The 230,686-nt window shown below is 62.4% G+C and carries 202 protein-coding genes, 1 tRNA gene and 1 pseudogene (1 of these 204 cut by a window edge); 130 read left to right on the top strand and 74 right to left on the bottom strand.

Going from position 1 to position 230,686, the window contains the following annotated elements; genetic code table 11:
• Window positions 1-845, top strand: partial view of a glycoside hydrolase family 26 protein gene (locus QRN42_RS06585; RefSeq protein WP_284978458.1) — the 3' portion only. The gene continues 418 nt to the left of window position 1, outside the view; only the last 845 of its 1,263 coding nucleotides appear in the window; the start codon falls outside the window, past its left edge; its stop codon occupies window positions 843-845.
• Window positions 846-896: 51 nt separating this feature from the next.
• Here the strand turns inward: QRN42_RS06585 and QRN42_RS06580 are convergent, their stop codons facing one another.
• Window positions 897-1,898, bottom strand: a complete 1,002-nt coding sequence (locus QRN42_RS06580) for a LacI family DNA-binding transcriptional regulator (protein ID WP_284978457.1) — start codon at window positions 1,896-1,898, stop codon at window positions 897-899.
• A gap of 110 nt (window positions 1,899-2,008) precedes the next feature.
• Between QRN42_RS06580 and QRN42_RS06575 the strand changes: the two genes are divergently transcribed.
• The 17 genes from QRN42_RS06575 to QRN42_RS06495 all read left to right on the top strand — a co-directional run bounded on the left by QRN42_RS06575 (window position 2,009) and on the right by QRN42_RS06495 (window position 20,909).
• A complete protein-coding gene (locus QRN42_RS06575; RefSeq protein WP_284978456.1) occupies window positions 2,009-3,130 on the top strand; it encodes a Gfo/Idh/MocA family oxidoreductase in 1,122 nt (373 codons plus the stop codon).
• Window positions 3,127-3,918, top strand: a complete 792-nt coding sequence (locus QRN42_RS06570; RefSeq protein ID WP_284978455.1) for a TIM barrel protein — start codon at window positions 3,127-3,129, stop codon at window positions 3,916-3,918. Before QRN42_RS06575 ends, QRN42_RS06570 begins: the two co-directional genes overlap by 4 nt.
• 153 nt (window positions 3,919-4,071) lie before the next feature.
• Entirely contained in the window at window positions 4,072-4,476 is a 405-nt protein-coding gene (locus QRN42_RS06565) for a tautomerase family protein (protein ID WP_284978454.1), read from the top strand.
• A 196-nt stretch (window positions 4,477-4,672) separates the two neighbouring features.
• Complete coding sequence (iolC, locus tag QRN42_RS06560; RefSeq protein WP_284978453.1) at window positions 4,673-5,677, top strand: 5-dehydro-2-deoxygluconokinase; 1,005 nt, start codon at window positions 4,673-4,675, stop codon at window positions 5,675-5,677.
• Complete coding sequence (locus QRN42_RS06555) at window positions 5,674-6,636, top strand: Cgl0159 family (beta/alpha)8-fold protein (protein WP_284978452.1); 963 nt, start codon at window positions 5,674-5,676, stop codon at window positions 6,634-6,636. The genes iolC and QRN42_RS06555 overlap by 4 nt, the downstream gene beginning before the upstream one ends.
• A 21-nt stretch (window positions 6,637-6,657) precedes the next feature.
• Window positions 6,658-8,583, top strand: coding sequence for a 3D-(3,5/4)-trihydroxycyclohexane-1,2-dione acylhydrolase (decyclizing) (iolD, locus tag QRN42_RS06550; protein ID WP_284978526.1), 1,926 nt, complete (start codon window positions 6,658-6,660; stop codon window positions 8,581-8,583).
• 35 nt (window positions 8,584-8,618) lie between these two features.
• Window positions 8,619-10,130, top strand: a complete 1,512-nt coding sequence (locus QRN42_RS06545) for a CoA-acylating methylmalonate-semialdehyde dehydrogenase (protein WP_284978451.1) — start codon at window positions 8,619-8,621, stop codon at window positions 10,128-10,130.
• Between the two features lie 40 nt (window positions 10,131-10,170).
• Window positions 10,171-11,088, top strand: a complete 918-nt coding sequence (locus QRN42_RS06540) for a sugar phosphate isomerase/epimerase family protein (RefSeq protein WP_284978450.1) — start codon at window positions 10,171-10,173, stop codon at window positions 11,086-11,088.
• A 48-nt stretch (window positions 11,089-11,136) separates the two neighbouring features.
• Window positions 11,137-12,150: a Gfo/Idh/MocA family protein gene (locus QRN42_RS06535; RefSeq protein ID WP_284978449.1), complete on the top strand. Its 1,014-nt coding sequence runs from the start codon at window positions 11,137-11,139 to the stop codon at window positions 12,148-12,150.
• A gap of 10 nt (window positions 12,151-12,160) precedes the next feature.
• Window positions 12,161-13,036, top strand: coding sequence for a sugar phosphate isomerase/epimerase family protein (locus QRN42_RS06530; protein WP_284978448.1), 876 nt, complete (start codon window positions 12,161-12,163; stop codon window positions 13,034-13,036).
• Window positions 13,033-14,451, top strand: coding sequence for a sugar porter family MFS transporter (locus tag QRN42_RS06525; RefSeq protein ID WP_284978447.1), 1,419 nt, complete (start codon window positions 13,033-13,035; stop codon window positions 14,449-14,451). The genes QRN42_RS06530 and QRN42_RS06525 overlap by 4 nt, the downstream gene beginning before the upstream one ends.
• Window positions 14,452-14,679: 228 nt before the next feature.
• Window positions 14,680-15,681 (top strand): substrate-binding domain-containing protein, encoded by a 1,002-nt coding sequence (locus tag QRN42_RS06520; protein WP_284974878.1) that lies wholly within the window; start codon window positions 14,680-14,682, stop codon window positions 15,679-15,681.
• A gap of 62 nt (window positions 15,682-15,743) precedes the next feature.
• Window positions 15,744-16,793: an ABC transporter permease gene (locus QRN42_RS06515; RefSeq protein WP_284974815.1), complete on the top strand. Its 1,050-nt coding sequence runs from the start codon at window positions 15,744-15,746 to the stop codon at window positions 16,791-16,793.
• Window positions 16,794-16,806: 13 nt separating this feature from the next.
• Window positions 16,807-17,721, top strand: a complete 915-nt coding sequence (locus QRN42_RS06510) for an ATP-binding cassette domain-containing protein (protein WP_284978446.1) — start codon at window positions 16,807-16,809, stop codon at window positions 17,719-17,721.
• A gap of 115 nt (window positions 17,722-17,836) precedes the next feature.
• Window positions 17,837-18,835, top strand: coding sequence for a Gfo/Idh/MocA family oxidoreductase (locus tag QRN42_RS06505; RefSeq protein WP_284978445.1), 999 nt, complete (start codon window positions 17,837-17,839; stop codon window positions 18,833-18,835).
• The gene (locus QRN42_RS06500; RefSeq protein WP_284978444.1) at window positions 18,832-19,869 is read left to right on the top strand and encodes a Gfo/Idh/MocA family protein; all 1,038 of its coding nucleotides are present in this window, start codon (window positions 18,832-18,834) and stop codon (window positions 19,867-19,869) included. The genes QRN42_RS06505 and QRN42_RS06500 overlap by 4 nt, the downstream gene beginning before the upstream one ends.
• Before the next feature lie 5 nt (window positions 19,870-19,874).
• Window positions 19,875-20,909, top strand: a complete 1,035-nt coding sequence (locus tag QRN42_RS06495) for a Gfo/Idh/MocA family oxidoreductase (RefSeq protein WP_284978443.1) — start codon at window positions 19,875-19,877, stop codon at window positions 20,907-20,909.
• Between the two features lie 123 nt (window positions 20,910-21,032).
• On the opposite strand, the gene iolB is transcribed toward QRN42_RS06495, so the two are convergent.
• Both iolB and QRN42_RS06485 read right to left on the bottom strand, forming a co-directional pair.
• On the bottom strand, window positions 21,033-21,926 hold the full coding sequence (gene iolB, locus QRN42_RS06490) for a 5-deoxy-glucuronate isomerase (protein ID WP_284978442.1): 894 nt from the start codon (window positions 21,924-21,926) through the stop codon (window positions 21,033-21,035).
• A 16-nt stretch (window positions 21,927-21,942) separates the two neighbouring features.
• Entirely contained in the window at window positions 21,943-22,683 is a 741-nt protein-coding gene (locus QRN42_RS06485; RefSeq protein WP_284978441.1) for a GntR family transcriptional regulator, read from the bottom strand.
• Between the two features lie 244 nt (window positions 22,684-22,927).
• On the opposite strand from QRN42_RS06485, the gene QRN42_RS06480 reads away from it, so the two are divergent.
• From QRN42_RS06480 to QRN42_RS06455, 6 genes are all read left to right on the top strand, one after another.
• Window positions 22,928-23,263 carry a DUF3311 domain-containing protein gene (locus QRN42_RS06480; protein WP_284978440.1) on the top strand — a complete coding sequence of 112 codons (336 nt, stop codon included), beginning with the start codon at window positions 22,928-22,930 and terminating at the stop codon, window positions 23,261-23,263.
• Window positions 23,264-23,268: 5 nt separating this feature from the next.
• Complete coding sequence (mctP, locus tag QRN42_RS06475) at window positions 23,269-24,954, top strand: monocarboxylate uptake permease MctP (RefSeq protein WP_284978525.1); 1,686 nt, start codon at window positions 23,269-23,271, stop codon at window positions 24,952-24,954.
• 171 nt (window positions 24,955-25,125) lie between these two features.
• Window positions 25,126-25,863, top strand: coding sequence for a GAF and ANTAR domain-containing protein (locus QRN42_RS06470; RefSeq protein ID WP_284978439.1), 738 nt, complete (start codon window positions 25,126-25,128; stop codon window positions 25,861-25,863).
• Window positions 25,864-26,060: 197 nt separating this feature from the next.
• Window positions 26,061-26,555 carry a hypothetical protein gene (locus QRN42_RS06465; RefSeq protein ID WP_284978438.1) on the top strand — a complete coding sequence of 165 codons (495 nt, stop codon included), beginning with the start codon at window positions 26,061-26,063 and terminating at the stop codon, window positions 26,553-26,555.
• Between the two features lie 126 nt (window positions 26,556-26,681).
• Window positions 26,682-27,431, top strand: coding sequence for an ABC transporter permease (locus tag QRN42_RS06460; RefSeq protein ID WP_284978437.1), 750 nt, complete (start codon window positions 26,682-26,684; stop codon window positions 27,429-27,431).
• A gap of 64 nt (window positions 27,432-27,495) precedes the next feature.
• Window positions 27,496-28,866: a sensor histidine kinase gene (locus QRN42_RS06455; RefSeq protein ID WP_284978436.1), complete on the top strand. Its 1,371-nt coding sequence runs from the start codon at window positions 27,496-27,498 to the stop codon at window positions 28,864-28,866.
• On the opposite strand, the gene QRN42_RS06450 is transcribed toward QRN42_RS06455, so the two are convergent.
• Window positions 28,863-29,534, bottom strand: coding sequence for a response regulator transcription factor (locus tag QRN42_RS06450; protein WP_284978435.1), 672 nt, complete (start codon window positions 29,532-29,534; stop codon window positions 28,863-28,865). The two genes, QRN42_RS06455 and QRN42_RS06450, sit on opposite strands and share 4 nt — an antisense overlap.
• Before the next feature lie 172 nt (window positions 29,535-29,706).
• Between QRN42_RS06450 and QRN42_RS06445 the strand changes: the two genes are divergently transcribed.
• Both QRN42_RS06445 and QRN42_RS06440 read left to right on the top strand, forming a co-directional pair.
• Window positions 29,707-30,357: a phosphatase PAP2 family protein gene (locus QRN42_RS06445; RefSeq protein ID WP_284978434.1), complete on the top strand. Its 651-nt coding sequence runs from the start codon at window positions 29,707-29,709 to the stop codon at window positions 30,355-30,357.
• Window positions 30,358-30,407: 50 nt separating this feature from the next.
• Complete coding sequence (locus QRN42_RS06440) at window positions 30,408-31,115, top strand: VTT domain-containing protein (RefSeq protein WP_284978433.1); 708 nt, start codon at window positions 30,408-30,410, stop codon at window positions 31,113-31,115.
• Between the two features lie 18 nt (window positions 31,116-31,133).
• On the opposite strand, the gene ligD (QRN42_RS06435) is transcribed toward QRN42_RS06440, so the two are convergent.
• A complete protein-coding gene (gene ligD / locus QRN42_RS06435) occupies window positions 31,134-32,387 on the bottom strand; it encodes a non-homologous end-joining DNA ligase (RefSeq protein WP_284978432.1) in 1,254 nt (417 codons plus the stop codon).
• Between the two features lie 102 nt (window positions 32,388-32,489).
• Between ligD (QRN42_RS06435) and QRN42_RS06430 the strand changes: the two genes are divergently transcribed.
• Complete coding sequence (locus QRN42_RS06430; protein WP_284978524.1) at window positions 32,490-34,238, top strand: pyruvate dehydrogenase; 1,749 nt, start codon at window positions 32,490-32,492, stop codon at window positions 34,236-34,238.
• Here the strand turns inward: QRN42_RS06430 and uvrA (QRN42_RS06425) are convergent.
• Complete coding sequence (gene uvrA, locus QRN42_RS06425) at window positions 34,235-36,811, bottom strand: excinuclease ABC subunit UvrA (RefSeq protein ID WP_502869479.1); 2,577 nt, start codon at window positions 36,809-36,811, stop codon at window positions 34,235-34,237. The two genes, QRN42_RS06430 and uvrA (QRN42_RS06425), sit on opposite strands and share 4 nt — an antisense overlap.
• 218 nt (window positions 36,812-37,029) lie before the next feature.
• On the opposite strand from uvrA (QRN42_RS06425), the gene QRN42_RS06420 reads away from it, so the two are divergent.
• From QRN42_RS06420 to QRN42_RS06410, 3 genes are all read left to right on the top strand, one after another.
• Entirely contained in the window at window positions 37,030-38,076 is a 1,047-nt protein-coding gene (locus QRN42_RS06420) for an iron ABC transporter substrate-binding protein (protein ID WP_284978430.1), read from the top strand.
• A 100-nt stretch (window positions 38,077-38,176) separates the two neighbouring features.
• A complete protein-coding gene (locus tag QRN42_RS06415) occupies window positions 38,177-39,676 on the top strand; it encodes an ABC transporter permease (RefSeq protein ID WP_284978523.1) in 1,500 nt (499 codons plus the stop codon).
• Window positions 39,673-40,836 carry an ABC transporter ATP-binding protein gene (locus tag QRN42_RS06410; protein ID WP_284978429.1) on the top strand — a complete coding sequence of 388 codons (1,164 nt, stop codon included), beginning with the start codon at window positions 39,673-39,675 and terminating at the stop codon, window positions 40,834-40,836. Before QRN42_RS06415 ends, QRN42_RS06410 begins: the two co-directional genes overlap by 4 nt.
• A 54-nt stretch (window positions 40,837-40,890) precedes the next feature.
• Here QRN42_RS06410 and arfB read toward each other — a convergent pair whose 3' ends face one another.
• Entirely contained in the window at window positions 40,891-41,310 is a 420-nt protein-coding gene (gene arfB, locus QRN42_RS06405; protein WP_284978428.1) for an alternative ribosome rescue aminoacyl-tRNA hydrolase ArfB, read from the bottom strand.
• Window positions 41,311-41,467: 157 nt separating this feature from the next.
• Between arfB and QRN42_RS06400 the strand changes: the two genes are divergently transcribed.
• The 6 genes and pseudogenes from QRN42_RS06400 (at window position 41,468) to QRN42_RS17995 (ending at window position 48,669) form a co-directional block, all read left to right on the top strand.
• Entirely contained in the window at window positions 41,468-42,946 is a 1,479-nt protein-coding gene (locus tag QRN42_RS06400; protein ID WP_284978427.1) for an aminotransferase class I/II-fold pyridoxal phosphate-dependent enzyme, read from the top strand.
• Window positions 42,947-42,964: 18 nt separating this feature from the next.
• Window positions 42,965-44,761, top strand: coding sequence for an N-acetylglutaminylglutamine amidotransferase (locus QRN42_RS06395; protein ID WP_284978426.1), 1,797 nt, complete (start codon window positions 42,965-42,967; stop codon window positions 44,759-44,761).
• 6 nt (window positions 44,762-44,767) lie between these two features.
• Window positions 44,768-46,168 carry a M20/M25/M40 family metallo-hydrolase gene (locus QRN42_RS06390; protein ID WP_284978425.1) on the top strand — a complete coding sequence of 467 codons (1,401 nt, stop codon included), beginning with the start codon at window positions 44,768-44,770 and terminating at the stop codon, window positions 46,166-46,168.
• 128 nt (window positions 46,169-46,296) lie between these two features.
• Window positions 46,297-47,526 (top strand): glutamate--cysteine ligase, encoded by a 1,230-nt coding sequence (locus tag QRN42_RS06385; protein ID WP_284978424.1) that lies wholly within the window; start codon window positions 46,297-46,299, stop codon window positions 47,524-47,526.
• A gap of 9 nt (window positions 47,527-47,535) precedes the next feature.
• A pseudogene (locus tag QRN42_RS06380) lies at window positions 47,536-48,354 on the top strand (M20/M25/M40 family metallo-hydrolase); the annotation flags it as partial.
• The gene (locus tag QRN42_RS17995; RefSeq protein ID WP_350224865.1) at window positions 48,343-48,669 is read left to right on the top strand and encodes a TraR/DksA family transcriptional regulator; all 327 of its coding nucleotides are present in this window, start codon (window positions 48,343-48,345) and stop codon (window positions 48,667-48,669) included. The pseudogene QRN42_RS06380 and the gene QRN42_RS17995, both read left to right, overlap by 12 nt.
• A gap of 10 nt (window positions 48,670-48,679) precedes the next feature.
• Here QRN42_RS17995 and QRN42_RS06375 read toward each other — a convergent pair whose 3' ends face one another.
• Window positions 48,680-50,590 (bottom strand): FAD-binding monooxygenase, encoded by a 1,911-nt coding sequence (locus QRN42_RS06375; RefSeq protein ID WP_284978422.1) that lies wholly within the window; start codon window positions 50,588-50,590, stop codon window positions 48,680-48,682.
• Window positions 50,591-50,754: 164 nt separating this feature from the next.
• On the opposite strand from QRN42_RS06375, the gene QRN42_RS06370 reads away from it, so the two are divergent.
• The 3 genes from QRN42_RS06370 (at window position 50,755) to hrpB (ending at window position 55,554) form a co-directional block, all read left to right on the top strand.
• Window positions 50,755-51,702, top strand: coding sequence for a 5'-3' exonuclease (locus QRN42_RS06370; protein WP_284978421.1), 948 nt, complete (start codon window positions 50,755-50,757; stop codon window positions 51,700-51,702).
• A 144-nt stretch (window positions 51,703-51,846) separates the two neighbouring features.
• Complete coding sequence (locus QRN42_RS06365; RefSeq protein ID WP_284978420.1) at window positions 51,847-52,890, top strand: NAD(P)-dependent alcohol dehydrogenase; 1,044 nt, start codon at window positions 51,847-51,849, stop codon at window positions 52,888-52,890.
• Window positions 52,891-52,992: 102 nt separating this feature from the next.
• Window positions 52,993-55,554 carry an ATP-dependent helicase HrpB gene (hrpB, locus tag QRN42_RS06360; RefSeq protein ID WP_284978522.1) on the top strand — a complete coding sequence of 854 codons (2,562 nt, stop codon included), beginning with the start codon at window positions 52,993-52,995 and terminating at the stop codon, window positions 55,552-55,554.
• Between the two features lie 18 nt (window positions 55,555-55,572).
• On the opposite strand, the gene QRN42_RS06355 is transcribed toward hrpB, so the two are convergent.
• Together QRN42_RS06355 and QRN42_RS06350 are read right to left on the bottom strand one after the other, a co-directional pair.
• The gene (locus QRN42_RS06355; RefSeq protein WP_284978419.1) at window positions 55,573-57,216 is read right to left on the bottom strand and encodes an amidohydrolase; all 1,644 of its coding nucleotides are present in this window, start codon (window positions 57,214-57,216) and stop codon (window positions 55,573-55,575) included.
• Window positions 57,206-58,663, bottom strand: coding sequence for an APC family permease (locus QRN42_RS06350; protein WP_284978418.1), 1,458 nt, complete (start codon window positions 58,661-58,663; stop codon window positions 57,206-57,208). Before QRN42_RS06350 ends, QRN42_RS06355 begins: the two co-directional genes overlap by 11 nt.
• A gap of 147 nt (window positions 58,664-58,810) precedes the next feature.
• Here QRN42_RS06350 and QRN42_RS06345 point away from each other — a divergent pair, with 147 nt between their 5' ends.
• Both QRN42_RS06345 and QRN42_RS06340 read left to right on the top strand, forming a co-directional pair.
• Complete coding sequence (locus QRN42_RS06345; RefSeq protein ID WP_284978417.1) at window positions 58,811-59,428, top strand: TetR/AcrR family transcriptional regulator C-terminal domain-containing protein; 618 nt, start codon at window positions 58,811-58,813, stop codon at window positions 59,426-59,428.
• Complete coding sequence (locus QRN42_RS06340; RefSeq protein WP_284978416.1) at window positions 59,425-60,165, top strand: M50 family metallopeptidase; 741 nt, start codon at window positions 59,425-59,427, stop codon at window positions 60,163-60,165. Before QRN42_RS06345 ends, QRN42_RS06340 begins: the two co-directional genes overlap by 4 nt.
• A 32-nt stretch (window positions 60,166-60,197) precedes the next feature.
• On the opposite strand, the gene QRN42_RS06335 is transcribed toward QRN42_RS06340, so the two are convergent.
• Entirely contained in the window at window positions 60,198-60,854 is a 657-nt protein-coding gene (locus tag QRN42_RS06335; protein ID WP_284978415.1) for an alpha/beta hydrolase family protein, read from the bottom strand.
• Window positions 60,855-60,986: 132 nt separating this feature from the next.
• Here QRN42_RS06335 and ligD (QRN42_RS06330) point away from each other — a divergent pair, with 132 nt between their 5' ends.
• A complete protein-coding gene (gene ligD / locus QRN42_RS06330) occupies window positions 60,987-62,009 on the top strand; it encodes a non-homologous end-joining DNA ligase (RefSeq protein WP_284978414.1) in 1,023 nt (340 codons plus the stop codon).
• Window positions 62,010-62,012: 3 nt separating this feature from the next.
• Here the strand turns inward: ligD (QRN42_RS06330) and QRN42_RS06325 are convergent, their stop codons facing one another.
• The 8 genes from QRN42_RS06325 to kynA form a co-directional block, all read right to left on the bottom strand.
• Window positions 62,013-62,633 carry an L-threonylcarbamoyladenylate synthase gene (locus QRN42_RS06325; protein ID WP_284974780.1) on the bottom strand — a complete coding sequence of 207 codons (621 nt, stop codon included), beginning with the start codon at window positions 62,631-62,633 and terminating at the stop codon, window positions 62,013-62,015.
• 20 nt (window positions 62,634-62,653) lie between these two features.
• Window positions 62,654-63,556 (bottom strand): ABC transporter permease, encoded by a 903-nt coding sequence (locus QRN42_RS06320; RefSeq protein WP_284978413.1) that lies wholly within the window; start codon window positions 63,554-63,556, stop codon window positions 62,654-62,656.
• Window positions 63,543-64,496, bottom strand: coding sequence for an ABC transporter ATP-binding protein (locus QRN42_RS06315; protein WP_284978521.1), 954 nt, complete (start codon window positions 64,494-64,496; stop codon window positions 63,543-63,545). Before QRN42_RS06315 ends, QRN42_RS06320 begins: the two co-directional genes overlap by 14 nt.
• 62 nt (window positions 64,497-64,558) lie before the next feature.
• Entirely contained in the window at window positions 64,559-65,578 is a 1,020-nt protein-coding gene (locus QRN42_RS06310; protein WP_284978412.1) for a LolA family protein, read from the bottom strand.
• A gap of 152 nt (window positions 65,579-65,730) precedes the next feature.
• On the bottom strand, window positions 65,731-66,675 hold the full coding sequence (locus QRN42_RS06305) for an N-acetylglucosamine kinase (protein WP_284978411.1): 945 nt from the start codon (window positions 66,673-66,675) through the stop codon (window positions 65,731-65,733).
• Between the two features lie 226 nt (window positions 66,676-66,901).
• Complete coding sequence (locus tag QRN42_RS06300) at window positions 66,902-67,750, bottom strand: PaaX family transcriptional regulator (RefSeq protein ID WP_284978410.1); 849 nt, start codon at window positions 67,748-67,750, stop codon at window positions 66,902-66,904.
• 7 nt (window positions 67,751-67,757) lie between these two features.
• The gene (gene kynU, locus QRN42_RS06295) at window positions 67,758-68,996 is read right to left on the bottom strand and encodes a kynureninase (protein WP_284978409.1); all 1,239 of its coding nucleotides are present in this window, start codon (window positions 68,994-68,996) and stop codon (window positions 67,758-67,760) included.
• A gap of 51 nt (window positions 68,997-69,047) precedes the next feature.
• A complete protein-coding gene (gene kynA, locus QRN42_RS06290) occupies window positions 69,048-69,917 on the bottom strand; it encodes a tryptophan 2,3-dioxygenase (RefSeq protein ID WP_284978408.1) in 870 nt (289 codons plus the stop codon).
• Window positions 69,918-70,052: 135 nt separating this feature from the next.
• Here kynA and QRN42_RS06285 point away from each other — a divergent pair, with 135 nt between their 5' ends.
• From QRN42_RS06285 to QRN42_RS06270, 4 genes are all read left to right on the top strand, one after another.
• A complete protein-coding gene (locus tag QRN42_RS06285; protein WP_284978407.1) occupies window positions 70,053-70,598 on the top strand; it encodes an HAD domain-containing protein in 546 nt (181 codons plus the stop codon).
• 209 nt (window positions 70,599-70,807) lie between these two features.
• Window positions 70,808-72,013, top strand: a complete 1,206-nt coding sequence (locus QRN42_RS06280; RefSeq protein ID WP_284978406.1) for an inorganic phosphate transporter — start codon at window positions 70,808-70,810, stop codon at window positions 72,011-72,013.
• Complete coding sequence (locus QRN42_RS06275) at window positions 72,010-72,231, top strand: hypothetical protein (protein WP_284978405.1); 222 nt, start codon at window positions 72,010-72,012, stop codon at window positions 72,229-72,231. Before QRN42_RS06280 ends, QRN42_RS06275 begins: the two co-directional genes overlap by 4 nt.
• A gap of 13 nt (window positions 72,232-72,244) precedes the next feature.
• The gene (locus QRN42_RS06270; RefSeq protein ID WP_284978404.1) at window positions 72,245-72,784 is read left to right on the top strand and encodes a dihydrofolate reductase family protein; all 540 of its coding nucleotides are present in this window, start codon (window positions 72,245-72,247) and stop codon (window positions 72,782-72,784) included.
• Window positions 72,785-72,844: 60 nt separating this feature from the next.
• On the opposite strand, the gene QRN42_RS06265 is transcribed toward QRN42_RS06270, so the two are convergent.
• Window positions 72,845-73,309: a hotdog fold thioesterase gene (locus QRN42_RS06265; RefSeq protein WP_284978403.1), complete on the bottom strand. Its 465-nt coding sequence runs from the start codon at window positions 73,307-73,309 to the stop codon at window positions 72,845-72,847.
• Between the two features lie 157 nt (window positions 73,310-73,466).
• Between QRN42_RS06265 and polA the strand changes: the two genes are divergently transcribed.
• The 3 genes from polA (at window position 73,467) to rpsA (ending at window position 79,262) form a co-directional block, all read left to right on the top strand.
• Complete coding sequence (polA, locus tag QRN42_RS06260) at window positions 73,467-76,109, top strand: DNA polymerase I (protein ID WP_284978520.1); 2,643 nt, start codon at window positions 73,467-73,469, stop codon at window positions 76,107-76,109.
• A 165-nt stretch (window positions 76,110-76,274) separates the two neighbouring features.
• Window positions 76,275-77,579, top strand: a complete 1,305-nt coding sequence (locus tag QRN42_RS06255; RefSeq protein WP_284978519.1) for a GNAT family N-acetyltransferase — start codon at window positions 76,275-76,277, stop codon at window positions 77,577-77,579.
• 201 nt (window positions 77,580-77,780) lie between these two features.
• Window positions 77,781-79,262 carry a 30S ribosomal protein S1 gene (gene rpsA, locus QRN42_RS06250; protein WP_167266766.1) on the top strand — a complete coding sequence of 494 codons (1,482 nt, stop codon included), beginning with the start codon at window positions 77,781-77,783 and terminating at the stop codon, window positions 79,260-79,262.
• Window positions 79,263-79,400: 138 nt separating this feature from the next.
• Here rpsA and QRN42_RS06245 read toward each other — a convergent pair whose 3' ends face one another.
• Window positions 79,401-80,114 carry an IMPACT family protein gene (locus QRN42_RS06245; RefSeq protein WP_284978402.1) on the bottom strand — a complete coding sequence of 238 codons (714 nt, stop codon included), beginning with the start codon at window positions 80,112-80,114 and terminating at the stop codon, window positions 79,401-79,403.
• Between the two features lie 22 nt (window positions 80,115-80,136).
• Between QRN42_RS06245 and coaE the strand changes: the two genes are divergently transcribed.
• The 3 genes from coaE to QRN42_RS06230 all read left to right on the top strand — a co-directional run bounded on the left by coaE (window position 80,137) and on the right by QRN42_RS06230 (window position 84,698).
• Window positions 80,137-81,339, top strand: coding sequence for a dephospho-CoA kinase (gene coaE / locus QRN42_RS06240; RefSeq protein WP_284978401.1), 1,203 nt, complete (start codon window positions 80,137-80,139; stop codon window positions 81,337-81,339).
• 65 nt (window positions 81,340-81,404) lie between these two features.
• Window positions 81,405-83,504: an excinuclease ABC subunit UvrB gene (uvrB, locus tag QRN42_RS06235; protein WP_284978400.1), complete on the top strand. Its 2,100-nt coding sequence runs from the start codon at window positions 81,405-81,407 to the stop codon at window positions 83,502-83,504.
• 165 nt (window positions 83,505-83,669) lie between these two features.
• Entirely contained in the window at window positions 83,670-84,698 is a 1,029-nt protein-coding gene (locus QRN42_RS06230) for a TerC family protein (protein ID WP_284978399.1), read from the top strand.
• 70 nt (window positions 84,699-84,768) lie between these two features.
• Here the strand turns inward: QRN42_RS06230 and QRN42_RS06225 are convergent, their stop codons facing one another.
• Genes QRN42_RS06225 through QRN42_RS06210 form a run of 4 tightly spaced genes read right to left on the bottom strand, consistent with a single transcriptional unit; the run spans window position 84,769 to window position 90,592 of the window.
• Complete coding sequence (locus tag QRN42_RS06225) at window positions 84,769-86,127, bottom strand: alpha/beta fold hydrolase (RefSeq protein ID WP_284978398.1); 1,359 nt, start codon at window positions 86,125-86,127, stop codon at window positions 84,769-84,771.
• Window positions 86,120-86,632, bottom strand: a complete 513-nt coding sequence (locus QRN42_RS06220) for a GNAT family N-acetyltransferase (RefSeq protein WP_284978397.1) — start codon at window positions 86,630-86,632, stop codon at window positions 86,120-86,122. Before QRN42_RS06220 ends, QRN42_RS06225 begins: the two co-directional genes overlap by 8 nt.
• 44 nt (window positions 86,633-86,676) lie before the next feature.
• Window positions 86,677-88,047 carry a CoA transferase gene (locus QRN42_RS06215; protein ID WP_284978396.1) on the bottom strand — a complete coding sequence of 457 codons (1,371 nt, stop codon included), beginning with the start codon at window positions 88,045-88,047 and terminating at the stop codon, window positions 86,677-86,679.
• 10 nt (window positions 88,048-88,057) lie between these two features.
• Window positions 88,058-90,592, bottom strand: a complete 2,535-nt coding sequence (locus QRN42_RS06210; RefSeq protein WP_284978395.1) for a DEAD/DEAH box helicase — start codon at window positions 90,590-90,592, stop codon at window positions 88,058-88,060.
• Window positions 90,593-90,662: 70 nt separating this feature from the next.
• Between QRN42_RS06210 and QRN42_RS06205 the strand changes: the two genes are divergently transcribed.
• The 14 genes from QRN42_RS06205 (at window position 90,663) to secG (ending at window position 106,062) form a co-directional block, all read left to right on the top strand.
• On the top strand, window positions 90,663-91,442 hold the full coding sequence (locus QRN42_RS06205) for a trans-aconitate 2-methyltransferase (protein WP_284978394.1): 780 nt from the start codon (window positions 90,663-90,665) through the stop codon (window positions 91,440-91,442).
• 139 nt (window positions 91,443-91,581) lie between these two features.
• The gene (locus QRN42_RS06200) at window positions 91,582-91,962 is read left to right on the top strand and encodes a GntR family transcriptional regulator (RefSeq protein WP_284974753.1); all 381 of its coding nucleotides are present in this window, start codon (window positions 91,582-91,584) and stop codon (window positions 91,960-91,962) included.
• Window positions 91,963-92,047: 85 nt separating this feature from the next.
• Window positions 92,048-94,975: an excinuclease ABC subunit UvrA gene (gene uvrA, locus QRN42_RS06195; protein ID WP_284978393.1), complete on the top strand. Its 2,928-nt coding sequence runs from the start codon at window positions 92,048-92,050 to the stop codon at window positions 94,973-94,975.
• A 111-nt stretch (window positions 94,976-95,086) separates the two neighbouring features.
• On the top strand, window positions 95,087-95,803 hold the full coding sequence (locus QRN42_RS06190; RefSeq protein WP_284978392.1) for an HAD hydrolase-like protein: 717 nt from the start codon (window positions 95,087-95,089) through the stop codon (window positions 95,801-95,803).
• Window positions 95,790-96,458: a lysophospholipid acyltransferase family protein gene (locus QRN42_RS06185; protein WP_284974750.1), complete on the top strand. Its 669-nt coding sequence runs from the start codon at window positions 95,790-95,792 to the stop codon at window positions 96,456-96,458. Before QRN42_RS06190 ends, QRN42_RS06185 begins: the two co-directional genes overlap by 14 nt.
• 32 nt (window positions 96,459-96,490) lie before the next feature.
• Complete coding sequence (gene uvrC / locus QRN42_RS06180; protein WP_284978391.1) at window positions 96,491-98,506, top strand: excinuclease ABC subunit UvrC; 2,016 nt, start codon at window positions 96,491-96,493, stop codon at window positions 98,504-98,506.
• Window positions 98,507-98,631: 125 nt separating this feature from the next.
• Window positions 98,632-99,555 carry an RNase adapter RapZ gene (gene rapZ, locus QRN42_RS06175; RefSeq protein ID WP_284974748.1) on the top strand — a complete coding sequence of 308 codons (924 nt, stop codon included), beginning with the start codon at window positions 98,632-98,634 and terminating at the stop codon, window positions 99,553-99,555.
• The gene (locus tag QRN42_RS06170; protein ID WP_284974747.1) at window positions 99,555-100,571 is read left to right on the top strand and encodes a gluconeogenesis factor YvcK family protein; all 1,017 of its coding nucleotides are present in this window, start codon (window positions 99,555-99,557) and stop codon (window positions 100,569-100,571) included. The genes rapZ and QRN42_RS06170 overlap by 1 nt, the downstream gene beginning before the upstream one ends.
• A 9-nt stretch (window positions 100,572-100,580) precedes the next feature.
• Window positions 100,581-101,561 carry a DNA-binding protein WhiA gene (whiA, locus tag QRN42_RS06165; RefSeq protein WP_284978390.1) on the top strand — a complete coding sequence of 327 codons (981 nt, stop codon included), beginning with the start codon at window positions 100,581-100,583 and terminating at the stop codon, window positions 101,559-101,561.
• Between the two features lie 173 nt (window positions 101,562-101,734).
• Entirely contained in the window at window positions 101,735-102,358 is a 624-nt protein-coding gene (locus QRN42_RS06160) for a superoxide dismutase (protein ID WP_284974745.1), read from the top strand.
• A 270-nt stretch (window positions 102,359-102,628) separates the two neighbouring features.
• Complete coding sequence (gene gap, locus QRN42_RS06155) at window positions 102,629-103,639, top strand: type I glyceraldehyde-3-phosphate dehydrogenase (RefSeq protein ID WP_284974744.1); 1,011 nt, start codon at window positions 102,629-102,631, stop codon at window positions 103,637-103,639.
• Between the two features lie 9 nt (window positions 103,640-103,648).
• Entirely contained in the window at window positions 103,649-104,875 is a 1,227-nt protein-coding gene (locus tag QRN42_RS06150; protein ID WP_284978389.1) for a phosphoglycerate kinase, read from the top strand.
• Between the two features lie 77 nt (window positions 104,876-104,952).
• Window positions 104,953-105,768 carry a triose-phosphate isomerase gene (gene tpiA, locus QRN42_RS06145; RefSeq protein ID WP_284978388.1) on the top strand — a complete coding sequence of 272 codons (816 nt, stop codon included), beginning with the start codon at window positions 104,953-104,955 and terminating at the stop codon, window positions 105,766-105,768.
• A 36-nt stretch (window positions 105,769-105,804) separates the two neighbouring features.
• A complete protein-coding gene (gene secG / locus QRN42_RS06140; RefSeq protein WP_284974741.1) occupies window positions 105,805-106,062 on the top strand; it encodes a preprotein translocase subunit SecG in 258 nt (85 codons plus the stop codon).
• A gap of 117 nt (window positions 106,063-106,179) precedes the next feature.
• Here the strand turns inward: secG and pgl are convergent, their stop codons facing one another.
• Genes pgl through tkt form a run of 6 tightly spaced genes read right to left on the bottom strand, consistent with a single transcriptional unit; the run spans window position 106,180 to window position 114,394 of the window.
• The gene (gene pgl / locus QRN42_RS06135; RefSeq protein WP_284978387.1) at window positions 106,180-106,998 is read right to left on the bottom strand and encodes a 6-phosphogluconolactonase; all 819 of its coding nucleotides are present in this window, start codon (window positions 106,996-106,998) and stop codon (window positions 106,180-106,182) included.
• A complete protein-coding gene (locus QRN42_RS06130) occupies window positions 106,988-107,929 on the bottom strand; it encodes a glucose-6-phosphate dehydrogenase assembly protein OpcA (protein ID WP_284978386.1) in 942 nt (313 codons plus the stop codon). Before QRN42_RS06130 ends, pgl begins: the two co-directional genes overlap by 11 nt.
• Window positions 107,926-109,482, bottom strand: coding sequence for a glucose-6-phosphate dehydrogenase (gene zwf, locus QRN42_RS06125; protein ID WP_284978385.1), 1,557 nt, complete (start codon window positions 109,480-109,482; stop codon window positions 107,926-107,928). The genes QRN42_RS06130 and zwf overlap by 4 nt, the downstream gene beginning before the upstream one ends.
• A gap of 15 nt (window positions 109,483-109,497) precedes the next feature.
• A complete protein-coding gene (locus tag QRN42_RS06120; protein WP_284978384.1) occupies window positions 109,498-111,129 on the bottom strand; it encodes a glucose-6-phosphate isomerase in 1,632 nt (543 codons plus the stop codon).
• Window positions 111,130-111,135: 6 nt separating this feature from the next.
• A complete protein-coding gene (gene tal, locus QRN42_RS06115; RefSeq protein ID WP_284978383.1) occupies window positions 111,136-112,254 on the bottom strand; it encodes a transaldolase in 1,119 nt (372 codons plus the stop codon).
• 22 nt (window positions 112,255-112,276) lie between these two features.
• Window positions 112,277-114,394 carry a transketolase gene (tkt, locus tag QRN42_RS06110; RefSeq protein WP_284978518.1) on the bottom strand — a complete coding sequence of 706 codons (2,118 nt, stop codon included), beginning with the start codon at window positions 114,392-114,394 and terminating at the stop codon, window positions 112,277-112,279.
• 425 nt (window positions 114,395-114,819) lie between these two features.
• Between tkt and QRN42_RS06105 the strand changes: the two genes are divergently transcribed.
• Together QRN42_RS06105 and QRN42_RS06100 are read left to right on the top strand one after the other, a co-directional pair.
• A complete protein-coding gene (locus QRN42_RS06105; RefSeq protein WP_284978382.1) occupies window positions 114,820-115,782 on the top strand; it encodes a heme o synthase in 963 nt (320 codons plus the stop codon).
• A gap of 220 nt (window positions 115,783-116,002) precedes the next feature.
• Window positions 116,003-116,125 (top strand): hypothetical protein, encoded by a 123-nt coding sequence (locus QRN42_RS06100; RefSeq protein WP_284978381.1) that lies wholly within the window; start codon window positions 116,003-116,005, stop codon window positions 116,123-116,125.
• Here QRN42_RS06100 and QRN42_RS06095 read toward each other — a convergent pair.
• The 3 genes from QRN42_RS06095 to QRN42_RS06085 are packed head-to-tail and all read right to left on the bottom strand — an operon-like array spanning window position 116,122 to window position 118,815.
• On the bottom strand, window positions 116,122-117,066 hold the full coding sequence (locus QRN42_RS06095) for a COX15/CtaA family protein (RefSeq protein ID WP_284978380.1): 945 nt from the start codon (window positions 117,064-117,066) through the stop codon (window positions 116,122-116,124). The two genes, QRN42_RS06100 and QRN42_RS06095, sit on opposite strands and share 4 nt — an antisense overlap.
• A 22-nt stretch (window positions 117,067-117,088) precedes the next feature.
• The gene (locus QRN42_RS06090) at window positions 117,089-117,853 is read right to left on the bottom strand and encodes an ABC transporter permease (RefSeq protein ID WP_284978379.1); all 765 of its coding nucleotides are present in this window, start codon (window positions 117,851-117,853) and stop codon (window positions 117,089-117,091) included.
• Entirely contained in the window at window positions 117,850-118,815 is a 966-nt protein-coding gene (locus QRN42_RS06085; RefSeq protein ID WP_284978378.1) for an ABC transporter ATP-binding protein, read from the bottom strand. Before QRN42_RS06085 ends, QRN42_RS06090 begins: the two co-directional genes overlap by 4 nt.
• A gap of 121 nt (window positions 118,816-118,936) precedes the next feature.
• Here QRN42_RS06085 and QRN42_RS06080 point away from each other — a divergent pair, with 121 nt between their 5' ends.
• Genes QRN42_RS06080 through QRN42_RS06055 form a run of 6 tightly spaced genes read left to right on the top strand, consistent with a single transcriptional unit; the run spans window position 118,937 to window position 124,100 of the window.
• Window positions 118,937-119,758: a helix-turn-helix transcriptional regulator gene (locus tag QRN42_RS06080; protein ID WP_410549797.1), complete on the top strand. Its 822-nt coding sequence runs from the start codon at window positions 118,937-118,939 to the stop codon at window positions 119,756-119,758.
• Window positions 119,758-121,233, top strand: coding sequence for a Fe-S cluster assembly protein SufB (sufB, locus tag QRN42_RS06075; RefSeq protein WP_284974730.1), 1,476 nt, complete (start codon window positions 119,758-119,760; stop codon window positions 121,231-121,233). Before QRN42_RS06080 ends, sufB begins: the two co-directional genes overlap by 1 nt.
• A 2-nt stretch (window positions 121,234-121,235) precedes the next feature.
• On the top strand, window positions 121,236-122,549 hold the full coding sequence (gene sufD, locus QRN42_RS06070; RefSeq protein ID WP_284978377.1) for a Fe-S cluster assembly protein SufD: 1,314 nt from the start codon (window positions 121,236-121,238) through the stop codon (window positions 122,547-122,549).
• Window positions 122,550-122,569: 20 nt separating this feature from the next.
• Complete coding sequence (locus tag QRN42_RS06065; RefSeq protein ID WP_284978376.1) at window positions 122,570-122,926, top strand: non-heme iron oxygenase ferredoxin subunit; 357 nt, start codon at window positions 122,570-122,572, stop codon at window positions 122,924-122,926.
• A gap of 42 nt (window positions 122,927-122,968) precedes the next feature.
• Window positions 122,969-123,754 (top strand): Fe-S cluster assembly ATPase SufC, encoded by a 786-nt coding sequence (sufC, locus tag QRN42_RS06060; RefSeq protein ID WP_284974727.1) that lies wholly within the window; start codon window positions 122,969-122,971, stop codon window positions 123,752-123,754.
• 13 nt (window positions 123,755-123,767) lie between these two features.
• On the top strand, window positions 123,768-124,100 hold the full coding sequence (locus QRN42_RS06055) for a metal-sulfur cluster assembly factor (protein WP_284978375.1): 333 nt from the start codon (window positions 123,768-123,770) through the stop codon (window positions 124,098-124,100).
• 62 nt (window positions 124,101-124,162) lie between these two features.
• On the opposite strand, the gene ypfJ is transcribed toward QRN42_RS06055, so the two are convergent.
• Window positions 124,163-125,068, bottom strand: a complete 906-nt coding sequence (gene ypfJ, locus QRN42_RS06050) for a KPN_02809 family neutral zinc metallopeptidase (protein WP_284978374.1) — start codon at window positions 125,066-125,068, stop codon at window positions 124,163-124,165.
• 61 nt (window positions 125,069-125,129) lie between these two features.
• Between ypfJ and QRN42_RS06045 the strand changes: the two genes are divergently transcribed.
• Window positions 125,130-126,560 (top strand): class I adenylate-forming enzyme family protein, encoded by a 1,431-nt coding sequence (locus QRN42_RS06045; RefSeq protein ID WP_284978373.1) that lies wholly within the window; start codon window positions 125,130-125,132, stop codon window positions 126,558-126,560.
• A 1-nt stretch (window position 126,561) separates the two neighbouring features.
• Entirely contained in the window at window positions 126,562-127,761 is a 1,200-nt protein-coding gene (locus tag QRN42_RS06040) for a thiolase family protein (RefSeq protein WP_284978372.1), read from the top strand.
• A gap of 10 nt (window positions 127,762-127,771) precedes the next feature.
• Here the strand turns inward: QRN42_RS06040 and QRN42_RS06035 are convergent, their stop codons facing one another.
• Genes QRN42_RS06035 through QRN42_RS06025 form a run of 3 tightly spaced genes read right to left on the bottom strand, consistent with a single transcriptional unit; the run spans window position 127,772 to window position 129,795 of the window.
• Window positions 127,772-128,410 (bottom strand): energy-coupling factor transporter transmembrane component T family protein, encoded by a 639-nt coding sequence (locus QRN42_RS06035; RefSeq protein WP_284978371.1) that lies wholly within the window; start codon window positions 128,408-128,410, stop codon window positions 127,772-127,774.
• The gene (locus QRN42_RS06030; RefSeq protein WP_284978370.1) at window positions 128,407-129,144 is read right to left on the bottom strand and encodes an energy-coupling factor ABC transporter ATP-binding protein; all 738 of its coding nucleotides are present in this window, start codon (window positions 129,142-129,144) and stop codon (window positions 128,407-128,409) included. Before QRN42_RS06030 ends, QRN42_RS06035 begins: the two co-directional genes overlap by 4 nt.
• A gap of 18 nt (window positions 129,145-129,162) precedes the next feature.
• Window positions 129,163-129,795: a biotin transporter BioY gene (locus QRN42_RS06025; RefSeq protein ID WP_284978369.1), complete on the bottom strand. Its 633-nt coding sequence runs from the start codon at window positions 129,793-129,795 to the stop codon at window positions 129,163-129,165.
• 303 nt (window positions 129,796-130,098) lie between these two features.
• Here QRN42_RS06025 and QRN42_RS06020 point away from each other — a divergent pair, with 303 nt between their 5' ends.
• A complete protein-coding gene (locus tag QRN42_RS06020) occupies window positions 130,099-131,697 on the top strand; it encodes an ABC-F family ATP-binding cassette domain-containing protein (protein WP_284974719.1) in 1,599 nt (532 codons plus the stop codon).
• A gap of 39 nt (window positions 131,698-131,736) precedes the next feature.
• Here QRN42_RS06020 and QRN42_RS06015 read toward each other — a convergent pair whose 3' ends face one another.
• From QRN42_RS06015 to QRN42_RS06000, 4 genes are read right to left on the bottom strand one after another with little or no spacing between them, the layout of a single operon-like run.
• Complete coding sequence (locus QRN42_RS06015) at window positions 131,737-132,210, bottom strand: YbaK/EbsC family protein (protein WP_284978368.1); 474 nt, start codon at window positions 132,208-132,210, stop codon at window positions 131,737-131,739.
• Window positions 132,194-133,060, bottom strand: coding sequence for an SURF1 family cytochrome oxidase biogenesis protein (locus QRN42_RS06010; RefSeq protein ID WP_284978367.1), 867 nt, complete (start codon window positions 133,058-133,060; stop codon window positions 132,194-132,196). Before QRN42_RS06010 ends, QRN42_RS06015 begins: the two co-directional genes overlap by 17 nt.
• Complete coding sequence (locus QRN42_RS06005) at window positions 133,061-133,336, bottom strand: hypothetical protein (protein ID WP_284978366.1); 276 nt, start codon at window positions 133,334-133,336, stop codon at window positions 133,061-133,063.
• A complete protein-coding gene (locus tag QRN42_RS06000; RefSeq protein ID WP_410549807.1) occupies window positions 133,333-133,809 on the bottom strand; it encodes a DUF3099 domain-containing protein in 477 nt (158 codons plus the stop codon). The genes QRN42_RS06005 and QRN42_RS06000 overlap by 4 nt, the downstream gene beginning before the upstream one ends.
• A 166-nt stretch (window positions 133,810-133,975) precedes the next feature.
• Between QRN42_RS06000 and QRN42_RS05995 the strand changes: the two genes are divergently transcribed.
• From QRN42_RS05995 to QRN42_RS05985, 3 genes are all read left to right on the top strand, one after another.
• Entirely contained in the window at window positions 133,976-134,701 is a 726-nt protein-coding gene (locus tag QRN42_RS05995; protein ID WP_284974714.1) for a beta-ketoacyl-ACP reductase, read from the top strand.
• A 107-nt stretch (window positions 134,702-134,808) separates the two neighbouring features.
• A complete protein-coding gene (locus tag QRN42_RS05990; RefSeq protein WP_284978364.1) occupies window positions 134,809-135,561 on the top strand; it encodes an SDR family oxidoreductase in 753 nt (250 codons plus the stop codon).
• Between the two features lie 284 nt (window positions 135,562-135,845).
• Window positions 135,846-137,348, top strand: a complete 1,503-nt coding sequence (locus QRN42_RS05985; RefSeq protein WP_284978363.1) for a sugar ABC transporter ATP-binding protein — start codon at window positions 135,846-135,848, stop codon at window positions 137,346-137,348.
• A 128-nt stretch (window positions 137,349-137,476) separates the two neighbouring features.
• Here the strand turns inward: QRN42_RS05985 and QRN42_RS05980 are convergent, their stop codons facing one another.
• Both QRN42_RS05980 and serB read right to left on the bottom strand, forming a co-directional pair.
• Window positions 137,477-138,082: a hypothetical protein gene (locus tag QRN42_RS05980; protein WP_284978362.1), complete on the bottom strand. Its 606-nt coding sequence runs from the start codon at window positions 138,080-138,082 to the stop codon at window positions 137,477-137,479.
• 197 nt (window positions 138,083-138,279) lie between these two features.
• Entirely contained in the window at window positions 138,280-139,173 is an 894-nt protein-coding gene (gene serB, locus QRN42_RS05975; RefSeq protein WP_284978361.1) for a phosphoserine phosphatase SerB, read from the bottom strand.
• A 110-nt stretch (window positions 139,174-139,283) separates the two neighbouring features.
• Between serB and QRN42_RS05970 the strand changes: the two genes are divergently transcribed.
• The 5 genes from QRN42_RS05970 (at window position 139,284) to lplAB (ending at window position 143,277) form a co-directional block, all read left to right on the top strand.
• Window positions 139,284-140,069: an ABC transporter ATP-binding protein gene (locus QRN42_RS05970; RefSeq protein ID WP_284978360.1), complete on the top strand. Its 786-nt coding sequence runs from the start codon at window positions 139,284-139,286 to the stop codon at window positions 140,067-140,069.
• An 18-nt stretch (window positions 140,070-140,087) separates the two neighbouring features.
• A complete protein-coding gene (locus tag QRN42_RS05965; RefSeq protein ID WP_284978359.1) occupies window positions 140,088-140,873 on the top strand; it encodes a sulfite exporter TauE/SafE family protein in 786 nt (261 codons plus the stop codon).
• Window positions 140,874-140,880: 7 nt separating this feature from the next.
• Window positions 140,881-141,690, top strand: coding sequence for a TrmH family RNA methyltransferase (locus QRN42_RS05960; RefSeq protein WP_284978358.1), 810 nt, complete (start codon window positions 140,881-140,883; stop codon window positions 141,688-141,690).
• 139 nt (window positions 141,691-141,829) lie between these two features.
• Window positions 141,830-142,087, top strand: coding sequence for a type B 50S ribosomal protein L31 (locus QRN42_RS05955; RefSeq protein ID WP_066275740.1), 258 nt, complete (start codon window positions 141,830-141,832; stop codon window positions 142,085-142,087).
• An 89-nt stretch (window positions 142,088-142,176) separates the two neighbouring features.
• Complete coding sequence (gene lplAB / locus QRN42_RS05950) at window positions 142,177-143,277, top strand: lipoate-protein ligase LplAB (RefSeq protein ID WP_284978357.1); 1,101 nt, start codon at window positions 142,177-142,179, stop codon at window positions 143,275-143,277.
• Window positions 143,278-143,291: 14 nt separating this feature from the next.
• Here lplAB and pepN read toward each other — a convergent pair whose 3' ends face one another.
• Entirely contained in the window at window positions 143,292-145,895 is a 2,604-nt protein-coding gene (pepN, locus tag QRN42_RS05945; RefSeq protein WP_284978356.1) for an aminopeptidase N, read from the bottom strand.
• Window positions 145,896-145,899: 4 nt separating this feature from the next.
• Window positions 145,900-146,949 carry a YeiH family protein gene (locus QRN42_RS05940; RefSeq protein WP_284978355.1) on the bottom strand — a complete coding sequence of 350 codons (1,050 nt, stop codon included), beginning with the start codon at window positions 146,947-146,949 and terminating at the stop codon, window positions 145,900-145,902.
• 112 nt (window positions 146,950-147,061) lie between these two features.
• Between QRN42_RS05940 and QRN42_RS05935 the strand changes: the two genes are divergently transcribed.
• Genes QRN42_RS05935 through QRN42_RS05925 form a run of 3 tightly spaced genes read left to right on the top strand, consistent with a single transcriptional unit; the run spans window position 147,062 to window position 150,450 of the window.
• Window positions 147,062-148,618, top strand: coding sequence for a circularly permuted type 2 ATP-grasp protein (locus QRN42_RS05935; protein ID WP_284978354.1), 1,557 nt, complete (start codon window positions 147,062-147,064; stop codon window positions 148,616-148,618).
• Between the two features lie 57 nt (window positions 148,619-148,675).
• Complete coding sequence (locus QRN42_RS05930) at window positions 148,676-149,602, top strand: alpha-E domain-containing protein (protein WP_284978353.1); 927 nt, start codon at window positions 148,676-148,678, stop codon at window positions 149,600-149,602.
• Window positions 149,599-150,450: a transglutaminase family protein gene (locus QRN42_RS05925; RefSeq protein WP_284978352.1), complete on the top strand. Its 852-nt coding sequence runs from the start codon at window positions 149,599-149,601 to the stop codon at window positions 150,448-150,450. Before QRN42_RS05930 ends, QRN42_RS05925 begins: the two co-directional genes overlap by 4 nt.
• Window positions 150,451-150,454: 4 nt before the next feature.
• On the opposite strand, the gene QRN42_RS05920 is transcribed toward QRN42_RS05925, so the two are convergent.
• Together QRN42_RS05920 and glgC are read right to left on the bottom strand one after the other, a co-directional pair.
• Window positions 150,455-151,906 carry an SDR family NAD(P)-dependent oxidoreductase gene (locus tag QRN42_RS05920; protein WP_284978351.1) on the bottom strand — a complete coding sequence of 484 codons (1,452 nt, stop codon included), beginning with the start codon at window positions 151,904-151,906 and terminating at the stop codon, window positions 150,455-150,457.
• 70 nt (window positions 151,907-151,976) lie between these two features.
• Window positions 151,977-153,389, bottom strand: coding sequence for a glucose-1-phosphate adenylyltransferase (gene glgC, locus QRN42_RS05915; protein WP_284974870.1), 1,413 nt, complete (start codon window positions 153,387-153,389; stop codon window positions 151,977-151,979).
• Between the two features lie 94 nt (window positions 153,390-153,483).
• Here glgC and glgA point away from each other — a divergent pair, with 94 nt between their 5' ends.
• On the top strand, window positions 153,484-154,680 hold the full coding sequence (gene glgA / locus QRN42_RS05910) for a glycogen synthase (RefSeq protein ID WP_284978350.1): 1,197 nt from the start codon (window positions 153,484-153,486) through the stop codon (window positions 154,678-154,680).
• 88 nt (window positions 154,681-154,768) lie between these two features.
• Here glgA and QRN42_RS05905 read toward each other — a convergent pair whose 3' ends face one another.
• Together QRN42_RS05905 and QRN42_RS05900 are read right to left on the bottom strand one after the other, a co-directional pair.
• Window positions 154,769-156,868 carry an acyl-CoA dehydrogenase family protein gene (locus QRN42_RS05905; RefSeq protein ID WP_284978349.1) on the bottom strand — a complete coding sequence of 700 codons (2,100 nt, stop codon included), beginning with the start codon at window positions 156,866-156,868 and terminating at the stop codon, window positions 154,769-154,771.
• Window positions 156,869-156,913: 45 nt separating this feature from the next.
• Window positions 156,914-157,549 carry a TetR/AcrR family transcriptional regulator gene (locus QRN42_RS05900; RefSeq protein ID WP_284978516.1) on the bottom strand — a complete coding sequence of 212 codons (636 nt, stop codon included), beginning with the start codon at window positions 157,547-157,549 and terminating at the stop codon, window positions 156,914-156,916.
• Window positions 157,550-157,680: 131 nt separating this feature from the next.
• On the opposite strand from QRN42_RS05900, the gene QRN42_RS05895 reads away from it, so the two are divergent.
• The 4 genes from QRN42_RS05895 to QRN42_RS05880 all read left to right on the top strand — a co-directional run bounded on the left by QRN42_RS05895 (window position 157,681) and on the right by QRN42_RS05880 (window position 162,965).
• Window positions 157,681-159,033 (top strand): acetyl-CoA C-acetyltransferase, encoded by a 1,353-nt coding sequence (locus QRN42_RS05895; protein ID WP_284978348.1) that lies wholly within the window; start codon window positions 157,681-157,683, stop codon window positions 159,031-159,033.
• 8 nt (window positions 159,034-159,041) lie between these two features.
• Window positions 159,042-160,382: a 3-oxoacyl-ACP reductase gene (locus QRN42_RS05890; protein WP_284978347.1), complete on the top strand. Its 1,341-nt coding sequence runs from the start codon at window positions 159,042-159,044 to the stop codon at window positions 160,380-160,382.
• Complete coding sequence (locus QRN42_RS05885) at window positions 160,379-161,302, top strand: MaoC family dehydratase (protein WP_284978346.1); 924 nt, start codon at window positions 160,379-160,381, stop codon at window positions 161,300-161,302. The genes QRN42_RS05890 and QRN42_RS05885 overlap by 4 nt, the downstream gene beginning before the upstream one ends.
• 100 nt (window positions 161,303-161,402) lie before the next feature.
• Window positions 161,403-162,965 carry a CehA/McbA family metallohydrolase gene (locus QRN42_RS05880; protein WP_284978345.1) on the top strand — a complete coding sequence of 521 codons (1,563 nt, stop codon included), beginning with the start codon at window positions 161,403-161,405 and terminating at the stop codon, window positions 162,963-162,965.
• Window positions 162,966-163,011: 46 nt separating this feature from the next.
• Here the strand turns inward: QRN42_RS05880 and QRN42_RS05875 are convergent, their stop codons facing one another.
• The 5 genes from QRN42_RS05875 to QRN42_RS05855 all read right to left on the bottom strand — a co-directional run bounded on the left by QRN42_RS05875 (window position 163,012) and on the right by QRN42_RS05855 (window position 167,910).
• A complete protein-coding gene (locus QRN42_RS05875) occupies window positions 163,012-163,779 on the bottom strand; it encodes a glucosamine-6-phosphate deaminase (protein ID WP_284978344.1) in 768 nt (255 codons plus the stop codon).
• Between the two features lie 6 nt (window positions 163,780-163,785).
• Window positions 163,786-164,820 (bottom strand): ROK family protein, encoded by a 1,035-nt coding sequence (locus tag QRN42_RS05870; RefSeq protein WP_284978343.1) that lies wholly within the window; start codon window positions 164,818-164,820, stop codon window positions 163,786-163,788.
• Entirely contained in the window at window positions 164,817-166,262 is a 1,446-nt protein-coding gene (locus QRN42_RS05865; RefSeq protein ID WP_284978342.1) for an APC family permease, read from the bottom strand. Before QRN42_RS05865 ends, QRN42_RS05870 begins: the two co-directional genes overlap by 4 nt.
• A gap of 152 nt (window positions 166,263-166,414) precedes the next feature.
• Window positions 166,415-167,590, bottom strand: coding sequence for an ROK family transcriptional regulator (locus QRN42_RS05860; RefSeq protein WP_284978341.1), 1,176 nt, complete (start codon window positions 167,588-167,590; stop codon window positions 166,415-166,417).
• Window positions 167,591-167,827: 237 nt separating this feature from the next.
• A tRNA-Leu gene (locus QRN42_RS05855) sits at window positions 167,828-167,910 on the bottom strand.
• A 256-nt stretch (window positions 167,911-168,166) separates the two neighbouring features.
• On the opposite strand from QRN42_RS05855, the gene QRN42_RS05850 reads away from it, so the two are divergent.
• Together QRN42_RS05850 and QRN42_RS05845 are read left to right on the top strand one after the other, a co-directional pair.
• Window positions 168,167-169,471 carry a M20/M25/M40 family metallo-hydrolase gene (locus QRN42_RS05850; protein ID WP_284978340.1) on the top strand — a complete coding sequence of 435 codons (1,305 nt, stop codon included), beginning with the start codon at window positions 168,167-168,169 and terminating at the stop codon, window positions 169,469-169,471.
• Between the two features lie 60 nt (window positions 169,472-169,531).
• Window positions 169,532-170,692: an acyl-CoA dehydrogenase family protein gene (locus tag QRN42_RS05845; RefSeq protein ID WP_284978339.1), complete on the top strand. Its 1,161-nt coding sequence runs from the start codon at window positions 169,532-169,534 to the stop codon at window positions 170,690-170,692.
• Window positions 170,693-170,712: 20 nt separating this feature from the next.
• Here QRN42_RS05845 and QRN42_RS05840 read toward each other — a convergent pair whose 3' ends face one another.
• Entirely contained in the window at window positions 170,713-170,946 is a 234-nt protein-coding gene (locus QRN42_RS05840) for a DUF5703 family protein (protein WP_284974678.1), read from the bottom strand.
• A gap of 39 nt (window positions 170,947-170,985) precedes the next feature.
• Between QRN42_RS05840 and QRN42_RS05835 the strand changes: the two genes are divergently transcribed.
• The 13 genes from QRN42_RS05835 to QRN42_RS05775 all read left to right on the top strand — a co-directional run bounded on the left by QRN42_RS05835 (window position 170,986) and on the right by QRN42_RS05775 (window position 185,679).
• The gene (locus QRN42_RS05835) at window positions 170,986-171,240 is read left to right on the top strand and encodes a hypothetical protein (RefSeq protein ID WP_284978338.1); all 255 of its coding nucleotides are present in this window, start codon (window positions 170,986-170,988) and stop codon (window positions 171,238-171,240) included.
• A gap of 213 nt (window positions 171,241-171,453) precedes the next feature.
• Window positions 171,454-173,136, top strand: a complete 1,683-nt coding sequence (locus QRN42_RS05830) for a sugar transferase (protein ID WP_284978337.1) — start codon at window positions 171,454-171,456, stop codon at window positions 173,134-173,136.
• A gap of 97 nt (window positions 173,137-173,233) precedes the next feature.
• Window positions 173,234-174,343, top strand: a complete 1,110-nt coding sequence (locus QRN42_RS05825; protein ID WP_284978336.1) for a Gfo/Idh/MocA family protein — start codon at window positions 173,234-173,236, stop codon at window positions 174,341-174,343.
• The gene (locus tag QRN42_RS05820; protein ID WP_284978335.1) at window positions 174,340-175,359 is read left to right on the top strand and encodes an NAD-dependent epimerase/dehydratase family protein; all 1,020 of its coding nucleotides are present in this window, start codon (window positions 174,340-174,342) and stop codon (window positions 175,357-175,359) included. Before QRN42_RS05825 ends, QRN42_RS05820 begins: the two co-directional genes overlap by 4 nt.
• Window positions 175,356-176,576 carry a DegT/DnrJ/EryC1/StrS family aminotransferase gene (locus QRN42_RS05815; RefSeq protein WP_284978334.1) on the top strand — a complete coding sequence of 407 codons (1,221 nt, stop codon included), beginning with the start codon at window positions 175,356-175,358 and terminating at the stop codon, window positions 176,574-176,576. The genes QRN42_RS05820 and QRN42_RS05815 overlap by 4 nt, the downstream gene beginning before the upstream one ends.
• Window positions 176,573-177,235, top strand: coding sequence for an acetyltransferase (locus tag QRN42_RS05810; RefSeq protein ID WP_284978333.1), 663 nt, complete (start codon window positions 176,573-176,575; stop codon window positions 177,233-177,235). Before QRN42_RS05815 ends, QRN42_RS05810 begins: the two co-directional genes overlap by 4 nt.
• 5 nt (window positions 177,236-177,240) lie before the next feature.
• Window positions 177,241-178,281, top strand: coding sequence for a glycosyltransferase family 2 protein (locus QRN42_RS05805; RefSeq protein ID WP_284978515.1), 1,041 nt, complete (start codon window positions 177,241-177,243; stop codon window positions 178,279-178,281).
• The gene (locus QRN42_RS05800) at window positions 178,278-179,804 is read left to right on the top strand and encodes an oligosaccharide flippase family protein (protein ID WP_284978332.1); all 1,527 of its coding nucleotides are present in this window, start codon (window positions 178,278-178,280) and stop codon (window positions 179,802-179,804) included. The genes QRN42_RS05805 and QRN42_RS05800 overlap by 4 nt, the downstream gene beginning before the upstream one ends.
• The gene (locus tag QRN42_RS05795; RefSeq protein WP_284978331.1) at window positions 179,801-180,706 is read left to right on the top strand and encodes a DUF6492 family protein; all 906 of its coding nucleotides are present in this window, start codon (window positions 179,801-179,803) and stop codon (window positions 180,704-180,706) included. The genes QRN42_RS05800 and QRN42_RS05795 overlap by 4 nt, the downstream gene beginning before the upstream one ends.
• Window positions 180,703-181,944, top strand: coding sequence for a glycosyltransferase family protein (locus QRN42_RS05790; RefSeq protein ID WP_284978330.1), 1,242 nt, complete (start codon window positions 180,703-180,705; stop codon window positions 181,942-181,944). Before QRN42_RS05795 ends, QRN42_RS05790 begins: the two co-directional genes overlap by 4 nt.
• Window positions 181,941-183,446, top strand: coding sequence for an O-antigen ligase family protein (locus QRN42_RS05785; protein ID WP_284978329.1), 1,506 nt, complete (start codon window positions 181,941-181,943; stop codon window positions 183,444-183,446). Before QRN42_RS05790 ends, QRN42_RS05785 begins: the two co-directional genes overlap by 4 nt.
• Complete coding sequence (locus QRN42_RS05780; protein ID WP_284978328.1) at window positions 183,434-184,330, top strand: YveK family protein; 897 nt, start codon at window positions 183,434-183,436, stop codon at window positions 184,328-184,330. Before QRN42_RS05785 ends, QRN42_RS05780 begins: the two co-directional genes overlap by 13 nt.
• Window positions 184,327-185,679 (top strand): hypothetical protein, encoded by a 1,353-nt coding sequence (locus tag QRN42_RS05775; protein WP_284978327.1) that lies wholly within the window; start codon window positions 184,327-184,329, stop codon window positions 185,677-185,679. Before QRN42_RS05780 ends, QRN42_RS05775 begins: the two co-directional genes overlap by 4 nt.
• Here QRN42_RS05775 and QRN42_RS05770 read toward each other — a convergent pair whose 3' ends face one another.
• The 4 genes from QRN42_RS05770 to rfbB all read right to left on the bottom strand — a co-directional run bounded on the left by QRN42_RS05770 (window position 185,680) and on the right by rfbB (window position 191,020).
• Window positions 185,680-186,570 carry a glycosyltransferase gene (locus QRN42_RS05770; RefSeq protein ID WP_284978326.1) on the bottom strand — a complete coding sequence of 297 codons (891 nt, stop codon included), beginning with the start codon at window positions 186,568-186,570 and terminating at the stop codon, window positions 185,680-185,682. It abuts the gene before it with no gap.
• Complete coding sequence (locus QRN42_RS05765; RefSeq protein ID WP_284978325.1) at window positions 186,567-188,396, bottom strand: WecB/TagA/CpsF family glycosyltransferase; 1,830 nt, start codon at window positions 188,394-188,396, stop codon at window positions 186,567-186,569. Before QRN42_RS05765 ends, QRN42_RS05770 begins: the two co-directional genes overlap by 4 nt.
• A gap of 215 nt (window positions 188,397-188,611) precedes the next feature.
• Window positions 188,612-190,018, bottom strand: coding sequence for a sugar nucleotide-binding protein (locus tag QRN42_RS05760; RefSeq protein ID WP_284978324.1), 1,407 nt, complete (start codon window positions 190,016-190,018; stop codon window positions 188,612-188,614).
• A gap of 3 nt (window positions 190,019-190,021) precedes the next feature.
• The gene (rfbB, locus tag QRN42_RS05755) at window positions 190,022-191,020 is read right to left on the bottom strand and encodes a dTDP-glucose 4,6-dehydratase (protein ID WP_284978323.1); all 999 of its coding nucleotides are present in this window, start codon (window positions 191,018-191,020) and stop codon (window positions 190,022-190,024) included.
• 53 nt (window positions 191,021-191,073) lie between these two features.
• On the opposite strand from rfbB, the gene rfbA reads away from it, so the two are divergent.
• The gene (gene rfbA / locus QRN42_RS05750; protein WP_284978322.1) at window positions 191,074-191,940 is read left to right on the top strand and encodes a glucose-1-phosphate thymidylyltransferase RfbA; all 867 of its coding nucleotides are present in this window, start codon (window positions 191,074-191,076) and stop codon (window positions 191,938-191,940) included.
• 31 nt (window positions 191,941-191,971) lie between these two features.
• On the opposite strand, the gene QRN42_RS05745 is transcribed toward rfbA, so the two are convergent.
• Window positions 191,972-192,904: an aldo/keto reductase gene (locus QRN42_RS05745; protein ID WP_284978321.1), complete on the bottom strand. Its 933-nt coding sequence runs from the start codon at window positions 192,902-192,904 to the stop codon at window positions 191,972-191,974.
• Window positions 192,905-192,956: 52 nt separating this feature from the next.
• On the opposite strand from QRN42_RS05745, the gene QRN42_RS05740 reads away from it, so the two are divergent.
• Window positions 192,957-193,790 (top strand): undecaprenyl-diphosphate phosphatase, encoded by an 834-nt coding sequence (locus QRN42_RS05740; RefSeq protein ID WP_284978320.1) that lies wholly within the window; start codon window positions 192,957-192,959, stop codon window positions 193,788-193,790.
• A gap of 15 nt (window positions 193,791-193,805) precedes the next feature.
• Window positions 193,806-195,131 carry a cysteine--1-D-myo-inosityl 2-amino-2-deoxy-alpha-D-glucopyranoside ligase gene (gene mshC / locus QRN42_RS05735; RefSeq protein ID WP_284978319.1) on the top strand — a complete coding sequence of 442 codons (1,326 nt, stop codon included), beginning with the start codon at window positions 193,806-193,808 and terminating at the stop codon, window positions 195,129-195,131.
• A gap of 14 nt (window positions 195,132-195,145) precedes the next feature.
• On the opposite strand, the gene QRN42_RS05730 is transcribed toward mshC, so the two are convergent.
• A complete protein-coding gene (locus tag QRN42_RS05730) occupies window positions 195,146-196,051 on the bottom strand; it encodes a PAC2 family protein (RefSeq protein WP_284978318.1) in 906 nt (301 codons plus the stop codon).
• Window positions 196,052-196,174: 123 nt separating this feature from the next.
• Between QRN42_RS05730 and QRN42_RS05725 the strand changes: the two genes are divergently transcribed.
• From QRN42_RS05725 to QRN42_RS05640, 18 genes are all read left to right on the top strand, one after another.
• Window positions 196,175-196,921, top strand: a complete 747-nt coding sequence (locus tag QRN42_RS05725) for an HAD family hydrolase (protein WP_502869478.1) — start codon at window positions 196,175-196,177, stop codon at window positions 196,919-196,921.
• Complete coding sequence (locus tag QRN42_RS05720; protein ID WP_284978316.1) at window positions 196,922-198,085, top strand: site-2 protease family protein; 1,164 nt, start codon at window positions 196,922-196,924, stop codon at window positions 198,083-198,085. It abuts the gene before it with no gap.
• 114 nt (window positions 198,086-198,199) lie between these two features.
• Window positions 198,200-199,273: a tRNA (adenine-N1)-methyltransferase gene (locus QRN42_RS05715; RefSeq protein WP_284978315.1), complete on the top strand. Its 1,074-nt coding sequence runs from the start codon at window positions 198,200-198,202 to the stop codon at window positions 199,271-199,273.
• A gap of 97 nt (window positions 199,274-199,370) precedes the next feature.
• On the top strand, window positions 199,371-201,179 hold the full coding sequence (gene arc / locus QRN42_RS05710) for a proteasome ATPase (protein WP_284974653.1): 1,809 nt from the start codon (window positions 199,371-199,373) through the stop codon (window positions 201,177-201,179).
• Window positions 201,180-201,229: 50 nt separating this feature from the next.
• On the top strand, window positions 201,230-202,867 hold the full coding sequence (gene dop / locus QRN42_RS05705) for a depupylase/deamidase Dop (protein ID WP_284978514.1): 1,638 nt from the start codon (window positions 201,230-201,232) through the stop codon (window positions 202,865-202,867).
• 101 nt (window positions 202,868-202,968) lie between these two features.
• Window positions 202,969-203,172 carry a ubiquitin-like protein Pup gene (locus QRN42_RS05700; RefSeq protein ID WP_284974652.1) on the top strand — a complete coding sequence of 68 codons (204 nt, stop codon included), beginning with the start codon at window positions 202,969-202,971 and terminating at the stop codon, window positions 203,170-203,172.
• An 80-nt stretch (window positions 203,173-203,252) separates the two neighbouring features.
• On the top strand, window positions 203,253-204,062 hold the full coding sequence (prcB, locus tag QRN42_RS05695; RefSeq protein ID WP_284978314.1) for a proteasome subunit beta: 810 nt from the start codon (window positions 203,253-203,255) through the stop codon (window positions 204,060-204,062).
• Between the two features lies 1 nt (window position 204,063).
• Window positions 204,064-204,771: a proteasome subunit alpha gene (prcA, locus tag QRN42_RS05690; RefSeq protein ID WP_284978313.1), complete on the top strand. Its 708-nt coding sequence runs from the start codon at window positions 204,064-204,066 to the stop codon at window positions 204,769-204,771.
• A gap of 1 nt (window position 204,772) precedes the next feature.
• Window positions 204,773-206,137 carry a Pup--protein ligase gene (gene pafA, locus QRN42_RS05685; RefSeq protein WP_284974649.1) on the top strand — a complete coding sequence of 455 codons (1,365 nt, stop codon included), beginning with the start codon at window positions 204,773-204,775 and terminating at the stop codon, window positions 206,135-206,137.
• Between the two features lie 109 nt (window positions 206,138-206,246).
• On the top strand, window positions 206,247-207,176 hold the full coding sequence (locus tag QRN42_RS05680; RefSeq protein ID WP_284978312.1) for an FKBP-type peptidyl-prolyl cis-trans isomerase: 930 nt from the start codon (window positions 206,247-206,249) through the stop codon (window positions 207,174-207,176).
• Window positions 207,177-207,260: 84 nt separating this feature from the next.
• On the top strand, window positions 207,261-207,656 hold the full coding sequence (locus QRN42_RS05675) for an FKBP-type peptidyl-prolyl cis-trans isomerase (protein ID WP_026540707.1): 396 nt from the start codon (window positions 207,261-207,263) through the stop codon (window positions 207,654-207,656).
• 118 nt (window positions 207,657-207,774) lie between these two features.
• Complete coding sequence (locus QRN42_RS05670) at window positions 207,775-209,796, top strand: helix-turn-helix transcriptional regulator (protein ID WP_284978311.1); 2,022 nt, start codon at window positions 207,775-207,777, stop codon at window positions 209,794-209,796.
• A 9-nt stretch (window positions 209,797-209,805) separates the two neighbouring features.
• Window positions 209,806-210,165, top strand: coding sequence for a hypothetical protein (locus QRN42_RS05665; protein WP_284978310.1), 360 nt, complete (start codon window positions 209,806-209,808; stop codon window positions 210,163-210,165).
• Between the two features lie 36 nt (window positions 210,166-210,201).
• Window positions 210,202-210,471 (top strand): Sec-independent protein translocase subunit TatA, encoded by a 270-nt coding sequence (tatA, locus tag QRN42_RS05660; RefSeq protein WP_284974645.1) that lies wholly within the window; start codon window positions 210,202-210,204, stop codon window positions 210,469-210,471.
• A 6-nt stretch (window positions 210,472-210,477) separates the two neighbouring features.
• Window positions 210,478-211,314, top strand: coding sequence for a twin-arginine translocase subunit TatC (gene tatC / locus QRN42_RS05655; protein WP_284978309.1), 837 nt, complete (start codon window positions 210,478-210,480; stop codon window positions 211,312-211,314).
• Between the two features lie 24 nt (window positions 211,315-211,338).
• Window positions 211,339-214,323 (top strand): DEAD/DEAH box helicase, encoded by a 2,985-nt coding sequence (locus QRN42_RS05650; RefSeq protein ID WP_284978308.1) that lies wholly within the window; start codon window positions 211,339-211,341, stop codon window positions 214,321-214,323.
• 57 nt (window positions 214,324-214,380) lie between these two features.
• Window positions 214,381-216,075, top strand: coding sequence for an amidohydrolase (locus tag QRN42_RS05645; RefSeq protein ID WP_284978307.1), 1,695 nt, complete (start codon window positions 214,381-214,383; stop codon window positions 216,073-216,075).
• Between the two features lie 131 nt (window positions 216,076-216,206).
• A complete protein-coding gene (locus QRN42_RS05640) occupies window positions 216,207-216,950 on the top strand; it encodes a polyprenol monophosphomannose synthase (RefSeq protein ID WP_284974641.1) in 744 nt (247 codons plus the stop codon).
• A 103-nt stretch (window positions 216,951-217,053) separates the two neighbouring features.
• On the opposite strand, the gene QRN42_RS05635 is transcribed toward QRN42_RS05640, so the two are convergent.
• The 8 genes from QRN42_RS05635 to QRN42_RS05600 all read right to left on the bottom strand — a co-directional run bounded on the left by QRN42_RS05635 (window position 217,054) and on the right by QRN42_RS05600 (window position 223,975).
• Window positions 217,054-217,401 carry an RNA polymerase-binding protein RbpA gene (locus QRN42_RS05635; RefSeq protein ID WP_011774875.1) on the bottom strand — a complete coding sequence of 116 codons (348 nt, stop codon included), beginning with the start codon at window positions 217,399-217,401 and terminating at the stop codon, window positions 217,054-217,056.
• Window positions 217,402-217,667: 266 nt separating this feature from the next.
• A complete protein-coding gene (locus QRN42_RS05630) occupies window positions 217,668-218,648 on the bottom strand; it encodes an SPFH domain-containing protein (protein ID WP_284978306.1) in 981 nt (326 codons plus the stop codon).
• A gap of 101 nt (window positions 218,649-218,749) precedes the next feature.
• A complete protein-coding gene (locus QRN42_RS05625) occupies window positions 218,750-219,211 on the bottom strand; it encodes an NfeD family protein (RefSeq protein WP_284974639.1) in 462 nt (153 codons plus the stop codon).
• A 109-nt stretch (window positions 219,212-219,320) separates the two neighbouring features.
• On the bottom strand, window positions 219,321-220,178 hold the full coding sequence (locus QRN42_RS05620) for a methyltransferase domain-containing protein (RefSeq protein WP_284978305.1): 858 nt from the start codon (window positions 220,176-220,178) through the stop codon (window positions 219,321-219,323).
• A 36-nt stretch (window positions 220,179-220,214) separates the two neighbouring features.
• Window positions 220,215-220,889, bottom strand: coding sequence for a peptide deformylase (locus QRN42_RS05615; protein ID WP_284978304.1), 675 nt, complete (start codon window positions 220,887-220,889; stop codon window positions 220,215-220,217).
• Between the two features lie 77 nt (window positions 220,890-220,966).
• Window positions 220,967-222,100, bottom strand: a complete 1,134-nt coding sequence (locus QRN42_RS05610; RefSeq protein WP_284978303.1) for an FAD-dependent oxidoreductase — start codon at window positions 222,098-222,100, stop codon at window positions 220,967-220,969.
• The gene (locus QRN42_RS05605) at window positions 222,093-222,842 is read right to left on the bottom strand and encodes a class I SAM-dependent methyltransferase (protein WP_284978302.1); all 750 of its coding nucleotides are present in this window, start codon (window positions 222,840-222,842) and stop codon (window positions 222,093-222,095) included. The genes QRN42_RS05610 and QRN42_RS05605 overlap by 8 nt, the downstream gene beginning before the upstream one ends.
• A complete protein-coding gene (locus tag QRN42_RS05600) occupies window positions 222,839-223,975 on the bottom strand; it encodes a type III polyketide synthase (RefSeq protein WP_284974634.1) in 1,137 nt (378 codons plus the stop codon). Before QRN42_RS05600 ends, QRN42_RS05605 begins: the two co-directional genes overlap by 4 nt.
• Before the next feature lie 140 nt (window positions 223,976-224,115).
• Here QRN42_RS05600 and QRN42_RS05595 point away from each other — a divergent pair, with 140 nt between their 5' ends.
• Window positions 224,116-226,509: an ATP-binding cassette domain-containing protein gene (locus QRN42_RS05595; protein ID WP_284978301.1), complete on the top strand. Its 2,394-nt coding sequence runs from the start codon at window positions 224,116-224,118 to the stop codon at window positions 226,507-226,509.
• A 169-nt stretch (window positions 226,510-226,678) separates the two neighbouring features.
• Here QRN42_RS05595 and QRN42_RS05590 read toward each other — a convergent pair whose 3' ends face one another.
• The 4 genes from QRN42_RS05590 to QRN42_RS05575 form a co-directional block, all read right to left on the bottom strand.
• The gene (locus QRN42_RS05590; protein ID WP_284974632.1) at window positions 226,679-227,155 is read right to left on the bottom strand and encodes a DUF6278 family protein; all 477 of its coding nucleotides are present in this window, start codon (window positions 227,153-227,155) and stop codon (window positions 226,679-226,681) included.
• 14 nt (window positions 227,156-227,169) lie between these two features.
• Complete coding sequence (locus QRN42_RS05585; protein WP_350224864.1) at window positions 227,170-228,270, bottom strand: tyrosine-type recombinase/integrase; 1,101 nt, start codon at window positions 228,268-228,270, stop codon at window positions 227,170-227,172.
• Window positions 228,271-228,649: 379 nt separating this feature from the next.
• On the bottom strand, window positions 228,650-229,003 hold the full coding sequence (locus QRN42_RS05580) for a helix-turn-helix domain-containing protein (protein WP_144648897.1): 354 nt from the start codon (window positions 229,001-229,003) through the stop codon (window positions 228,650-228,652).
• Window positions 228,996-230,129 (bottom strand): tyrosine-type recombinase/integrase, encoded by a 1,134-nt coding sequence (locus QRN42_RS05575; protein ID WP_284974630.1) that lies wholly within the window; start codon window positions 230,127-230,129, stop codon window positions 228,996-228,998. The genes QRN42_RS05580 and QRN42_RS05575 overlap by 8 nt, the downstream gene beginning before the upstream one ends.
• Window positions 230,130-230,686 lie beyond the last annotated feature (557 nt).

Below are 230,686 nucleotides of genomic sequence, written 5' to 3'. Positions count from 1 at the left end.
AACCGGACGGTGGCCTGGCCACTGTGACAGACCAGACGGCCACGGCCTTTGCGAAAGACCTCGCCATGTTCAATGACGACGGCGTCCCCGTGATCGTGCGTTTCGCGCACGAAATGAACGGTTCCTGGTATGCGTGGTCGCAGCAGCCTCAGAAGTACGTGGCCGCCTTTCAGACTTTGGCGAAGGCTGTGCACACCTTGGCCCCCGGTTCGGCCATGATGTGGGCACCAAACTACGGGGGAGGGTATCCCTTCGCCGGGGGAAAGTACGAAGCCAAACCCGGCACGCCCGAATTCGCCGCTTTGGACACGAACAAGGACGGCGTGTTGACCATGAGTGATGACGCCTATGCCCCTTACTACCCGGGCGACGAGGCCGTGGACTGGGTTGGCATGTCCCTGTACCACTGGGGGAACAAATATCCGTGGGGTGAGAACGAGCTCCCTGAGCCCAATAAGTTCGCCGATCAGCTCAGCGGCAACTATGTAGGTACGAACGGTGATGACAGTCTGCTTCCGGACTTCTACGGCGTCTACGGTGACCAACATGGCAAGCCGGTCGCGATCCCCGAAACGGCTGCTCTCTTTGCGCCCGGGGCCGGTGGCGCAGCCGAGCTCGCCATCAAGGAAGCTTGGTGGACGGAGCTTTTGGATCCTTCAATCCGGCAGAAGTTCCCCCGACTGAAAATGATCAATTGGTTCGAGTGGGACAAGAACGAGGTCGAAGTCAAAGGCCGCGTGGATTGGACGGTCACGAACACGGCTGCTGTGCGGGACGCTTTCAAGGCCGCTTTGCCAGCGTGGCTGCGCTATGGTCCCGAACAATCGTGCCAGCCGCGCCAGTGACGGCGGCCAGCGGGCCGCGGTTCCGTAGTCCAGCGGTACCGGGTGTTAGCCTCAGGCTCGGCTCACGGGGGCTGCCGCAGTCGTTGCGCGACGGACCAGGTGTGGGGTGCTCACGTCGTGGCCCAGCGGCTGCCTGTTCTCGATGCGGTCCACAGCTCGGTTAACGGCGGCGGCGGCAAGCAGCTGCGCATCTTGGCTGATGGACGTCAGCTGTATGTAGCTCAGGCGCGCAAATTGGCTGTCATCGTAGCCAACCACTGAGACATCCGTGGGCACGTTCCTTCCAGCCGAACGGAGGCTCTCCATGACGCCAAGGGCTGTTCGGTCATTGAAGGCTATAACCGCGGACGGGTTGAGCGCTAGCAGACGTTGGCCGGCCGCCAACCCGTCTTCTTCACTGGGACCTCCGGAAAGGGTCAAAGGCTCCAGCCCGTGGCCGATCATCTCTGCCCTAAAGGCTGCCCGGCGCTGGTCCGCGGACACGGCGGTACCGCCGTCGACGTGGATGATGCGCCGGTGACCCAAGCTCGTGAGGTGTTCAATAGCAAGCCGGATCCCAGCCGCGTCGTCACAGCTGACTGAATCGACATGGTCGCCCACGTCGTTGCGTAGAAGGCTGACCACCGGCACTTGATGTGCGTATCTGCCCAGATCGTTCTCGTTCAAAGTGGATGCGATAAGGATGAGCGCTTCGGAACCAGCATCGAGGAGTGACTCGACAGCACGCTCTTCGGCACGCCCACGCCCGACGGCGCTCAGGGCGACGTCGTATCCCTTCGCGGATGCTTGGGCGTAAACGGCGTCCACGATTTCACTGTGGAACGGCTGGGAAGTGGAAAATGTGAGGCCGAGGAGGCGGGTCCGGTTGCTGCGGAGCAGCCGCGCCCGGGCATCGGGCCGGTAGCCAAGTTCACCGGCAGCTTCCAGCACTCTCTGCCGGGTGGATTCTGATGCCCCTGGCGCTCCTCGCATGACAATGGACACGAGGGCCCGTGACACGCCGGCCGCGTGGGCTACATCAACGAGGGTCGGACGTCGCTGTTCTTGGGTCATGCTTTCGGCTCCATCAAACAATTATATAGAACGATCTAGACGCGAGGCTGGATGACATGTGAGCATGGAGCAATCTAGAACGATCTAGCAATTGAACAGCAGGAGTTGATATGACTTACATAGAGCATCGTGTCGCTGAAGAGCTGCCCGTCCGGGTCGGCCTGATTGGTGCCGGGTGGATTGGAAATTTTCATGCCGAATCCCTGGTGCGACGCGTCCCGGGCGCTCAACTCGAGGCCATCGCAGATCCCGCCCTTTCCGCCGTCGAAGCCCTCGCGAGTCGCCTGGGCATCACAAAGATCACCACGGATGCAGCAGATGTGCTTAACGATCCACACGTCGACGCGATTTTGATCGCCGCGCCGGCTCGGTTCCATTCCGCGTTGATTGCCGAGGCGGCGAGGGCTGGGAAACACGTCTTCTGTGAGAAGCCTGGTGGCCGCACCATGGAGGAACTGGACGAAGCCCTGGCAACATCCGAGGCTGCCGGAATTGTGCTCCAATTTGGCTTCAACCGGCGCTTTAGCGCCGATTTCGCGGCCGCACGCAAACTTATCGACGACGGCGCTGTGGGCACCCCGCAGCTTCTTCGGTCCCTGACCCGCGACCCTGGCACCGCGTCCGGAATTGCCAATCCGGAAAGGATTGCGCCGGGAACCATCTTTCTTGAAACCCTCATCCACGATTTCGACACGCTGAACTGGTTGAACCCAGGAGCTGTTCCAGTGCGTGTCCACGCGGTCGCAGATGCGCTGGTTGCGCCGGAAGCCAAGGCGGGCGGCCTCCTCGATACCGCGGTCGTGACCATCACCTACAGCAATGGGGCCATCGCGGTGGCAGAAGCCAACTTCAACGCGCTGTACGGCTACGACGTGCGGGGCGAAGTTTTTGGATCGGCTGGCATGGTCGAGGCTGGCGGATCTCAGGCAACCAATACCAAGAGCTATACCTCTGCCGGCATAACCTCAGCCACCACGCGGTTGAACGTCGACCTTTTCCACGACGCCTACACGGCCGAACTCAGCCATTTCGTCCAGGCTGTCCGGTCACGCAGGGACAACCTCGAAGCCCCGGGCGTTCACGGTCCCGGGGGAGCGGACGCGCGGAACGCGCTGGCCGTGGCCTTGGCCTCCATCCGCTCGGCCGAAACCGGCCAGCCCATCGATGTGGCCTCTATTGCCGAGTTGCGCCCGGCCGAGCCTGCCGTCCTGCGAGCGGGCGGCAACGCATGAGTTTTCGCTTGGCCGTGTGTGCCGAGATGGTCTATAACGATCTGCCCATCATCGAACGGGTGGGAAGGATCCATGACCTGGGTTTCGAGGTCGAACTCTGGGATACCCGCCCGCGGGACGTGGCAGCGCTGGCGGCCACGGGCGCCCGATTCTCCTCAATGAGTGGCTACTACGGTGGCAGCCTCATCGACCCTGACGGCGCAGACGAGGTGGTTGCTTCGGCCGAGAAGCTGATTCCCACTGCCTTGGAACTGGGCGTCGAGCGAATGGTGGTCCACCCGGCAGAACTTGGCGAAGCCGGACGCGCGGTCCGTCCGATCCACCGGCCAACCGGTGAAATGTGGCTGACCGGACTTCGCACCCTCGAACGGCTCGCGGTCCTCGGGGCAGCACATGGCGTGACGTTCGCACTCGAGAACCTGAACACGATCGTGGACCACCCCGGCATACCGCTTGCGCGCGCCAAGGACACTATGGCCCTGGTCGCGGCTGTAGGTCATCCGAACATCACAATGATGCTGGATCTGTATCACGCCCAGATCGGTGAGGGAAACCTCATCGAATTGATTATCAAGGCCCAACAGTGGGTTGGAGAAATTCAAGTTGCCGACGTCCCGGGCCGATTCGAACCCGGGACGGGGGAAATCCGGTACCCCGCTGTCGCCAAGGTATTGGCCGGCATTGGTTATGAAGGCGTCGTCGGTCTTGAGGCCGCGGCAGCAGGGGGGCCCGGGATCGAATCAAGCGATCATGCCCTCGCGGCATTCCGAACGGCGTTCACTATCTGAGGAGTTCAATCAGCATCGACCATCGGCGGGCACAAGAACCCCCTCGAAAGAGGCGGTTCTAGTTGTTTCCGCCGGACGGCTTTCTCTGGGGCGCCCTTGAACGGCGCTAATCAACTTTGTTAGTATGTCAGGACAAACATGAAGGAGAGAAGCATGCCGCTAGTTCGTATTGACGTCAATGCAGGCCGCACCCAGGAGGAGTTGGGCCACGTGAGCCGAACGATCCATGATGCCATCCTGGCCGAATACGGCATCCCGGAACGCGATTATTTCCACATCATCACCGAGCATGCCGTCGGACAGATCGTTGCCCAGGATGCAGGGCTCGGCTTCGAGCGGTCCACGGGTGTGGTGATGATACAGATCTTCACCCAAGCCGGCCGGAGCGAGGCGGCCAGGCAGTCACTGTTTGCGGCCATCGCTGCAGGTCTTGTAGAAATCGGAGTCTCGGGGGCGGACGTATTCATTGGCTACGTGGAGAACGGTCCAAGTGACTGGTCGTTCGGATTTGGCCGAGCGCAGTATGCGACTGGCGAGCTGGCCGTCCCAGCGAAATGAGCCTCAATTCCGGTTTGACGCTCTTGTGTCGTCCCCGGGCATACATAGTCATCTTGTAAGCATGTCAGCACAAACTTTTGACAGGACATGAACGTTGGTGCAAAGTAGTTCTTGTGGTCCCGCTCACGTGGCCCCGCCAGCACTTGCACTCAAACAGTCCTGCAAGAGTTCAGAAATAGAAAGGCCCGCGATCACCGTGACCCACGAACTTCTCACCATCGGGCGCATCAGCGTTGATATCTACCCGAATGACATCGGCGTGGACTTGGAGGATGTGCAATCCTTCGGTAAGTACCTCGGTGGCTCGCCGTCGAACGTCGCTGTTGCTGCTGCTCGGCACGGGCGCCGCGCGGGCGTCATCACCCGCACGGGAGACGACGCTTTCGGCAGATACCTGCACCGTGAACTGCATAAATTCAACGTCGACGATTCATTCGTTTTACCGGTCAAGGCATATCCCACGGCCGTGACATTCTGCGCCATCAAACCGGCCACCGACGAGTTCCCGCTTTACTTCTATGGCCGGACGCCTACGGCTCCGGACCTGCAGATCCAAGCGGAGGAGCTGCACCTTGAGGCCATCCGGGAGGCCGGGATTTTCTGGTCAACCGTCACCGGCCTGTGTCAGGAACCGTCACGTACGGCGCACCTCGCCGCTCATGAGGCACGTCCCCGAATTGGACTGAAGGAAGGCCAATTCACCATTCTGGACTTGGATTACCGGCCGATGTTCTGGGCCTCCGAGGATGAGGCCCGCGCCGAGGTTGCCAAGATCCTCCCGCACGTCACCGTTGCAATCGGCAATGACAAGGAATGCGCGGTAGCAGTGGGGGAGGGAACGCCCGATGAACAGGCCGACCGCCTGTTGGATGCCGGAGTCGAGATTGCCGTGGTCAAACTCGGCCCCGAGGGCGTGATGGCCAAGACCCGCACCGAGCGCGTTGTTTCCGCCCCCGTCCCGGTGCAGACCCTCAATGGCCTCGGAGCAGGTGACTCCTTCGGAGGGGCGTTCTGCCATGGCCTGCTGTCCGGCTGGCCACTTGCACAAGTGCTTGATTTCGCTAACGCCGCTGGCGCCATCGTGGCTTCCCGCCTGTCCTGCGCAGACGCAATGCCGACGCCGGATGAGGTTACGTCGCTGCTCGCTGAACGCGGCCGGCCCGTACCCGGCGTCACTATCACTGAAGGAGCGATCCGTTGAGCCGCAACGATGACCCCCGCCGCTACGAGCACTTGAGCCGGATCCGGTTGGAGGATCCGGAAGCCGTGGCACGCGCAGCCGCGACCCGGCGTCGGCATCCAGGCCTGAAGTACGGGCAGCAGAGCTTCATCGTAGCCGCTGACCACCCTGCCCGGGGCGCGCTCTCCGTCGGTTCGGAGCCAATGGCAATGGCCGATCGCCGCGACCTGCTGGACCGTTTGCAAGTGGCCCTGGCCAACCCTGCAGTTGATGGCATCCTCGCTTCGCCGGACATCATGGACGATCTCCTGCTGCTGGGGGCGTTAGAGGGCAAGCTGGTCTTCGGTTCCATGAACCGTGGCGGACTGTCGGGCCTGGTGAATGAACTTGACGACCGTTTTACCGGTCATACGGCCGCGGCACTGGAAGCTTTGGGGGCTGACGGTGGGAAGATGCTCACGCGAATCTGCCTGGGGGATCCGGACACGGTTGCCACGCTGGAGGCCACCGCCAAAGCCATTGACTCCCTCGCGGAGCGCAAGCTCATCGCCATGGTTGAGCCGTTCCTTTCCGTTCGTGATGCTCACGGCAAGGTCCGCAATGACCTCCGTGCCGATGCCGTGATCAAGTCTGTCGGCATCGCCGAGGGCCTCGGATCCACGAGTGCCTATACCTGGATGAAGCTTCCGGTGGTGAAGGACATGGAGCGCGTCATGGCTTCGACCACCCTGCCAACAGTCTTGTTGGGCGGCGATCCGGATGGCAGCCCGGACGAAGTCTTCGCTTCGTGGCAGGCGGCCCTGGCCCTGCCTGGTGTACAAGGCCTGACGGTCGGACGTACGCTGCTTTACCCGCACGACGGCGATGTGGCTGGTGCCGTAGCTACGGCCGCCTCGCTGTTGAATGACACTGCCCCTTTGCCCCCAGTCGCGGCACAGAATGGCGCTGATGCCCGCGTTCCAGTGAAAGTATCGGAGTAAGAACAGATGTCTTCCCGTCGGATGACCGTGGCGCAGGCTGTGGTCGAGTTTCTTTCAAAGCAATACACCGTGGATTTGGTCGGTGGTGTGGAATATCGGGAGCGGCTGATTCCAGGCACTTTCGGTATCTTCGGGCACGGGAACGTTGCCGGTGTGGGGCAGGCGTTGAAGCAGTATCAAGCTGCTGATCCGACCATCATGCCGTATTATCAGGGCCGCAACGAGCAGGCGCAGGTCCACCAGGCTGTGGGTTACGCCAGGCACACCCGCCGCCGGCAGACGTTTGCTATCAGCACCTCCATTGGCCCCGGTTCTTCCAACCTGCTGACAGGTGCTGCGTTGGCCACCACCAACCGCCTGCCCGTCCTGCTCCTTCCGAGCGATACGTTCGCAACCCGAGCAGCGGACCCCGTGCTGCAGCAGCTCGAGCAGCCCTACGCATACGACATCACCGTCAATGACGCCTTCCGTCCGTTGTCCAAGTTCTTCGACCGCGTTTCCCGCCCGGAGCAGTTGTTTTCAGCCTTCCATCACGGCCTGCGTGTATTGACGGATCCGGCTGAGACCGGTGCTGTCACAATCTCCTTGCCGCAGGATGTCCAAGCCGAGGCCCTCGAGGTTCCGGAGGAGTTCCTGTCCGAGCGCGAATGGCGGATCCGCCGTCCTGAGGCCGAAGACGAGGACATCCGCCGCGCGGCGGAAGCCATCCGCGCCGCAAAACGCCCGCTGATCATTGCTGGCGGCGGTGTGCTCTACGCGTTTGCCAACGACGAACTTACCAAGTTTGCTGAGCTGACTGGGATCCCGGTTGGCAACACGCAGGCTGGCGTCGGGGTGCTGCCTTGGGACCACAAGCAGTCCCTTGGGGCCATCGGTTCAACCGGCACGACGGCGGCGAATGCCATCGCGGCCGAAGCGGACCTCATCATAGGGATCGGCACCCGCTATGAAGACTTCACCACGGCCTCCCGTACCGCGTTCCAGAACCCGGATGTGAAGTTCGTGAACATTAACGTTGCGCCGATCGATGCGTACAAGCACGGCACGGCTATACCGGTGGTGGCTGATGCCCGCAAGGCGTTGGTCAAGTTGAACCAGGCTTTGGGCGGCTATCGCGTTGGCGGTGACTTGGAACAGAAGGTCGCAGCCGAGAAACAGCGCTGGAACGCTATCGTGGATGAGGCCTTCGAAACTCGCTACACCCCCTTGCCGGCCCAGAACGAGATCATCGGTGCTACCAACAAGGCCATGGACGACCAGGACGTCGTTATCTGCGCCGCCGGTTCCTTGCCCGGTGATCTGCACAAGATGTGGCGTGTCCGTGACCCGTTCGGGTACCACGTCGAATACGCGTACTCGTGCATGGGCTATGAGATTCCCGGCGGGTTGGGTGTGAAGCGTGCGGCTCTGGCGGAAGCAGCCGCTGGCGGTGCCGATCGTGATGTGGTGGTGATGGTGGGGGACGGCTCCTACCTGATGATGCACACCGAACTGGTCACCGCCGTCGCCGAACGCATCAAACTGATCGTTGTGCTGATCCAGAACCACGGTTACGCCTCCATCGGTTCGCTGTCCGAATCCTTGGGTTCCCAGCGGTTCGGTACCCAGTACCGGGTTCTGGACAAGGAACAGCACAGCTTCGACGCCGGCGAAAACTTGCCCATCGATTTGGCCACCAACGCCGAATCCCTTGGCGCGAAGGTTATCCGTATTGAACCGGGTGAGAACGTCATTGAGGCCCTCGGAGCCGCGATCAAGGAAGCAAAGGCAGCTCCGGAGACGGGACCGATCGTGATCCACGTTGAGTCCGATCCCCTCCTGGACGCCCCGTCCTCCGAGTCGTGGTGGGACGTGCCCGTCTCACAGGTCTCAGACCTGGAATCCACCCAACAGGCCTACAAGACCTACACAGACCACAAGAACCGCCAGCGCAAGCTGCTCGGCTGAACACTTCACTTTTCACTACTCAAGGAAGTCCGCATATGTCGACGACGACCACACTGACCACCATTCACCACTTCATCGATGGCGCTGAGACCACCGGCGAAGGTGACCGCACGCAGCCGGTGTACAACCCGGCCACAGGGCAGGTCACCGCTGAACTGCGTTTGGCCAACGAATCCGATCTGAACACCACGGTTGCAGCCGCGAAGAAAGCGGCCGAGTCCTGGGGTGATTTCTCCCTTGCCAAGCGCACCGCCGTGTTGTTCAAGTTCCGCGAGCTCGTCGCCTCCCACGTGGACGACCTCGCCGAACTGATCACCGCCGAGCACGGCAAGGTCCTCTCCGACGCCAAGGGCGAGATCGGACGCGGCCTGGAAGTCATCGAGTACGCCTGCGGTATCCCCACCCTGCTCAAGGGCGACTACTCGGACCAGGTCTCCACCGGGATCGATGTCTTCTCTTTCCGTGAACCCCTCGGCGTGGTCGCGGGCATCACCCCGTTCAACTTCCCCGTGATGGTGCCATTGTGGATGGCTCCTATGGCGATCGCGACGGGCAACGCGTTTATCCTCAAGCCCTCCGAGCGTGACCCCTCAGCGTCCATGCTCCTGGCTAAGCTCTGGAAGCAAGCCGGCCTTCCCGATGGCGTGTTCCAGGTCCTGCACGGTGGCAAGGAAACCGTGGATGGGCTGCTGACCCACCCCGACGTGGACGGCATCAGCTTTGTTGGCTCCACCCCGATCGCGCAGTACGTCCACGAGACCGCCACCAAGCACGGTAAGCGCGTCCAAGCACTGGGCGGGGCCAAGAACCACGCGATCGTCATGCCGGACGCGGATCTCGATAACGCTGCAGACCACCTTGCTGCCGCTGCTTTCGGATCCGCCGGCGAGCGTTGCATGGCCATCTCCGTGGCTGTCGCGGTGGGGGACGCGGCCGACTTGATCGTGGAGAAGGTTCAGGAACGTGCACTGGCCGTGAAGGTGAACAACGGCACCGAACCCGACGCCGAGATGGGCCCGGTCATCACCCCGGCCTCGAAGGAACGCATCGTCAAGATCGTCACCGAAGCCGAGACCGCCGGAGCAGCCATGGTCGTTGACGGCCGCGACCTCGTGGTGCCCGGCCACGAAGAGGGCTTCTGGGTAGGGCCCACCGTCATTGACCAGGTCACCACCGAGATGACCGCTTACACCGAGGAAATCTTCGGGCCTGTCCTAGTGGTCGTGCGGGTCGCGGACCTGGACGAGGGCATCAAACTCATCAATTCCAACCCCTACGGTAACGGCACCGCGATCTTCACTTCCTCCGGCGCGAACGCCCGGAAGTTCCAGCGCTCTGTGACCGTGGGCATGGTCGGCGTCAACGTTCCCCTCCCCGTCCCGGTGGCGTACCACTCCTTCGGAGGTTGGAAGAACTCCCTTTTCGGTGACAAGCACATCTACGGCCCCGAAGGCGTGTCCTTCTACACCCGCGGCAAAGTGATCACCTCCCGCTGGCCCGAGCCCACCCACGCCTCCGGCGCCTCCTACAACTTCCCCTCCAACTAAGCTCACCGCCGTCGCGCAATAAAAGAAAGACAACGCTGTCATGACTGATGTCGAGAACAAACTGATCATCGGCACCGCACCCGATTCCTGGGGTGTCTGGTTCCCGGACGACCCCCAACAGACCCCGTGGGAACGGTTCTTGGACGAAGTGGCTGAGTCCGGCTACAAGTGGATCGAACTGGGCCCCTACGGCTACTTGCCGAACGATCCCACACGCTTGGCCGAGGAACTCAAGCAGCGTGACCTCAAAGTCACTGCCGGGACGGTCTTTACGGCTTTCCACCGCGGCGCCGCACAGTACGAGGAAGCCTGGGCACCGGCCCGCGCGGTTGCCGAGTTGACGGCGGCCATGGGCGGGGAACACATCGTGGTCATTCCTGCTATGTGGCGTGACGATGTGACGGGCGAGGCTGTAGAAAACGGTGAACTCTCACAGGAGCAGTGGGCAGATCTCTTTTCCGGGCACAACCGCATGGGCAAGGTGCTGCTGGAAGACTTCGGCCTCAGGCAGCAATTCCACTCCCACGCCGACTCACATGTTGGTGCCCAGCAAGACATCGAAACCTTGCTTGATGCCACGGACCCGCAGTACCTGAACCTCTGCTTGGACACCGGCCACGCCGAATACTGTGGCGCTTCCAGCCTGGAACTTATCAAGAATTACCCCGAACGCATCGGCTACCTGCACCTCAAGCAGATCAACCCCGAGGTCCTGGCCGAAGTCAACGAAAAGAACATGACCTGGGCCGCAGCCAACATCGCAGGCGTCATGACCGAGCCCCCGAACGGCCTCCCGGACCTGCGCGCGGTCATCGAAGCGGTGGAAGCGCTCAACCGTCCCATCTTCGGCATCGTCGAACAAGACATGTACCCGGTAGCGTTCGATGTGCCGATGCCCATTGCCAAGCGGACCCGAAACTACCTGCTCTCCTGCGGCTCCCGCACCCGCGTTAAGTAACGCCTGCCCAGCAACAGCAATTCAAGAACCTCACGAAGGATAGAAACAGTGACCAAGACTCTCCGCGTTGCCGTCATCGGTGCAGGCCGCATGGGTGCGGACCACATCAAGCGCCTCAGTACACGCATCCACGGCGCCGAAGTGGCCGCCGTCGTCGACGTCGACCTTTCCAGGGCGCAAGCTGCCATTGAGGGGATCGACGGCGCAGTAGCGCTGGCCAGCGCTGACGAGGCGCTGAATAACGGCGATGTCAACGCCGTACTGATTGCCACCCCGGGATTCCTGCACGAGGAAATCCTTTATAAGGCACTGGAGAAGGACTTCCCGATTCTGTGCGAGAAGCCGCTGACTCCGGACGCTGAAAGCGCATGGAAGGTGGTCCAGGCCGAGCAGGCACTGGGACACAAGCGCATACAGGTGGGGTTCATGCGCCGGTTCGACGCTGAGTACTCTGCGCTTGGTGCGATCATCCGCAACAGGGAATTGGGGGAGCTGTTGATGTTGCACCACCAGCACCGCAACCCGAGCACTCCTGAGGGCTTTACCAATGAGATGCTGATCAACGACTCGGTGGTCCACGAGTTTGACGCCGTCCGCTACTTCACCGGTGAAGAAATCACTTCCGTCCAGGTTCGAATGGGCAAGCCGACCAGCAACGCTCCGCAGGGCCAGCACGATCCCCAGCAGGTGTTGCTTGAAACCGAGTCCGGCGTGCTGGCCGACGTCGAAATTTATGTCAACGCCAAGTTCGGTTACCAGGTTGCCACGCAGGCTTCTTTGGAGGACGGCATTGTGAGCATCGGCGGTGACAGCGGTCCCTACGTCCAGTCGGCAGGCAAGTGGGGCGGTAGCGTCCCCCCGGGTTTCGAGGACCGTTTCGGAGCAGCGTACGACGTCGAGGTGCAGGCTTGGGTGGACGCCGCCCTCCGTGGCGAAATCGGCGGACCGACTGCTTGGGACGGCTATGCGACGGCGGCTTGCTGCGAAGCCGGCGTGGAGGCCCAGAAGTCCGGCGAAAAGGTCAAGGTTCAGTTGAACTCCAAGCCCGAGCTGTACGGCTAGAGGACACAGCATGAAAATCGCCCTTGACCCTACCCCGTTCCATCACAGCCACAGCTTGCTTGAGTTCCCCCGGGTTGCAGCTGACCTCGGATACAAGTACCTGCAGCTAACTCCGCACGCAGACATGATCCCGTTTTACAACCACCCCAAAGCCGATGATGAACTTGTGGCGCAGCTGAAGACGGCGTGCAGGGACGCCGACGTCGAAATCGCCTCCGTCCTGCCGGTCCTGCGCTGGTCGGGTCCGGACGAGGACGCCCGCGAAGCTGCGGTGCGGTACTGGAAGCGCGCCATTCAGATCGCCGTCGACCTCGGTGTCAGCACCATGAACACTGAATTCAGCGGTCGGCCGGAAAAGGCCGAAGAATCCGAACGTGCGTTCTACCGTTCCATGGAAGAACTCCTGCCGATTATCGAGCGTGAGGGCATGGACGTCTTGATCGATCCGCACCCGGACGACTTCGTTGAGGACGGGTTGGCCGCCATCCGCGTCATTCGCGGGGTGAACTCGCCGAACATCGGCATGGTCTACGTGGCTTCCCACACGTTCCATATGGGCAATAGCCCGTTGGAGATCATGCGCGCGGCGGGAGACAAGCTGAGGCTGGTCCATGTATCGGACACCATGGACCACCATGCCTCCCACGGTCTTCGCTACATCACCAACCCGCCGGGCAACGCCGTCCGGGTCCACCAACACCTGAAGATCGGCGATGGTGACGTGAACTGGGACGAGTTCTTTGGCGCGCTCCATGAGATCGGATTCCTGGATAAGGACAACACCGTGATGGTGTCCAGTGTCTTTGCCGAGGATGACAATGCCGAGGACGTGTCCATCTACCAGCTGGAGACGATGAAGCAGCATATCCAGAAGGTCAATGCATGAGTGCGCCGGTACCTGCCGAAACCAGGACGCGCACAGTCAACCATAAGCGGGCGCTGCGGACAGTCACGTTGGTTTCAACGTTCGGTGGTCTACTGTTCGGCTACGACACGGGGGTCATTAATGGTGCCCTGCCGTACATGCAGGCGGACTTGGGACTGACACCGCTCACGGAGGGGATGGTCACATCCTCCTTGTTGTTCGGCGCAGCCTTTGGGGCCCTTTTCGGCGGACGGCTGGCCGACCGCAACGGCCGCCGGAAAATGATCATGGTCCTGGCCATGATCTTCTTGCTGGGAACGCTGGCCTGCACCTTCGCCCCGAACACGGAAGTCATGATCGTGGCCCGGTTCGTGCTGGGCCTGGCCGTGGGCGGAGCTTCCGTCACGGTCCCCGTGTACCTCGCGGAGGTTTCACCAAGTGCCCGGCGCGGACGCATCGTCACCCAAAACGAGTTGATGATTGTCAGCGGCCAGCTTCTGGCTTTCATCTTCAACGCCTACCTCGGGAATGCTTACGGGGAGGCGGGGGGTATTTGGCGGTGGATGCTGGTCATTGCAACGCTGCCTGCCATTGCTTTGTGGATAGGCATGAACTTCATGCCGGAAAGCCCGCGGTGGCTGGCTTCCATGGGCAACTTCGGCGAAACCCTTAGCGTTTTGCGGCGGATCAGGTCACAGGAAGACGCCCGGACCGAGTTCGAGGACGTCAAGTCGATGGCCGTGGAGGACTATAAGTCCAAGATGGGCAGCTGGCAGGACCTCGGCGTCCCTTGGCTCCGCCGGATCTTCGTTGTGGGCCTCGGGCTGGCAGTCATACAGCAAATTACCGGTGTCAACTCGATCATGTACTACGGGACCCAGATTCTCGCCCAGTCCGGTTTCGGCCGCGAGGCTGCGTTGACCGCCAACATCGCCAACGGCGTCATTTCCGTCCTTGCGACGTTCGTGGGGATTTGGTTGCTGGGTAAAGTCGGTCGCCGAAGGATGCTCATCACGGGCCAGATCGGCACTACCAGTGCGCTCTTGCTGATCGGAACCTTTTCCCTGGTCCTGCCTGAAGGTACCGGGCGCGGCTTCGTTATCCTCGCCCTGACCATCACCTTCCTGGCGTTCCAACAAGGAGCTATCTCTCCGGTGACGTGGTTGATGTTGTCGGAGATTTTCCCCTTGCGGATCCGTGGGCTGGGCATGGGAGCCTCGGCCTTCGTGCTCTGGATCATCAACTTCCTCGTCGGTTTTGGGTTCCCGCAGCTCCTTGCAGCCATAGGACTGTCCAGTACCTTCTTCACATTTGCCGTCCTGGGAATTGGGGCGATTCTCTTTGCGTCCAAATTTGTTCCTGAGACCAAGGACAAGAGCCTGGAAGACTTGGAGCACTATTTCAAGAGTGCGGCCGGGGAGCGCCACACACCCTGAATGCGTGAACGAATGGCCGGCACCGCTGCATGCGGCGCCGGCCATTTTCGCGTTAAATTCGCGAAACCACGAGTGCGGGTGCACGGACTTCGCCGCTTTGTTACGTTCATACATACTAATGTCAGGACAAACTATTGACAAAGTGTGAGGCCAGTCACGATGATCTACATAGCAGATGATCCGGATACGAGCCTCCGGACGGCTGACCTGAAATCAAAGGAGATAATGGTGGCAAAATTCTCATGGCGCAAGGCGGCGATCGTCGCGGCAGTGGTTCCCTTGGTGGCGCTGAGCGCTTGTTCGAGCCAAGGCGGCAAGCCAGCCGATTCCGGCGCAGCAGCCGGTGCCGGGCAAGTGGCCAGCACCCCTCGCATCAAGATCGCACTGATCACCCATGCCGCTCCCGGAGACACGTTCTGGGACATCCTCCGCAAAGGCGCCGAAGAAGCAGCTGCGAAAGACAATGTGGAGCTGCTTTACACATCCGATCCCGAAGGCGGCAGGCAGGCACAGCTGATCCAGCAGGCGATCGATCAAAAAGTGGACGGGATCGCTGTGACGTTGGCGAAGCCTGATGCTCTGAAGGACGTCTTGAAGAAGGCAACAGCAGCCGGCATTCCCGTGGTCAGCCTGAACTCCGGAGCCGACGTCTGGAAGAGTGTTGGCGCGTTCACGCACTTCGGATCCGACGAAAACCTGGCGGGCGCAGCAGTGGGCGACAAGCTCACCACCTTGGGAGCCAAGCACCCGATCTGCGTCATCATGGAACAGGGCAATGTCGCCTTGGACTCGCGTTGTGCCGGCGTGAAGTCCAAGATTCCTGCCACTGAGAACCTGTTCGTCCAAGGCACGGACATGACACAGGTTTCCTCCACCGTTACCGCGAAGCTCCAAGCAACTCCCGATGCCGACGCCATCATCGGGCTCGGAGCTCCTTTCACGCTGACCATTGACAAGGCGGTGGAATCTTTGAACCTGCAGAGCAAGGTCAAGGTGGCTTCCTTTGACATGAACGGTGAGCTGGCCCAAGCCATCATTGATGGGAAGGTCGCTTTCACCGTGGACCAGCAGCCTTGGCTCCAGGGTTACGGGTCGGTGGACGCCTTGTGGCAGGCCAAGCGCGGAGGAATCCACGTAGGTGGCGGACTGCCCGTTCTGACCGGGCCTTCCATCATCGATAAGACCACAGCTTCTGACGTGCTCAAGTTCGCCAAGGAAGGCATCCGCTAAGGATGCGCTGAGCCGGGTTCAGGGTCCCTGTGGCCCTGAACCTGCATAGCAGGAGAAATATCATGACTCAGACCATATCCAAGCCCACACTTTCCGTGGCTGATGAGCGAATCGGCACGCGCAACCCGTTGCAGAAGTTGCTGAGCCGCCCGGAGGTCGGCGCCCTTGTCGGCGCGATCGTCCTCTTCATCTTCTTCGCGTCGGTTTCGTCAACCTTTGTGCAGCCCGCTTCCTTTGCAACTGTGCTTTACGGCAGTTCCACCATCGGCATCATGGCGGTTGGTGTTTCCCTGCTCATGATCGGGGGCGAATTCGACCTTTCAACCGGTGTTGCCGTGATCAGTTCGGCGCTCACGGCATCAATGTTCAGTTGGTACTTCAGCACCAACGTCTGGGTTGGCGTTGTCCTGGCATTGGTGGTTTCCCTTTCCATCGGATTCATCAATGGCTGGATTCTGATGAAGACGAAGCTGCCCAGCTTCATCGTCACGCTGGCAACGTTCCTGATGCTGACAGGCATCAACCTCGGATTGACCCGCATGATCGGCGGGGGAGTCTCCTCGCCGTCGATCTCCAACATGGATGGCTTCCAGTCCGCACAAGCGGTGTTCGCTTCCTCCGTGAACATTGGCGGCGTGGACGTCCGGATCACAGTATTCATCTGGATCGCCTTGGTCCTGATAGCCACGTGGGTGCTGATGCGTACGCGTGTTGGCAACTGGATCTTCGCCGTGGGCGGAGACGCGAACGCGGCGCGCGCAGTGGGCGTCCCGGTCAAGGCAACGAAGATCGGGCTCTTCATGGGAGTTGGCTTCTGCGGCTGGATACTCGGCATGCACAACCTCTTCGCCTTCGATGCCGTGCAGTCCGGTGAAGGCGTGGGCAACGAGTTCCTCTACATCATCGCCGCAGTGATCGGCGGTTGCCTTCTCACTGGTGGTTACGGCTCAGCCGTTGGCGGCGCCATCGGTGCATTTATCTTCGGTATGGCCAACAAGGGCATCGTTTACGCGCAGTGGAACCCGGACTGGTTCAAGTTCTTCCTCGGCCTGATGCTGTTGCTGGCCACGATTGTCAACCTCATCGTCAAACGCCGCGCGGAACTGAAGTAAGGGACCCAGGAACATGAATGGCCAGGAGATTAAGCAGCAAACATTGCTGAAGAATGAAAGCGATCCCCTCACGCACACGCCGGTGCACCTGCTGTCGCTTGACGACGTCGGCAAGCACTACGGCAATATCGTGGCGCTCAAGGACGTGACAATGGCAGTTGATAATGGCCGCGTCACGTGTGTGCTCGGTGACAACGGAGCGGGTAAGTCCACGCTGATCAAAATTATCGCGGGGCTGCACCAGCACGACGCCGGTCAGCTCAAAATCATGGGAGAGGAACGGAAGTTCGGTTCACCCCGTGACGCCTTGGATGCCGGAATCGCGACCGTCTACCAAGACCTCGCCGTGGTGCCACTGATGCCGATCTGGCGGAACTTCTTCCTCGGTTCGGAACTAACCAGTGGTTTTGGGCCTTTCAAGAGTATGGATGTCCAGCAAATGAAGGACATCACCAAGAAAGAACTCGCCGCAATGGGCATCGACCTGCGCGATGTCGAACAGCCCATCGGCCAACTCTCCGGCGGTGAACGGCAGTGCGTGGCAATCGCCCGGGCCGTCTACTTTGGTGCAAAGGTCCTGATCCTGGACGAACCGACCGCAGCACTCGGCGTGAAGCAGTCCGGCGTCGTCCTGCGTTATATCCTGCAGGCCCGTGACCGTGGGCTCGGGGTCATTTTCATCACCCACAATCCACACCACGCGTTCCCTGTGGGCGACCGCTTCCTGCTGCTCAAGCGCGGCAAGTCCATTGGGTACTACGACAAGAAGGACATCAGCCTGGACGAGTTGACCGCGCAGATGGCCGGCGGGGCCGAGTTGGCTGAACTTGCACACGAGTTGGAGCAACTCGGCGGACACAACGATCTCCTCAAGGAAGTCAAAGCGGAGGTTGCCGACGTCGTCAGCACACGTCCGGAAGGTCAGTAGCCCGCATAGGCGCGCATTCGGTGGGGTGCTTTGGCTGGTGTCGAAGCACCCCACGATGCTGCCTGCTTCCACCACCACACCGCTGACAATTACTTAACCTGAAAAGAGGAGCATCATGTCCATCCGGGTAGGCGTTATCGGCGCCGGAATCATGGGCGCAGACCACATCAGGAACCTATCTACCGCCGTCAAGGGGGCGGAGGTGACGTTTGTGGCCGATCTGGACATTGACCGCGCTGCCAGCGCCGCGCCGTCGTCGGCCCGCCTGACCACAGACCCCACCGAGCTGATCAACTCCAGTGAGGTGGAGGCCGTCCTGGTTGCCTCACACGATTCCACGCACGCAGGGTTGGTCCTTGAGTGCTTCGAAGCGATGACGCCGGTGCTGTGCGAGAAGCCGTTGGCGCCAACTGTCTTGGAAAGCCTCGAAGTGGTTGCTGCCGATGCGGACATGGTGGCAGCTACCGGCACCTCCCTGTTGTCCTTGGGGTTCATGCGCCGCTTCGACCCAGGCTACGTGGCACTCCGGGAGGGGATACAGCAGCGTGTCCAGGGGGAGCCATTGATGCTGCACTGCGTTAGTCGCGGTATCTCGGCCGGGCCTGGAACCACCTCGGAATCGGCCATCACTAACTCGGCAATCCACGAATTGGACATCGTCCCTTGGTTGTTGGGGTCCCCGATCATCGAAGTTTCATGGCAGGGTGGCCGCAGTTCCGGCGCCGCGGGCCCGGGTTTGCAGGATCCCGCGCTCATGACCTTCCGCTGCGAAGACGGCACTCTCACCACGCTGGAGCTTTTCCTCAACGCACAGTACGGCTACGTGACACGCTGCGAGGTGGTGAGCGAGCGCGGGACCACCGCGCTCCGGGAACCTGCCGTGCTGGACGTTGAGGAACAGGGCGCCAAACACGTCCTGGTTCCCCCGGATTGGCGCCCCCGCTTCGCTGACGCCTACCGGCTTCAGCTGCAGGCCTGGATCACTGCGCTCGCTGCGGGTGAGCGGCCGCCACTGGCCACTGCCCGGGATGGGCTCAACGCCTCCCTGGTGGCTCAGGCATTGACCCTGTCGCTTCGCAGCAACGGCGCCTTCACGAAAGTCAGCTACTCATGACGCATTCCGGCCTGCCGGCCTCACGGGTGCCGGATTCCCGCGATGCACCTATCCTCCGCTGGGGCGTCATGGGTCCCGGATGGATAGCGGAACGTTTCACCGAGTCGGTTCAAGCCCACACCGGACAGGTCATCGCCGCCGTCGGCTCCCGCTCCCTCAAGCGTTCAAAGGCATTCGCCGAAGCGTACAACATTCCGGCAGCGTACGGCAGCTACGAGGAATTGGCTGCTGCGCCGGACATCGACATCGTCTACATCTGCACGCCGCACACGGGCCACCACGCAGCCGCTGTTCTCGCGATAGAGGCGGGCAAGCACGTTCTAATCGAGAAGCCGATCGGACTCGACGCTGCTCAAGCGCGCGATATCGCGGCCCGGGCCGAACAGGCCGGTGTATTCGCCGCTGAAGCCATGTGGACGTTCTTCCTCCCGAAGTTCGACGTTATCCGTCAGGTCCTCGAAGCCGGGATGCTTGGCGGGATAACCACCGTCGTGGCCGAATACGGGGAGCATTTCGATCCAAGCCACCGGATCTTCAATCCAGGGCTTGCAGGTGGACCTCTGTTGGACTTGGGAATGTACCCGTTGGCACTGGTCACCGAGGTCCTTGGCGACCCCCTTCAGGTGTTCGCCGTCGGCCAGCCCCACCCGTCCGGGGTCAATGCGCAGCTTTCGGCCATCATGACGTTCGACGGCGGTGCCCAAGCGGTGGTGAATACGCACCTGCACAACTTCACCCCCACGTCAGCCACGATCGTCGGCTCCCATGCCACATTGACAATCGACGGCCCCTTCAATATGCCCGGCGGCTTCGACGTGCGCTTTCCCGACGGAACCCGGTTGCGCTATGAGGAAGCCAAGGGAGGCCATGTCGAGGGGCTGCATCACGAAGCTACTGCTGTTGCGCGGGCAATCGCTGAAGGCCGCAAGGAAGCCGAGCCGCGCACACTCTGCGCTTCCGTCCGCACCTTGGAAGTCGCAGATGAGATACGCCGCCAGTTAGGGATAGCTTTCCCGGAATCGACGAAGGAATGACCCAGATGAAAATCGTAGTTCTCGGATTAGTCGGAGTGGGACGCATAGGCGTAATGCATGCGAACAACATCGCAGGCCTACGCGATGTGCTTCATCGGCGTGGAGTGGACCTGCAGCTGAGGCTCACTGACGTCGCAGCGGACCATGCACGCACTATCGCTGCCGGGCTCGGTGCGGAGTTCTTCCCTTCAGCGGCAGCGATGCTTGCTTCGGGGCTGGACGGATTGATCATCGCCACGGGAACTGCGACGCACCCGGAGCTTATTCGTGCGGGCGTTACAGCCGGCATCCCGGTCTTTTGCGAGAAACCGGTGGCCATGAACGTCGCAGAATCCCTACCAGTGTTGGACTTCATCAGGGATAACCGCGGGGTGGTCCAGATTGGCCACCAGCGTCGGTTCGACGTTGGGTACCTTGAGGCCAGGCGTGCTTTCCTGGCCGGTGAGCTTGGCTGGATCCATTCACTGCGCGCGGTCACCTGCGACATGGCGCCGCCGCCGGTGGAATTCCTGGCCACCTCCGGCGGCCTCTTCCGGGACTGTTCGGTGCATGATTTTGATATTGTCCGGTGGTTAACCGGGCGGGAGATCGTTGAGGTCTACGCGAAAGGATCCAACCGCGGCCACCCGGCTATCGGGGGAGTGGGAGACGTGGACACCGCCTTGGCCCTGATAACGCTCGACGACGGCACCGTAGGCACGGTTTCGGCGAGCCGCTACAACGGGGCCGGACATGACGTCCGGCTGGAGATCCAGGGTTCGGACAACTCGGTCCTCGTTGGGCTGGACGATAAGACGGCATTGGTATCGGCTGAAAGCGGTGTCTCCTTTCCCGGCGGCCGCCCGCACCAGACCTTCGCTGAACGCTTCGACCAGGCCTACCGGTCCGAGATGGCCGCTTTCGTCGAGTTGATTTTGGGAGAGCGGAGCAATCCCTGCACGCCGGAGGACGCCGTGGCGGCTTCCGTGGTAGCTGATGCTGCCCAGGAGTCCCTCGCTACCGGAGCGCCAGTACAGGTGGGAGTCAGTGTTCTCAGCTGACTAGGTGCAGCCTGAAACCCCTGGAGAATAAACAGCGTGCTCCTTCCGGAACGTATTTCCGGAAGGAGCACTGTTTTGTTTGCGGGGAGTTGTACCGGCGGCAGCCGGGAGGAGTACTTTTGGTCAGGCCCCGAACGGTAGCCGCGGGTCGATCTCCATGCCGTCCCAGCTTTGCCTGACCCAGCCGTGGTGCGGATCATCGCTGATCAACCATTCGCGTACCGGTCCGGGGCCAGCCATGACGTTGAGGTAGTACAGGTCGTAACCCGGGGCCGCCATCGCTGGGCCATGCCAGCCGTAAGGAACCAGGACCACGTCGCCCGTCCGCACCTCAGCGGAGACATCGATAGGCCGTTCGTCAGAGGCATACACGCGCTGGTAACCGATCGCATCAGCGTCGCTCGGGGCCCCCATACCTGCAGCCACCTGCGTTTCGAAGTAGTAGATCTCCTCGAGATGTGTCTCGCCCTCCTTTTCTTCATCATGCTTGTGCGGAGGGTAGGACGACCAGTTACCGGCTGGGGTAATGACTTCGCAAACGATGAAACGATCTGCTTCCAAAGCCGCAGGGGTCCCGAAATTGTGGACCTGCCGGGAGCAGTTGCCGCCACCGCGAAGTTCCACGGGGGTTTCCGCGGCGGTGATCAGCCGCGTGGGGTAAGACGACTGTGCAGGCGCGGTCGCTACGGCTACGCGTCCGCCGTCGCTGGCCTTGATGGTGATCGCCCGCCCGATGCCTGAATACAGGACGTCGCTTGGGCCATGGAACACCGAGGGTCGCCCGGCGAGGGCGTAGTCGACGTCGTCAACCGTAACGCTGAATGATCCGCTCAGGGGTATGACGATGCGTTCCTCATCAACAGCCGGAAGGTCAACCGCATTCCCGGCTGGGAGGGTGGCAACTTTCAACCCGGTATGTTTCCAGCCAGCTACCGCAGTAGTGGAATCCGATGTTCCAAGGGAGATATCCCAATTACCGTCGGAAGCAGTTCCCAGAGGGTAGACCCAATTGGTCATAGTAGGTGTCCTTGCGTTAGCGCTGTACGAGGGTCATTTCAAAACTGTAGGAATCGGCCCGATACACGTGGTGGCCAGTCTCGACGTTGCGGCCGGTGTCGTCCACGGCCGTGCGCTCCATGGTTACCAGGGCGGAGTTGACGTCTGTTTCGAGGAGGGGCGCTTGGTAGTCATTAGCGATCATGGCCCCAATCCGTTGGGTTGCCAATCGGAAATTCACACCGCCACGTCGAAGAATGGAGTAAAGGCCTTCGGAGGCGAGCATCTCTTCATCCATCGCCGCAATGTCGTCCCGGACCCAGTTCTCCATCAGCGCCAGCGGCTTGCCGCCGACTTTACGAAGGCGGGTGAAGTGGTAAACCATGGAGCCCGCCGGAAGCTGAAGCGTGGCGAGGGTCGGTGCATCTGCCTCGACGTGGGAGAAGGTCAGAACCTGTGTGGTTGGCTTCTTGCCGTCGTTGGTGAGGTCATCGAACAGGCTCGAAAGTTCCAAGGGGCGCCGCACTTGGCTGGATACCACTTGGGTCCCGACTCCCCGTTTCCTGACCAAGAGACCGGAACGGACCAGTTCGTCCATAGCTTTCCGCATTGTGGGGCGGGACAGATTGAGCTGGGCGGCAAGGTCGATCTCGTTCTCCAGCCGGCTGCCGGGTTCCAAAAGGCCGCTATGGATAGCCGCTTCGATGCCCTGGACGACCTGATGGTACAAGGGCACCGGAGAGGAGCGGTCGATGTTGAGACCCAGTTGATTTGCCATTGGACATTCCCCACGTTTGAGGCCCACCCGCAACGTTGCGGATATGTCGCCATTTGTTCTCTTGATAGGACATACTTTCAAGATGATGTTAGCAGGATGGTAGAAATGGTCAAGATTCGGGGTTCCAGACTGTAAGCAAACTGTCTATTCTGAACGTGGACCGGAGTGGTGCCGGTCCGGCAGGCCACCCGTACGTTCCGGGAACCCTTCCTGATGCGGGAGCCGTCTTCATAAGGAGGCGTCCATGTCCAGTGCCGATATGCCGACCAGTCCCGAAGGGCCGGCCCGTCCTGATGTGCCGACCGACCACGATATGCCAACCAGGAGCCCGGCCAAGCCGGCCCCGTATGTGATCGCCGGTATCCTCCTGGCCATCGCAATCGTTGTGCCCTTGTTTGTGCCCAGCTACTCGAGCGATAGCCCGCGCTTGGCCGGCATCCCGTTCTTCTACTGGTACCAGATGCTGTGGGTGCCCATCACCGCAGGCCTGGTTGGCATCTCGTATCAGGTGGTGGTCAGGGAGGATCGACGACGTCGGGACGCCATACGCGGTGGGGTCGGGCAGGGGGAGGTCCGATGAACGCCATGAGCGTGCCGGTGGCTACGCCTGACCGGCCGGTGAACGGCGTGGCATTCACCGTCGTCATCGTACTTTTCCTGGTGGTGGCCGTCGTTGGCTTCCTCGCCGCCCGCTGGCGCGCCGGGGAGAAAAGTGGCCTTCATAGCCTCGACGAATGGGGACTCGGTGGCCGTGGATTCGGCACATGGGTCACTTGGTTCCTTCTGGGCGGGGACCTTTACACGGCTTACACTTTCGTGGCAGTCCCGGCCGCCATGTGGGCCACCGGGGCGGTCAGCGGATTCTTCGCCGTTCCCTACACCATCGTGCTCTACCCGATTGTCTTCGTGCTCATGAGCCGGCTATGGTCCGTCTCCCACCGCCACGGGTTCGTTACACCGGCCGATTTCGTCGGCGGACGCTATGGAAGCCGGGTGCTTACCGTCGCGGTAGCAGTCACGGGCATTGTCGCGACGATGCCCTACATTGCGCTCCAGTTGGTCGGCATCAAGGCTGTCCTGACCGTACTGGGCCTAGGCAGCGCCGAGAACGCGCTTCTGACGGACCTGCCACTGATCGTCGCCTTCGTCGTCTTGGCTGCTTACACCTACACCTCGGGACTGCGTGCTCCGGCGCTTATCGCCGTCGTCAAGGACCTGCTGATCTATCTCGCGGTCATCGTCGCCGTCATTTACCTGCCGATCAAATTCGGCGGCTGGGACAGCATTTTCGGCGCGGCACAGCAAAAACTCACTGCAGTGAGTCCGGCGACCGGGAAACCTGCTGGCGTCTTCATTCCGGGAGCAAGCAGTTACTCCGCTTACTGGACACTGGCACTGGGTTCGGCATTGGCGTTGTTCATGTACCCGCACTCAATCACCGGAGTCTTGGCAACGAAGAGCCGGAATACCATCCGTAAGAACGCCGCCGTCCTGCCGCTGTATTCATTGATGCTGGGCTTCCTGGCCCTTCTGGGTTACGTCGCCATCTCAGCGGGTACCAAACCCATTGACCTAAACGGCACAGTCAACCCCCAGCTGGTGGTTCCACAGCTCTTCCTCGACCACTTCCCGGCCTGGTTCGCGGGGATCGCACTGGCCGCCATCGCCATTGGGGCCTTGGTTCCAGCGGCCATCATGTCGATTGCCGCGGCAAACCTGTTCACGCGAAACATCTACCGGGACCTCATTCGGCCCACCGCAGACCCGCGGCAGGAGGCCAAGGTCTCCAAGATCGCGTCCCTGGTAGTCAAGTTTGGTGCCCTTGTGTTCGTTATCGGGATGGATCAATCGGCTGCGATCAACATGCAGCTCTTGGGCGGGATTTGGATCTTGCAGACCTTCCCGGCCATCGTCGCCGGCCTCTACACCCGCTGGTTCCACCGGTGGGCTTTGTTTGCCGGATGGGCCGCCGGCATCTTGTACGGCACTATCGCCGCCTACAACGTGGTTAACCCGGCGACGAAAGCGCACTTCGGCGGCTCTGTCGCAGCCATTCCGGGCACCGACATCCAGGTGTACATCGCCATCGTGGCTTTCGTGATCAATATTCTGGTGGCGGTCATCCTCACGCTGGTCTTCCGGGCGATGAAGATGGCAGATGGCAGGGACATCACCCGGGAGTCGGACTACGGTGCGGATGAGCATGATCCGAAAGTTGCCGAGATCGAACGCGCCTACCCGTTAAGCGAATCGGGTGATGCGCTGGGGTAGCGGGGGAAATCTGCCGTCGGCAATCGTCTTCTGTCCAACTTTGAAGCAAACAAGAATTTCATGCATAGTTGAGATGAAGTTTTTGCGCTGAAGAAGTCCGGCGATTCATTGGCTTACGCCCGGAGGATAACGCTTTGCACGACTTCAACGATGCTCTTCTGGGCGGCCACCATGGCAACTGAAGAACAGCACGATGACTTTCAACGGCTTCACCGGCTCATCACAGGCAGCGGGGATGTCAAAGGATTCCTGGATGGCATGACCAGGTTCGCAGCCACCACCATGAGCCGGGCAACGGGCGCACAGGTCGAGTGCGCGGTGACGTTGTGGCGCCGGAAAAGAGCGGTGACCATCGCGGGAAGCAGTGACGACGCAATTCTGCTGGACGGGATTGAGCAGTCCAATGGTGACGGCCCCGCCCAACTGGCGTTGGAAAGTTCAACGCCCGTGCTGCTCGCTGATGTTGGCACGGACCAACGGTGGCCCAAGTACTGCAAAGATCTATCCCTGTCCGGTGTTCGGAGCGTCCTTGGTGTTCCGTTGTCCTTGGGCGAGGACGCAGCGGCGGCCCTGAACTTCTTTGCTGGTGACATCGGCCTTTTCACTGAAGAAGCTACTCAGGAGGCGTCCGTCTTCGCCGATATCGCGGCCCAAGCGTTGCGGCTTTCCCTTCGGATCGCAGCCGCTGACTTGCTTGCGGAAGACCTGAAGGCGGCCATGGCGCGAAGGACCGCCATCGACCTGGCCAGCGGCATGATCATGGCGCAGAACAAGTGCACACAGGAAGAAGCCTTTGACTTCCTCTTGAAGGCCTCCCAAAATCGAAACCAGAAGCTGCACGACGTCGCGCTTGCCATGGTCAGTGGGCATTCCGGTAAAACGGAAGTGTCCGCTACTTTCGACAACTAGGATTTCGACAACCAGAGCACCCGCCGTCAACGGCCCAAACTACGGCGACACCTCCACCTGTGTCTTCACAGCGCCCGTACAGCCTGACGACAGGGCAGGCACAACGCACAACTCGAAGCTGAGTACATGGCCGCTCCTGCGGCCTGCCGGCGTGCCGGGTAACCCGACGCGCCGGGTCCAACTCAGGAGGAATGCACATGGCAAAGATCAATACGACCACCGCCGGCATCATGCTCGCTGCTGTGATCGGAGGCGGCGCCGTTGGAGTTTCAACGTTGCCGGCAATGGCTGACACTGGAGGCACGTCATCCAGTTCGACGGCGGCCACCAACGGCTACGGTACGGAAACCCAAGCTGCCCAGGGACCGCACCAAGCCAACGGCATCACGGAGTCAGTCCTCACCGGCGACACCGCGGCCAAGGTACAGGCGGCCGTCAAGGCGGCGCAGCCAACCGCCACCATCGACCGCATGGAGACCGACGCCGATGGTGCCACTTATGAGGCGCACATCACCAAGTCCGATGGCACCCACGCAACGGTGAAGCTCGACGCCAACTTCAAGGTCACCGGAACCGAGGCCGGTCCCGGCGCGGGCGGCCACGGCAGGGGAGGCAACGACGGGGACGCGGATGATGCCGGCGGTTCCAGTGGAAGCACGCAGTCCACGACGCCGGCCCCCTCTGGTTCCTAGCGGCCCTGGTTCCTAGCGGCTCTGATCCCTAACGGCGCGGGCACAGCCACGAGTGAAATGAGGTGATTGGGGCGCCGTCCCCTTGGGGCGGCGTCTCTCCCCGCGTCGCCGGATAGGCTGGCCGTTGTGACTACCATTGAAACCCTGAGTCCCACCCTGTTCTGCGTGGTGCTCTTTGTGGTGGTGTCGATCGGGGTATTGGGGCTTTTTGGAGTCCGTCCCCGGATGACTCTTGCCGTCGCGGTCTTGCGCGGAGCCGTCCAACTCGCGATTATCAGCGTGATCCTCAGCGGGATCATCACCAATCCTGCTTTCGTGGCATTGGCTTTGCTGGTGATGTTCAGTGTCGCCGTGCTGACTGCCACGCGCCGCATCGCGTGGTCGCGGCAGGGCCTCGCAATGGTCGCCGGCTCAATGGCGGCGGGAGTGACTGTCACGCTGCTGATCGTGTTTGCCTCCGGGGCAATTCCGTTGACGCCACGGTACGCGTTGGCTATCGGGGGGATCATCATCGGAAACACGATGACTACGGCCACCTTGGCCGGCCGTCGCTTCACGGAAGCAGTGGATGCCCGCTGGGAAGAAGTCGAGGGCTGGCTGGCGCTCGGAGCAACGCCCAGGCGGTCCACCCAAGACTTGGCCAGGACCAGTGTCTATGCCGCGATCATTCCCTCCATTGACCAGACCAAGACCACAGGCCTCGTGACGTTGCCGGGAGCATTTGTCGGCGCAATTTTCGGTGGCATCTCTCCTCTGGAAGCGGGCAGGTTCCAGATTGTGGTCCTTGCCGGCATCATGGCCGCCGGCACGGTCACGGCGACGGCGGTGATTGCGGCGCTGGCTCCCGTCCGGGTTCGCCCGAAGTTGCTCAGCTAACGGCCAGAACCTTTGGCCGGAGGCAAAGTTGTTGGGATCTGCTCGCGTGATCCATTCTTGGAGCATGCGAAGAACGCGCTGGGGGATCCGAAAACGTGCCACAGCCACCGCGGTGGGTGTCGTTGCGGCTGCCCTGCTGGTGGGGGCGATCGTCCTGCTTGTCCTCCTTCAGACCTCGCTCGCCGCGGACGCTGAAGGGACCGCGCGGCAGAAGGCTCAGGATGTGGCCGCCCAACTCGGCGATCCGGACGACACTGAGGCTGCCAGGTATGTGTCTTCTACGTCGCGTCCGGACCAAATCGTTCAAATCATCAATTCCGCAGGTGCAGTGGTTGCCGCGTCAGTCCCGGCCGCGGCAAAGACGCCCCTGACTCAACTGCGGCCGGCCGACGGCCAAACATTGACCCAGGATGTGTCTGACCTTTCGATCATCGGAAACGACGACGAGTTCTTGGTGGTTGCTACCGGGGCCCGCTCAAACAATAAAACCTTCACTGTGGTGGTGGCCGCGGCGGAGGCCATTCAGAAGCAAACAATCATCACGGTGGGATGGTTCATCCTAGGGGCAACTCCCGTGCTCCTGATGGTGGTGGGAGTATCCGTCTGGGCGTTGGTGGGACGGTCATTGCGACAGGTGGAAAGAATTCGCGCCCAAGTGGCAGCCATCAACGCCCGTCGATTGGACGAACGGGTGGAAGTACCCTCAACAGCGGATGAGATCCAAGCGCTGGCATTGACCATGAACGACATGCTGGAGAGGCTGGAGTCTTCGGACCGGGAACAACGCCGTTTCGTTGCAGACGCATCTCACGAGCTGCGCAGTCCGCTGGCAACCCTTAGCGCGGGAGTCGAGATAGCCTCTGCTGACCCCACAGGCGAGACGTGGCGGGACATGAAAGGGGTGCTGGGCGAGGAGACTGACCGTATGCGGTATCTTGTGGAGGACCTGCTGACCCTGGCCAAAACCAATGACGAAAGACTTGAAGTCGACGCCATCGACGTGGATCTGGACGATGTTGTCGACGCCGAACTCAGAAGGCTTAAGTCCACGGGCCGGAATGCGATCAACGCGCATTTGGGCCCTGCGCGCGTTCTGGGGGACGCACGGCAGCTTGGCCAAGCCGTCCGCAATATCTTGGACAACGCGGACCGCCATGCCACCTCGCGGATTGACATTGACCTACTGAGCCACGACGGAAACGCTGTCCTGACGATAGAGAATGACGGGCCTCCGATTCCCCTGGAAGAACGACAGAGGGTTTTTGAACGGTTTGTCCGACTGGATGAAAGCCGGTCCCGGGAAAGCGGTGGCAGTGGCTTGGGGCTTGCGATCGTGGCCGGGATTGTGGCGGCGCATCATGGGACGGTTGAGGCGGGTGAAACGGCCGCTGGCACCAGTCGCTTCCGGATGGTGCTGCCTTTGGTGGGCAGCTAGTCCGCAGTCAGCCGATAGCCCATTCCCCGAACCGTCGACAACGTCTGCACGCCGAATGGCGAATCGATCTTGCGCCTCAAGTAGCCAATGTAAACCTCGACGACGTTGTCGCGGCCGTCGAAGTCAGGGTCCCATACGTTGTCGAGTATCTCGGCCTTTGACACCACTTGATCGTGCCGGCGCATCAGGTATTGCAGTAGCCCGTACTCCCGGGGCGTCAGGGTGATGGGTTCGGCGCCGCGACGGACAGTCCGGGAGACCGGGTCCAGTGAAAGGCTGCCCAAGGACAGAATCACCGGACGTTCAGGGGCCCCGCGGCGGATCAAGGCCCGGATCCGGGCCACGAGAACCAGGAAGCTGAAGGGTTTGGTGAGATAGTCGTCGGCACCGAGATCAAAGGCGTCAGTTTGGTCGTACTCGCCATCCTTGGCTGTCAGCATCATGACAGGGGTCCAGATGCTGCGGCTCCGCATCTCCCGGAGGACGTCATAGCCGTTCTTTAACGGAAGCATGAGATCGAGCAAAACGACGTCGTAGGGGTTTTCCGTCGCCGCCCACAGACCGCTCACGCCGTCGTGGGTGACGTCCACCACGAATCCTTCGTTTGCCAAGCCGCGACGCAGCGTATCAGCGAGCGTCTTCTCATCCTCAACGAGCAGGATCCTCATGGTCTGGCCCTTTCGCCTCTCAGCATCTTCTCAGTACGCGGACCCCATGGTGTAACGAGGCCATTTACCCGTCCCGACGATAAGGACTATTCCTGTGGAGACTGCCACACCCGCGCACGACGCGCAAAAACCATCCGTGGGGATACTGCCTCTGCGATCATGGCTATGGATAATGCCGGCTGCTGTTCTGTACCTCGCAGGCCTCGGCCTAGGTTTGCTGGCGAAGTCGATGGGACGGACCACACCGGAACTGGGCGTTGATGTCGAATTAAGCCACGGACGGAGCGCTGTTCTGACAGGGTTCAGCGAAGTCATCAATTATGTCCTGGCACCAGCGGGGACAATCGTCCTCCTCGTGCTGATATTTTGTTGGATGGCCTGGCGTAGGCGCCGTCCACTGCAGGCTCTCGCCTTCACCTCGGTGGCGGCCGTTGGTTGGCTCAGCTCCACTGTGGCAAAACAAGTAGTCAGCCGACCCCGGCCCCCAGCGGACGCAGTTTCTGCCCTTGTCCGGGAAACGCAACTCGATAGTTTTCCCTCCGGACACACCGCAGTTGCTGTGTCTTTGGCTTTGGCGGTGGTGTTGGTTGTGGCGCGGAATCGGGCCAAGCGCCTGTTGGCAGGCGTGGCAGGACTCGTTTTCGTGGCACTCGTTGCGTTCTCCCGGTTGTACCTCGGCGCCCACTACATTTCGGACGTGTCAGGTTCGTTGCTGATCAGTGGTGCTGCGATCCTGGCCTGGCTGCCCATCTGGAACAACCTGCTCGCGCCGCCACTGGCACGCCGATGGGACAGCACTCGAATGCAGCGCGCCCCGCGGTAGTCCGAACCTTCCACAGGCCTTTCTCAGGAGGGCCCACATACCGTTGAACCATGGACTTTTCTCCGCGATTCATCAGTGCACTCGGCACGGGCAGGGTCGGTGCCGGCTTGCTCCCGGACTGGGCTGACCCCGCCGTCGTTCTTCATCAACCAGCCTTGGCTCCCTGGCTCCTGCTCATTATCGGCGGGTTCGTCTTCGCCGAGTCGGGGCTGTTGGTGGGTTTCTTCCTTCCCGGAGACTCGCTCCTCTTCACCGCTGGGCTGCTGGTGGCGACGGGAGCACTCAACATCAACATCTTCCTCTTGGGTGCCCTTGTTTTTGTCTGCGCATTTGTGGGGGACCAGACGGGCTACCTTATTGGCAGGAAGACCGGTCCCGCTCTCTTCAGGCGACCAGACGCCCGGTTGTTCAAGCAGGAGCGCCTGGCTAAGGCGCACGCATTCTTTGACAGGTACGGCGGCCGTGCGGTAATACTTGCCCGCTTTGTTCCGATCATCCGCACCTTCACCCCGGTGGTAGCGGGAGCTGCCAACATGAGCTACCGCACATTCATCCTTTTCAACGCGATGGGTGCGTTCGTGTGGGGGATGGGCATGACATTGCTCGGCTACGGGCTGGGCCAATTCGACTGGATCGGCAAAAACATCGACCTGATCTTTGTTGCCATAGTCCTGGTGTCCGTGGTGCCAATGATTGCCGAACTGATCAGGTCCAAGCGCCGCCAGCCGGTAACGAGCGGGAGCCCCGAGCGGAACTAACCCGGAGCAACATCGCCGTCAGGCCGGACCGGACACTTGGCGTTCGGTCCACTCCTTGCCCGCCCAGGGATCGTAGTCCGCAATGAGTTCTCCTTGGGCGGGGCGATCCGCTTCAGGAACGTGCTGCAGATTCACTCGCACCCGGTACCAGAGGGAACTGGAGCCACGCATGCCATCGACCAGTACGTCGGCCGGGTGGAGCACCGGAACAACGCTGGAATGAAGTGCTTTCCACTCATCGAGCGCTGCCAGCGCTTCAGGCTTGGTTTTGGTTCGTGCTACCTCGATCAGCGGCATGGTGGATTGCCGCCTGCCGGTGCCGTCGCCAGCACGTGGTGCTTTCTCGGCGGGGCCCATGTCCGCGGCCATGGCGAGGAGTCCGTCGAGGGATCCCGCCACGTCATCGATGGCCTGGTGGGGATCGCCTATCTCGGCGAAACGGGCAGGCACGGTGAGAACGGTGAACTGTTCGGGTCGGGCGCTTCGGACCTCGTCCCAGCTCATCGGCGTCGAGACCCGGCCATCCGGCAGGGCCCTGACCGAATATGCCGACGCTACGGTCCGGTCCTTGGCGTTTTGATTGAAATCGACGAACACGCTTTCGCCGCGCTCCTCTTTCCACCACCGCGCCGTGGCCAGGCCAGGGGCCCGGTTCTCCACCTCGCGAGCCAGGGTCTCAGCTGCCAGCCGCACGTCCCGGAACGACCACTGCGGCGCTATGCGCGCCAAGATATGGAGTCCGCGCGAGCCGCTCGTTTTGGGCCATCCGATAAGCCCGACGTCGTCCAGCACCTCCCGCACCACATAGGCGACATCCACGATCTGGGACCAATCAACCCCGGGCATCGGATCAAGGTCCACCCGCAGCTCATCAGGGTGGTCCAGGTCTTCGGCGCGCACCGGGTGCGGGTTGAGATCGAGGCAGCCCAGATTGATTACCCACGCCAAACCGGCGGCATCCCGAATAACGGCTTCCTCCGCGGATGTCCCGGACGCGTAGTGCAGCGTTGCGGTGTCGATGAACTCCGGATGGTTCTCGGGCACACGCTTTTGGAAGAACGGTTCGGCACTGATGCCTTTGGTGAAGCGCTTCAAAACCATCGGCCTGCCCCCGGCACCGCGCAACGCGCCGTCGGCTATTGAGAGGTAGTACCGAACCAGGTCCAGCTTGGTGACCCCGGCTTCTGGGAACACCATCTTGTCCGGACTCGAGACGCGGACCTCTTTGCCGGCAATGTCAAGGATCTCGGCTGGGGCCTTGGACGGACTCATGTCGCCACGCTAGCAACGATCCCCGGTCACAGCCAGACCATAAGGAGGCCGACTATATTGGCCATGTCAGCCCACCACCACAATCGCGGGAGCCTGCACATCATGGCCAAGGAACTTGCCACCCAACTCATTGAACAACTTCAGGCTGCCGGTGTGCAGCGGATCTACGGGATCGTGGGGGACAGCCTCAACCCGATCGTGAACGCAGTGCGGCAGACCGGCGGCTCAACCAAGGGCGGGATCGACTGGATCCATGTCCGGCACGAGGAAGCGGCGGCCTTCGCAGCGGCCGCGGAAGCGCAGCTGACCGGCAAGCTGGCTGTCTGTGCCGGTTCGTGCGGGCCCGGCAACCTGCACTTGATCAACGGACTGTATGACGCCAACCGCACCGGCGCCCCGGTGCTCGCCATCGCCTCGCACATTCCAAGCAAGCAGATCGGCAGCGGCTTCTTCCAGGAAACCCACCCCGACCGCCTGTTCAATGAGTGTTCCGTGTACTCGGAGATGATCAGCACCACGGATCAAGCACCACGAGTCATGCACAGCGCCATTCAAAACGCGATCGGCCTGGGGGGAGTCGCCGTCGTGACCCTTCCCGGTGACATTGCCGGACTGGAGGCAACCGCGCCCACCCCGCTGCCCGCGACCTTCCGGCCTGCCAGCTTGGTGCCGGACGCGGCTAGCGTCCAGGAGTTGGCGGATGCCATTAACGACGCCGGCAAGGTCGCCATTTTCGCCGGGGCCGGCGTCGAGGGCGCCCATGACGAGCTCATTGCCCTTGCCGAGCTGGCCAAGGCACCCATAGGTCATTCCCTGCGCGGAAAGGACTTTGTCCAGTACGACAATCCGTTCGACATCGGCATGACGGGTTTGCTCGGCTACGGCGCGGCCGCGGAGGGCATCGACGATGCCGACCTGCTCATTCTCCTGGGGACCGACTTTCCCTACGACCAGTTCCTGCCGGATACGCGCACTGCGCAGGTTGATCGGGCGCCGCAGCGACTCGGACGGCGGACCGACGTCGACATTGCAGTCCACGGCGATGTCCTGCCGACCCTGCGCGCGTTACTGCCGCTGGTGACGCCGAAAAAGAGCAGCCGATTCCTGGACCAGATGCTCAAAAAGCACGATCGCCTCATGAACAAAGCTGTAGGCGCCTACACACGGAAGGTGGAAAAGAAGCAGCCCATCCATCCCGAGTACGCGGCGTCGCTGCTGGACCAGGTGGCCTCCGAGGATGCCATCTTCACGGCTGACACCGGCATGTGCAACGTCTGGACTGCCCGTTACATCAACCCGCTGGGCACGCGCCGCCTGATTGGTTCGTTCCTGCACGGCTCCATGGCCAACGCACTGCCCCATGCGATCGGCGCGCAGGTGGCCTATCCGGACCGGCAGGTGGTCTCTGTCTCCGGCGACGGCGGCCTTTCGATGCTGCTTGGCGAGCTGGTGACTGTTGCGGCTCACAAACTCCCCGTCAACGTCGTGGTGTTCAACAACTCCACTTTGGGCATGGTTAAGCTCGAGATGCTGGTGGACGGACTTCCGGACTTCGGCGTGGACGTTCCGGATGCAAACTACGCCGCTGTTGCCAAAGCACTGGGCTTCCACGCCGTGCGGGTCACCGATCCAGCCAAGATCGAGGCAGCTTACCGCGAGGCGTTCGCCTACCCCGGCCCGTCATTGGTGGAGCTCATTACTGATCCGAATGCGTTGTCCATTCCGCCCAAAATCTCGGGTTCCCAAGTGATCGGGTTCGCCACGGCCATGTCCAAGGTGGTGCTGAACCGCGGCGCCGGTGAAGCGGTCAGCATGGCGCGCAGCAACTTGCGGAACATTCCCCGGCGCTAGCGTTTGCGTTCCTCCACGGCCAACGCGGCAGCGAGATACGGTGCCGTGCGGCTGGTGGTGGAACGGGCGACGACGGCTGGCGGCCCGGCGGCGACAATCGTGCCACCGGCGTCGCCTCCGCCTGGCCCGAGGTCGATGACCCAGTCGGCCGACGATACGACGTCCATTTCGTGCTCCACCACCACTACGGTGTTACCTGCATCCACGAGCTTGTGCAGTTGGGACATCAGGAGCTGGACATCAGCGGGGTGCAGGCCCGTGGTCGGCTCGTCCAAGAGGTAGAGTGTGTGGCCCCGTTGGAGGCGCTGCAACTCGGTGGCGAGCTTGATGCGCTGCGCTTCACCGCCTGAGAGTTCAGTCGCCGGCTGCCCGAGCCGGAGGTAGCCGAGCCCCACGTCCCGGAGTGTCTGCAGGCTGCGGGACACTGCGGGCAGGTCAGTAAGGAAGTCCGAGGCCACGTCCACCGTCATGCCCAGAACGTCGGCGATGGTGCGGCCCCTGTAGGTGACTTCCAGGGTTTCGGGATTGAACCGGGACCCGTGGCATTCGGGGCAAGGGCCATAGCTCCCGGGCAGGAACAGCAGTTCCACCGCAACGAAGCCTTCACCAAGGCAGGTCTCGCAGCGCCCTCCGGCCACGTTGAAGGAGAACCGGCCGGCACCAAAGCCGCGGGAACGTGCCCCGTCTGTGGCCGCGAACTCTTTCCGGACCCCGTCGAAAAGCCCGGTGTAGGTGGCCAGGTTTGATCGCGGCGTGCGGCCGATGGGCTTTTGGTCCACCGTGACCAACCTGTCCAGCCCGCGCAGGCCGGACGCCAGGCTCCCGGCCGTGGGTTTCAATCCATCCTGGCCCGCCGCATCCTGTCCCGATTCATCTTGCCCGGCCGGGTGTAGCGCGGCGCCCACCACCTCGGCCAGCACCTGGCTTACCAAGGTCGACTTTCCTGAGCCGGAAACCCCCGTAACGGCGCTGAGCACGCCCAACGGGAACTCAGCCTCGAGGCCGCGGAGGTTGTGCCGGGTGATCCCACGGAGCTTCAACCACTCTTGCGCTTCCCGCGGAGCAGCCGACCCGTCCGCCCTTGCAGCGGTGACAGGGCCGCCGTCGTGGAAGAGGAACGGCCGCGTGATCGACTCCGGTACGTCGTTGAGGCCCTGAACGGGGCCGCTGTAAAGGACGTGGCCGCCCGCCTCTCCGGCGCGGGGCCCGACGTCGACAATCCAGTCCGCTGCCCGGACAAAGTCCATGTTGTGCTCCACAACGAACACGGAGTTGCCTGAGGCCTTAAGTTGCGCCAGAACGTCCAAGAGTGGCTCGGCGTCGGCGGGGTGAAGGCCTGCGGAGGGTTCGTCGAGGACATAAATCACGCCGAAAAGCCCTGAGCGCAGTTGGGTGGCGATCCGCAGGCGCTGCATTTCGCCGGGGGAGAGGGTGGGGGTCGGCCGTCCGAGCGCAAGGTAGCCGAGCCCAAGGTCCATCAAAACCGTGAGCCGGCCCAGCAGGTCGCGGGTGATCGCGACGGCTACCTCATTGTCCTCCCCGGACGTCTGGGTCCGCGAAGCTGTGTTGGTGACCGTGAGTTCAGTGGTGGGGCGGATGGCGTCGGCCAGCTCGGTCATGGGCAGTGCATTGAGCTCTGCGATGGTCTTGCCCGCGAAGGTCACCGCGAGTGCGTCAGGCCGGAGGCCACTGCCACCGCATCGGGGGCAGGGGCCGGACTCCATGAAACGCATCACCCTTTCACGCATGCCCGGGCTCTTCGAATCGGCCAAAGTATGGAGCACATAGCTTCTGGCGCTCCAGAAGCGGCCTTTGTAGGGTTTGGCAACCCGGTCCCGCTGGGGCGTCACCTCCACCACGGGCTGTTCTTCGGTGAAGAGGATCCAGTCCCGGTCCTTCTTGGGGAGTTTCCGCCACGGGGTGTCGACGTCGTATCCAAGGTGGGTGAGGATGTCGCGGAGGTTCTTGCCTTGCCAGGCTCCCGGCCAGGCGGCAATGGCACCGTCCCGGATGCTGAGGCTCGGGTCCGGGACGAGGGAGTTTTCGCTGACTGTGTGGGCTGTGCCCAGGCCGTGGCATTCGGGACAGGCGCCTGCGGCAGTGTTGGGCGAAAACGCATCGGAGTCCAACTGGCTTACGCCTGGCGGGTAGCTGCCCGCACGGGAGTAAAGCATCCGGAGAGAGTTGGAGAGCGTTGTTAGAGTCCCGACGCTGGAGCGGGACGTCGCTGTGCTGCGGCGCTGTTGAAGCGCGACGGCGGGAGGCAGGCCGGTGATCTGCTCCACCTTGGGGTTGTGGCCCTGTTGGATGAGTCGTCGGGCGTAGGGCGCCACTGATTCCAGGTAGCGGCGCTGAGCCTCCGCGAAGATGGTGCCAAAGGCCAACGACGACTTTCCCGACCCGGAAACGCCTGTGAACGCGACGATGGCATTCCGGGGCACGGCCACGTCAACATTGCGCAGGTTGTTTTCGCGGGCACCCCGGACTCTGACGTAGCCGTCTTCTGCAGGGTTGGCATGTCCCGCGGGGTCGAACGGCGTGGGGTGGAGCGGAGCGGGCTGTCCGGAAACCATCAGTTCACTGTCCATTTGAACGACTCTATCGGCAGTCCGGGCAAGGGACGCTCCCACTGATGCTTCGTTCCACGGCGTCAGGCCGCACGCAAGTCAAACACGTTCGTGAGAGCCGTCACATGACGGGCTTCCGAGTTGGCTTCTTAGGGTTGGCTAACCTACGCTTCGATGGAAGGGTTTTCCCTTGCCCTGGACGTGCTCGCAGAAAGTAGCCCCGAATGAAGATCCGCAAAAACGCGTTGGCAGGCATCGCCGTCGTCGCCACCACCGCGCTTGGCCTCGCTGCCTGTGGCTCGGCCTCCACGCCCGCTGCCTCAGGCTCGGCAGGGTCCGTCTCCGGTGCGATTACCGTGTACAACGCCCAGCACGACACGCTGGCCAAAGAATGGGTTGACGAGTTCACCAAAGAGACCGGCGTCAAAGTCACTGTCCGCCAAGGCTCTGACACCGAGATGTCCAACCAGATTGTCCAGGAAGGCGCAGCTTCCCCGGCCGATGTCTTCCTGACGGAAAACTCTCCTGCAATGGCGCAGGTGGAAAATGCGGGCCTCTTCGCAGACGTCGACAAGAGCACCTTGGACCAGGTTCCTGCTGAGTTCCGGCCGTCCACCGGCAAATGGACCGGCATCGCAGCCCGATCCACGGTTTTGGTGTACGACAAGAACAAGATCAGTGCCGACAAGTTGCCAAAGTCCATGCTGGACCTCGCCAACCCGGAGTGGAAGGGTCGCTGGGCCGCATCCCCGTCGGGAGCTGACTTCCAGGCAATCGTCGCCGCTTTGCTCCAGCTGAAGGGCCAGGACGCCACACAGGCCTGGCTCAAGGGAATGAAGGACAACGCCAAAATCTACAAGGGCAACAGCACGGCCATGAAGGCCGTAAATGCGGGCGAGGTGGACTCCGCCCTGATCTACCACTATTACTACTACGGCGACCAGGCCCAGACCGGAGAGAACTCCAACAAGGTCACGCCATACTTCTTCAAGAACCAGGATCCGGGAGCCTTCCTGTCCCTGTCCGGTGGTGGGGTGCTGAAGTCCGCCAAGAACGCCACCGCAGCCCAGGCTTTCCTGAAATTCATCACCGGTAAGAAGGGCCAGGACATCCTCAGGACGGGAACATCCTTCGAGTATGCGATCGCTTCGCAGGTGGATTCCAACGCCAAACTGGTTCCGATCAAGGACCTTCAGGCACCCGTCGTTGACCCTGCGAAACTGGATTCCACCAAGGTCACGGACCTTATGACCAAGGCAGGACTGCTGTAGTTCAGTGACCACCAAGCACGTCGTTGCCGGCCGTACGGGCCCGGCAAGCACCACGGCAGGCAAGGGCACCCGCCCTCGCCTGCCGCTCGGTGTTTCCACCATCTCCCTGTTGGCAGTCCTGATTGCCCTCTTCTCCCTCCTTCCCCTTGGCTACGTGGTTTACATGACCGTCGCCACGGGTTGGGACACCGCCGTCGGACTCATTGTCCGGCCGCGGGTGGGCGAACTCTTGGCCAATACGGTGCTCCTAACCGTTGTGACCGTGCCGCTTTGCCTGGTGCTTGGTGTGGGCGGCGCGTGGTTGGTGGAGCGGACACATTTGAAGGGTCATCGATGGTGGGCGGTGGCGCTGGCCGCTCCACTGGCAATACCCGCGTTCGTTAACAGCTATGCATGGGTCTCCGCCGTTCCTTCCCTGGAAGGGCTGTGGTCCGGCGTGCTCATCGCCACGCTGTCGTACTTCCCGCTGGTCTACATTCCCGCCGCGGCCACACTTGGCCGCCTCGACCCGGCCATCGAACAGTCAGCGGCGTCCTTGGGCTTGGGTCCCTGGGCGGTCTTCTTCAAGGTGGTCCTCCCACAGCTGCGCATCGCCATGTCCGGTGGAGCCCTGCTGGTGGGCCTGCACCTCCTGGCGGAGTACGGCGCGTTCGCCATGATCCGCTTTGATACCTTCACGACGGCGATCATGGTTCAGTTCCAGTCCACGTTCAACGGTGCCGCCGGCAACATGTTGGCCAGCGTCCTTGTACTGCTTTGTTTGCTATTGCTCCTTGGCGAGGTGAAGAGCCGCGGTAATGCCCGGTACGCGCGTATCGGCTCCGGCGCCCAAGCAAAGGCGTTGCGCTTGTCCTTGAGGGGCTACCAGATCCCGGCGCAGCTTGGACTGCTGGCCCTGACGGCTCTGGCGTTCGGCCTCCCGGTCTTCTTCGTTGTGCGCTGGGTCATCATGGGAGGACCCGATGTGTGGGCGGCAGAGGAATTCCTTCCGGCCTTGCTACAGACCCTGCTGTATGGCGCATTCGGCGCTGCCGTCACCACCGTGGTGGCATTCCCCATGGCCTATTTGGCTGTGCGGCACCCGAGCTGGTTCAGCAAGATGCTCGAGTTGTCCAACTATGTGACCAGCTCACTGCCGGGCATCGTCGTCGGGCTGGCATTTGTCACCGTCAGTATCCGGGTGGTTCCCGGTTTGTACCAGACCGCAGGTGTTTTGATCGCCGCTTACGTGCTGCTGTTCTTGCCGCGGGCCCTGGTGAATATCCGTTCCGGACTGGCCCAGGCGCCCAAGGAGCTTGATGAGGCCGCGCAATCCCTTGGCAGGCCCCCGCTCGTCTCGTTTTTCCGGGTCACGTTACGACTCACGGCACCGGCGGCAGCAGGGGGCGCGGCACTGGTGTTCCTCGCCATCGTCAACGAACTGACCGCCACCTTGCTCCTTTCGCCAAACGGTACGCGCACGCTTGCCACCCAGTTCTGGAGCAAAAGCAGCGAGATCGACTACACAGGTGCTGCCCCTTACGCCCTGCTGATGATCCTCCTTTCAGCCCCCATGACCTACCTGCTCTTCCAACAGTCCAAGAAAGTGGCCGGACAGTGACCGAACAAACCCCCTCCCGGCTTCCGACCCCCCGTGTTTCGCCGTCGGTGGCCCCCACTACCAACGCTCACTTGGACATCTCCGAGGTCACCAAGGACTTCGGGTCCCAAGCCGTGTTGAAGGGTGTTAACCTGTCCGTGGCCAGGGGAGGAACCACAGCAATAGTGGGTCCTTCCGGCTCTGGGAAGACCACCTTGTTGAGGCTCATAGCCGGTTTTGAACACCCCGGGACGGGTTCCATCAGCCTCGGCGGCTCGCCTGTTGCGGGAGACGGTATCTGGGTTCCTGCCCATAAGAGGCACGTGGGGTACGTCGCCCAGGACGGAGCACTTTTCCCGCATCTCACTGTGGGGCAGAACGTGGCTTTCGGCTTGAGCCCGGCCAAGCTCGACGGCGGACGGCGGGCTGTCGCTGCCCGCGTCGAGGAGTTGCTCGAGATGGTGTCCTTGGACGGTGCCATGGCCAAGCGGCGCCCTCATCAACTATCCGGCGGGCAACAGCAACGCGTGGCACTGGCGCGGGCGCTGGCCCGCGAACCTGAACTGATGCTCCTGGACGAGCCGTTTTCCGCCCTCGATGCCGGCCTACGGGTGGCTACGCGCAGGGCTGTGGCCAAGGTGTTGAACGCGGCAGGCGTGACCACCATCTTGGTGACCCATGACCAGGCGGAAGCCTTGTCGTTTGCCGATCAGGTTGCGATCATGCGAGGCGGTAAGCTCGCCCAGATCGGCAACCCTTTCGTGGTCTACACGCGCCCGGCAGACCGGGCCACCGCCGAATTCCTCGGCGATGCCGTGATTTTGGAAGCCTGGATGGAAGGCTCACTGGCCACGTGCTCGTTGGGCGGCATTCCCGTTCGCAGGCCCCCGGCCCAAGGGAAAGTCCAGCTCATGCTCCGCCCGGAACAGATCCGCATCGCACCCGATGGACCCATCAGGGGCGTGGTAGTGGATACAGACTATTTCGGCCCCGAAACAACGGTCCGGATCAAACTTGGCGAGAACGCCGCAGCCACAGCGGAACCTGGCTCCAGCCACCGGTACCCAGGCGGCGGGGAGATCATCACTATCCGGCATTGGAATGCTTCCATCACCCGTCCCGGCACCGAACTGTGCCTTCGCGTGGTGGGCGAGGGCGTTGCCTTCCCGCACGGAGACTAGTTTCCGCCCAATCCGGCGATTTTCCGCGGCGGCGAGTCTTTTATCGTGACCACGTCACTCGGCGGCAGGGCGTCGTCGTTGCTGTTTCGTGGCGGAGCGTTGCTCCTTGGCTGCACGGTGTCGGCGCGCCGAGCCGCGAGTGGGTTTGGAGGCGCGCCGCACTGACTCAGGTGCAAGTCCTGCAGCAATGAGTTGGGCCAGCTTATCCAGGGCGCTCTCACGATTGCGTAACTGCGATCGTTGCTCTGATGATGTAACGGCAATCGTGCCGCCGATAAGCCGTGAGCGGAGGCGCTGGAGCAGGACTTGCCGTTGGTAGTCCGTCAACGCTGCCGAATCCGCGACGTTCCAGAGGAGCTCCACGCGGCTGTCCGACGTGTTGACGTGCTGCCCTCCAGGGCCGGAGGATCGCGAAAAGCGCCACATGAGCTCCGACGCCGGAATTGTCAGCGTCGGGGAAATCTCCAGGTCCATCTGACCAGCGTTGCACAGTCTGGCCAGGACTGCGGTGCTGCGCGTACGTCGTTGCCGTCCGTGCAGCCAGCGTTTGGCGGACGCAGCATTTCCTGCAGCTGAGCCTTGCCCCCACATAATAAGCATGCTTACTATGTGGGGGGCGGCAGGAGGATGCATGGACCAGGACAGAACGCCGGTGCTTGACGCGCTGGCGGAGCACCAGAAGTTGGGTCGGTACGGATATACGCCGCCGGCCCATCGGCAAGGACGCGGCGTGGACCCCCGGGTCTTGGAAGTGCTGGGCGAGCAAAGCTTCCGCTCAGACGTAGTAGCGAGTTCCGGGCTTGATGACCGTTCCAATTCAAACGGCCATTTATCGGACGCAGAAGCGCTCATGGCGGACGCCGTGGGAGCGCGGCAGGCCTTCTTTTCCACGTGTGGAAGTTCGTTAGCCGTCAAGGCGGCCATCCTCGCCGTGACGCGCGGTGACGGCGAGCTGTTGATTGGCCGGGACGCGCACAAGTCGGTCACTTCGGGCCTGGTCTTGTCCGGCCTCCAGCCGCGGTGGCTCAAGCCCCAGTGGTACAACGACCTGAAACTGGCCCATCCGCCGTCGCCCCGGACGGTTGAGGAGATGTGGAACCGCTATCCGGATGCGTCCGCGGCGCTGATCGTGAGTCCAACACCGTACGGGACGTGCGCGGACCTTGAGGCCATCGTCCGGATCTGCCATGACCGTGGCAAACCCTTGATCGTGGATGAGGCGTGGGGTGCCCACCTCCCCTTCAACGAGGACACCCCCACGTGGGCCATGTCAGCGGGAGCGGACATCTGCGTTGTCAGCGTCCACAAGATGGGTTTGGGCTTCGAGCAGGGTTCAGTCTTCCATCTTCAGGGTGACCTGGTGGATCCCGTTCGGCTGCAACAGTGCGCGGACGTTCTCACAACCACCAGCGCCAACGTGATGCTGTCCGCGGCCATCGACGGCTGGAGGCGCCAGATGGTCCAGTCCGGGAGGGCCATGATCCAGGACGCGCTCACCCTGGCCAAACGCCTGCGGCGTGACATCGAAGCCCTGCCTGGCCTGCACGTGCTCGAAGATGAATTGGTGCGGAAAGAGGCATCCCATGACCTTGACATCCTGCACATCATGATCGACGTATCCGAGTTGGGGATCTCCGGCTTCCAGGCCACCGAATGGTTGCGGGAGAACTGCCTACTGGACGTGGCTACCACCGATCACCGACGCATCGAGGCAGTGATCTCAGTGTCCGACGACGCCGAGACGGCAGGCTGGTTGATGGAGGGGCTGGGAAAGCTCATCGAGGCCGCGCCTTCACTTCCGCGACGTCCCAAGGTCCTGATCCCAGACGAAAGCGAACTATACCTGGAAACAGTTATGTTGCCCCGGGACGCCTTTTTCGGACCCGTGGAAGTGGTGCCCGCGGATGAAGCCCCCGGACGGATAGCGGCCGAAATGGCAACTCCGTACCCGCCGGGAATTCCCCTTTTGCTACCAGGTGAACTGATCAATAAAGCCGCAATCGATTACCTCAGGAGCGGAGTCAAGGCGGGCATGGTCCTGCCCGACCCCGCTGATCCATCCTTGGAGACCGTACGGGTGGTCCGCAAGGAAGAGAAGAAACCCGAATAACCGGCAAGGTGAAGCGCAATGTGTGGAATAGCAGGTGAAATTGCGTTCAGGGGGAAAAGCGCAGACAGCTCAGCGGTGACTGCCATGGTTGCCGCAATGGTGGACCGAGGGCCGGATGGTTCGGGAACCTGGGACGGAGGGTGGGCGGCGTTAGGTCACCGTCGCCTGAGCATCATCGATCTTTCAGATGCCGGGGCTCAACCGATGCTGGACGAAGAACATGACCTCGCCCTAACGTTCAACGGCTGTATTTACAACTACAAAGAGCTCCGTACGCAGCTGGAAGCGGAGTACACGTTCCACTCCACCAGCGATACGGAGGCCATCCTCAGGGCGTACCAAAAATGGGGCGAAGACTTCGTCCATCACCTCGTCGGGATGTTTGCCATCGCAGTCGTGGACGGCAGGCAAGGCAAGGTAGTGCTGGTGCGTGACCGCCTGGGCATCAAGCCGCTATATGTTTCAAGCACCCCGGACTCAAGCACTTCAGACCGTGTCCGGTTTGCCTCGAGCCTCCCCGCATTGATTCAGGGTGGTGGCATCGATACGGGTATTGATGAGGTGGCGCTGCATCACTACCTCAGCTGGCATTCGATCATCCCGGCTCCGAGGACGATTCTTCGAGGAGTGAAAAAACTGCCGGCGGCAACCATTCGCGTCATCAGGCGGGACGGAAGCTCAACGGACCGCCGGTACTGGCAGCCCGAGTATTCCCGGCAGGACCGGTTCGCGAAGTGGACGGACGCCGACTGGCAGGACGCCATTCACGACTCCCTGCGCGTGGCCGTGAAACGCAGGACGGTGGCCGACGTTCCCGTTGGCGTCCTCCTTTCGGGCGGGTTGGACTCCAGCCTGTTGGTGGCGCTATTGGCCGAGGAAGGTCAACACGGCTTGTCCACCTTCAGCATCGGTTTCGACGACGTCGGCGGGGCCGAAGGGGACGAGTTTCAGTACTCGGATGTGGTTGCACGGACGTTTGGGACCCGCCACGAGCAACTCCACATCAGCACCGCGGACTTCGCTCCGGCAGTGGATGCAGCCGTAGCCGCGATGTCCGAACCCATGGCGAGCCATGATGTGACGGCTTTCCATCTGCTTTCAAGGGCAGTCGCTGACCACGTGAAAGTAGTGCAATGCGGCCAAGGAGCGGATGAAGTCTTTGCCGGATACGCCTATCATCAGCCCGCTGCCGACGTTGGCCGGGACCACGCCTTGGCGTCCTTTAGATCGGCCTTCGTGGACCGTAGCCACGCCCAGATCGTGGATTGCCTGGAACCGGAGTGGTACTGCGAGCGGGATGTCAGCGAGGACGTGTTGGCCTCCAACATGGCCGAACCCGGAGCGGACACGGCCCTGGATGCAATCCTGCGCCTGGACACCCACCTCCTGATGGTGGATGACCCGGTCAAGCGACTGGACAACATGTCCATGGCATGGGGGCTGGAAGCCCGGGTTCCTTTCTTGGACCAAGACCTGGTGCAACTGGCAGCGGCCTGCCCGCCCCATCTCAAGGCGGCCCAAGGTGGGAAGGCCATCCTGAAGGACCTGGGCCGGAAGCTACTTCCTAACGAAGTGGTGGACCGACCCAAGGGATACTTCCCCGTCCCCGCGCTCCAGCACCTTGAAGAACCGTTCCTTTCCATGGTGGAGGACGCCCTCCATGCACCCGAGGCCAAGCAGCGGAGACTATTCCGGCCCGACTACATCCAGGGCCTTCTGGCAGAGCCAAATCGGCGTCGGACCCGCGGAAACAGCAACGTGCTGTGGCAATTGGCAGTTCTGGAGATGTGGTTGCAGCGACACGGGGTAGGTTAACCGGCGGTGGAAGAGGCAACGGCGGGCCGGATTCGCCGGTACGTAGACTCTGGCCTTCCTGCGGTTCTGACTGAGTTGTCCGCCTTGGCCCGCATCCCGGCCATGGCCTGGGCCGCGTTCGATCCTGCGGAGCTGGACCGGGCGGCGGAAGCGGTTGCCGGGCTCTTCCGGGGAACGGGTTTCGACGACGTGCGGATCCTACGCGCGGACCGCCCTGACGGCTCGCACGGAGCGCCCGCGGTCATGGCGCGGAGGCAACCAGCTCCGGGGCAGACGACCGTCCTCCTCTATGCCCACTACGACGTCCAGCCCCCGGGCCGCCTGGCAGACTGGTTAAGCCCACCCTTCGACAGCGTCGCCCGGGACGGCAGGTTGTTCGGCCGCGGGGTTGCCGACAACAAAGGCGGCATCATGCTGCACGTGGCGGCTGTTCGCGCAGTTCTGCACGAGCTTGGTCCTGATTCGGGACTCGGCCTCATCGTGCTCATTGATGGTGAAGAGGAAGCCGGCTCGCCCAGCTTGCCGGAGCTCCTGGACCACGAGCTATCGCTGCCACACGACCAACCGCTGAAGCCTGACGTGATGATCATCGCCGACTCCGGCCAATGGAAGGTTGGAACTCCGGCCCTCACAACCAGCCTCCGGGGTCTTATCCTCGGCACCATTGAGGTCCGGGTTCTTGATCACGCACTGCACGCCGGCACCTACGGCGGACCGTTGGTTGATGCCATTACGGTTCTGTCGCGGCTGATTGCCACCCTGCACGACGACGACGGCAATGTCGCCATTGCCGGGCTGCCTGGCATGGAAGAGCCGGGCCCTGCTCTTTCCGAGGCCGAGTTCCGGAGGGACTCGGGGGTCCGGCCGAGTGTCCGCCTCACGGGGTCGGGCAGCCTGACATCACGGTTATGGACCAAGCCTGCCCTGGCCATCATCGGTATCGACGCTCCATCGGTGGCGGTGTCTTCGGACACCTTGCAGCCGACGGCGGCTGCCAAGTTCAGCCTGAGCCTCGCTCCGGCGACCGACACAGCGGAGGCAATGGACGCCGTCGTGCGCCATCTCCAGCGCTACGCGCCATTCGGCGCGGAGGTTCGGGTTACCCCGGGTGGCCGCACGGAGGGTTACGCGGGGGACGGTGCCTCCCTGGCAGCGCGGTCGATGGCCGGCGCGATGTATGAGGCGTGGGGCGTTGATGCGGTCCGGATGGGCGTGGGTGGGTCGATACCCGCGGTGAGCATGCTCAAGGAGCGTTTTCCGGATGCTGAGGTACTGGTCACCGGCGTCGAGGATCCGGATTCCCGGGCACACGGCGCCAATGAGTCCATCCACATAGGCGACTTTGCCAAGGCAATCGTGGCCGAGAGCCTCTTCCTCGCGGGGCTTGCTCTTCCGGTGGCGGACTAATGCAGGTATCTTGAATAATAAGTACCCTGATTACTTTTGAAGGTACCCATTGGTGACTCGTGCAGGAGGGTCTTTTTGTTCGTATGGCAAGCGCCGCGTCGCGCTTGCCGCCACCGCTAGGGGTAGCTATGAAAACTTCTCCCATCTCATCCCGAGACCCGCAGCCCGCCCGGGGTGGCCTCAGAACCTTCGGCATTGAGGAGGAGTTCCTCCTCGTCGAGCCCCTCACTGGAAAACCGGTACCCAAGGCCGAGCAGGCCCTGATGATGACGCGGACCCGGCGAACCGCACGGCAAGGCAGCGCGGGTCCCACGCTTACATTGGAAGTCAAGCAAGAGCAGATCGAGGCTGTCAGCCCTGTATGCTCCACGTTGGACGAATTGGTGGACGTTATCCGGCGAGGGCGCCACCTTGCTGACACCGCTGCCCGTAGAGTTGGAGCGCGCGCAGTGGCCTTGGCCACCAGCCCCGTTGCGGGCACGCCGACCCTGGTTGAGCGTCCCCGATATGTCGATATGGCGTCCCGGTTCGGGATCACGCTCCGTGAACAATTGACGTGCGGCTTCCATGTCCACGTTGGCGTCACTTCGGGGGAGGAAGGCGTAGCTGTCCTGGATCGGATCCGGGTGTGGTTACCGTTGCTCTTGGCGCTCAGCGCCAACTCTCCGTACTGGCAAGGTTCTGACAGCGGGTATTCAAGCTACCGCTACCAAGCATGGAGTCGATGGCCGACGGCGGGACCTTGCGAAAGGTTCGGATCCGAGCCCGAGTACCGGCGTTACGTCGACTCGCTTTTGGCATCAGGGGTGCTTGTTGATGAAGGCATGGTGTACTTCGATGCCCGGCTCTCGCGGAACCACCCCACGGTGGAGATACGCATCGCCGACGTCTGCATGGAGGCTACGCACGCGGCGGCCATCGCTGCGCTGGTGCGGGCCTTGGTGGAAACAGCATCCAGCCAGTGGAGGGCTGGTGTGCGCCCGGCCCGGATATCCTGCGAACAACTCCGGCTGGCAAGCTGGAAGGCCAGTGAGTCCGGCATGGAAGGAGATCTGTTGCACCCACTGCTCAACACTCCCTGCCCGGCGTCCGAGGCATTAGAGGTTCTCCTGGCCCACGTCCGGCCGATGCTTGTCCGCAGCGGAGACGAGGCCGCTGTCCTCGCGGCGATGGCGGACATCATGACGGTGGGCACCGGGTCGCAACGTCAGCGGGACGCACTCCCAAGCAGCGGTGACATGGGCGCTGTGGTCCGGGACGCCGTCGTCCGAACCCACGGGACGGGAACCCGGGAGCGGGCCCACGGCCGCGATCGGCGCCTTCATCTCGCCGAATCGGAACTGGCAGAAGCGAACTAGGGGCAGGCCATGAACCACGACGACGCCGTCCGGAACTACTTGGACCACACCACACCGCAGTACCTTGACAAGCTCGCCGAATGGATCCGGATCCCGTCGGTGGCGGGCGTCCCCGAGCGCCAGAGGCACCTCACCCGGTCCGCGAACTGGCTCGCGGGTGAGCTTCGCGACGCAGGCTTTCCATCGACCGAGATCTGGGAGGGTGTCCAAGGCCCTGCCGTCTTTGCCGAATGGAAGGCAGCCCCAGGCGCGCCGACGATCCTGATCTACAGCCATCACGACGTTCGCGCCGTCAAAGACGAAAACTGGGACCAAACGGCTCCCTTTGAGCCGGTGCTCCGGGACGGGCGCCTGTATGGCCGAGGCAGTTCTGATGCAAAGGGCCAAGTGCTGGCGCACATCTGGGGCCTCGCGGCGCACCTTGCCGCCACGGGTCGGACGACGCCGGCCGTGAACCTTAAGTGGCTTGTTGAGGGCGAGGAAGAGGCTGGATCGCCGGGGTTGTCAGCCATCCTCGACGAACACCGGGCAGAGCTTGGTGCCGATGCCGTGATCTTCAGCGACACCTTGCTCTGGAAGGCCGAACACCCTGCCCTCTGCACCACCGTTCGCGGCATGGTCCCTGTGCACTTGGAAGTCCTCGGTCCACTCACCGATATCCATAGTGGTGCAGTGTCCGGACCGGCTCCCAATCCAGCGCTTGAGATCAGCAGGATGCTAACGGAGCTGCACGACGAGAAAGGCCGCATAGCGTTTCCCGCCTTCTATGACTCGGTGGAGGAAATCTCGCCGACCCGCCGCGAGGAACTCGCGGCGCTGCCGTTTGATCCCGCTGACTGGCTGGAACGTAGCCATACCCGCAGCATCCGGGACATAACCTCGGTCAACGCAGCCCGTCAAGACTCCAACGTGGACGACGAACACGATCCTGAAGGGAGCACCATCGCTTTCGAGCTGTCCCAAGCGACCGCACTCCTGAAACAAAGCCGGGCCAGCCTGGCGCAGATCGAGGCGGCGTTGGGCCGGATCTCCCAAGGGACCTACGGAGTGTGCAGCGTATGCGGCGCTGCTATTCCCGAGGGTCGCCTGGAAGCCCGGCCGTGGACACCTTTTTGTGTGGCGCACGCCTCCGGGCGCCCGTGACACTGTACGCCTACGGAGCCATTCGCGCCGGTTCCTTCTGTCCGGAATGCACGGCGGCGAAAAACTCGCCCAATTCTGCGGTTGCGTTCAGCGGCAGGATGTTCGCGACGTACTGGTCCGGCCGCACTACCACCACTACGCCGTCACGGCTCAGGCCGCGCTGGTCGAAAATGTCGTTGGTGGGGTCGGTGCCGAAAACCTTTTCCAAGTAGGTGAGCTTGAACGGTCCGACGGTGGGCTTGAAGGCGGCAGGGACGGCGTTGATGTCAACAGCCGTGTGGTCCTGCTGGTAAATCACCTTCACATCGAACCACGCATCGCTGTCCAGGTCCGACGGCGTTCCAACCACCGGCGAGTCCGGCGAGTTCGCGATCCACTCGGCGAAGTCTGCAACCGGTCCGGGGGCTCCGGCAGGGGCCGCGTCAGCGAACACGTAGATGCGCCAGCGCCCATCGGCCTTGGCATGGTGGCCGAGCTGCAGGGGGTTGGTGTCGCAGACACGCAGCACAGGTGCTGACTTGAATCGCTTGCCCAACGGGAATCCTGCCGCGAGTTCCTGGTACTTGGGCTCGGCAATAAGCATCGAGGGGGCATACTGCGTCATGAACCCGGCGGGGAACTCTGCGGTGCGGGTGTAGAAGTTCTCCAACTCCGTGGGATCTTCGAACTCTTCAGGTTTTTTCGCCATGAGGCTTGACCACTGCTTGTCGAAGTCGATGAGGTTCTTGGCAACCACCTGCCGCTCTGCCGAGTAGGTGTCCAGCAAGCTCTCGGGGCTGCGGCCCTCCAGCACGTGCCCGAGCTTCCAGCCGATGTTGAACCCGTCCTGCATGGAGACGTTCATGCCTTGGCCGGCCTTCGCGCTGTGAGTGTGGCAGGCGTCGCCGGTGATGAACACCCGTGGTGTACGGTGCCCGCGTTCCTCCGGCAGTACGTCGTCGAACCTGTCCGTGAGGCGGTGGCCGACCTCATACACGCTGTGCCACGCAACGTTGCGGACCTCCAAGGTGTACGGGTGGATGATGTCGTTGGCTTTTTCGATAATGTGCTCGATGGTGGTCTTGCGTACCGCACCGTTGTCGTTGGGATTGACCTCGCCCAAGTCCACGTACATGCGGAACAGGTGACCGCCTTCGCGGGGAATCAGGAGGATGCTTCCGCCAGCACCGGACTGGATGGCGCACTTCAATCGGATGTCGGGGAAATCGGTGGTTGCCAGGACGTCCATGACTCCCCACGCGTGGTTTGCTTGGTCTCCGGCCAGCGTGCAGCCGATGGCGCTGCGAACCTTGCTGCGCGCTCCATCGGCACCCACCACATACTTGGCCTTGATGATGCGCTCGGTCCCCTCATTGGGACCCGACGTGTGTCCCAAGGTCACCGTGACGGGGTAGTCACCCTTGCCGGTTGCCTCAAGGCTGTGGAATTCGTATCCATAGTCCGGGGTCATCCGTGTGGGGGAGTTGGCCATGACCTCAGCGAAGTAATCCAGAACCCGCGCCTGGTTAACAATCAGGTGCGGAAACTCGCTGATGCCGGCCGGGTCATCCACTGCCCGGGCAGCACGGACGATCCGTGAATGGTCGGCAGGGTCCGGCTTCCAAAAGGCCATCTCCGTGATCCGGTAGGCCTCGGCAATGATGCGCTCCGCGAAGCCGAACGCTTGGAATGTCTCCATGCTCCGGGCTTGGATGCCATCTGCCTGTCCGATGGCCAACCGCCCAGGGCGGCGCTCGATGATGCGGGTGGTGACGTCCGGAAATTGGGACAACTGCGCCGCGGTCAACATGCCCGCCGGACCAGTGCCAACTATCAGGACGTCCACTTGGTCGGGTAGCTCAGCGGGGCGATTGATTCCGACGCCGGCCGCCGGCTCAACGCGCGGGTCACCTGAAACGTAACCGTGATGGTGGAACTGCACGGGCTTTCCTCACTTCTTTGTGTGTCGAGCGGCCTTAGGCTGTTCGATAATTGAACTCAGTGTTCGATTATTGCTCGTTCAATGGTAACCTCGGTCACAAAGATGGGCAAATTCTTTTGCCGGTGTCCAGTTCCTGCGCGCTGTATCCGCCAGCGGTAACTTCCATGTCAGGATCAGGTATGGCCCGCCTGATGCTCTTGGACACCGCCTCCCTGTACTTCCGCGCCTTCTACGGCGTCCCCGACACCATTCGCCGCTCCGACGGGACGCCGGTCAACGCCGTACGCGGACTCCTGGACATGATTGCCCGCCTCACCACCGACTACGGCGCCACCCATCTGGTGGCGTGCTGGGACAACGACTGGCGGCCCCAATGGCGCGTGGACCTGATCCCGAGCTACAAATCCCATCGCGTGGCCGAGGTCGTTGACCATGGCCCGGACCGTGAAGTGGTACCGGATCCCCTTGAGGCGCAGATTCCTCTGATCCGAAAAGTCCTTCAGCTGGCAGGTATTGCCGTGGTGGGAGTGGACGGGCACGAAGCCGACGACGTCGCAGGAACCTATGCCACCCACGCCACCATGCCCACAGACGTTGTCACCGGTGACCGGGATCTCTTCCAGCTGGTGGACGACGAACGCAACGTCAGGATCATCTACACTGCACGCGGCATGAAGAACCTTGAAGTGGTCACGGACGTGGTGGTGGTGGGCAAATACCGCGTTTTGCCGCAGCAATACGCTGACTTCGCAACGCTGCGCGGGGATGCGTCCGATGGCCTGCCCGGAGTCGCCGGGATCGGTGAGAAAACGGCGGCGTCCTTGCTTGGACGCTACGGATCCCTGGATGGCTTGCTCGAAGCTGCCCAGGACCCTGACGGTGGGGTGTCAGCACCTGTTCGCGCGAAATTGGCGGCCGGGTCCGAGTACCTCAAGGTGGCGCCCGTCGTCGTGAATGTGGTGCGGGACCTGCCGGTTCCCTCTCTTGAAGAGGTCCGCGCCGAGCTCGTTCCCGTCACGGGGGAAGCTCGGAGTGAGCTTGAGAGGCTAGCGTCGGAATGGAATTTGGGCGGGTCCGTGAAGCGATTGCTCGAGGCTTTTGACGCCCGGTGATGAGATGTAGGTGATGAATGTACCGGGCAGGAGCCAACGCATCGAAGGGGGCCCTAACAGTACGTGTCCTGCCAGTACCTGCCTACACTCAGGGAATGAGTGTTAGATGGAAACGTCCACTTACGCCAGATACGTAGGAGAAACATGTCTACCGCTTCCGCTTACGCTTCACCCTCGGCCACGGGCGACCTGACGCTGACCACCATCGAGCGCCGGGACGTAGGATCCCACGATGTCCACATCGACATCAAGTTTGCCGGTATTTGCCACTCGGACATCCACACCGTTCGCGGTGACTGGGGTCCCCAGCAGTACCCGCTGGTGCCTGGACACGAGATAGCGGGCATCGTGACCGAGATTGGCTCGGAGGTCACCAAGCACAAAGTCGGCGATCGCGTCGGCGTCGGCTGCATGGTCAACTCGTGCAAGGAGTGCAAGAACTGCCTTGCCGGCGAGGAGCAATACTGCTTGAACGGCAACGTGGGCACCTACGGTGCGGTTGACCGGGACGGCACCATTACCCAAGGCGGATATTCCACCGATGTCGTGGTGAATGAGGACTTCGTCGTCTCCATCCCGGATGCGCTGGAGCTCGACGTCGCAGCGCCCCTGCTCTGCGCGGGCATCACCACCTTCTCCCCGCTGCATCACTGGGGTGCGGGTCCGGGCAAGAAGGTCGCCATCGTGGGCCTTGGCGGCCTGGGCCATATGGGCGTCAAGATCGCCCACGCCATGGGTGCCGAGGTGACTGTCCTTTCGCAGTCACTCAAGAAGATGGAAGACGGCCTCAAGCTGGGCGCCGACCACTACTACGCCACCAGCGATCCAGCTACGTTCGAGGAGCTTGCAGGCACCTTCGATCTCATCGTCAACACCGTCAGTGCCTCCATTGACATCAGCGCCTACCTTCAGTTGCTGACCCTCAACGGCACCCTTGTCAATGTCGGGGCGCCGGCTGAACCGCTGCCCGTCCAAGCCTTTGCCCTCATCGGCGGGCGTCGCCGGTTTGCAGGATCCATGATTGGGGGGATCCCCGAAACGCAGGAGATGTTGAACTTCTGTGCCGAGCATGGCCTCGGGGCCGAAATCGAGGTCATCCCCGCCAGCAAGATCAATGAAGCCTATGAGCGTGTCCTGGCATCCGACGTCAGGTACCGCTTCGTGATCGACACTGCGACGATCGGCTGATCGTCTCATCACACCAGATCAACATTCGCGACGCCCCTTCCACGTGGTGGAAGGGGCGTCGCTGTTTGAGAGGATGGACCGGTGACATTCCAACTGGCCGAGATGAGCGCGGGATTGGCTTTCGCGGAGTCCCTGGACCGGCTCGCTGCCGCACTGGCGGAACAGGGCGACGGCGGTGCGGCGGTGGTCCAGGCTCCGCCCGGCACCGGGAAGACAACGCTGGTGCCCCCGCTGCTGACAAACCTCATGTGGGCCGGCAAGAGCGGCCGGCCCCGTGTCGTCGTTACCCAACCCCGGCGCGTTGCGGTTCGCTCGGCGGCCCGGCGATTAGCCTCGCTGGACGGTACTCGCCTGGGCGATCGGGTGGGTTACACGGTCCGCGCTGAGAGCAAAACCAGCACCAACACCCTGGTGGAGTTCGTGACGCCCGGCATCCTGATCCAGCGCCTGCTCACGGATCCGGGCCTGGAGGGCATCCATGCGGTGGTGCTGGACGAGGTCCATGAGCGCAGCCTGGACTCTGATCTCCTCGTCGGCATGCTCGGCGAAGTCCGGGCATTGCGGGAAGACCTCATCCTCGTGGCCATGTCGGCAACCCTGGAAGCCCAGCGGTTTGCGGCGCTGTTGGGGCAGGCTCCTGTTGTTGACTGCCGTTCGGCCCTGCACTCCTTGGAGGTCCGGTGGGCGCCCGCGAGGGAACACCGGCTAAACGAGCGCGGGGTTTCCGCTGCCTTCCTCCACCACGTTGCCGATACTGCCGCCAGCGCTCATGCAGAGGTTCTCGCGATGCAGCCCGACGTCGACGCTTTGGTCTTCCTTCCTGGCGCTCGAGAGGTGTCCGACGTCGCGTCCCGGCTGCGCGGCCGCCTGGCCGGGACCGTTGAGGTTCTGGAGTTACACGGCCAGATCGGCCCTGAAGCACAGGACCGTGCCGTGTCCGGGAGGGAGCCCGGGGGCCCGCCACGGATCATCGTCTCCACCGCTTTGGCGGAGTCATCCCTCACGGTTCCCGGGGTGCGGTTGGTTATCGACTCCGGGCTGTCCAGGGAGCCACGCCGGGACCGTGGGCGCGGCATGTCGGGCCTTGTGACTGTGTCCTGCTCCCGGGCTTCGGCCGAGCAACGCGCCGGCCGTGCTGCGCGACAAGGACCAGGTACGGTCATTCGTTGCTACGATCCCCAGGCGTTCGCAGCTGCACCGGCGCATACAACACCGGAAATCACGGTTGCCGACCTGACGGGTGCCGCCCTGGTGCTGGCATGTTGGGGTGCCCCGGAGGGGCGTGGCCTGGACCTCCCCGACCCGGCGCCCCACCCGGCCATGGAGGAAGCCATGACAGTGCTGCGCGAGCTGGGCGCGGTGACGGGGGAGGGAGGAGCCACTTCCCTTGGCAAAGTCTTGGCTCGCGTTCCCGCCGACCCCCGTCTCGCGCGCGCATTGCTGGGCGGGTCCGCGATCGTCGGCCATCGGGCAGCCGCAGAAGCCGTGGCCCTGGTGGCAGGTGACATGCGGGCACCTTCGGCGGACTTAACGCAATTACTTGCCGCGCTGCATTCCGGTTCCGAACCGGCCTCGCGGCGATTTCGGGAGGATGTCCAGCGGCTGGAATCAATTGCCCGCAGGGAGGCGGCCGTCGTCGCGGGTTCCCTGCCCGACGTGAGCGTCAGTACGCAGCAGGCGCTGGGATTCGTCGTCGCCCTGGCCTTTCCGGACCGGGTGGCCCAGCGCGTCCCGGGGAAGGACTCCGGGACGTACCTCATGTCATCGGGCACGCGTGCCGGATTGCCGATGGGAAGTCCGTTGTCCGGCCACGAATGGCTCGCCGTTGCTGAGGTGTCGCGCGCCCACGGCCGGGCAGCTGCCGGCACGGGTGCGGTGATCAGGGCGGCCGCTCCGTTGTCTCCGGCGTTGGCTGAGGCTGCGGCGTCCGCTTTGATGACCGAGAATACGCGGGCGACGTTCGCGGACGGTCGCGTGACGGCAAGGGCGGAGCGCAGCCTGGGCGCTATCGTACTATCGTCCACTCCGGTCCGCCCCAGCGCGGAAGCCGGACGGAAGGCGGTCGCGGACGCCTTGCTGGGGGCGGGTTTATCCCTGATCGGCTGGTCAAGCGCAGCTGACTCCTTGCGTCGGCGCCTTGCACTCCTGCACCGTGTGCTCGGGACGCCGTGGCCCGATGTCACTGACGCGGCACTTCTTGCCTGCTTGGACCTGTGGCTGGCGCCCGAGATGGAGGCCATGGCCACGGGGAGCCCTGTCCGCGCCGTGGATCTTCACGAGCCGCTCGGGAGATTGCTTCCGTGGCCTGAAGCGGCACGTCTTGGGGAGTTGGCGCCCGAGCGGCTTGAGGTGCCGAGCGGCTCCCTGGTGCGGGTCCAGTATCCGGACGTGGACGACGACGGACGCCCGGTCCTGGCGGTCAAGCTGCAGGAATGCTTCGGCTGGGACCGCACGCCACGCTTGGTGGACGGCCGGGTTCCTGTGCTGTTCCATTTATTATCCCCGGCCGGACGGCCCCTGGCTGTCACGGACGATCTCGAATCCTTCTGGTCAGGGCCGTACGCGCAGGTCCGGGCCGAGATGCGTGGGCGTTACCCCAAGCATCCCTGGCCCGAGGATCCGTGGTCGGTTCCACCTACTGCCCGGACCAAGAAACGGATGTAGCGGTGGGCATGGCTGCAGCTACTGCAGCCGCTCAAGCATGAACTGGACCTCCCCGTCCACGAAGGTGCCTAGAACTCCGCTGGCGGCAAGCTCATCCGGGTCCGTGGTCAGGGGATCGAGTTCGAACGCGGTCAAGTCGGCCCGTTTGCCCACCGTGATGGAGCCGGACACCTCCCATAAACCCGCGGCCTTGGCTGCATGTGAGGTGTAGCCTTCCAGCGCTTGGAGTGCCGTGAGTGCTTGGTGCGGAGCGATCGGTTCCTGTTCAGGATGCCCAGACCTTCTCCGGAGCCGGGCGTCGGCCATAATTGGAAGCGGCGCGAACGGTGCAACAGGCCAGTCCGAGCCCATGGCGACGGTAACCCCCGCCTCCCTGAGATCCCGGCAACGCCAGGCCCGGTTGGCGCGTTCGGGCCCCAGCCGCGTGGACCAGTTGTCGCTGTGGTCAGCCAGCGAGTAGTGCGTGCAGTGTGTTGGCTGCATGCTTGCAACAATGCCTTGCTCTTTGAACCGGGCGATGAATTCGTCGGGAATAGTCTCGATGTGTTCAATCCTGTGCACGGATCGGCGCTGACCAGCTGGTAGGGCCTCCGCCGGTAGCGTCTCCAATGCCGCCAGAACGTGGGCAACGCCCGCGTCGCCAATGGCGTGGGTCGCCGTCGGAATGCCGCGTGTTGCAAAGTAGTGCACTGCAGCGCGGTAATCCTCCGGGCGTGGCCAGAATGGCGCCGTTGATTGTCCGTAGAGGTCCGGCTCGTAGAGCCAGGCGGTTCCGTTGTCCACGGTTCCGTCAACGAACAACTTGATGGCTTCAACGGACCAACGTCGTCCACCCGTGCCTGTTGCACGGGCCAAATCCTCCCATTCGGCTTCGCCCGTGCCTGGCATGCACCATGGTGCACTCCGAATCCGGAGGGGCAACTCGGCTTCAGCTTCCAAGGCCCGGAACAGTGCTGCGGATTCCTCGCTGTGGTCCATGACGTGGACACTGGTCAAGCCCGAGCGTGCCAAGTCCTGCAACAGCGCCCCAAGCCGTGCCTTCCGCCGGGCAAAGGATTCCTGCGGCATATGCCGCTTGACAAGCTCCATTGCGGCGGCTTCCAGGAGGAAACCTGTAGGAACCCCGTCTGCGTCGCACACCACTTCCGCCGCCTGCCCGAACTCATGGCGGCCCCGGATTCCGGCGATCTCCAAGGCCTTGCTGTTGGTCAAGGCCGAATGGGCATCGAACAAGCGGATCAGTGCCGGCCGATCACCGGTGATGTCATCGAGGGTGTCCCGGTGCAAAGGGACTGTGCCGAATGCGTTCGGGTTCAGGCCCCACGCACGTATCCAGCCGCCGTCGCCCGCTGGTTCCTGGCGCAGCAGCGCCCGCACCTCCTCCAGCGTGGTGGCACCGGACAGGTCCGCACCCATGGTGAGGTCAAGGCCGAAGACCGGATGGATGTGGCAATCCACCAGCCCGGGCGTGAGGGTCGCATCCCCAAGGTTAATAACGCGGGAGCGTGGACCGGCCCACTGGTTGGCTTCATGGCGGCTCCCCACCGCAGCGATAACGCCGTTGGTTATCGCGACAGCCTGCACCGGAGCCTGCGGATCTCCGGCGTTGTCGTCGTCCAGCGTGTGAACGGTGCCGGCAAGAATGATGAGGTCAGGATTCATGGGTTTCAAAGCTTCCAATTCGTGCGTATATGGCTGGTCGGGTGGTACGCAGTTTGCGGGCAATGAGCAACCCGGCAAGGAACACGACAGGTGCAACCAGCAAGAGGATGATGTTGGTGACGTCATCGGCGAAAGTCAGGAGTTCGATGTTGACGGCGATCAAGACCGCCACACCGAAGAGCAGGACCGCCGAGGCCACGCTGAGCGGAATCAGGAGGCGGTTGGTGACAGCCGCGGGATTGCGCCGCAGGTACAGGAAGGCTGCTACCGACACCAGGCCCTGCAGGCCAACGATGCCGAAGATGCCCGGCGTATTGACCCAGATGAGCAGCTGCTTGTACGGATCCGCGCCAACTACTGCGCAGATGAGGATGACGACGGCGGCCAGGATGGTCTGGATCTGCCCGGCACGGTGCGGGGATTTGTACTTGGGGTGGGTCTTTGCCAAGAAGGCGGGCAGCACACCGTCTTTGGCCAACATGTACACGTACCGGTTGATGGCGTTGTGGAAGGCCAACTGCGAAGCGTAAACGCTGGTGACGATCAGGACATACATCACCACCTCTGCCCAAGGACCCACATAGTGGTTGATGGTGGCGAAGAACATTCCGTCGGAGAGCTCTCCAGCTGCGGCGACCACATCGCCGTCACCGTAAGCCTGAACCACGGTCCATACGATGAAGGCGTAGAAGACCGACATGAAACCGACGGCGATGTAGGTGGCGCGCGGAACGGACCGGTCCGGATTCCTTGCTTCGCGACGGTAGAGGACGGTGGATTCAAATCCCATGAACGCGGCGAAACAGATGGCCAGGATGGCCAGGACGCCGGGAGTGAAGGCGTGCTCAGGGGAGAACGAGGCAAAACTGATGCCGGAAGCGCCGCCTTTGGCGAGAATGCCCACACCCATGACTGCCAGGATCGCTGTCTCGGCGACCAGCAAGACGCCCAAGACTTTGGCGCCGACGTCAATGCCACGGTAGCCAAGGAACCACACTGCGGCGATGGCAACCAAGGCCACCACCGGCCACGGCACGTCCAAGCCAAACAAAGTATGGAGCATGGCCTGCGTCTGGACTGCGAACAGTCCGTAGACGCCGATCTGGAGGCAGTTATAGGAGACGATGGCAACGATGGCAGAGGCCAAGCCCACCGTCTTCCCCATCGCCAACGCGATGTAGGTATAGAAGCCACCGGCCGCTTTGACGTGCTTGGTGATGGCCATGAAGGAAATAGCGAAAATCAAAAGCACCACACCGGCTATGACGTAGCCCATAGGGGCGCCAATGCCCCCGATGCCGATGGCGACAGGGGCAACGCCCGCCATCACCGTCAGCGGTGCAGCTGCGGAAATCACCAGGAAGGCAATGCCACCTGTTCCAATGGCATTCCGTTTCAGCCCAGTGGCCGCTTCGGCCGTGGGCGGCCGGGTTTCGAGATCTGACATGGTGGTCCTCGGGGTCAGGAAGGGGGAGGGAAGCCAAGCGTAAGCGAAAGGCTTTCGTTTATCGTAAGGCTTTGTGATGCACTGCACAAGGCCCCACCGGTGACTTCTGGCTAGAGTCGTAACTACGCCGTTGATAGGAGAACCGAAATGGCACGCCCCCGCGTCCCGTTGATTTCCGTAGATGCCTTAGTTACCGCCGCCCTGGAGTTGGTGGATGAATCAGGGGACTTCAGCCTGCCCAAGCTGGCCAAGCGGATCGGGGTGAGCCAATCCTCGATCTACAACCATGTCAGTGGCCGCGAGGAAATCCTGGAACTGATGCGGGGCCGGATCATTTCGGAAAGCCCGTACGACCTCGACGCCGCGGATGGCTGGGAGGCTGCGTTGGGCTCGATCGTACGCAGCTACCGTGATGCGTTCGCCAGGCATCCCCGTTTGGCGCCGTTGATGGTCCTGCAAACAGTTCAGGACAGCCAGGTCCTGGCACTGTACGAGGACCTCGCGAAGGTCCTGGAGCAGGCAGGATTTCACGGCAGGGACGTGGTTTCTGCGATCTCCACCGTGGACAGTTTCGCGCTCGGCTTCGCCCTTGACCTCGCAGCGCCCGACGTCGTATGGGCGCCTCCGGCGGACGGATATCCCGCCCTGACCGGCGCCTTGGCCCAAGGAGCTTCGCCTGAGGACCGTGGAGGAGCCGCTTTCGATTTCGGCCTGGAGATCCTGATGGCGGGCCTCCGCAGCCGACTCAAAGCGACGGTCCGGTGAGCTTCGCCACTACGTGGTGGGCCGCCGTCGTTCGTGGTTTCACGGAATCACAAACCACTGCGGTTCCGATGCCTGTGTTGGTGGGGATAGTGGCGGCCGCAATCGTTCTCAGCGTTCCGGCTGCAACGTGGCGGTGGTTTGGGCTCTATGTGACGTTCGTCCACGAGCTTGGCCATGCTTATGCCGCGCTCATGACCGGGCGGTACGTCCACGGGCTCCGCATTGGACTGGACCACTCCGGCCGCCTGGTCAGCAGTGGGCGCAGTGCCTTCGGCGCGGCCTGGTCCGGGTTTTGGGGCTACCCCGCACCGGCTGTCGTGGGTCTGGGGCTGATAGCGTCATTCACGGCGGGGCGGGCAGGCGCGGCCATGTCCGTAGGGGCGGTGCTCCTCCTGGTCTCACTGATCTTCCTGCGGAACATCACGGGGATCGCCGTGGCCCTCTGCAGTGCAGCTATTGCCCAAGCCCTTGTTCTTTTCGCCTCTCCCACTGCCGTCAATTATGTAGTTCTGGGGCTCGGAATTGCCCTGACAGTGGGGGGAGTCCGCGACCTCGTCAAACTCGTCGGCGTCCACACACGGCGTCGCCACCAATTGGCGTCCTCAGATGCGTACATCCTTGCCCGCACCACCGGTGCGCCCTCGCTCCTATGGCTGACGGGTTTCACGACAGTAATAGTTGGAGCCGTGTCACTGAGTGCCTGGCTTCTGTGGGAAATGTTCCGCCTGACGCAGTGACATTGGCGCCCAGAGCCGGCACATCAGGTCGCCTACCGCAGGAACGCGGCCACTGCAGGCGCGAGCGAGGCGCCTGCCTCCGCGGCGGTGCGCTTCACGCCTTTGATGGCAAAGGAATGGTCCCCGCCCTCAACCCATTGGAGGGCCGCCGTCGGGCCTATAGCGGCAACCACCCGTTCAAGGAGCTCCGTTGTGGCGAACGTGTCCCTGGTGCCTTGGAGGAAAAGCATAGGCGCGGTGAGCCCGTACAGGTGTTCATCCCGCAACTTCTCCGGCTTGCCGGGTGGATGCAACGGGTAGCCGAGGTATACCAAACCCTTGGCATTCATGCCTTCCGCGACGGCCATGGAGGCCATCCTGCCCCCAAAGGATTTCCCACCGGCCCACAGGGGCTGGTCGGGTACTATCGCTGCAACGTGCTCCATCACCGCCCGCCACGCGGCGACGGCAACCGGGGGCCGATCCGGGAAGCGACGCCCGGCCTCCCGGTAGGGAAAGTTGAATCGCACCGTCGCCACCCCTAAACCGGCGACCGCTTGCGAGAAGCCGTCAAGGAATGGGTGATCCATCCCGGCGCCAGCGCCGTGTGCCAGCACCAAGGTGGCGAAAGGCTGCTCCGGGCGGAGGTGGATGGCGGAGACGGCTCTCTCGCCTACGGCAATCTTCAAGGATGTTTCCGTGGTCGGCATGTCTCAATCATGCTGCAATCGGGGACGCTGAAGCGGCGAATAACAGGGAAGCCGGTAAGGCCAAATCAAATATGCGACGCACTGGCGGCGGGGATCAAGACGCAACAGGGTCTGGCGGGGTAGTTTGTGGCCATGGCAAGCGAAGCAACCACTGTCACCGTCCCAGGTCCCCACGGTCCCCGGGAGGTGCGGATTTCAAGCCCCAGCAGGGTGATGTGGCCCGAGGCAGGACTGACCAAGCTGGACCTCGCGAATTACCTGATCGACGTCGGTGAGGCTTTCGTCACGGCCAACGGGAACCGGCCCGTGAGCCTTCAGCGGTACTCAGGCAGCATCGACGGTGAGATGTTCTTCTCCAAAAATCCGCCCAAGGGCGCGCCGGAGTACGTGCGCTCGGTGCCGGTGACCTACCCCAGCGCCCGGTCCCACCCGCAACTCGTCATCGACGAACCAGCGGCAGCGGTGTGGGCGGCGCAAATGAATACCGTGGTCTTCCACCCGTGGGCGTCGCGTGCGGACAATTCGGACAACCCCGACCAGTTGCGGATAGATCTGGATCCCCAACCGGGAACAGACTTTGCCGACGCCATTCCGGCTGCCCTTGAACTCCGTAAAGTCTTGGCCGACGCCGGACTGACCGCGTTCATCAAGACTTCGGGCAACCGTGGGCTTCACGTCTATGCGCCCATCGATCCTGTCTTCGAGTTCCTGGATGTGCGGCACGCGGTGATAGCGGCCGGACGGGAGCTGGAGCGAAGAATGCCCGAGCAGGTGACCACTGCCTGGTGGAAAGAGGAGCGCGGCTCACGAATCTTCGTCGATTTCAACCAAGCCAACCGCGACCGGACCATCGCCGGTGCCTATAGTCCCCGGGCTGTGCCCCAAGCCCAAGTGTCCTGCCCCCTAACGTGGGAGGAACTAGGCAGCGCCGATCCGGCCAAATACACCATCAGGACTGTTCCTGAACGCTTGAAGACGGTGGGAGACCCTTGGGCAGCCATGCATGATCACCCTGGCAAGATAGACGTGTTGCTTCAGTGGTGGGAGCGCGACGTCGCTAACGGCCAAGGCGAGATGCCTTTCCCGCCCGAATTCCCCAAGATGCCCGGAGAGCCAATGCGGGTCCAACCGAGCCGGGCCCGTAAGCCGGAGTAGGACTCATTCGAACCGGGAGGGGTCCCCGGTACCGCGACGAACAACCTCTGCAACACCGCTTGAAAAGTCGATCACGGTGGTGGGCTCGGATCCGGTGTCCCCGGAATCGATCACTGCATCCACCTCATTGTCCAACCGTTCCTTGATCTCCCATCCTTGGGTGAGGGGTTCCTCTTGGTCTGGAAGCAGCAAGGTGCTGGAGAGCAACGGTTCACCGAGTTCGGCCAAGAGTGCTTGGACCACCTTGTGGTCGGGAATTCTGACGCCCACGGTCTTCTTTTTGGGGTGAAGGAGCCGCTTAGGCACTTCACGCGTTGCCGGGAGGATGAAGGTGTAGCTTCCCGGAGTAACGGCCTTGATGCTCCTGAAAACGTCATTGTCCAGCATGACAAATTGGCCCATCTGGGCGAAATCCTTGCAGACAAGGGTGAAGTGGTGCTTGTCGTCCAAGTTCCGGATGGTCCTGATGCGGTCAAGTGCCTCCCGGTTCCCGATCTGTGCTCCCAATGCGTAGCAGGAGTCCGTGGGATACGCGATCAATCCGCCGTCCTGCAGCATCTTCACCACCTGGCCGATGGCTCGCGGTTGCGGATCTTCAGGATGCACATCAAAGAATCTGGCCATGGAAAAAGCGTACGGCAAAGCTAAGACAACACGTCTTTATTAGAGAAATTCGCGTAAGCCAAAGCGCCGCACACTGCGATGTAGCCGCCCTGCAGCAGGAGGTTATCTCCGAACGACGCCCACGATATGGGCTGACGTAAAAGATCGGCGAAACCCACCCAGTGGTGGCTGAACAACCAGGGATGGAGCCAGTCCATTTGCGGCAGCGTATCCAGGACCTGCGAGACCACTGCGAGTACGATCGTGGCCGCCATCGCACCCACGGGGACGTCCGTCATGGTGGAAATCAGTAAGCCGATTGCGGACAGTCCTATCAGGGATACCGTGGCGTACGCGGCTATCAGCAACGATCTCACGGCTGCCTCGCCCACGCTGACAGTTTCACCGGACAACAGGGTCACCGGTCCCACAGGAAAGAAGACGACGCCGGCCAAGGCACCTGCCGCCGCAACAGTCGCCGTCGCCGCACAGCAGAAGGCGACCGCGCCGGCGTATTTGACCAGGAGCAGCCGGGTCCTTCCGGTCGGCGCCAGCAGCAGGTAGCGCAGTGTTCCTATGCTGGCTTCCCCGGCAAGGGTGTCACCGGCCACCACGCCAACGGTCAACGGCAGGAACAGGGGCACGCATACCACCAGCGCTGTAACTGCGACGAAGAGTCCATTCTGGCTGATCCGGTCCAGGAACAGTGGGCCCCTTCCTGGCGCTGTAGGCCGCGACGAGAGCTTGACGGCGACGGCAATCAGGACGGGAACAGCCGCCAGCGCCGCCAACATTGCCCACGTCCGCACCCTGCGGAAAAGTACCGATAACTCCGAGGCAAGGAGGGGCCAAGCCACCGATGCCCGTCCGGAGTTGGGGCCTGCCTCAGGACTGCCTGCCGTATCGCCGCTTCCCTTGGTGCGGCCTCGCTCAACCCGCGACATCAAAACCCTCCCCGGTCAGGGACAGGAAACGGTCTTCCAAGCTCGCGCTTTCCACTGAAAAGCCCCTGACTCGAACCCCATCAGCAACGAGGGCTGCAACCACTGTTTCTGGTTCACGTCCGTCCAAGCCGGTGGCAAGCACTGCATCGGCGGCAAGGGAAGGACCATCCCAGGGCTGGGGGACCAAGCCCAGACGGGTCAGTACGTTTTTGGCGCGGTCGACGTCGGGCGTGAGAACCCGGACCCCGGACTGGCCAGCAGATCGGAGCTCTTCCAACGGCCCCTGCGCCACCAGGCGGCCAACGCTCATGACTCCCACGTGGGTGCACATCTGCTCGACCTCGGCGAGCAGATGGCTGGAAACGAATACGGTGGTTCCGCCGGCGGCCAACGAACGGATCAACCCTCGGACCTCCCGAGTGCCTTGCGGATCAAGTCCGTTGGTCGGTTCGTCCAACACCAACAACCGGCGCGGCCGCAGTAGCGCATTGGCCAAGCCCAGGCGCTGCTTCATGCCCAAGGAGTATGCCCGAACCTTCTTTTTCGCCGCGTGGCTGAGGCCCACCTGGTCCAAGGCCTCGTGAATCCGCTGCTTTCGGGTTTCGGATGGGGCAAGCGGGTCCGCCGAGTCAAGCCGCCGCAGGTTGTCGGCGCCCGTCAAAAAGGGATAGAAGCCCGGTCCCTCAACCAGCGCCCCGACGTCGGACAGCACCGAAGCCAGCGCCGCTGGCATCTTCTTCCCGAGCACCCGAACATCGCCGCTGTTGGCCGATGCAAGCCCCAGCAGGAGACGGATGGTGGTTGTCTTTCCGGAACCGTTCGGGCCCAGGAAGCCGAATACGGAACCAGCGGGTACGGCTAGGTCGATGCCGTTGACGGCAATTCGTCCACCGAAGCGCTTGGTCAAGCCCTGGGTTTCGATGGCCCACCGGTCGGGCAGGTCAACGCTGTCCTGGTGCGGAGATTGCCCGCTTTGCTGGGACCTGTCGCGCCAGGTTCCGCTCACTGGGCGGCAGCCGCGGACTGGAGTCGGTCCAACGGCACCATGCCTGCGAAGACGCGGCCGTCGTCAAGGACCAACACGTTGACCAAGGATGTGGTCAGCGCATGCCCACCCGGAACCGGTTGCATCACTTGGGCGTACGTCGGATTGGCGGTGATCGAGGAAGGGACTGATCCCGCGGGCAGCGCAACGATTGCGCTCCAGCCTTGGCCCGTTACTGTGAGATTGGGATGGGAGAGTTTACCTGTAGGGCTCGGTGGGACAGCGCTTGAAGCAGGCGTGGGTTTCGCCGGCAAAGCCTTCTCGGTGATCGATGCTCCTTGCGGGGGAGTGAAATCGAACAATCCCGCGTCGGGCGCGGAGAGAGACAAGTCTGTGTAGGCCAACGTGTAGGCCGGATCAGTTTGCCCCTTGGCCTTGACCTCCACTGCCAGTGGCAGCCCTGTCTCGGAATCGACGTCGATGCCCACCGAGTCAACCAAGGTGTCCGCACCGCCAGGCGCCAAGTCCAGGCGGTATGCGGTGCGACCGGCGATTGTGGAAGACGGCCCAACAGTCATGCGGGTGTCCGCCTTGATCGCTGTCAGGAAGTGGTTGGCCATGGTTCCCGGCGTGGGAACCGGGACTGGCGCCGGAGTCGCCTCCTGCGGTGTAGCCGGCTCCGTACCGCCACTCACGTGGGTAGCGCTGTTGTCCGCTGAGTTGTAGAACCACACTTGATGCTGGTTGACCACCAGATCCCGTTCGGCGAGCGCGTCCATGATTTGTATCCGGGCTTTGGCCGGACCGTCCACATAGACACGGGCGGTGTGCGTCCCGGTCAAGAACTCCAGGGCTGGGGCCGCCCCCGGAACGGTGCCGGGGCCCAGCGTCGGAACCGCAGGTAACCCGAGCCCTGCCGTTTGCTGCACTGTCCCGGATAAAGCACGTACCGGAGTGTGGGTCATCATGGACACAAGCTCGTCCGGTGTCTTGGGCGGCAGGGAGACAGTGGCTCCCGCCCGGACTGAAGCAGTCATGACAGCGAGCATCAAGGCAAGCGGTATCAGAAGGGCCGTGAGCCACCGCCGCCTAGCCGGTCCCATTGCTACAGATCTTCCTGCAGGAACGCCATGTCACCAGAATACTCCCGTTGAACCCTGCGAACGCGGGATGAACAGCAGGAACCGGATCAGGCTGGCAGGAGCCGGCGCGCGAGCTCAACGGCTCCACGGACGGGTAGCTGGTCCAGGATGCGGACCGATGACGGGTCGTCCAAGGAAACCTTCCGGGACACTGCTGCTGCCAACTCGTGATGGTTGACCAAGACGCGTCCGGCCATGACCAACGGCAAGTCGAGGCCAAGCTCGCCCAACACCTGACGGGCCAGGGCCGCGAGCGAATGGGCGGCCTCCGCTTGGATGCGCAACGCGGCCGGCTCGCCCTCGGAAGCAAGTTCGAGGACCAGGGGAGCCAGCCCGGCCCAATAGTCCGGTTCGCGTTTGGTATAGAAAGAATCCATGAGCTGGAGGGCGTCCACGCTTCCTGTGGCTGCCATCAAAGCGCGGACCAGGGTGCCAGGTTCCAATCCGGCGTAGTACTCGCGCAATGCCTCGCGAACGGCGTCGCGCACCACCGAGTAGCCGCCGCCCTCATCGCCGAGCAAGTAGCCATAGCCGCCGCTGCGGGCTTCTCGCCCTTGGCGATTCCGGCCCCACGCGACGGAGCCGGTCCCCGCCACGAGAACCACACCGGCTTCCAGTCCGGCAGCGGCGAGCACTATGCGCGTGTCGTGGACGACGTCGATCGCTGCACCGGGGAAATGTTCTGTCAGCAAGGCAGAAAGGACCGCCCTGCTTGCGGGTGTATCGGCTCCGGCGGCTCCGGCGCACACGGCTTGGACGCCGTCGCCAACGCTTGCTGCGATGCGCCGGAGCACAGCGTCAACGCCTTGGTGCCCTACTGAGGAGAGGTTGGCGCTGCTCTCGGTGATTTCGACGTCGCTGCTGGCTCCGCCTGTTCCACCATCAGTTGATCCTGCCTCGGCCAGAACCGCGTGTGTCTTGGAACCGCCGATATGCAAACCGAGAACTTTTTGCTGCCCAGCTGTTTCCCGGTGCTGCTGTGTTTCCCCCAAGAGGCGTCCCTTCACTGCGGATGGTCTGTAGGGCCTGACGGGCTCCACGCCGGAACGCTGCGCATTGGGGCGGCAGCTGCCGGGCAGCACAAGACTGGCACAGAGCCCGTGCCTTGTCTACCAAAACGGCTTGACTAGCAAAAGGGGGCCGCCTCAGGGGTCCACGAAGGCGGCCCGCCGCTGCACTCCGGCGGATGCCGCGGTGATCGGCGCGGTTCCGTGGACGTCAGCCTGAGACCCCCAACGTGGCGCGCAGGAACTGCCCACTTGGCTCCGAATAGGCCTCCACGATGCGTGTGAAGAGCTCGACGCCTTGGGCCCCGGGCCAGTCGTCCGGTAGGAACGCCAGCGGGAGCCCTGGGTCCAGGTACGGAATGACCCGCCAGCGGTCAATGCACTGCACGTAGACAGCAAAAGCTTCGGCCGAGGGTTCCACGTGGCCGCTCCGGGCTGCCCGCCCCGCAGCGTCGAGTTCCCGGATGAAGTCCTTGTGCAGCCCAGCCACGGCGTCCAAATCCCACCACGAGGACACGGCCTCCTTCAAGCTGCCGCCCGCCAGCGGAGTTTCCGTGACGAAGATAGTTGCCATCTGCCGCAGCTGCAGGTCCTCAAGGATCTCTTCGACCTCGACGCGAAGGGAATCCGGGCAGATCCACAGCCCTGCTGCCACCGTTCCGCAGCCTATCCAGTGGAACCTGCGCCGCAACTGATGGCGCTTTTCCCGCTCAGTCTCGGGGATGGAAAACGAGATGAGGCACCACGGATCGGAGGGGGCCATGCTCCGCGGGTTGAAAATCCGGCGATCGCCCCGGGAGAGCATTGCCGCGGCGCCGTCGGTGAGCATGAATCCGGGAATTCCGTCACGCACCTCCTGGACCACCACGTCCTTCTTGCGCAAGCGGCCAAGCGCGGTCCTAGTCACTGTTCCGGAGGTCCCTAGTGCTTCCATGAGCGCAACGATGTCCTTGGCGGCCATCCATCCACCGGCGTCGCGCAGGTACAGCCCGATGATCGTGCGTAGAAGTGACGTGGTACTCCCGGGCCGGGAATCCATGTCATCGAGGACTGCACTCACAGCTGGCTCACAGAAGCTCGGAGAGGGCACTGCGGATTGCTGCCACCCCCACTTCCACCTCTGCGTAACTGGTGCTCAAGGGTGAAAGGCCGATGCGCAGTCCATGTGGAGGACGGAAGTCGGGAATGACGCCCTTCTCCCACAGCGCGGCTGTGACGTCGGCAAAGAGCGGGTGGTCCACGGTGATGTGGGAGCCACGCTCGGCGGCATCCCGGGGGCTCACGATTTCGGCACCCAGGGGAACCAGTTGTTCCTCGGCGAGCGCGATTGCGTATTCGGTCAGCTTGATGGACTTCTCCCGGACAGCCTCCATGCCCACGGAGGCGATGAGTTCCACCATGTCCTTGATGGGCTGCATGGCCAAGACCGGGGGAGTGCCTGTGATGAAGCGGCGGATGCCCTGCGCAGGCCGGTACGCCTCGGTCATTCCGAACGGATTATCAGCTCCCATCCAGCCCCAAATGGGCTGCTGGAGCTGTTCCTGGCGGGATGCGTTGACGTAGGCGAAGGCCGGGGAACCGGGACCGCCGTTGAGGTACTTGTAGGTGCAACCTACTGCCAGGTCGACGCCCCATGCGTCGAGCTCCAGCGGCACCGAACCAACGGAGTGGCAGAGGTCCCACAGCATCAACGCACCGGCCTGGTGCACCTTGGCGGTGATTGCCGGCGCATCGGCGAGGAACCCTGAACGGTACGCGACATGGCTGAGGACCACGACGGCGGTACGCTCGCCCAGCAGCCCGTCAAGGTCGGCCGGGCGGACACCGCTGGCAGGGTTCGCGGCGATCCATTTGATGCTCGCCCCGCGTTCCTTGGCAATTCCCTCGATGATGAACCGGTCCGTGGGGAAGTTATCGCGGTCAATGATGATCTCGTCCCGGCCCGGTTGGGAATCTACCGCGGCGCGGATCATCTTGTAGAGCATCACGGAGGTGGAGTCACCCACCGTGACTTGGCCCGCGGCGGCTCCCAGCGTCACTTCACCGATGCGGTCGCCAACGGCGGTGGGCTCGTCCATCCATTGTTCGTCCCACCCGCGGATGAGCCGGCTGCCCCAGGCGTCGTGGACAAAGGAGGTGAGGTTTTCGGCCGTGACTTTAAGCGGCCTGCCGAGTGAATTTCCGTCGAGGTACGACGTGAGCTGTCCGGCGTCGGGCGCGTAAAAGGCGTCCCTCTGCGCGGCGAGGGGATCGGCGGCGTCCAGTTCGGCCGACGTCGGCCATTGGGTCTGGGGAGCGGTGGTCATGGTGTCTCCTGCTGCGGTTGTTGGTCCGGGGCCTTGGGTGATGAGCGAAAGTCAGCTTCCGATGAGCGTGCGTACGGCGTAGAGCTCTGGGAAAAAGGTCAGGTCGAGGGCGCGTTTGAGGAAGTCGACGCCCGAGGAGCCGCCCGTTCCCACCTTGAAGCCAATGGTTCTTTGGACCGTGCGGAGGTGGCGGAAACGCCAGGCCTGGAAGTTGTCTTCGATGTCCACGAGGTCTTCGCAGGCTTCGTACAGTCCCCAGGGGGTTTCGTCCGATTCGTAGATTTTCCGGAATACCGGCACGAGGTCCTCGCGAAAAGTCCAGGGTTCGGTGGTGTCCCGCTCCAGGATGTCCTGGGGAATCTCGAAGCCGGCCCGGGCAAGTACAGCGAGGAACGCATCATAAAGCGTGGGTTCATCCAGCAGGGAGCTCAAAAGGGCATGTGCTTGGGGATCGCTTTCGAAGACACGCAGCATTGCCCTGTTCTTGTTGCCGAGCAGGAACTCCACACCGCGGTACTGGTAGGACTGAAAGCCCGATGAGCTGCCGAGGAAACCGCGGAACTGCGAGTATTCGCGAGGCGTCAGGGTTCCCAGGACAGACCACTGTTCGGTCATGGTGCGCTGGATGGCTTTGACGCGCGCGATGCACTTCAGTGCCTTACCGAGGTTGTCGACGTCGAAAAGCCTCCTTGCTTCCAGGAGTTCATGCAGGACCAGCTTGAGCCACAGCTCACTGGTTTGGTGCTGAATGATGAACAGCAGTTCATCGTGGTGTTCCGGCTCGCTGAGTGGGTGCTGGGAGCTGAGCAGCCGGTCGAGGTCCAGATATCCGCCGTAGGACATCGCGTGCCTGAAATCAGTGCGCACGGTGTCCTCGATGGGACGGACATTCTGCTGTGACTGGTCTGCGGGCTTTTCCATGGTTCAAGAATATCACTTCCATGACGAACGTCAAAAGATTGATTGCTCCCCTTGATGGTGTACCGATTTTCCTGCCGATTCTCACGTAGTCTGGTGGGAGCCTGTGGGGGAGGGGCGGTGGACATGGATGCAGGCATGAACTTTGACATAGAACCAGCGGCACCCGGTTCCAAGGCACCCCGAGTGTCGATTTATCTGGACGTCGACGGCGTCGTGAATCCGTTTAGTCCCACCGGCGCCACTGACTGGGGTGGTGAATGGCGGAAAGTCGACGCCGGCGTCGTTGACGTCGCTTATGCGCCCGAAGTCGTCGCCGAACTTAACGAGCTCGCCCGCCACCCCGCTGCCCGCTTTGTTTGGTTGACAACGTGGGAGCAGCTTGCGCCGGGTATGCTGTGCCCGGCCATCGGCCTCAACGGACAGGACTGGCCCGTCCTCTCCAGTGACGGCTGGGACGGATCCTCGGACTGGTGGAAGCTCGTGGCACTGCAAAAGGACCTGTCGGAGTCCGGGAGCGGACGCTTCATCTGGGTTGATGACCAGCTCGACCAGGAGCCCCAAGCTCGCTCCTGGGCAGAGGATCAGGGTGATCTTGCCCTCTGCATCTCGCCGGATCCCCGCAAGGGCCTGACGCGCAAGGACATCGAGGCTTTGCGGGATTACTTGGAGCGGATGGGCTGAGCGGATCGTCCCGTCATTCCCGGTGCCGGGCACGTTTGTCCGCGCGGCTTTGTCCGCCCCGTCAATGCCACGTAGGATTCTTAAGGTTTCACGCCTGCGCCACTGAAATCCGCAAGCCGCGTCAGTTGAACGATCGCTGAACTATGCTGTGGAGGGCAGGTATGGGGAAGAGAAACTGCTGAACGTCGACTCTGCAGATTGGGCAACAGGTGGCAATCACCTTCATGGTCGCGCTGGTTATAGCGCTGGCCCTATTTTTTGACTTCACCAACGGCTTTCACGACACAGCTAATGCGATGGCCACGCCTATCGCTACGGGCGCCATCAAGCCCAAGACGGCCGTGGCGCTGGCGGCGGTGCTTAACCTCGTGGGTGCCTTCTTGTCCACAGAGGTGGCCAAGACAATTTCCGGAGGCTTGATCCGTGAAGGAACTGACGGCATCCACATCACTCCTGACATTATTTTTGCCGGACTTATGGGCGCCGTTCTCTGGAACATGATCACTTGGCTCAAAGGCTTGCCGTCAAGTTCCTCGCATGCACTCTTTGGCGGCCTGATCGGCGCTGCCATCGTCGGCATCGGAATCCACTCCATCAATTTCGACACGGTATTGATCAAGGTCATCCTTCCTGCGCTCTTCGCCCCCCTGATCGCCGGCGGCGTGGCCTATATCTGCACCCGGTTGGCTTACGCGCTGACCTCGCGGCACGATCCGGAGACCGGAGACAAACTGACGCAGAAGCGCGGTGGATTCCGTACGGGCCAGATCTTCACTTCAAGCCTGGTGGCCCTTGCACACGGAACCAACGACGCCCAGAAAACGATGGGCATCATCACTCTTGTATTGATCTCCGCCGGCACCCAATCGCCGGGTTCCGGACCCCAGCTCTGGGTCATCACTGCATGTGCACTAGCCATCGCGGTGGGCACCTATGCGGGCGGGTGGCGCATCATCCGGACCATGGGATCCGGCCTGACCGAAGTCAAGCCTGCCCAAGGCTTTTCCGCAGAGACCAGCACGGCGACGGCGATCCTCGCGTCCTCGCACCTTGGCTTCGCCCTTTCCACAACCCAGGTCGCTTCCGGGTCCGTCATCGGATCGGGCCTCGGCCGCAAGGGAACCTCCGTCCGCTGGGGAACCGCGGGAAAGATTGCCTTGGGGTGGCTCTTTACCTTGCCCGCCTCAGCCATCGTCGGCGCCCTGACGGCGTTGCTTGTGAACATCGGCGTCGTAGGTGTTGTTATCGCTGCAGTGGTTGGCACGGCCGCTGTCGCGTACATGTTCATCGCCTCGCGGAAATCGCAGGTCGGCCACCATAACGCCGTCGAGGTCGATGAGGCCGGCCGCGCCGTGCGGTTCCGGAAAAAGAAGAAACCGGGCAAGAACAACCGGAGCGAAGGTGTGCAGCGATGAAATGGATGGAAGTGCTGCAGGTAGCAGGGGTTACCTTGGTGGCCGCCGTGACGTTGGTGGTCCTCTACTCGCTGGGTGTCCGGCTGACGGCGATCGCCGCGGACACGCGGCAAAAGTCCACGGTGATGGCCCGTTCCCTTGCCTACGCCTGCTTTGCCGCCTGCGCAGTGGCCGTGCTTTATGGCATCTACCTGATCGTCCCGTACTTCGGGAAGTAGCTAGCATGGGCCTATGGCCATCTTCCAGTACTACGTTGCCTCCACTATCGACGGCTTCATTGCCTCGCCGGACGACGACCTTGGCTGGCTGCTGCAGTTCGACGGCGTCGACGGTCTTGATGCCGGAATAGAGACGTTCATGGACGGTGTGGGATGCATCGTCATGGGCGGTAGTACATACCGGTGGCTGATGGCGCACCAACCGGACCCCTGGCCGTACCCGGATCACCCGTGTTGGGTTTTCACACGCCAAAAGCATGAGCCGCCCGCAGGGGCGGACGTGACCTTTGTGCAGGGCGATGTTGCGGACATCGCGCCTCGGCTCCTGTCCGACGCCGGGGAGAAGAACGTATGGCTCGTGGGCGGCGGCGACCTTGCAGCCCAGTTCGCGAAGGCGAAACTCCTGCATGAGCTGATCGTCACGGTGGTGCCCGTGGTCCTCGGCGCCGGTAAGCCCCTGCTGCCCCTGGATGGCCCCACGCCGCCCATGGAGTTGGTCTCGTCCAGGATCCTTGGCGGAGTGGCCGCCGAATTGCGCTACCGCTTGTCCTGAATGGTCAGGTTGTCCCGAACGCTCACGTGGTCCTGAACGGTCAGAGCCTGCGGAACAACCTCAATCCCGATTGTCCCGGATCATGTTGGTGATTCGGGCCGTGGACAACCGGCGGCCTTGGTCGTCGGTCATGACAACCTCGTGGGTGGTCAGCGTTCCGCCCAAATGGATGGCCGTGCAGGTCCCTGTCACTGTTCCTCCCGCAACAGAGCGGTGGTGGGTGGCGCCCACTTCAATGCCCACCACGTGACGCCCTTCGCCTGCATGCAGGGAAGCCGCGAAGGATCCCAAGGTTTCGGCGAGGACCACATGGGCCCCGCCATGCAGGATTCCGGCCACCTGGGTATTTCCTTCCACCGGCATGGTTGCCACGGTGCGTTCGGGGCTCATTTCAACAAACTTGATCCCCATCTTCACCACTAACGCACCCACCCCGTGGGCGGAAAGCCAACCGTGAAATTCTTCGGGCACCCCGGCGAGGTAGAGTTCCTCAGCGATGTGCTCGGGCGTGAAATTGTCCATCATGCCAACTAGGCTGGCACCTGTGAGTGAAACAACCAAACCGGACCACGTTCCCGCAGCCCCCGCTGCTGCCATTGCTACAGCCAACCCCTCGGCCTCCGCCCCCACGGAATCTCTCGGCGAGGGCAGGCCCCGGTTGCTGGTGCTGGACGGCCATTCCATGGCGTTCAGGGCTTTCTACGCACTTCCGGCGGAGAACTTTTCCACGGCCAGGGGGCAGTACACCAACGCGGTCCACGGTTTCACGTCAATGCTCATCAACTTGATCAAGGATCAGAAGCCCACGCACGTCGCCGTGGCTTTCGACGTTTCCGATGACACCACCTTCCGCAAGGCTGAATACAGCGAATATAAGGGTGGCCGCAATGCAACCCCGGCCGAGTTCGCAGGCCAGATCTCCCTCATTGCCAGGGTCATGGACGCTTGGGGCATTAAGACCATTGCCCTGCCCGGCTATGAAGCTGATGACGTCTTGGCCACGTTGGCCGCACAAGGGGATGCTGCCGGTTTCGAGGTATTGCTGGTTTCCGGCGACAGGGACTCGTTCCAGCTCATCAATGAGAACGTGTTCGTTTTGTATCCCAAACAAGGCGTGAGCAACATTCCCAAGCTGGATGCTGCGGCCATTGAAGAGAAGTACTTCGTGAAGCCTTCTTTGTACTCGGACCTCGCAGCCCTGGTGGGTGAATCGGCTGACAACTTGCCCGGGGTTCCGGGCGTGGGGCCCAAGACGGCGGCAAAGTGGATCAATCTCTATGGGGGTTTGGAGGGAATCCTGGAAAACCTGGACGCCATCGGCGGCAAGGTAGGGGGAGCCCTGAAGGAGAACCTGGAAAACGTCAAGCGGAACCGCAGGCTCAACCGACTACTCACAGACCTTGAACTGCCAGTGACCCTGGAAGATCTTTACCAGCCACGCCCGGACCGGCGAGCGATTGAGGAGCTTTTCGAAGAACTCGAATTCCGTACCCTCCGCGCGCGGCTCTTCGACCTCTACGGTGATGACACAGCCGGTGAAGCACCTGACACCATCGCTGTTCCGGAGTTCTCCACGCTTTCGGACGCCGACGCCTTGGCGGAATTCTTCACGGCCGGTGCGGGTGTCCGCTCGGCACTGGCGGTACAGCTGCTTCCCGGCCGGATCGGTGACGACGCCACCGCGCTGGCCGTCGTTCGCGCGAACGGGGCGGGCTACATCGACCTAGCAGGCCTGGACGCCGCCGCTGAGTCGGTCTTGGCGCGATGGCTGCAGGACCCGGAGGAAGCAAAAGTCCTCCACGAATTCAAGTCTGCGCTCAAAGCCCTGCATAACCGCGGATTTGGGTTGGAAGGCGTCGTGGATGACACGTCGATCTCCGGCTACCTCATCCAGCCGGACCGCAGGAGCTACGATCTGGCCGAACTCGCCCAGGTTCACTTGAAAATCAGTGTGGCTTCGGCCTCGGCCCAGTCGGGGCAACTGGAACTCGATCTCTCCGGCGGCTCTGACCTTGCTGCCGCCACCGCGCTCGTCCAGCAGGCCGCCGTCGTCCACGCACTCAGCAAGCACTTCGAGAAAGAAGTGGCCGACATCAAGGCCGATGCCCTCCTGACCACGCTCGAGCTGCCGGTGGCGCGCGTCCTGGCCCTCATGGAGCTCACAGGCATCTACGTGTCCCAGGAGCGCATGAACGAGCAGCTCGCGGACCTGACCAAGGTGATCGAGAATGCCCAGGAACAGGCATTCGCGGCCATCGGGCATGAGGTCAACCTCGGTTCACCCAAGCAGCTGCAAACTGTCCTCTTCGAGGAATTGGGGCTGCCCAAGACCAAGAAAATCAAGTCCGGTTACACCACGGACGCAGCGTCCCTGAAGACCCTGCTGGAGAAGACCGGACACGAATTCCTGGTCCAGTTGATGGCCCACCGTGAGTCCTCCAAGTTGGCGCAAATGGTGGAAACACTCAAGAAGTCCGTGGCCGATGATGCCCGGATCCACACCACGTACGCCCAAAATATCGCTGCCACGGGTCGTATTTCTTCGAACAATCCCAACCTGCAGAACATCCCCGTCCGTAGCGAGGAAGGACGCAGGGTCCGCGGCATCTTCATGGTCAGCGAGGGTTATGAGTGCTTGCTGTCAGCGGATTATTCACAGATTGAAATGCGCATCATGGCCCACCTCTCCGGCGATGAGGCCCTGATCCAGGCCTACCGCGACGGTGAGGACCTGCACCGTTTTGTGGGCTCACGCATTTTCAACGTGACTCCGGCCGAGGTAACCAGTGCCATGCGTTCCAAGGTCAAAGCCATGTCCTACGGATTGGCGTACGGATTGACGTCCTTCGGCCTGTCCAAGCAGTTGGAGATCTCGGTGGACGAGGCCCGGACGCTCATGAAGGACTACTTCGACCGCTTCGGCGGCGTCCGGGATTATCTCCGCGGTGTGGTGGACCAGGCGCGCGTGGACGGGTTCACGGCCACCATCGAGGGCCGCCGTCGTTACCTGCCTGACTTGACCAGCACCAACCGCCAGGCGCGTGAGGCCGCCGAGCGCATCGCATTGAACTCACCGATCCAGGGCTCCGCGGCGGACATCATCAAGCGGGCCATGCTAGGAGTTGCGGCCGAACTGGCAGGGCGAGGATTGAAGTCGCGGATGTTGCTGCAGGTCCATGATGAACTCGTTCTCGAGGTGGCTCCTGGAGAGCGCGAAACAGTGGAGAAGCTTGTGGTGGAGCAGATGGGTGCCGCTGCCCAACTTTCGGTCCCGCTCGATGTCCAGATCGGCGTCGGTTCAAGCTGGTATGAAGCTGGCCACTAGAATCCCATGACCGTTTTCCGCCGGTCGGCCTCCACGCGACAGTAGGGGCTAGAGGCGCGCCGCCGCATGGTGGCGCGCCTTGCTGCTTCTGGTTAGGCTCGGGAGGTGGCTGATCCCAAGGTAGAACTCATCTCGCACGTAGCGCCGGATAACCTCCCTGCAGAAATTCCGGTCCAGTCCGTCCAGGCCGAATACACCGTGCGGCAATTTGGGGCCGCCGGCCCGGATGACCCCGGGTACCGACGTTGCGTGGACTGGATGCACGCGGTCTCCCACGGATTCCACGAGCAGCGGCGCACCGATGACCATGTGGCCAAGGCTTTAGCCAGCTACAAGGTGGACGGCCGCGAATTTACTGGCGTCTACGTCAGCGGCAACATGCCTCAACACGCCCTTGGCGCCGAGGTGCCGGTTGCCACGTACGCCACCATGCGCAAGAGCCTCAACGTTGGCTTCGGCCGACTCGTGAAAGCCCACTTGGTAACTGCTGTGACGGTGCGGGGGACGCATCGCCGCAAAGGGATTCTCCGCGGACTGATCACGGCGGACCTTGAGGGTGCCAAAGATGAGGGCTTGGCCATTGCCGCGTTGACTGCCTCCGAGGGGTCCATTTATGGCAGGTTCGGGTTCGGCGTCGCCACGTTCGAACGCTCAGTAGCGGTGGATACCGGCCCGCGTTTCCGGCTCAGGGGAGAACCGACGGGTCGAATGGAAGTCTCCGATCCCGCTGCGCTGTTGGAGGTGGCACCTGAGGTTTTCCGACGCCTCCACCGAGTGACCCCCGGGTCGGTGGACCGGCAGGAGTATTACCGGCTTATTGCTTCCGGCCAGCTCGGCCGCGACGGAAAGCCCGACGCCGGTATTCGCACCGCCCTGCATTATGACGCTGCGGGAGCCGTGGACGGCTACGTTTCCTACCGCTTCAAGGGATGGGAGACCAAGCCGTTCACCATGGAAATCGTGGACCTCATTGCCGCCACCGACGCCGCGTACTTGGACATTTGGCGCTTCCTCGGAAGCCTTGACCTCATAGACCAAGTGACGTGGACCGAAGCGCCCGTGGATGACCCGTTAACGTGGGCGCTGGAGGATCCACGCTGTGTCGCCTCCTCCGACGTGCGCGACATGCTGTGGCTGAGGGTTCTTGATGTCAAGGCCGCCCTGGAGGCCCGGACACTTTCTGCATCGGGAAAACTGGTGGTGGAGGTGACAGACGCTTTGGGTCTTGCCAACGGCACGTGGGTAGTTGAGTCCGACGCCGGTGCTCCCGCCGTCGTGGAGGAAGCATCGGGTCAGTCTCCGGAACTGACAATGGACGTAGCCGATCTTGCATCCATCTACGTGGGTGCGGTGTCGCCGGTTACCTTGGCGGCCGCCGGGCGGATCCAAGAACACAGTGCAGGCTCGGTTTTCCGGGCCCAGCAGCTGTTTGCCGTGGAGCGACCGTCACGGTGCGTCACGCACTTCTAGCAGTCCCGTTTCCGTTCGCACTGCTTTTGACCCGGCTTTGCCAATGCGACTAGAATAAACGGGCGTGTACTACGTGCATGCATCCATTTGTATTAATCCACAAATCAGGATGACCCGGCGCTTTGCCGTGTTCTGCCGTCCGGACCCGGGCGGCAGCGGTTTGCCTGACCGACTTACTATCCACAACGGAGCCCCTACTACATGACCATCACCTCCACCGAGAAGCCCGGTACCCCCGTAGTCGCCATTAACGACATCGGTACCGCTGAGGACTTCCTCGCAGCTGTCGACGCGACCATCAAGTACTTCAACGACGGTGACCTCGTCGAAGGTACCGTCGTCAAGGTCGACCGCGACGAAGTTCTGCTCGACATCGGTTACAAGACCGAAGGTGTCATCCCTTCCCGCGAGCTTTCCATCAAGCACGATGTTGACCCCGGTGACGTTGTCGCCGTTGGCGATCAGGTCGAAGCTTTGGTTCTCACCAAGGAAGACAAAGAAGGCCGTCTGATCCTCTCCAAGAAGCGTGCTCAGTACGAGCGTGCCTGGGGCGACATCGAGAAGGTCAAGGAAGAAGACGGTGTCGTTACCGGTACCGTCATCGAGGTTGTCAAGGGTGGCCTCATCCTGGACATCGGCCTGCGCGGCTTCCTGCCCGCATCCCTCGTCGAGATGCGTCGTGTCCGCGACCTGGCTCCGTACATCGGTCAGCAGATCGAAGCCAAGATCATCGAGCTGGACAAGAACCGCAACAACGTTGTGCTGTCCCGCCGTGCATGGCTCGAGCAGACCCAGTCCGAGGTCCGCTCCACGTTCCTCAACAAGCTGGAAAAGGGCCAGGTTCGTCCCGGCGTCGTGTCCTCCATCGTCAACTTCGGTGCCTTCGTGGACCTGGGTGGCGTGGATGGCCTCGTTCACGTTTCCGAGCTGTCCTGGAAGCACATCGACCACCCGTCCGAGGTTGTCGAGGTTGGCCAGGAAGTCACCGTCGAGGTCCTCGAAGTGGATCTGGACCGCGAACGTGTCTCCCTGTCGCTCAAGGCTACGCAGGAAGATCCGTGGCAGACCTTCGCCCGCACCCACGCCCTGGGCCAGGTTGTTCCGGGTAAGGTCACCAAGCTGGTTCCGTTCGGTGCGTTCGTTCGCGTCGAAGACGGCATCGAAGGCCTCGTGCACATCTCCGAGCTGGCAGTCCGCCACGTTGAGCTCGCCGAGCAGGTTGTCTCCGTTGGCGACGAACTGTTCGTCAAGGTCATCGACATCGACCTCGAGCGTCGCCGCATCTCCCTCTCCCTCAAGCAGGCTAACGAGGGCGTTGACGCTGACAGCACCGAGTTCGATCCCGCTCTCTACGGCATGGCCGCTGAGTACGACGAAGAGGGCAACTACAAGTACCCCGAGGGCTTCGACCCCGAGTCGAACGAATGGCTCGAAGGGTACGAGAACCAGCGCGCAGCTTGGGAGCAGCAGTACGCTGACGCCCAGACCCGCTGGGAAGCCCACAAGAAGCAGGTTGCCCAGCACGCTGCTGACGACGCTGCTGCTGCCACATCCGGTGAGTCCGATTCCGGCACCACCAGCTACTCCTCGGAGCCGGCTGCTGCTGAGTCCAACACCGGCGGCGGCACCCTGGCATCTGACGAGGCGCTTGCCGCGCTGCGTGAGAAGCTGACCGGCAACTAATTCCGCCCTCCCTCACGGGATGTGCTGATAGCCGACAGAGGACCCTCGCCTTCGGGCGGGGGTCCTCTGCTTTAACCCGAGTCAGCTTTGAGGCAGGCCGTCCGTCCCCTATGGCAAACTAGGGCCGCGCGATCCACGTCACTCAAAGTCAACATCGACCCACTCCGCTCCTTCGGGCTGGAGTTCGACTGTGCCAGCGGTCAGGGACGAGACACGGGCGTGTGCGTCAGCAAGGTCCCGGGCGTCGTCGGGAAGGGCCAGACGAAGGACCGCATGGCTGGCCAGGTACTCCGTTGGTGCCATCACCAAACCGGCGGCCCGCAGTTCATTTTCCAAGCGGCCGGCATCAGAATGGCGGACTTCCATGGCACAGAGCCGCAACCGGCGGCGCCTCACCAGGGGCGCGAGATCCAAGGCGCTGGAAACGGACTCGGAGTACGCGCGAACAAGGCCTCCTGCGCCCAACAGGATGCCGCCGAAATAGCGCACCACGACGGCGGCAACGTCACTGAGGTGGCCGCCGTCGTTGGCTTCCTGGGTCCCACGGACGGCGGTCTCACGGCGTATGAGTGCCTCCAACATGGGCACGCCCGCCGTGCCGGAGGGTTCCCCGTCGTCGCTTGAGCGTTGGATCATCCGGTCAGGGCCTATGACAAATGCCGAGCAGTGATGCCGGGCGTCATGGAATTCGCGGCGCAGCTCGGCCACCAGGGAGCGGGCGCTTTCTTCGGTGGGGGAGCGCCGGAGGACAGTGATGAACCTGGAGCGACGGATATCCAGTTCGTGGCGGAAATCCGCGCCGGGAGCAAGAGTCGTGTAGCTGGTTGCCCGGCTCTCCTCCTCACTTTCCACCGCTTCAGTCTAGTGTTGAGGAGTGCTGAAGATCGGGCTTACGGGCGGTATCGCCTCAGGAAAATCGTTGGTGGCTTCCAGGTTGCAGGAACTTGGCGCGCTCCTTATCGACGCCGACCTCATTGCCCGCCGGGTGGTGGAGCGCGGGACTCCCGGGCTGGAGCGTGTGGTGGAGGCATTCGGCCCAAGCATCCTCACTGAGGACGGCGAGCTCGACAGGCCCAAACTGGGTGCCATCGTCTTCCGTGATCCATCACAGCGTGAGGTGCTCAACGGCATCATCCATCCCCTCGTTCGCCAGAGCGCTGCCGCAACCATGGCACAGGCAACCGATGGTGACATCGTGGTTCAGGACATCCCGCTGCTCGTGGAAACCGGGCAGGGCAGCAACTTCCACTTGGTGGTGGTGGTGGACGCGTCTGAGGATATCCGGGTTCAACGGATGGTGGAGTTGAGGGGGATGACTCCGGAAGAAGCACATTCACGTATTGCCGCCCAGGCTACGCGCCAAGCGCGCAATGAAGCTGCCGACGTCGTGCTGGACAACGCGGGCGACCGGAACGATCTGCTGGCCGCGGTGGACGCGCTGTGGACGGATCGGCTCGTGGCCTTTGCCGAGAACATCAGCCGCGGCACCAGGGCCAGCAGGCAGGAGGGCCCGGTGATCGTCGAATCGGAGGAGGGCTGGCCCCGTGCCGCCCGAAGGTTGGCAGGACGGATATTGGCCGCTGCGCCGGGAGACATCCTGGCCGTGGACCACATCGGCTCGACGGCGGTCCCGGGCTTGGCTGCGAAGGACGTCATCGACCTGCAAGCAACAGTCACAGACATGGCGACGGCGGATCGGATCGCTCCGCTCCTGGCGACGGCCGGATTCCCGAGGGTGCCAGCGGCGGATCGCGATGCCCCGAAGCCTTCGGCACCGGACCCGGAACAGTGGCAGAAGCGCTTCCACGCCAATGCTGACCCCGGCAGGGCCGCCAATCTGCATGTTCGGGCGGCCGGGACGCCTGGTTGGCGATACGCGTTGTTGTTCCGCGATTGGCTGCTGGCGGAGCCCTACGCCGTCTCAGCGTATGAGGCGCATAAAAGGGACCTCGCGGACAAGCATGCCGGCGATTCCTCTACCGTTCCTTACGCTGATGCCAAGGAGCCGTGGTTTACGGAGGTGGCGTCGCCGCTCATGGATGAGTGGGCCGAACGCACGGGGTGGGAACCGCCGTAGTACTCCACTTCCGCTGAGCGCAAACGGGGCCAATAGCTGTCGGTGGGCAGGAGTAGATTGGATTCATGAGCCTCGCCCAGGAAATCAACCGTGTTGTCGCGCCCTTTGAAGTTGTCAGTGAGTACAAGCCCGCCGGCGATCAGCCTGCCGCGATTGCCGAACTGACCGAGCGGATCAACAACGGAGAGAAGGACGTCGTCCTCCTGGGAGCCACCGGTACGGGTAAGAGTGCCACCACGGCCTGGCTCATTGAACAGGTGCAGCGACCCACCTTGGTCATGGTTCAAAACAAGACCCTGGCGGCTCAGCTGGCCAACGAATTCCGCGAATTGCTGCCCAATAACGCGGTGGAATACTTCGTGTCCTACTACGACTACTACCAGCCCGAAGCTTACGTCGCGCAAACGGACACGTTCATCGAGAAGGACTCCTCCATCAACGAGGAAGTGGAACGCCTCCGCCACTCCGCAACCAATGCCCTGTTGACGCGTCGCGACGTCATTGTGGTGGCCACCGTGTCCTGCATCTACGGTTTGGGAACACCGGAAGAGTACATCGCCGGGATGGTTACCCTGCGCAAGGGTGCGGAGATGAACCGGGACGTGCTCCTGCGGAAGTTCGTCTCGATGCAGTACGCCCGCAATGACATGGACTTCCACCGCGGCACGTTCCGGGTCCGCGGTGACACCGTGGAGATCATCCCAATGTATGAGGAACTTGCCATCCGCATTGAGTTCTTCGGGGACGAGATCGAGAACATCCAAACCCTCCATCCCTTGACGGGCGAAGTGCTCCGCGATGAGGAAGAGATGTATGTTTTCCCGGCCTCGCACTATGTTGCCGGCCCCGAGCGGATGGCCCGGGCCATCAAACGGATCGAGGACGAGCTGGCGGACCGATTGAAGGTCCTCGAGAGCCAGAACAAACTCGTGGAGGCTCAACGCTTGCGGATGCGCACCACCTATGACCTCGAGATGATGCAGCAGATGGGTTTCTGCAACGGCATCGAGAACTATTCTTCGCATATTGATGGCCGTGGCCCGGGGACCGCCCCGCACTGCCTTCTTGATTATTTCCCTGAGGACTTCCTCTTGGTGGTTGACGAGTCGCACGTGACCATCCCGCAGATCGGGGCCATGTACGAGGGCGATATGTCACGTAAGCGCAACTTGGTGGACTTCGGTTTCCGGCTCCCGTCGGCCATGGACAACCGCCCCCTGAAATGGGATGAATTCCTTGAACGGATCGGTCAGACCGTCTACCTCTCGGCGACTCCAGGAAAGTACGAGCTCGGAAAGGCGGACGGCTACGTCCAGCAGATTATCCGGCCCACGGGCTTGATTGATCCCGAGGTGGTGGTCAAGCCCACCAAGGGCCAAATCGACGACCTCCTGGGCGAGATCCGCACCCGCACGGAAAAGAATGAGCGGGTGTTGGTCACCACGCTAACCAAGAGAATGGCCGAGGACCTCACCGACTACCTGGTGGGGCATGGCGTGAAAGTGGAGTACCTGCACTCGGATGTGGATACCTTGCGCCGCGTTGAGTTGCTTCGCGAGTTGCGCATGGGCGTCTTCGACGTGTTGGTTGGCATCAACCTGCTCCGGGAAGGCTTGGACTTGCCCGAGGTTTCCTTGGTGAGCATCCTCGACGCTGACAAGGAGGGCTTCCTTCGATCGTCCACGTCCTTGATCCAGACCATCGGCCGCGCGGCCCGCAACGTGTCCGGCCAGGTCCATATGTATGCCGACCGGATTACCGACTCGATGGCCCACGCCATCGAGGAGACCAACCGTCGTCGTGCCATCCAGGTCAAATACAACGCAGACCACGGCATCGACCCGCAGCCGTTGCGGAAGAAGATTGCCGACATCACGGATCAGCTGGCCAAGGAAGACGCCGACACCCAGGAATTGTTGAACAACAACCGTCTCGCCAAGGGTGCCAAGCGCGGCAAGTCAGCAGCCAAGGGTGCAGCCACTGTTCGCAAGGACGGGCTTGCCGCTGCGCCTGCCGAAGACCTGGTGGGACTGATCGAACAGCTGACCGAGCAAATGCACGGCGCAGCAGCGGAACTGCAATTCGAGGTTGCCGCGAGGATCCGGGACGAGGTCGGAGACCTCAAGCGAGAGCTACGGCAAATGCAGGCCGCCGGTCACGCCTAAGGTAAGCTGGAGCCTACGTAGGGGAGTATCCCAAGCGCTACGTCCGTCAGCACGCAAGGCATGGATGCCTCGCCGGACTTAGTGGGTCGCCAGCGGTGCAGTCAATGCATCCAGCAGGCCGGAGAGACTTACACCGCTTTCCCGTACCCTGCGAAAGGCCCTGTAATGGAGCTCCCCTTCTGGTTCGAGATCGGCTCATTCGTCGTCCTCGGAATCATTTTGCTGATTGACCTTCTCCTGGTGCTCAAGCGCCCCCACGCACCTTCAATGAAGGAAGCCGGACTGTGGGTCGGTTTCTACGTTGCCTTGGCGATGATCTTCGCCGCTGCAATGTTCTACTTCACCGGCCCGGAATACGGCGGCCAGTTCATCGCCGGCTGGGTTACTGAGTACAGCCTGAGTATCGATAACCTGTTCGTCTTCATCATTATCATGGCGCGCTTCTCGGTGCCCCGGAAGTATCAGCAGGAAGTGTTGATGGTAGGCATCATCATCGCGCTGGTACTTCGCGGAATCTTCATAGCCTTGGGCGCTGTGGTTATTGAGCAGTTCAGCTGGATCTTCTACATCTTCGGAGCCTTCCTTTTGTGGACGGCCTGGAAGCAGGCGCGCGACACTGGTGAAGACGAGGAGGAGGGCGCCGAAAACCCGCTGATTGCCCGTCTACGCCGCGTGTTGCCGATGTCCGAAAAGTTCGACGGCGGCAAGCTCCGGACCGTGGTTGGGGGCAAGAAGGTTTTCACGCCCATGCTGATCGTTTTTGTGACCATCGGCCTCACTGACCTGCTGTTCGCCGTCGACTCCATCCCGGCGATCTTTGGCCTCACTCAAAGCGCTTTCATCGTGTTTACGGCCAACATTTTCGCCCTGATGGGCCTACGTCAGCTGTATTTCCTACTCGGTGGGCTGATGACGCGTCTGGTTTACCTCAAGCACGCCTTGTCAGTGATCTTGGCCTTCATCGGCGTCAAGCTGGTCCTCCACGCGATGCACGTCAACGAGCTTCCGTTCATCAACGGAGGCCATCACATCGCGTGGGCACCTGAGATTCCGACGTATGTCTCCTTGGCGGTCATCATGGGCACCATCGTCGTGGCCGTCATCGCCAGTTTGATGAGTCCAGCAGCCCGCCAGGCGAAGCTGGACGCGCGCCTGGAGGAGGACGCGAAGAAGAGTCACAGCCAAGCGGATTAGCCCGCATCAGCCGGTACGCAGCAGCGGCCGCGCACCAATGTGTGCACGGCCGCTGCTGGTCGGTCCTGGCTTAGGAGGCTGACCGGACCAGGGCCAAGAGACGCCCGAAAATACCTTCACCGTCTTCGCCGATGCCGTCGTGGTGGAAGTCGCCGGTCACCCAGCGTTCCAGTCCATGGACGGCCGCTGCTGTTTCCATTGAAAGCGCATGATCCACATAGATGTCGTCTTTATAGACTGCCGCCGCAACCGGGACGGTGTTCGCGGCCAGTTGACGACGGTCGTACAGCGGGCCCCAGTCGTCCTTTTCGGCCAGCAATGCAGCAACCTCGCGGAAGGGAACCAAGGCCGGATCCTGCTCGAAGTACCACGGATACACCATCTCGCCGGTTAGTAGTGGTGACTCCGCATCGGGCTGGAATTCCCCGAACTCCTCCAGCACCCGCCAGGCCGCCCAGCTAGTGGCCTGGCCTTGCCCATAAATAGACTCGTGCATAACGGCGTAGAGCGGATTTGCCGCTCGGCTGACCAGCCCCCGGACTTGTTCCAGAAATGCCTCGGACAGCCGAGGCCCTTCCGGTGTGGTGATGAAAGCGTCTTCCAGCAGGTAATGCAATGCATCAACCCGGGCGTTGCCGCCCAGGAATGAGCCCACCATTTGGAATCGCTCGGGGGTCAACCGCTCGCCGCTGGCCAGGTATTCCGGGACGTCCCGAAGATGGCGCATGATGCGGTTGACCTCGTCACGGTCCTCGGGGTACCAGGAAAAGTACTCGGAATTCCTGGCCGCTACCCTGCGAAAGGTTGCTTGGTACACACGATCAGCAGCGCCGTGCAGGGGAGCAAGGCCGCCGGTGATGAGAACTTCCCGTAAACCACCGGGTGCGAAAGACAGATACGTTAGGGCGCAAAATCCGCCGAAGCTCTGCCCCAACACCGACCAAGGCGCCGAGCCCAGCGTGCGCCTTATGTGCTCGGCGTCCGCCACGATCGAGTCAGCACGAAAATGCGTCAGGTATTCCGCTTGGGCCGCGGCGTTCCCGCGCAGTCTTAGCGACTGGTACTCCACCGGAGTGGACAGGCCAGTTCCACGCTGGTCCAGCATCAGGATACGGAACTCTTTGGCCGCGGCTTTCATCCAGCCGGACAGGGAAGTAACCCTGTTCCCGCGTCCGCCCGGGCCTCCTTGGAGAAACAACAACCACGGCAGGTTTTCGGCCTCTTCCGGAGTGTGCTGCGTGGATGAATATTCGCGCGCGAACACGGTGATGGTCTCGCCGTCGTTGTCCGGCCGGCCATTGCTGGCAGGTGCGTGTACCAACGGCACCGTGAAGTAGTGCTCGACCGTGCGGAGACCACGGAATTCGTGGCGGCCCCGGATCAGGTGACCTTCAACCACCTGCTCTTCGGTCAGTTGGCCTTCAGCCACGAGCGAGGGCCGCGGAGGTCTGGGCCGCGGACGCGCCGTAGGATGCCAGCGCTTCACCGGTCAGCCGGAAAGTGGACCACTCATCCATGGAGTACGCGCCGAGGTTCTTGTAGAAGTTGATGGAAGGCTCGTTCCACTTAAGTACGCTCCACTCGACGCGTGCATAACCGCGTTCGACGGCGGTGGCGGCCAAGTGCTGGAGCAGGGCCTTGCCGTGTCCTTCCCCTCGCGCATCCGGCTCCACATAGAGGTCCTCGAGGTAGATGCCGTGAACTCCCTCCCAGGTGGAGTAATTCAGGAACCACAGGGCGAAGCCCTGAACGGTCCCGGCCGAGTTCTCGGCCATGGTGGCATACACCCGGGGGTTCTCACCGAAAAGTGCGTCCGTGAGCATGGCAGGGGTGTTTTTTACCGCGTCCGGTTCCTTTTCATAGATCGCCAGATCATGGATCATGCGCAGGATCGCGGGGATGTCTTCAACGGTTGCAGGACGGATTACACTCATGCACCGAGCTTACTAGGGCAAGCCGAAGGGCAAGCCGGCGCAACTCACCACCAAGCAAGCGCGGACGAACCGTAGCTGACCGGCGGTTTAGTGAAGGCGAGCTGGACGCCGTCGACAAGAAGGGGAGGCCCGACGAAGCGTAGACGGCCGTAGTGGCTATCCAGGAAGTGGTACTCCGGCTCAGGCATACTTTCAGCCGGGACGGAACAATTGGCCGGTGTCAGGCGATAGAGTTCCTCGGCTGTGCGCGCCAACGACAGTCGAGCAGCGCCCCCCACCCCAGTGACGAGCCTTTCCGCCAACAGAGCCAGCACCGCAGCGGCCAAGCCGTAGCCCGTGGCGTGGTCAAGGGCTTGGACGGGCAGCGCTCCGGGCCTCCAGCCGTTTTTAGCTTCCGTTCCGTACTGGGCCGCGATTCCGCAGGCCGCCTGCACCAGGCTGTCAAAACCACGGCGTCCGTCCCATGGGCCACCACGGCCCCAGGCGCTCAATGTCGCAACCACGGTTCCGTGGTTCCGGGACATCAGGGAGTCCGGGTCCAATCCGAAACGCTGCAATGCGCCATCGCGATATCCGCTCACCACGACGTCGGCAGAGGCCACAAGTGCCTGCACCCGTTCCACAACGCGATCGTCGCGGAAGTCAGCCACCGTGCTGCGCTTGTTGAATCCTGAATCAATGAACGCATCAGGCAGTTCAGGGATGGAGGGGGGATCGATGCGGAGGACGTCTGCGCCCAATGCAGCAAGGACGCGGGTAGCCGTGGGGCCGGCGATGACCCGGGTCAAGTCCAAGACTTTGAGGTGCGCCAGCGGTGTCATGGGGTCTGTTGACGGAAGCCACGACGACGGGCGATGCTCCCCGGATTTCGGTGGAGGGATGAAACTGATCCAGGGCCCGGAGCGTGCCGCTTGGTACATCGGGCTCATGAGCCATTCCCTGCGTGTCCGTACAGCAGCGGCTACACCACCGGCCGCCACAATGGCGTGCTCTGCATCCACCGCTGCCTGGGACAGCAGGGCGCGCACCACACCTTCAGGGTCCGAGGCACCAACTGCGGCCATCAAGGCGGCGGCGTGGTGCGGGTAATTGGCATGGAGCCGGATCCAGCCGTCTAAGGTTTGCCGGAATCCTGACATGGGTCCAAAGCTCTGTGGCTCTCGCCCGTCAACTCGCAGGTGTGCCAGCGAATTGAAGGCAGCCGAGGCCGCAGAGGACGAGACCGTGTACCTTTCCGCCGCGCCGGTCAGGGCGTCCAGTGCGGTTGCGGTGGCCTGCACGGCACCCAAGGCAAGACCTTCGACGTCGAGCGGTCCATCCCACCAGCGTCGCGGACCTGCAACCGGCGCCGGTGGCTGCCCATCAAGGGCAGCCAACTGGCGGAGACTGGCGGTGAGGTCCGGAACTGAAGCCACAGCTCTGGTCCTAGAGCCTGTTCACGTCCGTGACGCGGACTGCTGCCGTTCCGGTTTCATCGGAGGCAGCCAGGTCGATTTCCGCGGAGATTCCCCAGTCATGGTTGTGGGCTGGGTCGTCGAAGATTTGGCGGACCTTCCAGATGCCGGGTTCTTCGGTGATGATCAGGAGCCCGGGCCCCCGGGCATCGGGACCGGTGCCAATGTCGTCGTGTTCGTCGAAATAGTCGTCCAGGACTTCTTCCCAACGCTCGGCGTCCCAGCCGGCCTCGGCATCCAGTTCACCCAAGGCGGCCGAATCCTCGTCCGCGAAGAGCTCCACCCTGCGGAACATTTCGTTCCTGACCATCACCCGGAATGCCCGGGCATTGGACGTCAGGGACGGCGGCAGCGGCGGCGGAGCATCGTGCGGAGTGGGGGTGAGGCCGGAAGTGAGCTCTTCCCATTCGTCCAACAGGCTGGAGTCCACTTGGCGCACCAGTTCACCCAGCCATGCAATAAGGTCCTCAAGGTCCTCGCGGAGCAAGTCTTGGGGGACGGTCTGCCTGAGGGCGCGGTAGCCGTCAGCGAGGTATCGCAACACGATGCCCTCGGAGCGGGCCAGGCCGTAAAACTGGACAAACTCGCCGAAGTTCATGGCGCGCTCGTACATATCCCGGATGATCGATTTCGGTGCCAGCTCGAAGTCTCCCACCCAAGGCGCGGCTTTCCGGTAGACCTCGAACGCCTCGCCGAGTATCTCCGCCAAGGGCATGGGGTAGGTGACCTCGTCCAGCAGGGCCATGCGTTGGTCGTACTCCATACCCTCGGCCTTCATTGCCGCCACGGCCTCGCCGCGTGCTTTCTTCTGTTGGGCCGAGAGTATCTGACGTGGCTTTTCCAGTGTGGATTCGATGACCGAAACAACGTCAAGGGCATACGACGGCGACTCCGGGTCCAAGAGCTCGAGCGCGGCCAAAGCGAAAGGCGAAAGGGGCTGGTTGAGGGCGAAGTTTGCTTGCAGGTGCACTGTCAGCCGCACAGACCGGCCCTCGGCGTCGCGCTCATCGTCCGGGATGCGTTCCACAACCCCCGCGGCCAGGAGTTCCCGGTAGATTCCGAGTGCCTTCTTCATCAGCTTCAACTGGGCCGGACGGCTTTCATGGTTTTCAGTGAGCAAGCGGCGCGCTGCGTGGAAGGGGTCTCCGGGCCGTTCCGTGAGGTTCAGCAGCATGGCGTGGGAAACGGAGAAGCTGGAGGTGAGGGGATCCGGGACGGACTCCACCAGTCTCTTAAACGTAGGTTCGCCCCAGGACACAAAGCCCTCTGGCGGCTTCTTCTTGACCACTTGCCGGAGCTTCTTCTGGTCATCGCCGAACTTGGCAGTGGCCTTGGCTATGGCTTTGGTGTTTTCCACCACGTGCTCCGGCGCCTGCACCACCACCGTGCCCGCGGTGTCGTAACCCGCCCTGCCGGCACGGCCGGCAATTTGGTGGAACTCACGGGAGTTGAGCACCCGGGTGCGTACGCCGTCGTACTTGCTCAATGCCGTGAGCAGCACGGTTCGGATGGGGACGTTGATGCCCACACCCAAAGTGTCGGTACCGCAAATCACTTTCAGGAGGCCGGCCTGTGCAAGCTGTTCCACCAAGCGCCGGTACTTCGGCAGCATGCCGGCGTGATGCACGCCTATGCCGTGCCGGACCAGCCTGTTGAGGGTCTTGCCGAACCCGGCGGCGAAGCGGAAACCCGCGATGAGCTCGGCGATCCGGTCCTTTTCGTCCCGGCTGCACATATTGATGCTCATCAGGTTCTGGGCGCGCTCGATCGCTTCGGCCTGACTGAAATGCACCACATAGACCGGCACCTGCTTGGTGGCGAGAAGTTCTTCCAACGTCTCGTGGACCGGGGTCAGGTGGTAGTAGTAATGGAGCGGAATGGGTCGTTCAGCTGAGCTGACAGTAGTTGTTGCGCGCCCCGTGAGCTCGGACAGTCCTGCTTCGAACCGGGATACGTCCCCGAGGGTGGCGGACATTAACAGGAATTGGGCCTGTGGCAGTTCCAGCAGCGGTACTTGCCACGCCCAGCCGCGCTGCGGATCAGAGTAGAAATGGAATTCGTCCATGATCACAACGCCCAGTTCCGCTGCAGCGCCCTCGCGCAAGGCAATATTGGCCAGGATCTCGGCCGTGCAACAGATGATGGGCGCGTCTTGGTTAACCCCTGAGTCTCCCGTAATCATGCCAACGTTTTCCGCCCCAAAAATCTCGCAGAGGGCAAAGAACTTTTCCGATACCAATGCCTTGATCGGTGCGGTGTAGTAGCTGCGACGGCCGCGGGACATTGCTTCGAAGTGGGCGGCTATAGCTACCAGGGATTTACCCGAGCCGGTGGGGGTGGCGAGGATGACGTTGGCACCTGAGGCAAGCTCCATGATGGCCTCGTCCTGGGCTGGGTAAAGCTGCAGCCCCCGGCTTTCGGTCCATTCCACAAAACGCGTGTATATCTCGTCGGGCCCAAGGGAATCGGCATCGGCGGAACCGGGAAGCTGCTCAAGAAGTTTCATTGGTTTCCAGCTTAGTGCCCGCACGGTTTAGGCTCAGCCCAAGAGTGATGGGTGAGCGAGGGGGCTTTTCGTGAAATGGGATCCGGCCGTTTACAGGCAGTTCGGCGATCATCGGGACCGGCCGTTCCATGACCTCCTTGCCCGGGTAGGGGCGGACCGGCCGCACACGGTGGTGGACCTCGGATGCGGTACCGGCCACCTGACTGCCACTTTGGCTGCCCGCTGGCCGGATGCCCGGATTGTCGGGGTGGATTCCTCGGAGGAGATGCTTTCCAAGGCCCGGGCCGATGCGGCCGTGACCCGCTACGTGGAATTTCAACTGGGTGATATCTCGGAGTGGGAGCCCGATGCAGAGACCGACGTGGTGGTGACCAACGCCGCGCTCCAGTGGGTACCGGGACACGAAAAGATGCTGGCGGACTGGTTGCAGGCGCTGAAGCCAGGCGCTTGGTTCGCCCTTCAGGTGCCGGGCAATTTCACCTCCCCATCGCATGTCTTGATGCGGCGGCTCGCCGAGTCCGCCCGATGGCGAACACGCTTGGGTGGGGTGCTGAGGCACGATGGCGCTGTTGCCGCCCCGTCCGATTACCTTGGCATCATGCTCGACGCCGGATGCGAGGCTGACGCTTGGGAAACCACCTACCAGCAACTGTTGCCCGGGGAGAACCCCGTCCTTGAATGGGTGCGGGGGACTGGGCTGCGGCCTGTCCTCGCTGCCTTGACGGGGGAGGAAGCCGCAGAGTTCGAACAGGAATACTCAGAGCTGCTCCGGGATGCGTACCCGGCCACAGCGCACGGAACGGTGTTCCCGTTCCGGCGCATCTTCGCAGTGGCCCGTAAGGGCTCATGAGCATGTCGGGTGGTAGACCCTTGTTCCAGACCGCCGTCTTGTCCCGGGCCGCCGTCGCTGGTCTAATTCTTGGCATGGATGAAGGTAGTTTCGTGCCGCCGCAGGGCGGGTCCGCGTCAAGGCCGGGCCGGGGCCCGCGATGAGCCCGGCGGACGATTTCCCGGGCACATGGCGCCCAAACTCCAGCAGTGCGGTCGCCCTCTTTGACCAACTGAGGCTTCGCATTATCGAGCTGGTCGACTCCGGGGTGCTTGCCGTCGGCGCCAAACTGCCTCCGGTGCGGAACCTCGCCGGCGCGTTGGACGTGGCGCCGCATACGGTTGCCCGCGCCTACAAGGAATTGGAGGCTGCCGGCGTCGTCGCTACCCGGGGCCGCAATGGAACCATCGTGTGCCCGAGGGATGACCGTTGGGGCGCGCTGGCAAGTGTTGCCGCTGAATACGCTGCGGCGTCCAAAGCCCAAGGTGCCTCCTTTGCCGAAGCAGTCCAACTCCTGGCAGCCGCCTACGATGCGGACTGATCCCGGCCGATGCGGACCCGTACCCGCCAGTAGCGTGTGAGGAACGACATGGAAATTCGAAGAAGTTTTCGATTAGCATTGGTAGGTGCCCAAAGCCTTAGCTGACGATACAGCCCTCGAATCCCTCACCAGCGTTTCCGTTGTTGCCGAAACCAAGCCCTCCCGGCCGGACCTGTCCCGCTTGGTGGTCAAGGGTGCTCGGGAACACAACCTGCGCAATGTGGATCTGGATCTGCCCCGGGACGCCATGATCGTGTTTACGGGCCTCTCCGGTTCAGGTAAATCTTCCTTGGCGTTCGACACGATCTTTGCTGAAGGGCAGCGCCGGTACGTCGAGTCCCTGTCCGCCTACGCGCGCCAGTTCCTGGGCCAGGTAGACAAACCGGACGTCGATTTCATCGAAGGCCTGTCGCCCGCTGTGTCGATCGACCAGAAGTCAACGAGCAAGAACCCCCGCTCCACGGTGGGGACAATCACGGAGATCTACGACTACATGCGGTTGCTCTGGGCCCGCGTCGGCCGCCCGCACTGCCCCGTGTGTGGCGAGCCCATCAGCAAGCAAACTCCGCAGCAGATCGTCGACCAACTCCTGGAACTGGAGACGGGCACGCGTTTCCAGGTGCTGGCGCCGGTGGTTCGTGGGCGCAAGGGCGAATTCGTTGAGCTCTTCAAGGAGCTGACGGCCAAGGGGTACTCCCGCGCCCGCGTGGATGGGGAGCTTATCCAACTCAATGATGCTCCCAAGCTCGGAAAGCAGTTCAAGCACACCATCGAGGTTGTGGTGGACCGCTTGGTGGTCAAGGAGGGAATCAGCCAGCGGCTCACGGATTCCGTGGAAACAGCACTGGGCCTGGCAGAAGGCCGCGTCCTGGTTGAATTCGTTGATGTCGACGCCGATGACCCCGCCCGTATCAGGGCCTTCTCGGAAAACCTGGCGTGCCCTAACGAACACCCGTTGGCCATTGACGAAATCGAGCCCCGCTCCTTCTCATTCAACAATCCCTTCGGCGCTTGTTCGGCGTGCAGTGGCATCGGGACCAAGCTGGAAGTGGACGAGGAACTGATTATCCCCAACCCTGAGCTTTCACTCGGGAGGGGCGCCATTGCGCCATGGGCGCTCGGAACAGCCACCACCGAATACTGGACCAGGCTCCTGGAAGGGCTGTCCCACGAGCTCGGCTTTTCCATGAAGACCCCGTGGGAGAAGCTCTCCAAGGATGTGCGGAACACGGTTCTTCACGGCAAGGACCACAAGGTTGTTGTCCAGTACAAGAACCGTTTTGGCCGCGAACGTAAATACAGCACCGGATTCGAAGGCGCCATCCAGTACGTGCACAGGAAGCACGGCGAAACCGATTCGGACTGGGCCCGGGACCGCTACGAAGAATACATGCGGCAGGTACCGTGCCCCGCATGCAACGGCGCGCGCCTCAACCCGGCGTCGTTGTCAGTGCTCATCAACGGCAAGTCCATCGCTGAGGTCGCAGCATTGCCTATGCGGGATTGTGCGGCTTTCCTGGGCGGCTTGACACTTACGGACAGAGAGGCCCAGATTGCCAACCAAGTCCTGAAGGAAATTCAAGCGCGGCTTACCTTCCTTCTCGACGTCGGTTTGGAGTACCTGAACCTTGAACGGTCATCGGGAACCTTATCCGGCGGTGAGGCACAGCGCATCCGGTTGGCTACCCAGATCGGGTCTGGACTTGTGGGTGTCCTCTACGTCCTGGACGAACCGTCCATCGGGTTGCATCAGCGCGACAACCGTCGGTTGATCGAAACCTTGACCAGGCTCCGGGACCTCGGCAATACGCTGATTGTTGTCGAGCACGATGAAGACACCATCCACGAGGCGGACTGGATCGTTGACATCGGCCCCGGCGCCGGTGAGCACGGTGGTCAAGTAGTGCACTCAGGCACCTACAAGGACCTCCTGGCCAACACGGAGTCCTTGACGGGTGACTACCTGTCCGGCCGGCGTCGAATCGAGATTCCCGCCAAGCGTCGCAAATACGACAAAAAGCGTGAGTTGAAGGTGATCGGGGCCAAGGAGAACAACCTCGACAACGTTGATGCCACGTTCCCGCTGGGGCTCTTCACCGCCGTGACAGGAGTCAGTGGCTCCGGTAAGTCCACGTTGGTCAATGAAATCCTGTACAAGGTTCTCGCCAATAAGCTCAACGGTGCCAAGCAGGTAGCGGGCCGCCACCGGAGCGTTGCCGGCCTCGAACACCTGGACAAAGTAGTGCACGTCGACCAAAGCCCCATTGGACGTACCCCACGGTCCAACCCGGCCACGTACACGGGAGTCTTTGACAACATCCGCAAACTGTTTGCTGAGACCACAGAGGCGAAGGTCCGGGGATACTTGCCCGGTCGCTTCTCCTTCAACGTCAAGGGCGGACGCTGTGAGGCCTGTTCGGGCGACGGCACGCTGAAGATCGAGATGAACTTCCTCCCCGATGTCTACGTCCCCTGTGAAGTGTGCCACGGGGCCCGGTACAACCGGGAGACCCTTGAGGTTCATTACAAGGGGAAGACCATTGCGGACGTCCTCAACATGCCCATCGAAGAAGGCGCTGAGTTCTTTGCAGCGTTCACTCCGATTGCCCGGCACTTGAAGACGTTGGTGGACGTGGGCCTGGGTTACGTCCGGCTTGGGCAGCCCGCTACCACCCTCTCCGGCGGCGAGGCGCAGCGCGTCAAGCTCGCTGCGGAACTTCAGAAGCGCTCCAATGGTCGCAGCATCTACGTTTTGGATGAGCCCACAACCGGCCTGCACTTTGAGGACATCCGGAAGTTGCTGATGGTTCTCCAAGGCTTGGTGGACAAGGGCAACACGGTCATCACCATTGAACACAACCTGGACGTGATCAAGTCCGCCGACTGGATCGTGGATCTGGGACCTAACGGCGGTTCGGGCGGTGGCAAAATTGTCGCAACCGGCACCCCGGAACAAGTAGCAAAGTCAGCAGATAGCCACACGGCTGCGTTCTTGGCCGAAATTCTGGGATAAGAACAAAACGCTGCCCCTGTTTTTCGCCAAAGGAATATCTGCGGAGACCGAAGTATTCCGGTAGCGGCATGCGAGTTTCAAGCATGCCGCTACTCGTGAGAAACTAAGCCGGTGACTCAAACAATGGTGCCCGTAATATTCGATCTGGACGGCACCCTCGTCGATCCAGCCGGCGGTATTACGGGAGGAATAGCGGCGGCCCTCGAAGAGCTGGGCCTACCGGTTCCGCAGCAATCCGTTTTGAATTCCATGGTGGGACCGAAACTGAGCGATTCCTTGCTCCATCTGGCCAATGTGCCCGTCGAATTAGTGGATGAGATCATCGCGCGCTATCGGGTCCACTACAGGCAGTACGGAATACCCCAGAGCACGCTGTACCCCGGGGTATACGACCTCCTTGAGTCCTTTGCACGCGCTGGACGTCCGGTGGCCGTAGCCACCCAAAAGCCACAAGCACTGGCCCGGCTCGTCCTGGAGCACCACGGAATTGCCCGCTTCTTCGTGACAATCCAAGGCGCCGCGGATGACGAGTCCGTGGCCGCCAATTCGGCGCCAGGCAAGGTCGAGATAGTTGCCGCAGCATTGGCGGGCCTCAACCCCCAAACAGCTGTGATGGTGGGGGACCGGCACCAGGACGTCGCAGGAGCGATGGCGAACGGCTTGGATTGCATCGGTGTGAGCTGGGGGTTCGCCCCCGATGGTGAACTTGTGGAAGCCGGAGCGGTCGCCGTCGTCGACACGGCGCTGGAACTGCGGCGAGCCATCGAAGAATTGGACGCTGTCCGAGTGGCGGCCTTGAGCGAGGTGCACAACGATGGCAGTCTTTGATGCGATTCGGTGGACCACCCGCGGATTGGTCTCCTCCACCTGCCGCCCCACTGTCATCGGACTGGAGAACGTCCCCCAAGAAGGTCCGTTCATCGTCGCACCCAACCACCTGTCGTTTTTGGACAGTGTGATCGTGCAGGCTCTCATGCCGCGCCCTGTTGCCTTCTTTGCCAAGGCCGAGTACTTCACCACCAAGGGCATTAAGGGCGCCGTCATGAAGTCCTTCTTCGAGGCGGTCGGGTCCATTCCCGTTGAACGTGGTGAGCAGGCCGCGAGCGTGCAGGCGTTGAAGACGCTCCTGGATATTCTGGAGTCCGGGAAAGGGATCGGTATCTACCCCGAGGGCACCCGGTCTCGCGACGGAATCCTTTACCGCGGGCGCACCGGCGTCGGTTGGCTCGCCCTGACCACGGGAGCGCCCGTCATTCCGGTAGGCCTTATCGGCACCGAGAAGCTCCAGCCTGCGGGGAAGAACGCCGTCCGCCCGCAGCACTTCACCATGAAAGTTGGCGAACCGCTGTACTTCGAGAAGACCGGTCCGGACCACTCGTTGCCGGCCAGGCGCGAAGTGACGGACAAGATCATGGACGCCATCGCCTCGCTCAGCGGACAGGATAGGTCCACGAGCTACAACCAGAGCAAAACGGTCGACTAATGCCCCTCGCCGGGGACTACTAGACTGGAACCGTGGCAGATCCAGCAAGTTACCGACCCCAAACGGGGGAAATTCCCACCACTCCAGGCGTCTACAGGTTCCGCGATCCCCACGGTCGGGTCATCTATGTGGGAAAGGCCAAGAACCTTCGGTCACGGCTGAACTCATACTTCGCCAACCCCGCCGGTCTTCTGCCTAAGACCCACGCCATGGTCCACGCTGCCAGCAGTGTTGAGTGGACGGTGGTAGGCAGTGAGCTCGAATCACTCCAGCTGGAATACACCTGGATCAAAGAGTTCAAGCCCCGCTTCAACGTGGTTTTCCGGGATGACAAGACGTATCCGTACCTCGCCGTCACCATGGGGGAGAAGTTCCCTCGGGTACAGGTCATGCGCGGTGAGCGGAAGAAGGGCACCAAGTATTTCGGTCCCTATACCGCCGGAGCCATCCGCGAAACCATGGACACGCTGCTACGGGTATTCCCCGTCCGCAGCTGCAGCGCAGGGGTTTTCAAGCGGGCGAACGCCAGTGGACGCCCGTGCTTGCTGGGGTATATCGACAAATGCTCTGCTCCTTGCGTTGGCCGGGTAACTCCCGAAGAGCACCGCGATCTTGCGGAGGACTTTTGCTCCTTCATGGGCGGTGAGGCCAAGCGCTTCATCAGCCGGCTGGAGAAGGACATGGCCGCAGCGGTAGCGGAGCTCGACTACGAACGCGCCGCCGGCCTCCGGGATGACATCATCGCCCTGCGAAAGGTCTTCGAACGGAACGCCGTGGTTCTTGCCGAGGATACGGACGCCGACATCTTCGCTTTGCATGAAGACGAACTTGAAGCCTCTGTCCAGGTTTTCCATGTCCGAGGCGGACGGGTCCGTGGCCAACGGGGCTGGGTGGTGGAGAAGGTGGAGGATGTCACGACGCCGGAACTCATCGAGCACTTGCTGCAGCAGGTATATGGGGAAGACAGCGAAGTCCAAGGCCGTCTCCCCCGGGAAGTGCTGGTGCCTGAAAACCCGAGCAACCATGAGGAATTGATGGAGTGGCTTAGCGGGTTGCGGGGTGCCAAAGTGGACATTCGGGTGCCCCAACGCGGGGATAAGGCCGCTTTGATGTCAACCGTGAGAGACAACGCCGAGCAGGCATTGAAATTGCACAAGACGCGCCGCGCCGGTGACATCACCGTGCGTTCGGTGGCTCTGCAGGAACTGCAGGAAGCCCTGGAGCTGCCTGTTCCGTTGTTGAGGATCGAGTGCTACGACATCTCCCACGTCCAAGGAACCAATGTGGTGGCGTCCATGGTGGTGGTGGAGGACGGGCTGCCCAAAAAGTCGGATTACCGGAAGTTTTCCATCACAGGCCCAGCGGCTTCAGATGACACCGCGGCCATGCACGACGTACTGACGCGTCGGTTCAGGCACTACTTGACTGACAAGGCAGCACAAGTTCCGGTCGTGTCCGGCGAGATCGTGAACCCCACGCGGGCAGGCGCCCAGAGCGCTACGGAAGTTTCGACGTCGGACCCCTCCATGCCCGCGCCGAAGGCCAAGTTTGCCTATCCGCCCAACCTGGTGGTGGTTGACGGTGGCCAACCCCAGGTAAACGCCGCGGCCCGTGCCCTTGCCGAGCTGGGGATCGACGACGTGTACCTGGTGGGCCTCGCCAAACGGCTCGAAGAGGTCTGGCTGCCCAACAGCGATTTCCCCGTCATTTTGCCGCGGACGTCCCAGGGACTGTACTTGCTCCAGCGCATCCGGGATGAGGCCCACCGCTTCGCCATCACGTTCCACCGGCAAAAGCGTGGCAAGGCCATGACGGTGTCGGCTTTGGACGGTGTGCCGGGGCTCGGCGAAGCGAAACGCAAGGCGTTGATTGCCCAATTTGGGTCCCTCAAAAAGATCAAAGCAGCGTCCGTTGCCGAGCTCACCTCCGCGAAAGGCATCGGGCCTACCTTGGCCGCGGCAGTCCTCGAGCACCTTGGATCCAGTGATGAAGCCGACGATGTCGTTCCAGCGGTCAACATGACCACCGGCGAAATCCTCGAATCTTAGCTAGGGTAAGAAATCTTAGCTAGGGTAAGAACCTGGCCAGTGGAGACCACAGGCCAGGGCGTCATGCCATGTCAGAAGGCGGTACAAGCTGCAAACGATCACTTCCGATGAAACGGGGACAACTGATGGATGAGGCAACGGCCGGATTCGGTGCCGAGCAGGAGGACCTCACACCAGTGAAGCCGCCGGAGGCACAGCTTTTGGTGGTGACCGGGATGTCCGGGGCAGGACGAAGCACCGCCTCTGACGCCCTGGAGGACCATGGCTGGTACGTGGTGGACAACCTGCCCCCGCAGATGCTGGGGACGTTGGCAGAGATCGTTTCCCATGCGCCAAAGTCGATTCCCAAGCTCGCCGTCGTGGTCGACGTCCGGAGCAAGGATCTCTTCACCGATATCCAAACCGCGTTGGGCGCCTTGAGCGCCAGCGGAGTCTCCTTCCGTGTCCTGTTCCTCGACGCCAACGACGAAGTCCTGGTGCGCCGGTTCGAACAGGGCCGGCGGCCGCACCCGCTGCAGGGTGGAGGCCGGATTCTCGATGGCATCGGAGTGGAGCGCGAAGTCCTCCGCGAACTGCGCGAGCATGCGGACGTCGTCTTGGACACGTCGGACTTCAACGTCCATGGACTTGCCACGGCCATCACGGAGCTCTTCAGCGACACGGGGCCGGTGACGCTGCGGTTGAACGTCATGAGCTTCGGCTTTAAGTACGGCTTGCCGGTGGATGCGAACTTTGTGGCGGACGCACGTTTTATCCCGAATCCGCACTGGGTTCCGCAGCTTCGTCCGCACACAGGACTGGATGCCGATGTCAGCGCGTACGTTCTGGGTGCTGATGGTGTCCAGGAATTCGTGGACCGCTACGTGCAGGCGCTGGAGCCCGTCCTTGACGGCTACCGCCAGGAAAACAAGCATTACGCCACCTTGGCTGTCGGTTGTACCGGCGGCAAACACCGTTCCGTGGCGGTCGCCGTCGAACTGTCCAAACGGCTCGCCCAATTTCCGCGCGTGACGGTGACCACCGCGCACCGCGACCTGGGACGCGAGTAGTGGGTGTCCTGACCGGGCCGCTGCCGCTTATCCCTCCGAAGGGCGTGCCCGGCAGCCAGCAGAAGAAGAGTCCCTCGGTGGTCGCCTTGGGCGGCGGCCACGGACTGGCCGCCTCCTTGTCTGCCCTCCGGTTGTTGACTTCCGAATTGACGGCCATCGTCACAGTAGCGGACGACGGCGGCTCTTCCGGCCGCTTGCGGGACGAGTACGGCGTCCTGCCGCCGGGGGACCTGCGGATGGCGCTGAGTGCGCTCTGTGACGACACCGACTGGGGCCGAACGTGGCGGGACGTGATGCAGCACCGGTTCGACACAGGCTCTGCCAAGGGCGGATCGTTGGATCACCACGCGATGGGCAACTTGCTCATTGTTACGCTCTGGGAGCTCTTGGGCGATGCAGTTGCGGGCCTCAAGTGGGCGGGTGCCCTGTTGGGTGCGCGCGGTCAGGTTCTTCCGATGTCCAGCGTGCCCCTGACTATTGAGGGGCACGCCCGGGTGGACTTGGGCGACGGGCGGCACGAGCTTCAGCTGGTCCGCGGCCAGGCCAAGTGCGCGGTCGCCGGAAAGCTGGAGGACGTGCGGCTGCTTCCAGAGGACGCGCCTGCCTGCACGGAGGCTTTGACGGCCATCGAATTGGCGGACTGGGTGATCCTGGGACCGGGTTCGTGGTATACGTCGGTGCTTCCGCACCTCCTCCTGCCCGAACTCCGGCAGGCACTCGGTGACACCGCGGCCAAGCGGTGCTTGACCATGAACCTCGACGTCGAAACCAAAGAGACATCCGGCATGACTGCGGCGGATCATTTGGACGTTTTACGCCGGTATGCACCGGAGTTCAGCGTCGACGTCGTCCTGGCTGATCCTGCCGCAATCCAGGATCTCAAGGCTTTCGAGAAGGCCGCCGGGATGATCGGTGCCGAGGTGGTGTTGGGTAGAGTAGGGGCGTCGAGGCGCCGCCCCGTCCATGATCCACTGCTGTTGGCAGCGGCGTACCACGATATTTTTGGGAACAGTTAGGAACACGCGATGGCACTTACTGCGTCGGTCAAGGACGAACTGTCCCGGCTGGACATCAAAAAATCCTCGGTCCGAAAGGCTGAGGTTTCGGCAATGCTGCGGTTTGCGGGCGGATTGCATATCATTTCGGGGCGCATCGTGATCGAGGCCGAAGTCGACCTGGCTTCCACCGCCCGCCGCCTCCGGGCGGCCATCGCCGAGGTTTACGGCCACCAGAGCGAAATCATTGTTGTCTCAGGAGGCGGACTGCGGCGGGGTAGCCGCTACGTGGTCCGGGTGGTGCGTGATGGCGAGGCGTTGGCACGCCAGACAGGGCTCCTGGATGGACGCGGGCGCCCGGTACGCGGGCTGCCGTCCGTGGTGGTTAACGGTTCGGCGGCCGATGCAGAGGCCGTTTGGCGCGGTGCGTTCCTGGCCCACGGCTCCCTCACGGAACCGGGACGTTCCTCCTCCTTGGAAGTCACGTGTCCTGGTCCTGAATCGGCTCTTGCTTTGGTAGGGGCTGCGCGGCGGCTCGGCATCCAGGCCAAGGCACGGGAAGTGCGCGGCGTGGACCGCGTTGTGATCCGTGACGGTGACACGATCGCAACCCTCCTGACACGGATGGGCGCCCATGACGCGCTGATGGTTTGGGAAGAGCGTCGGATGCGTAAGGAAGTCCGGGCCACTGCCAACCGCCTTGCCAATTTCGACGACGCCAACTTGCGCCGCTCTGCCCAAGCGGCTGTTGCAGCGGGCGCCAGGGTGGACCGGGCCCTTGAGATTTTGGGCGACGACGTTCCGGACCACCTCAAGTACGCCGGAGAATTGCGGGTGGCCCACAAGCAGGCGAGCTTGGACGAATTGGGACGGCTCGCCGATCCGCCGATGACCAAGGACGCCATCGCCGGCCGGATCCGGAGGCTGTTGGCCATGGCAGACAAGAGAGCAATTGATCTTGGCATCCCGGGTACGGAGGCAAATGTGACTCCGGAAATGATGGACGAGTAGACCCCACCCATAGAATCGGAGAGGTGCGGAGGAAATACTGCGACGCCGCGGTCGGTTGTCCCCGTTGGCGGCGGAGAAGGTTTCTTCCCCAGGGTTTCCTGCCGGTTCGCCGGTTGGATGAACACAACGAGAGTTACCAACCCGGACTTCGGTCCACAACATTGGAGGATTTCGTGACAGAGTACGTTCTGCCGGAACTTGGCTACGATTACGCAGCACTTGAGCCGAACATCTCGGCAAGGATCATGGAGCTGCACCACAGCAAGCACCACGCTGCCTACGTTGCAGGCGCCAACAATGCACTTGCCCAGCTCGCAGAAGCCCGCGACAAGGGTGACTTCGCGAACATCAACCGTCTGTCCAAGGACCTTGCGTTCCACACCGGTGGACACATCAACCACACGGTCTTCTGGAACAACATCTCCCCGGACGGCGGGGACAAGCCGGAAGGCGAGCTCGCAGCTGCGATCGATGACGCCTTTGGCTCCTTCGACGCTTTCCGTGCACAGTTCAGCGCTGCGGCGCTGGCGCTGCAGGGGTCCGGCTGGGCCTTCCTGGCATACGAACCCATTGGCGGCAACCTGGTCATCGAACAGCTTTACGATCAGCAGGGCAATGTTGCAGTGGGCACCACTCCGTTGCTCATGCTCGACATGTGGGAGCACGCCTTCTACCTGGACTACGTCAACGTCAAGGCAGATTACGTCAAGGCTTTCTGGAACATCGCCAACTGGGCCGACGTCGCCAAGCGTTTCGAGGCTGCCCGCACCAACGCCACGGGCCTCATCGTTCTGTAGCTGGTGAGGCCGCATTCACGCAGATGTAACAAAAGTCACTATTTGCGCGAATTTGGACCGAATGCTGAAAAGCCTGCCCCCGCAGTTGCGGGGGCAGGCTTGGTTAAACGTAAGATGGATCACGGAAGGCGGTTAGCCTTCAGCAATGTGGCTGGTCGCCCTCCGATCTGATAATCACCTCTGCCCAAAGACGTGCGGGGTCTGTTAGTTGGAAATGTTTATCCGACTCACTAGGCGTGCTTGCAAGAGCACCAAGGAGATTGACACATAGTGACCACCCGAATTGGTATCAACGGCTTCGGCCGCATCGGCCGTAACTACTTCCGCGCAGCGCTGGCCCAGGGCGCAGACCTTGAGATCGTCGCCGTCAACGACCTCACCAGCCCCGAGACCCTCGCCCACCTCCTCAAGTACGACTCCGTCGGTGGCCGCTTGGCCCAGACGGTGGAAGTTACGGACGGAAACCTGGTTGTAGACGGCAAGTCCATCAAGGTTCTCGCTGAGCGCGATCCCGCAAACCTTCCTTGGGGCGAGCTGGGTGTGGACATCGTTATCGAGTCCACCGGCTTCTTCACCAAGGCCGCTGCTGCGCAGAAGCACATCGACGCCGGCGCCAAAAAGGTCCTGATCTCCGCCCCCGCCAGTGGTGAGGACATCACCATCGTCATGGGCGTGAACCACGAGCTCTACGACCCCGCAGCCCACCACATCATTTCCAACGCGTCCTGCACCACCAACTGCCTGGGCCCGCTGGCCAAGGTAGTCAACGACGCCTTTGGCATCGAGCGTGGCTTGATGACCACCATTCACGCTTACACCGCTGACCAGAACCTGCAGGACGGTCCGCACGGCGACCTCCGCCGCGCCCGCGCCGCAGCAATCAACATGGTTCCCACCTCCACCGGTGCCGCCAAGGCCATCGGCCTGGTTCTCCCGGAGCTCAAGGGCAAGTTGGACGGTTACGCCATCCGGGTGCCGGTCCCGACCGGTTCGGCCACCGACCTCACGGTCACGGTGTCCCGCGAAGTTTCCGTTGAGGAAGTGAACGCTGCCCTCAAGGCAGCCTCGGAGTCGGAGCAGTTCGCCGGCATCCTGAGCTACACGGATGCACCGATCGTGTCGTCCGATATCGTTGGTGACCCCGCTTCCTCCATCTTCGACTCGGGCCTGACCAAGGTCATCGGCAACCAGGTCAAGGTCGTCTCCTGGTACGACAACGAGTGGGGTTACTCCAACCGCCTCGTAGACCTCACGGAGCTCGTCGCAGCCAAGCTGGGCTAGGGTAGACACATGACATCTCACACCCTCAACGAACTCATCGCTGAAGGTGTCCGCGGGCGGTACGTTCTGGTCAGAAGTGACCTGAACGTGCCGCTCGACGGCTCTACAGTGACCGATGACGGCCGCATCAAGGCGTCCCTCCCGGTCCTTAAGAAGCTCTCGGACGCCGGTGCCCGTGTGCTCGTAACCGCCCACCTCGGACGCCCCAAGGGCTCCCCTGAGGACAAGTACTCGCTGAAGCCCGCTGTGACCCGCCTCGCTGAACTCGCCGACTTCACGGTGCACCTCGCCGCGGATACGGTCGGAGAATCCGCCAAGGAGCACGCCGCCCTCCTGCAGGATGGGGAGGTGCTCGTCCTTGAGAACGTGCGCTTCGACCCCCGGGAAACTAGCAAGGACGACGCCGAGCGGGGCGCCTTCGCGGACGAACTCGTGGCCCTCACCGGAGACAACGGTGCATTCGTGGACGACGCATTCGGTGCCGTTCACCGCAAGCACGCCAGTGTCTACGACGTCGCGACCCGGTTGCCGTCCTACCAGGGCGATCTCGTGCACACCGAAGTGGAAGTCCTCAGGAAGCTCACCACCGACACCCAGCGTCCCTACGTTGTGGTTCTTGGCGGTTCCAAGGTCTCCGACAAGCTGGCCGTTATCGACAACCTCCTTGGCAAGGCAGACACCATTTTGGTGGGTGGCGGCATGCTGTTCACCTTCTTGGCCGCAGCAGGCCACAAGGTAGCAGGCAGCCTCTTGGAACAAGACCAGATCCCGGTGGTCCAGGACTACCTCGAACGCGCCTCTGCAGCCGGAACGTCTTTCGTGATCCCGACGGATGTGGTAGTCGCCAGCGCCTTTTCCGCCAGCGCGGATCACGAGGTCGTCAAGGCCGATGCTATCGAGGACAGCGCCTTCGGCGCCTCGGGCATTGGCCTGGACATTGGTCCCGAATCCGCGTCCGCATTCGCGGCACAGATCGCCGGGGCCAAGACTGTGTTCTGGAACGGGCCCATGGGCGTGTTCGAGTTCGAGGCCTTCGCAAACGGTACGCGTGCCATTGCACAGGCCTTGACCGAGACGGAAGCCTTCACCGTTGTCGGCGGTGGCGACTCCGCCGCTGCCGTGAGGACCCTCGGCTTCGAAGACTCCCAGTTCGGCCACATCTCAACAGGCGGTGGCGCCAGCTTGGAATACCTTGAAGGCAAGGAACTTCCCGGGCTCAGCGTCCTGGACCGCTAGCAATTTATTGGCCGGCAGGATGCCTTCGCGTCCTGCCGGCTGTGCACACCCCTCAAAACGCATTCATTGGAGCTCATGTGACTACCTCTGCCAACGGCGCATTTGTCCGTAAGCCGTTCATCGCCGGCAACTGGAAGATGAACATGGACCACGTCCAAGGCATCACGTTGCTGCAAAAGCTCGCTTGGACGTTGTCAGACGCCAAGCATGACTACAACCGCGTTGAAGTCGCCGTATTCCCTCCCTTCACCGATCTCCGAGGGGTGCAGACCCTGGTGCAGGGCGATGAGCTGGACGTTGTTTACGGAGGCCAGGACCTTTCCCAGTTCGACTCGGGAGCCTATACCGGAGACATCTCGGGGCAGTTCCTTGGCAAGCTGGGTTGCTCTTACGTCCTCGTGGGCCACAGTGAGCGCCGCACCATCCACAATGAGACCGACGAGGTCCTGAACGCCAAGGTCAAAGCCGCGTTCCGCCACGACGTCGTCCCGGTCCTGTGTGTTGGGGAGGGGCTGGAAGTCCGCCAGGCGGGTACACACGTAGAGCACACCTTGGCCCAGTTGCGTGCCGGCGTGGATGGCCTCACAGCCGAGCAGGCGTCGGAGCTGGTGGTTGCCTACGAGCCAGTGTGGGCCATCGGAACCGGGGAAGTCGCCGGTCCTGAGGATGCACAGGAGATGTGCAACGCCCTCCGTGCCGAGCTCGCCAAGCTTTTCGATGAGAGCGTCGCTGCCAAGACCCGCTTGCTGTACGGCGGTTCCGTCAAGGCAAACAACGCGGCCGCAATCATGGCGGAAAGTGACGTGGACGGATTGCTTGTGGGTGGCGCCAGCCTTGACGCCGCTGAGTTTGCTAACATTGTCAGGTTCGAGAGCCACCTCGTCACGGACTAGTCCGGCTCCCGTTTTCCGCTTCTTCGAAAGGCCGTCGTGGACGTTCTTCAAGTCATTCTGCAGATCCTGCTGGGTATCACCAGCCTTCTGCTGACGCTGCTCATCCTCCTGCACAAGGGGCGTGGCGGCGGTTTGTCCGACATGTTCGGTGGCGGCATGAGTTCGGGGTTGAGTTCGTCCGGTGTGGCCGAGCGAAACCTGAATCGCTTCACCATCATCCTTGGTATCACATGGGGTGTTGTGATCATCGGACTTGGTTTGATCATGCGCTTCTCCTCGGGCGGTACCTCCTAACCACTCGGGTCAGGGGAGGTTCCTTCGGGAGCCTCCCTTTTTTCATGCCGCAAATTGTTTAAACAACGACGCTCCAGCCCGACGCCAGGGCGTCGTGGCTGGAGCGTCGCGTTTTGCTTAGGCGCCTGCCGGATCCTTGCGGACCAACTGCTGGGGGACGCGGGACGCTGCGTTCTCGTCGATGAGCCACAGGGTCCTTGTGCGACCCACGGGACCTGCTGCCGGAACCTGGACGGGGTTGGCGCCAGCCAGCGCCAAGCCAACAGCGCCCGCCTTGTCCTCGCCGGCAACGACCATCCAGATTTCCTGCGCGGTGTTGATGGCGGGGAGCGTCAGTGAAATGCGCGACGGCGGCGGCTTGGGTGAGTTCTCCACCCCGACAACCATCCGATTCTTCTCCCGGATGCCTGCCTGCTCCGGGAAGAGCGAGGCAACGTGCGCGTCCGGGCCTACACCGAGGAGCAGCACATCGAAGCGAGGGAGTTCGCTCGGGGCGTCCGGCCGATCATCGGACATGTCTGCAGCATGCTCTGCTTCCGCTGAGGCTTTCAAGTCGGCAGCATACGCAGCAGCGGCTTGCTCGGAAGTCCCGAAATCATCTGTTGAACCGGGCTGGTGCACGCGGTCCGGGTCTACCGGCAGGTGCGCCAGCAGCGCCTGATGGGCCTGGTAGGTGTTCCTGTCTTCACTGTCAGCGGCGACAAATCGTTCATCCCCCCACCAGAAATTAACCTTGGACCAATCCACCGCGGGTGCTGCCGGAGAGTCTGCTACGGCTTTGAGCGTGCCGATCCCGACGGTTCCACCGGTGAGGACGACGGTCGCCTCCCCATGCTTGTCTTGGACGTCCACCAGCTTGGTGATCAGCCGCGCGGCGATGGCGGCCATGAGGACCTTGGAGTCTGGGTGGATGCTTACTCTTGGCTCAGCGTGCACTGGTCTGGACTCTCCTCTGGCTGGTAAGTGGCAGTCCCATGGTAATCACTTCGCCGAAGACTTCGTCGGGGTCGAGCCTGCGGAGTTCTTCTGCGAGGCAGTCTTTGAGGCTGCGGCGTGGAAGGGTAATCCGTTGCGCGGGCTGTCCGGGCTGGGTCAGTTCCGCTACGGACAGGCCGGGGCGGAAGAGTTGCACGTCGCCGCTGGCACGGGTCAGGCGCACCCTGCGGATGCCGGTGCCGGCTGGGTCGGCCACGATGGTCACGGGGGCTTGTAGCGCCAAGCTAAGCCACGCTGCGAGCAGAAGCGTGCTGGGAGAGTCGGAGGCGCCCTCCACGGCGACGGCGGAGACGGGATCGCCGTCGAACTGGTCGAAGACGGCCGCGAGTTGCATTCGCCAGTTGGTCAGGCGGGTCCACGCGAGGTCGGTGTCTCCTGCCTTGTAGGTGGCCCGGATGTTCTCCAACGCCAGGCGTGGGTCGGGTTCGTTCGCGGAGTCGGTGATCCGGCGGTGTGCGATGCGTCCAATGGACGTTTCGCAGGCGTTTTCCGGGGCGCCGTGAGGCCACCAAGCAACGATCGGCGCGTCGGGCAGCAGCAAGGCAGAGACGAGTGATTCACTTTCGTGTGCCATATGTCCGTGGCCTCGCAAGACGATGACTTCCGAGGCGCCCGCGTCTCCGCCTACCCGGATTTGTGCATCGAGGCGATCCGGACCTTCGGTACCGGCGTCGGCGAGCACGATGATCCGGCAGGGGTGCTCACGGCTGGCCTCGTTGGCGGCCTCGATGGCTTCCTCTTCCAGCCCGGACTTGGTGACCACCACCAGTGTCAGGACACGGCCGAGGGCTATCACACCGCCCTGTTCACGCAAGGACTGGATCTTCTTGGAGATCTTGGAAGTGGTGGTGTCCGGTAGATCTACGATCATGGCCTTCTCCAGGTTCGTCCGTCGCGGGCCAGCAGGGCATCGGCCGAGGCCGGACCCCAACTGCCGGGTGCGTAGGGTTGTGGTTGTTCATCCAGGCCCGCCCAGTATTCCTCGAACGGATCGAGGATCTTCCAGGACAGTTCCACTTCCTGATGCCGTGGAAACAGCGGTGGTTCTCCCAGGAGAACATCAAGGATGAGCCGTTCGTAGGCTTCCGGGCTGGATTCGGTGAAGGAATGGCCGTAACCGAAGTCCATGGTCACGTCACGGACCTCCATCTGCGTACCCGGGACCTTGGAACCGAAGCGGATGGTGGCGCCCTCATCCGGCTGCACACGGATGACCACTGCGTTCTGACCGAAGTCGTCTTCCCCGTGGTCACGGAACAAGAGGTTAGGTGCCCGTTTGAACACCACGGCGATTTCCGTGACGCGGCGGCCCAGTCGCTTGCCGGCACGAAGGTAGAACGGGACGCCGTTCCAGCGGCGGGTGTTGATGTCCACGCGGATGGCCGCGTAGGTCTCCGTCTTGGAGTCGGCCGGGATTCCGTCCTCGTCCAAGTAGCCGAGGACTTCCTCACCGCCCTGCCAGCCACCAGTGAACTGACCACGTGCTGAGTGCGTGGACAGATCATCAGGGAGCTTCACAGCTGCAAGAACCTTTTCCTTCTCAGCCCTCAGGTCACTGGCGTTGAAAGAGATGGGCTCTTCCATCGCCGTCAAGGCCAGCAACTGCAGCAAGTGGTTCTGGATCACGTCACGTGCCGCGCCGACGCCGTCGTAATAACCCGCCCGGCCACCGGTGCCAATGTCCTCGGCCATGGTGATCTGGACGTGGTCCACGTAGTTGGCATTCCACAGTGGTTCGAACAACTGGTTCGCGAAGCGCAGGGCCAGGATGTTCTGGACTGTTTCCTTGCCCAGGTAGTGATCGATCCGGAACACGGCATCGGCCGGGAACACCGATTCGACGATGTCGTTCAGCTGCCGGGCGGACTCGAGGTCGTGCCCGAACGGCTTCTCAATCACCACGCGGCGCCACTGCCCGGGCTTGCCTTCGGCCAGCCCGTGTTTGGAGAGCTGACGGCAGACTTGCTCGAACGCCTTGGGCGGGATGGACAGGTAGAAGCCATGGTTGCCCCGGGTTCCGCGCGTCTCGTCCAGCTCGTCCAGAACGTCGCCCAAGCGCTCGAAAGCGTCGTCGTCGTCGAACTCGCCTTGGACGAAGCGGATACCGGAAGCAAGCTGCTCCCAGACGCCGTCGTCGAACTTTGTCCTGGCGTTGGCCTTGACGTTCTCTTTAACCTCGGCGGCGAAATCAGCGTTGTCCCAATCGCGCCTGCCAAACCCCACCAAAGCGAAGCTTGGCGGCAGGAGGCCACGGTTGGCGAGGTCATACACCGCGGGCATCAGTTTTTTACGGGCAAGGTCCCCGGTGACTCCAAAGAACACCAAGGACGAAGGCCCCGCAATGCGGTTCAGGCGCCGGTCCCGCGGGTCCCGGAGAGGATTGCGTGGGGGAGTGTTCTTCCGGCCGTTTTCAGATTCTGGCATGTTTGGTTCTAAGCCTTAGCTTCCGATTTCGCTGGCCTGGCCGGCCAGAGCAGCGACGACTTCCTGGAGTTGGGCCACGCCAGCGGCACGCTCAGTGAGGTGCAGCCGCAGGACGGGGCGGCCATGACCCTCCAGGACTTGGGCATCACCGGAGGCCTGGGCCGCAATGAGCTGCCCGAAGGTAAACGGACGCTCCGGGATCTCGAGATCCTTGGACGAGGCCGCGGTGACCTGCAGGAAGACGCCGATGGCGGGCCCCCCCTTGTGGAACTGCCCAGTGGAGTGGAGGAACCTGGGGCCCCAACCAAACGTCACCGGACGTCCCGTCACAGCCGCGAGCTCATCGCGGATCCCGGCAAGCGGCGCGTGGGAAATACGGTCAAGGTAGGCCTGAACACTGAGATAGCCGTCGGAACCCAGTTGTCCAAGGAGCGCCTGCACCGCCCCGGACACCGTCGATGCGGAACCGAGCCAGTCACCTCCGCGAACTTCCACGGCACCATCGGTGAAGGCAGCCGGAGTCGGCTCGGGGCGTGCGTCCAGCAAGCCGCGGGCGGCTACCTTCGCAGCCTCGACGTCGGGCTGATCGAACGGATTGATGGCCAGAAGGCGACCGGCAACCGCAGTTGCGAATTCCCAGAGGAACATCTGCGACGCCAGTCCACCAGCGATCGCTACTTCATTCTCGCGAAGTTCGACGTCGGCTTCCGCGCCCACGAGTCGCACCACCAAGACATCCGAGGCGCCGCCGAGGGCTTCAGGCGAGTCCGGACCGGCGACTACCGGGAGCAGGCCGGTGCCGAGCTTGCCCGTGGACTCAGCTATAAGCTGTTCTGCCCAATCAGCGAATCCAACGATTCCGGAGCCGTCCTCGGCGATGACGATCTTGTTGCGCAGCGGCGTGGTCCCGCCGAGTGCACTGCCCAAGGCGAGACCGATGTTGTCTGCCGAATCCTCATTGAGGATCTCCGCAGCTTCCTCAGCCTCGTCCAGGAACGCCTGAATATCCACACCGGCCAGTCCGCAGGGCACGAGGCCGAATGCGGTGAGTGCCGAGAAGCGGCCGCCGACATGAGGGTCAGCGTTGAACACCGCACGGTAGCCTGCCTCGCGGGAGGCTTTGTCCAAGGGAGACCCTGGATCGGTGACAATGACGATCCGGCTCTTGGCATCGATCCCGGCGTCGTTGAACGCTTTCTCGAAGACCCGCCGCTGGGAGTCGGTTTCAACCGTGGAGCCGGACTTGGACGAAACGACAATGGCCGTTTCCGCCAATCGGTCCGCCACAGCAGCACTGACCTGTTCAGGATCCGTGCTGTCCAGGACAGTCAGCTCGACGCCGGCGGTACCGGCAATGACCTCCGGAGCCAGTGAAGAGCCTCCCATGCCGCACAGGACAATGCGGGAGACTCCCTCGGCGCGGAGGGCATCACGAAGTTCCACGATTCCGTCAACCAAAGACTGGGACACGGTGGGAGCTTCCACCCAGCCGAGTCGAATTGCTGACTCGGATTCCGCGTCAGGACCCCACAGGGTGTGGTCCTTGGCAAAAATCCGGGTAGCAATCCTGTCTTCGACCAGGCCGTCGATGTGCTGCGCGATGGCCTGCTGGGCGGCACCGCTGGCGTCGTAGCTGATTGTGCTCATAGTGGGTTAGGAAGCCTTCCGTGCGTTGACCAGTGCACCTTCGACGTCGGCGAGGAGTTCCTTCCATGCGCCGACGAACTTATCGAGGCCCTCGGTCTCGAGCAGCTTGACGACGTCGTTGTAGGAGACGCCGAGCGTTTCGAGGGCATTGAGTGTCTCGTTGGCCTCATCATAGGTGCCGGTAATCGTGTCACCAGTGACTTCGCCGTGATCGAACGTCGCGTCCAAGGTCTTCTCAGGCATGGTGTTGACAACGCCGGCAGCCACAAGCTGCGTCACGTAGAGAGTGTCCGGGTAGGCGGGGTCTTTCACACCGGTGGAGGCCCACAGCGGGCGCTGGGGGAGGGCGCCGGCCTCGGCCAGTACCGCCCACCGCTCCGTGGAGAAGAGTTCCTCGTAGACCTGGTAGGCCAGGCGCGCGTTCGCAACGCCGGCTTTGCCCTTCAAAGCCTTGGCTTCATCAGTGCCGATAGCGTCCAGCCGCTTGTCGATTTCGGTGTCGACCCGGGAGACAAAGAAAGAAGCCACGGAGTGGATCTTGGCGAGGTCGTGGCCGTTTTCCTTGGCCTTCTCGAGACCGGTCTGGAAAGCGTTGATAACCGCGCGGTAGCGCTCCAGGGAGAAGATCAGGGTCACGTTCACGCTGATGCCCTCGGCCAGGGTGGCGGTGATTGCTTCAAGGCCCTCAAGGGTGGCAGGGATCTTGATGTGGACGTTGTCCTTGTTAACCCGTGCGTGCAGCTTCTTGGCCTCGGTGATGGTTCCGGCCGTGTCCCACGCCAGGCGGGGGTCCACCTCAATGGACACGCGTCCATCGACGCCGTTCGTGGCAGCCGCGACCGGGGCGAAAAGATCGCAGGCGTCAGCAACGTCCGTGGTGGTGATCTCAAAGATCGTGTCCTCAACGCTGGCACCGGCCGCAGCCTTCTTGGCGATGGTGTCGTCGTAGTCGGTGCCAGTGGTGATGGCTGCGTGGAAGATGGACGGGTTGGTGGTTACACCCACCACGTTCTTCTCATCGATGAGTTTCTGGAGTGTGCCGGTGTCGAGGCGACCACGGGAGAGATCGTCAAGCCAGATCGAAACGCCGGCGTCGGAGAGCTTCTGTGTGGGAGTGGTAGTCATGTGTTTCTCCTTTTTGGGGGTCTCAGGCCGTCAAGCCGGAGAGGGAGTCTTTGGCAGCGGCAGCAACGGCGTCGGCGGTAATGCCGAATTCCTGGAAAAGCCGCTTGTAGTCAGCCGATGCACCGAAGTGCTCCAATGAAATGGAACGGCCCGAATCTCCAACGAATTCCCTCCAGCCCAGTGCCAGGCCGGCTTCCACCGAAACCCTGGCCTTCACAGCTGCCGGGAGCACCGACTCGCGGTAGGCGTCATCCTGCCTCTTGAACCATTCGACACAGGGCATGGACACAACGCGGGTTGGGATGCCTTCAGCTTGGAGTGCCTCCCGGGCCTGGACAGCAAGCTGCACTTCCGAGCCGGTACCGATCAGGATGACCTCAGCCTGGACAGTTGCGCCGTCTTTCGAGGCTTCAGCAAGGACGTAGCCGCCCTTCGCAACGCCTGCCGCGGTGCCGAAGCTGTCGCCGTCGGCAACGCCCTCGCCACGGGCGTAGGTGGGGATGTTCTGGCGCGTGAGCACGATGCCGGCAGGGTTCTCATGGTTCTCGAGCATGACCTTCCACGCTGCTGAGACCTCATTCGCGTCTCCAGGACGGACCACGTCCAGGCCAGGAACGGCGCGCAGCGATGCAAGCTGCTCCACTGGCTGGTGGGTGGGTCCGTCTTCGCCCAAACCGATGGAGTCGTGTGTCCAGACGTACAAGGACGGTACACCCATCAGCGCGCCGAGGCGGATCGCCGGCCGCTGGTAATCGGAGAAGATCAGGAACGTACCGGAGAAAGCCCGGGTGCGGCCGTGGAGGGAGATGCCGTTCACGATTGCCGCAGCCGCGTGCTCGCGAATACCGAAGTGCAGTACGCGGCCGTAGGGGTTTCCCTTCCAGGCTGCGGTGGAGCGCGAGTCGGGGATGAACGACGGCGAGCCCTCGATAGTGGTGTTGTTGGACTCGGCAAGGTCAGCCGAACCGCCCCAGAGCTCGGGCAGCAACGGTGCAATGGCGTTGAGCACCTTGCCGGAGGCTACACGCGTGGAGACCTCCTTGCCGGCTTCGAAGACGGGCAGTGCTGCGTCGATACCGACCGGAAGCTTCTTGGCCTCCACACGCTCGAGCAACGAGGCACCGTCCGGGTTGGAGGACTGCCATGCTTCGAATGACTCCTGCCAGGCCGCGCGGGCCTCGGCGCCGCGGTCCAAGACCTTACGCGTGTGGGAAAGGACTTCGGGGTCCACATCGAAGGACTTCTCCGGGTCGAAGCCGAGGGCGGTCTTCAGTGCTGCGACTTCCTCGGCGCCAAGGGCGGAGCCATGGATCTTGCCCGTGTTCTGCTTTTTGGGAGCCGGGTAGCCAATGATGGTCCGCAAGGAAATGATGGAGGGCTTGGTGGTCTCTGCCTTGGCCGCCTGCAAAGCGGAGTAGAGCTCCTGGACGTCTTCGACGTAATTGCCGGTCTTGGTCCAGTCCACGCGCTGGGTGTGCCAGCCATAGGCTTCGTAGCGCTTGAGGACGTCCTCGGTGAACGCGATATCGGTGTCGTCCTCGATGGAGATGTGGTTCTCGTCGTAAACCACCACGAGGTTGCCCAGCTCCTGGTGCCCGGCCAGCGAGGAAGCCTCGGAGGTGATGCCCTCTTGCATGTCCCCGTCGGAGGCGATGACCCAGATGGTGTGGTCGAACGGCGACTCGCCGGCGGGAGCGTCGGCGTCGAACAGGCCACGCTGGCGGCGCTGGGAGTAGGCGAAGCCAACAGCCGTGGCCAGGCCCTGGCCCAACGGGCCGGTGGTGATTTCCACACCGGCAGTGTGCTTGTACTCGGGATGGCCCGGGGTCAGCGAGCCCCACGTGCGGAGAGCTTCAAGGTCCTTCAGTTCCAAACCGTAACCGGAGAGGAACAGCTGGATGTAAAGCGTGAGGGAGGTGTGGCCGGGGGACAGGACAAAACGGTCCCGCCCCAGCCAGTCCGGGTTCTTCGGGTCATGACGCATCAGCTTCTGGAACAGCAGGTATGCTGCCGGAGCCAAACTCATTGCCGTTCCGGGGTGGCCGTTACCGACCTTCTCCACGGCATCGGCGGCCAACACGCGAATGGTGTCAACTGCCTTCTGGTCCAGATCCGTCCATGACAGTTGTTGCTCTTCCAAATGTGGCACGAAAACCGAGCCCCTTTCTGTGCTGACGGCAAGTTGAGGACACGGCGCGCAGGAAGCTCAGGATGGCGCCCGCTGCAATGTTTCTACCAGCCGTTCACCATTGAAACGTTGATCTCTCATCCAGACGCACGGACATCTGAGAATACGGTTTCCCGGACAGTCGACGTGTGTGCTGATCTGCTCACAGCTTAGCCCTAAATAGGCCACGGCAGTCTGGAATCCCACGTACTGGACAGAAATTTGCCTTATATGAATCACAAGGCTCGCTCGCAGGAAGTGAAGTTTCGGAAACATTCACGGTTTTTCGCGGACACCGGTGCACCTGCAGCCACGGTATGATATCTGAAGGCCGCCAGCGGTTCATGCGCCCGCATTTCAGGGACTGCCGCTGTGAGAACCCCAGAGCATAGAACAGAGTGACTGCCGCTGTGAGCACAACCGATACGCCCCTTAACGCGTCCCCGGCCCGGGGAGGCATGGGAATGTCCCGCAAGTTCAAGGCGTATCTGGCTCTCACGAAACCGCGCGTCATTGAGCTGCTCCTGGTCAGCACCCTCCCCACCATGATTTTCGCCCAGCGCGGGTTCCCTTCCATCGGCCTGATCCTCGCGACACTGGTCGGTGGTGCTTTCGCCGCTGGAAGTGCCGGTGTTTTCAACTGCTACATTGACCGCGACATCGACAAACTGATGCACCGCACGGAGAAGCGCCCGCTCGTCACGGGTGAGGTCACCCCCCGCGAAGCGCTCGTGTTCGCCTGGATCTTGGGGGCCGCATCGATCGCCATCTTGTGGTTCGGCGCCAATCCGCTGTCCGCATGGCTTGGGCTCGCTGCGATTGTTTTCTACGTGGTCATCTACACGATGATCCTCAAGCGCCGCACTGCCCAGAACATCGTGTGGGGCGGGGCCGCAGGTTGCTTCCCGGTTCTGATTGCGTGGGCCGCGGTGACCAACACCGTTCAGTGGCCGGCTTTCGTTCTGTTCATGGTCATCTTCCTGTGGACGCCCCCGCATTACTGGCCCTTGTCCATGCGCTACGGCGAGGACTACCGCAACGCCAACGTGCCTATGCTTGGCGCGATTGCCGGCGCCAAAGTGGTCTCGGTTCAGGTGGTCCTGTATGCCTGGGCCATGGTTGCCTGCTCGCTGTTGTTGATCCCGGTGGGTGGCGCGGGCTGGGTGTACAGCGTCGTGGCCGTCTTGGCCGGTGCATGGTTCCTGTACGAAAGCCACGCCCTGTACAAGAGGGCCCAGGGCGGCGACATGTCCAACAAGGGCGCCATGAAGGTCTTCCACGGCTCCATCAGCTACCTGACACTTCTGTTCATCGCCTTGGCAGTGGACCCGTTCATCGGCTTCCCTATCATCGGCGGCTAGGCACTCCAAGAGCTTTCCAGATAAAGGCTCGACGCCGGTACTCAAGTGAGTTCCGGCGTCGAGCCTTTTTCGTTCACTGACAACGAAGCCGCCCGTCTCAGCCGCGAACCGCTAAAGCCACCACCCCCTAGTCGGACTCCGACAACACCCATTTCGAAGCCCGCAGAGTACTCAGCCGCAAAATCAACGATGATCCGCGGCGGCTGAAGGTTGGTCGCCGGTGATTCCCGGGTACGCAACCCTCCTGGGCATCGGCGCAGGCCTGTTGAGCGGCACGCTGTCGGCGGCCTATCCCGCAGTGGCGGCGTCCCGGGCCGATCCCGCCCAGTTGATCCGCGGCTAGCGGCGCGGGCTATGCGTCGCGAGGTCAGCAGCGTTCGTAGACGCAATCATCAAGAGCGCAGCGCCCAGCATGTGGGTGCCCACGAGCAGGGCCGGAATCCCGTTGTAGTACTGGGTGAAGCCAATGACGGCCTGCAGGACCGTGACAGCGAGCAACAGGTATGTCGCGGTGCGGAACGGGCCGGTGATCTTGCGCCGAAGCACGAGGTACAGCGCGAAAAGGCTTCCTGCGGTAATGAGGTATGCGGGAATCGCATGCAGATGCGACACGAGGTCCCAATCGAGGTCATTGCGGGGCGCATTGGCGTCCCCGGCATGCGGCCCGGCGCCAGTCACGATGACGCCGAGCATCACGGCGATGGCGGAACAAACAGCCACGGCCACCATGACCGGCCGCGCCACACCGGGCAAATCAACGAGCAAACGGTTTTTGAACCGCCCCGTCCGTCCATAGGCCCGATTGACCAGGAGCGTAGAGATGACCACCAGGGCCATCGACACCAGGAAGTGCAGGCCCACCACCCAGGGGTTGAGGTTGGACAACACCGTAATCCCGCCGATGATCGCTTGGGCAGGGATGCTGGCCAAGAGCCCAAGGGCGAGGAGGAAAAGGTCCCTGCGCTCCTTGCGGAGCTTCCACAAGTACACCAACAGGAAGACGGCGACGGCGGCCAGCGCGAAGGTCAGTAGCCTGTTGCCGAATTCGATGAAGCCGTGGATACCCATCTCAGGTGTGTTGACCAGGGAATTGTTGGTGCAACGGGGCCAGGTAGGGCAGCCCAAGCCTGAGGACGTGAGGCGCACTGCCCCTCCTGTCACCACAAGCACGGTTTGTCCGATCAGTGACAGCAGGGCCAGGCGCCGGACGGCAGAATTGACTTCCGTGGGCAATTTGGACGCTAGCCGCTGAACGGTTCTGGGGAATCGCGATGCCGTGGTCACAGTTTTCTCAATTCTGAAATCGTTAGTTCCACTTGAACCAGCGGATGGCTGCGGCGCCGGCAAGCACCGTCCACAGCAGCAGGGTGAGTACGGCGGAGAGGGGTGCTGCGCCGGAGAGGAAGGAATCCCGGAGAGCCAGGCCCAACGCCCCGGACGGCAGGAAGTGGACAATGTCCTGGGTCAGGGGTGGAAGCCGTTCGGCCGGCACCACGATGCCGCCCAGTGCCCCCAAAAGGATCCATAGAAGGTTGGTAATTGCGAGTGTTGCCTCGGGTCTTACAGTTCCGGCAACGAGCAACCCCAGCGCGGTGAACGCGGCCGCGCCGAGCACCAACACGCACATACCTGGAAGCCAGCCGTCCAGGCGGGGGTGCCAGCCCAGCATGCCTGCAACGCTTCCCACGATCACAACCTGCAGGAAGAGCACCGCGAGGACCGCAAGAATCTTGCCCGCAATGAGGCCGCCCCTGCCGAGCGGAGTGGTGGACAGGAAACGGAGGACGCCATAGCGCCGATCAAATCCGGTGGCGATGCCTTGTCCCGTGAAAGCTGTGGACATTGCGCAAAGCGCGAGTATTCCGGGGGTGGCGATGTCAACCCGTGAGGCACCCAGTCCGTCCAGCAGCGGCGTCACCGCAAGGCCTACCAGCGCCATCAGGGGCAGGACAATGGCCAGGATCAACTGCTCGCCATTGCGCAGCATGGTGACGGTTTCGTATCGGCCTTGCTGGAGAATTCTTCGCAGGAGCGAAGCGGGCCCGGCGTTTGGAGAAAGTAGCTTGCTCATCGGAGGTCCCTTCCGGAAATGTCCAGGAACACGTCTTCAAGGCTGCGGGCCTCAAGGCGCAGTGATGCGGGCATGATGTTCCGTTCGGCCAGCGATGCCATCAATGTCGCCAAGTCAGTTGGCGTCAGGACGCCCTTCAGCGAGTAGCTTCCCGGGCGGGACTCGGCCACCTCAAGGCCGGCCCTGAGCACTGTGGAGAAGTCCAAACCGGCTACGGCGTCGAAATACAGCGTGCGATCGGTGACGCCCGTGTCTGCGGAGTGGTCGTGCTGCAGGAGCTCGGCCACCGTTCCCTCGGCAACGTTGTGTCCACCGTCGATGATGTAGACATAATCGGCGAGGCGTTCGGCGTCGTCCATCAAATGGGTGGTGAGGACGATGCCCATGCCTGCGTCGCGAAGCTCGGCGATCAGGTCAAACACCATCTGCCGCGACTGCGGGTCCAAACCGGCGCTGGGTTCGTCGAGAAACAGGATCTCGGGATTTCCTACCAGGGCCGCGGCCAGGGCCAACCGCTGCTTCTGTCCACCGGAGAGCCGGCGGACGCTGGTTTTGCTGAATTGGGAGATGCCGAGCCGGTCAACCAGGGCGTCGACGTCCATTGGGCGTTGGTACATTCCCGCCACGTGGCGCAGCAGGGGAATGGGACGGGCCGACGGCGGGAGGCCGCCGTCCTGGAGCATGACCCCAACGCGGGACCGGAGCTCAGCTCCAGCACTGTCAGGATCGGCACCAAGAAGGGAAATGGAACCACCGGTCCGTTTTTGGACGCCTTGGGCGCATTCAAGCGTGGTGGTTTTGCCAGCGCCGTTGGCTCCCAAAAGCGCTGTCACCTGGCCGCGCTCGGCCACCAAGGACAGCCCACTGACCACCCGCAGCATTTTGCCGTCAAGGGAGGCCAGGGGTCCAACATCCTTAATGAGTCCGTCAATGGTGAGGACAGGGGATTCGGGGGATCGCACCAAAGTATTCTACGCGAAGTAGTAGGGTCACATTGTGCGGACAGGCTCCCCGCAGAGCAAGGTCAGTCTTGCCTTACTGGAGCTCGGAAACAAATTACGACATGATTATGTTGTGTATTCCATGAGCAGTCCACTATCCATGCCCTCCAAGCGGCATGCTGCAGCACCGGAGGCAGCTGTGTCTTCGCCCGTGCTGCCGGACGCGGAAGAACGCACCAAAGACCGCGTCCTGAGTGCCGTGCTTGAAAATGGCCCCGTGAGCGCCGCTGAACTCGGAGATCTTCTCGGATTTACACCGGCCGCTGTCCGCCGCCACCTCGATCACCTTGAACGCAGCGGTGTCATCGAGGTCAAGCGGGTGGCCCGGGCGGGTTCGGGCGCCGGTCGGCCGGCCAGGCGATACGTCCTCAGTTCCCGGGGACAGTCCAAACTCGGTGACGACTACCTGAACATTGCCAGCTCGGCCCTCAGGCGGCTGCAGGACATTGCCGGTACGGAAGCCGTCCGGGAATACGCCGAGGAGCGGTTTGCGGAGCTGGAACAGCGCTACGCGCCGGAGGTGGAGGCTGCAGGGGAGGACATCACATCCCGCGCCAACGCGTTGTCCCAAGCGCTCAGCCGGGATGGCTACGTCGCCTCCGCCCACTCCATAGAGGCCAAAGCCCCGCTGCCCGCAGCATTGTCCAGCGTCCAGTTATGCCAGGGCCACTGTCCCATCCAGCAGCTGGCCGCTGAGTTCCCGGTGTTCTGTGACGCTGAGACCAAGGCGTTTTCCCGGCTGGTCGGAGTAGACGTCCGCCGGCTCTCCACGCTCGCCCAAGGCGGCCACGTGTGCACCACCCACATACCTACCGGGCGCTTGGCTGCCAGGGTGCCCCTCGGCACCGCCGTGCAGCCCAGCAACCCGTACCAGGAATCCAACAACCAGCAAGAAAGGCCGTAATGACGGGTCAAATAGCTGAAGGAACAGCAGCGCAAGCGATTGCTGACGGCACCGTGATCTCGGAGATTCTGGAGAAGAATCCCGAGCTGCACGGTATCGGAAACTACGAGTACGGTTGGGCGGACAAGAACGACGTCGGGGCAAATGCCCGGCGTGGCCTCAACGAGGACGTCGTCCGTGACATCTCCTCGAAGAAGAGCGAGCCCGAGTGGATGCTCGATTTGCGCCTTAAGGGCCTGAAGTACTTTGACCGGAAGCCCATGCCCACGTGGGGCGCGGACCTTTCCGGCATTGATTTCGACAACATCAAGTACTTCGTGCGTTCCACCGAGAAGCAGGCAGCAACGTGGGAAGACCTGCCGGAGGACATCCGAAACACGTACGAGAAGCTTGGCATTCCGGAAGCTGAGCGCAGCCGCTTGGTCTCGGGTGTCGCAGCGCAGTACGAATCGGAGGTCGTCTACCACCAGATCCGCGAGGACCTCGAAGCCCAGGGCGTCATCTTCCTGGACACCGACACCGCGTTGAGGGAACACCCGGAGATCTTCCAGGAGTACTTCGGCACCATCATTCCGGTTGGTGACAACAAGTTCGCGTCCTTGAACACGGCAGTTTGGTCCGGCGGCTCGTTCGTGTACGTGCCCAAGGGTGTACACGTGGACATCCCGCTGCAGGCCTACTTCCGTATCAACACCGAGAACATGGGCCAGTTCGAACGTACGCTGATCATCGCCGATGAAGATTCCTACGTTCACTACATCGAGGGCTGCACGGCTCCGATCTACACCTCCGACTCCTTGCACTCGGCCGTTGTGGAAATCATTGTGAAGAAGGGCGCCCGCGTCCGCTACACCACCATCCAGAACTGGTCCACCAACGTGTACAACCTGGTGACCAAGCGCGCCATCTGCGAAGAGGGCGCCACCATGGAGTGGATCGATGGAAACATCGGTTCCAAGGTGACCATGAAGTACCCGGCCGTCTACCTGGTGGGAGAACACGCCAAGGGTGAGACCTTGTCCATCGCTTTCGCCGGTGAGGGCCAGCACCAGGACACGGGTTCAAAGATGGTGCACATCGCGCCGAACACCAAGAGCTCCATCATTTCCAAATCTGTGGCCCGCGGCGGTGGCCGCGCGGCCTACCGTGGTTTGGTCCAGGTCCGCGAAGGCGCCAAGCACTCGGCCAACACCGTGCGCTGTGACGCCCTCCTGGTGGACACCATCTCCCGGTCGGACACATATCCCTACATCGATATCCGCGAGGATGACGTCGTCATGGGTCACGAGGCGACTGTTTCCCGCGTCAGTGAAGAGCAGCTCTTCTATCTGATGTCCCGCGGCATGCCTGAGGACGAGGCCATGGCCATGATCGTGCGCGGCTTCATCGAGCCGATCGCCCGTGAGCTTCCCATGGAATACGCCCTTGAGTTGAACCGCTTGATCGAACTGCAGATGGAAGGGTCCGTCGGTTAATAATGACTGATATCACTACTGAAAAAGCGCGCATCGGCGCTCCCTCGGCCCAGCCGTTCATCAACGGCTTCACCGAGGAAGGCGAGAACCTTTCGCCCGTAAACACCGGAACCAACACCAGCACGACGTCGGAGCAGCCTTCCGCTGGTCCGCTCGCTGGCGCTTCCGCCAAGAGCCATTCGCACGGTGGCGGAGTCGGCGTGCCGGACAGCTCCCGTGCCGGCCGTCTCACCTCCTACAAAGTGGCTGACTTCAAGCCACTGAACGGCCTCGAGGAAGACTGGCGCTTCACACCCCTGAAGCGCTTGCGGGGCCTCCACACCGAGGTCCTCAACGGCGTAGCTCCGGCCGTCAGCGTCACGGCACCGGCCGGCGTCGTGGTTGAAACCGTTGGCCGGGATGACAAGCGGATCGGGCAGGCAGCGATCCCGGAGGACCGCGTTTCCGCTAACGCGTGGGAAAACTTCGCAGAAGCCACCGTGGTCACCATTCCCGCGGAGTTGCAGGCTGAGGGCGAGGTCACTGTCTTGGTGACCGGTACCCTCGAGTCGCCGGCGGCCCAGCACATTGTGATCGTGGCGGAGCGCTTCTCCAAGGCCGTCGTTGTCCTGGACCACCAGGGCACGGCTGTACTTTCGCAGAACGTTGAAATCCTCGTCGAAGACGGTGCCGAACTCACGGTAGTTTCGTTGCAGGAATGGGCTGACAACGCCGTCCATGCATCGGCCCAGCAAGCCAAGATCGGCCGCGATGCCAAGCTCAAGCACATCGTGGTGAGCTTGGGTGGAGACCTTGTCCGCATCACGCCGTCCACCCGCTTTACTGCGCCCGGCGCCGACGTCGAAATGTTTGGCCTGTACTTCGCTGATGCAGGGCAGCACCTGGAGCAGCGGCTCTTCGTTGACCATGCGGTGGCCAACTGCAAGTCACGCGTTCTCTACAAGGGTGCCCTTCAAGGCCGCAACGCGCACACTGTGTGGGTAGGCGACGTCCTGATCCGTAAGGAAGCCGAAGGCACAGACACGTACGAGGCCAACCGGAACCTGGTGCTGACCGATGGCGCGCGCGCTGACTCGGTGCCCAACCTCGAAATCGAAACCGGCCTGATCGAAGGCGCCGGCCATGCCAGTGCCACCGGCCGGTTCGACGACGAGCACCTGTTCTACCTGATGGCCCGCGGCATTCCCGAAAAGGTTGCCCGTCGTTTGGTGGTCCGTGGCTTCCTCAACGAAATCATCCAGCAGATCAAGGTTCCGGCCATCGAAGATCGCCTCACCGCAGCCGTAGAGCGCGAGCTCGCCGCGACGGACAACTGAAACAGTCAGGTACAAGGACAATGAGCGAAGAATCCAAGGGCGAGCTGGTATGCAACGCCAATGACATCCAGGTCAAGCAGGCGCTGCGAGTTCTCATCGATGACTACCCCGTAGCTATCGTGAAGGACTCCATGGGTGAAATCCATGCGATCGCCGATACTTGCTCGCACGCGGACATCTCACTGTCCGAAGGTGAAGTTGAAGGCTGCGCCATCGAATGCTGGGGACATGGTTCACAGTTCGATCTGCGCAGCGGACAACCCCTCCAGCTCCCTGCCTATGACCCCGTCGCCGTATTTGCCGTCACTCTTGATGGCGACGACGTCTATGTGGATGTCACCAACGTTGTGAACGGCGCTTCGGTAGATCACTACTGAGCGCCCAGTATCGCCAGACTTACGAACGGAAGAAAGAAGAGCATGTCTACTCTTGAAATCAAGGATCTGCACGTCAGCATCGAGACGGAGCAGGGCACCAAGGAAATCCTGAAGGGCGTCAGCCTGACCATCAGGACCGGCGAGACCCACGCCATCATGGGGCCCAACGGCTCCGGCAAGTCCACCTTGGCCTCCACCATCGCCGGACACCCCCGTTACAACGTCACCAGCGGAACCATCACGTTGGACGGCGAAGACGTCCTCGCGATGAGCGTCGACCAGCGCGCCCGCGCAGGCGTTTTCCTGGCCATGCAGTACCCGGTGGAAGTTCCCGGCGTCACCATGACCAACTTCCTGCGCACCGCCAAGACCGCCATCGACGGCGAAGCGCCGGCACTGCGTACCTGGACCAAGGATGTCAAAGCTGCCATGCAGCAGCTTCGCATTGACGCCGACTTTGCCCAGCGCAACGTCAACGAAGGCTTCTCCGGTGGCGAGAAGAAGCGTGTTGAGATCCTTCAGCTCGAGCTCTTCAAGCCCAAGTTCGCCATCCTCGATGAGACCGACTCCGGCCTCGACGTCGACGCGCTCAAGGTCGTTTCCGAAGGCGTCAACCGAGCACATGCAGAGGGCAACATGGGCACTCTGCTCATCACCCACTACACCCGGATCTTGCGCTACATCAAGCCGGAATTCGTCCACGTTTTCGTTGACGGCAAGGTTGTTGAAGAGGGCGGCCCCGAGCTTGCGGACCGCCTTGAAGAAGAGGGCTACGACCGTTACGCCCCGGGTGCGGGCGTAGCTGTTGCCCCTGCTGTGCAGGCCTAGTTAGGATCCCCTTATGACCGAAATCAAAGCCGCGCGCACCAGCCTCGAGGATGTCGAGGAAGCGCTCAAGGACGTGATTGACCCTGAATTAGGGGTCAATGTTGTGGACTTGGGCCTTCTTTACGGGCTGAAATACTCCGAGGAGGATGGTGCCCTCCTGATCGACATGACGCTGACGACGGCGGCTTGCCCCCTTACCGATGTGCTTGAAGAGCAAGTGGGCAAATCGTTGGACGGTGTGGTCGATGAGTGGCGACTGAATTGGGTGTGGATGCCGCCTTGGGGTCCCGAGCGGATTACCGACGACGGCAAGGACCAGATGCGGGCCCTCGGCTTCAACATCTGATTACTTCACAAAAAATGGTTCCAGGCATGATGCCTGGAACCATTTTTGTGCCTCCCGGTAGGCTACGGCGTTGCCACACCGAAGGTGTCGCATTTATTGATGTCACCGGTGGTGTAGCCCTGATAGAACCACTTCTGCCGTTGTGCACTGGAGCCGTGGGTCCAGGACTCGGGGGAGACCCTGCCGGTTGCGGCCTTTTGGATACGGTCATCGCCCACGGCGGACGCGGCGGACAGTGCGTCCTTCACGTCTTGTTGGGTCACCGGATCCAAGAAAGGCTTCCCGGTTGCCGGATCCTTCTGGGTTGCGGCATGCTCAACCCAAATCCCGGCGAAGCAATCGGCTTGGAGTTCCACGCGGACGCTGCCTGACGCCGGTCCTTGCGGGTCTTGCTGAGCCTTGTCCAAAGTGCCGATGAGGCTTTGAACGTGGTGCCCAAACTCGTGGGCAACAACGTACTCTTGGGCGAGCGGTCCGCCCGAGGAGCCGAATCGCGTGACCAGTTCATCGAAGAAACCAGGATCGAAATACGCGGTTGAGTCGGCCGGGCAGTAAAACGGACCGACATCCGTGGTGGCCTGCCCGCAGCCCGTGGTGGTTGCCTGGCTAAAGATGACAGCCTTCGGCCGCGGATACTTCACGTTGTAGTCAGCCAGGTAGGCGGGCCAGAAGGCGTTCAGGCTGTTCACGGTTCCCGTGATCCTACAGTCCAGCCTCTTATCGGCATCCGCCCCGGTTTTACACTGTTGCAGTGCCGTACCGGAGCTACCGGCGTCGATGGCCGGTGGCTGGCTTCCCGTCCCTGACAGGTCTCCGAGGATGTTCGTGTTGAAGCCCAGTAAGGCAAGAATGATGACGACAATCCCGCCGCCTATCCCACCACCGATCTTGGTTCCGCGGCCCATTCCGCCGCCACGTCGGTCTTCCACTTGGGAGGGGTCAAGTTGTGCACCGTCATTGAAGCTCATACAGCCACAATAGACGTCACTTTCAGTGTTGAATGCCCGAGGCTACCGTAAAATCGACACGATGCCATTCTTGAACAAACTCCAACTCTGGGCCGACGAGCACCCCTACGACACCGCTGTCGTTGTGGGGAACGCCCGGCGCACTTGGGCTGACCTGCGCGATGCCGCCTCTGTGCTTGCCCGCGATGCCAAGGCCACCACCATCCTGGCCGAGCGGAACTCCGTGGACTTCGTTGAACGTTACGTCGCCGCCGTTTCGGGTGAACGGCGGTGCGCTGTCCTGGACCCTGAATGGCCCGAGGCACTAATTGACGAAGTCAGCCTTCGTTTGGTGGATGCCCCGGCCACTGGCCGGAAAAAGCCGGGCGGCGCAGAGCCCACCGGTGTGCCGGCAGGCACCTTGGTGGACGGCGACCCATCCACTACTTTTCTGGTGGGCCTGACATCCGGAACCACGGCGATGCCCAAAGCCTTCACACGGTCACGCCGCTCCTGGCAAGTCTCCTTCGATGCATCGATCGCGTTCTTCGGGCTGACCCGTCAGGACCGCACATTAGCCCCCGGCCCCCTGTCCGCGAGCCTGAACCTCTACGCGTTGTCGGAGTGTCTCTATGCCGGGGCGGCGTTCCATACGTTGGAGTCCTTCGACGTCGGAGATGCGCACGCCGCCATCAGCCACGATGGCATCACCCGCTTGGTGTTGGTGCCCACCATGCTCAGGTTGCTCAGTGAGCGGGGGCTGGCTGGGGGAGTGGATGCCTCGGGAGTCCGAAGCATCATATGTGCTGGTTCCAAGCTGGACGCGCGGACCTTGGAAGCAGCACGCCGCTGGGCGCCGAACGCCGCCATCTTCGAGTATTACGGCGCCTCCGAACTCAGTTTCGTTTCCGGAACCGAACTCCCGGCGGACCAGCCCCTCGACGCCGGAGGAACCGGTATCGGTTCACCGTTCCCCGGTGTTGAGTTGAAGATTCTCGACGACGCCGGCCAGCCACTTCCGGACGGTGAACACGGAAACATCTGCGTCCGGAGCGGTATGGTCAGCAACGGGTACCTGTGGGGAGACGACGGGCACGCCCTTCGTTGCCTCGATGGCTGGTACACAGTGGGGGACCAGGGATTTGTGAAAAACGGCATCCTCAATATGCTGGGGCGCCAGTCGGACATGATCATCACCGCCGGAAAGAACGTCTATCCCCATGAAGTGGAACTGGCCCTTGCCTCGGTTCCGGGCATCGACACCGCTATTGCTGCAGGTGCGCCTGATGACATCCGTGGGCAAAAGGTAGTTGCCGGCGTCGTCCCTGCGTATGGTGCGGTTACGGCCACACAACTGCGGACGGGGTTGGACGGCCTGCTGGCCAGGGACAAGCGGCCGGTCCAGTACTACGTCCTTTCCGAGTTGCCCATGACAGACCGGGGCAAGATCAGCCGCAATGTCCTCTTGGACTGGATCAAGAACCATGACCCCAGGGCTGTCCCACTTGGCTAGCATGCCGTCTTCCGATATCGCGGACGACCCGTCGCGGCAACCGGTCGTCATCGCTGCCCTACGGACGCCCATCTGCCGCGCGAATGGCCAACTGAAGCACCTCCGGGCACCGGAACTCCTGGCTCCCGTCCTGCGGGCGTTGGTTGATGCCACGGGGGCGGACCCTGCCCAGGTAGACGACGTGATTATTGGCAACGCGGTGGGCGGTGGCGGAAACCTTGCACGATTTGCGGCGCTCGAAGCAGGCCTGCCGGTCACCGTCCCCGGCGTCACCGTCGACCGCCAGTGCGGTTCCGGGCTGGATGCTATTGCTCTGGCTGCCCGCTTGGTTGCCGGTGGCGGCGATCCGCTGTTCCTGGCCGGCGGAGTTGAAAGTATCAGCACAGCTCCAGCGCGCGCCCACCGAAATCCGGACGGGAGCCTCGACTTCTACGCCAGGGCCACTTTCGTTCCCCAAACCTTCGGGGATCCGGACATGGGCGTTGCGGCTGAGAACGTTGCCGAGGAATTCAACATCACCCGGGAACGTCAGGACGAGTTCGCGCTTCGGAGCCACCGACGGGCGATTGACGCCTCGTCCGCGGGCCGGTTTGTGGGGGAAATCGTACCCCTGCCATCGCCTGTACCGGGCCGTTGGGTGGATGCCGACGACGGCCCCAGGCCGTCGCTGAGTTCGGCACTTATGGTGCGGTTTCCGCCGTCGTTTGTCAGCGGCGGAACGGTCACCGCAGGGAACTCATGCTTCGACGCGGACGCCGCGGCCGCCGTCGTCATCACCTCCCTCAAGCGGGCGCGCGAGCTTGGGGCGGCGGAGGGAATGATGGTGCTCGGTTGCGATACCAAGGGCGTGGACCCGAAACTGCTGGGAATAGGCGCAGCGCATGCTGCCGAGCGGCTGCTGGCTACCCGTAAAGTTTCTGCCGGGGATGTGGGGCTGTGGGAATTCAACGAAGCGTTCGCCTCCCAGACGATTGCCTGCCTGCAACACCTCGGCATTGATCCGGCGCGCGCCAACGTGGAAGGCGGCGCTTTAGCCTTGGGCCACGGCTATGGCGCGTCCGGAGCGGTGCTGGCGACCAGGTTGCTGGCCCAGGCCCGGGCCCGCTACAAAGACACAGGGGAATTGGCGCTGGGACTGGCCATGATCAGCAGCGCTGGCGGCATGGGTACGGCCGCCCTGCTGCAGTACGCGCGCCTCTAAGCAGCGGGGTTTAGGACTGCTCGCTGGGTTCCTCGGGTTCGCCCAGACCCCGGGCGGTCAGGGCGTCCCCGGTCTGGCGGGCGTACGCCACGGTAGTGATGAACACCGGCAAAATGAGGGCCCTTGGGTTCCGTTCAAGTCCACGGGCGCGCGCCGAATCCCGCACGTCGGCGAAGGCGCCAGCAATATAGGGGATGCTACGCAGCATCACAGCGATAGTCAGGGCGAAGCGTTCGGGGTCGGCACCCAACCTGCGGAAGGGCTTCGCCAAGGAGGCCACGCCATCCAAAAGGTCTTGCATGGGGGTGGTCGCCGTCAGCACGGAAGCGGCTACAACGCAGATCAACACGTTTAACACGATTCGGGCCGACGTCGGTCCGCCCAGCTGCCACCACTGGAAAAGTCCAATGACCAGAAGGATAGGGGCCACTGTTCGGATGGTACGCAGAAGCCGCCGCATTCCGATTCTGGTGCTGAGGAACACGGCGCACATCACCACGAAGACCAGCAGGGACACGCGCCAGTCCACGATCAGGAATGATGCAGTTCCGCAGGCGGCCACCACGAGGAATTTCAGCCATAGGGGAGCGCGGTGGACCACGGAATGGCCAGGCACGTAATTGCCCACCAGGTAGCCGTGGCCCCTCATCGACGGGTGCCCCCGAGCTGGTCGGCGTTCAGCGCGGTGGCACACGCGTGCCGGTAGTACGCAACGGCCTCGGCGGCCTCGCCGTCGAACATGATCTGCCCCGAATCCACCACCAGCACCCGATCCATGTCCAACACCAGGTCGAGGTCGTGGGTGGACATGACCACCTGTTGTTCCAAACCAGCAATCGTGGTCCGCAGCAGTTCCCGGTTCCTGAGGTCGAGCAGGGTGGACGGCTCGTCGAGGACCAGCACGGCAGGATCCACAGCCAGGACTACAGCCAGGGCCAGCAGCTGACGTTCGCCGCCGGACAATTCGTAGATACTCTGGTCCGCGAGGCGAAGCAACCCGAAGCGGTCCAAGACAGCCTCAGCACGGGCTGTCCTTTCCTTGCGGTTCTTCACTGTCCGGCGCAGGGAAAGCTCGACGTCCTCGCGCCCTGTCGGCATCACCAGTTGGGACAAGGGGTCGGTGAACACGAATCCGACGTTCCCACGGACCCGGCTCCCCGCCGAAACAGTGTCCTGACCGTGAACCACTACGGTTCCCTCGCTCGGTTCAACCAAGCCGTTCAAAAGCCGGAGCAAAGTGGACTTCCCGGAACCGTTGGCGCCGATGACGCCTATCCGCTGTTCGGTCAAGTTCAGTGTTAGGTCGTGGAGCAGGGTTTTAGCTGCGTCGCTGCCCTCGACCGTGACCCGTACCGAGACCCGGTCCATGCAGATGGCGTCCATGGGGTAATTGTTCCAGCTCTACTTGACCCGGCGCACCAAGACGTCCGGGAACGCTTTGTGGATGGCCACGGCTATGACCACTGCCAGGACGTTCTTCAAGATGTCACCCGGGTAGAAGGGAAGGTCGGCCAAGAAAGCCTTGCTGAGGTCCAGCTTCGCGTTGACCATCATGCCCAGCACTCCCAGGGCGTGAACGATCACGACGCTGCTGATCATCGTTGCCACGAACAGCCACGGCGCGCGAGCCTTGGACGTCCGCCGAATGACGAAGGCGGCGAGGTATCCGGTTGCGGCGGCAGCCAGCGGGAACGCGATGATGTATCCGGCCGACGGCGTAGCCAAGATACCAAGGCCGCTGCGGCCACCGCTGAAGATCGGCAAGCCCGCTAGTCCCAACAGGACATACAGCCCGACGGCGGCGAACCCACGGCCCGGGCCCAGGACCAGGCCACTGAGCATGACGGTCAGGGTCACCAAGGTGATGGGCACCCCAAGCGCGCCCACGGGAATTCCGGGAACAACCGCCGATGCAGCAACGAGGGCCGCGAAGACGGCAATCAGCCCGATGTCGGTTGCGGTCCAACGCTTCCTCGAAGGGGCGCCCCGCTGGAGTGACGGGGTGGAAGCTGTCGGAGAGTCAGTGGTGTTCATGATGGTCCTATCGGGATGATGCGGGTGATGTGGGCGGGTTCCCCCTGATATCGAGGATAGGGAGCATGGGGGTGGGGTTTTTTGGAGCCTCTCCACAATACGGAACCGGAATTGTTTAGCCCTTGGCACAGATTGCCGAACCTTGCCGGCGCGCATGGCCCGCACTCGGCCCCGTTTCGACGGATGCATGCGCGCGTCCGGGGTGCCGGTAGACTTGGTAAGGCTGTTCTTACGGCCGTACCCGCCTCACTCACCCGGCCCACCGGTTCCGCAGGCGTTCCCCATTGAAAGGCATCACCCGAATTGATTACCGTCCAGGATCTTGAACTCCGCGCCGGCGCACGCCTGCTCATGGACCAGGTGAACTTCAGGGTGGACAGGGGGGACAAAATCGGGCTGGTTGGCCGCAATGGAGCCGGCAAAACAACCCTTACCCGAGTCCTTGCAGGTGAGGGCCTCCCCGCCAGCGGAAAAGTGACACGTAGCGGCGAGATCGGGTACTTGCCGCAGGATCCCCGGACTCCGGACATGGAGCAGCTTGCCCGCGACCGGATTCTCTCCGCGCGGGGCTTGGATGTGGTGGTCGGGAAACTGAAGAAGGCCCACGAGGACATGGCGAGCGAGGACGCCGCGGTCCAGCGTAAGGCCATGAACCGCTATGACCGTTTGGAAACGGAATTCCTGGCCGGTGGCGGTTACGCGGCAGAGGCCGAAGCTGCCGCCATCTCCTCCAACCTTGCGTTGCCCGATCGGCTCCTCAACCAGCCGCTGAAGACGCTCTCAGGTGGCCAGCGCCGCCGCGTGGAGTTGGCGCGGATCTTGTATTCGGACGCTGAGACGCTCCTTCTTGACGAGCCCACCAACCACCTCGACGCCGATTCCATTACTTGGTTGCGCGACTTCCTCAAGAACCACCAAGGCGGCTTGATCGTGATCAGCCACGACACGGATCTCCTGGAAGCCACGGTGAACAAGGTCTTCCTGCTTGACGCCAACCGCGCGCAGATCGACTACTACAACATGGACTGGAAGCGCTACCTGCTTCAGCGCGAGACGGACGAGCGTGCGCGCAAGCGCGAGCGTGCAAACGCCGAAAAGAAGGCCCAAGTACTTATTGACCAAGCCAACAAGATGCGTGCCAAGGCTACGAAGGCCGTGGCTGCGCAAAACATGGCCAAGCGAGCTGAGCGCCTTTTGAGCGGCCTCGAGGCAGTGCGTGAGAATGACCGGGTGGCAGCGTTGCGCTTCCCCGATCCATCGCCGTGTGGCAAGACACCGCTGACCGCCGAAGGCCTCAGCAAGTCCTACGGCTCCCTTGAAATTTTCACCGACGTCGATTTGGCGATCGATCGCGGGTCGAAGGTGGTCATTCTTGGCCTCAACGGTGCCGGCAAGACCACTCTTCTGCGCATGCTTGCCGGAGTCGACAAACCGGACACCGGCGAAATCATCCCCGGGCACGGACTGAAGGTCGGTTACTACGCCCAGGAGCACGAAACGCTCGACGTCGACCGCACCGTTCTTGAGAACATGCGCTCCTCCGCCCCGGACATGAAGGATGCGGAGGTTCGGGGCATCCTGGGCTCATTCCTCTTCTCGGGAGACGACGTCGAGAAGCCGGCGGGCGTATTGTCCGGTGGTGAAAAGACACGACTTGCACTTGCCACCATCGTGGCGTCCAGTGCCAACGTCTTGCTGCTGGACGAACCCACCAACAACCTGGACCCCGCCAGCCGCGCGGAAATTCTGGGGGCGCTCAAAAACTACAGCGGCGCCGTCGTGATGGTCAGCCACGACGAAGGCGCGGTCTCAGCCCTGAACCCCGAGCGTGTGGTATTGCTTCCCGACGGGGTGGAGGACCACTGGAACGAGGACTACCTCGACCTCATCACGTTGGCCTAGCGCCGCCGCTGCGGGCTCCTAGTTCAGCGGCCTCTTACTTCAGCGGACCCTCAGTGGTTCGGCTTCGGTGATCCGTGCGAGTTCCTCATAGCTGATGGAGAACATGGCGTTGTGGTCACCGGCTCCGGCCCACAGCAGCGGGTACTGCTCAAGCGAGGCGTCAAGAACAGTGCGGATGGGGCCAGGGTGGCCCACCGGGGCAACTCCGCCAACTTCCTGGCCCGTATGTTCCAGGACGAAATCCGGACTGGCCCGGCGGATCCGGCCGAGCCCCAACTGATCGGCCACAAGAGCGGTATCGACCTTGGCGGCGCCGCTGGCGAGGATCAGCAGGGGACGGCCGGAGAGCTCGAACACAAGACTGTTTGCGATGGCTGCAACGTCGCAGCCGAGAACGGCAGCCGCCGCTGCCGCCGTCGGAACGCTATGCTCGAAGATCCTGACAGTGTCCGGCGCGCCGGCTGCCTTGAGTGCCAGCCTGACGTTTCCTACAGGATCAGTAACCTTGGGCATCAAGGATCGCATCTTCCTCGTCTTCGGCGGTCGGCCGCTTATTCTTTCGAGGAGCCGGGGCCCTCCGCTTGGGCAGTCCGCCCGCAGCGATGAACTCGTCCTCTTCATCTTCTTCCGCGTCAATCGCCGCATTACGGGCCTGTTGGCGCGCGGCGTATCCGAAACCGATGAACATCAGGACGCCGAACGCAAACCACTGCAACGAATAGGAGAGGTGGGTCCCTTCGTCGGTTTCGGGCTTGGGGAACGGCGCGGGCATGTCATGCACGCTGGGGGTCTCGCTTGCCAGTTGTCCGTAAGCTCCCGTCGCTATGGGGTACTGGAGTTCACTGGCGTAAGTGGGGAGGTCGATGGACGCGAGCTGGCCTTCCACGGATCCTCGGTCCAAATTGGGTTCCGAAGCCTTGAGGCGGGCGACCACTGTCACTTGTCCACTTGGTGGCGCGGGGATGGTGTCGGGGTGGCCCGGGGTCTTGTTGCCGATGGGTAACCAGCCACGATCAATCACCACAGCATCTCCGGTGGTCAAGCGGAAAGGCACAACAACCTCATAGCCAGGTTGCCCGTTGAGGGGACGGTTTCGAACCACACGTTCACCGGCCAGATCATAGCTGCCTCTTAGCTCGACCTGCGTCCATTCCCGCTCCGGATCCAAGGACGCGAATTGGTTCTTTACCTGGGAAAAGGGGACTGGAGCGGCTGAGTAATTGGTCACCACGCGGTTTATCTCGGCGAGGGTTTCTGCGCGGCGGTCCATCTGCCACCGGCCAAGCAGCACGCATCCCGTGGCGAAGACGGCAGCCAAGACGAAGTACCCCAGCCACTTGCTGGAGAAAAGGAAACGGTACATTCAGCCGGCCTCGTTCGATGGTGCACCAACAACCTTAAAAGGCTGGGTTTCTTTCCAGAGTTCCCGTGTCTTCAGGTATTCCTCCAGCCATTCCCTGTGCTCTTCGCATGCCAACCAGACCTTACGGCGTTCGGGGGTGTGGATGCGGGGATTATTCCACAGCAACTGCCACGTGGCGCCGGCACGGCATCCTTTGCGGGCACACAGGGCAGGGCCAGTGGTGCTCCTTGAATCCTGTTGGGGGGATCCTAACCCACCAAGGTTGAGGATGTTCATGACGTCGCCTCCTCGCTGTTGGGTTTTCGGGGCGGGTTGCCGGAGCGCACGTCCGGGGCTTCTGTGGTCGGCGGCTCTTCGTCCACCACTTCGCCCTGGAGGATCGTCGGTCCTTCCTCTGGGGGCGTCCCGACATGCGTGGCCGGCCCTTCGATCTCGGGAACCGGGAGGTATTCCAGGAGGGAATCGCTGGGGACTTCCGCCTTGTCGCTCCCGTTGGCGATAACCACGGCAATCCACGGAAGAAAGACTGCCCCTGCGATCGCGATGATTTTGAACCAGCCGTCCACCACGAAGATCAGGACGATGCACACCATGCGGATTCCCATAGCGACGGCGTACTTGATCATGCGATCCCGCATGTCTTCCGAGTGCGCGGCGGCGGCATCGGTAATGCTGTGCACCTCCGGGTCCCCGGATACGTCATCCGGATCCCCGGGCGCATGCTGCAGGGGACTGTCTTCTTGTGTCACAGCTGAATCATCACGCTCCAAAGGCTTCCCCCAATTCTCTCACCAAGGCCGTGACCACCCAAACCAGGGCTGCTATCCGCGGCGGGCGGGCGCTGCGGATAAGATCGAACCAGAAAAATCCCTCTTCAACGTGGCGGATGCCTGCCGCAGAATCCGGAGTCCAAGCATGTCTGAAGCAGTATCCAACGGCCGTAGCGTCCTCATCACCGGCGGTAATCGCGGCATCGGCTTGGCCATTGCCGAGTCATTCCTGGCCAACGGGGACAAGGTGGCGGTTACTTACCGCAGTGAAACTGAACTGCCTGAAGGAATCCTGGGCGTCAAGGCCGACGTTACCGATGAGGCTTCCATCGATGAGGCCTTTAAAAAGGTGGAAGAGGCACACGGTCCTGTTGAAGTGTTGGTGGCAAATGCCGGCATCACCAAGGACACGCTGTTGCTGCGGATGAGCGAGGCCGACTTCACCTCCGTCCTGGACACCAACCTCACCGGCGCTTTCCGCGTTATCAAGCGCGCGTCCAAGGGGATGATCCGCCTGCGCAAAGGTCGGGTCGTGCTCATTTCTTCGGTTTCCGGCCTGTACGGCGCCCCCGGCCAGATTAACTATTCAGCTTCCAAAGCCGGGATGGTTGGCATTGCCCGTTCCCTGACGCGGGAACTCGGCAGCCGCGGCATCACCGCCAACGTCGTGGCCCCAGGCTTCATCAATACCGACATGACCGCTGAACTGCCCGAAGAGACGCAGAAATCGTACTTGGCGAATGTCCCGGCCGGCCGGTTCGCCGAAGCTTCCGAGGTAGCCAACGTGGTTCGTTGGGTGGCCAGCGATGAAGCCGCCTACATATCCGGTGCCGTAATACCCGTTGACGGCGGCCTCGGAATGGGCCACTAGCTCCGATAGCGGTTTTTGTCCGGGCCCTACAACGGATTCCATCCAAGCCGCTGGCATGATGGAGATCAGGCCACGATTTTTGGATGTAGTGAACAAAAGGAGCATGAATGGGAAAGCTGGAACACAAGACCGCGATCGTGACGGGTTCCTCTCGCGGAATCGGGGCAGAAGTTGCCAAGTTCCTGGCAGCTGAGGGTGCCGCCGTCGTCGTGAACTACCGTCAAAAAGCGCCACGCGCCAACAAGGTCGTGGCGGAAATCCAGGCAGCGGGAGGCCGCGCTGCGGCCGTTGGTGCGGACCTGACAACCGAGGAGGGCGTACACGCCCTCGCCAGCAAGGCGATGGAAGAATTCGGCTCCCTGGATGTCCTGGTGCTGAATGCATCCGGCGGCATGGAGACGGGCATGGAAGAGGGCTACGCCCTCAAGCTGAACCGCGACGCACAGGTCAACATGCTCAACGCGGCTGTCCCACTCATGCCGGAAGGTTCGCGGGTTGTGTTCGTCACCAGCCACCAAGCCCACTTTGTGGAATCCGTTCCCACCATGCCCGAGTACGAGCCCGTAGCGAAGAGCAAGCGGGCGGGCGAGGATGCACTGCGCGACCTTCTGCCTCAGCTCGAGGACAAGGGAATCTCCTTGGTGGTGGTTTCCGGCGACATGATCGAGGGAACGGTAACAGCCACTCTGCTGGACCGCTCCAACCCGGGTGCTATCGAAGCACGGCGAGCCGAGGCCGGAAAGTTGTACTCAGTCAAGGAATTCGCCGCGGAGGTCGCCAAGATGGTCACCGCCGACGTCGAATCCGGACACACCGAGTACGTCGGAGGCGCTGACTACTTCGGCAAGGCTGCCCAGTAGGACAGACTCCGAACGTAACGGAAGTAGCAGAGCGGCCCGGGACTGATGTCCCGGGCCGCTCTGCTTTTACCCTTGGTGACAATCTAATAAATAGTTCGGCATTCCGCGTCACGAATTAGAAAATGTTGTTTCGTCTTTCCGCCTTTGCGTTTATCGTCGTGATCTGGTTGACTCTGCAATGCGCCCTCGCTGTAGTGGCGCGCCGAATGCGGAATTTGGGTGATGCGCAACCTACGGAATTCTCCGCCGGGCACTGAACGCATATCGCCAAACCAGGAGCACAATTGGACTTGTTACTCCACGCTGACGACATTCACGCCTCCTATGATCAGCGGCGCATCCTCAAAGGCATTGGCATGTCGTTGTATCGAGGCGAAATTCTTGGTGTCATTGGAACGAACGGTGCCGGCAAAACCACCCTCATGAAAGTGTTGGCGGGTTCCCACCAACATGACGCCGGCCACATCATGATGGCTGGTGAACGCTACTCGCCGGAATCTCCTGAGGAAGCGCGTGCCTGCGGGGTGGGGCTCATTCCACAGAATTTCCGGCTCGATCCCGAATTGACCGTGGCAACGGCGATATTCCGCGGAACCTTCCAGGCAGCCAAATCCCACGCGGAGCTAAGGGCTCAAGCACTCGAGCTCATCGACGGCATCGGCGTTTCCATGGACCCTGACGCTAAAGTCGGCACGTTGATCCGGGCGGAGCAGGCCCTCGTTGAGGTTCTCCGAATGGTGGCCGAAGAAGCCCAGTTGGTCATTATGGATGAAGTTGCCGCGTCACTGCCCGATCACGACGTCGCTATCCTCCACCACGTTCTCCGGATGCTTGTCGGTCAAGGGCGGGCGATCATTTACATCACCCACAGGCTGGACGAGGTCCGTTCCATCGCGCACCGCATCGCTGTCCTGCGGGACGGCAAAGTCCACCGGATCGTCGATGCCAGCCAAACAAGCGTTGATGAGCTCACCTTCATGCTGCTGCAGCAGAAGTTGCAGGACACTGCGAGGCCTGCTGATCCGGCGGATGCTTCCGAGGTGCTGCAGGTCAGGAACCTCGCGGTAGGAGATGTTGTTCGCAATGTCAGTTTCAGCGTAGCCAAGGGTGAAATTTTCGGCATCGTCGGTACGCATCGTTCCGGCGTCTACCAGTTGACGGAGGCACTCGTGGGCATTCGCCCGAGCATCTCGGGCGACATTTTCATGCACGGAAATAAGGTCGAGATCCGGCGGCTGGAGGATGCACGGAGGCTGAAGATTGGTTACCTGTCGGATGATGATGACAACCTCGAGCCCCAAGCCAGCATTGTTGAGGGCCTGCAGCAGAGTAGTGAGGACACGCAGGCCACGCTTCAAGCCGAGGTCAGCCAGCTCCGGGGCGTGATTGAACTGGTCCGGCGCATGAGGATCAACACAACGAATATCCATGGGAGCCTCACACATCTGTCCGGAGGTGATCGGCAAAAGGTCCAGTTGGCCAGATGGATGACCACCGACTGTGACGTGTTGATCCTCAGCCACCCCAGCCGCGGCATCGACATCGGCGCCAAAGAGGTGGTGTACAAGATGCTCAACGAGCTCAGCCAGACCGGCGTCGCGATCATTCTTCTGTCCTCGGATCTATCGGAACTCGTCAGTTGGTGCCACCGGATCGCCGTGATGCGCGACGGCGAACTGGTCACCATCGAAGCGAACGCCAACACCAACGAGGACGTCCTGGTACACCACATGCTGGGTAGCACGCCCGCGTTGGGAGCCACTATGGCACGCAGGGTGAAGGCCTGACGGCTGCTCACGTTTTTCGGGCCCAGCAGTTGCCATGGAGCAGCCCAGCAGTTGCCATGGAGCAAAGGGGCGGCCCCCATCGCGATTACTCTGCAATGGTGGCCGCCCCTTTTTGGGTTCGGTTCTTGTTAGATGATGATCCCGTTGGCGAGGTTATTCAGCTTGTGGCGTGCCAACGCCAGGTTTGCGTAGGTCCGGTCCAACACCAGGTAGACGAAGAGGCCCTTGGAACCACCCGAGTTCAGGACGTTGATCAGGTGGTACTGGGACCCCAGGGTGATGAGGATGTCTTCGATGTCGCTGTTCAGGTTTAGGTCCGCCATGGTGCGCAGCTTCGCACTGACGACATTTGAATTACCCGCAGCAGCCACGCCGAGGTCAAAGCCGGGACTTCCCCCCTGAGCCAGTGCCATGCCGCTGGAATAGTCGACGATCGCCGCACCCGTGGCACCTTCGATGGACAGCAGTTGCCTGATAGCTTCATCAAGTGAGCTCATAATGTCTTCTTCCTGTTCTGCTCTTTCTCCAAGGGCGTCCGCAAAGTAGACGGAACTGGCTTCCTGGTACAAAGGGGTGCTTTGGAGCAACTCCCAGGAAACGAAGTCCACCTCTGGAGGCTCCGCCTCTGGCGTTTCCGTCAGTGAGGGCTCCGCAGCGGAAGAGCCTTCGTCGCGTCGCCACCACTTCCACGTACGTTGCGTACCGTTCACGTCCTGCCTCTGTACTTCCGTCATCCTGGATTGCGGGATTCTTTACGGCTCCCTGATGAGTTTGCAATTGTGCACGAAAATAACGAACTCGAACAATATACGTCGAATTCACCGGGTGACATAAATTTAGGCAAGGTGAGGGAATTAGGGACTGAGAAACTAGGTTTTTAGCATCAATTTAATAAATAGTTTGCTTTTTCGCGTCACGAAATCGAGGCAGCCTACACGTTAGCGATATGCCGAACCGCGTCCAAGTACGGCATATTGATCGCGGCGTCGGCCACAGCCCGGACGGCGGGCTTGGCATTAAAGGCAATACCTATTCCCGCAGCTCCGAGCATGTCGAGATCGTTGGCGCCGTCGCCGACAGCTATGGTGTGTTCCAAACTGATGCCTTCAGCCGCAGCCCACTCGCGGAGGTACTTTTCCTTGGCAGCCCGATCAATGACAGCGCCGAGAACCTTGCCGGTCAGGACGCCGTCGACGATTTCCAGTTCGTTGGCGATCCAATAATCCAGACGCAGTTCGGCCGCGAGCGGACCCAGGATCTGGTTGAAACCACCCGAAACCACTGCCACCACGTGGCCGGCATTCTTGAACGCGGCAACGAGCTCTGCCGCGCCGAGGCTAAGGCGGACTTCTTGCCGCACTGCGTCGACGACGGCGGCCGGCAGCCCGGCGAGGACAGCAACCCGGGCGTGCAAACTCTGGGCGAAATCCAATTCACCACGCATTGCCGCCTCCGTGACGGCGGCGACTTCTTCCCGCTTACCGGCATGGGCGGCCAGGAGCTCTATGACTTCCTGCTGGATCAACGTGGAGTCGACGTCCATCACGAGGAGTTTCCGCGGGGCTTGCCGCAGGGCCTCTGGAACGATGGCGGTGTCTACGCCGTCCACGGCGTTCGACGCCACATAGCTACGGACTTCGGCAAGGTCCGATGATGCGTCCGCAGTCACCGTGAGGGTTGCGCTGTGGACGGCAAACCGCTCATCTCCGGACTGTGACTCCGACGAAACCACAGCCCCCGCATCTGCCAAGGTCTTCCTTAGCGTTTCCAGTGATTCGGGGGACAAATTCACGGCATAGGTGACCGCAGCCAGGTTCGAAGTCATGGCCTCAATCCTATCGAGCGCCCCCGGGCGGCCCGAATTCGTTTCACCCCGGAACCCGGAGCCATGGCCGGTTATCAGTCAGCCGGATTTTTGTCCTAGTGTCTACTGCTATGAGTGATGTTCTGGAATTGGCTTCCGTCAGCGTTGTCCGAGGCAAAAAGACCCTGCTGGACAAGGTTGACTGGGAAGTCAACGAAGGTGAGCGCTGGGTGGTACTCGGGCCGAACGGCGCGGGTAAGACCACGCTTCTCCAGGTCGCGGCCGCCCGCCTCCATCCGAGCAGCGGCAAAGCCGGCATCCTTGACGAGACGATGGGTCGTGTTGACGTTTTTGAACTCCGTCCCCGGATCGGGCTCTCTTCGGCAGCACTCGCCAACCAGATTCCAGAGAATGAAACTGTCCTGAACGTAGTCGTCACCGCGGCCTACGGCGTGACTGGCCGTTGGCGCGAAGGCTACGAGCGCGACGACGAACGGCGCGCCTTCCGCCTCCTGAACGACTGGGGGATGGGACCGTTGCTTAATCGCACGTTCGCCACGCTCTCTGAAGGGGAGCGCAAGCGGGTCCAGATTGCCCGGGCTTTGATGACCGATCCGGAATTACTGCTCCTGGACGAGCCGGCAGCTGGACTCGACCTGGGCGGTCGCGAGGAACTGGTCCACAAGCTCGGCGAGCTTGCCCGTGACGAGGCCTCACCTGCCATGGTCCTCGTGACCCACCACCTTGAGGAAGTGCCTCCCGGATTTACCCACGCCATACTGTTGCGCGACGGCGCCGTGGTAGCGGCCGGTCCCATCGGCGAAGTCCTCACCGCGGAGCACCTGAGCGAAACTTTCGGCCTGCCGTTGGAGGTTATCGAAAATGCCGGACGCTACACGGCCACGGCCCGCCGCTAGGCGGGGGCTCATGCGACAGTGGAGATTCTAAGCGGCGCCCTGGTCTTTATTGCGGGCTTGTGGGCAGGCACCATCAACGCGGTGGTGGGCTCCGGCACCCTCGTGACCTTCCCGGTCCTCATCGCCCTTGGCGTGGTTCCGGTGGTCGCATCCATGAGCAATGCCATGGGATTGGTGGCGGGAACTGCGGCCGGCGCCTGGGGCTACCGGCGTGAGCTTGCCGGTCGGCGTCAACAACTGCTGAAGCTCCTGCCTGCTTCCCTCCTCGGTGGAATCACCGGAGCATGGCTCCTGCTGCACCTACCCGAGACGGTGTTCGGCTATGTGGCTCCCGTGCTGCTGGTCCTGGCGCTCTTGATGGTGCTGTTCCAACCGAAGCTGCAAGCATGGATACGGAGCAGGCAGCAAGATCCGGAGCAGGCCATCCGCGATCACAGCCATGGAGTAGTCCTGGTCGTGCTTGTCTATCTGGCTGGTGTCTACGGTGGATATTTCGTCGCTGCCCAAGGCATCCTGCTGGTCGGCATCCTGGGGGTCTTCCTCACCGGAACCATGCAGAACGCAAACGCCATGAAAAACATCCTGGTGCTCGGCGTCAACATGGTGGCGGCCGCTTCCTACCTGATCTTCGCCTTTGACCGGATCAATTGGTTGGTTGTGCTCCTGATTGCCGTCAGCTCCACGATTGGTGGCCTGCTCGGTTCCAAAGTGGGCCGGAGGCTTTCGCCCACGGTGCTCCGTGCCGTGATCTTTACGCTCGGCATCGTGGCTTTGGGCTTCATGATCGCCAACCTGCTGAAATGATTCTCCCGTGACGTTCCATTACCTTGAGTCTGCCGATGATCCCCGGGTCAGCGACTACACCACCCTGACCGATGTGCACCTCCGGAAGCTGCGTGAGCCCGAAGAGGGAATGTACATAGCGGAGTCCTCGAGGGTGCTGCGCCGCGCCCTCGCGGCCGGACATCAACCCCGGTCCTTTTTCCTCGCGGAAAAGTGGTTGGCCGATCTCGAGGATGTCTTCCATGACTATCCGGACGTTCCGGTCTTCATCGGCACAGCCTCGCTGCTTGAGGAGATCACCGGCTTCCATTTGCACCGTGGCGCCATGGCCGCAATGCACCGTCCCGCAGCAGTGCCGCTCACGGAGCTTCTCGCCGGAGCGCAACGCGTGGCTGTGCTGGAAGACATCGTGGACCACACCAACGTCGGGGCGATCTTCAGGTCCGCGGCGGCCCTCGGGGTGGATGCTGTGCTGGTCTCACCGCGCTGCGGGGACCCGCTGTACCGCCGGAGCGTGCGCGTGAGCATGGGCACTGTCTTCCAAGTTCCCTGGGCGAGGCTGCAGTCCTGGCCCGCGGACCTTGGCCAACTGAAAGACCAAGGATTCACTGTCGCAGCCATGGAGCTGACACCTGACGCGCTCACCCTCGATGAACTGGCGGAGAAGCAGTTCCCGAAACTCGCTTTGGTGCTGGGCACCGAGGGCGCCGGCATGAGCGAGGAGACACTTGCCGCCGTCGACCTCGCCGTCAGGATACCCATGCGGGCAGGCGTGGACTCCCTCAACGTCGCGGCGGCGTCCGCTGTCGCGTTTTGGGAACTCCGGCCCCGGGGCTGAGCCCGGTTCGTGCCCGCTGGCCACTTCGGCTATGATTGATTGTTGGCCCGCCCACTGAAATGTTGTTCGCAGTGGCGGACCACCTCCATTCATACCTGGCAGCTGGCAAAATCCAGTTGCGTGAACAAAAGGTCCCATTATGAAGTCTGATATCCACCCGAAGTACGAAGCTGTTGTTTTCAACGACCTCGCTTCCGGTACCAAGTTCCTGACCAAGTCGACTGTTTCTTCGTCGAAGACCATCGAATGGGAAGACGGAAACACCTACCCCGTCATCGACGTCGAAATCTCTTCGGAGTCCCACCCGTTCTACACGGGCAAGCAGCGCATCATGGACTCCGCTGGCCGCGTCGAGCGCTTCAACGCCCGCTTCAAGGGCTTCGGCGGCAAGAAGTAACCACTTCGCCCTCAAGTCTTTTTCGAAGGCCCGCATCTGCTGGATTTCCAGCGGTGCGGGCCTTTTCGTTTTCCGGCAAGATGGAACCCATGACTCACCGGATTTCCCCCGACCAGCAAAACCACGACGCCGGCACCCGCCTTCACGGCGAATATAAGGTTCCCGGCGGCAAACTCGTCGTGGTGGACCTCGAGGTTGTAGAGGGGAAGTTCGCCGATGTCTCGCTGAGCGGTGACTTTTTCTTGGAGCCCGATGAGGCGCTGGAAGCAATCAACGGCGCTTTGACGGGGCTTCCCGAGTCCACGCCGGCCTCAGAGATTGCTTCCGCCGTGACGGCAAGCCTTCCTGCTGGAGCTGTTCTGTTTGGCTTCTCTGCTGATGCCGTTGCTGTCACAGTCCGCAGGGCACTTTCCAAGGCGACCAGCTGGGCTGACCACCAATGGGAAATGATCCCGCCCTCCATCTTGCCTACACAGGTCAACGTCGCCCTGGACGAGGTCCTTACCGAAGAGGTTGGAAATGGCAGCCGCAACCCCACCCTCAGGTTCTGGGATTGGGAGGAACCTTCGGTCGTCATTGGAAGCTTCCAGTCGGTACACAACGAAGTGGACCCTGAGGGGGTGTCCCGCCATGGCATCACGGTGGTGCGGCGCATCAGCGGGGGCGGTGCCATGTTCATGGAAGCCGGCAACTGTATTACCTATTCTCTCTACTTGCCGCAGACGTTGGTTGATGGGATGAGCTTCGCCGATTCCTACGCCTTCCTCGATGCTTGGGTGATGGCCGCACTGGAGAAGCTTGGCATCAGTGCCTTCTATGTTCCGCTCAACGACATCGCTACGGAACAGGGCAAGATCGGCGGAGCAGCACAGAAGCGCCTGTCCAACGGGGGAATGCTGCACCACGTCACCATGAGCTATGACATCGACGCCGACAAAATGGTGGAAGTCCTCCGCATCGGCAAGGAAAAACTCTCGGACAAAGGCACTCGAAGCGCCAAGAAGCGCGTGGACCCGTTGCGTCGCCAGACGGGGTTGGCCCGTTCAGCGATACTCCAAGCGATGCAGGAAGTTTTCACGGAGAGGTACGGCGCCATTGAGTCACAAGTAACGGAGGCAGAACTCCGTGAAGCCCGCCGACGGGTGGACGCCAAATTCGGTACCGAAGAATGGCTGAACCGCGTCCCCTAGGGCGCCGCGGGGCCTTAGCCGTTGGCTTGGGCCGTCAGTGCAAGCAAGAGGTGGCTTCGCTGCTCGATAACGATGCGTCGCAGTGCCCGCGGTGCTTCCGGATGTAAACCCAGCCAGTGGTCTGTCCGGACCAGAACGGGGTGCTGGGCCGGGTCTGCGCCGATAGCAAGGTCTTGCCAGCCCGGGAAAAGTCCCCGGACAATCCTGCCTGCGATCTCAATGCTGCGCTCTGCCCAGACCCGGTCAAGGGATTCAAAATAGGGTTCCACGTACGCGTCCAGCATGGGCGCGGGGGCTGTCACGAAACCTGCGATGGTGGCGCCGAGGATCTCATTGGAGAGTTCTTCGCTGTTGACCACCCGGTCCCAGGCTGCAGCTTTCACTGCCGCATCAGGACGTGAGGCGGACGCCAAGGAATGGCCTTCCTTCCCTGACGCTGTCTGATCGGCCTCGAGTTCCCGGTCCAGTTCAGCTTGGGTCGCTTGACCGTGGGCGGCCAGCGCTTGCCACATGCTCCAGCGCAGCTCGGGGTCCACGGCCAAGCCGTTAATAACCGTGCCGCCGTCGAGTATGCCGCGTAGCAAGTCCAACTCGCTGTCCCCGTACCGCGAGACAGTCGCCAGAGTTCGGGCCCAGGCGAGCTGGTGATCGGAACCGGCAGGAGCATCCCGCAGGCGGGCCGCCGATACGGCAAGGAAGTCCCGGCGGACGTGACTCCTTCGGGCGGCCGGTACAAATCGTTCAATGGCACTGGAGGCGTTACCCAAGATGTTGAGCAGCACGCCGATGCCGTTCTCCGTCGGCGCGAACCGTTCCACCGCGGCCACGTACTGAACCGCCGGGGTGACGGCGTCGCGTGCCGAGTCCCATAAAGCGGTCCAGCACAAGGCCCGCGCCATGGGGTCCTGAATCCTATCGAGCGAGGTACGGACAGTTCGCTCGGACACGGGATCGAGACGGACCTTGGCATAGCTCAGGTCCTCGTCGTTGACCAAGAGTAGTGCCGGGCGTGCTTTGCCCGCGAGTTCCGGCACGAGGGTGCTGGGCCCGGCAACGTCTACTTCGAGGCTTTCCGACCGGACGATGGCGCCGGTCCCATCTGCCCCGTACAGGCCCAAGCGCAGCCGGTGCGGCCGCAATTCCTGGTGTCCCGTCAGGGGGTCGACGGCATCCTGCCGGACCGTCACTGCACCCAACAGGCCGCCGTCTTCAACGATCTCTGCGGAGACCGTGGAGATACCTGACGTCTGCAGCCACTGGCGGGCCCAGGTGTCAAGATCCCGGCCCGAGGCCTCGCTGAGTGCTTTGAGAAGATCACGGAGGGACGTATTGCCGAACGCGTTGTCACGGAAGTACTGCCGGGACCCGGCGATGAAAGCATCAAAGCCGACGTAGGCCACCAGCTGTTTGAGGACGGACGCACCCTTGGCGTACGTGATGCCGTCAAAGTTCTGCTTCGCGGCTTCAAGGTCCGGGATATCAGCCACGATCGGGTGGGTTGTGGGCAGCTGGTCCTGCACATAGGCCCAGGCCTTGCGCCGGCTGGCGAAGTTGACCCACGCGGTATCCCAGGCCGTGGCGCGGTCCACGCCGAGGGTCCCCATGTAATCGGCAAATGACTCTTTAAGCCAGAGATCGTCCCACCAGTTCATGGTGACGAGATCGCCGAACCACATGTGGGCCATCTCGTGCATCAGGGTGTTGGCGCGGCCCTGGTATTGCGCGTCAGTAGCCCGTGAGGCGTAAATGTACTTCTCCGTGAAGGTGACCAGCCCGGGGTTCTCCATGGCACCGAGGTTGTACTCGGGCACGAATGCCTGGTCGTATTTACCCCACGGATAAGGGTAGTCAAAGAGCTCATTGAAGAAAGCAAGGCCACTCTTGGTGAGCCGGAAGATTTCCTCGGCATCGAAGGACCCTGACAATGAGGCGCGGCAGTAGAGGGCCAGCGGTACCTCAAGCCGCGCACCGCCGTCGAGCGTTGCTGTCCAATGATCCGTAGGTTTGAAGTACGGGCCTGCAAGTACCGTGGTGATGTAGGTGGACATCCGCTCCGTGGTGGCGAAGTCCCATCGGGCACTCCGAGCGTCATCGGGGAGGGTGGCCCGCGTAAGCTCCACGCCGTTGGAAGCTACCTCCCATCCGGCCGGGGCGATGACGTGGAACGTGAACAAGGCTTTGAGATCGGGCTGCTCAAAGTTGGCAAAGACCCGGCGGCTGTCCGCCGGCTCGTACTGCGTGTAGAGGTAGCACTGGCCGTCGGCAGGATCCACGAAACGGTGCATGCCTTCCCCGGAGCGGCTGTACAGCGACGTTCCGGTCACTGTCACCGTATTTTCCGCGGCGAGGCCTTCCAGGATGATCCGGTCCCCATCCACGACGTTTGCTGCATCAAGGACGCGTCCGTTCAGCACTACCGATTCCACGCCGCCACTGATGTAGTCCAGGAAAGTTGCGGAGCCGGGAGTGGCCGAGAACGAGATGGTGCTGATGCTGGCGTACCCGGAGGCGGCCGGATCAGCGGCGCTGCGGACATCCAAGGTGACGTCATAGCTGTGGGTGGTGATCAGGGCCGAACGGGTGGCGGCTTCGTCGCGGGACAGGTTGTGATTCGACACACAGCTATCTAATCATGATCCATGCGGCGGCCAGTCCGAGCCCTGCAATCAGCAGCCAGGATCCCAAGGCGACCACAACGGCCCGCCCGCCCGTTCGGATGAGCATCCGTACCCGCACAGCGGAGCCCAGGCCGAAAAGGGCCATCGCGAGCAGGATGTCCTGCAGGGAAGCGGCCGCGTCCAAGACCGGTTGCGGGGCCCACCCCAGCGAACGAACCACCACCAGGAGAATGAAACCCACCACAAACAGCGGGACAACGGGAGGGAACTTCCCGTCGTCGTCGCTGTCCCTCAGAGCGGAGCCGGCCGCGCGCGACCGCGTGTGCACCATCCGCTGGTGGAGGCCGGCTGCGGCCACTACCGGGGCGAGGAGGACCACCCGGGTCAGTTTGACGACGACGGCGATCGCCAGCGCCGCAGCACCGGCGGTTTGGGCGGTGGCCACCACCTGGCCGACGTCGTGTACAGAGGCCCCGGTCCAGGCCCCGAAACGTTCAGGGCTGAGGCTCAAAGGGTGCATCAAGAGCGGTAGGACACCGATCGCCAACGTCCCGCACAAGGTCACCAAGGCAACGGGGAGAACTGTGTCCTGATGCCTCACCCGGCGCACCGCGGCCATTGCGCCGATCGCCGAAGCTCCGCAGATGGAGAACCCCGTGGCGATAAGCAACGCTGTTTCCGCGGGAAGTCGCAGCAGCCTGGCCAGTGCGTACGTTCCCGCGAAGCTCGCCATGACGATGAGGGTGATCAGGACCAGCGCCAACCATCCCAAACCCAGCACGTCCGCAATGCTGACCTTCAGTCCCAGGAAAACTATGCCTGCGCGCATGAGGTGCTTCCCGGCGAAGTCCAACCCTGGCCGGGCGCGCCCCGCAGTCCACGCAGCCGTGCCCGGTATATTTGCTGAGAGCAAACCCAAAGCAACGGCCAGTGTCATGGCGGGAATAGCAGGCAATACTGCGTGCAAGCTGAAGGCGAGGCCCATTGCCACAGCGCTCAGGGCCAAGCCTGGCGCACACCGGACGAGCTGGGGCGCAAGGGTGTTCAAAGGCATTCCCCAACCCTGCCGGAACAAGGCACTGAAATGCGAACCGGGGCCGCCGCCCACACAGCGACACAAGCAGCGCGTAATGCGCTCGAATCAAAAAGGTGATTGTCTAATTCCCATGTCTGACCTATTCCAGGATTATTCCGAGGCCGCCGCCCGTAGTGGCGCCTACGACGAGATGTTTGCCCCGGGCCAGGTCGCCAGAAAATCTTACGGACAGGTTTCAGGAGCCTTGCGTGAACTTTCGCTCGCGGACGTTAGTGCCCGGGCCGATTCCATGGCGAGGACGTTCCTGGACCGTGGAGTGACGTTTGACTACGCAGGGGAGGAGCGGCCTTTCCCCCTGGACATCGTTCCGCGCGTGATTCCGGCGGATGAATGGGACGTCTTGGAAAGGGGGGTGGCGCAGCGCGTCAAGGCATTGGAAGCCTTCCTGAACGATGTCTATGGGCGGATGGCAGTGGTGGCTGATGGGGTGATTCCGAGGCAACTCATCACCACGAGCGCCCATTTCCATCGGGCGGTCCACGGTTTCGAGCCGGCCGGCGGTGTCCGCGTGCATGTCTCGGGCATCGACGTCGTCCGTGACGCTGCCGGGACTTTCCGCGTTCTGGAAGACAACGTCCGTGTCCCATCGGGCGTGAGCTACGTCTTGGAGAACCGCCGGGCCATGGCCAAGGGACTCCCGGAAGCGTTCGGCCAGCAGCATATCCGGCCCGTGGAGGAGTATCCCCGCAGACTTCTCTCCGCGCTCCGCAAGACCGCCCCGGCCGGCGTCGATGATCCCACCGTTGTGGTCCTGACCCCGGGGGTGTTCAACAGCGCGTACTTTGAGCACACCCTGCTGGCCGGGCTCATGGGGGTGGAGCTCGTGGAGGGACGGGATTTGATTTGCCGCGGCAACCGCGTTTACATGCGGACCACTGCCGGCGAACAGCGCGTTGATGTCATCTACAAGCGCATCGATGATGACTTCCTGGACCCGCTGCAGTTCCGCTCCGATTCAATGCTGGGTTGCCCCGGCCTCGTCAACGCCGCGCGCGCTGGGGGAGTGACCATCGCCAACGCAGTGGGTAACGGCGTCGCCGATGACAAGCTCGTGTACAGTTACGTCCCTGACTTGATCCGGTACTACCTCCACGAAGAGCCGATCATTGCCAACGTTGACACGTTCCGACTTGAGGAAAAGGAAGCAAGGGAGCATGTGCTTGACCGCCTGCACGAATTGGTGGTTAAGCCCGTTGACGGCTCCGGGGGCAAAGGGCTCGTGATCGGCCCGGATGCTTCCAAGGAAGAATTGGACGCGTTGCGCAGGCGAGTCATTGCCGATCCACGGGGTTGGATCGCGCAGCCGGTGTTGCAACTGTCCACGGTGCCGACCCTTTCAGGGGACAAGTTCGGACCTCGCCACGTGGACCTGCGCCCTTTTGCGGTGAACGACGGCGACGACGTCTGGGTCCTTCCCGGCGGACTCACCCGGGTAGCCCTCAAGGAAGGGTCTTTGATCGTCAACTCCAGCCAAGGCGGCGGCTCCAAGGACACCTGGGTCCTGGCGAATTCGTCGCAACTTCCCGCTGAAGCCATCCCACGCCAGTCGGTAAGGGTCCGTGAACAGGTCTCTGTGTGGCCCGTGGAGAGCAACTGGCGGGACCGCCAAACGGAGCAACAGCAGTGAGCGCCCACACCCCTGACCTGAACTCCGACCGGCACCATGTGAAGGAGGCCCAGTTAGATGCTGAGCCGTATTGCTGAATCACTCTTTTGGATCGGACGCTACGTTGAACGCGCCGATGGCACAGCACGGATCCTGGACGTGCACCTCGAGCGACTGAACCATCTTCCCCTTGAAGAACAACAAAGTGTGGCACGTGACCTGCTGGCCGTCATGGGAGCCAAGCCGCAGAGCGATGACTTCGGGCTTCCCGAACTACTCCATGCCCTTGCCTACGACAAAGCGAGTGCTTCCTCCATCGCCGGTTCACTCGGCGCCGCACGCGAGAACGCCCGCCGCGCACGGGAAACCGTCTCACAGTCCTTGTGGGAGAGCCTCAACACCACCTACTACGGGTTGAACCAGCACCGCAAGGATGTTGTGGGGACGTACCGCTTCTGTAACTGGGTCCTTGAGCGGACCGCGATGGTCCGTGGGCTTGCGGACACCACCGTCAGCCACGATGAGAGTTGGCTGTTCATGGTCCTGGGCCGCTCCCTTGAGCGGGCTGACATGACGGCGCGGATGCTCTCCACCCGTGACGTCCAGTCCGCGGGAATGTCGTGGGTGAACATGCTCCGGTGCGCCGGCGCCTATGAGTCGTTCATCCGGACCCGTCGGGCAGCCTTCGGTGACCAGCACGCGGCCGAATTCCTGCTCCTGGACCGCCTCTTCCCGCGATCGATCGTTTACGCGCTGCGCGACGCCGACGAATGCCTCGCAAAGCTGGATCCCTCGGCACAGCGCGTTGGCTTCATCAACGATGCACGGCGGATCGTGGGCCAGGCCCGCACGTTTTTGGAGTTCCACCGCACCGATGACCTGATGTCGGAACTGCCCGAGCACATGGAACGCGTGCAAAAGGCAGTGACGCAGGCGTCGGACGCGATTTCCCGTAAGTACTTCAATCAGGCTGATGAACACGCCTGGGTGGGAGAAGTTTCATGACCCGGCTAAGTATCGTCCACACCACGGCCTATAGATATAACGGCCGCGTGACGCTGTCCTACAACGAGGCACGGATGACGCCCCTCACCGATGCCCAGCAGGTGGTCTTGGAGTCCTCACTCAAAGTTTCCCCCCATCAGGCAGCGGTGAGTACGTACCGCGACTACTGGGGCACCCGCGTGACAGCTTTCGACATGCAGATGCCCCATGAGAGCCTCGAGGTTGAGGCGACCGCCACGGTGGAGGTCCATCGCCCCGAACGGGTGGCCACCGAGGACGACATTGTGGGTTGGGACGTCATTGCCTCGGACAAGATCCAGGATGAATTCAGTGACTGGCTTCCGCAATCCCGCCTGAGCGGGCCCGGGGATGAGGTTCTTGGGATCGTTCCGGATGTGGTTGCCGGTAAGAACCCGCACGACGCCGCACTCGCGGTTTTTTCGTGGATGGCCGGAGAGATGACCTACATGAAAGGCAGTACCGGCGTCACCACCAATGCCGAACAGGCGTGGTCACAGCGCCAAGGCGTGTGCCAGGACCTGGCACACTTGGCGATCGGCGCGCTGCGCTGCAGCGGCATCCCGGCGCGTTACGTCTCGGGCTACGTCCATCCACGCTCGACGGCGGGTATCGGCGAAGCGGTGGCGGGGCAATCGCATGCGTGGCTCGAATGGTGGGATGGGGAGTGGCGCAGTTGGGATCCCACCAACCACAAGCCGGCCGGCGACTACCACGTCACCGTAGCCAGGGGCCGGGACTACCGCGATGTCCCACCGCTTAAAGGCATCCTGTCCGGGGGCGGCGGCTCGGGTCTGTCGGTAACAGTGCAAATCACGCGCCTGGCGTAGCGCTTTACCAGGGCGAGGGCTTGTAGTCCTTGAGGAAGACTCCGTATTGGTCCTCGCCCTTCTCGCCCATCACGATCGGGTCATAAACCCTGGCGGCCCCGTCCACCAGGTCCAAGGGAGCGTGGAAGCCCTCCTCCATGAGCCGGACCTTGGTGTAATGCGGACGCTCGTCCGTGATCCAGCCGGTGTCCACCGCAGTCATGAGGATGCCGTCGGAGTCAAGCATCTCTTGGGCGCTAGTACGGGTCATCATGTTCAAGGCGGCCTTGGCCATGTTCGTGTGCGGATGACCGGGGCCCTTGTAGGCGCGGGAGAATTGTCCTTCCATCGCCGAAACGTTAACGATGTACTTGCGGTGCGCCGTGGAGCGCTTCATGGCATCACGGAGCCTGCTAACCAGCAAGAATGGCGCGGTGACGTTGCAGAGTTGGACTTCCAGCATCTCCAGCGGGTCCACCTCGTCCACCACCTGGGTCCAACTGTTGATGGACGCCAAGTCCGGAACCAAGCCACCGGCGTCGATAGCGGTACCGGTTTCTATTCGCTGCAAGGAGGCTGAACCTGTGGACAGGGCCAGGGACGTGATCGCGTCACCGGCCAACACAGGGTGTTCGGTGACGCTGCTGGCCAAGGCCAGCGGGTGCTTGTCGTGGGCATGGCCGAAGGTGACCAGCTCGGGTCCGCCGTTGGCCGGTTCCAGTGCCGCAGGTAGAGGCTCATCTTCGGCGTCAACCAGCGGCTTGTACGCATTTCCGGAACGGCGCACGGTTTGGGCGGCGTTGTTAATGATGATGTCCAAGGGCCCGGCCTCGTTCAGTGAGTCCGTGAGCGCCATGACCTGGGCCGGATCGCGAAGATCGATGCCCACAATCCGCAGCCGGTGCAGCCACTCAGCGCTGTCCTCCATGGCGGCGAAGCGGCGGGCGGCATCCTTGGGGAACCGGGTGGTGATGGTGGTGTGTGCGCCGTCCCGGAGGAGGCGCAAAGCGATATACATACCGATCTTGGCCCGGCCACCGGTCAGTAAAGCCCTCCGGCCTGTGAGGTCGGTCCGTGCGTCCCGTTTGCTGTGGCTGAAAGCCGCGCATTCAGGGCAAAGCTGGTGGTAGAACGCGTCCACTTGGGTGTAGTGCTTCTTGCAGATATAACAAGGACGCGAACGGATCAGGTGGCCCGCTATCTCTCCCGTGGCAGAGGGCGCAAGCTTGTTGCCGCGCGTCTCGTCATCGATCCGGTCCGGTGCCGCCGTCGCCGTCAGGGCAATGACGGCGCGGTCTGCTTCGGCGATGGAATCACGCTTGGTGACTCGACGATGGCGCTTGACGGCCTTGAACATCTTGCCGGTAGCACGCCGGACGGCAACGTAGTCCGGGTGCTCTTCGTCGTAGACGTGGATCGTGGTCAAAACCTTGAGGCAGGCCTGGATCTCTTCGGGCGTCAGATTGGTGGAGCTCATTGAACTGATTTTACAGCCTGAAGAGACCTCGGCCTGCCCCGGGGCCTGGGTGACCGCCGGCGCCTGCTACCTAGTTGACGACTCCTTGCCGGGCAACATCGGGTACGCGGGCTTGGATTCCGGCAGCGACCTTTTCGGCGGAGTCGCGGATATCGGGATCGTCGTGTGTTGCTGCCTTGACCGCCTCCGGAAGGCTGCGGCGATGCTGGGCGGAGAGGGCAAGCTCAGCCTCGCCGGGCTCCGGAACCATCTGTCCCTTCGCCAGCACCGTGATCCCCGACTCGGTGACTTTGTAACCGCGGGCCCTATCCAGCTCCGGGTCCAGTCCGATGGCAGCGCCGGCCGGAACCTGTACGTTCTTATCCAGAATGGCCCGCTTGATGACTGCGCCCTCGCCCACACGGACCTTATCCATCAGGACCGAGTCCTGGACGCGGCTCCCAGCGGCAACGTACGCGTCGTTGGAAAGCACCGAGCCTTCAACAATGCCACCGGAAATAACCACGCCGCTGGCCACGATGGAATCCAAGGCCGTACCCACCGTGTTGTTGCCGCCTCGGACGAACTTGGCCGGCGGTGAAATGCTCTGGCGGGTGTAGATAGGCCACTCGGAGTTGTACAGGTTGAACACCGGCACGGGCGAGATGAGGTCCATGTGGGCGTCGTAGAACGAATCGATAGTACCGACGTCGCGCCAGTACGTCCGGTCGCGATCCGTGGCGCCCGGGATATCGTTCAGCGTGAAGTCGTAGACACCGGCTTCGCCTTGGTCCACGAAGTAGGGAATGATGTCCCCACCCATGTCGTGCTTGGTGTCGAGCCGCTCCGCGTCCACATGCAAGGCATCAACGAGGGCGTCGGCGTTGAAGACGTAGTTCCCCATGGAAGCCAGGAATTGAGTGGGGTCAGCTGCCAACCCGGGGGTGCTGGACGGCTTTTCCACGAAAGCGGCGATTTTTTGCGGATCATTCTGGTCCACTTCGATCACACCGAACTGGTCCGCCATGTTCAGGGGCTGGCGGACCGCTGCCACCGTGGCCTTGGCGCCGCTGGCGATGTGTTGTTCCACCATCTGGGAGAAGTCCATGCGATAAACGTGGTCAGCACCGACCACAACCACGATGTCGGGAGCGTCGTCGTGAATGAGGTTCAAGGACTGGTAGATAGCGTTCGCACTCCCCAGGAACCAACTCTTGCCCACGCGTTGCTGCGCCGGAACGGAGGCTACGTACCGGCCCAATTGCGTCGACATCCGCCACGTCTCTGAGATGTGGCGGTCCAAACTATGGGATTTGTACTGCGTGAGCACAACAATTTTCAGGTATCCCGAATTAACGAGGTTGGATAGTGCAAAGTCAATTAACCTGTAACCGCCGGCAAACGGAACCGCGGGTTTGGCCCGGTCCGCTGTCAGCGGCATGAGGCGGTTGCCTTCCCCGCCTGCCAATACGATTGCCAAAACTTTCTTCAACGCCATGGTCACAGCTCCCCGTACGTCTTCGTATTCCCCCAAAAGTCCGATTTTCCGGACTCTTTCACACTAGAACACATACGCGGGAACGACTACGTTGGTTAGCGTGCGAATAGACATTGTGACTAAAGAGTTCCCTCCGGAAATATATGGCGGTGCCGGCGTCCATGTTGCCGAGCTCAGCCGCGTGCTTGCGAAGCACGTCGAACTCCATGTGCGGGCGTTCGGTTCGCCCCGTGATTCCGACTACCACGGGGCATCGGTTGAGTCTTATGCGACCCCGGATGAGCTCGGCGGAGCCAACGCCGCCATCCAAACGCTCGGCGTGGACCTGAGGATCGTTCCGGACATCGCGGGAGCGGACCTTGTGCACTCGCATACGTGGTACGCGAACATGGCAGGCCACTTGGCGTCCTTGCTCCATGGCATTCCCCACGTGTTGAGCGCCCACAGCCTTGAGCCGCTCCGCCCGTGGAAGTCTGAACAGCTCGGTGGTGGCTACGCACTGTCTTCATGGGTCGAAAAAACGGCCTACGAAGCCGCCGACGCCATCATTGCCGTTTCGGACGGGATGCGGAAAGACATCCTCCGCAGCTATCCGAACGTGGACCCGAACAAGGTCAAGGTGGTGCACAACGGGATTGACGTTTCCTTGTGGGAAAGGGACGAAGAGGTCGATGCGATCCGCGCTCTTGGGATCGATCCGGACAAGCCCAGTGTGGTGTTCGTGGGGCGCAACACCCGCCAAAAGGGTGTTCCGTACTTGTTGCGGGCAGCTTCAAGCCTGCCCGATGACGTGCAACTGGTCCTCTGCTTGGGCGCGGCCGACACACCGGAGCTCGCCGCTGAGACCGCACGCCTGATCGAGGATCTTCAGGCGAAGCGCCAGGGCGTGGTCCTGATCGAGCGGATGCTCCCACGCCGGGAGCTGATCCAGGTCCTCAGCCATGCCACGGCCTTTGCCTGCCCCTCCATCTATGAGCCCTTGGGGATCGTCAACCTCGAAGCGATGGCGTGTGGTGCAGCCGTTGTGGCCAGCGCGACGGGTGGCATTCCGGAGGTGGTCCAGCACGGAGAAACCGGCTTGCTGGTCCAACTGGAGCAGGTGACGGACGGAACGGGGACACCGCTCGATCCGGAAAAGTTCGTCAGTGATTTCGCCGCTGCGTTGAACGAGGTGGTGGCAGATCCGGCCCGCGCCCGCCAGATGGGCGTCGCAGGCCGACGTCGGGCCGAAGAACACTTTTCTTGGGAGTCCATTACCGAGGCGACGCTCGAGGTCTACCGTTCAGTCTTGCGCTGACCCCTAGCGTCCCAAACAGCAGACCGCGTTCGACGGCGCCGCCCCCTAAGTGGGGACGGCGCCGTCGTTCGTGTCCTGCGCGCGGCTCCTAACGGGGCCTGGCGGCTTTCAATGCCAGCAAGGCTTTTTCATCCGCCGGCGCGCTGCCGCTGGCGCGCTGTTCCCTGAAATATTTGGCGGCTTCGTCCTGCCGGACGGACTCTGCCCCGGTGGCGATCGCAGCTCGCAGATGCTCCGGGCCGTATCCGAAAGCATCCACCAAGTCCACGGCATGAGGCCGTATTTTGACCAGCAAACGGTTGATGTAGGCACCCACCGTCCGGCCGCGCTGCATAGAGAGCCGGCCGTTCATGAGATACCAGGACAGGTGCTTCTCAATGAGCGACAATCCGAAGAGATCACGCAACCACGTCAGGACTCGCTTGGTGCCTTCGTCCGTGACCTCGCCCAGCGCCTCGGTGAACGCTTCCCATTGCAAGAGCTCCGCATGGGCGTTCGCCGCTTCGATGAGTTCGTTCTGGTGCTGGTTGAAGAGCGCCGCAGCCTGGTGCTGGGGCAGTTTATTGGCGCCCTTCAGTGCCGCGCCAACCTCCGCCACCATGGACTGCACACGGTCAGTGAGCAGAGTCCGCTGACCTTCCTCATCGCGCAACGCCAGCGCTGCCTTCTGGACGGAACCGGTATCGGCGACGAACTGGGCCACCTGCCGCAGCCCCGTCCGGTGCAGGGCAACCCCGGCAGCCTGGTCCACCACGTAGCGGGCAAGGACGCCGAAATCGGCCCCGCGGAATTCTTTGGCGTAGTCAGCCAGGAGACGTTTGGCTACCAACTGCAGCAGAACGGTGTTGTCGCCCTCGAAGGTGACGTAGACATCCAGGTCCGCCCGCAGCGACGCAAAACGGTTTTCGATCAGGAAGCCGGCGCCACCACAGGCTTCGCGGCACTCCTGCAGTGTGTCGAGGGCGTGCCAGGTGCTGAGCGGCTTGAGCGCGGCCGCCAGCGTCTCGAGGTCCTGTCGATCGGCGTCTGAGTCGTGCGCGCCGGAGAACACGTCATCGAACTTCTGCAGCAATTGTTCGTGGGCAAAGCTGGCTGCGTAGGTGGTGGCCAAACGGGTGAACAGCCGGCGCTGGTGCCGCTGGTAGTCCAGCAGGACTTCCTCGTCCGTGTGAGACGAAGCATTGAACTGGCGGCGCTCCGTGGCGTATTGAATGGCGGTCTTGAGAGCCACCTTGCTCGCGGCGACTGCCGCCCCGTCAAGGGAGACACGGCCTTGGACCAAGGTTCCCAGCATCGTGAAGAAGCGGCGGCCCGGGCTCTGGATAGGGGAGGAGTAGGTGCCGTCCGCGGCTACATCACCGTAGCGGTTCAAGAGGTTAGTGCGGGGGATCCGGACGTTCGTGAAGTGAAGCCGGCCGTTATCGATGCCGTTCAGGCCACCCTTGATCCCGTCGTCCTCGCCGCCGATGCCCGGGAGGAATTCCTTTGTGTCCGGATCCCGGAGCTCAACATAGAAAGCATGGACGCCGTGGTTGACGTCCTTGGTGACCAACTGCGCAAACACGACGGCGGCCAGGCCATCTGTTGCAGCGTTGCCAATGTAGTCCTTCCACGCTGCGCGGAACGGTGTGTTGACCACGAATTCCTGGCTCTCCGGGTGGTACGTGGCCGTGGTGGCGATGCTGGCGACGTCGGACCCATGTCCCGTTTCGGTCATGGCGAAGCAACCGGGGATCTCCAGGCTCATGATGCCCGGCAACCATTTGTCCTGGTGTTCCTTGGTTCCGAGGTGCATGACGGCGGAGCCAAAGAGACCCCACTGGACGCCTGCCTTGATTTGGAGGGAGGGGTCGGCCGTAACGATTTCCTCAAAGCCGGCGATGTTTCCGCCGTGGTCGTCCGAACCACCCAAGCGGGAAGGGAAGGCTCGGTGGACGGCGTTGTTGTCGACGAGGAACTTCAGCTGCTCGAAGACCCGGGCCCGGTGCTCAGTGTGGGACAGCCCCTCAATTTTCTGCACGGATGGGTTGCCCGCCACTGCACGGGCTTCGCGCCGGATATGTGCCCACTTGCCCAGGAGCTGTTCGCCCAGCGCAGCTACATTCACAACGGGTTCCGCGGCCGAGGCCTCAACGCGTTTGCCCGAGGGCTGATGCTGCGATGCGGTTCTGTCCACTACTTCAGTCATGTTGATTCCTTCTTTGGTCCGACAACTGATGAGTCGTTACTGGTATCAGGTGGTGGTTTTGAGTTCAGGGGCGATGCCCAGGCATAGCCAGTCCGTAATTCGCGCGGCCATGGTGGCTTGGTCTGGCTTGGCTGGGCTGGCCGGGCTCCCAAGCCACATCTCGCCGGCGTTCCTGACCAGCCCGATGGCAGCGGTGGGCCAGTAGACAATGACGGCTTCCTTCTCTGGTCCGAGAAATTCCCGCATGGGCGTGGCGATCATGTCGCTGACCTGCTCAAAGAAGTTGCCCAGGGCCCCGGATGCGGCAATGGCGTCTTGGCTGGACGCGTCTCCCGGGCTGGGCCGGGTAATGAACGCGTAGACGTTGGGGCTCGAATCGGCCATTTGGAGGTACGCGGAGACCATGGCGAACAAGCCTTCGCGTGGCGTTTGCGCAAGCTGGGCGGCTTCCTGCATGCGGCGCTGCATCTGGCCCAGGACGAGCTCGCCCATAGCTTGCTGCAGCCCGGCTTTGTCCCCGAAATAACGATAGAAGACCGACTTGGACGTCCCTGCGGCTCCAGCGATGTCCTCCATGGAGGCATCGCTGCCGAACCGGTGCACCGCTTTCCGTGCTGCCTTAATGAGTTCCCTGCGCCGCTCTTCACGATGGGATTGCCAGCGCACGGACCGGCCATCCATTCCGGGGATTGGCTCATTGGTGTCCGCACGGTTCGGCAGGGTGTCGGCTTCCGGGGATTGGCTGTTCACGATACCCAGCGTATCAGGTACGCTGGGTATCAGTAACTGGCATTCGATCGAAGGAGACATCCATGGCTGCAGCGGACATGACCACCGGAGGAGATCGACAGGCACAGCAGGCGCCAGGAACAACTCGCAGGGCGTTCATCGTGGGTGGCAACAGGATTCCCTTTGCCCGCACGGGAGGTGCCTACGTGAAGTCCTCCAACCAGGACATGCTCACGGCTGCCCTTGAAGGCTTGATCGCACGGTTCGGGCTCCAGGATGAGCGGATCGGAGAGGTTGCCGCCGGCGCCGTCTTGAAGCATTCCCGCGACTTCAATCTCACCCGCGAGGCTGTGCTGGGCTCCTCACTGGCCCCGGAAACTCCCGCCTATGATCTTCAGCAGGCGTGCGCCACGGGACTTGAAACAGTGCTGGGCCTGTCCAACAAGATCAGGCTCGGGCAGATCGACTCCGGAATTGCCGGTGGCGTGGACTCGGCCTCCGATGCTCCCATTGCCGTCAGCGAAGGCCTCCGGGAAATCCTCCTTGACCTCAACCGCGCCAAGACGCCCGCGCAAAAGCTCAAGGTCATCAGCCGGATCCGTCCCAAGGATCTCGCTCCCGATGCGCCCAATACCGGCGAGCCGCGGACCGGGTTATCCATGGGTGAACACCAGGCGCTGACCACCGCCCAGTGGAAAGTCACCCGCGAGGCCCAGGATGAGCTCGCCTACAACAGCCACCGCAACCTCGCAGCCGCCTACCAGAGGGGGTTCTTCGATGACCTCCTCACCCCGTACCGGGGCCTGAACCGCGACTCCAACCTCCGCGCCGACACCTCGCTGGAAAAGCTGGCCTCCTTGAAGCCCGTATTCGGTAAGACCCTCGGCTCCGAGGCCACTATGACAGCAGGAAACTCAACGCCGCTCACTGACGGTGCCGCCACCGTCCTGCTGGCGTCTGAAGAGTGGGCTAACAGCCGCGGCTTGCCCACGCTTGCCACCGTGGTGGATGGTGAGGCGGCCGCCGTCGACTTCGTCCACGGTAAGGATGGCCTCCTCATGGCACCCGTGTTCGCGGTGCCACGCCTGCTGGCGCGCCAAGGACTCACCTTCGAGGACATCGACTTCTTCGAAATCCACGAAGCCTTCGCTGGAACGGTGCTCAGTACCTTGGCTGCCTGGGAAGACGAAGAGTTCGGCCGTACCCGGCTAGGCCTGCCGGGCGCGTTGGGGAAGGTGGACCGGGCCAAGCTCAACGTCAACGGTTCCTCCCTTGCCGCCGGACACCCCTTTGCCGCCACCGGTGGCAGGATCGTGGCTTCATTGGCAAAGATGCTGCATGAAAAAGCGCTCACTGAAGGCAGGCCAACGCGGGGGCTAATCTCAGTCTGCGCTGCGGGCGGCCAAGGCGTCGTTGCCATCTTGGAATCAGCGTAGGGGGGACAGTGACAGACAAATACACGCAGATGGTCAGCCGTGGACTGGGTAAGGATGTTGCGAAACGGCTGGGCCTGCCGCAGCCTGTGGTCCTCCGGCGCTACGAACCCGGGGCTCCGCTTATCACCGGTCCGGTCCTCGTCAGTGGTGACAGTGCAGGCGCCGACGACGTCGCTACCGCCCTTCTCGGTTGGGGCCTCGATGTACGCCGCAACGCATTGCCGAGGGAAAAGCTCGGCGCCATAATCCTCGTGCTCGATGCCTTGCAGCACCCGGGTGATCTGGGCAAGCCAGTGCTCACGGCGGGGGGATCTCTGCGGGATCTTGCGGCCAACGCACGCGTGATCACCATGTCCAGAACGCCGCTGTCAGCGTCGTCGCCGTCGGTCGCGGCAGCTCGCCAGGGCGTGGACGGGATGCTCCGCTCGCTAGCAAAAGAGTTGCGGGCGGGTGCCACCGCCAACGGCGTCCTCCTCGCGGAGGAATTGGCAACGACCAGCCCCTCGGCTTTGGGTGCCTTGCGGTTCTTCCTCTCGGGACGATCTGCTTATGTGGATGGGCAGTTCCTGACCGTTGCGTCCGCGTCGGGGAGCATGCCTGCGGACACGGACAAGCCGCTGGCCGGCAAGGTGGCCGTGGTGACAGGTGCTGCCCGTGGAATCGGTGCGGCGATCGCCCGGACCCTCCACCGCGACGGCGCGAAGATCGTGGCCGTGGACATCCCAGCTGCGGGGGACCATCTTGCCGCTGTGGCCAATGAGGTCCGGGGGACGGCGCTCCAGCTGGACATCAGCAATGACGACGCCGGACACCGGATTATCGAGCACGCGGTGGAACGACATGGGCGCTTGGACATTGTGGTGCACAATGCCGGCATCACCCGTGACAGGCTCCTGGCCAACATGGACGAGGCGCGATGGAATTCAGTTATCGCCGTAAACATCGCTGCCCAGCTGCGCATCAATGAAGCACTGCTCCGATCGGAGCATTTCCGGGACTCTCCGCGAATTGTTTCCGTGGCGTCCACGAGCGGCATCGCAGGGAACCGTGGGCAGACAAACTACGGAGCGTCCAAGGGCGGCGTGATCGGCATGGTCAGGTGCACGGCGGCGTTGATGCAGCCGTTCCACGGGACCATTAATGCTGTGGCCCCGGGCTTCATCGAAACCGAGATGACGGCCCGGATGCCATTGGCCATCCGTGAAGCAGCCCGTCGGCTGAACTCGCTCAAGCAAGGTGGTCAGCCGCAGGACGTGGCGGAGGCCATCGCCTTTCTGGCAAGCGACGCCGCCGGTGGCATCTCCGGGGAAGTGCTGCGCGTTTGCGGGCAACAACTGGTGGGAGCATGAGCAACCTGCAGGAAATCGGCCTCACCGAACTGCCCTCATTGTCCAAGTTGTACCTCAACGCTGCAGCCACGGCTGCCAGGCGGAGGATTCTCGGGGGATCGGCGGGTGAGCCCGCGCTGCCGGCAGTGAGCTACCACGTCCGGAACGTTCGAGCCGACGTCGACAACTTGACCGCCTACCAACACCTGGTGGGGGAGTCGGCCAGCGATACCTTGCCGGCGGGTTTTGTCCATGCCCTGGCGTTTCCGGTGTCCATGAGCGTCATGAACCGGGATGACTTCCCGCTACCTCTTCTTGGGATGATTCATCTGCGGAACCGGATAGAGCAGAGGAGCCCGATCCACTTCGCGGAGGCCTTGGACGTTTGCGCTTGGTCGGAGAATCTCACCGGGCATAGGGCCGGCACGCAAGTCGACGTCGTGGCGGAGGTGACGCTGCACGCCACTGGGGAGACTGTGTGGCGGGGAGTGTCCACGTACCTTGCCAAGGGTGTCTTCCTTCCGGGAATCGACAAATCCGGAAACCACCATGCCGCCACCGGGCGGGAGGATTTCACCCCACCAGACCCCACGGCCCTGTGGCGGATCGGGCCGGATATCGGGCGAAGCTACGCTGCTGTTTCCGGGGACTTCAACCCAATCCATCTCAGTGTCCTGTCCGCCAAAGCGCTTGGCCTGCGAGGATCCATCGCGCACGGAATGTACTTAGCCTCCCGCGCCCTCGCCGACGTCGGGCCCGCCAAGGGTGACACGTTCAACTGGGACGTCGCGTTTGAGGCCCCGGTCTTCCTGCCGGCACGGGTGGCGCTTGATATCTCGACGACGCCATCAGGAAGCGGGGCATGGTCCTCTGACTACACCGCGTGGAACCCACGGAGCGGCCGGCGGCACTTCACGGGCAGGGTGGCGGCGCGGGGCTGAAAGCATAACTGCTACGCGGCTCCCAACTGATCACCACGGTTCAAGTGATATTTCCCATCACGTAGCCTGCCGTTCAGGGAGCGTGGTGAAACTCGGGCGAGTGAGTTCACCATGTAAAGCCCACGAGGCTGAGAGTGTTTTCCCGTCCCCTTCCCGCCGCGGATTCCTCGCCGCCGCGCTTGCCGGCGCCGCAGTGACCCTGGCACCGATGTCCTTCGCCGCTGCCGACTCAGGCACCAGCAAGACCAAGACCATCACCGGCCACTTGGATCCGGGTGCCGCCGACTTTGTATACCTGCCGGTTGAGGTTCCTGCCGGCGTCAACAAGATCAGCGTGTCCTACAGTTACAGCAAGCCAACGGTCACGCCGGGCCTGCTCTCCAACGCCTGCGACATCGGCGTCTTCGATCAGAACGGCACCGACCTCGCCGGGAAGGGTTTCCGCGGCTGGTCCGGCGGATTCCGCACGGAGTTTTTCATCAGCGCCGCCGAAGCCACCCCCGGCTACTTGCCGGGTCCGGTCGGTAAGGGCACCTGGAACATTGCCTTGGGGCCCTACCAAGTGGCGGAACAGGGCATGGACTACACCGTCAACGTCACCCTCGACTACGGGCCCGACGGCACCCCGTTCTCCCCGCAGTACCCGCCAAAGCAGGTCAACGGCAGGGGCGCTGGCTGGTACCGGGGCGACGCGCACCTGCACACCATCTACTCCGACGGCAAACGCACCCCGGCCGAGGTTGCCGCCGGTGCGCGGGCCGCGAAGCTCGATTTCATGATCAGTACCGACCACAACACCCCTGCCTCCCACGGAGCCTGGGGCCCGCTGGCCGGGAATGACCTGCTGATCCTCACGGGCGAGGAAGTCACCACCCGGAACGGACACTACCTGGCACTGGGAATCGAACCGGGGGACTGGATCGACTGGCGCTACCGTGCCCGCGATAAGGGTTTCGAACAGGAGGCGCAGCACATCCACGCTTCCGGCGGCCTTGTAGTCCCGGCCCACCCCTACTGCCCTTACGTCGCGTGCCGTTGGAAGTTCGGCTACGACGATGCCGACGCCGTGGAGGTTTGGACCGGCCCCTGGACCGCGGACGACGAGTACGCCATCAACACCTGGGACTCCATGCTCGCAACGTCGATCCGCAACGGTGGCCGATGGATACCAGCCATGGGCAACAGTGACGCCCACAGTGAGCCACAGGTCATAGGCTTGCCGCACAATGTGGTCAACGCGACAGCGCTCTCCCATGACGCCATCCTGGAAGGCCTCCGGAAGGGCCGCACCTGGATCGCGGAGTCCGCCGACATCTCCTTGGACCTCACCGTGGCCGGCGGCGGCGGGAAGGCAACCGTCGGGGAGCGGCTCGACGTCAAGGCCGACACCCCCGTGACCGTGACCATCAACATCAGCGGTGTCCCCAATGGCGTCATCCGGATCATCACCGACGAGGGCCAGACCCAGCAGGTCACGCTCCCGGCTTCCGGCCAAGGCACCCACACCTGGGTCACCACGCCGCAGCTCTCCGCCTATGTCCGGGCCGAAGTACGCCACCCCATGGTCGATGGCACCCCCAGCAACGGAACCAACATGGGCACTACACTGCTGCTCGGGCCCATGGCCGCGTTGACCAACCCGATCTTCCTCGGGGCCAAGTAGGCCAACTCGCGCCGGACGACACACGCATGGAAGTCCTGGACGTGGACTAGCGGGCGGCAGCGGACGCTTGTGGTGCGTATTTCGTCAGGACCTCAAGCGGAAGCATGCCGGCCGCCGCCCGGTCCAGGACGAGGGTGACCTTAGGGTGCAGCTGCAGGAGGGACGCCGGCATTTCTTCAGTGACGGGTCCCAAGAGCGCACGGTTTACCGCCTGCGCCTTGTCCTGGCCTGTTGCGACGAGCAGGAGGTGCCCCGCCTCTTGTATGGTTCCCAGTCCTTGGGTGATGGCGTGGGTCGGCACGTCGTCAAGGGAAGGGAAGAAACGGGAGTTCGCTTCGCGGCTGTCTTGGGTCAAGGCGACCACGCGGGTCCGCGAGTGAAAGCTGGACCCTGGTTCGTTGAACGCCAGGTGTCCGTTCCGCCCGATCCCCAGGATCTGGAGGTCGATTCCGCCAGCGGCCCGGATCCTGGCTTCGTATTCCGCGCTGGCGGTTCCGGCGTCGTCCATGGTCGCTTGTGGCACGTGGACGCGTGCGGAAGGAATAGCCAGGGGTTCACTGATGTGCTTGCGGACAAAGCCGGCATAGCTCTGTTCGTGGCCCGCCGGGAGACCCAGGTACTCGTCAAGGGCAAAACATGTGACTGCGCCGAAGTCCGGGCCAGGGTGGTCGGCCAGGTATTGATAGAGCGGAAGCGGCGATGATCCGGTTGCCACGCCCAGGACGGTGTGCGGCTCTGCCTGGACATGAGCCCAGACGTGCATAGCTGCTGCACGCCCGAGTGCGGCTGCTGATTCAGCGACAGTTATTCGCACGGTCTTTTACACTCCGGCTTCGACTGGCTGTGATGTGACAGAAGCGACGACGTCGGCCTCGCCTAGGGCGGTGGCCGGTACCTGCACGGTCGGGACCGGGATCTGGAGGCTGTTGTAAGCGAGAAGGAGCGCGCCCAACATCGACAGGTCATTTGCGGCCGGAGACACTGTGACCGCAGGGGGGTAGGGTACGAATTCGTTGAGGGCATCGCGCAGGCGCGGCATGAAGACGTCACCGGCCGCGGATACTCCGCCGCCGATCGAGATAACGTCAGGGTCCAGGGCGATCGCCAGGTTGCAGACAGCGTGGGTGATCTGATCGATGAATTCCTCGGCCAGCCCCGCTAGGGCGGCCTGCCCGTGATCGCCTGCGGATACAATGACCGTGGAGGCCGGGAGGTGTTGGCCGGTTGCTTCCAGTGCCCGGGCACTGAGTGCCCGCCCGGAAACTGCATCTTCCAAGGGTGCGATTCCGCTGCGGTGTCCGCGGTGGTGCGTGGCTGTTGACGGGATCAAGTAACCAATTTCCAGCGCTGCGCCGTTGGCACCCAGCAGGGGCTTGCCATCGATGACGGCCCCCGCCGAAATGCCGGTCCCGACGTTGATGTAGAGGCCGCAGCGGGCGCCCTGCATCTCACCCCATTGGTAATCGGCCATTGCGGCGGCCTTGACGTCGTTCGCCCATGCGACGCTCCCGACCCCGAGCTGCGAGCTGATGGTCTTGGACGGAACGGCTGCGTCCAACCCAGGATTGTTGGGCGTAAGTTCGATGCCGTTTTCGCCCACCACGCCCGGGGTGACGAGCCCCACAGCGCTGGCGCACACCTCATCTCCAAGGAGTTGGGCCGAGACCTCCAACGCCGCGCCGAAGCATGCTTTGACATCCCTGATGACGTCCGAAGCGGCACGACCGGCGGGACCGCTGGCTTCGGCAATATGCAGGATAGTGCCGTCAAGGGTGGCTGCGCACACTTTGACCTTGGTGCCGCCGATGTCGATGCCCACGGCCAAGGGCACTGGGCTGCTTCCATGGGCACTCATGCGCTGATCCCCGAACGGATTTCTTCGTCGACGTCGTTCTTTTCCACCGGCAGCGGACCGAAGGGCCAGGTCTTTTCACGCTTGGCCCAGATGAAGAAGCTGATCGCACCGACCGCCACCCATGCGAGGGACAGCTCGATGGGGTGCAGGCCGGGAGCGTTGATGTCGGAGTAGAAGTAAATGACCAGCCACCCAAGCCCTGCGACGATCAGCGGCGCCGGGTAGAGCCACATCTTGTAAGGCCGGACGACGTCGGTTCGGCGGCGGAGGACGGCGACCGCAGCTACTTGCCCGAGGGCCTGAACCAGAACCATGACCGCCGTAAGGAGTTGAATGAGCGCACCAATGTTGGTGGCCCGGCCGATGAGGAAGCCGACGGCGGTCATGACGCCCATGGCGACGAGACCCGCCACGGGAAATTCCTTGGTGGGGTGCAGCTTGGCAAAGACCTTGAAGAAGACTCCGTCCCGCGCCGCGTCGTAAGGAACGCGTGAGCCGGCGAGGAGGCCGACCATGAGGGAGGCGAAAGCCGTGATGAGAATGAAGGCAGTGACAACGAGGGCAACTTCACTTCCCCAGGTCCGCTGCAGGACCAGCGAAACGAGCGATTGGTAGGCCATGGAGTTGGTATCGAGCATTTCCTGCCACCGCACGACGCCCAGGACGCCGATCTGCATGAAGAGGTAGATGACCATGATTCCCACCACCGAGAAGACGACCGAACGGGGAATGGTCCGGCCTGCGTTTTTGACCTCAGCGCCCATGTACGAGGACGTGTTGTAACCGAGGTAGTCGTAGATGCCGATGGTCAGGCCTGCGACGAAGGAAACCCAGAAACCGCCGGAGGTGATATCGAAGGCTCCGGCCGGGAAATCCATCACCTGGGCAAGGTTGAAATGCGTGAGGCAAGCGGCGATGACGGTGAGGACCGTCAAGATCATGACCGCCCACAGAACCACGGTGAGTTTGCCCAGGGACTCGATGCGGCGCCAGAGGACCACCGTGATGAACACGATGAGGGCCAACCCGATGAGGGTCCCCGTCCCGTCATCCATGCCCGGTGCCAAGTACCCGAGGTACTGCACGAACCCGATCACGCCGGTGGACATCACGAGCGGTATGAAGAGCACGGCCGACCATACGAAGAGGAAGGGCATTAGGCGTCCGGTCCGGTACTTGAAGGCTTCCCGCAGGTAAACGTACGTTCCGCCGGAGCCTGGCATTGCGGCTCCCAGCTCAGCCCAGATGAGCCCGTCGGCCAAGGCCAAAACGGCTCCGGCGATCCAGCCAACCACGGCCTGGGGACCGCCGAAAGCAACGATCATGGCAGGAATTGTGATGAAGGGGCCGATCCCCACCATCTGTGACATGTTGAGCGCGGTTGCTTGGAAGGAACCGATACGACGGCGCAGCTGGGGTGCGCGCACAGGAATAGACGCCATTGTGAATCCTTAGGAAAGGGGCTGGATCCGTGCCGGAGCGAGGGACGGAGAGAGCCGTAGAAGATTCATCAATCGTAAAACAGTTTTCCAATCATGGTCAAGGGTCAATCCATATTAAGTTTCCAGCCCAAAATCTTCAGTTCCTCGGAGTGCTACAGACCGGCGGCAAGCCTGTCCCATGCCAGCTCGATGGCCTTGCTTTCCGCCCCGTGCAGGGTGGCTGCCTCACCCGCCGTGCTTACCTCCACCGGAGGGATGCTTACTGTGAGCAGTCGAGTGACGTCGTCGCGAACGGCATCCGCCAGTTCCGGGCCTCCTTGGAGGCCGATGCTGCCGGTCAGGACCACCAGCGGGGGATCGACGACGAGGATGAGGGCCGTGAGGGCGTAGGCAATGAGCCGCGATTCGGCGGCCAGGGCTTGTGTGGCAGCCGGGTCACCGAGTTTCGTCGCCTGCACCACTTCGTGGACCCCGGCGAATCGGTGACCAGCGTCTGCAGCAGAGAGCAATGCATCAACGGACGCGGCTTCTTCCAATGGTCCGCGCGGGGATGGGTCGCCCGACTCGACCGGGTCCACGCGCAACGGCAGGAACGCGATTTCCCCGGCAAGCCCGTGAGCGCCCGGCATGGGTTGGCCCCCGAGTACCACCGCCGCGCCCACCCCGGCTCCCACCGAGAGCAGCACGAAGTCTTTAGTCCCGCTCCCAGCCCTCGCCTGGGCCTCTCCGAGCGCGGCCAGATAGACATCTTTCATGATCAGCAAATGGGGACCGAAAAGCTCCTGGAGGGCGGCTAACGTCGAGGGGGCATCCCACCCGGGAAGGTTGGACGCGTGCCTCAGCCGGCCCGACACCGGGTCCACCACGCCCGGACTGCCGAGCACGGAGTAGACCACCGAATCCCGTTCGGCGCCTGCTTCTTTCAGCAGGCGGCTCATGGCCCTGTCCAGGGCACGAAGGACGTCTTCGGCCGATCCCGACTCGGACCGCTCCCGGACGGCTCCGCGTGGGCGCCCGCTCAGGGTGCACAGCCCCAAACGGACCCATTGCGTTCCAATGTCCCCGGAGAGGACCAGGCCTGCGTGTTCGTCCACTGCCCAAAGGAGGGGTGCTTGACCGGACCGCCCTTCCTTAAAGCCTTGGGGGCTCACGAAGCCCGCAGCCTGGAGCGTCCGCAGGGCGGCGCCAACGGTCGGCTTGGATAGGCCGGTCCTTTTACCGATCTCAGGCGCCGTGGTCAGTCCCGCGATCCGTACGTCATCGAGGACGACTCGTTCGTTAGTGCGCTTCAGGTCCGTTGCCCGCACACCCTGGACCAATGAGTTCACCTGGACATCCTTATTATTTTCGACGGCGAAGTACGCGCGGGGAGCTGATCATTGGCCCCACCGGGTGCCCCGCTGGGGCCGCATTGTCGCTCGATGGGATTTTCCCGCCCTGCTCGACAATAACAGCGGACCTCGGTGCTGGAGCCAGCGACGCAGCCACTACCGTCTTGTGCCGCATCTTTGGGCGGAAACAAGAAAAACCCCTGGAATCCTTGAATTCCAGGGGTTTTTCGTTTGTGCGCGGAGGGGGACTTGAACCCCCACCCCCTTTCGAGGACTAGCACCTCAAGCTAGCGCGTCTGCCATTCCGCCACCCGCGCAGGTGGTATTCAAAGGGCTGTTCACACCTCTCGGTGGTTCACTTTCCTTCGAAGCAGCGAGAAAAACTCTAACACGCTTTCGGGTAGCTGAAAAATCGCGGATGATCACGGGTATAGGCAGTCATGATGCGACTCGTGGCCGCATGTTTCCGCGCGTCGAAGGCCAGTGGGTGAGTAGGCTGATGGGATACGGGCGGGCCGCCGAAGGGTGCCTGGCCTGTCGCCGCACCTGAACCCCAGCCGCGAGGAGAGCTCCATGTCTGTCATCCGCCCCGAAGACGAAGTTGTCCGGATTTGCCAGGAGCTGATCCGCATCGACTCATCCAATTTCGGTGACGACACCGGGCCGGGGGAGCGCGCCGCAGCGGAGTACACGGCGGCGCTCATCACCGACGTCGGGCTTGAAGCGGAGATCTTCGAATCGGCTCCTGGCCGGGCCAACGTGGTGACCCGCCTGGCAGGTGAAGACCCTTCCGCTGACGCCTTGGTGGTTCATGGCCACTTGGACGTTGTTCCCGCGCTCAAGGATCAGTGGACGGTGGACCCGTTCAGTGGCGAGCTCAAGGACGGACTGATCTGGGGCCGCGGGGCTGTGGATATGAAGGACATGGACGCCATGATCCTTTCGGTCATGAGGGATTTTGCCCGGACCGGCCGCAAACCCAAGCGTGACATCATCTTTGCCTTCTTCGCCGATGAGGAAGCCGGGGGTAACTACGGCGCACGCTACGCTGTGGAGCACCGACGCGAGCTTTTCGACGGCGCCACCGAGGCGATCTCCGAAGTTGGCGGTTTCTCAGCGACAATCGGTGGTCAGCGGACATACCTGCTGCAGACCGCCGAAAAGGGCCTTTCGTGGCTTCGGCTGTTGGCCCATGGCCGTGCTGGTCACGGCTCGCAGATCAACACCGACAACGCGATCACCCGGCTTGCAGCTGCTGTGACCCGTATTGGCGAGTACAAATGGCCCGTCGAACTGACCCCAACCACCCGCCAGTTCCTCGACGGCGTCACTGAACTCACCGGCGTCGAGTTCGACGCCGACAACCCGGAGATCCTGCTCAAGGAGCTCGGCACCGTGGCCAGATTTGTGGGCGCGACGTTGCAGAACACCTCCAATCCCACGCTGTTGCGCTCGGGCTACAAGCACAACGTGATTCCCGAGTCAGCCGAGGCATTTGTTGATTGCCGGACCCTGCCCGGCCAACAGGAGCAGGTGCTGGAGACCATCAAGGAGCTCGCCGGGGACGGAATCGAGATCAGTTACGTCAATAAGGACGTCTCCTTGGAAGTACCTTTCGCCGGTAACCTCGTGGACGCCATGATTGACGCCCTGCACTCCGAGGACCCGGGCGCCAAGGTTCTTCCCTACACGCTCTCAGGCGGAACGGACAACAAGTCCTTGAGTCGAATCGGCATTACGGGTTATGGGTTCGCGCCCTTGATGCTGCCTGAGGAGCTTGACTTCACCGGAATGTTCCACGGAGTGGATGAGCGCGTGCCGGCAGCGTCCCTCCAGTTCGGCGCACGGGTGCTGAATAAGCTCCTGACCAACTACTAAAGGGCACTCGCGCTGATACGGGACTCACGCTTCTAACCATTCACCAAGGAGGTCTTGCCCATGACGCCCGAAGAGATCCTGCCTGATGCCCTGCTCGAACGCCTGCGCGCACGCGCAGCCGAGTACGACCTCAAGAATGAGTTCTTCCACGAGGACCTGGCGGACTTGGCTGCCGCGGGATACCTCAAGTTGTTTGTCCCAGCCGACGACGGCGGCTTGGGGCTTGGCTTGGAAGCGGTAGCTGCGTTGCAGCAGCGTCTCGCCACGGCGGCCCCAGCCACTTCGTTGGCTATTAACATGCACCTGGTGTGGACCGGCGTCGCCCGTATCATGGCGGCGCATGGAGATGATTCGCTGGCCTTTGTCCTGAGGGAAGCGGGTCAGGGGGAGGTCTTTGCCTTCGGGATTTCCGAGGCCGGCAATGACTCCATGCTCTTCGATTCTGGAACAATCGCTGAACCGCTGGCTGGTGGAGGCTATAGCTTCACCGGCCGGAAGATTTTTACCAGCCTCTCGCGCGGTTGGACCCGGCTTGGGACGTTCGGCAAGGATGCCAGTGCCCGGGACGGCGCGGGGGAGCTCGTCTTCGGATTCCTGCGGCGCGATGAGCCCGGCCACGAGACGCTCGATGACTGGAACACCATGGGCATGCGGGCCAGTGCCTCGAACACCACCGTGCTCCACGGCGCGGAGGTTCCGGCGGAGAGAATCTTCCGGAAGCTGCCAGTTGGGCCAAACCAAGACCTGCTGATCTTTGCCATTTTTGCTTGCTTCGAAACGCTGCTCGCTGCCGTGTACACCGGCGTGGCGGAACGGGCTTTCATGGTGGCAGTGGAGAACGTCAAAAAGCGCGTCTCTGCCAAGTACGGAGGTCGCAGTTACGCGCAGGACCCGGATATCCGGTGGAAAATCGCGGACGCAGCCTTGGCCTTGGACGGCATCTACCCCCAGATCTCGTCACTGGCACGGGACGTGGATTCACTGGTGGATCATGGCCCGCTATGGTTCGCCAAACTTGTGGGCCTGAAGTCCAGGGCCACAGAGAATGCCCGCCGTGTGGTGGATCTGGCCGTCAGGGTGTCCGGGGGCTCCAGCTACTTCCGGGGCTCGGAACTGGAACGGCTGTACCGGGATGTGCTGGCTGGGATCTTCCACCCGTCCAACGACGAGTCCGCCCACAACACCGTTGCCAATGCCTGGCTGGGGCCGTTGGAGAGCTAGTCCCGAGGACGGGAAACGTACTAAACAGTACGCTGGACCGAATAAACCTTGCGCCGCAGCCAAAAGCGCCGACCGCCCCCGAGGTAGAGGACGCTGCGTTCAAGCTCCCATTTGCCGTACTCGGAGTGTTCAGCGAGCCGGCGGCGGGCCTCCGGCAGCGACTCCTGGGGTCCGACGGTCAGTACCAGGTACTCGTACTGGCGGGCGTAGTCTCTTTGGCGCTCCACGGAGCTGCCGGGAAATTGTTCTCTCATCCCTCTCCATTTTCGTCTTTTTCCGGCTAACGTGAAGTCATGAGCATTGATCCGCGTGTCGCGCTTCAGTCACTGTCCGCTGCCCTCGAGGAACACCTTGTTGCCGCTTCTGCGCGTCGCGGCGAGGGCGACCCCAACGTGGAGGCAGCTTTTTTCGCCATCGCTGATGCGTTCGAAGTTTACGAAGACGCTCTGTACGAGGCCTACTCAGAGGTTACTCCCCTCCAGGTTTTCGAAGACGAAGAGGAAGACGAGGACTCCCTGGACGACGACCTCGAAAGCTTGGAAGACTAGCTCCCTTTCACGACCGGCCACCCTTGGGGGTGGCCGGTTTTTTGTTGCCCCTCCAAACCTTCGAACACGTAGTGCCCGGAACCGGAGCAAGTACTCACACGTAGGGCAAACGGGTCTCGCTGCTCAAACTTGAGTACTGACTACTGGTGCGCCTCAGCACCCTCACGGCTTCACTGGTATCTAGGCAGTGGCAGGTCTAAGAAGAGGGCTGACATGGTGAAAGTTTCCGTGATGCGATGGGGCAAGGCTGGGGTACCCAAGAGTGCCCACCGGGCCTCCATAATGCCGGACTTCCAAACAGCGCCTGCCTCGGTCACCGTCAATCCGCCGTCGTCTTCCAGGATTGACAAGTCCGCTGCTGCACAGCGGACTGAAAAGGCGGGGTTGGCGGTCTTGGGTTCAGGGGAGACAACCCTGGACTTCGGGCCGTCAGCCACCCACCGAGACGTGCCCGCACCCTTGCCGCACCGGGAGTCAACCAACTGGGTACATGTGCTGACCAACAGCCTCAGGTTCGCCGACACGGCCCTCGTTGGAGTTGCTGTCCTGGCCGGATACCTGCTCAACACTGAAGGATCCATCCCAGGCGACGGAAGCGCTGGCGACACCCGCCGCTTGCTGCTGGCCTCGGCCTTGGGGCTCGCGTGGCTCACGGCATTGGCCCTTTACCACACCAGGGATCCCAAAGTGCTCGGAGTAGGACCCGAAGAATACAAACGGATCCTCTCGGCGAGTGTCCGCGTCTTCGGTTTCTTAGGCATTGTGGCGGTTGTTTTCCGGCTGGAACCTGTCAGTTCTTTCGTGTTGGTTTCGCTGCCCCTTGGATTGGTGGCCCTGACGGGCACCCGCTGGGGATTCCGTCGTTGGCTCAGCCACGAGAAATCACGCGGACGCTGCCTCTCGCGCGCAATCGTCGTCGGCGAACCGCAGGACGTCCGGTATGTCATCAAGCAAATCAACCGCAGGTCCGGTGCGCCTTATTCGATTCTGGGAGCCTGCTTGCCTGGTGCCCGGCGTGGAGCCGTACTGGCTGTGGACCACTTGCGGGTGCCGGTCCTGGCGTCCATTTACGGCATCGCCAGCACTGTCCACCAAACCGGAGCCAATGCCGTGATAGTGGCGGGGCCAGTCCCTGGGGGCAACCAGTTCATCCAAGAGCTCGGATGGAGGCTGGAGGAAGATTCCGCCGAGCTGGTGCTGGCGGCAACCCTAACCAACGTAGCCGGCCCGCGGATACATTGGCGCCCTGTCGAAGGCCTGCCCCTGATGCATGTGGATATTCCCCACTACTCCGGCGCCAAACATACGCTCAAGCGCGTGATGGACATCGCGGTGGCCGCGGTTGCCCTGGCTGTCCTTTCGCCAGCGCTCTTGGTCCTGGCGCTCATTGTCCGGTGGGACAGCCCCGGGCCTGTCCTTTTCACCCAAGAACGCATCGGGAAGCAGGGCAACACCTTCCGGATGTTGAAGTTCCGTTCCATGGTGGTGGACGCTGAATCCCGGGTGGACGAACTGAGCATGCGTGACGAGGGCGCCGGCGTGCTCTTCAAGATCCGCGGAGATCCCCGCATCACCACGTGCGGGCGCTGGATGCGGAAGTACTCCCTGGACGAACTGCCGCAGTTCTGGAACGTCCTGGTGGGCGACATGAGCTTGGTGGGCCCACGTCCACCGTTGTCGCGCGAGGTCAACGGCTACGAACGCCATACGCACCGGAGGCTGCTCATCAAGCCCGGAATCACCGGGCTCTGGCAGATCAACGGCCGATCGGACCTGCCGTGGGACGAGGCGGTCCGTTTGGATCTCTACTACGTCGAAAACTGGTCCATCGCCGGGGACCTCATGATCATGTGGCGCACTTTTCGGGCCATGACCAGGCCGTCGGGGGCCTACTAGCCAGCCGGCGCCTCCCCTCAGCGGGAGCGGAAACGGCCCAGCCAACCAATGCGTCGGAAGCCAAGACACGGAAACAAAGAGAGAAGTCGAGTGGGAAATGAGTATACGAACTATTCCGTCAGGCCAACTCCATGGCACCGGCGTACGTCCCAAGCTGCGGATCGCTGTGGTGGGCGCAGGATACTGGGGACCCAACCTGGCCAGGAACCTCAAAGCGAGCCCTGATTGGGAGCTCGCAGCTATTTGCGATCTCGACGTCGAACGGGGCCTCAAACTCGCCGAGACGGTAGGCGCCGTGCCCGTCGTCGAGTCCTTGGACGAATTGCTGGACGACTACAACCTGGATGCCGTGGCCATTGCCACTCCCGCCCATACGCATCACGGAGTGGTGATGACGGCACTGCGGGCCGGGAAGCATGTGCTGGTGGAGAAACCACTGGCGGACAGCCGGGCCAAGGGACTGGAAATGGTGGAAGAGGCCAGGTCAAGGGGCCTGGTCCTCATGGCGGACCATACCTATTGCTTCACCCCGGCCGTCTTGAAGATCCAGGAGTTGGTGGCCAGCGGCGCGTTGGGAGAGATCCTCTATGTCGACTCTGTGCGGATCAACCTTGGGCTGGTGCAGCCGGATGTCAACGTGTTTTGGGACCTTGCCCCGCACGACCTCTCCATCCTCGACTTTGTCCTCCCCGGAGGCTTGCATCCCACCGAAATATCCGCCCACGGCGCGGACCCCCTGGGCACTGGCAGGGACTGCATAGGGCACCTTACCTTCGGGTTGCCCAACGACGCCCTGGTCCACATCCACGTGAACTGGCTTAGCCCCACCAAGATCCGGCAGATGATTATCGGCGGATCCAAGAGGACGCTTGTCTGGGACGACCTGAACCCGCAGCAACGCCTCAGCGTATACGACCGGGGAGTCAGCCTGGACCACCAGCCACGGTCCGCAGCGGACAAAAAGGCCACCGCTATTTCTTACCGGCTCGGTGATACCTGGTCACCGGCCCTCCAAGAGCGGGAACCCTTGGGCCAAGTGGTAGCTGAGCTGGCCTCATCCATCCGAAGCCACACTGCCCCACGCACCAGCGGGGAATCCGGGCTCCGCGTCCTGTCTGTATTGGAAGCTGTCTCCCAAAGTTTGGAAAGTGACGGCCAGGCCACTTTGGTGGCGGGCAACGAGGCAGAGCTCCAGGTTGTGCTGTGACCGGCCTGTCCGGTGCGGCCGTCCTCGTAACCGGTGGTGCCGGGACCATCGGCTCCACCCTCGTTGATCAACTGCTCGACGCCGGTGCAGGCCAGGTGGACGTACTGGACAACCTCGTCCGCGGCCGCCGTGACAACCTTAGCCAGGCATTGGCGAGCGGCCGTGTCAGGTTGGTCGAAGGCGATCTCCGGGACCGCGACCTGGTTCATGACCTTATGCGCGGCAAGGACCTTGTGTTCCACCAAGGAGCTATCAGGATCACCCAATGCGCTGAAGAACCGCGGCTTGCCCTGGAAGTACTGGTTAACGGTACATTCAACGTTTTCGAGGCAGCAGTGGCGCACAACGTGGACAAAGTCATCGCTGCCTCAAGCGCATCCGTCTACGGGCAGGCCGAGCTTTTTCCCACCAAGGAGGACCACCACCACTTCAACAACGACACCTTCTACGGTGCAGCGAAATCCTTCAACGAGGCGATGGCCAAAAGCTTCCGTGCCATGTCCGGCATGGACTACGTGATGCTGCGCTACTTCAACGTTTACGGACCCCGCATGGATGTCCACGGGCTCTATACCGAGGTGCTTGTCCGTTGGATGGAGAGGATCGTGGACGGATTGCCGCCCCTGATTTTTGGCAGTGGTGAACAGACCATGGATTTTGTCCACACCACGGACGTCGCCCGGGCGAATGTCCTCGCCGCGACGAGCGACATACGCGATGGCGTCTACAACGTGGCCAGCGGCGTTGAAACCAGCCTGGCCGAACTCGCCCACACCTTGCTGGCGGTCATGGAATCACCCCTCCACTTGGAACACGGTCCTGAACGTGCCGTCAACGGTGTGGCCCGCCGCCTGGCCGATACCGTCGCTGCCCGGGAAGACCTCGGGTTCGAAGCAACGGTGGGCTTGGAAGAAGGGCTGCGTTCCTTGGTTTCGTGGTGGCGTCCACTCCGGGAGGACATTGCGGCGTCGAGGCCTGAAGGCAGCGTCCAGGCCCCACCTGTGGGTGCGCGATGACTACCTCCGAGACGCGGCTGGCCCGCATAGACGTCATGAAACCGTGGCTGGGAGCAGAAGAAGCCATGGCGCTTGCGAACGTCATTGCTTCGGGCTGGGTGGCGCAGGGACCCAAGGTCCGGCAGTTCGAGGAAGCGTTCGCCAAGGAGCAGCATGCAAGCTTCGCGGTGGCGACCTCAAGCTGCACGTCAGCTTTGCATCTCGCTTTGGCTGTAGCCGGAGTTGGTCCTGGTGACGACGTGGTGGTGCCGTCGTTCTCGTTCATCGCCACAGCAAACGCCGCGACGTACGTGGGCGCGCGTCCTGTGTTCGCCGACGTCGACATCCGCACCGGCTGCGTCACCGCGGACACCGTGGCAGCGGCACTGACTCCAGCCACCAAAGCCGTGATTGCCGTGGATCAGGGCGGGGTGCCGGTGGACCTTGAACCGATCCGGAACCTTTGTGATCCGTTGGGCATCACGGTTGTGGAGGACGCCGCTTGTGCTATCGGTTCCCGCTACCGGGGTAGCCCTGTGGGGGCCGGCGCACAGGTCGCGGCGTGGTCGTTCCACCCCCGCAAGATCCTCACCACAGGAGAAGGCGGGATGCTTTCGACGTCGGATATGGGCTTTGCGGACAGGTCACGCCGGCTGCGCGAACATGCGATGAGCGTCTCCGCCGCTGATCGGCACGCCAGCGTCCTCCCACCCGCGGAGGAGTACCTCGAAGTCGGTTTCAACTACCGCATGACCGATCTCCAGGCCGCCGTCGGCCTCGTTCAGCTGGGCAGGCTCCGGGAGGTGGTGCAGCGGCGGCGGGAACTGGCCTCGATCTATGCGGAGGCCTTCTCCGGACTCGAGGGACTGCGCCTGGTCACCGACCCGGACTACGGCGCAAACAACTTCCAATCCTGCTGGGTGGAAGTCGGTCCCGCGTTCGCCGTCAACCGCGACTCGTTACTGGCCCGCTTGGCTGAAGACGGCATTTCCGCGCGGCGCGGGATCATGGCGGCCCACCGGCAGCCGGCATATGCGGGAAAGGACACCGGTACCGCCACCCTTGGTGCCACCGAACACCTCACCGACACCACGCTCATCCTCCCGCTGTACCACCAGCTGACCCGGCAGGACCAAGCCCGGGTCATCGATTCCGTCTACCGTGCTTCCCGAGTTTCCCGTGCGGCTGGATCCGCTTCGGCTTCTGGTTCCCGGCCGGACCCGGGGGAGTCCCCATGAGCGAGCTCTTGCTCATCGCGGCCAGTGGCTTGGCACGCGAGGTGCTGGCCATGGTCCGCAGCAGCGGACCGTTCGACGTCATCGGCATCCTCGACGACGACGAGGACAAGGTAGGGCGCGTGGTGGACGGCGCCCATGTCCTCGGACCTATCCGCGATGCGTTGAACTTTCCCTACGCGTTATTGCTGGTGTGTATCGGCAACGGCAGCGGGCGCGAGAGCGTGGTCATGCGGCTACGAGCACTCGGACTCGCCGAGGACCGGTACGCTACGGCTATCCATCCCTCCGTGCTTGTCCCTGAGGGCTGCGTCATCGGGCGAGGCAGTATTCTCTTGGCGCACGTCACGATGACGGCCTCCGTATCCCTCGGAAGCCATGTAGTGGCCATGCCGGGGGTGACTTTCACCCACGACGACGTTGTCAGCGATTTCGCGACGCTTGCCGCCGGAGTTTCCTTGGGTGGGGGTGTTCGCATCGGCCGGGCCGCTTATATCGGCATGAACGCCAGCGTCCGCGAGGGCCGCTCCGTCGGTGCCAAGGCCACGATCGGAATGGGCGCTGCCGTGCTTAGCGATGTCCCTGCTGACGAGACGTGGGTGGGCGTTCCGGCGCGGGTGATCAGGCGCGGCGATTCGCCGGCATTGGAGGACACCCGGTGAAACTGATGCGGCCACGCCCCTTGATCGACCGGCCCGGTGTTTCCGTGGTGGTACCTTGCTACAACTACGGCCGCTACCTGCCGGACGCCGTCCACAGTGCCCTGTCCCAGGACGGCGTCGATGTCGAAGTCATCATCGTCGACGACGCCTCCACCGATGACACCTCCGCGGTTGCCCACCGACTGGCTTCCGCGGATGCACGGATTTCAGTGGTGATCCACGAGGACAACCAAGGGCACATCTCCACGTATAACGATGGGCTCTCACGCGCGGCACAGCGCTACGTCACCTTGTTGTCCGCTGATGACCTGATCGCGCCCGGAGCCTTGGCCCGGGCTGCCGCCCTGATGGAGGCGAATCCGCGAGTGGGGATGGTCTACGGGCTTCCCCGGGACTTCACCGACCAGCCACCTCCCGTCGCAGCGGAAGGGCGCAGCACCTGGACAGTGTGGCAGGGCAAGCAGTGGATCTCCCTGGCCTGCACCAGGGGACACAACTTCATCTTGTCGCCGGAAGTGGTGATGCGGACCGAGGCCATGGTGGGCATCGGGGCATATAACAAGGCGTTGCCGCACTCGGGAGACCTCGAGTACTGGTTGCGTGCTGCAGCTGCCTGGGATGTAGGCCGCATCAACGGACCTGTTCAGGCCTACTACCGGGTTCACGGAGCCAACATGCACCAAACGGAGTACGCGGCAGCGGCCGTGGACCTCAGGCACAGGTTGGATGCCTTCCGAGTCCTGGAAGACCCACGCTTGGGCGTGTCCGCGGAGTTCCGGGCCCGGCAGTTGCGACGCGTGGAGCGGGCACTGAGCAAGGAAGCCTCCACTTTGGGGTTCCGGGAGGTCGCCGACGGCGGTTCGCTGGCCGCCGTCGAACTGCGGAAGTTTATTGAGGGGCTGCAACAGGTCCCGGGCAATGTCCACCGAGCCAACACCTTGCAGGCGGCCATAGTCCGTGGCCGGCGCGATCCGCACACGGCTTATGCGCGCAAGCAGCTGGACCGCCTGCGCTGGCGCATCTGGTCGATGACGGGAATCTCGTGAGCACCACCAAGGGGCACCAGCGAACCAAGGGGCACCAGCGCACCTTGGGCAGCCGTGCTGCGAGCGCCACTGTGTGGGGTGGGGTGAACATGGCGCTGGGTAGGGTGGTGCAGTTCAGTACCACCATCATCGTTGCCCGTCTCCTTGCACCGGAGCACTTCGGTGCGCTCGCGGTGGCCTTGGTGGTCCAGACGATCGCAACGAACATGGCCGAGTTGGGTGCCACGGCTTCGTTGGCCCGCGGTAGCGGGGATCCGGACAGAATTGCCCCGACAGTGTTCACCATTGCCCTGGTGACCAGCGGTATCATGACAGCAGCTGCGGTGGCCTTGGCTCCTGTGCTGGCTGCGGTCTTCGAGGACCCGGCGGCCACCCCGGTGATTCAGGTGCTCTCCCTGACTATCCTGCTGCAGGGTATCGCTGCTGTTCCTTCCACCATGGTGTGGCGGGATTTCCTGCAAAAGCCGAGGGTCGTCGTCGACGTCTCCAGCGCCGTGATGGTCCTGGTCCTGGTGGTTCCCATGGCCTTGGGCGGTTGGGGCGCCATGGCGTTGGCCTGGTCCAGGGTTGGCGGCCAATTGCTCGCCTTGGCGGGGTATTGGATCATCAGTCCCGTGAGGTACGCGCCCGGTTTCGACCGGGACGTGGCCAAGGAAGTCCTCCGGCTCGGTGCTCCGCTTGCCTTGGCGAACCTCGTGGTGTTCGTGACGCTCAACCTCGATTACTTGATGATCGGCAGGATGCTGGATCCGACGGCGTTGGGGCTGTACTTGTTGGCGTTCAACCTGGCAGGTTTGCCGAGCTCGGTGATAACCGCCGTCATCCGTGCCACGGCTGTGCCCACATTTGGCCGTCTCTTTGCTGAGGGAACGCTGGGAACCCTGGCCGGCCGGTTCGTGGCAGGCGTTTCATTTTGCGCTTTCCCGATCTCGGCAATGCTCATCGCGTTGGCGCATCCACTGATCGTTACTGCATACGGTTCCCCTTGGGCCCAGGCCGGGGTCGCCTTGGCCACGCTGGGAGTTTTCGGGGCCATGCGTATCCTCGTAGAACTCTTTGCCGACCTCAGCGTTGGGGCTGGGAAAACCGTGTGGCTCTTTTGGGTGCAAGTGGCCTGGCTCATCGCATTAGTGCCTGCGCTCTATGGGGGAATCTCCTGGTGGGGGATCGCCGGGGCCGGGATTGCCCACGCCACGGTCGCCTGTCTGGTGGTCATACCCCTGTACGTCAAGGCCTTGACCTCGGTACTGGGAACCACGGTACGGGAACTGCTGGGCGGCAGCCTCCCGCCCCTGCTCGCTGCCATGGTGGCTGGGGTGGCCGCATGGGCGGCAGGTTCGATGGTGGCTGACCCGGCCCTTTCGCTGGCAACAGGTGGCCTGGTCGGCGTCTCGGTGTACACGCTCCTCGTGTTCCGTCAGGGCCGCCGGCTGGTTGCGGACATTCGGGTTTTGTTCAAGAACGACGACGACGGCGCCAAAGGGGTTCCGCAGCCGGAAGCGGAAGGAGGCGTGGCGGTATGAGCACGCCCAACGTGGAGCTGGCCGTGGTCACGCCCAGCTATCTGCCCGACCTCGAGCTGTGCACGGACCTGAACCGCTCCGTCATGGAGATGACCGAACCCGACGTCGTCCATCACATCATCGTGCCGGGCAAGGACCTCAATGCCTTTGGGCAGCTGGCCTCTGAGCGGACGCGGATTCATGACGTCCGTGAATACCTTCCCCGCACCTTCCTGCAGCCGCCGCGCTTGAACCTGTGGGTCAACACCGCGCACCCGTGGCCGCCTATCCGCGGATGGATCGCCCAGCAAATTATCAAATTGGCAGTCGTGGAGCAGCTGGACGTGCAAGGCGTTTTGCTCTTGGACTCGGACAGTGTCCTGATCAGGCCTACCACCTTGGACATGTTCCGCGTGGGCGGGCACATCGCTATGTACCGGAAGCCATCCGGCGTGGACAGCACCCTTCCCGGTCACAGGTTGTGGCATGACTCAGCCCGCAAGCTCCTCGGCGCGGCCGCAACCCCGGAGGGGGACCTGACCGATTACATCTGCTGGCCATGCCTGTGGGAACCGCGCGTGGTGCGTTCCCTGTTGCGGCATGTTGAACGTGCCACGGGCACAGCGTGGGCCACCGCCGTCGGATCCCAACTGCACTTCTCGGAAATGATGCTGTACGGCATTTACGTTGACGAGGTACTCGGCGGAACAGATGCCAGTGTTACCGAGATGCAAGGGATCGTGTACTCGGAGGAATTCCCCCTGACCCGGGCCGAAATAGACCACCTGCTGGCATCTGCACCGCCGGACAAGATGGCGGTAATGCTCTCTGCTAAGTCCGGCATCGCGTTGGAAACCCGGCGCAACGCTATCAGGGACTTCACCGCGGCCCTTCCTGCCCCGTTGTGGAGGGAGGACCAATGACCATGTCCCGGGCACTGCTCCGGCACCTCGCCCTACGGCTTCGGCAGGACGGCTGGGGCCAGGTGGTGCGGCGTGGAACGGCAAAGGCAGCTACATTCCTGCAGGAGAGGTGGGGCTTGGCTGAACCGGAACTTCCACTGCGCCAAGAAGACATCGCTGACCCTTCCGACCCCGCTGTTCAACGCCCCGCCTTCACGTCCCCCCGGAAGCCAGCACCATTGAGCATCGGCTGGGTTTGCACCCCGCCCGGGCCGGGCTCCGGCGGCCACACCACCCTGTTCCGGATGGTCCGGGCCATGGAAGAGCGCGGACACCGGTGCACACTGTTCCTCTATGACCGCAGCTCCGATGACGTCTCCCGGCATGAACCCGTCATCCGCCGGCATTGGCCCATCAGCGCCGAGGTGCGCAGCGCCACTGATGGAATGGCTGGAATGGACGCCCTGGTTGCGAGCTCATGGTCCTCAGCGCATGTGATCGCCGCCCGCGCACCCCGCCAGCTGCGCGTCTTCTACTTCATCCAAGACTACGAACCGTACTTCCATCCGCGCGGGATCCTGTACGCCCTTGCCGAGGACAGCTACCGCTTCGGGTACACGACGGTCGCTCTTGGCGACATGATCGCTGAAGTCATGAAAGCCGAACTCGGAACACCCCCCGACGCCGTGGTGCCCTACGGATGCGACACCACCACCTACCGCTTGCTCCCAACCACGGGCGCCTGGCAGCGGACGGGCGTGGTCTACTACGCCAAGAGGAACGTGGACCGGCGCGGCTACCTGCTCGCAAAACTTGCCCTGGAAAGATTCCACCAGCTGTGTCCGGACCAAGAGATCCACGTATACGGCGACATCGTCAGTAGATGGAAAATTCCGGTCACCAACCACGGAAACCTCCCTCCGCGCGAGTTGAACATCCTCTACAACCGCACCATTGCCGGCCTGGCCATCTCCTTTACCAACATCTCCCTTGTTCCCGGCGAACTGTTGGCCGCAGGCAACGTGCCGGTCCTCAACCAGGCACCCTTCGCCTCCGGCCTCCTCACAGACCCAGACGCCGTATGGGCACCGTCCAGGCCGGACAGGCTCGCGACCGCGCTCGCCGAGGTAGTGCGCAGCCCGAATATCCAGGAACGCGCGGCGCGGATCGGCAGCGGCCAGCGACTGGACTGGTCGGTGACGGCGGAAGCGTTCGGCAACCTGGTGCAGGAATCTCTCGTGGGGGAGGGGCCGGCATGAGCTTCCTGAAGGCCAAGCCGCTGCTTCCCAAACCGGTGCTGGACGTGGGCCTCACGGACCTTGAAGTCCACCCGGGGAAGCACGCCACCGTCAGTTTCCTGCTCCGGGTTTCCGCGTTCAGCATCTTCTTTTTCCCGTCCAACATGGTGCTGAAACCCCTGGGAGCTGTCGGGACCGTGCCACTGATGCTGGCCCTGCTGCTGTTGCTGGTGTGGCTTTGCTCATCGTTCTTCGGGCTCCAAAACCCCTTCAGGGCCAGGAACCCGGGACGCTTGGGAATCGGCCTGCTGTGGCTGGGAACCTGTGCCTCGTACGTCGCAATGTTCTCAGGGCTAACAGGCAACACCAGCATCGCTTCCCAAGCGTCCGCTGACCGCTGGCTCATCCTCATCCTCGCCAGCGCAGGCATCGTCCTTGCAGTCAGCGAGGCGGTACGGACCGTTAACGATGCACTCATGCTGGTCCGGGCGCTCTTGGCAGGGGCCCTGTTCTGCTGCCTCGTAGCAGTGGTCCAATTCGTGCTCCGGATCAACCCCATGGTGTGGATCCAGGACGTCATGGTGGGATTCACGGACAACGGCGGCAACACAGTCTTCCAAGTGCGTGGACTCCTGACCCGCGTGGCCGGAAGCACCTTCCATTCGATCGAACTGGCCGTGGTCTGCTCCATGATGCTGCCGCTGTCCATCTGGCGCGCGATCTACGATTCCACAGGGCGGAAGTGGCTGCACTGGGCAGTCACCGCCTTGCTGGTGTTTGCCATCGCCTCCACGGTGTCCCGATCAGGGGTCTTGGGACTCACCATCAGCATGATCGTGCTCATCCCCTTCCTGCCAACAATGGCGCGCCGGTGGGCCCTGGTGATGGCGCCGGCCGCGCTTGCCGCCCTCTTCGTGGCGGTACCCGGCTTGGTCGGTACGCTCACCTCACAGTTCACCGCCGGAAGCAGCGACCTGTCAGTCTCCACGCGGACCAACAACTACCCGCGGGTTGCCAAGCTCTTTGGTGAACTGCCGTTCCTGGGCCTGGGCCCCGGCAACTACCGGCCCACAGACGCACTCCAGATCCTGGACAACCAATACCTCAATTCCCTTGTCACCTTGGGGCTGGTGGGTTTCTTCGGCATGGTCGCCTATCTTGTCCTGCCGGCCTGCTCAGCCTTCATCGCAGCCCGCGCTTCCCGGATACCGGCGCTGCGCGCACTCGCCGGGGCTTTGGCGGCCTCCGGGGCGGTGGCGGCAGGCTGCTCGCTGACTTTCGACTCCATGTCCTTCCCGGTCTTCGCGCTGGCCTATCCGGTCGTCGTCGGCCTGTCCGGGGCAGTGTGGAACATGGTCCGGCGCGAAGCCAATCTAAGGGCCCCAGGTCCTGACAGGGGCGTCAGCGACAGACCGCCCCGGCAAAGATTCAGGCCAAGGCCCATGATTCCCGACCCAGCCCACCGTGCAAGCCCAAGAAGCCGAGCCAATTCAGGAAACGAGGGAATCCCATGGACCCGCTAGCTGTCATCAAAGCACTGTGGCACCACAAATTTGTGGTCATACCAGCGCTGCTCCTGACCGCCTTCGCGGCCGTGTATGTGTATGCCTTCGCACCGAGGTCCTATCAAGCACAAGCTACGTACGCGATCGTCAACCCCAAGGTTCCTACTGCCAGCGAACTCGAGCGAAACCCGTCGCTGCAGGATCTCAACTCGGACAATCCCTACTTGCGGGCCTCGGATTCCTCCCTGATCGCCCAAGTGGAAGCAACCCGGCTAAAGGCAGACTCCGTGGGGAGCGCGTTAAGCAAGCAGTCCTTGAGCACTGACTACACTGTGGAACGTTCCCCCAACTCCTTCCTTCTGGATATCTCAGCCGTGTCGCCCAAGAAAGAGGTAGCCACAGCAACCGTTCAAGCATTGGGCGCCAAGATGCAACAGGACCTCAAACAGATTCAGACCGTCAACGGCGCCGCCGACCGGTTCCTGTTCACCACCGTAGTGGTCACCCCGCCGGACAACGCCATAGAACAATTCTCCAGCCGGCTCCGTTCCTTGATCGTGGTTATTGTCGGCGGCCTGGTGCTCACATTCGGGGCAGTCTCGGCAGCGCGGGCCTTGGAGACGGCACGCATGAAGTCCGCAGGCGCCGGCGCTACCCCAGGGGATGCAGCGGAAAAGAGGGGACGCCGCCATGACAGCCACGGCGAGGCCGCCCCGTCCCACAAGGCCGCCGTCGAAATGCCCTTGGAAAAGCTGGGGAGTATCCCCATGGGCGTCCTGCAGAAACCCCGAAAAGTCAGTGAAACGCTCCCGGTAGCATTGGACCCGCAAGAGGACACGCTCACCACGGAATCGAACGGGAAAGGGCACCCGGGCATTAAGAGCCCCGTGGGAAGGACGTGAAACGGAAGACCCTCCTAACCAGTGCCACGGTAGGAGCGGGACTCCTGCTGCTGGCCACAGCGGCAGTCAGTGCCGTGCTTCCACTGAACCAGCCTGCGGCCACCCCTTCCAGCCAACCCGCCACCACCGCAACAACGACGCCCGGTGTAGCGCTGCGGCCCGTCGACGGCGGTCCCGACTACTACGCCCGCTTCGCCCACGGCCTTCCCACAGACCCGTCATACTTTCCACTGGGAGTGTGGTCCGAAAGCGTGGTGGATCCCGGAAACGTGGCCCAGGACAAACAAGCGGGCCTGAACACCTACGTTGCACTCACAGCCAACTCCGACATCCAGTTGGCGCTCGACTCCGGCATGTATGCCATCCCCGGCATTGGAGCCCCCGCGGCGAACGGACACGCCCCAGCCAACGGATTCCTGCTGACGGACGAGGTGGACATGTGGGCCGGCCCAGGAAGCGGCGCGTGGTCAGGACACTACCCCGGGGAAGGTCCCATCTGCACCCCTGCAGCGTCCCAGTGTGGCTACACAGTCCAAAGCGAACGGCACAAGGCCGCACCTCCCGGAACCATGCTCTACGCCAACTACGGCAAAGGCGTGGCCTTCTGGGAATCCGACGCCGAGGCCCAAGGCTTTTTCAACGGCGTCCAAGACCTCGTATCCGCCGACACGTACTGGTTCACCGATCCCGGCATCTGCTCCCGCACAGAGGGAGGGGCCGTGGTGAAATACGCCAGGGACCTCACCCCCGCGGAATGCCGGCTGGCAGCAAACTACGGCTGGACAGTGGACCGCATCAGGAAACTCAGCCACAGCGGGAACCCCACTCCGGTGTGGGCCTTTGTGGAAGCCGGCCACCCCTTCGACAACGCCCCAGCAGCACTGACCATAACAGGACCACAGCTGCGCGCCGCCGTGTGGAGCAGCCTCATCCACGGCGCCCGGGGAATCATCTACTTCAACCACAGTTTCGGAGGCCAATGCGCCACACAACACGTCTTGCGTGACTGCCCGGGAGAAGTGCAGCAAACAGTGACCTCCCTCAACAAACAAATCACCGGCCTCGCTCCCGTCCTCAACGCCCCCTTCCTCGACGGCGCCACCGTCACCACAGGACCCGTGGACACCACGACGAAAGTTCTCGATCACACCGCCTACGTCTTCGCCGGGGCCAACACAAGCGACGGCGGCACAGCAACCATCCACCTGGCCTGCGGCGGCAGCTCCGCCGTCGTCATCGATGAAAACCGGAGTATCCCGGTAGTGGATGGAACGTTCACCGATACATTCACCGACGGCAACGCCGTGCACCTCTACCGCATCCAGGGCAGCAGCGCCTGCGGCTTCTGACTACCGGCTGCTCTCATCCCTTTCCCAAACGGGTACCAGCCCGGGGGACACCACCTCGGTAGAGACCTGCCGCCGGGACTTAAGCGAACGACGACGGCCCGCCACGGCGAACGCCGCGTAAACGGCGGCATCTCCAGCGGACAACGGCCCCCGGACGGAGGCCAACAATTCCCAAAGGGTGCGGGCGGCCGAAGCACCCACAAAGCCAGCGTCCTGCTGGGCGTTCCCGCGGTAGGTCCGTCGCAGGACAGCCAGCAACGCTGCGGACGTCCGAGGAGTCCGGACAACCACAGGCTCCGTATCAAGGACAGTCTTCTCCCGGGGACCAAACAGCCGGTCAACGTAGTAATCGTCCCCTGTCAGCAGCGGAAACGCCCCCAAACGCTCATGCCCCGCAACGCCCAAGGCATAGGCCCCTGAACCCCACAGGCCCCGCGCATTGCCCGGCACCCGGCTGCGTGCCCGATAGTACGCCCGCACAAGAAACGACGCACCTGCGTAGTCGTACCTGAAAGCGGGGCGCGCAGCAAGAACATCGCCGCGCTCCAAAGCCTCAAAAACCGAACGCACGGCACCCGCACTGACCTCGATATCAGCATCAAGGTAAAGCCGCGGCCACAGCCTGGTCGCCTGATCGCCCGCATTCAGCGCCGCAGCCTTCGACGCCCGTCCAACCTGCAGCACGCGCACCCCCGCATACTGGGAAGCGATCACCTCGGTTCCATCCGTGCAACCGTTACATGCCACGATGACCTCAACCGTTCCCCAACCAAGCACCTCAGCCAGTGAATCCAAGGTCCGGGCAATAACAGCGGACTCATTATGCGCAGGGATGATGATCGCCCCTGACGGAACAGAACTGTCCAGCGTCATGCCATCACCCATCGTCATGCCCCCGTCCCGGTGGCCATCGGCAAACCACTCCGGCGCCTCCGACTCATGACGGCCAAGGCTGCCTCCCGATGCCCTGGCTTATCGACCCGTGCCACCTCGGCGGCCAGGACGGCAACACCAAAAGCCAGCCGACGCCCACGCCCCATGTACTTGGCCGCGTACCTGACCCGGTTGACCGCCATCAACGCAACCAACCCCGGTGAACTGCCCGACCCGCCACGCTCATGCCACATCCGGGCCGCAGGCTCGAACCAAATCCCAAAACCCGTCTCCCGCACCCTGCGACAAAAGTCGGTCTCCTCCGAATAGAGGAAGAACCGCTCATCCCACGCGCCCACCGCGGCGGCCGCCTCAGCAGAGATCAGCAGCGCCGCCCCCGTAGCCCACTGCACCCGATGGCCATGGAGGTAACTTTCCGGTTCCCAGTCCATCTCCGCCAGCCACTCCGGGCGTTCCTTCCAATGGCTACCCCACACTGCGTCCCCCAGCGCTCGCAGGACACTCGGTTCCCGGCGCAGTGATGGGTAGACGCTGCCATCGTTATCGAGGAGGACCGGCACTACCACGCCGGCTCCGGCCTCGGCGAGCCGGCGGCGCATCGCCCGCAGGGCGCCGGCTTCAACGCGAAGATCCGGATTGAGGACGAGGTAGCTCTCCGCCTCGCCGGCAGCGCTCAGCGCGACGTTGATACCACCGGCATACCCGAGGTTTCCACCAGTGCTTACGGCAATAACGTCCGCGTACTTCGCCAGCTCATCGAGCGTGCGCTTGTCAGGGGAGTTGTCCGCGACCACGACTTTGATGCTTTGCTCACGAGTTTCCTCGCGGAGGCTCAAAACCAGGGGCCCGACGTCGGACGCGTTGTTGTAGGTGACAATCACGACGGCGACGTCGGCCTTCTCCGCCGGCGAGACAAAACGCCTCCCGGATCGTGGCTGGTCCGCCTGCTCCTGTTCTTGGGACTGCTCGTGCGCGGACGCCGTGGGCGGAGCATCCGGGTGACCAGCACTCCGTTGGTGCGCGGCATCAGGGGTGGGCACGCTGCTGGAGCGCCGCAGCTTCACGTACGACTCCGGGCCGTCCACCAAATAGCGCCGCGCAAGCCTGCGGGGTTCGAGCATCAAACGCCATGCCCATTCCAGGCTGTTGGAACTCATCCATGCCGGAGCGCGGCGGATCTGGCCGGCAAGGAAATCGACCACAGCGCCGAAGGCCAGCAACACCCTTGCTCCAGTCAGGTGTCCGTATTCAGAGATCCACAGTTCCTGCCGCGGCTTGCCCAGGCCCACCACCAAAATGTCCGGTGCGGTCTCTGCTATCTCTGCCGCCAAGCGCCGGGAAGCGCTTTCGTTCCCCAAGACCGGCCGGTCCGGGGACCACCATCCGGCAATCCGGAGGTTTGGCCGTTCCGCCGCAAACTGGCTCTTGATCCGCTGGTGGGTGGAGGTGGACCCACCCAGGAAGCCGACACGCAGGCCGAGCATCGCGGCTTCGTCCAGCAGGGGTCCGACGAGGTCGCTTCCCGCCAAGCGGGGCCATTGCCGGCCAGTGAGCCGACGGGCCTGGGCCGCCAGCGGAGCGCCGTCGATGAGCGTCAACCACTCCACCGGTTCAGAGGCGTCCAACGTTCCCAGCCATCTGCTTCCGGCACCGAAGTGACGGATGTGATCCAGGTTGGCCGAACACACACCCAGCGGGCGTGAAGCCGGGGTTGCGGCCCTGTTCGTGATCTCGTGGACGGCTGTGTCCATCGCCAGGAGCTTCACGGCAGCGCCGCCGAGGTTCACTTCCGATGGCTGCTCCATGAACTGGGGGGTGCGCATCAATTTAGGTAGCAGCATTCTTGGCTCTCCAGCCTCGGGTCCTCAGGGCATGTTCAAGTAATCCACCGTCCGAGGCCGCTGCACTGCCTGGACGGCGGGGGCGGGATACCCCGCCAGACCAACTTGTTTACTTGAGATGTCTCCCGGCCCACTGCTGGCTGCCGTAGGGCCACTTTAGGCCGAATTCATGCCGCGCACCAGAGCCGGACCTTGGGTTATGTGCCTTTACCGAGGTACTCCGCCAACCGCTCCGACGCCGAAGGCGGGTTAAAGCCAGCGGCCCGGATTTTGGAAAGATCCAGTACGCTGCTGCGCGGACGGGGCGCGGTTCCCTGTTTCGCGTAATCGTTGGTGCTGATGCCTGCGACCAGGGTGGGGGTGGCGCCGCGCAGGGCATAGACCTCCCTGGCCACTTGCGCCCAGGACTGCGGTTCACCGTCGTTGGTAACGTTGTAGGTCCCCGGAGCGGCATTGTTTTCCAGAAGGTGGCGGATGCCGGCTGCGATGTCATCGGCGAAGCTCAACCGTCCCCATTGGTCGTCCACGACCCTTGCGGGGACTTCCTTGTCAGCGAGCGCCGCCATGGTCCGAACGAAGTTCCGTCCCTGCCCGACCACCCAGCTGGTGCGCACGATGTAATGCCGGGGCACGGTCGCTGCCGCGGCATCGCCGGCTGCTTTGCTTTGGCCGTACACACCCAAGGGGCTCGGTGGCTCGACTTCCCGGTGAATCGCGGCGGTGCCATCAAAAATGTAGTCGGTGGAAATGTGGACTAGCGTCATTGAATGTTCGACGGCGGTCCGCGCCAACCGGGTAACGGCACTGGCGTTGATGGCCCAGGCAGCAACCCGGCCCTCCGCCGTCTCTGCCGCGTCAACGGCCGTGAAAGCTGCGCTGTTGATGATCGTGGAGTACTTTCGCCAGTCCATGGCCTGGTAGGACTCCTCGGAGGTGATGTCGAAATCGCCTCGGCCCAAAAAGTCCACGGTGCCCTGCCCCTGGTAGGCGCGCCTCAAAGCGGCACCCAGCTGGCCGTCAGCGCCCAGCACCAGTATTCTCCGGCCCGGCATCGGCTCGACGTCGGCAAGGCGGGGATGTGTGCGGTCCTGCGGGGACAGTATGCACTCGTCCAAGCTGATGGGCCACGGCACCGCGATGTCCTCATCCGCCAGGTTCAAGAAGGTGTAGTTGGCCTGCGCCTCTGCGCTCCAATGGTCGTTGACGAGGTACGTGTACACGGTATCGCTCTGAAGGGTTTGGAACGCGTTCCCGACGCCGCGGGGAACGAAGACAGCCTCATGGGGAGACAGTTCGGCCGTGAACAAGGTACCGAAAGAGGGGCCCTCCCTCAGATCCACCCAAGCCCCGAAAATACGGCCCGAGGCAAGGGAGATGAACTTATCCCAAGGCTCTGCGTGGATGCCGCGTGTGGTGCCCCTCTGGGCGTTGAAGGAGATGTTGTTTTGCACGGGACCAAAGTCCGGCATGCCGGCGTCGATCAGTTTGCGCCGGTGCCAGTTCTCTTTGAACCATCCCCGGTTGTCCCCATGCACGGGCAGGCTGAACAGCAGGAGCCCTGGGATCGGCGTCGTGGTGGTCTGTATTTGCTGAACTTCTCCCACCGGTCAGTGTCCCTGTCCGGCGTATTTGGACTCGGTTGCCTTCTTTTGCGGACGCCACCAGTGCTCGTTGTTCCGGTACCATTCCACGGTGCTCCGGAGCCCGGCTTCGAAGTCCGAATACTGAGGGGACCAACCCAACTCCGCACGGAGCTTGCTGGAATCTATGGCGTAACGCAGATCGTGGCCCGGCCGGTCGGTGACGAGATCGTAAGCGTCGGGGGAGTGGCCTGTGAGGGCCAACAGCATCTCCACTACCTCGCGGTTGGAGCGTTCACCATCGGCGCCGATCAAGTATGTTTCCCCGATATCGCCGCGTTCGAGGATCATGAGGACGGCGGACGAGTGGTCCTCCACATGGATCCAGTCCCTGACGTTGCTGCCGCTTCCATACAGGCGGGGCCGGGCACCGTCCAGGATGTTGGTGATCTGCCGGGGGATGAACTTTTCCACGTGCTGGAAGCGGCCGTAGTTGTTCGAGCAGTTACTGATGGTCGCCTGCAGCCCGAAGGACCTCACCCACGCCCGGACCAGCATGTCGGAGCCTGCCTTAGTCGCCGAGTACGGGCTCGTAGGGCGGTATACGGATTCCTCGGTGAATCGCCGTGGATCGTCCAACTCCAGATCACCGTAGACCTCGTCCGTGGAGACGTGGTGGAACCGCGTGCCGGACTTTCGGGCAGCCTCGATCAGGGTAAAGGTACCCACGAGGTTCGTGTCCACGAACGGCCGGGGCTCAGCCAGCGAATTGTCATTGTGGGACTCGGCAGCGAAGTGGACCACGGCGTCCGCCCGGGACACAAGGGCTTCCACCAACGGGGCATCACAGATGTCGCCCTTGACGAAGTCAAAGCGCCCCGATGGCACCTCCGACAACGATTGAAGGTTGCCTGCGTAAGTCAATTTATCCAAGACCGTGACATGGAGGGGAGTGTGCTCCATGATGAAGTGGACAAAGTTGCATCCAATGAATCCGGCCCCGCCGGTGACAAGGATTCTCTGCATGGCCCTAGAGTAGCCGTCCGCGGCTGGACTGGGCACGGATGAGGACGGCAGATTTGCGAGGGATTGTTCTGGCAGGCGGCACGGGTTCGCGCCTTCACCCGATCACGTTGGGAATCAGCAAGCAACTGGTTCCCGTCTTTGATAAGCCCATGATCTACTACCCGCTGTGTACGTTGATGCTTGCCGGGGTCCGGGACATCCTGGTCATCACCACCCCTGCCGATGCCACGCAGTTCCAACGGCTCTTGGGTGACGGATCCCAGTTTGGAATCAACCTCACCTACGCGGAACAGCCGACGCCGGACGGACTTGCCCAGGCGTTCATCCTGGGGGAGCGGCACATTGGTGCCGGCAACGTAGCCCTGATCCTCGGGGACAACATTTTCAACGGGCCCGGAATGGGAAACCAGTTGCGCCAGTATGCCAACGTCGACGGCGGTGCCATCTTCGGCTATTGGGTCAAGGATCCGAGCGCATACGGCGTCGTCGAATTCGATGGTGACGGCCTGGCTGTCTCCATCGAGGAGAAGCCCGCCAACCCGAAAAGCAACTACGCCGTCCCTGGCCTTTACTTCTACGACAACGACGTTGTTGCCATGGCCAAGGAACTGGTGCCATCCCCTCGTGGCGAACTCGAGATCACCGACATCAACCGGCAATACATGGACATGGGCCGGCTCCACGTCCAAAAATTTCCCAGAGGCACTGCATGGCTGGACACCGGTACCTTCAGTGACCTCAACGATGCATCCAACTACGTCCGGACCACCGAAAACCGGCAGGGCCTGAAAATCGGTGCGCCCGAGGAAGTGGCATGGCGTATGGGCTACTTGACTGATGATGAATTACGGGAACAAGCGGGAAAGCTGGCCAAGAGCGGATACGGCAGCTACTTGATGGACATTCTGGACCGGGCCTAACGTGACCGGGCCTGATGTGGCCGGAGGGGGACTAGGCCGCGGAGACGTCCTCCAAGGCGCGCGCGATCTCGGCGGGCAGCGCCGTCAGCTGTGAGTCCAGGAGCTCCTTGAGCTGCACGACGTTCCGTGGGCCCACGATTCCCGTTGCGACGCCCGGACGCGACAAAAGCCAGCTGAGTGACACATCCATGGCAGACCTGCCTAGGCCTCGCGCAGCCATCGCCACCGCTTCGACCATGCGCGAAGCCTGCGGCTCAAGGTAGGGAGCCACGTAACCGGCCAACCGGCCATCGGCGGCACGGGAATCGGCGGGAATTTGGCCCCTGTACTTCCCGCTCAGCACCCCGCGGCCCAAGGGAGCCCACGCCATCAGGCCCAAGCCCGCATCTTCCACCGCGGGAACAAGCTCGTCCTCAGCTTTGCGCTGAAGCAAGGAATACTCGGATTGGTTAGCCACCAGGGTGAACCCCGCAACCGCTGCCGCCTTGGCTGTCTGCCACCCGTTGTAGTTGGAGATACCCACGTAGCGGGCGCGGCCGGTTCGTTGGGCAAGCTCCATCGCTGAGAGCGTCTCGTCCAAGGGCACGTTCGGATCCCAGTCTTGGGCAAACCATATGTCGATGTAGTCGGTGCCCAGCCGGGCGAGGCTGGCGTCCAGGGCAGCCAGCATAGCGCCGCGGGAAGCGTTGATGCTTCGCCGGGAGTCCGACGTCGTCAGTCCGGCTTTCGTCGAAATCACCAGTTCGGAGCGGGCCACGACGTCTCCCAGCATCGAGCCGAGCATGGCTTCTGCTTGGCCCTGGGCGTAGGAGGCTGCGGTGTCCACCATGGTGCCCCCGGCAGTAACGAAAGTGTTCAGGAGCTCGGCGGCGTCATGCTCATCAGTCTCCTGGGCCCAAGACATGGTTCCAAGGGACAAAGAAGACACACGGAATCCGCTGTTTCCGACGTAACGCTGCTGCATAGCAGCAAGCTTACGGGCAGTAGGCCATCTTTATGACGTAGGGTCTATTCACGTGAACTGGATAGAAGCAGCCTTCCTTGGCCTGGTGCAGGGCCTCACCGAATTCCTTCCGATCTCCTCGAGCGCGCACCTGCGGATCGTGGGTTCCTTCCTTCCGGATGCGGCCGACCCTGGCGCAGCGTTTACCGCGATCACGCAGCTGGGAACGGAGACCGCGGTCCTTGTTTACTTCTGGCGCGACATCGTGAGGATCGTCCGGGCTTGGTTTGGCTCCCTGAGAGGGAAAGTAGACCGCAACGATCCCGACGCGAGAATGGGTTGGCTGGTTATCATCGGCAGCCTCCCCATCATCATCCTTGGGCTGTTGTTCCAGAACCAGATCGAATCCGTGCTGCGCAGTATGTGGATCGTGGCCACCATGCTCATCGTGTTCGGCATGGTGCTCGCCGTTGCTGATGCCATTGGCCGCCAGGAGAGGCAGCTGACGGACCTGACATACAAGCACGGCATCCTGTATGGCCTGGCCCAAGCCATGGCCTTGATTCCCGGTGTTTCCCGGTCCGGCGGCACGATTACCGCGGGGCTCCTGATGGGTTATACCCGCGAGGCGGCAGCCCGCTATTCCTTCCTTCTGGCCATACCCGCAGTGTTCGGCAGTGGGCTCTATGAGCTCTACAAGACGGTTTCCAAGGGTGGCCTGGCCGGCCCCTTTGGTCTTCCCGAAACAGCCTTGGCCACCATCATCGCTTTCGCGGTGGGTTATGTGATCATTGGCTGGTTCCTGAAATACGTCTCCACGCATAGCTACCGCGCGTTCGTCTGGTACCGGATCTTCCTTGGGCTCGCCTTGTATGTCCTGCTCGGTTTCAATGTGATCAGCGCTTAGCACTAAGGTTGAGTCGTGAAATCGTGGAGTACCCGCCCTGTCCCTGAGCTGCCCGGCAGCATGCCCACGCTACGGCTTTTCGATACGGCGGCGGGTGGCTTGGTGGACATCGGCCAGCAGCCTGAGCAGTCCATGTACGTCTGTGGGATCACTCCTTATGACGCCACGCACATGGGGCACGCTGCGAGCTACGTGGCGTTCGACCTCTTGAACCGCGCCTGGCGTGACGCCGGGACCCGCGTGGCGTACGTACAAAACGTCACCGACGTCGACGATCCCTTGCTTGAGCGGGCCACGGCAACGGGAGTGGATTGGCGCGACCTCGCGGCCAGCCAAATCGAGCTCTTCCATACTGACATGGACGCTTTGAACGTCATTGCCCCTGACCACTACATCGGCGCAGTCGAGGCCATCCCGGACATCGTTCCCGCCATCGAGCAGCTCATCGCTGACGGCCTCGCATATCGGGTGGAGGGTTCCGACGGCGAGCCGGACGGCGACGTCTATTACGACGTCGAAGCAGCTGGCAAGCGCTCTGACGCCACGGATGCTTGGACTCTGGGCGACGTGTCCGGACTGGGCGAGGCGGAGATGCTTGCCCTGTTCGCGGAACGTGGCGGCGACCCCGCCAGGGCGGGCAAACGCCAAGCCCTGGATCCCTTGTTGTGGCGGGTAGCCCGCGAACATGAACCGAGTTGGCCCGGAGCGACGCTCGGTGACGGCCGTCCCGGCTGGCACATCGAGTGCACGGTCATAGCCCGGAAATACCTTCCCGCACCCTTCACGGTGCAAGGTGGCGGCTCCGATTTGATCTTCCCGCATCACGAGATGGGCGCAGGGCATGCGTACTCGCTGTCCGGCGTCCCGTTGGCCAAGCACTACGCGCACGCCGGCATGGTGGGCCTGGATGGCGAGAAGATGAGCAAGTCCAAGGGCAATCTGGTCCTTGTCTCCAAACTCCGGGCGGCCGGCGAGGATCCGGCGGCTATCCGCCTTGCCATTCTCGCCAACCATTACCGCTCGGACTGGTCGTGGACCGACGAGACGTTTACGGCGGCGAAAGAACGCCTGGAGCGCTGGCGCCGGGCTCGCAGCCGCGCCACGGTGAAGGTGGCACCGGGTGCTGAATCTGTCGCTGGATCGGCGGCTGAACCGGAATCCGCATTGGGGCTGCTCGCTGCCATGCGCCGGGAACTGGCCGAGGACCTCAACGCACCCGGAGCGATTGCCGCCGTCGACCGTTGGGCCGAAAACGTGTTGAGCGGCGAAGCCGACATTCCCGTCGCCGAAGGGGCACTGATGGCGAATGCGGTCAATGCCCTTCTTGGCGTGGAGCTCTGAAGCCGGTTACCGGCTCAGGGGCGGTCTTTTCCGCGTCGCTTCAGGTACCGTTCGAACTCACGGGCGATTGACTCCCCGGACGCTTCCGGGAGGTCCGCGGTGTCTTTGGCTTCCTCCAACTGCCTGACGTAGGCAGCGATCTCCGGGTCCTCGGTGGCGAGTTCATCCACGCCCCGTTCCCATGCCTCGGACTCTTCGGCAAGGGCTTGGCTGTCCACCGGCACTTGAAGCAGGTCTTCAATCCGGTGCAGGATGGCGAGCTGGGCCTTGGGGGAGGGAGGCTGCGCCACATAGTGCGGAACAGCAGCCCACAGCGAGACAGTGGGCAGCCCCGCCAACAGCGCGAACTCACCTAACACGCCCACGATTCCCACTGGTCCCTCATACTGTGGAGCTTCGAGGTTCAGGCGTTCGCGCAGATCGCCGTCCTCACTGGTTGTGCTGACCGGGATGGGGCGGCTGTGGGGCACGTCGGCCAGTAATGCGCCAACCAAGATGACAGAGTCCACCTTCAGCGCCTCAGCGTGGACCAGCAGTTCCGTGGTGTAGGCGCGCCAGCGGTAGGAGGGTTCGGTCCCAAGGACGAACACCACGTCAACGTTGCTGTCCGGAACCGGCGCCTTGTAGATCCGGGTGGAGGGCCACTTGACCTTGCGAGCACCCGACGACGTCCGGCGGACCGTCGGCCGGGTGAACTGGAAGTCGTAGTATTCCTCGGCGTCCACGGTGCCGACTTTCTTGCCTGCCCAGAGTTTGTTCAGATAGTGCAGGGCATCGCTGGCGGCCTCACCGGCGTCGTTCCAGCCCTCAAAAGCGGCGATCATGACGGTGACGCGCTGGCCCTCCGCGGGTTCCTTGAGGAAACGCTCGGGCTCCGCTGTGATGTCCTGTCCTTCGGGTGTCCCGTCCACACTGTTCATCCACTCACCCTACGTCCAAGACCCTTGGGGATGCATGGCATTTCACCCCATAGCGTGTCCACGCTTCGCGCAGAGCGCAATGCGCGCGAAGCCGCACCCCAGCTTCCACGTAGACTTGAAACCATGCATTCGTTACCCGGACAGCCCCTCCTCAAAGCCGTGCTCTGGGATATGGATGGCACGCTCGTGGATACCGAGCCGTACTGGATCGCCGCCGAGCGTGCGCTGGTGGAATCCCACGGCGGCACGTGGTCCCATGAGCAGGCTATGCAATTGGTCGGTCAATCCTTGTTCCACTCAGCCGCTGTCCTGCAGCGAGCCGGGGTGGACCTTGAGGCCCGTGACATCGTGGATACCCTGAGCCAACAAGTCATCAGTGCTGTCCGTACCGAGGTTCCATGGCGTCCGGGTGCCCGCGAGCTTCTTGACGACCTTTTTGGGGCCGGTGTCCGGTGTGCCTTGGTCACCATGTCTGAAAGTCCCCTTGCTGGCGTAGTGGTTGACAGCTTGCCGAAGCCATACTTTGAGTTCATGGTCACGGGAGACACAGTGACCCACGGAAAGCCGCACCCGGAGGCGTACCTCACTGCTGTTGAGCGGCTTGCCTTGGAGGATCCCGCAGTCACGGTAGATCACTGCGTTGCGTTGGAGGACTCTGTTCCGGGCGCCGCTGCCGCCATGGCTTCGGGGGTTGTCACCGTTGGAATACCCCACCAGGTCCCGCTTCCCGAGGACCCTCGGATGACCCAGTGGGAAACGTTGGTGGGACGGACCAGCGAGGACATCAGCGCCTTAGTGGCAGATCGTTTCGACGGATCGCGGTCACGGTGGTTCGCACCTGAGGACGCGCTCCTTGAAGGGTCCAACTAAATGAGCAACTCCGCGCCCCACCACGCCGCAGCCGCTAAGAAGGACGGCATTCCCCTCGGAAGGGTAGCTGGAATTCCGGTCTACCTGGCCTACTCATGGTTCGTCATTGCCGCGTTTACCGTGATCGTCTATGGGCCGGCCCTCTTGGCTCGGACACCGCACTTGGGCATCGCCGCCTATTTAGTGGCGTTAGGTTACGCCGTCCTGCTGGCTATCTCTGTACTGGTGCATGAGCTTGCCCACGCCCTCAGCGCCAAGTCGTTCAACTGGCCCACCGAGAAGATTGTGTTAAACCTGTGGGGCGGCCATACGCAATTTGAGAACTTCACGGCCTCGCCAGGGCGGTCGGTCATTGTGGCCTTGGCTGGACCGGCGTCGAATTTTGTCTTGGCGGGTGTCGTGTGGGGTGTCATCTCGGCAGGCTTGCTCAGCGGCGTAGCGGAAACGTTGGCGAACATATTGATGTGGGCCAATCTTCTGATCGGCCTGTTCAACGTGTTGCCGGGCTTGCCCCTGGACGGCGGCCGCTTGGTCGAGTCAGCTGTTTGGAAGGCCACCGGAAGCCAGGATAAGGGCACCATCGCCGCGGGCTGGGCTGGCCGCATCATCGCCGTCGCACTCGCTGTATGGTTCGTTGGCCTTCCCTTGCTGAGTCGCTCGCCGTTGGACCTGAACTTGGTCTTGATCACCGCCCTCGTGTGCGGTTTCCTCTGGATGGGGGCGTCCGGTTCCATCCAGGCCGCTAAACTTCGCAGCCGCCTCTTCCTGGTCAGTGCCGCAGGTTTGGCCGAGCCCGCTGTCGGTATCCCGGGCTCAGCGTCCGTAGCGGATGTCCTGGCCATTTCCCCCGCCGGGCACCCGGTGGTAGTGATGTGTGCTCCTGACGGCAAACCGCAGGGCGTGGTGGACCCGGATGCAATTGCAGCAGTTCCCCCTTATGCTGCCAGCACGACGCCGGTCGCGGCGGTGGCGCACGCCCTGGCCGCTGGGGCTTACGTTCCTGAGTGGTCCAAGGGGCAGGAATTGATCCAGTACTTGGCCCGCCTCGAAGGGGCCGAATACGCTGTGGTGGACCAGAATGGACTTGTCACTGGCTTACTCCGGCAACAGACTGTCGTGACAGCCATTACAGGCAAGGAAGCCCGCGGAAGCGGGCGGGCCTGACCTTGGCCCGGTAGAGTTACTTGCCGGCCGTCCAGCCGATCCGACCACCATTCTTTGGCGCCCGTCCGGTGCAACACAGCGCGACCCAGCCGTAACAAGAGCGAGGAACACCACATGAGCAGCGAAACCGCCGCCCTCGAAGCAAGCGCCGGCCCTGAAAAGCCAAACGAAGCAAGCGCTGCCCAGGCCGCGCAGCCGACAGGTGCCGCACGTCGCCGCGGCCCTTTCCGCGTGGGGGAGCGGGTCCAGCTCACTGACGAGCGGGGACGCATGAACACCATCACGCTGGAAGTCGGCGGAGCATTCCATACGCACCGCGGCTTCCTCAACCATGATGAGATCATCGGTAAAGTGGACGGCTCGGTGGTGAGCAACAACGTCGGGCAGCAATACCAGACCCTGCGGCCGCTGCTTTCGGACTTCGTGCTTTCCATGCCACGCGGCGCAGCGGTGGTGTACCCGAAGGATGCCGGCCAGATCGTGACCATGGCGGATATCTTCCCCGGTGCCCGCGTCGTCGAGGCGGGCGTGGGCTCGGGGGCCCTATCGATTTCGCTGCTGCGTGCAGTGGGCGACGGCGGCTACCTCCACTCGTTTGAACGTCGTGAAGAATTTGCGGACATCGCACGCGGGAACGTTGAAACTATTTTTGGTGGCCCGCACCCTGCGTGGCAGATCTCGATCGGCGACTTCCAGGAGGAAGTTGTCAGGGCCGAAGCTCCCGGTTCCGTCGACCGTGTGGTGCTGGACATGCTGGCTCCCTGGGAATGCCTGGACGCCGTCGCCACAGTCCTTGCGCCCGGTGGGGTCTGGATCAACTACGTGGCCACCGTGACGCAGCTCTCGAGGACCGCTGAGGCCATCCGTGCCGACGGGCGCTTCACGGAGCCCGACGCTTGGGAATCCATGGTCCGCGGATGGCACTTGGAAGGCCTTGCCGTCCGTCCCGACCACCGCATGGTGGCGCACACCGGATTCCTCCTGGTGACGCGCCGTCTCGCAGATGGAGTCACGGGAATTTCCGTCAAGCGCCGTCCATCCAAGACGGAGTTCAGCGAGGAAGACCTCAACGCGTGGACACCGGCGGCAGTAGGAGAACGGGCAGTTTCTGACAAGAAGCTCCGCCGGGCCGCCCGTGACGCCATCGCCGGAACCAACGTCCAGGACGACCCGACAGTCACAAACTGACCAAGGTCACAATAGAGTCCGCATTGCGGATGTCTCCGACCCCCTAGGACTTTTCCGGACTAAGGTCTTGTTAAAGCTCAGGAAGGGGTTGATGATCGTGGATACGCCTAACAACGACCTTGGACGGCCGACGCCGGAAGAACCAAACGCTGCATCCGACGAGGCAGCGAGGCGGAGACTCGCCGCAGTTCAACCGGCGTCGAGCTCCAGCGAACTCACCGTTGCCGAGCGGCAGATCAACATCCTCCGGGACAAGCTCCGCCACATCGACCGCCAACTGGCCGCCGCCACCCAGAACAACGGCAAACTCGTCACCATGCTCGAGGCGGCCAAGGCCGAGATTCTCCGGCTGAAAGGTGCGCTGGAGCAGGAGGGGCAGCCGCCCTACAGCTTCGGAACCGTACTCCAAGTGAACCCGCGCCGGCAGCCCGCTGCCGGCAGCTCAGGCCAAGCCGCCACCGAGGAATCAGTGGACATCTTCAACGCCGGCCGGAAGATGCGGGTCGGGGTGAGCCCATTGGTCAATCTCAACCAGCTTGCCGTTGGACAGGAAGTGCTGCTGAACGAGGCACTCCTGATTGTTGCCGGCCTAGGTTACGAACGTGCCGGTGAACTGGTCACTCTCAAGGAATTGCTGGGCAAGGACCGCGCCCTGGTGGTTGGCCGCGCCGATGAGGAACGGGTTGTCAGGCTCTCCGGAGCCCTGCAAGGCACCCATTTGAAGGTCGGGGACGCTTTGTCCCTCGATGCGCGGACGGGCTACGCCCTGGAGAAAGTCCCGCGCGCAGAAGTGGAGAACCTCGTCCTCGAGGAAGTCCCGGACATCACCTATGAGGACATCGGCGGGTTGGGGCCACAGATCGAGCAAATCCGCGACGCCGTCGAACTGCCCTTCCTCCACCCGGACCTGTACCGCGAACACGGCCTCAAAGCCCCGAAAGGCATCCTCCTTTACGGCCCGCCAGGTTGCGGGAAGACGCTGATCGCGAAGGCAGTTGCCAACTCCTTGGCTGCCCGCGCCGCTGAGCGCGCCGGGAACACGGACCTCAAGAGCTACTTCCTGAACATCAAAGGTCCCGAGCTCCTGGACAAGTACGTGGGCGAAACCGAACGGCACATCAGGCTGATCTTTTCCCGCGCCCGCGAGAAAGCCTCAGACGGCAGCCCTGTGGTGGTGTTCTTCGATGAGATGGACTCGCTGTTCCGCACCCGCGGCACCGGGGTTTCGTCCGACGTCGAAACCACCATCGTTCCCCAATTGCTCAGCGAAATTGATGGGGTTGAGCGGCTGGACAACGTCATTGTCATTGGCGCATCCAACCGCGAGGACATGATCGACCCCGCGATCCTGCGGCCCGGCCGTCTGGACGTCAAAGTCAAGATCCAGCGTCCCGATGCCGAGGCGGCGGCCGACATCTTCGCCAAGTACATCACCACCGACCTTCCCTTCCACACCCAAGACCTGGCCGAGCATGGAGGCGATCCACAGGCGACGGTGGATGCCATGATCCAACGCACGGTTGAAGCAATGTACTCGACAGAGAAATCAAACGAGTACTTGGAGGTGACATACGCCAACGGCGATACAGAGATGCTCTACTTCAAGGACTTCAACTCCGGGGCCGTGGTCCAGAACGTGGTGGACCGCGCCAAGAAATATGCCATCAAGGACCTCCTGACCAACAACCAAAAGGGCCTTCGGATCGATCACCTTCTGCGGGCCGTGGTGGACGAATTCCGGGAGCATGAGGACATGCCGAACACCACCAACCCTGACGATTGGGCCCGGATATCCGGTAAGAAGGGCGAGCGGATCACGTACATCCGCACCATCGTCCAAGGCAAGGCCGGGCAGGAACCGGGCAAGTCCATCGAGACCACAGCCAACACGGGTCAGTACCTGTGACCCCAGAAATCCAGGGTACGGCAGCCGCGAACCTGCCAGTTGGTGGAGCGATGCGGGTCATGGGCGCCGAAACCGAATATGGGATCCACGCGCCGTCGGCACCCGGTGCCAACGCCACCATGATGTCCGCCCGGATTATCCAGGCCTACGCCACGGTGACCCGGCAGCGGGCAGCAGGCGGCGCCGAAACACGCTGGGACTATACCGACGAGGAGCCGTTGCATGACGCCCGCGGATGGACCTTGGAGAGGTCAGCCGCGGATCCCAGCCAGCTCACCGATCAGCCGCCAGTGCTCGACGCCGAAGCGGTCGCCTTGGCCTACGGACGCCAGGAACTGGAGTTGGATGGCGGTGACGAGTCCGGTTCCTTGCTGATGAATATGGTCCTCGGCAACGGCGCCCGGCTGTACGTTGACCACGCGCATCCCGAGTACTCAAGCCCGGAGGTCACCAACCCACGCGACGCCGTCATCTGGGATGCTGCCGGAGACTTGGTGGCGTTGGCTACTGTCCGAAAGGTGGCAGCTGACGCCAGCTTGCCACCGATCAACCTCTACAAAAACAACACGGACAACAAGGCTGTCTCCTACGGGTCGCATGAGAACTACCTCATGCCGCGGTCCGTGCCTTTCGGCGACATCATCCGCGGCCTGACGCCCTTCTTTGTTTCGCGGCAGATCGTGTGCGGGGCCGGACGTGTGGGGTTGGGCCAGGACAGTTCAATGGCCGGCTACCAGATCAGCCAGCGCGCTGATTTTTTTGAGGCCGAAGTGGGGTTGGAAACCACCATCCGGCGCCCTATCATCAACACCCGGGATGAACCACACGCCACCGCTGACAAGTATCGGCGGCTGCACGTGATCATCGGCGACGCAAACCTCAGCCAAGCCTCGAACTTCCTGAAGTTTGGTACCACCGCCATGGTCCTGAGCCTGGTGGAAGCCAAGCTGGCTCCGCCGATCGAGGTCCATGAACCCGTCCATGCTTTGCAAGCCATCAGCCACGACACCACGCTCACGGCCACCGTTCGGCTCATGGACGGTCGCCGGGTGACGGCGCTGGACCTGCAATGGATGTACTACGAGGCGGCAGCCAAGCTTGCCCAGGAAACGGGCGTATCGGACCCGCTCACCGGAGACGGCCACACCCACGAGGTCTTGGCGCAGTGGGAGTCCACCTTGACCGGCCTGGGCAACGACGTCGACTCCGTTGCTTCTTCGGTTGAATGGGTGGCCAAGAAGTCCCTGTTGGAGGGCTACCGAAACCGGGATGGCCTTGCCTGGGACGATGCCAGACTCGGCCTCGTGGACCTCCAATGGTCCGATATCCGCCCTGAGAAAGGCCTCTACTACAGGCTGCTGGCGCGCGAACGCATGCAGAGGATTGTCGACGACGGCGACATCGCGCGGGCGGTGGGCGAACCGCCGTCGGACACCCGGGCCTATTTCCGTGGTCGGTGTGTTTCCCGGTTCGGCAAGGACGTGGCCGGGGCCAGTTGGGACTCGGTGATTTTCGATGTTCCGGGGCTCGGCAAGCTGCAGCGGGTACCCACGCGGGAACCACTGAGGGGAACGAAGGCGCTCACTGGAGCCCTCTTTGACCGGCATCAGGAGGCGGCCACTTTCCTGGCCGAACTGCTGGGACAGGAGCCACCTCCGCCCAGGAATTCCGGCGCGCCCGCCACGTGATCAGGAGGGCATCGCGAAACCCGTACGCAGCCACCCCGACCGTGGCAATATGGCAGTAGGAAGTCTCCACCACCGGGAGACTGACAGTAGGGAGAAAGAAAATGGCAGCTCAGGAGCAACAGCAACCACAGTCCCGGGAGTCCGAGACCGACGTGGATGTACCGGAGGCCCCTCCTGCGGCTCCCGAGGCCCAGGCTTCGGATGCGACGCAGGGCGTGGATGATCTCCTGGATGAAATCGACGGCGTTTTGGAATCCAACGCCGAAGAATTCGTTCGGGCGTTCGTCCAAAAAGGCGGCCAATAAGCGGAAGCCAGGAACACAACGGCCCGTCCGGCGTGAGGCCGGCGGGCCCCGGCAGGCATCAGAGTCGAAGGAGTGCAGCAATGCAAGACCCATCAACCGGCCCCTTGGCCGCTCAGGCAACGTCTTCGTTCACAGAGCATCTGCAACGTTCCAGGCCCGAACTCCTTCCCTTCTCCCAATCCCTGCCGGCCGGAACAGTGCCTGCATCACCACATGCCACCACCATCGTCGCCCTCACCTACGCGGGCGGCGTGCTGATGGCTGGTGACAGGCGCGCAACCATGGGGAACGTCATCGCCAGCCGGCACATTGAGAAGGTGTTTCCGGCGGACGAGTTTTCGGTGCTGGGCATCGCCGGCACGGCCGGTTTGGCGATAGACATCACCCGCCTGTTCCAAGTGGAACTGGAGCACTACGAGAAGATCGAGGGCACGCTCCTCAGCCTTGTGGGAAAGGCGAATCGCCTCGGTGCCATGATCCGCGGAAACCTCCCCATGGCGATGCAGGGTATGGCGGTGGTGCCCCTGTTTGCCGGCTTTGACAATGTCTCCGGCATCGGCCGCTTGTTTTCCTACGATGTGACCGGCGGGCGGTACGAAGAACAAGAACACCATTCCGTGGGCTCAGGTTCCGTTTTTGCGCGTGGGGCCCTGAAGAAGCTGTGGAAACCGAACCTCTCCGAAGATGACGCCGTGGCCGTTGCCGTTGAGGCCCTTTACGACGCCGCCGACGACGACTCCGCCACGGGCGGCCCGGACCCGGTCAGGCAGCTCTGGCCTGTGATCTACACGGTGAACCGTGCCGGTAACCGACGCGTCCCGGACCGTGAGCTGGCTGCCATTTCCGGTGCCATTGTTGAATCTCGCGCAGTTGCCGGACGAGAGGCCTGACATGACCCAGCAGTTCTACGTTTCCCCGGAACAGTTAATGAAGGACCGGGCTGACTTCGCCCGGAAAGGCATTGCACGGGGTCGGTCCGTCGTCGTCATGAGCTGTGCCGAAGGAATCGCGCTGATCGCGGAGAACCCCTCGCCGTCGTTGCACAAGATCGGCGAGATTTACGACAAAATCGCGTTCGCCGCCGTCGGCAAGTACAACGAGTTCGAGAGCCTCCGGCAGGCCGGGGTTCGATACGCCGATGTCCGCGGCTACTCCTATGACCGCGAGGACGTCACGGCCCGTGGCTTGGCCAGCGTCTACGCCCAAAGCCTCGGCGCCGTGTTCACGGCCGAGCAGAAGCCCTTCGAAGTGGAACTGGCCGTGGCCGAGGTAGGCCTGACGCAGCAACAAGACCACCTCTACCGGCTCACTTTCGACGGTTCCATCGCGGATGAGAACGGTTTCGTGGTGATGGGAGGCCTCGCCGACCAGATTACCGACGCCGTCCGCAGCGCATGGGAGCCGGAACTCAGCCTGGCAGGGGCAATGCGCCTGGCGCTGCGCTCACTGGCTACGGACAAGGAAGCCGAAGCGCTGGCGGCCACCGCCGTCGAAACGGCTGTCCTGTACCGCTCTTCCGAAAGCCATCTTGGCTCGCGCAGGGCGTTCCGACGGCTGTTGCCCGAGGACATGAACCGGCTGCTTACAGAGGAGGCTTGATATGGACAAGCGGATATTCGGCATCGAGACAGAATTCGGCATCTCGTATTCAAGCCCTGACTCCCGGCCCTTGGCACCGGAGGAAGTAGCCCGCTACCTTTTCCGAAAAGTGGTCAGCTGGGGGAGGTCATCGAATGTGTTCCTGACCAACGGCTCGCGCCTCTACTTGGACGTCGGATCCCATCCCGAGTACGCCACGGCCGAATGCGACGACCTCGCCCAGCTGATAGCGCACGACAGGGCAGGGGAGCTCATTCTTGATGACCTGGTGGACGAAGCCCAAGCAAGGCTGGCCGCAGAGGGGTTCACCGGTACCGTCTATCTGTTCAAGAACAACACCGACTCTGCAGGCAATTCCTACGGTAGCCACGAAAACTACCTCATACCCCGCCGCGGAGAATTCTCCCGGCTGGCAGAGATCCTGATCCCGTTCCTTGTCACCCGGCAATTGATTGCCGGTGCCGGAAAGGTCCTGAAAACCCCCCACGGAGCAACCTTCGCTTTCTCCCAGCGCGCGGACCACATCTGGGAAGGCGTGTCCTCAGCCACCACCCGTTCGCGCCCCATCATCAACACCCGCGACGAGCCCCACGCAGACGCCGAGTTCTATCGCCGCCTCCACGTGATCGTGGGGGACTCGAACATGTCCGAAACCTCTGCGTTGCTTAAGGTCGGAACGGTTGACCTCATCCTCCGCATGATCGAGGCTGGCGTCATCATGCGGGACATGCGGATGGAGAACCCTATCCGCAGCATTCGGGAGATCTCCCACGACCTGACCGGCCGGGCGCTGGTGCGGCTGGCGAATGGGCGGCAACTGACGGCGCTCGATATCCAGCGCGAGTACCTTGGCAAAGTGACGGAGTTCGTAGCCGCGAACGGCGCCCACAACAGCCACGTGCCCCTCATCCTGGACCTGTGGACCCGCACCCTGGACGCAATCGAAAGCGGCGACACCAGCACGATCGACACCGAGGTGGATTGGGCCATCAAGAAGAAACTCATGGATGGCTACATGAGGCGGCACCAGCTCAACCTCGATTCGCCCCGGATCGCCCAACTCGATCTCACGTATCACGATATTTCGCGCCAGCGCGGTATCTTCTTCCTACTTCAGGCCCGGGGAGCTGCCCGTCGGCTGGTCACCGAAACCGACATCAAGGATGCCGTTGACGCTCCGCCCCAGAGCACCCGGGCTAAATTGCGCGGCGATTTTGTCCGCAGGGCCCAGGAGCTCGGCCGGGATTACACCGTGGACTGGGTGCACCTGAAGCTCAACGACCGGGCCCACCAGACGATTCTGTGCAAGGATCCCTTCCGCAGTGTCGACGAGCGGGTGGACGCCCTCCTGGACTCTATGGGTTGATTCCCAGCTTCACCGGTTAGTCTGGGTAGTGCTCTCTTGCCAAGAGAGAAGCCGCTTGGATGCGCACTGCGCCGTTCCGAGTCTCCCTTGCCCCGACGAAAGTGTTTTTGTGCGCCGACTTTTAGCAATTCTCATTCCGGCCCTGTTGCTCATGACTGCGTGCGGGGGAGGAGGAAGCACTCCGGCTGCCGAGCCCACCAGCCAAACAGCTGGTGATACCTCCAAGCTTGCGTCAGTCAAGGTGACGGACAACGGCGACACCAAGGCCCCGGGCCTCGACTTCACCAAGCCGCTCACCGTCACGGAGCCCACCATCAAGGTGGTCAGTGAAGGTACCGGGGCTCGCGTCAAGGCCGGGCAAACCGCCCAGCTCGTCTACTTGGCCGTGAACGGCAGCGACGGTAAGACTGTGGAGGATGCCTACACCAACGGTCCGCAGCCCATCCAACTCAATGACCAGCTGAAGTCAGGCAACTCGGTCATCTACAACGCCATCGTTGGCGCCAAGATCGGTTCCCACGTGGCCTACGCCGCTCCCGGTACTGCCTCCGGCACCGAAGCTGCAACCACCCAGTTGGTAGTCTTCAAAATCGTTTCGGCCAAGGATGCAGCCCCCGTGCTTTCCAAGCCGGAAGGCACGACTGTGACGCCTCCGGCCGGGCTGCCGACCGTCAAGGATGACGATAAGGGCGTGCCCCAGATCTCCGTTACAGGCGTGGCCGCTCCCACCAAACTGATTGCCCAGGACCTTATCAAGGGCAATGGTCCCGCCGTCAAGGCGACCGACACACTCACTGTCAACTACGTGGGCGTCAACCTCGTCGGCGGCACCAAGTTCGACTCCAGCTTCGACCGCGGCCAGACGGCGAGTTTCCCCCTCTCCGGTGTGATCAAGGGCTGGACCCAGGGCCTGGAAGGCAAGACCGTAGGCTCCCGCGTGCTCTTGGTCATCCCACAGGACTTGGCATACGGCGCCGCAGGCCAGGGCGACGCGAAGGGCGATTTGGTCTTCGTGGTGGACATCCTCGGAATCCAGTAAGTCACCGTACCGGCGCCAGGACTACATGGCGCTGCCCTAAGCTTGTTCCCGACACCTCTTTATCCCTCACACCAAGGAGAATCCATGTCTTTTGGCCAGCGTGACTTCGACCGCACCAAGCCCGAAATCGACTTCCCCGAAGGCGACGTCCCCACCGATCTCGTCATCACCGACCTCATTGAGGGAACCGGTGCCGAGGCAAAGGCAGGAGACACCGTTTCCACCCACTACGTCGGCGTGGCCTGGTCCACCGGCGAAGAGTTTGACGCGTCGTGGGGCCGCGGTGCACCCTTGGACTTCCGCGTGGGCGTTGGCCAGGTCATCCAGGGATGGGACCAGGGGCTCCTCGGCATGAAGGTCGGCGGCCGCCGTCGTCTGGAAATTCCTTCCGAACTCGCGTACGGATCCCGTGGCGCCGGCGGAGCAATCAAGCCCAACGAGGCCCTGATTTTCGTCGTTGACCTCGTCGCTGTCCGCTAGGGCTGAGCCTCGGACTGACCCCAAGGCGTAACACTCAGCAAGGCGCGTCACCCCCGGTTTGTACCGGTCGGTGACGCGCCTTGCTGCTTTCTGCCCGGTCTTTAGTAACGTAGCAAGCGTGTCTGCATCCCGCACTGAACGCCTCCTGAACCTCCTCTTGGCTTTGCTCAACACCAAGGTAGGACTCCCGCGCGCCGTTCTCAGGGAGAAGGTCTACAAAGACTCTGCCGAGAACGACGTCGCTTTCGGGCGGATGTTCGAGCGTGACAAGGTTGACCTGAAACAGTTCGGTTTCGAAATTGAAACGATCGTTGACCGCAGCAGCTTTGGTAACGACGACCCCGGAACCACCCGGTATCGGATTGGCAAGGACTCCAACAGGCTCCCCGAGGTGGTCCTCACCCCGGCCGAGTCAACAGTGTTGCTGCTAGCGGCCCAGCTATGGGAGCGGGCGGCTCTCGGCACAGCAGCTGCCAGTGCCGTCCGTAAGCTCCAGGCGGCAGGCGGGTTCACCGACGTCGACCTCCCGGCGGGAGTCCAGCCCAGAATTAAACCCGCCGGGCAGGCGTTCGACGACGTCGTTGCGGCCATGCATGGTCGGCATACCGTCCGCTTCGGTTACCTGGCCGGCAGCACGGGCCGGGAGGAGCAGCGGGAAGTCGAACCCTGGGGTTTGGGCAGCCGCTTTGGTCAGTGGTATCTGGTCGGTTGGGACCGGGCCAGGGGAGCCAAGAGGTTCTTCAGGCTCTCACGCATGACCACCGCCGTCACAGCCGTGCCGGGAAGCTCATGCGAACCTCCGGCGGGATTCAACGCCCGGGCTGAACTCGATGAACTCAACGAACTCCCGTTGCGCCAAGCCACGTTGGAAGTGGACCTAGGCAGGTTGCTTGCGCTGCGCAGGCGGGCCGTGACCGCGCAAGAACCAGCCACGGGCAGTCCAGCCCGAGACCGCGTCGTGGTCGAGTTCCGTGATCCGGAGCAGCTCGCGGAGGAGCTTGCCTCCTACGGTCCCCGTGTCCTCGTCCAGGAACCGGCGGACTTGCGTGCCGCCGTCGTCCGCCGCCTCCAGGCCGCCTTGGACTTCCACACCAGCCCCGCCGTCGCACCCACGTTCCCCGACGCCGGCCGGGCACCGAGGGCCCGGAAGCGCACGTCCGAGGACCAGCTCGCCAGGATGTTGCAGCTGGTTCCGTTCCTGGTCCACCATCAGGGCCTGCACATCCAGGAGGTTGCCGACCGGTTCGGTATCAGCCGCAGGCAGCTCATCGACGACCTGAAAATCCTCATTTGTTCGGGGCTGCCGGGCGGTTACCCGGATGACCTGCTCGATATCCAGTGGGAAGACGACCACGTCTATATCTCCGAGCACCTGGACCTGAACAGGCCGGTCAAGTTCAGCGAGGACGAGGCTGCCGCGCTCCTCACGGGTTTGGCCATGCTGGGGGACTTGCCGCAGTTGGCCGGCATGCCCGAAGACCAACCGGGAAGTGCCTTGGAGTCCGTCACCATCAAGTTGACGGGCGCTGCGGGGACGGCCGGACGCCTCGCTGGTTCGGTCTCAGGGCAGTCGGTTGCCCCCGAACAATCGCAGTCCTTCGCCACTATTACCCAGGCCATCAGGGACGGCCAGCAACTGCATCTCCGCTATTTGTCACTCCAAAAGGACGAGATCACCGAGCGCGACGTCGATCCGCTTCGCCTGTATTCGCTGGACAACACCTGGTATTTCGAGGCCTATTGCCACAGCGCCGCCGGAATCCGGAACTTTCGGCTGGACCGGGTGGAAAGCCTCGCGGCCAATGGCCGGGCAGCTTCCCACACGGCGAGCACCGGGCAGGATTTTCCGGCGCGGCTGTTCACGCCAAGTGACGACGACGTGCTGGTGACACTCGAACTGACGCGGCAAGGTGCCGGGCTGGCCGATGACTATTACGCCGAACGCACCGCGCAGCGTCCCGACGGCGGACTGCTCGCCGAAGTCCGCTTCGGCAACGCCGGTTGGGTGCCGATGTTCATCTCCCAGCACGGCGGCGCGGCCAGGGTGCTGGCCCCGGAAGCAGTTCATACCGAGACCGGAACGTGGCTCAAGGCGTCCCTTGCGCAGTACGAGTCGGCGGCCGGCAGCGTGGCTGGCTAGACTACTCAGATGCCTTGGTGGTTCTGGATCCTGTTATGGATCGCGCTCATAGCCCTTTCCCTGCTCCTTCACGTGACGCTGGGATATCGCCTGTACCGGAAGATGATGTCTACCGTCCGGGAGTTGGGGGAGGCGGGCAAGAAGTTCAGTTCCTTGCCGGCCGCCCGCACTGACCCCGACATCGAGGCTCACGATGCGCCGAATGAGCGCCCCGAACAGGGCTCTGCGGTTTTTGCCTCCCCCGAGCAGATGCGTCATGATTACGTGACGGCCAAAGCCGCCCGCCAGGAAGTTCGACGCCGGAAGCGCATCCAGCGCAAGGCCGAGCGGGGTCAGCCACAATCCCTGCACGACATCGAATTCAGTTAGACGTAGGATGTACCCAAAAGGAAAGGACCTCCCCACATGAGGCTCGAAGGCTGGCATCTCATCATCATCATCGTTTTGGCGCTGTTGCTTTTCGCTGCGCCAAAATTGCCCTCGATGGCACGCAGCATCGGTCAGTCGATGCGTATCTTCAAATCCGAAGTCCGTGAAATGAAAAAGGACGGCTCCTCGGAGAAGAAGGACGCCCCGGAATCGACTGACGCCGTAGAAGGCACCGTCGTCGGCCACCCTGACGTCAAGACCAGCAGCAAGGGCGAGACCGACGTTCCGCCCGCCACCCGCGTCTAAAGAGAAGTGGTAGAAACGAAGGGGCGCAAGGCCAACCCCGAAGCCCGGATGGGCTTGCTTGACCACCTCAAGGAGCTCAGGAACCGGCTCTTCAAGGCTGCCATTGGCGTTGTCCTCGGGACCGTCGTGGGGTTCATTGTCTACCAGCCCTTGCTGACGGCGTTGATCAAACCGATCACGGACCTGAACCACAAAGAAGGGCGCGCGGCCACGCTGAACTTCGACGGCGTCGCTAGTTCCTTCGATCTCATGGTCCAGGTTTCGGTCTTCCTGGGGCTTATCCTTTCCAGTCCTGTCTGGATCTACCAACTCTGGGCCTTCATCGTGCCCGGGCTCCACAAGAAAGAGCGCCGCATGGCGCTGTCCTTTGTGGCGGCAGCGGTGCCATTGTTCGTTGGCGGCGTGCTGTTGGCGTGGCTCGTGCTCCCGAACGCCGTCCGGGTACTGACCGACTTCACACCCGCCGGCGGATCGAACTTCATCAGCGCGGACGTTTACCTGTCCTTTGTCCTGAGGCTACTGCTGGCCTTTGGCATCGCTTTCCTCGTGCCGGTGGTTTTGGTGGGGCTCAACCTTGCCGGAATCATCAAGGGCAAGCAACTCGTGAAGAGTTGGCGTATCACCATCTTCCTGGTCTGTTTGTTCGCGGCCATGGCGGCTCCCGGAGCGGACGCCATGAGCATGTTTTACCTTGCTTCTCCCATGCTCGTGCTGTTTTTCGCTGCAGTTGGCGTGTGCCTGTGGAATGACCGGCGTCGTGAGCGTCGGATGATCAGGCGTGAGGCTGAGACCGAGGCCACGGCGGATATCGCAACGCCCGCTGCGGAACTGGAGAATCTCTAGACCTCCGGCCACTAGGCTGGATGTATGTCCTCTACTTTCGGGTCGTCATCTCCAGCAGACCGTTACCAGGCTGCAGCCACCAGGGCAGCTGAGGCCAAGACGTACTTAGGTGCATTTGCCCGGTCACTGGACTTCGCCCTGGACGACTTCCAACGTGAAGCCTGCCGCTCGTTGCAGGAAGGCCGGGGCGTCCTCGTTGCAGCTCCGACCGGCGCCGGAAAGACAATAGTTGGAGAGTTCGCCATTTTCCTCGCGCTCCAACGCGGGTTGAAAGCTTTCTACACCACCCCGATCAAAGCCTTGAGTAACCAGAAATTTGCCGAGTTGGCGGCAAAATACGGGCAAGCGAACGTAGGGTTGCTGACCGGTGATACCAGCATCAACGGTGATGCCCCGGTGGTCGTGATGACCACCGAGGTGCTTCGCAATATGTTGTATGCGGACTCCGAGACTCTCGGTGACCTCGGCTTTGTGGTCATGGACGAAGTCCATTACTTGGCCGATCGATTCCGTGGCGCCGTCTGGGAAGAAGTGATCATCCACCTGCCCAGCGAGGTCCAGGTTGCCTCCCTGAGTGCAACGGTGTCCAACGCAGAGGAATTCGGTGCTTGGCTGGACACCGTCCGTGGTGATACCGATGTGATCGTCTCCGAGCACCGCCCTGTGCCGCTCTGGCAACACGTCATGGTTGGTCGGGAGATCGTCGACCTTTTTGCCGGTGATGTCACCTTCGATGCCATCGCTCCTGGCAGCGTGGCCGCGTCCGCGGCTGGCGATGACGTTCCCGGTCTCTCGGAGAGCGATGAAATCGGCGAAGAACCGGTTGCGGCTCGCCGCAAGCATAAGACGTCGGCCAAGAGTGCCGCAGCTGCTGCCGTGCGCCAAGCAGTGACCGGGCCTGAGTTTGAGGTGAATCCGGACCTGTTGGCAATGGCGCGTTCGGAAAGCCGGATGAACATGGGCGCGCGCTACAGCCACGGGAGCCGTAGCAGGCGCCGCCAAGACCGCTACCGTGACGAGCGGCAGCAAACCGAACAGCGCAGCCCGGTCAGGAAGGCAAGCCGCCCCCAGGTCATCGAGAGCCTCCGCCGCCAGGACCTGTTGCCAGCGATCACCTTCATTTTTTCCCGGGCAGGCTGCGACGCCGCGGTGGCACAGTGTGCTGCTTCGGGCTTGTGGCTGACCACCGAGCAGGAGCAGCAGATCATTGCCCAGCGGGTAGATGAGGCAAGCCATGAAATTCCGGCGGACGACCTCGATGTCCTGGGCTTCTGGGGCTGGCGCGACGGCTTGCTCCGCGGCTTCGCTGCACACCATGCCGGCATGCTTCCCACCTTCAAAGAGGTGGTGGAAAAGCTCTTCGCGGATGGCCTGGTCAAGGCGGTCTTCGCAACGGAAACACTGGCCCTCGGCGTCAACATGCCCGCCCGCTGCGTGGTGTTGGAAAAGTTGGAAAAGTTCAACGGCGAAGCGCACGTTAACATCACCGCGGGGGAGTACACCCAGCTCACCGGACGCGCCGGCCGGCGCGGCATCGACGTCGAAGGCCACGCCGTGGTTCTGTGGCAACCGGGAACGGACCCGGCAGCAGTTGCGGGCCTCGCCTCAAGGCGCACCTACCCCCTCAATTCGAGTTTCCGGCCCACGTACAACATGAGCATCAACCTGATTGCCCAGTTCGGCAGGACTCGGGCGCGTGAGATCCTGGAATCCTCCTTTGCCCAGTTCCAAGCGGACCGCTCCGTGGTGGGCCTGGCCAGGCAGGTCCGTGGCCGCGAGGAGTCACTGGCCGGCTACGCAAAGTCGATGCAATGCCACCTGGGCGACTTCACGGAGTACGCCAAGCTTCGTCGCGAGCTCAGCGACGCCGAGAACTTTGCGGCCCGTGACCATCACCGGGCCCGCAAGTCCAGGGTGGCCGACTCCTTGACGCGGCTCATTCCGGGAGACGTGATCACGATCTACAGCGGGCGGTTGGCTGGCCACGCGCTGATCCTCGACGTCGATCCGAACGCCCGCGAGCCCCGGCCGTCGGTTCTGACCTCCGATAACCAGCTTCGCCGGATCGGTGTGCATGACCTTGACGGACCTGTCTCTCCCGTCACGAGGATCAGGATCCCCAAAGCGTTCAACGCCAAGGTCCCCAAGTCGCGCCGGGACCTCGCAGCGGCGATGCGGCACGCCATCAGCGAGGACGCTCCGCAGAGTCCCCGGAACAGCAGGCATGAGGACTTTGGGTTGGGCGCAAGGCTTCCGGACCAGGAGCAGCACATTGCCGATCTCAGGCGCGCACTCAGGGCGCACCCATGCCATGGATGCAGTGAGCGCGAGGACCATGCACGGTGGTCCGAACGTTGGTGGAAACTCCGGAAAGAAACGGACGGCCTGGTTCGGCAGATCCAGGGCAGAACCAACACTATCGCCAAGACTTTCGACCGGGTCTGCGACGTCCTGTCTGCATACGGCTACTTGGAAACGAACGACGCCGGACGCGTCACCATCAGCGACCACGGCCAACGGCTTCGCCGCATCTACGGCGAAAAGGACCTTCTGATCTCACAGTCTGTCAGGCAAGGGGCACTCAACGATCTCGATGCTGCGGAGCTTGCCTCTTTTGCCACGACGTTGGTGTATCAGGCCAAGCGCGAAGACCGCGGACTCCGCCCCAGGATGCCTTCCGTTGCTTTGGAATCAGCGGTGGACATCGTGGTCCGGGAATGGTCACAGCTGGAGGACACTGAGGAACACTACCGGCTTCCCCTCACGGGTGAACCGGAACTCGGGCTGATGTGGCCCATGTACAGGTGGGCCAGGGGCCGGCATCTGCAGGATGTCCTCCACGGCACCGACCTTGCTGCCGGTGACTTTGTGCGCTGGGCCAAACAGGTGGTTGACCTGCTGGACCAGCTCGCCAAGATTCCCCAACTGGATCCTCGTGTGGCGCGGATATGCCGTGAATCCATTGACCTGGTGCGGAGGGGCGTCGTCGCCTACTCAACCGTGGCCTGAACCCCGCAGCCTGACGTCTTCCCTCCGCTCAAGTACTACGCTCAAGGAGCACAAAGCATGAACCAGCCAGGCGTGTCCACCGGCGCCCCCGAGGAATCCAACCGCCGTAAAGTCACCATGTATCGGAACGGTTCCATCTACACCGCCGCTGACCCTTTCGCGACAGCCATGGTGGTGGACGGCGATACGGTGGCGTGGGTGGGCTCTGAACAGGCCGCGACGTCCATCGCTGACTCCTCCATGGAGATTATCGACCTACGCGGTGCATTGCTGGCCCCCGGGTTCGTCGACTCGCACATGCACCTGACCGAAACGGGGCTCGCCGCCAGTGGGCTGGACCTCGCGGGGGTCCGTTCCAGCCAAGAGCTGCTCGACGCCGTCGCTGCCGCCCCAGGGACGGGCGCCGTCCTGGGCCACGGTTGGGATGAAACGGCCTGGCACCAGTCCACTCTCCCTACCCTTGAGGAAGTGGACAGGGCGGCAGGGGGCAGGCCAGTCTACCTTTCCAGAATCGACGTCCATTCGGCACTTATCTCGTCGTCGTTGGCCGTAGCGGCGGGCTTGAAAGGCATGGATGGCTTCGAGGCAGAGCCAAAGGCTTCGGGCTCCGAGGGTGGCGTCAGAACGGCGCAGGTGCGCCGCGCAGCACATAGCGCAGCCAGGCGCGCCGCGCGTGAGCTGCCCGAGTCGGAGCGGCGCGATTACCAGGAACGCGCGCTCCGGGAAGCCGCCGCCAACGGGTACGTGGCGTTGGCCGAGATGTCAGCCCCCCATATCTGTGGTCCGGATGACCTGCGGATGGCGATCTCATGGAACGACGCACCCGCCTACCCCCAGGTCCTGCCGTACTGGGGCGAGCTCGCCACCTCGGAAGAACACGCCGGTGCCATCGTGCAGCAGATGGGCGGCAACGTCCTTGGCCTCGCTGGTGACCTGAACATCGATGGTTCGCTTGGTTCACGCACGGCAGCTTTGAGCCACGGTTACTCTGACGCCCCGGAAGAGCGGGGCAGCCTGTACCTGTCCGTTGAACAGGCAGCCGCGCATCTTGCCGCCACCTCTGCTTTGGGTGTGCAAGCCGGTTTCCATGTGATCGGTGATGCCGGGCTGGGCGCGGTGCTGGATGCCTTGGATATGGCATCCAGCGAAGTAGGGGAGCAGCGTATCCGAGCAGCTGCGCATCGACTGGAACACGTCGAGCTCGCAGACGCGGAAGCGATCGACAGACTGGCCAAGTACTCGGTGACGGTGAGCGTGCAGCCCGGGTTCGACGCCGCGTGGGGAGGCCCCGGTGGTCTCTACGAACAACGCCTCGGTGACCGCAGCAAAGCGATGAATCCGTTCGCTTCGTTCTACGCCAAGGGTGTCCCCGTTACCTTCGGCAGTGACAGTCCCGTGACACCGCTGCGGCCGTGGTCGAGCGTCCGGGCGTGCTTGGAGCACAGCAATCCGGAGCAACGGATTTCCGCCAGGGCCGCGTTCCTGGGCCATACCCGCGCCGGCTGGCGGGCGAGCAAGCACCGCAATCCATTGATGGGCCAGCTCGTTCCCGGAGCTCCGGCGAGCTTCGCGGTGTGGGAAGTGGAGGAGCTCATGGTCCAGGTTGCAGACAGCCGCGTTCAGTCGTGGAGTACCGATCCCCGAGCCAGGACCCCGCTGCTGCCGGCCCTTGACACAGGCAAGGACCCAGTCTGCCTGCAGACCGTCAGGGAAGGCCATGAACTGTTCGCGGCGCCTTCCCTTCGCGAATAGTCTCCGATGTGGCCCGGGCCACACCCGCAGTGGCGCGGCCCGGCGTCGTCCTATAATGGGGAGTTGCGCCAGGACGCCAGCTGTAAAGTTGCTCCGGCACTACGACCGCTCCATCAAGGAAAGGCCTCTTCTTGCGTGTCCTGACGATCATTCCCACCTACAACGAGCTCGAATCGCTTCCCAAGACTTTGGGTCGGCTGCGTGCAGCAGTACCGCATTCGGACGTCCTGGTGGTCGACGACAACAGCCCTGACGGCACCGGACAGCTGGCTGACGAGGCCGCTGCAGCTGATGGCCAGGTCCATGTTCTGCACCGAAAGGGCAAAGAGGGCTTGGGAGCGGCGTACATTGCCGGGTTCAAGTGGGGGTTGGCTGCAGGATATGACGTCCTGGTTGAGATGGACGCCGACGGATCCCACAAGCCGGAGCAGTTGCCCCTCCTCCTGGACGCTGTGGAGAACGGGGCGGACCTCGCGATGGGTTCGCGGTGGGTCCAAGGTGGAAGCGTGGTCAACTGGCCCCTGTACCGGCAGGCTATCTCCCGGATCGGCAGCACATATGCACGCATCATGCTGGGGGTCAAAATCAAAGACGTGACGGGCGGCTATCGCGCTTTCCGCCGCAGCACCCTCGAGGCACTGAAACTCGATGAAGTGGACTCTGTTGGCTATGGTTTCCAAGTGGATCTGGCCTGGCGTGTGGCCAAGCTCGGGCTGCGCATCGAGGAAAGGCCCATCACGTTTGTGGAACGCGAACTTGGAGCATCCAAGATGAGCGGCAACATCGTGGTCGAAGCCATGATCAACGTGACCAAGTGGGGCATCGCCGCCCGCTGGGCGAAGCTAACAAGCAAGACGCCGGCACGGGCTAAATAGCGCGAAGACTGCACAAAAAACGGCCGGGCTTGGTTCGAGAAGGACCAGCCCGGCCGTTCCGTTTCCGTACTATACAGACTTCCGTACTATGTGCATTTCCGCACTATGCGGACCGGCGCTCACCGCGGCGTTCGCGCAGGATATTCAGTCGATCCTCAAGGATCTGCTCCAGCTCGGGAAGGCTGCGGCGCTCCAGGAGCATGTCCCAGTGGGTGCGAACGGCTTTTTCGTTGGCGTCCACGGGGCGCTCACCGTCTACCAGAAGGGCTTCCTTGCCGGTCTTGGAAACCCACACCGGGGGAATTTCAGCTTCCGAGGAGAAGGTTACGAAGACCTGCTCGCCATCCTCGCAGCGGTACTCGACCCGCTGGCGCGGTGCCGGTTCGACGCCGGATTCGGTTTCCATGCTTTGGGCGCCAAGACGCATACCCCGCAGGCTGCGATCACTCATGATTACTCCCTCTGTCTGATCACGGAGCACTAACTCCGCGTTTACCGTAAACCGCCATGACGATCTTGGCGGACATTACGGACTACTTCTTCACACCGTGCATCACTCAATGCAACGCCTGGCCAAGCTTTATTGTTCCGTCCGTACTGAATGAGCCGGACAAATAACCTATTATACGCCGAGCAGGTGCAACTACTCAAAGCGGTGAAAGTCAGGGACGGCCAGCCGATGTGACTGACCGTCCCTCGCTTCCGTTCCTTGTAGGCCTATCCGGCAGTCCGGGACTGCTCCGTGGTCGCTTCACGCTTGGCGTTCCCTGGGTCCGCGCCATCGGTGAACAGACTGGCCGCTGGAGAATCCTCCAGGCTCCCGCCCAGCGCACCGCCAATACCTTTAAGGGCCTCGCCCACTTCGCTGGGGATGATCCACAGCTTGTTGGAACTGCCTTCGGCAATCTTGGGCAGGGTTTGCAAGTACTGGTAGGCAAGGAGCTTTTGGTCGGGATTGCCTTTGTGAATGGCGTCGAAGACTTTCTGGATCGCTTGCGCCTCACCATCGGCACGCAAGATAGCGGCTTTTGCATCACCTTCAGCTGCGAGGATGGCTGCTTGGCGCTGGCCTTCGGCGGTGAGGATCTGAGACTGCTTGGTACCTTCGGCCGTGAGGATGGCTGCTCGCCGATCACGTTCGGCTCGCATCTGCTTCTCCATAGAGTCTTGGATGGAGTGCGGCGGGTCGATCGCCTTGAGTTCAACACGTGACACACGAATACCCCAACGGCCCGTCGCTTCATCAAGGACGCCGCGCAGTTGGCCGTTGATTTGGTCACGGGATGTGAGAGCCTCTTCGAGGTTCAGCCCCCCCACGACGTTACGGAGGGTAGTAGTGGTCAACTGCTCCACTGCCTGGATGTAGTTGGCGATTTCATACGTCGCCGCCCGAGGGTCGGTGACCTGGAAGTAGACCACGGTGTCAATTGACACCACCAGGTTGTCTTCGGTGATGACCGGTTGCGGTGGGAAGGACACCACCTGTTCACGGAGATCAAGCAGCGGCAAGAGCCGGTCCACGAACGGGATCAGGATGGTCAGCCCAGGGTTGAGCGTGCGCTGATACTTGCCGAGCCGTTCAACCACGCCGGCACGCGCCTGCGGAATGATCCTCACGGACCGGACCAGCACAATAATGACAAAAATGACGAGAACAACCAGCACAATCGCTGCGGCTGTTCCTCCTAAGCCGTCCATACGTCTCCTTCGTTCCCCAATTGAGTGGTTCATACGGCTTCGCGGGCGGACTTGCCGGCCCACCATCCGAAAAACTCCAGATGCCGGCTGTTAGCCGCCGGCTAGCTCGGGCTGTTGTCGGCAGATGAGGTGACCACCGCCGTCGCACCTTCAATTTTTGTCACATGGACAGTTGCGCCGGCGTCGAGAATCCCAGCGGTGCTGCGGGCGCTCCAGACGTCGCCGCCGATCTTGACCAGTCCGCTGGTGCCGCTGACGGATTCGAGTACCAAGGCGGACTGCCCAATCAGGCGGTCGATATTGGTGCGCTGCTCTTCAGGACCTTTGTGGAGGTGCTTCAGCGCGATGGGCCGGACGAAAGCAATCATCAAAAGCGAGACGACGGAGAAGATGACGATTTGCAGCCAGAACGGGGCACCCGCAAAGTCAGCGGCCAAGCCTGCCAGGGCACCTCCTGCCAGCATGATGAAGAAGAGGCTGAGCGTTAACATCTCCACCACTGCGAACGCAAGAAAAACCGTGAGCCAGAGGGCCCACCAGTTCTCGCCGAGCCATTCAAACATTACGTCCCCCTTGGTCCTGGACCCCGTAAACAGGATCGCAGTCTCTATCCCTTCATCCTAGTCCGAGACCGGGGTCAGCGTCAGTGGTCCGGGGCAATGCGACCAGCCGCTAGGAGAGCCGGGGAACACCGGTAAACGCGCTGAGCTGGAACTTTGCCGTGGTGGCCAGGGTTGCCCGGCCGTGTAACAGCGCGTCGATCTCCTCGCGGCGCAAGTGGTGCCCAGCCGGCCCCATATAGGCAAGGTCTGTAATCTCAGATCCGCTGAGGACGAGGGGGACGTCCAAGGTGTGCTCCACCGCCTCAGTGAAATATCCGCTCATCGTGGCAGCAAGGCGTTCGGCTTTCCCTTCCTCGATCTTGAGCATGCCTCCGAGGGAAGCCAGCTCTGCGAGATGACCAGGCTGCGGCGTCACGACGATCAGCGTTCCGCCAGGACGCAACACCCGGGCAAACTCAGCGGGGTTTCGTGGCGCAAACACCACCATGACGACGTCCACCGCGTCATCTGCCACAGGCAGGGGACGCCAGAGGTCCCAGACCAGGTTGGCGGCCTCAGGGTTAAGCCGGGCCGCACGCCGCAGGGCAAACTTGGAAATATCCAACCCAATGGCCGCCGCCTTTGGCGACGCGTCCAGTACTGTCCGCAGGTAATGGCCGGTACCGGTGCCGGCGTCGAGTACCAGCGAGCCGGGCCGGTCAAGGAAATCTGACGCCAACCCCGCAACAGCTTCCTCAAGGGGGGCATAATGCCCGGCGTCCAGGAATCTTTGGCGCGCCGCCACCATCTGCGCGGAATCGGACTCGAAGACCGTTCCCTTACCCGTCAGCAGGTTGAAATATCCCTGCTTCGCAGCATCGAATGCGTGCCCCGTCGGACACTTGAGCGTCAGCTGTGCTTGGTGGTCAAGAACGAAAGTGCCCGAGCAAACAGGACAGCGGAGGGCGGCAACGGCGTCGGGCAACATGGCTTTAATCCTACGGGGGACCGCCGATAGCCCGGCTCAGTCGGTCAGGAAGCCCAAGCTGCGTTTCGCGTCGTCAATCCCCGGCGCAGACCAACGCATAGAGTGCTCCGAATTGCTGGAGAGGGACCGGAGTTCGGCGCGATCCAGGTAGAGGACGCCGTGAAGGTGGTCGGTTTCGTGCTGGACGATGCGGGCTTGCCAGCCCGAGAACCATTCTTCCGCGGCCACGCCTTCCGGCGTCAGGTAGCTGAGCTCCACGTTGCGGTGCCTGGACACCACCGCCTGGTAGCCGGCGACGGATAGGCAGCCCTCATAAAACGCGGCCGTTTCTCCACCGAGGGGACGGTATTGAGGATTGATGATGGCGAAAAACGGCAGGTGTTCCCGGTGCCTCGCCGCGGCCGACGCCGGATCCACCTCGAACTGATCCTCAAGGACCGCCAGTTGGAGGGGGATGCCCAACTGGGGTGCGGCCAGTCCAACGCCCGGGGCAGCGTGCATCACCTGGCGCATACGCTCCACCAGCGCGGAGAGCTCGGCGTCGTCCAACTGCCCGTCATATGGCGCAGCAAACTGGCGCAACACGGGGTGTCCGGCCTGGACAATCGCCGGAAGCTGCTCCTCATCAAGCAGTCGCCGGACGGCGTCCCGGATTTGGCTGGCGCTGAAATTGGTGGCGGGGCCAACGGCCCCACCAAGGAGGTGGGTCATGCTTCGAGCCTATCGCCACGGCCGCCCAGCTCAGTACCTGGACCTGGCCCGCTGACCCATGCACGACGACGGCGGGACTAACGCATGGTGAAACGCCGCTCTACCAAAGTCGCGACGGGCGGAACGGCGAGGGCGGCAGCAAACAGCGCGTTCCTGGCGGTCATGGCTTTAGCGGGCAACGGCCTGCCCAAAGCCATGTTGATTCCTGCCTGCCTCGACGCCCGCAATGCCGCACGGCGTCGACGCTTCTCGAATTCATCGAGTCGGGCTTGGACGGTGTCTCCCGTGAGGAGAGCTCCCATGAGGGGTGCCAGTGCGGCTGCGTCCAACCATCCAAGATTCATTCCCTGACCACCGATAGGGCTGATCTCATGCGCGGCGTCGCCGAGCAGGACCATCCGGCCGTGCACCATCCTCTTAGCCAATCGAGCCTGCACATCAAAGGCACTGAGCATCGTGTTGCTGGCCGGATCCACGTGCTCGCCTGTCCTGTCCGCTATCAAGTCCGCCAGCTGTGCCGCCGTCGAGCCCGGATCCGGCGCGCCCAACCTCACCACCCAGCGGCGCACACCGTGGGGCAGCGGAAAGGACTCCACGATACCCGGTGGCTCCAGATACAACACCGCGGAGCTCCCGTGCCCCGTGTGGTCAGAATAATCGCCCATGATGTAGCTGTCCGGATAGGTTCGCGCAGGCAGGTCCGGTAGCAACGATTGCCTCAGCCGGGAGTGCGCGCCGTCGGCAGCGATGACCACATGGGCCAAAAGGTCGAGCTCTCCCGATTCTGTCGCGGCGAGAACGCGAACCGGGCCAGCGTCGCCGTCGTCGATCTCTTTCACGTCAGCGCCGCGGATGATCGCCGACGGGTCCAAGCGCAGGACCGCACGCTCCAGGGTGTCCTCCGTGACGGGCTGCGGCACGGCCAGGATGAACGGGAAGTTCGCGTCCCCTGAGAACGACAACCGGGCAACATCGCGACGTTGGCTATACGCGATTCCCTCGCGGATGCGGACACCGGCGTCGATCAACTCGTCCGCGACTCCAGCCCGGGCCAAATGCACCAAGGCCGGCGGGTGAACGCCTATGGCGCGCGATCGGGTGCTTCGCGTTCGCCGCCGTTCCAGGATCCGGACGTGGTGGCCACGCTGCAGGAGAAGGAGCCCCACAAAGAGGCCGACCGGTCCGGCGCCGACAATGACGACCTCAGGCATGGTCCTCCCCGCGTAGCATTCCCGGCGCACGGTCTTGGCCGGCACGGGGGTGAAAGGTCAACAGATGGTGCCACGGGCCGTTTCTTTCCACCCGCCACTGTGCCGGAACCACGGCCGCCAGTTCCGATGGTGTGTAGCTCCGCTTGATCGACACGAGCCCGTCACCACAAATGTAGGAACCAACTCCGAGGGGCCAAAATCCTGCCATAAAAAGAACATAGGAAGCATTGCTGCGCCGGAGGTCGTTATGCAGCACAAGGCTCCGCGAGAGCACTTCAGAGTCGTGCAGGACTCCGGCCAGCTGCGGTGGGTCGAGGTGGTGAAGGATGTGGTTGGAGATGACGACGTCGAAAGTTAGGTTTTCGGCGACGAGTTCGGAACTGTGCGCCTGGCGATATTCCACGCCTCGCACCGGCGGGGCTTGGGATGCGAAGGAAAAAGCCCGGGCATCCGGGTCGATCGCGGTGACCGTGAGGCTGTAACCGTCGCTGCTGGCCCAGCGCGCCAGGCTGCGCGCCACATCCCCGCTGCCGCAACCAATATCGAGCAGGGACGCTTTGCCCTCCCGTTCGAGCAGCGGCTTGATACGGCGTCGATAGGTTCCATGCCATCCGGAAAGGAGGCGGTTCACCACCGGAAAGCGCGCGTACGTCTTCTCCAGCCGCTTGGGATCGCAATCAGGTCGATCCATGTCCTCGACGGCCACCTCATCACGCTGTCGCAGCGGTCCCCAAGGGCTCACAGGCTGGGGGACACCAGCGTGAAGAGGCCCGTCTCTACCGTCAGGCCGGGGCCGAACGCCATGGAACATATACGTTCTTCCCTGTCCTCGGCAGGTTGGCCCAGCATGTACTTCAAGACAAAGAGAACTGTCGCGCTGCTCATATTGCCGTACTCCCGCAACGTCTCCCGGGCGGGGACCAATTGCGCCTCGGTGAGCTCCAATTTGGACTCGACCTTGTCCAGGATGCTTCTTCCGCCAGGGTGAATGGCCCAGTGTTTGATATCCCGGTAGGGGAGCGCTGCCAGTTCCGGTTCCTTCGCAAGGAGCGGTTCCAAGGCCCCAGTGATGTGCTCTTCGATGATGTGCGGCACATAGGATCCGAGCACCATTTCAAATCCCTCGTCACCGATGTTCCACGCCATGGCTTCTTCGCCTACCGGCGTTAGGACCGTTTCGAAGTGGTCCAAGCGGACCACCGGGTCCGGCCCCTGGGGTTCCCGGGCTGTGACGACGGCGGCCGCCGCACCATCGCCAAAAATAGCCGACCCCATGATGGTGTCCGGATCATTCGATGTCCGCACATGCAAGGAGCAAAGCTCAACACAAATGACCAGGACCACCGCCTCCGGATCGGCGAGGCAGAATTGCTTGGCCGCTTTCAGCGCCGGAAAAGCCGCGTAACATCCCATAAATCCGAGGTGATAGCGCTGCACGGCCGGGTTGAGCCCCAAAGCACGGACCACCTTGTAATCCGGGCCAGGGTTGAAAAACCCGGTGCAGGAGACCGTGATGACGTGGGTGATGTCATCAAGGTCGATTCCCGATGCTTGGGCTACAGCAGACTTGCCCGCCTCTACGAAGAGCTTGGTGGCCTCCGTGGCGAATATTTCGTTACGGACCTTTGTACTGGGACTAAGAACCCTGTTGGTTTCGGGGTCGAAGAATCGCGGATTTTCCGGATGCGCGTCCAAGCTCAATTCGGCAACTGCCGTGTAGCGCGTGTCAATGGCCGCGGAGTCAAAGCAGGTGGAGACCAGACGCGTTCCGAGCCGCGTCAAACCTGGCTGCGAGGCAAAAACTTCACGTGCTTGATGCTGAATTAGGATGGTGGGCGGAACTGCGGTTTCGAGGGACCTCATGTATACCGGCATGCTTCATTCTTAGTGAGTAAACCGTGGAAGACAATGGCAGAATCGAAGCAACTGATCGAGACTGGTCACGATGACCAGTAATGGCCTCGGTGATTGCTGCGGCCTGCCACCACGCGGGGCACCAGCCGGATGGAGAAAAGATGACCATTGCTACGAGTCCGAACACCCGGCAACCTGCACAGCACGTCGCGGACACCCACGATTTGATCCGCGTCCAAGGCGCCCGGGAAAACAACCTGAAGGACATCAGCATTGAGATCCCCAAACGAAGGTTGACGGTTTTCACCGGAGTTTCGGGCTCGGGTAAGAGTTCATTGGTCTTTGCGACCATCGCCGCGGAGTCGCAGCGAATGATTAATGAGACCTACAGTTCATTCGTCCAGGGATTCATGCCTTCTTTGGCCCGCCCGGACGTTGACCTCCTCGAAGGGTTGACCACGGCGATCATCGTGGACCAGGAACGAATGGGTTCCAACCCCCGGTCCACGGTTGGCACGGCAACGGACGCCAACGCTATGTTGCGTATCCTCTTCAGCCGTTTGGCCCAGCCACATATCGGTTCGCCGAATGCATATTCGTTCAATGTCCCCACGGTAAAGGCCAGCGGCGCCATCACGGTGGAGCGCGGCGAAGGAAAAACCAAAACCGAAAAGGCATCTTTCAATCGGCTTGGTGGTATGTGCTCCCGCTGTGAAGGCATGGGCTCTGTCAACGACTTCGACCTCACAGCCCTTTATGACGACAGCAAATCCCTGAAAGAAGGTGCTCTCACCATTCCCGGATACTCCATGGATGGATGGTACGGGCGCATTTTCAGCGGGTCAGGGTATTTCGACATGGACAAGCCGTTGGCCAAGTTCAGTAAAAGGGAACTTCAGGACCTCCTTTACCGGGAGCCCACCAAAATCAAGGTGGAGGGAATCAACCTGACGTATGAGGGCCTGATCCCCAAGATTCAGAAATCGATGCTGTCCAAAGACGTTGATGCACTCCAGCCGCACATCCGGGCGTTCGTTGAGCGCGCCATCACCTTCACCACGTGCCCCGAATGCGAGGGAACCAGGCTCAGCCCTGAGGCGCGCTCGTCCAAAATCAAGGGGATCAGCATTGCGGACGCCTGCAAAATGCAAATCACCGACCTTGCTGCTTGGATCCGGCAGTTGGACGAACCGACCGTGGCGCCACTCCTGAAAGGCTTGCAGCATTTGCTGGATTCCTTTGCGGAGATCGGCCTCGGCTACCTGTCCCTGGACCGCCCGGCCGGTACTTTGTCCGGGGGAGAGGCACAGAGGACCAAGATGATCCGGCACCTGGGTTCCTCGCTGACCGATATCACGTACGTTTTCGACGAACCCACCATTGGGCTTCACCCGCACGACATCGAACGCATGAACCAGCTCTTGCTGCAACTCCGGGACAAAGGCAACACCGTGCTGGTGGTGGAGCACAAACCCGAAGCCATTGCGATCGCGGACCACGTCGTCGACCTTGGTCCTGGCGCGGGAACAGCCGGCGGAACGGTCTGCTTCGAAGGTGGCGTTAATGAACTACGGGGGAGTGACACCATCACCGGGCGGCATTTGGATGACCGTGCCGCCATCAAGGAGACTGTCCGTCCGACGTCGGGCTTCCTTGCAGTCCGTGGAGCGTCGACAAACAACCTGAAGAACGTCGACGTCGACATTCCGTTGGGTGTCCTGTGTGTACTGACCGGTGTTGCGGGTTCTGGAAAAAGCTCCCTGATTCATGGTTCCGTGGCGCCGCGTGATGGCGTGGTGGTTATCGATCAAGGTGCAATCCGGGGCTCGCGGCGCAGCAACCCTGCAACGTATACCGGGCTGCTGGAGCCGATTCGCAAAGCCTTCGCCAAAGTCAATGGCGTGAAACCTGCACTGTTCAGCTCCAATTCGGAGGGCGCGTGCCCGACCTGCAATGGCGCTGGCGTCATTTACACCGATCTGGGCGTGATGGCTACGGTGGAGTCCACCTGCGAGGAATGCAACGGGAAACGGTTCCAGGCTTCGGTCCTTGAGTACCGACTGGGCGGCCGCAATATTGCAGAAGTGCTTGCAATGTCTGTCAACGAGGCAGAAGTGTTCTTCAATGAAGGTGAGGCTCGTACCCCGGCCGCCCACAAAATCCTGGACCGCCTGACCGACGTCGGACTTGGGTACCTGACGCTGGGTCAGCCGCTGACAACGTTGTCCGGTGGTGAACGCCAGCGGCTGAAGCTTGCCACCCAGATGTCTGAAAAGGGTGACATCTACATCCTCGACGAACCGACAACCGGGCTGCATCTGGCAGATGTCCAGAACTTGCTCGGAATGCTGGACCGCTTGGTCGAGTCTGGGAAGTCGGTGATTGTCATCGAGCATCATCAGGCAGTCATGGCGCACGCTGACTGGATCATCGACCTTGGGCCCGGTGCCGGACACGACGGCGGCAACATTGTCTTCACCGGCACCCCGGCGGAACTTGTAGCTCACGGATCGACGCTGACAGGTAAGCACTTGGCGTTGTACGTGGGTGGTTAGGAAACGACGTGGATGGCATCCGCTTCCAGGAACCTAGGAAGACTGGCAGCGGGACGTGTTGAAGTGGGACGAGTTGTTGGTGCCCCTCGTTGGCTGCGGCGTTCTTATAGCTCCGTTCCAGAGGCGTGTTCTAGCAACCGTTGGGGCGATCCGGGCCTATACCGAAGTCTCAATGACTTTGAGGTGGCTCTCCCCGTACCAGGTCCAGCGCATGATCGTAGTTCATTGTCAGAGTTGGCAGGCCGAGATCCAGCCGTCTTTGCGCAACCTCGATCACCGAGACGCTCGTGCGTGTGGTTATGCTGACCTCCGGAAAATTCTCGTTGATTACTTTCCAGTGCGCACCAGAGATGGTGTGGGTCAGGACATCTCCATAAAACATGCCTATTGGCCTTACCAAGGCTGACAGAGGCGTCGTGTTTTCCGCGCTTTCAATCAGAGAATCAATTGTTGTGAGTCCCTGTCGCGAGCGAGGAAGAGACAGCCCCTTCCGCTGGCAGTACTCGAGCAGCTCATCGTAGCCTCCAACGTTCGTTGGGGGTGGTAGGGGCTTGCCGGGAGTCTCAGGTCGGTACTCGGCGTATCTTTTGGGCATCCCTGGGGGCAATGACTGCAGCGGTTCCTCGTTTTCGTCCGGGTCAGACATGCGGCCATGCTACTTCACGGTGCGGACCGAACTCCTGCCTCCGACTGATGCGTGGAGAGTGCGGACATGTATTCCATGTAGTTGGCCGATGATGCCAGGGCATGTCGATCGATGGTGGCTGGGGAGTAGCCGAGTGCTTCGGCGATGATGGCCACTGGAGCGAGTTTGGTGAGTTCGTGCAGTGTTCCGAGCCTGGCCGCCCGGCTGCTGAAAGCCTTACTCAATCGATGGGTGAGGGTTGAGGCTTGGATGTGCCGGCCGGGTGAGCCGCCGCGGAATACCCAGTTGCTGTTGGGGTGCGCTGCTGTCTGGTGATGGGTTGGCGTGGCTGCGAGTTCGCGCCAGGGTTCATCGAGCGGCGGTGTTAGTGCGATCTCGACGGCTCCGAAGGTGACCGTGACCAGATCCTCTGTCACGGTGACGTCGTCCCACGTCAGCTGGACGATATCGGAAACCTGCTGCCCGAAGACCAGGACGAGGATGGCTGCTGCGCGGTCCCTCGGGTTGATGTCGGTCGTGTGGCTTAGGTTGTGGACGAGCTCTGCTTGAGCGGCTGCATCGAGTCTTGGGCTGGTGCCGCGGCGGTGGGGCTGCAGCTTCAATGAGGGATCGATGAGGCTGGTTCTGGTTGCCCAGTCGAGGAAGCGTGAGGCGATGCCTCGCGTCGTGGGGCCTTCTGCTTGCCATCGGTCCAGGTGGGCTTGGGTCAGTTCTGCGAGTTCAGTGTCTCGTTCGGTGAGCCAGTTCAGAAGTTCGATAGCTACGGTGACTGACTGTTTGGCCCTCAGGAACGTGCCTTGGGTGACCTCGCCCATCTGGTTCATCCGGCGCTGGTGGTGCCAGCGGATGTAGCGCCGGATGATGTCCCGATTCTTCTGGCTAGTGACCCGCTCGAGTGCCTGCTCGGACCAGTCACTAAACCTTGCGCAGAGTTCATCGCGGCGCGGCAGCGCATTGTGTTCGACCAGCAGTCCTCGGACGTATTCGCGGGTGCGGGATGCCGGCAGTTCGTCGAGGCGTGCGTGTGTGATCACAGGCGCGGCCGCGAGCTGTTGGAGGAAGGCGGTGACGTGTGGTTGCTGGATCCAGGTCATGCCGCTGTTGGCCCGCTTCATGGACTTCAAGGCGGTGGCGACTGCCCGGAGCGCCGGGGAGGGTGGCTGGTTATCCGGTGGACTGAGGAGCCTGTCGACGGTAGCTGCGAGGATGCATGACCAGCATCGGTTCCCTGAGTGGAGTTCATCCTCCCTCCCGCATCCGATGCAGTCGATGTTGAGCTGGACTCCGGAGCAGCTCCGGCATGCCGGCAGCGTGTCGACGCGGCCGGGCAGGACGCCCTCGTGACCGCAGGCGCAGGTGCCTCGGGTTCTTTTGGCCTGCTGGTAGCAGTAGCCGCAGATTCCGCCGTCGGGCCAGCGGACCGCGATTTGGTGGTGTTCAGCGCAGCGTCCGCATGGTTCGGGCCATGTTGGGGGGTCGCTGGCTTTCCGGGGCCTAGGCATCTTCGTCCGGCGGCAGCACGCGGATCCGTCGTGCGATAGGTGCGCCGGGGGCGATTCCCAGGTCTTCCGGCTTCTTCGGTGCATTCGCTGTCTTGGCAGCGCGCATCTGCACGTAGGGTTCGAAGAGGTCGTTGGGCGTGCATTCGAGGATGTCGCAGAGCGCCGCGAAGGTCTGGGCGGGAATGCGTTCGGGTGTTCCGGTGACGAGCCGGTGGACCTGGGCGTTGGAGAGATTGATACCCCGGGATTTCAGCAGGGGGAGAAGCTCGGTGGTCTTCCAGAGGTTGCGTTGGGCCATCAGTTGCCGGAGGTTCCAGCGGTAGCCGATCCGTCGCTGTTCAGCCATGGCCGTTCCCCTCGTCAGTGCCGCCGCTGCGTAGCCGCTGGGCGATCATTTTCTGGATGGTCTTCTGTTTGAAGTCCGCCGACACGGAAGTATAGAGGGCCGTGGTGGAGGAGTAGCTGTGCCCGACCTGCTGCTGGATGAACAGCGGGTCGTAGCCGGCCTCGATCAAGTGCGTCACGTACGAATGCCGCAGCGTGTGCAGGGACAGTTCCTCCGGGAGGCCCGCGATTTTCCTCACGCGCTGAAAGGAGCGGTCGAAGTTGCGGTAAACCGTGGAGCCGGAGCGTTCCGAGGGCCACAGGCTGGCCGATCGGTCGGCGGTGGGGAAACGTTTGCGGCCGTCAGGGGAGAGCCAGTATTCAAGGAGCCCGACGACCCAATCGAATTCGGGGACAGTTAGAACGGTGCGGCGGCGGGGGCCTGAGCCCTTGGTTCCCTTGGCCCAGCGCACTTGGAGCGCCCCGAACCGGCCGAAAGACTCAACGTGCGGGTTGGGCCCGAAGTCGACGTATTCGAGCATGGCCAGTTCCCGCCGCCGGAGCCCGTAGGCGTAGGCGACTTTGAACGCCGTCGAGTCCCTTAGGGCTGGAAGCCATCGCTTGGATCCCTTGGCGAACTCGGTGTCGACCAGGTCGTCGGCGGCGTCGAAGAAGGTCTGCAGCTCAGCCCTGGTGAACGCCCGGCGGCGTGCCGGCATCGCATCATCCGTTGTGTGCCGGGGCGAGTTCCATTCGAAGACGACCTGCACCGGGATGTCCGAGAAAACCCGTTCGCAGAAGGCCGCCCAACCGTAACGTCCATCCGTCAGGTAGGAGCAGAACGCCCTGATGGCGCCGGAATTAGCCCTCAGGGTTGATAAAGCCAGACCTTTCTCGGAGCTGCGCCGGTCCGCCAGGAACTCATCCACGTGGTGCGCGGACCACGTCCACGGGTACTCATTCGCATGCTCCTGGAACCGCTGGACCGTCCCGCACGAGCTCTTGATATACGACGTCGACAACCCGCGCGCCAGCATCTGTGCCCGCCAGCCATCAAGCATCGCTTCAAAGACGCGATCCTCGGCACGCAGCAGCCCGACATTCACGTTGGTCAGAAAGGCCGGAATCCGCCCAGGTTCGATACTCACTGACCCAACTGTACGCAAAAATCTCTCATCTAATGAGAGATTACGTTGCTGAGCCGCGCCACCGCGCGCACTCCGTCGCGGCAGCTAATGGACGCCAACAATCGCCAGGCGCATCTGACGTGCGAAAACGCCGGAAGGCAGGTTGGGACGGGTTCTCTCATCTACTTCTACTCGTCCTGCTTTAACGCCGATAATCTACATTATGTAAAGTAGTAATGACACTAAGTGCGAATCGTGCACATCGTGAGCTTTCGGGGAACGTATTGACGCTCTCCCCTAATGAGTACTTGACCTGCAGATTCATTTTGATGTTAGGGCGCCGGGGAACAGCGGGAGTGAGTTCCGTGGAGCGCCTTGATGGCCCGCACTAAGTGGCCTGCGAGCAGCCTTTTTGCCAGCAGTGATTGCGGTTCTCGCAATCTGCGTGCGAAGATCGCAAAGAGCTGCGATGAGGCAAGGACTGACCATGGCGCAGGATGATGAGAATGTTCTGTTTGTTCCTTTCGGCGGCGAAGCGCCGGATCCGGAGTCGTTCCTGACGCTTGTCCTGGATGGCT

Source organism: Arthrobacter sp. fls2-241-R2A-200, from assembly GCF_030209745.1.
In the GTDB taxonomy this organism is placed as follows: Bacteria; Actinomycetota; Actinomycetes; order Actinomycetales; family Micrococcaceae; genus Arthrobacter.
The sequence above is the reverse complement of the archived record's forward strand: the minus strand, read 5'-3'. Positions and strand labels throughout refer to the sequence as shown.

Bases quoted from the DNA above. Each gene is read 5' to 3' on its own strand.
- uvrB (WP_284978400.1), top strand. From the start codon at position 81,405: ATGAGCCTCGCCCAGGAAATCAACCGTGTTGTCGCGCCCTTTGAAGTT.
- zwf (WP_284978385.1), bottom strand. From the start codon at position 109,482: ATGCCAGAATCTGAAAACGGCCGGAAGAACACTCCCCCACGCAATCCT.
- QRN42_RS06130 (WP_284978386.1), bottom strand. From the start codon at position 107,929: ATGATCGTAGATCTACCGGACACCACCACTTCCAAGATCTCCAAGAAG.
- QRN42_RS05850 (WP_284978340.1), top strand. From the start codon at position 168,167: ATGTCTGTCATCCGCCCCGAAGACGAAGTTGTCCGGATTTGCCAGGAG.
- QRN42_RS06005 (WP_284978366.1), bottom strand. From the start codon at position 133,336: ATGAACATCCTCAACCTTGGTGGGTTAGGATCCCCCCAACAGGATTCA.
- QRN42_RS05580 (WP_144648897.1), bottom strand. From the start codon at position 229,003: ATGGCTGAACAGCGACGGATCGGCTACCGCTGGAACCTCCGGCAACTG.
- QRN42_RS05585 (WP_350224864.1), bottom strand. From the start codon at position 228,270: ATGAAGCGGGCCAACAGCGGCATGACCTGGATCCAGCAACCACACGTC.
- QRN42_RS05825 (WP_284978336.1), top strand. From the start codon at position 173,234: ATGAGTATACGAACTATTCCGTCAGGCCAACTCCATGGCACCGGCGTA.
- QRN42_RS05630 (WP_284978306.1), bottom strand. From the start codon at position 218,648: ATGGACGGCTTAGGAGGAACAGCCGCAGCGATTGTGCTGGTTGTTCTC.
- QRN42_RS05790 (WP_284978330.1), top strand. From the start codon at position 180,703: ATGACCATGTCCCGGGCACTGCTCCGGCACCTCGCCCTACGGCTTCGG.
- QRN42_RS06350 (WP_284978418.1), bottom strand. From the start codon at position 58,663: ATGTCAGATCTCGAAACCCGGCCGCCCACGGCCGAAGCGGCCACTGGG.
- QRN42_RS06270 (WP_284978404.1), top strand. From the start codon at position 72,245: ATGGCCATCTTCCAGTACTACGTTGCCTCCACTATCGACGGCTTCATT.
- QRN42_RS06525 (WP_284978447.1), top strand. From the start codon at position 13,033: ATGAGTGCGCCGGTACCTGCCGAAACCAGGACGCGCACAGTCAACCAT.
- QRN42_RS05810 (WP_284978333.1), top strand. From the start codon at position 176,573: ATGAGCGAGCTCTTGCTCATCGCGGCCAGTGGCTTGGCACGCGAGGTG.
- QRN42_RS06385 (WP_284978424.1), top strand. From the start codon at position 46,297: ATGAAAACTTCTCCCATCTCATCCCGAGACCCGCAGCCCGCCCGGGGT.
- QRN42_RS05725 (WP_502869478.1), top strand. From the start codon at position 196,175: ATGCATTCGTTACCCGGACAGCCCCTCCTCAAAGCCGTGCTCTGGGAT.
- QRN42_RS05920 (WP_284978351.1), bottom strand. From the start codon at position 151,906: ATGAGCTCCACCAATCTGACGCCCGAAGAGATCCAGGCCTGCCTCAAG.
- QRN42_RS06485 (WP_284978441.1), bottom strand. From the start codon at position 22,683: ATGGCAAATCAACTGGGTCTCAACATCGACCGCTCCTCTCCGGTGCCC.
- rfbB (WP_284978323.1), bottom strand. From the start codon at position 191,020: ATGCAGAGAATCCTTGTCACCGGCGGGGCCGGATTCATTGGATGCAAC.
- QRN42_RS05780 (WP_284978328.1), top strand. From the start codon at position 183,434: ATGGACCCGCTAGCTGTCATCAAAGCACTGTGGCACCACAAATTTGTG.
- dop (WP_284978514.1), top strand. From the start codon at position 201,230: ATGCGGGTCATGGGCGCCGAAACCGAATATGGGATCCACGCGCCGTCG.
- QRN42_RS06185 (WP_284974750.1), top strand. From the start codon at position 95,790: ATGGCAGTCTTTGATGCGATTCGGTGGACCACCCGCGGATTGGTCTCC.
- QRN42_RS05615 (WP_284978304.1), bottom strand. From the start codon at position 220,889: ATGACCCACCTCCTTGGTGGGGCCGTTGGCCCCGCCACCAATTTCAGC.
- QRN42_RS05905 (WP_284978349.1), bottom strand. From the start codon at position 156,868: ATGACTGAAGTAGTGGACAGAACCGCATCGCAGCATCAGCCCTCGGGC.
- QRN42_RS06500 (WP_284978444.1), top strand. From the start codon at position 18,832: ATGACGCATTCCGGCCTGCCGGCCTCACGGGTGCCGGATTCCCGCGAT.
- QRN42_RS06495 (WP_284978443.1), top strand. From the start codon at position 19,875: ATGAAAATCGTAGTTCTCGGATTAGTCGGAGTGGGACGCATAGGCGTA.
- iolB (WP_284978442.1), bottom strand. From the start codon at position 21,926: ATGACCAATTGGGTCTACCCTCTGGGAACTGCTTCCGACGGTAATTGG.
- QRN42_RS06370 (WP_284978421.1), top strand. From the start codon at position 50,755: ATGTCAGGATCAGGTATGGCCCGCCTGATGCTCTTGGACACCGCCTCC.
- QRN42_RS05865 (WP_284978342.1), bottom strand. From the start codon at position 166,262: ATGGCGTCTATTCCTGTGCGCGCACCCCAGCTGCGCCGTCGTATCGGT.
- pafA (WP_284974649.1), top strand. From the start codon at position 204,773: ATGGACAAGCGGATATTCGGCATCGAGACAGAATTCGGCATCTCGTAT.
- QRN42_RS06455 (WP_284978436.1), top strand. From the start codon at position 27,496: ATGCGAAGAACGCGCTGGGGGATCCGAAAACGTGCCACAGCCACCGCG.
- QRN42_RS05795 (WP_284978331.1), top strand. From the start codon at position 179,801: ATGAGCACGCCCAACGTGGAGCTGGCCGTGGTCACGCCCAGCTATCTG.
- QRN42_RS06565 (WP_284978454.1), top strand. From the start codon at position 4,072: ATGCCGCTAGTTCGTATTGACGTCAATGCAGGCCGCACCCAGGAGGAG.
- QRN42_RS05845 (WP_284978339.1), top strand. From the start codon at position 169,532: ATGACGCCCGAAGAGATCCTGCCTGATGCCCTGCTCGAACGCCTGCGC.
- serB (WP_284978361.1), bottom strand. From the start codon at position 139,173: ATGACTTCGAACCTGGCTGCGGTCACCTATGCCGTGAATTTGTCCCCC.
- QRN42_RS06065 (WP_284978376.1), top strand. From the start codon at position 122,570: ATGAGCGAAGAATCCAAGGGCGAGCTGGTATGCAACGCCAATGACATC.
- QRN42_RS06025 (WP_284978369.1), bottom strand. From the start codon at position 129,795: ATGAACACCACTGACTCTCCGACAGCTTCCACCCCGTCACTCCAGCGG.
- QRN42_RS06450 (WP_284978435.1), bottom strand. From the start codon at position 29,534: ATGAGGATCCTGCTCGTTGAGGATGAGAAGACGCTCGCTGATACGCTG.
- QRN42_RS06540 (WP_284978450.1), top strand. From the start codon at position 10,171: ATGACTGATGTCGAGAACAAACTGATCATCGGCACCGCACCCGATTCC.
- QRN42_RS06080 (WP_410549797.1), top strand. From the start codon at position 118,937: ATGAGCAGTCCACTATCCATGCCCTCCAAGCGGCATGCTGCAGCACCG.
- QRN42_RS05765 (WP_284978325.1), bottom strand. From the start codon at position 188,396: ATGCGCACCCCCCAGTTCATGGAGCAGCCATCGGAAGTGAACCTCGGC.
- QRN42_RS06580 (WP_284978457.1), bottom strand. From the start codon at position 1,898: ATGACCCAAGAACAGCGACGTCCGACCCTCGTTGATGTAGCCCACGCG.
- QRN42_RS06045 (WP_284978373.1), top strand. From the start codon at position 125,130: ATGCCATTCTTGAACAAACTCCAACTCTGGGCCGACGAGCACCCCTAC.
- QRN42_RS05745 (WP_284978321.1), bottom strand. From the start codon at position 192,904: ATGCAGCAGCGTTACGTCGGAAACAGCGGATTCCGTGTGTCTTCTTTG.
- QRN42_RS05815 (WP_284978334.1), top strand. From the start codon at position 175,356: ATGACTACCTCCGAGACGCGGCTGGCCCGCATAGACGTCATGAAACCG.
- kynU (WP_284978409.1), bottom strand. From the start codon at position 68,996: ATGACCACCGCTCCCCAGACCCAATGGCCGACGTCGGCCGAACTGGAC.
- QRN42_RS05805 (WP_284978515.1), top strand. From the start codon at position 177,241: ATGCGGCCACGCCCCTTGATCGACCGGCCCGGTGTTTCCGTGGTGGTA.
- QRN42_RS06445 (WP_284978434.1), top strand. From the start codon at position 29,707: ATGCCGGCTGCTGTTCTGTACCTCGCAGGCCTCGGCCTAGGTTTGCTG.
- QRN42_RS05675 (WP_026540707.1), top strand. From the start codon at position 207,261: ATGTCTTTTGGCCAGCGTGACTTCGACCGCACCAAGCCCGAAATCGAC.
- QRN42_RS05835 (WP_284978338.1), top strand. From the start codon at position 170,986: ATGAGCATTGATCCGCGTGTCGCGCTTCAGTCACTGTCCGCTGCCCTC.
- kynA (WP_284978408.1), bottom strand. From the start codon at position 69,917: ATGGAAAAGCCCGCAGACCAGTCACAGCAGAATGTCCGTCCCATCGAG.
- QRN42_RS06030 (WP_284978370.1), bottom strand. From the start codon at position 129,144: ATGGACGCCATCTGCATGGACCGGGTCTCGGTACGGGTCACGGTCGAG.
- QRN42_RS06465 (WP_284978438.1), top strand. From the start codon at position 26,061: ATGGCAAAGATCAATACGACCACCGCCGGCATCATGCTCGCTGCTGTG.
- sufB (WP_284974730.1), top strand. From the start codon at position 119,758: ATGACGGGTCAAATAGCTGAAGGAACAGCAGCGCAAGCGATTGCTGAC.
- QRN42_RS06015 (WP_284978368.1), bottom strand. From the start codon at position 132,210: ATGCCCAAGGTTACTGATCCTGTAGGAAACGTCAGGCTGGCACTCAAG.
- uvrA (WP_502869479.1), bottom strand. From the start codon at position 36,811: ATGGTTTCCGGACAGCCCGCTCCGCTCCACCCCACGCCGTTCGACCCC.
- QRN42_RS05590 (WP_284974632.1), bottom strand. From the start codon at position 227,155: ATGTCTGACCCGGACGAAAACGAGGAACCGCTGCAGTCATTGCCCCCA.
- QRN42_RS06430 (WP_284978524.1), top strand. From the start codon at position 32,490: ATGGCCAAGGAACTTGCCACCCAACTCATTGAACAACTTCAGGCTGCC.
- QRN42_RS06335 (WP_284978415.1), bottom strand. From the start codon at position 60,854: ATGCCGACCACGGAAACATCCTTGAAGATTGCCGTAGGCGAGAGAGCC.
- QRN42_RS06505 (WP_284978445.1), top strand. From the start codon at position 17,837: ATGTCCATCCGGGTAGGCGTTATCGGCGCCGGAATCATGGGCGCAGAC.
- QRN42_RS05930 (WP_284978353.1), top strand. From the start codon at position 148,676: ATGCTGAGCCGTATTGCTGAATCACTCTTTTGGATCGGACGCTACGTT.
- QRN42_RS06515 (WP_284974815.1), top strand. From the start codon at position 15,744: ATGACTCAGACCATATCCAAGCCCACACTTTCCGTGGCTGATGAGCGA.
- QRN42_RS05715 (WP_284978315.1), top strand. From the start codon at position 198,200: ATGAGCAGCGAAACCGCCGCCCTCGAAGCAAGCGCCGGCCCTGAAAAG.
- QRN42_RS05900 (WP_284978516.1), bottom strand. From the start codon at position 157,549: ATGGATGGCCGGTCCGTGCGCTGGCAATCCCATCGTGAAGAGCGGCGC.
- QRN42_RS06365 (WP_284978420.1), top strand. From the start codon at position 51,847: ATGTCTACCGCTTCCGCTTACGCTTCACCCTCGGCCACGGGCGACCTG.
- QRN42_RS06355 (WP_284978419.1), bottom strand. From the start codon at position 57,216: ATGAATCCTGACCTCATCATTCTTGCCGGCACCGTTCACACGCTGGAC.
- QRN42_RS06090 (WP_284978379.1), bottom strand. From the start codon at position 117,853: ATGAGCAAGCTACTTTCTCCAAACGCCGGGCCCGCTTCGCTCCTGCGA.
- QRN42_RS05940 (WP_284978355.1), bottom strand. From the start codon at position 146,949: ATGCCTTTGAACACCCTTGCGCCCCAGCTCGTCCGGTGTGCGCCAGGC.
- QRN42_RS06310 (WP_284978412.1), bottom strand. From the start codon at position 65,578: ATGACTGCTTCAGTCCGGGCGGGAGCCACTGTCTCCCTGCCGCCCAAG.
- QRN42_RS05700 (WP_284974652.1), top strand. From the start codon at position 202,969: ATGGCAGCTCAGGAGCAACAGCAACCACAGTCCCGGGAGTCCGAGACC.
- whiA (WP_284978390.1), top strand. From the start codon at position 100,581: ATGGCACTTACTGCGTCGGTCAAGGACGAACTGTCCCGGCTGGACATC.
- QRN42_RS05595 (WP_284978301.1), top strand. From the start codon at position 224,116: ATGACCATTGCTACGAGTCCGAACACCCGGCAACCTGCACAGCACGTC.
- QRN42_RS06150 (WP_284978389.1), top strand. From the start codon at position 103,649: ATGACATCTCACACCCTCAACGAACTCATCGCTGAAGGTGTCCGCGGG.
- lplAB (WP_284978357.1), top strand. From the start codon at position 142,177: ATGACTCACCGGATTTCCCCCGACCAGCAAAACCACGACGCCGGCACC.
- QRN42_RS06400 (WP_284978427.1), top strand. From the start codon at position 41,468: ATGGACCAGGACAGAACGCCGGTGCTTGACGCGCTGGCGGAGCACCAG.
- QRN42_RS05895 (WP_284978348.1), top strand. From the start codon at position 157,681: ATGGCTGCAGCGGACATGACCACCGGAGGAGATCGACAGGCACAGCAG.
- QRN42_RS06210 (WP_284978395.1), bottom strand. From the start codon at position 90,592: ATGAAACTTCTTGAGCAGCTTCCCGGTTCCGCCGATGCCGATTCCCTT.
- QRN42_RS05650 (WP_284978308.1), top strand. From the start codon at position 211,339: ATGTCCTCTACTTTCGGGTCGTCATCTCCAGCAGACCGTTACCAGGCT.
- QRN42_RS06440 (WP_284978433.1), top strand. From the start codon at position 30,408: ATGGACTTTTCTCCGCGATTCATCAGTGCACTCGGCACGGGCAGGGTC.
- QRN42_RS06545 (WP_284978451.1), top strand. From the start codon at position 8,619: ATGTCGACGACGACCACACTGACCACCATTCACCACTTCATCGATGGC.
- QRN42_RS06470 (WP_284978439.1), top strand. From the start codon at position 25,126: ATGGCAACTGAAGAACAGCACGATGACTTTCAACGGCTTCACCGGCTC.
- QRN42_RS05600 (WP_284974634.1), bottom strand. From the start codon at position 223,975: ATGCCGGTATACATGAGGTCCCTCGAAACCGCAGTTCCGCCCACCATC.
- QRN42_RS05935 (WP_284978354.1), top strand. From the start codon at position 147,062: ATGTCTGACCTATTCCAGGATTATTCCGAGGCCGCCGCCCGTAGTGGC.
- QRN42_RS06285 (WP_284978407.1), top strand. From the start codon at position 70,053: ATGAACTTTGACATAGAACCAGCGGCACCCGGTTCCAAGGCACCCCGA.
- QRN42_RS05720 (WP_284978316.1), top strand. From the start codon at position 196,922: ATGAGCAACTCCGCGCCCCACCACGCCGCAGCCGCTAAGAAGGACGGC.
- QRN42_RS05730 (WP_284978318.1), bottom strand. From the start codon at position 196,051: ATGAACAGTGTGGACGGGACACCCGAAGGACAGGACATCACAGCGGAG.
- QRN42_RS05635 (WP_011774875.1), bottom strand. From the start codon at position 217,401: ATGAGTGATCGCAGCCTGCGGGGTATGCGTCTTGGCGCCCAAAGCATG.
- rpsA (WP_167266766.1), top strand. From the start codon at position 77,781: ATGACCATCACCTCCACCGAGAAGCCCGGTACCCCCGTAGTCGCCATT.
- QRN42_RS05665 (WP_284978310.1), top strand. From the start codon at position 209,806: ATGCCTTGGTGGTTCTGGATCCTGTTATGGATCGCGCTCATAGCCCTT.
- tal (WP_284978383.1), bottom strand. From the start codon at position 112,254: ATGACTACCACTCCCACACAGAAGCTCTCCGACGCCGGCGTTTCGATC.
- QRN42_RS06220 (WP_284978397.1), bottom strand. From the start codon at position 86,632: ATGAGTGTAATCCGTCCTGCAACCGTTGAAGACATCCCCGCGATCCTG.
- QRN42_RS06230 (WP_284978399.1), top strand. From the start codon at position 83,670: ATGGAGCTCCCCTTCTGGTTCGAGATCGGCTCATTCGTCGTCCTCGGA.
- QRN42_RS05995 (WP_284974714.1), top strand. From the start codon at position 133,976: ATGTCTGAAGCAGTATCCAACGGCCGTAGCGTCCTCATCACCGGCGGT.
- QRN42_RS05955 (WP_066275740.1), top strand. From the start codon at position 141,830: ATGAAGTCTGATATCCACCCGAAGTACGAAGCTGTTGTTTTCAACGAC.
- QRN42_RS05620 (WP_284978305.1), bottom strand. From the start codon at position 220,178: ATGTTGCCCGACGCCGTTGCCGCCCTCCGCTGTCCTGTTTGCTCGGGC.
- hrpB (WP_284978522.1), top strand. From the start codon at position 52,993: ATGAGCGCGGGATTGGCTTTCGCGGAGTCCCTGGACCGGCTCGCTGCC.
- QRN42_RS06120 (WP_284978384.1), bottom strand. From the start codon at position 111,129: ATGAGCACAATCAGCTACGACGCCAGCGGTGCCGCCCAGCAGGCCATC.
- QRN42_RS05785 (WP_284978329.1), top strand. From the start codon at position 181,941: ATGAGCTTCCTGAAGGCCAAGCCGCTGCTTCCCAAACCGGTGCTGGAC.
- ypfJ (WP_284978374.1), bottom strand. From the start codon at position 125,068: ATGAGCTTCAATGACGGTGCACAACTTGACCCCTCCCAAGTGGAAGAC.
- QRN42_RS06040 (WP_284978372.1), top strand. From the start codon at position 126,562: ATGCCGTCTTCCGATATCGCGGACGACCCGTCGCGGCAACCGGTCGTC.
- QRN42_RS06275 (WP_284978405.1), top strand. From the start codon at position 72,010: ATGAAATGGATGGAAGTGCTGCAGGTAGCAGGGGTTACCTTGGTGGCC.
- QRN42_RS05830 (WP_284978337.1), top strand. From the start codon at position 171,454: ATGGTGAAAGTTTCCGTGATGCGATGGGGCAAGGCTGGGGTACCCAAG.
- QRN42_RS06325 (WP_284974780.1), bottom strand. From the start codon at position 62,633: ATGGCCAGATTCTTTGATGTGCATCCTGAAGATCCGCAACCGCGAGCC.
- QRN42_RS05770 (WP_284978326.1), bottom strand. From the start codon at position 186,570: ATGACGATGGGTGATGGCATGACGCTGGACAGTTCTGTTCCGTCAGGG.
- QRN42_RS05645 (WP_284978307.1), top strand. From the start codon at position 214,381: ATGAACCAGCCAGGCGTGTCCACCGGCGCCCCCGAGGAATCCAACCGC.
- QRN42_RS05990 (WP_284978364.1), top strand. From the start codon at position 134,809: ATGGGAAAGCTGGAACACAAGACCGCGATCGTGACGGGTTCCTCTCGC.
- QRN42_RS06320 (WP_284978413.1), bottom strand. From the start codon at position 63,556: ATGTCGCGGGTTGAGCGAGGCCGCACCAAGGGAAGCGGCGATACGGCA.
- QRN42_RS06200 (WP_284974753.1), top strand. From the start codon at position 91,582: ATGAGCCCGGCGGACGATTTCCCGGGCACATGGCGCCCAAACTCCAGC.
- arfB (WP_284978428.1), bottom strand. From the start codon at position 41,310: ATGGACCTGGAGATTTCCCCGACGCTGACAATTCCGGCGTCGGAGCTC.
- QRN42_RS06480 (WP_284978440.1), top strand. From the start codon at position 22,928: ATGTCCAGTGCCGATATGCCGACCAGTCCCGAAGGGCCGGCCCGTCCT.
- QRN42_RS05925 (WP_284978352.1), top strand. From the start codon at position 149,599: ATGACCCGGCTAAGTATCGTCCACACCACGGCCTATAGATATAACGGC.
- QRN42_RS05625 (WP_284974639.1), bottom strand. From the start codon at position 219,211: ATGTTTGAATGGCTCGGCGAGAACTGGTGGGCCCTCTGGCTCACGGTT.
- QRN42_RS06530 (WP_284978448.1), top strand. From the start codon at position 12,161: ATGAAAATCGCCCTTGACCCTACCCCGTTCCATCACAGCCACAGCTTG.
- QRN42_RS05970 (WP_284978360.1), top strand. From the start codon at position 139,284: ATGAGTGATGTTCTGGAATTGGCTTCCGTCAGCGTTGTCCGAGGCAAA.
- QRN42_RS06570 (WP_284978455.1), top strand. From the start codon at position 3,127: ATGAGTTTTCGCTTGGCCGTGTGTGCCGAGATGGTCTATAACGATCTG.
- QRN42_RS06035 (WP_284978371.1), bottom strand. From the start codon at position 128,410: ATGAGGGGCCACGGCTACCTGGTGGGCAATTACGTGCCTGGCCATTCC.
- ligD (WP_284978414.1), top strand. From the start codon at position 60,987: ATGGCAAGCGAAGCAACCACTGTCACCGTCCCAGGTCCCCACGGTCCC.
- sufD (WP_284978377.1), top strand. From the start codon at position 121,236: ATGACTGATATCACTACTGAAAAAGCGCGCATCGGCGCTCCCTCGGCC.
- QRN42_RS06345 (WP_284978417.1), top strand. From the start codon at position 58,811: ATGGCACGCCCCCGCGTCCCGTTGATTTCCGTAGATGCCTTAGTTACC.
- QRN42_RS06010 (WP_284978367.1), bottom strand. From the start codon at position 133,060: ATGTACCGTTTCCTTTTCTCCAGCAAGTGGCTGGGGTACTTCGTCTTG.
- QRN42_RS06055 (WP_284978375.1), top strand. From the start codon at position 123,768: ATGACCGAAATCAAAGCCGCGCGCACCAGCCTCGAGGATGTCGAGGAA.
- QRN42_RS05870 (WP_284978343.1), bottom strand. From the start codon at position 164,820: ATGAGTGCCCATGGAAGCAGCCCAGTGCCCTTGGCCGTGGGCATCGAC.
- QRN42_RS05840 (WP_284974678.1), bottom strand. From the start codon at position 170,946: ATGAGAGAACAATTTCCCGGCAGCTCCGTGGAGCGCCAAAGAGACTAC.
- QRN42_RS06510 (WP_284978446.1), top strand. From the start codon at position 16,807: ATGAATGGCCAGGAGATTAAGCAGCAAACATTGCTGAAGAATGAAAGC.
- prcB (WP_284978314.1), top strand. From the start codon at position 203,253: ATGCAAGACCCATCAACCGGCCCCTTGGCCGCTCAGGCAACGTCTTCG.
- QRN42_RS06575 (WP_284978456.1), top strand. From the start codon at position 2,009: ATGACTTACATAGAGCATCGTGTCGCTGAAGAGCTGCCCGTCCGGGTC.
- polA (WP_284978520.1), top strand. From the start codon at position 73,467: ATGGCGTTCAGGGCTTTCTACGCACTTCCGGCGGAGAACTTTTCCACG.
- tatA (WP_284974645.1), top strand. From the start codon at position 210,202: ATGAGGCTCGAAGGCTGGCATCTCATCATCATCATCGTTTTGGCGCTG.
- QRN42_RS05885 (WP_284978346.1), top strand. From the start codon at position 160,379: ATGAGCAACCTGCAGGAAATCGGCCTCACCGAACTGCCCTCATTGTCC.
- QRN42_RS06265 (WP_284978403.1), bottom strand. From the start codon at position 73,309: ATGATGGACAATTTCACGCCCGAGCACATCGCTGAGGAACTCTACCTC.
- QRN42_RS05610 (WP_284978303.1), bottom strand. From the start codon at position 222,100: ATGCCTGAGGTCGTCATTGTCGGCGCCGGACCGGTCGGCCTCTTTGTG.
- sufC (WP_284974727.1), top strand. From the start codon at position 122,969: ATGTCTACTCTTGAAATCAAGGATCTGCACGTCAGCATCGAGACGGAG.
- rapZ (WP_284974748.1), top strand. From the start codon at position 98,632: ATGGATGAGGCAACGGCCGGATTCGGTGCCGAGCAGGAGGACCTCACA.
- QRN42_RS06395 (WP_284978426.1), top strand. From the start codon at position 42,965: ATGTGTGGAATAGCAGGTGAAATTGCGTTCAGGGGGAAAAGCGCAGAC.
- QRN42_RS06420 (WP_284978430.1), top strand. From the start codon at position 37,030: ATGAAGATCCGCAAAAACGCGTTGGCAGGCATCGCCGTCGTCGCCACC.
- QRN42_RS05980 (WP_284978362.1), bottom strand. From the start codon at position 138,082: ATGACGGAAGTACAGAGGCAGGACGTGAACGGTACGCAACGTACGTGG.
- prcA (WP_284978313.1), top strand. From the start codon at position 204,064: ATGACCCAGCAGTTCTACGTTTCCCCGGAACAGTTAATGAAGGACCGG.
- mctP (WP_284978525.1), top strand. From the start codon at position 23,269: ATGAGCGTGCCGGTGGCTACGCCTGACCGGCCGGTGAACGGCGTGGCA.
- iolD (WP_284978526.1), top strand. From the start codon at position 6,658: ATGACCGTGGCGCAGGCTGTGGTCGAGTTTCTTTCAAAGCAATACACC.
- ligD (WP_284978432.1), bottom strand. From the start codon at position 32,387: ATGAGTCCGTCCAAGGCCCCAGCCGAGATCCTTGACATTGCCGGCAAA.